The sequence below is a fragment of the Streptomyces sp. BF23-19 genome, from assembly GCF_041106355.1.
GTDB lineage: Bacteria > Actinomycetota > Actinomycetes > Streptomycetales > Streptomycetaceae > Streptomyces > Streptomyces virginiae_A.
Map to the genome: position 1 here is coordinate 115,344 of NZ_JBGBPT010000001.1, position 161,946 is coordinate 277,289.

The following is a 161,946-nucleotide window of genomic DNA, read 5'->3' on the forward strand; positions in this document are numbered from 1 at the left end:
ACCCCTCCGCCGTCAGCGCCGACCTCAGCAGGTCCCGGTTCGCGCGCTGGGCCCCCTGGACCCGCGGGTCGTCGGTGTGCGACAGCGTGTCGAAACAGTCGAAACCCGTGCCCATGTCCACCGAGTTGTCCGGGTACCGCTCCGCCCGGGGCGCGTAGCAGGGCACCGACTCCTGCCCCGGCCGCGGCCGGGGCGCCGGCAACGCCGGCAGCCGTACCAGCGTCACGTCCATCGTGCTGCCCCGGCTGTGCCCCGACTTCTTCGCGATGTAGCCGTCCTCGAACAGCCGGGACTTGTCGACACGCGGATAGAACTCCGCCTTCCGCCGCTCGTCGCCGAGGTCCTGCGCCCACCGTACGAAGTGGTCGACGGCCCGCTGCGGCCGGTAGCAGTCGTACACCTTCAGCGAGTACCCCTGGCGCAGCAGATTCACCTGCGCCCGGTGCAGGGCCTGCGCGGCCGGGCGGGTCAGGAGACAGACGGGCTGCCGGTAGCCGTCGACCGGTTCGCCCACGAAGTTGTGCGGACGCACGTACCGCATTTCCTGCAGGATCGTCGGGTCGACCGAACTCAGTGCCACGAACGCGCTCGGAGCCTTGGCCTCCGGTGGTGGCGCGCTCGCCCCGGCGGTGGCGGCCCCGGCCGTCATGAGAGCGGTGACGGCGGCCGTCACGGCCACGGCGAGGCGTGCCCTCATCGGCGGTAAGGACGTGGAACCGGTCATCGGACCCTCCATCGGCGGTGCTGCGGGGGACATGATCGGGCACCATGCTGCCCGACGCCGGACCCGTTCCGGCCGGGTCCGGGCGAACTCACCCGAACTGCGCCCACCGCGACGCCGTCCTACGCTGATCAGGTGACCGGCCGCGCCGGCGGAGCGGTGATGCCCGCCGCCGGCCGACGCAGCCCGAGGGAGGTGATGCCCGATGTCCGCACCCAGGGCGGCAGAGGCCCGCCGCGCGACCGTCGGAGCCGCCTGCTTGCTGGTGTTCGCGAGCGGGGGCGTGGCCCGGGCCGACGACAACGGCATCGCCGACGACAGCGCCCAGGCCATCGCCCAGGCCTCGCGCGAGGCCATGGCCGGGGTCACCTCCATGCGCATGGTGGGCCAGGTGACCAACACGTCCGGCACCACCGCTCTCGATCTCCGGTTCGACGAGCAGGGCAACTGCGTCGGCACCGTCACGCCTCCCGGCGATACGGGCTCGGCCGACATCGTCAAACGCGGCGACGACGTCTGGATGAAGCTCGACGACGCCCTGCTGAGAGCCCAGGCACCGGGCCCCGCGGGGGAGGACGCGATCGCGCTCATCAACGGCCGCTACCTGCACGGCACCACGGACAGCGTCCAGCTGCGCGAATTCGCCCAGCTCTGCGACCTGGACTTCTTCAAGAAGGAGTTCTCCTCGAAGCCACCGAGCGAACAGCTGGCCAAGGGCTCCCGGACCACCGTCGACGGCCACCCCGCCATCACGGTCACCAGCCGGCGCGACGGCAGGACGGGCACGTACCAGGTCTCCACCGAGGACGAGCCGTACCTGTTGAGGGTCCAGGGCACCGACGAGTCCGGCGAGCGGGTGGCGGCCACCTTCTCCGCCTTCGACGAGCCCGTCAAGGCCACGCCCCCGGCGCCCGCCGACTCGGTCGATCTGACCCAGCTCCAGTGACCGGGGGCGGCCCGGTCAGCCGGCGGAGCCGTCGAGGCCGCTGTCGAGGTCGCTGTCGGGGATCCAGGACCCGTGGATGCCCGCGGTGACGCGTCGCGGCAGGTGGACGGTGGCGATCCGGTCGAGGCCGGAGGCATCCAGGACCAGCAGCTGGGACGTGTCCTGCTTGAGGTCGGAGACGACCGTGAGCAGGTAGCCGTCGTCCTCGCGGGTGGCGCCGGCGGCGGGGACGAAGACCGCCTCGCCGGGCAGCCGGGCGTCGCCGGCCTCGTGGACGTCACGGGCGCCGGTGGCGCGGTCGTACTTCACGATGCCGTAGCCGCCCTGCCCGTTGTGGTCGGGGAAGGAGATCGCGTACTGGTAGCGGTGCTCGGATCCCAGGAACTCCTCGTTGAGGGTGGGGAATTCGATCGCGAGGTCGTCGATGACCTGCTCGTCGACGCGGCCGGCGGCCAGGTCGACCACCCAGCGGCGGTTGTAGGAGCGGGTATTGGGCTCGGTGCCGCGCCCCGGGGCACCGACCCACCAGTTCCAGGAGAGCCGGAAGCCCTCGCGGTCGACGGTGGGGCCTTCCAGGACGATGCGGCCCAGGGCGTCCTCGTAGGCGTTGGCGGCGTGCAGCATGTTGCCCGGCTCGATGTCGAACCAGCGGATCAGCCCGGCGCCCCGGGGGCCGCGGGGCATGACGCCGATCCTGGCCGGCTGCGCGTCGTTCCAGCCGTAGGGGATGCCGGAGTGCTCGGCGGGGTCGAAGGTGACGCTGCCCTCGATGAACACCACGTAATGACGGGTGATCGCGAAGTCGTGCTTGAGGGCCGCACTCGCACCCGGTACCTCGGCGCTGTGGGTGATGTGCCCGTCGGCACCGGCGACGTAGTACATGAGGTGGGGCGGGAAGGGTGAGGAGCCGAAGAAGTGCAGCTCGCCGGTGACCGGGTCGGTCTTCGGGTGCGCGGTCATCGCGCCGCGCAGCTTGCCGTCGAAGTCGTGGGCGCCGACGGTGTCGAGTTCGGGGGTGAGTTCGAAGGGGAGGTTGGCCTCGCACAGGGCGAGGAGGCGTCCGGCGTGTTCGATGACGTGCGTGCCGGCGGTGCTGGCGGTCAGGTCGGGGCCGTGCTCGGTCATGTACGGGGCGCCGTCGAGGGCGGGGGTGTGGACCCAGCGGTTGCGGTACCACTCGGCGCGGCCGTCACGCAGGCGGATGCCGTGGACCATGCCGCTGCCCTTGAACCAGTGGGTGGGGGTGACACCGGGCTTGGGGTTGTGGCCGTTGCGCAGCAGCCGGCCGGTCAGCTCCGGCGGCAGGGAGCCCTCGACGGTCAGCTCGGTCGCGGTGATCTCGTCGACGGCCGGGGTGTAGTGGCCGGTCAGGTAGGGCTTGTCGGTGGTCATGGCAGGAAACCTCGCTCGGTGTGTGGGTGTGCGTGTGGGTGTCGGTGGGGTGCGTCGGTGGGTGCGTGGGTGCGTGGGTGCGTGGGTGTGCGGCCGGTGGCCCAGGTCAGTCGGCCTGTTCGGCGCGGGCTTTCAGGGCGGCGAGCCAGGAGGTCAGCGCGTCGTGCAGGGCCCGGTCGAGGAGCAGGGTGAGGGCGGCGGTGGCCGCGAGGACGGCGGAGGAGATGCCGAAGGCCATGCGGTAGCCGGCGGTGAGCGCTTCGAGGTGCGGCTGGTGTCCGGCCGCTCCGGCGGTGGTGGTGCCGGCGAGGGTGGCCAGGACGGCGAGACCGATCGCGCCGCCGACCTGTCGGGTGGTGTTCACCAGACCACCGGCCAGCCCGGCGTCCTGCCCGGTGACGCCCTCCACGGACAGGGCGGTGAGCTGGACGAAGGCGATGCTCAGGCCCAGGCCGATCAGGGTGCTCGGGCCGAGGACGTCGGTGAGGTAACCGCCGTCGGCACTGATCCGGGACAGCCACAGCAGCCCGGCCGCCTCGACCAGCAGGGCCGTGGTCACCGTCGCCGTGGCGCCGATCCGGCGGGCGATCCGCGGGGCGAGGGTGGAGCCGAGCATGTTGGCCACGGCCAAGGGGAGCTGACCGAGCCCCGCGACCAAGGGACTGGAGCCGAGCACCTGCTGCTGGTAGAGCGGAAGGAAGAAGAACAGGGCGATCCACACCGAGCCCAGCAGGGCCATCAGCAGGTTGCCGGCGGCGACCCGACCGGCCCGGAACAGGCGCGGCGGCAGCAGCGGGTTCGGGTGGTGGCGCTCGACCAGGACGAACACGGCCGCCAGTACCGCGGTGACGGCGAAGGCCCCGAGGACGGAGTCGTGCGTCCAGCCCGACCGGCGGGCCGTGGTCAGGCCCCACACCAACGAGGTCAGCGCGAGGGTGATCGCGACGCTGCCGGGCAGGTCGAACCCGCCGCCGCCGGTGACCGGGGTCCGTGGCACGCTCACGGCGACCCCGACCAGGACCAGGAGCGCGCCGAGGGCGACGGCGTAGAAGATCCACGGCCAGCCCCACGCCTGGGTGAGGACGCCACCGAACAGGACTCCGGCCGCGCCTCCCGCGCCGGACACGGCGCCCCACACTCCCAGTGCCCGGCCCCGCCCGGGTCCCGGCGGGAACAGCTCCATCAGCAGGGCCAGCGCCGCCGGGGCGATCGCCGCCGCGCCCAGTCCCTGCGCCGCACGGGCCGCGATCAGGGCCGGGGACGAGGCGGCCAGTCCGGCCGCCAGTGACGCGGCGCCGAACACCGCGATCCCCGTGAGCAGCACCCGGCGTCGGCCGATGAGGTCGGCCGCCCTGCCGCCGGCCAACAGCAGCGCGCCGAAGGCCAGGCCGTAGGCGTTGACCACCCACGTGGTGCCGTTGTCCGACAGCCCTACGCCGTCGCGGATCTGCGGCAGGGCCACGTTCACGATCGAGGTGGCGAGCATGACGGTGAACTGCGCTCCCGCCAGAGCGGCGAGCGCCGCTCCGGGGCTCCGGCTGGTGGCGGTCCTCACTACGATCCTCCTTGAGTGGTTAACCACTCACTCTTTATGCCGAAGAAAAGGCGGAGCCGTGTGCCCCGCCGCCGGTCGGACGTCAGAAGTGCCTGATGCCCGCGGTCAGGGTGCGGGTCCAGGGGGCGTCGACCTCGTCGGCGCCCATGGAGACGATGAGGTGACACAGCATGCCGCGTGCGAAGAACTCCTGGACCTGCCCCTCGGTACCGCCCGAGGCGCCGCGGACGTACTCCACCAGTCGGGCGTATCCCTGCCGGACCGCCTCGCGGACGGCGGGCTCCGAAACGGCCGCGGCCTGCGCGTGCAGCTGGATCAGCATCAGGTCGTTGTCGCTGATCAGCAGTGCGTACGCGTCCCCCATGGCCTCCAGCGCCGCCTCGGGGGAGCTGCCCCGCGCCTCGGCCGCCGCCCGCTCCAGAGCGGCCCGGACCTGGACGAAACAGTGCTCGACCACCGCGGTGAACAGCAGTTCCTTGTTCGGGAACAAGCGGTAGACGTACGCCTGCGAGATGCCGGCCGCCTTCGCCACCTCGGTCGTGGTGGTACCCCAGTAGCCGCGCGCCGCGAAGGCGCCGATGGCGGTGCGCAGCACCGTCTCGCGACGCTCCTCGGCGGTGGACAGCTGGCGGGGTCGTTCGCTCTTCATGTGAGTACTCAACCACTCACACTTTCGTGTGTCAACGCAGCTGCCGACGTACCAGCCCGTGGAAGAGACCCGTCGTGTCGGCCAGCAGCTCGGCGGGCGGCCCCTGCTGCACGATCCGACCGTCCGACATCACGATCACGCGATCGGCGTCCATGACCGTCGAGAGCCGGTGGGCGATCACGAGGCGGGTGGCCCGCAATGCGCGCGTGGACTCGATGACCACCCGCTGGGCCTCGTTGTCCAGCGCGCTGGTGGCCTCGTCGAGGAAGAGGACGCGCGGCTTTCGGATGAGGGCCTGGGCGATCATCAGCCGCTGGCGCTGACCGCCCGAGACGGTCCCACCACCGTCGGACAGGATGGTGTGCATGCCCATCGGCATGGCCTTGATGTCCGCCGCCAGGCCCGCCATCGCGGCCGCCTCCCACGCCTCCTCCGGTGAGAACGTCCCGGCGCCGCGGATGCAGTCGAGGATCGAGCCGGTCAACGGCTGGGCGTTCTGCAGCACGACCCCGCACTGGCGCCGTACGGCCGCCCGGTCGAGCGCCGCCAGGTCCTGGCCGTCGTAGAGCACACTGCCCGAGACGGGCCGGTCGAAGCCGATGAGCAGTCGCAGCAGTGTCGACTTGCCGCAGCCGCTGGCCCCGACGATCGCGACGAACTCGCCCGGTCCGACCCGCAGGCTGACGTCGTCGAGAACGAGCGGGCCGTCGTCGGCGTAGCGGTAGGACAGGTTCTTGGCCTCGATGGCACCGGTCAGCTCTCCGGGTCGGGTACTGGCACGGTCCACCTCGGGGATCTCCCGCAGGAGCGGCCGGATCTGCTCGAACATCGGCAGAACCGCGGCGGCCGAGATGAGCGCCCCGGTCACCTGCGTGACCGACGACAGCAGCATCGTCAGCGCGGTGCTGAAGGTGAGGAACTCACTGGCGGACATGGCGCCGCGGGCCGGGCCGGCCAGGAGCACGAACATCACCAGCGTGCACAGCGGCAGGTAAACGGCGCCCAGGACCGTGAGCACGTTCTGGGTCCGGCCGATCCGCTGGTGCAGGTCACGGGTACGGGCGAACTCCCGTGCCCAGGCCGCGTACGCGAAGCTCTCGGCCGCGGCGACGCGCAGCTTGGGCAGACCCCGCAAGGTCTGGAAGGCCTGGTTGCCCAGCCGGAGGCCGAGCGTGTTCAGCCGGCGCTCGTACCGCAACTGCCACAGCCCCAGGCCCAGGAAGACCACCGCGATGACGACCAGCATGGCCAGCGCCGCCAGCGCCAGCGGCACGCTGTGGACGAGCAGCAGCACGAGGCTCACCACGCCGACCGCGCCCGCCTGTACGCAGACCGGGCCGATGCCGGACAGCACGCGGCGCATCGCGCTGATGCCCATCGCCGCGCCGGCCAGCTCGCCGGTGGAGCGACCGGCGAAGAACGTCGCCGGCAGCCGCAGCAGCCGGTCCCACACGGCCGGTTGCAAGGTGGCCTCGATACGACCCTCCATGCGCAGCAGGGAGGTGTTCTGCAGCAGCATGAAGACGGCCGAGACCACGGCGGTCGCGACCAGCGCCACCCCGGTCCGCACGATCAGGCCGGTCTCGCCCTGCGGGACGTACCGGCCGAGGACCTGACCGGTGGCGACCGGCACCAGGGCGCCCAGGACCACCGCGACCAGCCCGCCCAGCAGCAGGCCGCGCAGCTCGGGGAAGGTGCCGCGCACGCTGAAGCGGAGCAGCGCGGGCAGACCCACCCGCCCGTCGGGCAGGGGGCGGTACAGCATGACGGCGCGCGGTTCGAAGGTGGCTTCGTCGCTGCTGCCGACGCGCTCGCGCCGGCCGGTGGCGGGGTCGACCGCCTCGTAGCCGCCGCGTCGCCACAGCAGCGCGATGGGCGCGCCGTCCTTCGCGCGCCGGCCCACCAACGGCCCGCTGTTCTCCCGCCACCAACGCCCGCCGAGACCGACCGTGCGCGTGCGGATCCGCGAGGCGAGCGCGATGCGTTCGACGGGATCCAGCTGCTCGGAGGTGGTGCCCACCTCACCCGGCGCGGTCAGGGTGATGCCGGCCGCCCCGGCCACGAGGCGGCACGCGGCGAGGGTCGCGTCGACGTCCCCGCCCCGGTGGGAATCCCGGCCGCCGGAGCGGACGATGGACGCCAGCAGGGTCCGGTCCGCCTGGGTGCGGGCGGCCCGGCCCGCCTCGATCCCGGCCGCGGTACGGTCCTCGTGCGCACGCTCGAGCTGTTCGATCCAGCCGTCCAGGGCGTACAGCAGCCGATACTGCTGGTCGACCATGCCCTGCCACATCGCCGCGTCGACGAGGAGGGTGCCGACCGCCTCCGCTTCGTACACGGCGCCGTACTGCACGCTGCCGGGGGTGATCCGCATCCACAGGATGTCGTCGTCGGCCCCGCCGTGCCCGGTGGTGGCGGTGCCGTCCAGCGGTGCCTCGTAGAGCACGCGCAGACCGCGGCCGATGCCGCGCGCGAAGGCGTCCTCCAGCGGGCTCGGCCGTCCTGCGGCGGCCGCGCCGTGATGCCCACCGTCGGCGTGCCACGGGCCGCCGTGGAACCCGGCCCCGTACTCCGGGTACTGCGGGTACTGCGGGTACTGCGTGCGCTGCAGCTCCCGCAGTTCGACGCGGCGCAGCCGGCAGCCCTGCAGGGGGCGGCCGACCAGGGTGTGGTCGGGGCCTTCGGCCGGACCGAGCAGCAGCGTGCCCGGCTCCAGCCGGCCCAGGAAGTGCCAGTGCCCCGACTGCGCGGCGTCCACGGCGAACAGGTCCAGCTCGCCCTCCACGACCAGCCACAGGACGAGCGGCCCTTCCAGGGAGAGGCTGCCCACCCCCGCGCAGTCGACGGGCGTGCCCAGCGCCCCCAGAGCCGCGACGACGGGATCCGGAGCCCCGCCCGACGGGCCGACGGCGCCGGCAGCGATGGCTGTGCCGCCGGCCGTGGTGTGGTGCGCGTACGTCACCTCAGTGCTCCTTGACCAGTGCGGCGTACGGTCCCTGCGCGGCGACCAGATGATCGTGCCGTCCGCGCTCCACGACCGTGCCCCGGTCGAGGACGACGATCTCGTCGCTGTCGCGCACCGTGCTCAGCCGGTGGGCGATGACCACACAGGCGCAGCCGCGGCGACGCAGATTGTCGATGATGAGCTGTTCCGTCACCGCGTCCAGGGCGCTGGTCACTTCGTCGAGCACCATGACGCTGGGGCGGCGCACCAGCGCCCGCGCGATCTCCAGACGCTGGCGCTGGCCGCCGGAGAAGTTACGGCCGTCCTGCTCGACGCGGCTGTGGATGCCGCCGGGGCGGCGGGCCACCACCTCGTGCACGGCGGCGTCCTGGAGGGCGGCGACGACGGCCTCGTCCGTGATGGAGGGGTCCCACAGTGTGACGTTGTCGCGGACGGTCCCCTCGAAGAGGAAGACGTCCTGGTCGACGAAGGACACGGATGCGGCCAACGCGCCGCGCGGGATGTCCTCCAGCCGCATCCCGTCGATCCGGATGGCCCCGGCCCACGGGGCGTGGAGCCCGGAGACCAGCCGGGAGACGGTGGACTTGCCGCTGCCGGAGCCCCCGACGAGCGCGACCTGCTGCCCCGGTCCGACCGTGAGCGAGAAGTCCTGGAGCAGCGGGGCGTCCAGCGGGTTGTAGCCGAAGGTGATGCGGTCCAGCTCCACATGGCCCTTGAGGCGACGGGTGGAGGCCGCGGGCTCGCGCCGTGAGTAGACCCGGTCGACCGGAAAGTTCTCGACGTCCTCCAGTCGGGCGATGTCGGCCGCGAAGTCCTGGATCCGGCCGGCGACGCCGCCCAGCCGGGAGATGGGGGCGGTGAAGCTGGTCACCAGGGCCTGGAAGGCGACGAGCAGGCCCACGGTGAGATGTCCCTCCACCGCCCGCAGGCCGCCGATCGTCAGGATCAGCGCGCTGTTGAACGCCGCGAGCGTGGGCGCGACGATCGCCAACCACGCGCTGGGCACGCCGAGCCGCTGCTGCACGTCGAGGGTGACCGCGTGCTGTCCGGCCCAGCGGCGGAAGAAGCCGTTCTCGCCGCCCGTCGCCTTCATCGTCTCGATGAGCTGGAGACCGCTGTACGCGGTGTTGGTCAGCCGGGCGCTCTCGGCGCGCAGCTTCTGGGTACCGGTGGCCCGCAGCCGGATCGCGATCCGCAGCGCGACGACGTTGAGCAGCGCCACGGCCACCCCGACCAGGGTGAGCTGCGGATCGTACGTCCACAGCAGCACCGCGTAGAGCACGACCACCACGGCGTCCACGCCGGCGGCGGACAGGTCCCGGGCGAGGGTCTCGGCGACCGCGTCGTTGGACTGCAGGCGCTGGACCAGATCGGCCGGATTGCGCTGGGAGTAGAAGGTGACCGGAAGCCTCAGCAGGTGCCGGAAGAAGCGGGCACTGCTCAGCGTGGAGGAGATGATCCGCCCGCGCAGCAGGTTGGCCTGCAACAGCGCGGTGAGGGTCGCGGTGAGGACGAGGGCGACGGCCATCGAGGCGAACAGCACCCCCAACAGGGACGTCTGCTCGCCGATGAGGAACATGTCGATGTACGTACGGCTCAGGGCCGGCACCGCCACGCCGACGGCGACCAGCAGGAGGCTGGCGACCACGGCCGCGGCCATGGTGCCCGAAGTGCCCCGCAGTCGGGCCGGCACCGCCCCCATGACGCCCGGCCTGCGGCCACCGCGGCGGAACCCGTCGCCGGGCTCGAAGACGAGGACGACCCCGGTGAAGCTGGTGTCGAACTCCTCCATCGGGACGAACCGGCGGCCCTTGGCGGGGTCGTTGACGTACACGCCCCTGCGGCCGAGCCGCCGGGCCGTGCCCTCGTAGACGACGTAGTGGTTGAACTCCCAGAAGAGGATGGCCGGGGCGCTCACCTCGGCGAGCGCGGCCAGGTCCATCTGCATGCCCTTGGCCGTGAGCCCGTACCCACGCGCGGCCTTGAGGAGATTGCCGGCGCGGGAGCCGTCGCGGGAGACGCCGCACGCGATGCGCAGTTCTTCGAGCGGGACGAAACGGCCGTGGTGCCCGAGCACCATGGCCAGGGCGGCGGCGCCGCACTCCACCGCCTCCATCTGCAGCACGGTGGGGGTGCGTACGGGGCGGGGGATCCGGCCCCTGGGCACGGGCGCGGGCGCGGGCCTGCGGCGGGAGCCGCCCTTCGGCTCGGGGCGGTGGCGCCGGCGCCCGGCGGGAGTTCGCTGCGGCGCGGTCACGGCAGCAGCCAGTCGACGGGGCGCTGCGCGGCGAGGTGGACGGCTCCGGTGACCGGAGTCCTCGAATCGACGGTGTACGGGGGCCCGTCCGCGGAGGACCACCGGTAGCCGGACGGCGTGGAGGTGGAGCGTTCGAGCCGTACGACCACCGCCACCGGGCTGCCGTGGCGGGAGAACTGTTCGGCGAGCCCGCTGTCGCCGAGGAAGCCGCCGATCTGCGCCCGTGTCAGGGGGGCACGGCCGACCTGCGTGACGCGCCCGCGCAGCGTGCCGAACCGCTGCTGCGGGACGGACTGGACGTTCAGGTCGACCGAGGCGCCCACGGCGATCGACGAGCCGCTGCCGCCGGGCACGTACAGCACGGCCACCAGCGGGTCCGCGGGATCCTTCACACGCTCCACGGTGGCCACGTCGCCGCCCATGGCGATGACCGAACCCACCTTGGCGACCAGCGTCGTCAGCCGGCCGCCGGCCACCACGCGCACGGGCCGTTCCCCCTGCTCCGTACGGACGTTGAGCACGGGCGCACCGGCGGTGAGCATCTGGCCCTCCTCGGCGAGGACTCCGGTCACCTGTCCCGCGACCGGTGTCTGCAGCACGTAGCTGCCCTCGGCCCGGGTGAGGATGCCGGACGCGCTCAGCTTGGACGACACGGTGCCGGTGCAGGCCCAATAGGCCGCGGCCGCCATGACGGCGACCGTGACGGCCAGGACCAGTCGACCCTGCGGGCGCGCAAAGCGAACGGGCAGGTCGAATTCCTCCGGCGATTCCAGCTTGGAAAGAGCCTTTTGGCGAAACTGCACGGACTGTTCCTTCAACTGCACACATATGGCCGGGCACACATACGGACGGCCGAGAACCCCGGAGCCGTGGGGGACGCTCCGGGGTTCACGGGTATTTCCCGATCAGAGACCGGCGCGACCGGCGTTCACCGAAACACCGGTGATGCCCGTGACGAGGCCGGGGACGTGGGAGACGATGCCCGTCGCGGTACGGACGGTGTCGAGGGAGCCCACGAGGCCCACGACGTTGCTGACATCGCTGGTCACGGCGCCGGCCAGGCCGCCGGACACGCTGATGATGCCGCCGGACACGGCGTCCAGCTCGGTGTCGTCGATCTCACGGGTCTCGATGTCGTTACGCATGGCGCGCACCTTTCATTGGGGGGAGGAATTCATCACCGCGCGGTCGGCGACGCGGAACTCGGCCGCCGTTCCGGACTGCTGCGATGAGCAAGATGAAAGCACGCGAACGAGCCCCTCACCCAATCCCGTTGACTTCCCGTCACGGGCGGACGGGCACCTCTGTCGACGGACGTGCAGCTTGATTCACCGAATGGTGGCGACTTCTTCACAGAATCGAGTAACAGATACGACCGACGCGCTGCTTACATGGAGCGAAGCAGGAAAAAAAGCCATGAAAGGGGCGGGACGTATCGGGCTTATCGCTCTGCTGAGGAGGTCGGTTGTCGAGTTCGCGAACGCGATGTGCAGGTTTTCGCAGGACGCGCGGGGTGATGACCCGGTCACGCCCGGTGCGCGCGGGGGAGGGGGGGAAGGCGCGTCGCCGGCGGGATCACCGCAGGTGCTGGACGGCATCGTCCGCAAGTTCCGCACCGGTGTGCCCTCGACAAGGCCGCCCGAGAACTCCTGCGCCGCGCAGAACGTAAATGCCTCGACAGCGTCACTCGGCGCCCGGCAGAGTGGCCGTCCGTGACGACCAGTGAACTGTGGACCCGTGCGACCGCCGACCGTTACGACGCCGAGGAGGCCGAGACGTCCTCGGCTGCCGTCCTCGGACCGACTCTCGACTTCCTGGCCGAGCTCGCCGGAGACGGCCGGGCGCTGGAGTTCGCCATCGGAACCGGACGAGTGGGCGTCCCGCTCCGGGAACGCGGCGTGCCGGTCGTGGGTATCGAACTGTCGGAGCACATGGCGGCGGTGCTGCGGCGCAAGATCGACGAGAGCACGCTCCCTGTCACCATCGGGGACATGGCCACCACGGTCGTCCCCGGCGAGTACACCCTCGTCTATCTCGTCTACAACACCATCACGAACCTGCTGACGCAGGACGAGCAGGTCGAGTGCTTCCGCAACGCCGCACGTCATCTGGAGCCCGGCGGCCGATTCGTCATCGAGCTGGGTGTGCCACCGTTGCGTTTCCTGCCGCCCGGCCAGGTCGCCGTACCGTTCGACGTCTCCGAGCGGCATCTCGGCTTCGACACCTTCGACCTGGTCGAACAGATCCTCGTCTCGCACCACTTCACCCGCGACGGCGACGACGGCCGCTACCGCCGCGACCACTCCCGGCACCGGTACGCCTGGCCGGCAGAGCTCGACCTGATGGCACGGATCGCCGGGCTCGAACTGGAACGTCGCGTCGCGGACTGGGACGGGGCTCCGTTCACCCAGGACTCCGCGAAGCACATCTCCGTGTGGCGCAAGCCGACCTGAGGTCGGGCTATACGTGCGTCGCGGCGCCGCGCGCACGCGGCAGCGGGGCGCCGGCCGGCGGATCGGAACGAGCGAAAGCGGCCCTCCTGATCGTGAGATGCACCTGCAGTACGCCCGTCCACACGAGAGCCGAGCCCAACAGGTGGAGCATCACGACGAGTGAGGGCAAGGCCGTCAGTGACTGCACGAGCCCCACCACGCCCTGACCCAGGAGCACGGCGAGGAAGACGGCGGCCTTGCGCCGCGCGGCCCCGAGGCCGTCCCGGGGAAGCAGGGAGAACAGCACTCCGGCCAGGACCAGGACCGCCCCGGCCAGCACGCCGTGGACCACGGTCACGGCCGTCCAGTCGAAGGGCATGCGCGGCACGTCGGAGGAGTCACCCGCGTGCGGTCCGGAACCGGTGGCGAGCGTACCCACGCCCACCAGCAGGGCCGTCACCGCGACCAAGGCCGCCGACAGTGACCGGATCCGCGCGGCGAGCCCCGGCGCGAGCGGGGCCGCCACACCGGGCAGGGCGCCCCCGCTGCCCCCCGAAGGACCGTCGGCCCCGGCCCCGCCCGCGGCCCCGGCCCCGGTATCGGCGTACGCCGCGTGCCAGGTGTAGACCGCGGCGGTGAGCAGCAGCGTGGCGGCGAGGAAGTGCGCGGCGACGATGTACGGGCTCAGCCGCATCCATACCGTCACTCCGCCGACGACGGCGTTGAGGACGACGATCCAGAACTGCGCCCAGCCTCCCCGCAGCACCGCGGGCATCGGCTTCTCCTGGAGTCGCGCGGTGATGATGACCCAGCCCACCACCGCGCACAGCGCCCCGGTCAGCAGCCGGTTGCCGAATTCGATGACGCCGTGCACTCCCATTTCCGCGGTGGGGGCCAGCGTCTCTCCCGTACACATGGGCCAATCGGTGCAGCCGAGACCGGAGCCGGTGACGCGGACGATTCCACCGGTCACGATGATCGCGATACTCGCCACGACCGAACCCAGAGCGGCCGCTCTGACGCTTCTCGCTCCGAGCGAGTACCTGCCGGCGAGCCATGAGAGCGGAGTTCGCACGATCAGCCTTCCCCTTTGGCGCGTCGACGCGCCGTGCGCGGAACCTCAGCCTACGCCGCGCGTTTTCTCCGGTCCGACGAGGCGTCCCCACACGACGGAAGGGCCCGGATCCGTCAAGTCCCGTGCACCCGACGGCTCCTGAACGCCGACCTTCACCCCTGCACGGCCGTGTTCGTCGCCCCGTCCGCGTGCTCCGTGGCGGTCTTCGCCCGCGGCTCCAGCTCGGTCTGGATCGTGTCCGCCGTCGCCGACTTCTGCGCCGGTGTCGACGCGAAGGTTCCCGAGCCCCCGGGTGCCAATGGCCCCGCGGGAGCCCCTGTTCCGTTGAACCGCATGTCCATCTGCCGGTCGGCCGCGCCAGCGCGCAGCTGACCCCACTCCTGGTCGAATCCCTCCGGCATTCACTCCCCGTCGGCGCGGCACGATCACCTGTATGGCGTGGGTCCAGGTGGGTGCCGGCACCCATATCCGCCCTCCGACACGGGGGCTGCCGCCACGGCAGCCCCTCACCGAGACCGGGTTCACCCCGCCGCCGGTGCCGTCGGTGTTCAGCTCGTGCGGGTCAACGGTTGCCCGGCGAAGCTCACCCCTGCCAGGCCATGGGCCATGAGGTTGCGGATGTTGCCGTGATCGGTGTCGTTCGGCGTTGCCAACACGCTGCGATAGTGCTCGCCGAATGCCTGCAGAGCTTCCTGGTCGCTCAGTCCCTCCAACAGGGCCAGCCCCAGCGTCTTGCAGGAACCCTCGTTCTCACCTGCGGCGTTCTCCAGTTCGCCGTTGCGGAACGCCTGCGGCTGGTACGCGTAATGCGCGGTGACGAAGGCCAAGGTGTCGGCGAACTCGTGTTCACCCGACGCAAGGCTTGCCCGCAGCTGGTTCAGATCGGTCATCTCGGTTCCCTCGGGTTGGACGGACGATCCGCTTGCCGTCCGTGACCGGGGGACGATAGCCCCTCGCGACCGGCCGGCAGGAATCGGGCCACATGTCGGAACGAGCGGCATCTACGCAGGTCACGATGGGCGCCGGGGCGACCCGCCGAGACCCGGTTCCGGCCCGGGCGGCGCGTTGTCAGTGCCGGGCAGGATGATGACTTCCATGACCGAAAACAGTGCCCTGCTCTCTCCCGCCGCCTACGTGGAGGCCGTGACCACCGCCGTGGCGGCCTCGGCCGCCTACTACGGCGACGGGACCACCCCGCTCGGTGACGACGAGTACGACGGGCTGCTGCGCGCCATCGCGGCCTACGAGGAGGCCCACCCGGACGAGGCGCTCGCCGCGTCGCCGACCGGGAAGGTGGCGGGCGGGGCCGTGCAGGGTGACGTCCCGCACTCGGTGCCGATGCTCTCCCTCGACAACGTCTTCGACGCCGATGAGCTCGCCGAGTGGGCCGCAGGGCTGGAACGGCGTCTCGGGCACCCGGTGGCCGGGTGGTGTGTGGAGCCGAAGCTCGACGGCCTCGCGGTGGCCGCCCGGTACCGGGGTGGCCGGCTCGTTCAGGTCCTCACCCGCGGCGACGGCCTGGCCGGCGAGGACATCACCCACGCCGCCGACGCCGTCCTCGGTCTGCCGCCGGTCCTCACCGAGCAGGTCGACGTCGAACTGCGCGGCGAGGTGCTGTTGACGACCGCGCAGTTCGAGGAGGCCAATCGGATCCGGCTCGCCCACGAGGCCACGCCCTTCGCGCACCCGCGCAGCGGCGCGGCCGGCACCCTGCGGGCCAAGGACCGCCCCTACCGGATCGAGCTGACCTTCTTCGCCTACAGCGCGATCGGCCCGGACGACCTCGGCCACGTCGCTCTGCTGCAGCGGTTGGCCGCGCTCGGCGCGAACACGGCAGCGAGCACGGCCGTCGCCCCGATGCGATGCGAGACCGTGGAGCAGGTGCAGGAACGTATCGACATGATCGCCGGGCTGCGCGGAGACCTGCCGTTCGGCATCGACGGTGTCGTCGTCAAGGCAGACACCGCCGAGGACCAGCGGCAGGCAGGCAACGGCTCGCGCGCCCCGAGGTGGGCGGTGGCCCGGAAACTCGCGGCCGAACACAAGGTGACCCGCCTGCTGGCGGTGGAGTGGAACGTCGGCCGGACCGGGATCATCGCCCCACGCGCCGTCCTGGAGCCCGTGGTCATCGACGGGGTGACGGTCACCTACGCCACGCTTCACAACCCGTCCGACATCACCCGCCGCGGGCTCATGATCGGCGACCAGGTGTTCGTGTACCGGGCCGGCGACGTGATCCCCCGGGTCGAGGCACCGCTGGTCGACCAGCGCACCGGCGCCGAGAGCCCGATCGTCTTCCCCGAGGTGTGTCCCCGCTGTGGCGACGCGATCGACACGTCCGAGCAGCGGTGGCGGTGCGTGCGCGGCCGGAGCTGTCAGGCGGTGGCCTCGGTGATCTACGCGGCAGGCCGGGACCAGCTCGACATCGAAGGCCTCGGTGGCACGCGTGCGATCCAGCTGGTGGAGGCCGGTCTGGTCAATGACGTCGCCGACCTGTTCACGCTCACCCGCGAGCAGCTCCTTGGTCTGGAGCGGATGGGTGAGACCAGTGCCGCCAACCTGCTGGCCGCGATCGAGACCGCCCGCGGGGCCGCGTTGAGCCGCGTGTTCTGTGCCCTCGGCGTCCGCGGCACCGGGCGTACGATGTCCCGCCGGATCGCCGCGTACTTCGGCTCGATGGCCGCGATCAGGGCGGCCGACGCGGACACGCTGGCCGGGGTCGACGGCATCGGCACCGAGAAGGCCCGCGTCATCGCGGCCGAACTCGTCGAACTCGCCCCGCTCCTCGACAAACTCCAGGCCCAACGGGTCGGCACGCAGGTCACCGAGCCGCTGAAGCCCGAGACCGACGGAGACGACGGCGAGGACGCGACGGGCGGCCCGCTGGCCGGACAGGCCGTCGTGGTGACCGGAGCCATGACCGGCCCCCTCGCGGAGTTGTCCCGGAACGAGATGAACGAGCTGATCGAGCGGGCCGGCGGGAAGGCGTCGTCGTCGGTGTCCAAGCGCACCACCCTCGTGGTGGCGGGCGAGAAGGCCGGCTCCAAGCGCGCCAAGGCCGAAGACCTGGGCATCCGCATCCTCGACCCCGAGGAATTCGCCGCCCTCGTCGCGGATCTCCTCCCCACCCCCTAGGGGCTGTCCGGAAGGTTCCGCCTGCCTCGGACATCTGTCCCTGTCCCGCGCATCCTCCTCATGCGGCGCACTCCGGTGCGGCACAATCGTGATCAACAGGGTGGGCGACGGTGGGGGTGGGATCGTGGGGCTCTTCGGTTCGCGAGGTCGACGCAAGGGCATACCGAACGAGCCGGCCTTGCTGGCTGCGGCTGCCGAGAATCCTGGTGGCAGCGTCGCCGAGATCGACACGACGTACATCGACGACCCCAACGGCTACGTACCTCCCGAGGCGGTCCGCGGCGCGTGGTTGGTGGACGGCAGCGGGAAACTGACAGGTGAGTACCAGAAGAATCCCCGCCACGGGGTACCGCAGGACGACTTCGGCAAGCTCACCGATCCTGATCACTGGCTCGGCTGGCTCGGCGATGATCCGGCGACCGCCGTCCGAGAGGGGATCGAAGAATCCTTGCGCGCCCAGGTGGCAGACGCCGTGGTCGAGTGGGTCAAGATCCTCGAAACCCCGCGGTTCCTCACGGGCGGGCGTCGAAACTCCGAGGAGGACCAGATCATGTTGGTCACCCGTGCCGCACTCGCCGCGCCCTTTGCGTTGTCCGTGAGCGCATCGCAGCACGGGCGTTCCCTGCTGCTGGGAGTCTTCTCCTGGGCGGCGGTGAACCTCGCACCGCCCGGAGTCCGCCGCGATCGGCACTGGTTCGACCTGGGAGTCGGGCTGGACTGGGCCGGTGAACGGCTTCAACGGCGGATCTACGAGATCGACGGTGAGGACGGGAGTGCCGAGCGGTAGGTCGAGCCTCGGCTACGCCGTCTTGTCCTGGGCCGGCTCTCGGCGCCAACGCAGTTCTTTCACCGCCTCCGACGCCTCCCCGCTCACCTCGGGGTGCGGGTGGCGGAGGAACCGCTCGACGACGGGCAGGGCGGCCTGGTCGTGCGTACAGCCGAGGATGCTCAGGACGTCGGCGAGGAGCAAGGGTTCGAAGCGATCCACCCCGACGGCGAGGGGCTCCGCCACTCGAAAGGGGAGTTCGTAGCAATTGGAGGACGTGCAGACCGCGTGCAGCGCGGACTCCCGCATGGCGTAACTCTCGTCGGAGAGGGCGACGGTGACGAGACGCTCGACGACCCGCTCGGCGTCGGTCTGCGTCAGACGGCCCGTTTCCAGGATGTCGCTGACGACTTCGAGGCAGAGGTCCCGGCGGCCCGTATCGGGGTTCCTCAGCTCCTCCCAGGCCGAATCGATCAAAGCTGTCAGGGCTTGATATCCGTCCACGGCCCAGAGCATAGGGGACGGTCGGCGAACGGTTCCCGGGCGCCCTCGCCGGCACGGCCCCTGGACTTCGACCCCGAACTCGCCCACACGCGAGAAGCGTTGAGCGTCACGCCGGCGGCGCGGTGAGTTTGGCGGCCACGGCGTCGAGGACCCAGTCCAAGCCGGTCGCGAAGGACGCCTCGGCGTCCACGTCCGTGCCCTCGTACACGGCCTTGGCCAGCGCCGGGAAGCGGCCCGTGGCCAACATTCTCGTCACGTGCGGGCCCGAGGCCCGCTGCCAGTCGTGCTTGGACAGGCCCGTGGCACGTTCGGCCCGCAGGTTCGCGATCTCGCGCCTGATCGCGCCGATGAAGTAGGCGCTGACCGTCTCCACGGCGCGCATGACGGTGTCGACATCGGCGAGGTCGTCGAGGGCGGCCAGCGTGGCCTCGGTCAGGGCAAGGCCGTTCGGGCCCAGGGCCGGGCGACCGCCGAGCAGGTCGGCCAGCCATTCGTGGCGGAGAGCGGCCTGCCTGGTGCGCTCGGCGAGGACGCGCAACGCCTCCCGCCAGTCACCGGGCCGCTCCTCGGGGAGGATCTCGGCCTGGACCTCGTCCACCATGAGGTCGAACAGCTCCTCCTTGGTGGAGATGTAGCGGTACAGCCGCATAGGGCCGGCGTCCAGGCGCGCGGCGACCTTGCGCAAGGACACGGCCTCCAGCCCGCCCTCGTCGGCCAGCGCGATGGCGGCGGCGACGATCCGCTCCCGGTCGAGCGGCACGGGTTGAGTCGGCGGCTCCGGCCGGTCCCACACAGTCACAGTGAGATCGTACCGTTGCGCTGCGCTGTCGCGGATCAATACAGTGTATCGACATGAGACATCGAATCGCCGTGGTCGGGAGCGGTCCCGCCGGCCTCACCTTCGCTCGCGTCCTGCACCGCCATGGTCACCCCGTCACCGTCCTCGAACGCGATCCGGCTCCCGACGCCCGCCCCCCGGGCGGCACGTTGGACCTGCACGCAGGGCTCGGTCAGCTCGCGCTGGCCAAGGCGGGGCTGCTGGAGGAATTCCAGATGCTGTCTCGTCCCGAGGGGCAGGCCATGCGCATCCTGGACGTGGACGGGACCGTCCTACGCGACTGGCGACCCCGTCCGGACGACCGGGCCAACCCCGAGATCGACCGTGGACAACTCCGTGACCTGCTGCTCGGCCCTCTCGACGTCCAATGGGGGCGGTGCGTGACGCAGGTGGTGCCGGGCACCCGGGACGGCGTACAGGTTCATTTCGCGGACGGGCGACAGGAGACCTTCGACCTCGTGGTCGGCGCCGACGGCGCCTGGTCCCGGACCCGCCCGGCGCTCTCGTCGGTGACCCCGCACTACACCGGCGTCTCCTTGGTCGAGACCTCTTTGGACGACGTCGACACCCGCCACCCTGACCTCGCCCGGTTGATCGGCGACGGGTCCGTGGCGGTGTACGGCGTGAACCGCGCCCTGGTCGCCCAGCGCAACAGCGGCGGCCACGTCAAGGTGTACGCCCTGTTCCGGGCGCCGCTGGACTGGCACACGAACCTTGACCTGGCCGACACCGAGGCGATGAGGGCGAGTCTGTCGGCTCTGTTCGACGGCTGGGCCGCTCCCGTTCTCGAACTCCTCCGCCACGGCACCGCTTTCGCCCACCGCCCCCTCTACGTCCTGCCCGCCTCCCACACCTGGACCCACGTCCCCGGGGTGACGCTGCTGGGCGACGCCGCCCACCTGATGCCCCCGCTGGGGGCGGGCGCGAACCTCGCGATGATCGAAGGCGCCGAACTCGCCGAATCCATCGCCGGCGGCCCTGGAGATCTGGACGGGGCGGTCCGCGCCTTCGAGGAACAGATGTGGGCACGGGCCGGCCGCTGGGCGAAGATCACGATGGCCGGGCTGGAACGCCTCGTGAGCCCGGACCCCGCTGCAGCCCTCGCTCTCTTCGACGAGGTCCAGGCGTCCTGACCGCCGTGCGCGACGTGGACGCCGGCGCGGAGCCGGGACAGCCCTCAGAGGCGCAGGCCGTCCACGAGTTCGGTCAGCGCCGCCGCCAGCGTGGCGAGGCCCGGTCCGGCGGGGCCGCCCGGCTCGGACATGTAGGTGTCCCTGCGGATCTCGACCATCAGCGCACCGACCCGCGGGTCCTTGCCGTAGTGCCGCAGCGGTACGTACGTGCCCGCGAAGGGGCTGTCGAGCCCCGTGCCGCCGAAACCCGCGAAGGCCTTCTCGGCCGCGGTGAGCAGGGCGGCCGGGGTGTGGAAGCGGTCCGTGCCCAGGCAGATCGGCGGCCGCGGGCCGGCGCCGTGCAGTTCGTAGGGGAGGGGCTCCGTCGGGTACGAGTGCACATCGATGATCACGGCGCGGCCGACGGCCTCCAGCCGGTCCTCCACCGCCCGTGTCATTGCGTCCGCGTACGGGTGGAAGTAGCGGTCGACCAAGGGCCCGCCGTCGAAGCCGTCCGCCCGCAGACGCTCCCGGTGGGTGGTGCGCGTGTACACCGCTCCCATGCCCACCGCCAGCATCTCCTCGCGCTCGTCGGGGAAGCGCTCGGGGTCGATGACAAGACGGGACAGCCCGTTGACGAACCGCCACGGCGTGAGGGCGCATCCGGCGGGGGGCGCCGCCGCGATGTCCGCCGTGTGCGAGTCGGTGATGTGGTCCAGTTCCCGTTCGAGTGCCGCGTCGTCCAGCACGATCCCGCCGCGTACGGACTCCGGTACGGCGCGGGAGGAGTGCGGTATGTGCAGGATCACCGGTGACGCGGCGGCGCCGGGAAGGAGCCGGAAGGAATCCGGCTGGAAGGATTCCGCCTGGGCGGACTCGACGGTGTGGTTCATGTGGATCCTCGGTAGAGGGCCGTGCGCGGGGCGGAGCACCCGCGAAAGCCTGACGGCCCCCACCGTTACCCCATGTCGGACGCCGGTTCCATCGCTTTCTTGAGGTTGCGCAGGGTGGTGGCGATGTTCCTGCGCTGGAAGTCGGCGAAGGTGTGTCCCCGGGTGGCCACCCGGTCGAAGGCGTGGGCCACGAAGTCCGGCCACGAGCGGCGGTCGTCCGTCCACGTCTCGGTCACCCGGGTGCCCTCCGGAACCGGCTCGAAGCGGTACTCCCAGGTGGCGATGGGACCGGGCACCCGCGGGCGCCGGACCCCGATGGCGTGCACGCGGAAGCGGAACAGCCGGTCCTGTTCGAGCGCCGTCACCGTGCACCTGGTGGTCCACCGGAAGGCCCCGCGCTTGTTGCGCCCGTCGAACACCGTCCCGACGCGCGTCCGCCCGGCTCCTCCGTGCACGGTGGCGCCGAGGTTCTCCGGGCTCCAGTCACCCATCCGGGCAGGATCGGACACGTGCCGGTAGACGTCGGCGGGACTGACGTGGACGACGATGCTGTCGGACACGGTGAACGTACGAGGCATGTTTCTCCCCTCCAGGCGGCCGACGCTACCGTGCCGCCGCACCCGTGGCTACCCGTCGGTAACTCCCCGGTGCGGAGGGATGGCTACTGCCAGTCGTCGTCGTAGGGCGGCGGAGGCATCTCGTCCAGGTCGAACGGCGGCTCCTCCTCGGCATGCTGCACCGCCCGGCGCTGCTCCGGCCGGGCCGACGACGGCGCCGGAGCGGAGGGCGCGGCTGCCGCGGCAGGCGCGCCCGAGACCTCGCTCGAGGCATCGGACGAGTCGGACGGGTCGGACGAGGACGCCGCCCCGCACTCCGCCAGCGTGGCGAGCACACCCTCGGCGTACTTGGCGAGCTTGGCCTCGCCGACGCCGCCGATGCCGCCCAGCTCCTCCGTCGTGGCCGGCAGCCGCGTCGCGATCTCCCGCAGCGTCGCGTCGTGGAAGACGACGTACGCCGGTACGCCCTGCTCCCGCGCCGTCTCGGCCCGCCACGCGCGCAGGGCCAGGAAGACCGGTTCCGCCGCGGCCGGCAGATCGACGGGCACGCGGGCCGCCTTGCCGGAGCGCGAGCCGGCTTCCTTGCGGGCGGGACCGGCGGACGCCTTCTCCTTCCGCATCGAGACGCTGCGGCGTCCGCCCAGCACCTCGCCGCTGTCCTCCGTCAGCACCAGCGTTCCGTAGTCGCCCTCCACCGCCAGCAGCCGCTGCGCCAGGAGTTGGCGTACGACTCCCCGCCACTCCGCGGTGCCCAGGTCCGCCCCGACACCGAACACCGAGAGCCCGTCGTGGTCGAACTGGATGACCTTGGCCGTCTTCTTGCCCTGGAGGATGTCGATGATCTGGCCGGCGCCGAACTTCTGCCGCCGTTCCTTCGCCAGCCGCCACACCGTCGACAGCAGCTTCTGCGAGGCGACCGTCGCGTCCCAGGACTCGGCCGGCGTCAGACACGTGTCGCAGTTCCCGCAGGGCGTGCCCGCCTGCCCGAAGTACGCCAGCAACCGCACCCGGCGGCAGTCGACCGTCTCGCACAGCGCGAGCATGGCGTCCAGGTGCATGCCCAGCGAGCGGCGGTGCGTCTCGTCGCCGTCGGAACCTTCGATGAGCTTGCGCTGCTGCACCACGTCCTGCAGCCCGTACGCCAGCCACGCCGTGGCGGGCTCCCCGTCGCGGCCGGCCCTGCCGGTCTCCTGGTAGTAGCCCTCGACCGACTTCGGAAGGTCGAGATGCGCCACGAAGCGCACATCGGGCTTGTCGATGCCCATGCCGAAGGCGATCGTGGCCACCACCACGACTCCGTCCTCCCGCAGGAACCGCGCCTGGTTCGCCGCGCGCGCCCGGGCGTCCATGCCGGCGTGGTACGCCACGGCGTCGATGCCCTGCTCCACCAGGAAGGCCGCGGTCTTCTCCACCGAGGCCCGCGAGAGGCAGTAGACGACTCCGGCGTCACCGGCGTGCTCGCTGCGGATCAGCTCCAGCACCTGCTTGAGCGGATTGTTCTTCGGGGCGATCCGGTACTGGATGTTCGGCCGGTCGAAGCTGGCGACGAAGTGCCGGGCCTCCTCCAGGCCGAGCCTCGCCACGATCTCGGCGTGGGTGGCCTCGGTGGCCGTCGCGGTCAGCGCGATCCGCGGCACCTTCGGCCAGCGCTCGTGCAGCATGGACAGCGCGAGGTAGTCGGGCCGGAAGTCGTGACCCCACTGGGCGACACAGTGCGCCTCGTCGATCGCGAAGAGGGACACCTTGCCCCGGTCGAGCAGCCGCTGGGCGCTCTCGGTGCGCAGCCGCTCGGGAGCCAGGTACAGCAGGTCCAGCTCGCCGGCGAGGAACGCCTGCTCGACGGTCTGCCGCTCGTACGAATCCTGCGTCGAGTTGAGGAATCCGGCCCGCACCCCGAGGGCGGTCAGCGCGTTCACCTGGTCCTGCATCAGCGCGATGAGCGGCGAGATCACGATGCCCGTGCCTTCTCTGACCAGCGCCGGGATCTGGTAGCAGAGCGACTTGCCGCCACCGGTCGGCATCAGCACGAGGGCGTCACCGCCGCCGACGACCTGCTCGATGATCTCCTCCTGCTCGCCGCGGAAGGAGCTGTACCCGAACACGCGGTGCAGTACCTGCAGAGCGTCGGAGGTCTCGGTGGAAGCGTCGGGAAGTGCCATCCACGAAGCCTATCGACACCCACCGACACCCGGTGCCGCCGAGTAACATCCCGGGATGGCGAAGACGATCAAGAAGCTGACCCCGGAAGCCGGGCGGACCGACGCCGCGGGCCTGCGCGCGTACGACGCGGACGCCCTCGCGAGGTGCGTCGCCGACGCGAAGCAGCCGTGGTGGCGCCGCGCGGACTGCGTCGAGGCGCTGGCCGGACGCGTGCCGGAGCGGCGCGTGGCCCAGCTGATCGCACGCGTCCAGGACACCGATGACGTGAGTCACGTGCGCGTCGCGCTGCTGGGCCTGCTCTCGGACCGCCCCGAGCTGCTGCCCTGGCTGCGGCACGAGGACCGGCACCGGGACGGCAAGTACGGCATGGCCGAGGCGGTGCTGGGGGCCCGCGGCGCGCTCGGCGACCTCACGGCGGCGGGTGCCCTGGCGACGCTCGCCTTAGATCTGTGGCGCAGCCGGCGGGAGACCGGCGAGGCCGGGCTCGACGGACTGGTCGCACGGCACGGGGTCGAAGCGGTGCTGGCCCAGCTCGGCGGGGCCCGTCCCGAGGACCGCTCCAGCGCCGTCCGTCTGCGGGACCGCGCCGGCGAGGACGTCACCGACGCGCTCGCGGACCCCGACCGGCAGGTCGCGTTCCGCGCCCAGGAGCTCCTGACCGACCCGGAACGGCTGCGTGGCCACCTCGCCGAGGCGCCGACCGAGGAGGCGAAGCTGTGGGCCGTGTACGCCCTGCACCGTCTGACCGAGGACACCGATGAGACCCGGAGGCTGTACGAGGAGCTGGGGCGGCCCCGCGTGGAGGTCGCCGGCCTGGACGAGGAACTGCGCGCGGCGATCGTCCACGAGTACGGGCGGTGGTGCGAGGAGCGGAGCGATCCGCGGTGGCGGATGGAGGCCCTGTGCACGGAGCCGCCGCCGGCCACCGATACGGCCGAGCAGCTGCGGCGGGCCTCGGCCGCGCTCACCGCCGCCGGCGTCGGGCCGAAGCCGCCGATCTCCTGCGGCGAGGACAACGGGGTGGGGGACGGTACGTACGACGTGATCAGGTACGGCGAGAGCGGCGACGCGGTGTTCATCAGCACCCTCGGCCGGTTCGCCGCCGGTGAGGACGACCATCCGGACGTGCGCCGCGCCCTCGAATCGGCCGGCTTCCGCTGGCTCGACGAGGCCGTCCGCGCCATCCAGGTCACCGACCTCGGGGTGTACTACTTCGGCAGCCGCGGCCCGTTGGGCGTCGACACGTTGCTGTTCTACTGGCAGGACTGAGGGGAGCGGCTGCCCGGTAGGCGCCCTGCCGCCATCGTCGCGTTCCGCCCTATGATCGTCACTCCGCGTACGAGGGGGGCTGGTATGGGGGCAGGCGGGGCGGCATCGCAGCGGACGCAGGAGGCGCGGCGGCAGGAGCGGTTACTGCGCGAGCAGTGGCAGGCCGCCCGCCGGCAGGCCCTGCGGTGGGACACGGTCGGCGAGGGGGAGCAGCGGGTCCTCGCCCAGCTGCTGGTACTGACCGCGCGCGGGTGGCGGTTGCTCGTCGACCGCCAATGGTCCCGGACCCGGACCGCTGACGCGCACATGCTGCTGGTGGGGCCCGGCGGGGTCTTCGTCGTCGACGTCACGGCCGGCCGCGAGCCCGCCGAGGGACACGCGCCCGGGCTGCTCGCCGCCACGAAGGCGGCCGAGAGCGCGGTGGCGTCCCTCGGCATGTCACCGGTGGCGGTCCAGCCGGTCAGGGTGTTCGCCGGGCAGCGCCTCGACGCGAGCCTCGGCCGGATCCGGCTCCTGGGTGAACACGAGATCGGCCCCGTGCTGCTGTCGCAGCGGCACCGGCTGCGCGCCGAGTCGGTCCGGGCGATCGCCGACCACCTGGAGCGGGTGTTCCCGGGCTACGCGGGGTCGGCGATCGACCAGCAGCCGGTGCCGGCGGCCGAACCCCACCGACCGGGCTCCCCGGACGGATTGTTCGACCTGGAAGGGCTGCGCGACGCGGCCCTGGAGGGGGCGAGGCGCGCGCCGATCGAGCAGTGGATGACCTTCCTCCACCCCGACCAGGTGGCACTGGTGCGCCGCAACTGGTCGGGCCCCGCCCGCATCAGCGGCCCGGCGGGCACCGGCAAGACGGTCGTCGCCCTGCACCGTGCGGCCCACCTTGCCCGGCGGACCACCGGCCGCATCCTGTACGTCACCTTCGCCAACAACCTGCCCCGCGTACAGAGCACTTTCCTCAAGGCCATGGCCCCGGCCGTCGCCGACCGGGTGGACTTCCGCAGCCTCCACTCCTGGGCCCAGGAATTCCTGCAGGAGCGGGGCATACCCGTCCGGCTGCACGGGGACAAGGCCGAGACCGCCTTCAGCCTCGCCTGGAAGAACGTCGGCCGCGCGAGCCGACTGGCCGCGCTCGACCCGGCCCCCACCTACTGGCACGAAGAGATCGACTACGTCATCAAGGGGCGCGGCCTCACCCGCTTCGAGGAGTACGCGGCCGTCCCCAGGCGACGGCGGAGGGCGAGCCTGCACCGTACGCACCGCCGGTCCGTGTGGGAGCTCTACGAGGCGTACGAGGCCCTGCGCGGCGAGCGCGGCGTCCACGACTTCAACGACGTCCTCTCCCTCGCCCTGGCCGAAGCGTCCCGCCGCCGCGAAGGACCTCCGTACGCGGCCGTCATCGTCGACGAGGTCCAGGACCTCACGCTCGTCGGCGTACGCCTCCTGCACGCGCTCGTCGGTGACGTGCCCAACGGACTGCTGCTCGTCGGCGACGGCCAACAGACCGTCTATCCGGGCGGGTTCCGCCTCACCGACGCGGGCATCGACATCCGCGGCGACCGCGGACAGGTGCTGCGCACCAACTACCGCAACAGCAAACAGATCCTGGACGCGGCGCTCACCGTCGTCGCCGACGACGCCTTCGAGGACCTCGACGGCCTGCGCACCTCGGGCCGCCGCGACGTCGACCTCACCTACCACGACGGGGACGTCGTACGCGTCACCAGGTCCACCGCGGAAGCCCACGACCGGGACCTCCTGGACGCCCTGCGCTCCCTGCCCGAGGGCGCCCGCGCCGACACCGCCCTGCTGTGCCCGTCCATGCGCGCCGTAGGCCACTACCAGCGGCTGCTCACCCAGGCGGGCATCCCGGTCTGCCAGTTGGAGCACTACGACGGCCGCGCCGTCGACGCGGTGAAGCTGGGCACGTATCGCCGGGCCAAGGGCCTGGAGTTCAAGAACGTCTTCCTGCCCCGGCACGACACGGTCTCCGGGCACGGCACGCCGGCAGGCACGCCGGCCGGTACGGAGACGTCCGAGACGGCCCGGGAGCGTGCGGAACTGCTGCGCAGCCGGCTCTTCGTGGCGATGACCCGCGCCCGTGACCTGCTGTGGCTCGGCAGCGTCACCACCAGGTAGGAGACCACCCGCGAGGCGGCGCTGCCAGGGTGTGACGCGTCCTGGTCGGCCGGCGGCGGTGTGCCCAGACTCGGTCGGGCGGAGTCATCCGCTTTCGACGAGGAGTAGGGCAGGTATGAGGAACGAAGCCAAGGTCGTGGCCATCACCGGAGCGAGCAGCGGGATCGGGGAGGCGACGGCCCGGCGGCTCGCTGCCGACGGTCACCGGTTGTTCCTGGGCGCGCGGCGCACCGATCGGCTCGACGCGCTCGGCCGGGAGATCGACGAGGCGGGCGGTACCGCGGCGTTCCGGCGGCTGGACGTCACCGACGCCGCCGATGTACGGGCCTTCGTGGCCGCCGCCCGCGACCGATACGGCCGGGTGGACGTGCTGGTCAACAACGCCGGGGTGATGCCGCTCTCGCCGCTGGACGCGCTGAAGGTCGACGAGTGGGACCGGATGATCGACGTGAACGTGCGAGGAGTGCTGCACGGGATCGCCGCCGCCCTGCCCGTGATGCGGGCCCAGGGCGGCGGGCACTTCGTGAACGTCGCCTCCGTCGGCGCGTACGAGGTGTCGCCCACCGCGGCCGTCTACTGCGCCACCAAGTACGCCGTCCGCGCGATATCCGAAGGGCTGCGCCAGGAATCGGACGGCACCGTCCGCGTCACCCTGGTCTCTCCGGGCGTGACCGAATCCGAACTGGCCGAAGGGATCTCCGATCCCGCCGCGCGGGAGGCCATGAAGGCCTATCGCGCCGTGGCGCTGCCGGCGTCCGCCATCGCCGGAGCCATCGCCTACGCGGTCGCCCAGCCGGCCGAGGTCGACGTCAACGAGATCGTCGTGCGTCCCGCCGCGAGCGCGCAGTGACCGCCGGGCCGTACGAGGACCTGCTGCGCCGACTGCGGGTCCTGGAGGACAAGGAAGCACTGCGGCGGCTCATGATCCGCGGCTGGCGGGCGCTGGACCGCAAGGACTGGCGGGCCTGGATCGAGTGCTGGGCCGAGGACGCGGTGCTGGAGTTCGAGCCGTGGGGGGAGGTCCACGGGAGGGAGGCGGTCCGGGCGAAGGTGGAGCAGGCGGAGGCGCACTTCCCGAGCATGCAACACCACATCCTGAACATGGACTTCCACGTGGAAGGGGACCGGGCCACCGGTGTCGGGTACATGTGGTTCGTCGCCGTGACGGGCGGCGAGCGGAGTACGTCGCCCTCCTCCATGGGCGGCCCGTACGACTGGGACTTCCGCCGGGCTCCCGAGGGCGGCTGGCTCCTGACCCGCCAGCGGCTGGGCGTCTGGTGGACCGACGGGGAGGAGACGCCACCGGGCCTCGGCCAGGGCGGGTCCGCACAGTAGCGCCGGCCGCCCGACTTCGCGGACCCGACCTGGGGAGTGTCCTGGGCGCGGCCGGTCGGGGCCACTCCCGGGGGTCGCGCGGTGTGTCGGCGCGGCCGGCGCGGGGGGAGTCCCCTTCAATGGCGCCGCATGACCTTCTCCGCACTGCACCAGCCGGCGGCGCGCGCCGCGGCGCCGTACTCCCGCCGTTCGGTCCTCACGGGAGCCTTCGCCCTGGCCACCGCCGCGGCACTGCCGCTCGCCGCGGCGGGGCGGGCGTACTCCGCCGCCACCCCGGACATCATCGGGTGCGCCGCCTGGGGTGCGCGGGCGGCGTCCGAACCCGTCGTCGTCCTGGACAACCGCCCGGAGCGGATCATCGTCCACCACACGGCGACGGCGAACGTGACGGACTACTCGAAGCAGCGCGCCTTCGCCCTCGCCCGCGCGATCCAGACCTACCACATGGACGCGCAGGGCTGGATCGACACGGGCCAGCACTTCACCGTCAGCCGCGGGGCCTTCGTGCTGGAGGGGCGCCACAACAGCCTGGCGGAGCTGCGCACCGGCTCCCGCCAGGTGCGGGCAGCGCACTGCGTCGGCCAGAACACGGTGTCCATCGGTATCGAGAACGAGGGCACGTACACCTCGGAGGCCCAGCCGGCGGCGCAGTACGCGGCGCTGGCCGACCTGTGCGCCCACATCTGCGACCAGTACGGCCTGCCCGCGTCGGAGATCTACGGCCACCGCGACTTCAACGCCACCTCCTGCCCCGGAGACCGCCTCTACGCCCAGCTCCCGACCCTCCGCAAGGACGTCGCCGCCCGCCTCGGCACGCCCGCGCCGGAGGAGGCCACCGATCCCCTCGAGGACCTGGTCCGCCAGGTCACCGGCCGGCCGTCCTCGTCGTACGAGGAATACCTCCCGGCGGGGCTGCTGCCCTGACGGTCCGCCGCCGGCTCCTCCGGCTCTCGCGAGGGGGTTACAGGCGCCAGTACGTACCGGCGTGGGAATCGACGTGCACCACGTGGCGGCCGACGCGCACCACGTGGTGGTCCGGGCCCGACCAGGAGCCGCAGGCGCCGTCGGCGCCCGGCAGCGGGGTCCAGATCTCCAGGAAGGTGCTGCCGTCCGGGTTGGTGCCCCGCTCGACCAGGTTCGCACCGTCCCACCGGAAGGTGCCGGCGTCTTCGCCGGGCTCGCCGGTGAGGTGGTGGAAGTGCGTCCGGGAGCCGTCGAAGGACGTCGTACCGGCGAAGCCCCGGCTGTCGGCGTAGAACGACCCGGCCTGCAGCCACACCACTTCGCGGTCCTCGATCAGGGGTCCGCCGTCGCGGCTGATGCCGCGCCGCAGCCAGGCGCCGCGCTCGGGCACGGGGACGCCGGGGCCGTCCGGGACGTGCCCGGCCTGCCCGGTGCGCCGGGGCTCAGGCGCGGTCATCGGCGGCGGGCTCGTCCACGGCCAGCAGCGTCAGCGGTACGTTGCCGCGCACGGCCTGCGAGTACGGGCAGACCGCGTCCGCCCGGTGCAGCAGGGGCTGGAGGTCCGCCGCCCGCCAACCGGGCAGGCTGACGGTGAGCGTCACCGCGAGGCCGTAGCCCGCGGGCGTGTCCGTGGTGCCGAGCTGGACCTCGCAGGCCACGCGGGCGGTGGAGGCCTCCGCCCCGAACTCGGCGGCGACCTCCGCGAGCGCGGAGGTGAAGCAGGCGGCGAACCCGGCCGCGAACAGCTGCTCGGGGTTGGTGGTACCGGGGACCTTCTTGCGCGGCGGGGCGAGGCGGACGTCCAAGCGTCCGTCGTCCGTACGGACGGATCCGGTACGTCCCCCCGCGGCGTGCGCGGTCGTCCGGTACAGGCTGCGGGTGAGTGGCACGGTCATGCTGTTCGGCCCATCTTGCTCGACGAGGACGCTGCCCGGGTGCGGACAGCGGACGGCACTGCTCGTGTCAGTACCTCGCGCGTCGTCGTGCGTAACCGGGTACGGCGCATCTCGTCCGGGGCCTTGGACCGGCCGCCGGACAATCTAGCAACGCCGACGGTGGTCCGGGGCGTCCCCCACGGTGAAGTACCTCACCCGCCGGCGGCCGGCCGGCGGGGCGTGCGGCCGCGGTCGCTCCCGGGTCAGGGCGCGTGGTGCTGGATGCCCCGCTGACCGGGTACCCGGGTCGACCGGGGTGCGTCGGAGCGCCGGTGGTCGGCTCGCTGTCGGCGGCCCGGGAAGGGGTTGCGCCGCACGGCGGCGCTGGGAGCCGCGATCAGCAGGCCGACAAGTGCGAGGACCGCGACGAGGATGAGCACGGTAACGAGGTTCATGGTCCTGCCTTTCGTCGAGTATTGACTGCCTGTCACTACATCTTGTTACCGAATTCCGAGACGTTAAACACAGAGGGTGACGGAACCTGCCGTCAAGGACCGCGCCTGCGCTGCCGATCCGGCAACATCAGCCGTGCGTACAGGCGTTGGCGCGGGCGGAACGGCGGGGTGGACCGGCGTCGTTGCCGGAGAGGTCCGTGCGGTGCGCCGGGTTCACGCGGTCGGGGTGACGCGTACCGTCTCCACCCAGGTCGGGGGTGCGGGCGGGGTGTCGCCGACCAGGGCGGCGATCAGCCGGCAGGACGGTGTCTCCTGCGGCCACGGCGTATACCCGTCGGTCAGCACCACCACGACGTTCGGGCGGTCGGGCAGGGCCAGCGCCGCGTCGATGCCGACCCGCATGTCCGTACCACCGCCACCGGCCAGGGTCACCTCGCCGGCACTGCGCACCCGGGTCACGGCGTGCACGTCGGCGTCGCACGCGAGGACGGCGACCCGGTTGCCGCCGACGCCCACCTCCCGCAGGACGCCGGTGACTTCGGCGAGGGCGGCCGCGAGGTCGTCCGGGCCCATCGATCCCGAGGTGTCGATGACGACGGCCACCCGCGGCAGCGGCCTGCGCAGACTGGGCAGTACCACCCGGCCGCCGAGCGCGGGCGTGCGGCGCGAGGGACGGCGGTACGTGTAGTCCACCGCGCCGGCCGCCCAGGCGGCCGCCTCGCGGACCGCACCCGCCAGAGCCTGGCGCCAGTCGACGGAAGGCTCCAGGAGTTCCTCGGCCCACCGGGCCCAACCCTCTGGGACCCGGCCCCGGGTACGCCGATGGGCCCGTACGGCCTCGGCGGTCTGCCGGCGCAGGGCCTCCGCCTCCACCGGGCCGACCCGGGCGGGGCCGCCGCCCTCGCCCAGCTCCCAGGGCGCGGGGGTGCCGTGCGCGCCGGAACCGCAGTCGGGGCCGTGGGGCGTCGGGGGAATCGCGGGCAGGTAGGTCTCGAACAGGCCGCCCGTGGGCAGGCCGTAGAGCCGGGGCTCCATCCGGCCCTCGGGCAGGACCAGCCCGTCGGCCAGCAGGTCGTCGTTGATCTCGCAGTCCTGGGCGATGTTGACCCGGACCGCGTCGCGCTGGTCCGCGGCGGGCAGCCGCTCGGCCCGGCCGTGGTGGTCGCGCAGCAGGTGCGCCACCTCGTGGATCCACACCCCGGCCAACTCGACGACCGGGGTCGCCTCGACGAAGGCGGGCGAGACGTAGCAGCGCCAGTGCCGGTCGACGCCCATGGTGCGCACCTCGGCCGAGGGGACCACGGTCAGGGCGTAGAGCGCGGAAGCGAGGTACGGACGGGTCTCGGCGGCCTTGTAGCGGGCCGCCAGCAGCTTCGCGCGGTCCAGCTCCGGGCGCACGGCGGACCGGGCTCAGTCGCCGCCCGGCAGCGAGCCGGACAGCTGGAGCAGTTCCACGAAGGCGTCGATACCGGCGGGCACCGGCCAGTCCAGGTCGCGCATCGCGGCGAGGTCGGCGGCGGCCCGGGCGGCGACGTCGGGCACGCCCGCGTCCACGGCCTTGGCCAGGACCGCCCAACCCGCCTCCCAGCGGGGGCAGGTGAGCTCGCTCTGCACGGCCGCGACCACGGCGATGAGGAACGCCAGCTGCCGGTCGCCGCGCTCGGGCAGGGCGAAGGCGTCGGGGTCGGCCAGCACCCGGTCCGGGTCGGGCAGGTCGAGGTGTTCGAGGTACGAGAGCAGTTCGATCCCGGCGGCCTCGCCCACGGCCCCGGTGAGGGCGGCGGCCAGCGCCTCCCGGCCCGACGAGGCCGCGTACCCCGTGGCCAGCAGCCGCAGGGCCATCTCCCAGGTGCGCGGGGACGGCCAGCCGCGGCCCCGCCCGGCGGCCTCGGACGGCATGTGGTGGACCAGGCCCGGTCGCGCGGTCAGGAAGCCGGAGACGGCGCCGCGGGCCCGGGCGACCGCACCGGACGCCTTGGCGGGATCGACGGCCGGGATCGCCACCTCGGGCCAGGTACCGGCCATGCCGCGGGCCACGGTGCGCGGGTTGTGCGTCCAGTCGAGGTGGACGAAGCGGTTCGCGAGCGGCGGGCTGAGGTGCCAGCCGTCCGCGGCGCTGGCGGGCGGATTGGCCGCGGCGACGATCCGTACCGCCGCCGGCAGCTCCAGGCTGCCGACCCGGCGTTCCAGGACCACGCGCAGCAGGGCCGCCTGCACGGCCGGCGGGGCGGAGGACAGCTCGTCGAAGAACAGCAGCCCGTGGCCGGTGCGAGCGAGGCGTACCGCCCAGTCCGGCGGCGCCATCGGGACACCCGTGGTGGCCGGGTCCTCGCCGACGATGGGCAGCCCGGCGAAGTCGGAGGGCTCGTGGACGCTGGCGATGACCGTCTCCAGCGGGACGCCGAGCGCGGTGGCGAGCTGCTCCATGCCGGCGGACTTGCCGATGCCTGGCTCACCCCACAGGAGGACAGGCTGATTGGCCGTCACGGCCAGTGCCAGCGCCTCCAGTTGGGGGTTGGTGGCGGGCTCGGTGCGGGTGGCGCGCAGCCGGGCACCCAGGGCGTCGGCGGCTGCCAGGGCCCGGGCGGGCCGCGGCGCGGTCGTGCTCATGCGTCGTCGTCCTCGTCCTCGTCGCGGTACTCCATGTACTCGTCGAACCAGTCGGCGCCGATCCCGGGGAACTCCGCTTCGACGCGGTCCCGCAGGAAGGCGAGGTCGGTGCGCTGGTAGCGGCGGATCTCCTGGGACAGCGACATTTCCATCTCGTCGACGACGTCGACCCGGGAGCCCGCCGCCAGTAGGGCCCTGACCAGGTCCGTCGAACCGCCCCAGTGCACGGCGGACAGCAGCGGGGTGCGCTCGGCCCGGTCCCGTGCCTCCAGGTCGAGTCCGGCGGCCAGCAGCCGGGGCAGCAGCACGTCGTGGTCGAGCAGGTGGAGTACGTGCAGCAGCCCGCGGCCGCGGGCGTCCCGGATCCGGGGGTCCACCCCGGCGTCCAACAGCGCCACCACACCCGGGGTGTCGCCGTGCTGGATCCGCAGGAAGAGCTCGCGCCGCTGGTCCTGGAGGGCGCGCGGCAGCCGCCCCTCGCCGGTGGTCCAGGACTGCTGTACGGCGAAGCACCCCGAGACCGCGCCGCCGAACGCCCGCATCGCACGCTCCCGTTGCTGCTCCTCGGGAGTGTGGGGGACATCGAGTACGCCGCCTCGCGAGCGCACCTCGTGCCACGCGCCGCGGCAGCGCACCCGTACCGGTCCGCCCGTGTCGGGGCCGGGCGGACCGACCGCCGGTCCGGAGTCGGGGAACAGCGCGTCGGCCACCAGCGGGTGCAGCGCGCGCGGGGAGATCAGGCCGGTCCGGACCAGTTCGAGATCGGGGAGCCGCTGCCAGACGTAGTGGGGCAGGACCGGGACGGAGGTCGTCTCGGCCTGTTCGACGACGCGGGCCCGGAGTCCCTCGGGGCCCGCGTGTTCCAGCAGGACGTGGGAGCGCCAGTCGACCGCGATCCGGAAGCGGTCCCCTGCCCCGGCCGCCACCAGCCGCGCCACCTCCGGCGCGAGCCGGCTGAGGTCGACCGGCATCCGCGCGAGGACCGCCTTCGGGTCCACCGGGCGCTGGTACGACTGAGGCGTGGGCACGGTCAGGTCGCACGCGATGCCCGCCGCCCCGTACGCCCCGACCGCGTCCTCCTGGTCCCAGAGCGCGGCGATCCGTGCGGCGAGGTCGTCCGGTGCGGCGAAGCGCGCGCCCAGCTCGGACGCGCACCGGGCGTCCCAGAACGGCCGGATCGCGGTCCAGTTCTCCGGGACGAAGCCGTGCCCCGCGTACCGGTGCCGCTGCTTGGTGACGACGGGCGCGCACTGCAGGCGCAGCCGCTGCGCGCCTTCGGTCATGACGGGCGTGGTGACCGACAGGGTCGGCCCCCCGTGGCCGCCGTAGGAGGCGAGCAGGATCCTCCGTTCGAGGGCGATGGTGGTGCGGCCGCCCAGGAGCCGCGGCAGGTGCCAGCGCAGCAGGTCCGGGGCGAGGTACCGCAGGTCCTCCGCGACGGCCTCGGCCACTTCGGCGCCGTAGCGGGCGGCGAGCTCGGGGAGGTCGAGGTCGACGTCCACGGCGGCGGCCGCGCAGGCCGCCCGCCAGTCACCGGCCAGCCGGTGCGCGGTGGCCTGCTCGATCATCCGGCCGGGCACGGCGTAGCGCCGGATCCGCTGCCATGTGGAGCGGTCCTCCGGCCGGATGCCGCCGGGCAGTTCGGCCTTCCGCGCGCTCTCCACGTTCCGCACGCTCACCGGTACACACTGCCGATGGCGCGCACGTCCGGGTGCGCCGCGCGGGCGGGACACAGCCGCTCGGTGAAGGAGCGCTTCACGCGGCGGGGCAGCCCGGGGCCCAGGCCGACGTACTCCAGGGCGCTGTCCGCGGGCACCGCCGCGAGCAGGCTCTTCGCGCCGCGCCCGGTGAGGCCGGTGTGGCGCAGCTCCAGCCGGCGCAGGGGGCTGCCGGGGAGAGCCGCGGCCAGGGCGTACGCCCCTTCGTCGCCAGGGTGGTTGCCGGGGGCCCCGAGGCTGCGCTCGGACATGGTCCGGCCGAGGTCGAGCGCTTCGATGCCGCCGAGGGAGGCGGCCAGCGCACGCGCTCCGGCGGCGCCGATGCCGTTGCCGCCGAGCCCGAGGCGGACCGGGTGGGCGGAGTCGGCCGCGGCCGCCGCGAGAGCCGTGACGCCCTCGTCGCCGAGGTGGTTGGCGGGGACGTACAGCTCGCGTACCCCGGCCTCCCGGATCAGGGCGGCCAACAGCGGGGCGGCGTCGGGGCCGAGGCCGTTGCCGCCGAGGAAGAGCCGTTCCAGCGGCTGTTCGCGCTCCAGCAGGGCGTCGAGCAGCAGGCGAACGCCGTCGGCGCCGATCCCGGTGTTGACCAGGTCGAGGGTGCGCAGGGCGGTGTTGCGGCGCAGCAGCGCGGCCAGGGTGCGGGCGCCGTCCGCGAAGAGCGGGTTGCGCTTGAGCCACAGGGCGCGGACGGTCGTGTCGTCGCCGAGGGCGCCCGCGAGTGAGCCCACCCTGTCGGGGCCGATCCGGTTGCAGCCGAGGTAGAGGGTGTGCAGCCCGTGGCCGGCCGCGAGCGCCTCGGCCAGGGTGCCGGCACCCGCGTCGCCGATGGCGTTGGTGCCGAGCAGCAGGTGCCTGGCGTGCGCGGAGGCGGTGGCGGCCGGCAGCAGCCGGGCCGCGCCGGCCGGGCCGAGCCCCTGCTTGCACAGGTCGACGCGGCCGTCGGTGCGCAGGGTGCCGAGCGGGAAGGTCTCGTCGGTCTCGACGGGCCGGTCCGCGGCGAGCCGGGCGAGCAGCGGGTCGAGGCGCGCCGGGTCGGCCGGTGGCAGGTCCGGGTGCTCGATCGCGGGGCACCGTACGGGTGTCGGCTGTGTCATCACCACTCCACCGGTTTCCTTCGCCGGTGCCCGGCGTCCATCACGACTTTGACGAGAGAACTGCAGAAGAAGACGCAAGACCGGTCGGATTCGAACCGACGTCCTCCAGCTCGATGCGTGGGCGCGACGACCTCTGCGCTACGGCCTTGCTGCCGGCGATCATACCCATCCGGCGGCCGGAAATCGATCACCAGTTTGGCCGGTCTCGCGGGGGCGGAGGTCCGTCCCGATCACGGCCCGCCAGGTGGACCGAGTGGTTCCGGACAGGTTTTCGAGCGCGTGGGTGCCGTGAAGAGGGGCGGAAGCGCGGATTCTGCTTGGTGTCGCGGTGGTGGCGAGCGGTGGCGGGTGGCCGATATTCGACCGTATGTTCCGGATTTGCGAAGCCCTGTCACATCGTCGACATCTCCGTACGCTACGGTAACTTGACTGTCCGTTATTCCCCGGACACCCCTTGAATCCCTCTGTCAACCACCGCCCTGGCACTCCCATGCCCGCGGCGGACCGCCACGGAGAGCGACACACATGAGCACCGCCACCGCACACAGCCGAATAGAAGCCTTAGGTCTCTGCCTTCCGGCAGCAGTCCAGACCACTCCTCAACTCGCCGCCCTGGTCCCGGGGCTGGGGGACGTGGACATCGAGAAGATCACCGGGATCACCGAGCGACGCGTGTACGACCCCGAACCGGACGCCGGCGAGGACTCGTTCGGGATGGCCCTGGCCGCCGCCCGGGACGCGCTGCGGTCCTCCCGCTACGAGGCCGCCGACCTCGACATCGTCATCTCCGCGTCGATCACCCGCTTCAAGGACGGCAGCCGCTTCACCTTCGAGCCGTCCTTCGCCGCGATGCTGGCCGGGGAACTCGGCGCCCGCTCCGCCATCCACTTCGACGTCTCCAACGCCTGCGCCGGAATGATGACCGGCGTGTGGCTGCTCGACCGGATGATCCGCTCCGGTGCCGTGCGGCGCGGGCTGGTCGTCAGCGGCGAGCAGGCGACCCGCGTCGCCCAGACCGCCGCACGCGAGATGGCCGACTCCTACGACCCGCAGTTCGCCTCGCTCTCCGTCGGCGACTCGGCGGCCGCGGTCGTCCTGGACGTCTCCGTCGACGCCGCCGACCGCATCCACTACATCGAGCTCATGACCTGCTCCGAGTACTCCCACCTGTGCATGGGCATGCCCAGCGACCGCACCCCGGGCATCTCCCTCTACACGGACAACAAGAAGATGCACAACCGCGACCGGCTCAAGCTGTGGCCGCGCTTCCACGAGGACTTCCTGGCCAAGCGGGGGCGGACGTTCGCCGCCGAGGAGTTCGACCACGTCATCCAGCACCAGGTCGGCACCCGTTTCATCGACTACGTCAACCAGACGGCCGAGGCCGAGTTCGGCACGCCCATGCCCGACTCGCTCTCCGTCGTGGAGCGGTACGGAAACACCGCCACGACCTCGCACTTCCTGACGCTGTGCGAACACCTCAGGGCGGGCGACGCCCGACCCGGGGCCAAGTACCTGCTGGTGCCGGCCGCCTCCGGCGTGGTCACCGGTGCCCTGTCCGCGACGCTCACGAACGTGGGGGTGTGAGCCATGGGCATGGTGATCACCGCGGCCGCGACCGCACTTCCCGACAGGTCCGCCCCGGCCTCCGTCGTGGACCTCGCCGGCCGGGCCGCCCGCGGCGCCCTGGCGCGGGCACAGGTGCCGGCTTCCTCGATCGGCACCCTCATCAACGTCGGCGTCTACCGCGAACACAACACCTTCGAACCGGCCATGGCGGCCCTGGTCCAGAAGGAGGTCGGCATCAACCTCGACTACATCGCCGACCCCGAACCGGCCGCGGGCTTCTCCTTCGACCTGATGAACGGAGCCTGCGGCGTGCTCAACGCCGTCCAGGTGGGCCAGGCCCTGCTGGACACGGGAAGCACCGAACGGCTGCTGATCACGGCCGCCGACGTCCACCCCGGCGGCGACGCGCAGGGTGACGCCGACTACCCGTACGCGGACCTGGCCGGCGCCCTCCTGCTGGAGCGCAGCGCCGACCCCGACGCCGGGTTCGGTCCGGTCCGGCACTACACCGCCGACCGGCCCACCGACGTCGAGGGCTACCTCGACACCGCCGCCATGGGCCGGCACGGGCGGACCACGATCACCGTCCGACGCGAGCCGGACCACGCGGAGCGGCTGGCCGAGTTCGCGGCGCGGGCCGCCGCCGACTACGCCCGGGAGTTCGGCATCGACCTCGACGAGACGCTGGTGATCGGCCCGTCCACGAGCGCCGACGGCGTCGGGGCCCAAGGGGAGCCGCACACCGCTTCGCCGGTCCTCGGCTACCTCCGGGCGATGGACGGCGTACGCCACGACGAGGACGACCACCCTCACGACCACCCCCTCGACCGCGCCTACGACCAGTTCCTGTTCGTGTCGGTCGGCGCCGGCCCCAGCGCGGCGTGCGCCCTCTACCGGCCCGAGGGGCGGTGAGCACCGTGCCGCAGACGAGGTTCGTCGAAGACCCGGCCGTGGAACGATCCGCCACCCTGTTGGACGGCCTGGCCGGATGGCTCGAGCGCAACGCCCGCGCCTTTCCCGAGAAGCCGGCCGTCATCCACCCCGAAGGCCGCGGCTCCGGCGGCTACAGCGTCGTCACCTACGGCGAGTTGCAGGACACGGTCGAGGAACTGGCTCGCGGATTCCGGCGCGCCGGGATCACCCGGGGCACGCGAACGGTGCTGATGGCCCCACCCGGGCCCGAGCTGTTCGCCCTCTGCTTCGCGCTGTTCCGGGTCGGGGCCGTGCCCGTCGTCGTCGATCCCGGCATGGGTGTGCGGCGCATGTTGCACTGCTACCGGGCCGTGGGCGCCGAGGCCTTCATCGGGCCGCCCCTCGCCCAACTCGTACGCGTCCTGGGCCGCCGCACCTTCGCCGGGGTACGGGTGCCCGTCACCCTGGGGCGGCGCCGGCTCGGCCGCGGCCACACGCTGGCCGCGCTGCGCACCACCCCCGCGACCGCCACCCCCGCGACCGCCGGGCCCGCGGACACGGCGGCGCCGACGGGCGGGGACGACCTGCTGATGATCGGCTTCACCACCGGAAGCACGGGCCCCGCCAAGGGAGTCGAGTACACCCACCGCATGGCGCTGTCCATCGCCCGCCAGATAGAAGCCGTCCACGGCCGCACCCGCGACGACGTCTCGCTCGTCACCCTGCCGTTCTACGGGGTGCTCGACCTGGTCTACGGATCCACCCTGGTCCTCGCGCCACTGGCGCCCGCCCGGGTCGCCCAGGCGGATCCCGCCCTGCTCGTGGACGCGCTGGAACGATTCCGCGTCACCACCATGTTCGCCTCGCCCGCCCTGCTGCGGAACCTGGCCGGACACCTCACCGGCGCCGCCCGCGGCCGCCACCCGCTGCCCGACCTGCGCTGCGTCGTCTCCGGCGGGGCCCCGGTGCCCGACGCGGTCGTGGCCGCGCTGCGCACCGTCCTCGACGAGAAGGCGCGCATCCATGTGACGTACGGGGCCACGGAGGTGCTGCCGATCTCCTCGATCGAGGCCGCCGAGATCCTCGGCGACGACGACCTCGACACCGCCCGCGACGACGGCGGTACCGCGGCCGGTACGGGGGCCGGGACCGCGGCCGGTACGGGGGCAGGGACCGCGGCCGGAGCCGCCGCGGGCGAAGGGACCTGTGTCGGCCGACCCGTCCCCGGCACCCGGGTGGCCATCGCCCCCGTCACCGACGGCCCGCTGCCCCGGTTCGACCCCGCGGCCGGCCTGCCGGCCGGGCGCGTCGGCGAGATCCTGGTCCAAGGCGATTCCGTCAGCCGGCGCTACCACCGCGCACCCGCATCCGACGCCGCGCACAAGGCGACCGAGGAACGCCCCGGCGGCGCGGAGCCCTTCGTCTGGCACCGGACCGGAGACCTGGGCCACCTCGACGCCGAAGGACGCCTGTGGTTCTGCGGGCGCGCAGCGCAGCGGGTCCGCACCGGCGACCGGGACCTGCACACCGTGCGCTGCGAGGGAGTCTTCAACGCCCATCCGCTGGTCCGGCGCACCGCCCTGGTCGGCATCGGGCCGGCCGGCGCCCAACGGCCCGTCGTCTGCGTGGAGACCGAGACCGGGCCGGACGGGGCGGAGCTCGACGAAGCCACGTGGACGCGGCTGGTCGCCGAGCTGGGCACCATGGCCGAGGCGCAGGCCGCGACCACCGGCCTCCAGGAGTTCCTGCGCCACCCCGGCTTCCCCGTGGACATCCGGCACAACGCCAAGATCGGCCGCGAGGAGCTCGCCCGCTGGGCCGAGCGGCAGCAGGCCCGCCCGACGTCGTCCACCGGCCGGCGCGCAGCCCGGATCGTGCCGCTCGCCGGATGGGCGTACCTCGTGGGCGGGGCGGTGTGGGCCACGGCCGGGGGAGTACCCGACCTTCCCGTGCTGCGGTGGCTGTGGTGGGCCGACGCCTTCCTGAGCATCGGCGTGCACGCCGCGCAGATCCCGCTCGCGCTGCCGCGCGGCCGGGAGGCCGGCCACGGGACCGCCTCGGTGGTCCGCAACACCATGCTCTACGGCGCGACCTGGTGGCGGACGCTGTGAAGATCCTGGTCACCGGAGCATCCGGATTCCTGGGCGGGCACCTCGTCGACGGTGCCCTGCGCCAGGGCCATCAGGTCCGCGCCCTGGTCCGCCCCGGCCGTGCCGCCGTACGCCTGGGCTCCCTGCCCGGCGTCGAGGTCGTCACCGGCGACCTCACCGACGAGGGTTCGCTCGGGCGGGCAGCGCAGGGCTGCGAAGCGGTCCTGCACAGCGCGGCACGGGTCGTCGACCACGGCAGCCGCGCCCAGTTCGAGGCCGCCAACGTCACCGGCACGCAGCGGCTGCTGACGGCGGCGCGGTCGGCGGGGGCGCGGCGGTTCGTGTTCGTCTCCAGCCCGAGCGCGTTGATGCGGACACGGGAGGGCGACCGTCTCGGCATCGACGAGAGCACCCCGTACCCGCGGCGGTGGTTCAACCACTACTGCGAGACGAAGGCGATCGCCGAACAGCACGTACGGGCGGCCGACGGTGCGGAGTTCACCACCTGCGCCCTGCGCCCGCGCGGCATCTGGGGGCCGCGCGACCACGCCGGATTCCTGCCGCGCATGGTCGACGCCATGCGCGTGGGCCGACTGCCCGACCTGTCGGGCGGTAAACGGGTGCTGGTCTCGCTCTGCCACGTCGACAACGCGGTGGACGCCTGCCTGCGGGCCGTGCACGCGCCCGCCGGGCGGGTCGGCGGCAAGGCCTACTTCGTCGCGGACCGCGAGGAGACGGACCTGTGGCCCTTCCTGGCGCGGGTCGGAGCCCTCTTCGACTGCCCGCCGCCCGCCCCGCGCATCCCGCTCCTCCTCGGCCGCGGGCTGGCCGCGGCCGTCGAGACGGGTTGGAACCTGCGCCACCGGTCCGCCGGCAGGGGCTCGGACGCGGGTCCGGACGCGGGTCCGCCCATGAGCCGCTACATGATGGCGCTGCTGACCCGCTCGGCGACGTACGACACCTCCGCCGCCCGCCGGGACCTCGGCTACGCGGCTCCGCGCACCCAGGCCGACGGGCTGCGCGCACTGGGGGAGTGGGTGACGGAGGTGGGAGGCGTGGCCGCCTGGACCGCCGGCCCGGCCGCCCCCACCGAAGCCGCCGTATCGGCCCGCCCCGGACCCGGCCACACCGAACAAGGGAACACCACGTCATGACATCCCATCAGGTCGGTACCGGTACCGACACCGATGCTCGTACCGGTGCGAACGCCCGCTACCGGCGTTCGGTGTCGCCCACCGAACGCCTCTACCTCGCCGCCGGGGACGCCCGCGGGGCCATGGCCCTGCGCATCGTCGTCGAGGGCGAGGGCGTACCCGACGCGCAGGACCTCCGGGCGGCCGTGGCACGGGCCGCCGAGTCCTGCCCGGGATCACAGCTCGTACGTGCCGGCGCGATGTGGACCGTCGGGGGGCCGCCGCCGCGGGTGCGGTACGACGTACCACGCGCCGGTGTGTACACCGACTCGGCTCCCGGAACGGTCGAGTTGCCCGCCGGGCCGTCGCGTCGAACGGAGCCGCCGGGCTGCGAAGTGCTGATCGTGCCCGGTGCGGACGGTGCGGACGGTGCGGACGGTGCGGACGGTGCGGACGGCGGGGACGGCGGGGACGGCGGGGACGGCGGGGACCGGAAGGGGACCACCACCCTCGTCTTCAGCGCCTCGCACGCCCTGATGGACGGCCACGGCGCCCTGACCTGGGTACGGGAGGTCTTCCGGGCCCTGCGCGGCGAGCCCGCCCGGCCCGCCCTCGACCCGGACACCGACGCCGGACTGCTGCGCGGTCTCGGCAGCACCCGGACGCGGCCCACGCCGGCGCCTCCCCGACGCTCCCCGCTCGGCTCGGCCGACGGCGGCGGCCGCCCGCTCCGGACGCTGTGGCTGCGCCGCACCCTGCCCGGCCGCCGTTCCGCGCTCACCGCCCGCCTCGCCCAGGCCCTGGCCGACGCCACCCGGCTCGACACCCGTGTCATGGTCCCCGTCGACCTGCGCCGCCACCGCCCCGGGATCGCGGCCACCGGCAACCTGAGCCTGCCGCTGTTCCTGGACCTTCACCCCGGGGCGGACTGGACGGCCGCGCACACCCTCCTGCTGACCGCCCTGGCCGGGAACGGCGAACTCGCCGCCGGATTCGAAACGGCCCTCGCGCCGCTGCCCCGGCCCGTGACCGCCGCCCTGCTGCGCACCGCCCAGGCCGTGGCGTCACGTACCGACCGGCACCTCGCTTCGGCCGTCGTCTCCCACCTCGGCCGCCTGGACCTGGCGGAATTCTCCGGCGGCGGCTTCACGGCGTCCACGGCTTACGCACTGCCGGTGCACGCGCCGCTGGTTCCGCTCTCCCTGGTCGCCGCCGAGACCGGCACGGCCACCGAGATCACCCTCGGCGTCCGCGGCTCGGGCCCGGACCTCGCCGCCCGCGCCGGGCGGCTGCTGGACACGGTCCTGGCCGGCCTCGCCTCGGCGGACGCCGTGGCCACGGGCCCCGCACCACGGACCGCGCACCCCGCTCCGGCCGTGCCCGCTCCGGCCGCCGGTCCGGACCCGGCGGTCCCCGGGCTCACCGTCGTGGACGCCTTCCGCGACCAGGCCGCCCGCACCCCCGACGCGCCCGCGATCGACGGGCCCGAGGGCGTGGTCACGTACGCCGAACTCGATCGACGCTCCGACGCCGTCGCGGCCGGGCTCCGGAGCCGCGGCGTAGGACGCGAGGACCTGGTGGGACTGGTCGTCGACCGCACCCCCGCCGGAGTGGCCGCCCTCTGGGGGATCCTCAAGGCGGGCGCCGCCTACGTGCCGCTCGACCCCGGCCACCCCGGCGTACGGATCAGGGAGATCCTCCAGGGATCCGCCGCCGGCATCTGCCTGACCCGACGACACCTGGCCGAGGACCTCGCCCCGTTCGTGCCCGGGACCCTGCTCGCCGTCGAGGACCTGCTCGACAGCCCTGCCGCCGGACCGGACGCGGCGGCGGACGGGACGGCGGACGTGCGGCCCGCGGACCTCGCGTACGTCATCCACACCTCCGGTTCCACCGGCCGCCCCAAGGGTGTGCAGATCGAGCACGGAAGCCTCATGGGATTCGTCCGCTGGATGACCGAGGTCTGCCACGTCACCGGTCGCACGCGCTTCGGCTTCGCCTCCTCCTACGCTTTCGACATCTCGTGCTTCCCCCTCTTCCTGCCACTGGCGGCCGGCGGAACGGTCGTCCTCGCCCCCGGCCCGCCCTCGCCCGCCACCCTGCGCGACCTGGTCGCCGAGCACCGCGCGGACACCCTCGCACTCACGCCCTCCCACCTCGCCCTGCTCGGCGCCGCGGGCGGCGGCCCCGCGCTCCGACTGCGCACCCTGCTGCTGGGCGGCGAGCCCCTCACCCCCACCGCCGTACGGTCCGCGCACGCCGCATTCGGGGCCGACTGCCGTGTGATCAACGCGTACGGGCCCACCGAGGCGACCGTCGCCGTACTCGCCCACACCGTGGACGGGGCGGAGAGCGGCGCGACCGTCCCGATCGGCCGCCCCGGCCCGTACGCCCGGGTCGACCTCGTCACCGAGGACGGCGAGACCATCGGGAGCGGACCGGGCGACACCGGTCGCACCGGCGAGATCGTCGTACGAGGCGCCCAGGTGGCCCGTGGCTACCTCGGCCCGCCCGACGGCCGCCCCTCACCCTTCACCACCGGCCCCGACGGCCTCCGCGCCTACCGCACCGGTGATCTCGGACGCCGACTGGCGGACGGATCGGTCGAGTTCGCCGGGCGCATCGACGAGCAGGTGAAGATCGCCGGGCACCGTGTCGATCCCGCCGAGGTCGCCGCCGCCCTCGAAGCCCACCCGACCGTCCAGCGTGCCGTCGTCGTGCCACGCCGTCGCCCGCACTCCACGGCGGCCGTGCTCTGCGCGTACGTACTGCCGACCCACGCCGCTGATCCCGCGGCGGGCGGGGACCTGGGCAGCGCCCTGCGGACCGAACTGACCCGGACCCTCCCCGCGTACCTCGTCCCCGCCCATGTCGTCGTGATCGACACACTGCCCAGCACGGTCAGCGGCAAGGTCGATCTCGCCGCCTTCCCCGATCCCTTCGCCCGGTCCACGCCGGCCGCAACGGTAGCCGTATCCGCCGACGCAACCGCGGTTGCGCCCGTCACCTTGGACGCACGGGTCAGGCACCACTGGGCGGAGGTCCTCGGCGTCGACGGCGAACTGCTGTCGTCGGACTCGGACTTCCACGCCCTCGGCGGGGATTCCCTGGCCCTCGTCGAGATGCTCACCGCCGTCTCCTCGGACCTGCTCACCCCCGATCAGGCCCGACAGTTCACCGGCCGTCTCGACTGCCTCGTCCGGGACCTGACGCTCGGGCAGGTCTGCGAGCACCTGACCGCCGCCCGCGAGGAGGCATCCGCATGATCTTCGTCGGAGAAGGAGCCCTGCTCCGCCGCGCCGTGACCCACGCGGCCACCCACGGCCACCCGGTCGACCTGGTCTGCTCCGCCGACCCGCTGGACGCGGCGGCCGCCGACGCGCCCCACCTCGCGGCGGCCGACGTCAACGCCCACGCCGACACGCTCTCCCGGGCCGGCACCGACGGCATCGTGTGGTCCCTCAACAACCGGCAGATCTTTCGGGAACCCCTGCTCCGGGCCGAGGGCCTGCGGATCGTCAACATCCACAACGGGCTGCTGCCACGGCATCGCGGACTGCCCTCCGTGGCCGTCCTGTTCGCCCTGCTGAACGGCGACACGGAGTACGGCGCCACCGCCCACGAGGTCGACGCCGGCATCGACACCGGTCCGGTCCTGGCCGAACACCGTTTCCCCATCGGGCCCGAGGACCGCTACCACCAGGTCATGCTCCGCGGCATCCGCGCCTGCCACGCCCTGTTCGAGCGGATCCTCCCGGCGGTCGCGGCAGGAACCGCCCACCCCGTACGCGCCACGGCGGCGGAACCGTCCGCGTACTACGGCCTGCGCGCGCTGGAGCGGCTCGACACCTACCGCGACCATCCCGCCTACCCGCGCGCCACCGACCTCGGCCCCTTCGCCACCCATGCGCCCGAGGTCACTCGGGCCCTGCTCGGGCCGCCCGCACCGGCTTCGGCCTCCTGAGGCCACCCGGGACACCCGGGCACACCCGGGGCCCGGTCCGACAGCCGGCCCGGCGCGGCCTGTGGCCGGGGCCCGCGGGCTCCAGCCCCTCCTTCAGGTGCAGCGAGGGGATCTCGTAGTCACCGAAGTTCTGCCGCCGTCCTCGACCTGGTCGTCGGCGCTCCCGCGCTGGTCATGGACCATCGGCTGGACGTGCTCGCCGGGAACCGTCTGGCGGGGCTCCTCCACGGTCGGCCGGTGCCGGGCCTGAACACCGCCCGGCACATCTTCCTGGAGGAGGCGGAGCGCGGCCTCTACGCGGACTGGGAGAAGTGCACCCTCGACGTGGTCGGGCATCTGCGTCTGGCCGCCGGCCAGTACCCCGAGGACCCTCGCCTTGCCTCGCTCATCGGCGAACTGGCGATGGGCAGCGAGCGCTTCCGCCGCCTGTGGGCCCGCGCGGACGTGCCCGCCCGCACCCACGGACGCAAGGCGTACCGGCACCCGTTGGTGGGACTGCTGGAACTGCACCAGGAGAACTTCGCGCTGCCGGGCGAATCGGGCATGGAGCTGCTGGTGTTGTCCGCGGCCCCGGGCAGCCCCGCCGAGGACGGTCTGCGCCTGCTCGAAGGCCTGGGTGCGGACAGCGGTGGTGAGCGGGCGGTACTGCGCCGCACCGACACTCCGTCCATGCCGTCGTCCGCCGCCACCGGCACCTCGATGTGACGGCCGGCGCCCGGGCGGACCGGGAAGCGTGGGCGGACCGGGAGGCGTGGGCGGCCTGGGTGATCGGCAGCGGAGGTCAGACGCCCGCGCCCACCCCCGCGGGCGTGGCGACCGGGCCACCCGCCATCGCGCGGGCCATCCACGCGGAGGAGCGCACGGTCCGTGCGACGAAGGCGCCGCGGTCCACCCCGAGGGCCCGCAGGGCCGGACCGTGGTCCACCGCGACCAAGGCGGCGGCGCCGGCCAGGAGTCCGCGCCACCCGGCCGTCACCGCCCGGCGGGCGGGCCGGGGCAGCCCGGCGAGCCCCTCGCGCAGGCGCAGGCAGTGGAAGGGGACGTGCCGCTCCTCGTCCGCCAGGATCCGGCCCGCGACCTCGGTGGTCAGCGGGTCGGTCGCGCCGTCGCGCAGGGCTTGGTAGTACCCCAGCGCCACCACCTCGGCGATCATCAGCACCAGCAGTTCCACCCGCAGTCCGAGCAGCCGCCGGACCCGGACGAAGGCCGCGTCGCTCCAATGCCCGTCGAGGGTCTCGGCCCCGCCGGCCGCCAGCAGCAGCTCCAGCATGCGCGCGTGGTTCTGTTCCTCGGCGATGAAGAGCCGGACCGCCTGGGAGTAGACCGGATCACCCGCGAGGTCGGCCTTGGCGGTGAGTGCTGAGCCGTCGCCGTCCTCGCCGACCTGGAACTTCTGGATGCTGCGGACGATGTCCGCCGGCAGCTGCGTGCCCTTCCCCCAGTCGGGGTCGCCCAGAGCCGCTCGGCGCTCCCGCTCGGCCTCGAACTCGCGCACCCATGCCCCGTACTCACTTTTGATCATGTTCAACAATCTAGCGATTATTGATCGTGTTCAAAAGTGTTGGAGTGTCATGGCCGCGTAACAGAACCGGTCGGTGGCGGGCGGTGCTCCGCGTGTCGGACGGGTTCCTCCGGGACTGCTCCCACGTGGTATTCGGCCTTCGCGAGCAGCTCTTCGGTCAGCCTGACCCCGGTGAAGCGCTCGGTCAGCGCCAGGACCGCCGCCTTCGTGTCGACGTCGGGATCTTCGTCCCCGAACGGGTTGAGGCCGACCTGCAGCATCAAGGGGTTGAGCGCATCGGGGGTGCTGCCCGTCCTGTCCGCGGGCCACTCGAAGGTGGTCATCAACTCCCCCTCCTCGTACCAGTGGAAGAAGTCCATCGGCTTCCCTCCGTTGCTGCAGTGGGAGACGGCACGCGTTCCGGCGGAGAGCGCCTCCATGGTGTCCGGACGTATGCCCAGATCGCCTCCGAAATCCAGGGCGAGCGTCCAGTCCCCTCCTGCGCCCGGCACGGTGAACGCTCCGGCGAGGAAGGCATCGGGCCACTTCTCGAATCCGTCCAGGAAATCCTCATGTTCCCCGATGAACTCGTGGAGGTCCTCGCACACACCGCGCGGCTCGGCCCCCACGATGTGGAGCAACTCCGCGGGTGAGACTCCCCGCAGCAGCGTCAGGGTGTACCCGATCTCCAGTGCGTAGGCGAAGAGCGAGTGTGGGGAACGTATCCAGCCGTAATCGGCCGCGGTGGCGGAACTCATGCAGCGCATCCTGCCGGCGCCCACTGACACCGGCCTGCGCGGCCGCCCCCGCGCGCCCGGCCGCCCGGCCGCCGGGCCGGAGCTCAGATCGTCGCGGGAGGCGGCGCATTGATGGCGCCGAAGGGGATGTGGACGCTCGGAGTGCCCTGGGCGGTGCCGTTGAGATTGGCGACCTGGTCGTCGAAGAAGATGTGCGGGTCGAGGGCTTTCATGACCGCGGCCTTGTCGATACCGCCGAGGAAGAAGGCGTCGTTGACCCGCAGCCCCCACTCCTTGAGGCTCATCAGGGCGCGTTCGTGCGAGGGGGCGTCCCGAGCGGTGACCAGCGAGACGCGAAGGCGGGGTCGATACCCGGAGTCCTCGCGGCGCCGCGCTTCTTCGAGGCGCTGGATGCGGTTGATGCCGGCCAGGAAGTCTCGTAGCGGACCCGGATCGTGCGGGGTGGCGGCATTGCGGACTTCGAAGGCACGGAACTCGTCGACCCCACCGCGCTGGTAGACCCGCTCGGCGGTGTCGCTCGCCACCACTCCGTCGAAGTCGAAGGCGATACGGAGTTCGGGATCGCTCTCGTCGTCGACGCGCCCCGTTCTGAGCACGTGTCCCGCGGGCAGCCCGGCCGCGACCGCGTCCCGGATATCGGGTCCGTCGGCCGACAGGAACAGCGACATGTTGAGCGCGGGCATGAACTGGTGCGAGGGGCGGCCCTGCCGGAAGACCGCCCGGCTGATCGGCAGGTCGTGGGCTTCGATCGAACGCATGACACGCATCCCGGTGTCCGGATCGTTGCGCGAGAGGATGATGACCTCGACCAGCGGGTCGGCCTGCTCCGCGAGGTCGTTCAAGGACAGCAGGCGTCTGACGAAGGGGAACGCCACTCCTTTGGCCAGAAGTTCATCGACATGCGTCTCCTGGTAGGTCCGGTACGCGTCCTCACCCTGCTCCCGGAACACCGCGTCACAGTCGGTCAGGTCGAACAGGGCGCTGGACGCGATCCCCACCACCAGGCGATCGGACAGGTCGTACCTCATGGCGCCCCCTGCTGACACGTGTGCGACGTCGGGATGCTCATCACCCTTCGGTGTATGCCCGCAAACGCCTCCCGATCCACCGTTCGAGCCGGGCCCCGCCTCCACGGCGCGATGGAGCCCAGCGCATGCGCGCCTGCCTCTGATCCGGGGAATTCACGGCGGCATTCAGGTGCCGACGGCGGCGTCGGCCGTCGACGCCCTTTCGGCGGCCCTACTGTGCTGGTCGGCAGCGAGACGCGCCGGTGAGCCGACGGGGTGAGGAGGCGTATGCCGGACCATCCGCACGGCCCACCGGACGATACGCCGGAGGGCGAGAGCCGGTTCTCGCTGTGGCTGTGGTCGGTGCTCGGCCTGTTCGCGGCATGCGTGCGTACCCTGTGCCCTGCTCGTGGCGGAGACGATCGGTTCCACCGTCTCACCGGTGCCCCGCGCTCGCGATTCTCGCCGAGCCGGCCGGGTACGCGACGGCGGTCCGCGCCGTGGTGCGAGAGCGGTCGCCGGATTGCGACGTCAGTACGAACAGGCCTACGCCGCGGAACTGTGGCAGGCCGAGGAGAGATGTGGGGACGGGCGATGAGAACGATGCCGAGAGGTGATCGACAGTGACCGGGCGGCGCCCGAGGTGTCCGACCGGGCCGCGTCCGCTCGTTCCGGCTCTCGCTCTGGCTCTGACTCTGGCTCTCGCTCTCGTCACCGGGTGCACGACGGGCCGCGAGGCCCCGACGCCATCGCCCCTGGGCAGGGCTCCCACGGCCGCCACGCGTCCCGGGACGCCGAGCCCCTCGGCTCCGGACCTGTTGCTGGCCGAGCAGTTCGACATGGGGCTGCCCGGCGCCGATCCCGTCCGTTGCGGTGACGAACTGGCCCTGCTCACCCGAGGCCGCCCGGCCGACCGGCCCATGGCCTGGGTCTCGTCGGGGCGCGACGAGCGCCAGTCGGCCGACGCGGTGACGTTCGCTCTCGGAGACCGATCGGCGCTGTGCCTGTACGGGTTCGCGCAGGGCAAGCCGATCACGGTCACGGTCGCAGCAGGGGGTCGGACCTACACCACGCCCGTGACGCCCGTGGCGGCCCTGAGCTCCGGGGACTCATCGAAGGAGGAGCTCTTCAACGGACGCGCCCTGGAGGTAGAGGACGCCGGCGGCGGCTTCCTGCGGAGCGGATACTGGACGTTCCTCCCGCCCGACCCGGCCCGAGAGGCGGTCGCCGCCACCGGTCGGCTCACCCTGACGGCGAGCGCCGGTGCCACACGCGCCACCGGCGGGATTTCGCTGCGCCGGAACCGGGGAGCGGAGACGGCGGAAGGCTGGGAGCGCGGCCACCGGCTGGCGGTCTTCGGATATCCGGCCGGCACCCGGGTCCCGATCGGGATCTACCGCCTGACGCGTACCGAAGCGAGCGCACGCGCGGTGCTGGTGCGGAAGGTCGGCCAGGTGGTCATGCCGCGCTCCCGGCTGGCCGTCCTCACCATCCCCCAGGACGTGTTCCGCCTGGTCGCCGAGGCACCGCCGAAGGAGGAGGTCTCGCACTGCCTGAGCGTCCCCGGAATCGACCGATGCGTCAATTGACCCGTCCCCATCCGTGGATCGCATGGAGGTTCACCGGCCGACCGGCGCCGTCCGCACGAACCTGATCCGGCACAGGTTGTGCGGTGCGTGCCGGGCAGCCGACCCCGTACAGCGCCCCCTCTACGAGAGCATGGGGCCGTGAACGCGGGTTCCGGCAGAAGGTGCCCGCCCCCGACGGCGTAGGGAGGCATCCGTGCGGAAGCCGGCGATCATCGAGGCGCCGTCCGTCCTTGGGCTACGGCCCTCCGGCGTCCAGGACATGCCGACGGCCCTCCTCGATGCCGGTCTGGCCGAGCGACTCGGGGCCGTACGGGCCGGCAGGGTCGAGGCTCCACCGTATGACCCGAGGCGGGACGAGACCACAGGGATCCTCAACCCGCTCGGCATCGCGCGGTATGCCGTCGCCCTGGCCGACGCCGTCGGCTCCGTCCTGGACAACGGCCTCTTCCCCGTGGTCCTCGGCGGCGACTGCAGCATCCTGCTCGGCAACCTCCTCTGCCTGCGCCGCCGCGGACGCCACGGCCTGCTGTTCCTCGACGGCCACACCGACTTCTACCAGCCGGCAGCGGAGCCGACAGGCGAGGCGGCCTCGATGGAACTCGCCCTGGCCACCGGCCGTGGCCCCCGACTGCTCACCGACCTGGAAGGCCGCGGGCCCCTGCTGCGCGACGAGGACATCGTCGCGTTCGGCTTCCGCGACACGTCCGAGTCCACCGAAGCCGGAATGCAGCCACTACCCCCGCGACTTCGCACCATCGACCTTCACGGTGTGCGGGCGGTCGGCGCCGCTGCGGCGGCCCGCCGAGCGATCGACCATCTCGGCAACGACGAGAGCGCCGGATACTGGGTTCACCTCGACGTCGATGTCCTCGACGACGCGCTCATGCCGGCCGTCGACTACCGCATCCCGGGCGGGCTGACGTGGTCGGAACTGGAGAGCGTGCTGCGGATCGCGCTGGCCGACGAACGAGCTGTCGGCCTCGATGTCACCATCTTCAACCCCCGCCTCGATCCGGCCGCGACACTGGCCGCCCGCCTTGCCGAGTGCCTGAGCCGAGGGATGCGGCAATGACGCCGCCGGGGCGCATGTCTCGGTGCCTGGTCTTTTCGAGCCCGGCCGGGACGCGCAAGCCGTGGGGAGTGCCGACGGTGAGGAGACCGTCAGAATAGGTCAGGGCAAGTACGGGATGGTCGTGGCGGCCGGCCGTGTTTCGGCGGCGGCTCGCATGTCAGAGTTCTCCATGGGGTCGTCGCGCAGCGCCGTGATCCGCTCCAGGGCTTCGCGCCCGTACGGAGCCCAGCCCCCGCCCCCGTTGCCGGTGGTCATCGTGTGCCGCCGGTCGCGGACCACGTACGGGATCTTGAGACCGCGAGTAGCCCATGGCAGGCTCATGCCGCATGATCGATGAATTCGCGAAGGACAACCTGCACGGGAGACTGCGGCGGGACCGCAAGGCGCTGCTCTGGAAACTCGACGGCTTGTCCGAATACGACGCCCGCCGGCCTTTGACGGCGACCGGGACCAACCTCCTCGGCCTGGTCAAACACGTGGCCACCGTCGAGGCCAGGTACTTCGGCGAGGTCTTCGGCCGCCCTTCCCCGGAACCGCTGCCCCGGTGGCAGGATGCCGACGGCAGCGACCTGTGGGCGACCGAGGACGAGACCCGCGATCAGATCATCGGGTTCTACCGGCGCACGTGGGAACACTCGGACGCGACGATCAACGAGCTTCCCCTCGACGCCCCCGGCCACGTGCCGTGGTGGCCGGAGCCTTATCCCGACACGAACCTGTTCGCCGTCATGGTCCATGTCCTCGGCGAGTCCATCCGGCACGCCGGGCAGGCCGATATCCTGCGCGAGGGCCTCGACGGCCGGACCGGGTTGCGCGCCGAACACGAGAAGCAGATCGACGAGGAAGCCCGTGCGGCCCACTGCGCGAAGATCGAGCAGGCCGCCAGGGCGGCCGCACCGGTCAAGGCCTGACGGTTGCCTCACGTGACGTGATGTTCGTGCGACATGACGCCGGTCCCGGGTGCTGATCCATCGAAGCGTCCGGTTCCTGATGAACTCCGGCAGCCGGCCGCCCCGTTGCTGCCGTCGTCCGCTCGAAGAACCCGGCCCGCCGTGATCTGAGGGCGGACGGGCCGGGGCGCGGCGGGCGGGGACCGCCGTGTCGCCCTTGAGGGCGACCAGTGCGGAACTATCCCGTGCTGCGCGGCGGTAGCCGCCGGGTGATCCGGTCGAACAAGTCCGTCAGCGGCTCGCTGATGTCCTGGCCGAAGTCGGTCAACCCGTAGGTGACCTGAGGGGGCGTCGTCGGCTCGACCTCCCGCCGGACCAGGCCGTCCTGGACCAACGCGCGCAGGGTCTGAGCGAGCATCTTCTCGCTGATGCCCTGGATGCCGTCGCGCAGTTCGTAGAACCGAAGGTCGTCGCTCCGCAAGGAGATCAGAATCCAGACGCCCCACCTGCTGGTCACATGGTCGACCACGTCTCGCGCGGGGCAGTCGGTGTGAAACACCTCACGCCCATGGTTCGTCGCGACTCGTTTCAGCTGCGCACCTTCCCTCATGTCAGGAGCTTACCTCTGGGTATGTCCTTACGGAAAGTAAGCCCGGCTCCTAGCGTCTGACACCGCAGTGCACGACGAATCAGGAGCTGAACATGATCGTGGTAACCGGGGCTACCGGCAATGTGGGCCGACCCTTGACGCGGGCCCTGGCAGAGGCGGGCGAGCGGGTGACGGCGGTGTCGCGGCACCGGGCGGAGCTGCCGGAGGGGGTTCGGCACCTGTCGGCCGATCTGGCCGAACCGGCGGGCCTCACCGCTGCGTTGGCCGGGGCGAAGGCACTCTTCCTGCTGCTCTCCGGCGACCTGCACACCCCCGAAGCCAGGCCGGCCGACATCATCGGCCTGGCCGCGTCCTGTGGGGTCCGCCGGGTCGTCCTGCTGTCTTCGCAGGGCGTGGCGACCAGGCCGCTCGGCCCGTCGCGGGTCGCGATGCGCGCAGTGGAGGACGCGTTGCGGGACTCCGGAATGGACTGGGCCGTCCTGCGGCCGGGAGGGTTCGCTTCCAACGCCTTTGCCTGGGCGGAGTCCGTCCGTACGCGAGGGACGGTCGCCGCGCCCTTCGGCGATGTGGGGGTCCCGGTCGTCGATCCGGCGGACATCGCCGAGGTCGCCGCGGCCTGCCTGCTGGACGATCAGCACATCGGCGGGGTGTACGAGTTGACCGGGCCGGAGGTGATCACGCCGCGTCAGCAGGCGGACGCGATCGCCGCCGCGCTCGACTCGCCCGTACGGTTCCACGAACTCACCCGCGCCGAGGCCAAGGCCGGCATGACCCGGTTCGTACCGATCGAACTCGCCGACGACACCCTGGACATCATCTCCGCCCCGAACCCGGCCGAGCTGCGGATCAGCCCGGATGTGGAACGAGTCGTCGGTCGTGGCCCGCACTCGTTCCACGACTGGGTCGCCCGCAATGTCGCCGCGTTCCGCTGAGGCGCGACTCCACCGAACCGCTCGCCCGTGAAGCGGAACACGGGAGCCGGTCACGCGCCGCGCTCGGCGAGGTTCACCGGGTCGACGCGTGGCGGCGGACTCGAACGGCCGCCGATAGGGTCGACGGCGAACACGAGGGCGGGGAGTACGAGGTGGACATGAGGATGCATCGTCCGGGGCGGCCGGAGGACCTGCCGGATGCGGGAGTGCTGTGGGCGCGCTGGGCCGCGCTGGCCGTGGCGACCTGGAACGCCGAGGAGGAGCAGGAGCGCTTCCGGCACGGGTACTGGCTCGGGGACGGCGACCACGACCTGCGATACGACGACGGCGCCTGCAGCCGGTGGGTGTTGATCCGGGCCGGGGGCGACCGCGCCGTTCTCTTCGGGCAGGACGATGCCGGCAAGGTCGGGCGGTACCGGCCGCCGATCGATGTCCTGGCCGGGGCACCCGAGTGGGTGCGGACTGAACGCCTGCACGACCTGTTGGCGCGCGGAAGGGTCGAGTGCGTCTACTGGTTCGAGGACGGCTCTTGGCACCGTGCGCCGTACCCCGACGACCTTCACGACGACGGGCTGGACTGCGGGATCGGCCATCTGACCTCGCGTGACCGCGCCGTCGAAGCGATCTGTGCCCTGTTCGAGTTCGACGACGACTGCGAAGGCGCCGTGGAGGCGTGCGAGCGGTTCTTCGCGCACGCGGAGCGGGGCACGGTCACCGGCGAGGTCGTACGGGCCTTCGCCGATGAGGTCTTCCGGATCCGGACCGCGTACGAACTGCTCTGGCCGAAGGCGCCGACGGCCCGTTCGGAGACGGACCTTGCCGCGATGACCGCGCTCGTGCGCTGGAGATGACGCCGTGGCCCGGCAGCCCCGATCCGGCCGCTCGGTCGGTGGCCGAGCCGTACGCGGAAGCCCCGCCCCTCGCACGGTCGGTGGTACGCGCGGGTGAGGGACGGGGCTACCGGAGCCGATGTCAGGCCGTGGCCGGGGCGCCGGTCTCGGAGGTTTCGGCGGGGGCCGCGGCGCCGGCCTCGGCCTCGGGGCGCGGGATGCGGTGCAGCCCCTTGCGGTCGTAGAGGCGGGTGACGGCGAAGCCGAAGACCAGCGCGGCGACGAGGGCGACACCCATCGAGGCCCAGGCCCGGGTCAGCCCCGCGTCGGCCTGGGCTCCGTAGTAGAGCAGGGAGCGCAGGCCCTCGGTGATCTGGCGCAGCGGCTCGAACTCGGCGAGGGCGCGGAAGAACCCGGGCAGCGCCTGGACGGGCACGGTGGCGCCCGAGGTGGGTACGGCCATCGCGACGAAGACGATGGTGGCCAGCAGCATGCCGGGCGTACCGAAGGCGGCGAACAGGGCCAGGCTTCCGATGCCCACCACGGCGATGGTGGCTACCGAGTAGAGCCACAGCAGGCCCAGGTGGGAGGCGTCCATGTCGAGGATGCCGACCGTGGCGACCTCGACCAGGGTGCCCATCACCAGGGACAGGCCGAGCATGAGCGCGATGCCGATGGCCAGGGTGCGGACGCGGCTGGTGTGCTGCACGGGTTCGCGCTTGCGGACGGGGCCGAAGTCGGTGTGCAGGTAGCCGAGCGCGGTGTCGACCTGGGAGTTGACCACGTTGGCGCCGAGCATGCCGCAGACGACCAGGACCAGTGCGTAGTAGAAGGCGCTCAGCCCCATGGCGCTGCGGGCGCCGACGGGGTGGCCGTCGGCGACGGTCACGGTCACCGGGTCGGCCAGCTTCAGCTGCGCGGCCGTCGGGAGCGGGGTCTTCTGGGCGCCGGCCTGCTTGAGGAGCTCCTGGCCGAGCTGGGCGGAGGCGGCGTGGGCGGCCTTCTGGGCGGCCTGGGAGGACATGGAGGAGCCGATGCTGCCCGCCGCCTGGTTGGTCAGCACGGTCAGGGTCGGCGGGGCGGCCTGGCCCTGCGGCGCGGGCTGCGGGGCGGTGAGGGCGGCCACCGTCGCGGAGTAGTCGGCGGGTATGACGAGGGCGCCGAAGACCTTGCCCCGGCCCAGCCGCTTGTCGGCCTCCTCGCGGCTGACGACCTGCCAGTCGATGCTCTTGTCACCCTTGGCGGCCTTCTGGATGCCGGAGACGATCTGCTCGCCCAGGTTGACGTGGCGGCCGTTGACATCCGCTCCGCTGTCGGTGTTGACCAGGGCCACGGGCAGGTCGCGCAGGTTGCCCTTGGGGTTGACGTTGCCACCCACGTAGAGCAGGGCGAACAGCATCGAGACCGCTGCGGCGATGAGTCCCGTCCCGATCCACAGCTGGGGTCGGCGGAGCACGGAGGGGGGCGTGGGATGAGGCATCGATTCTCCGGTGCGGCTGCGTTCCTGGGGTTGGATACTTATGGTATCCAGTTACTGGATAGTGGCAGTATCTTGCTGTGGTGTCCAATCGCCGATGCCGGATACCGGACCGCATGACCAGCAGGGAAGCCGTATGAAGATCTCGGAGCTCAGCCGGCGGACCGGCGTGCCGGTCGCCAGCATCAAGTACTTCCTGCGGCAGGGACTGCTGCCCGTGGGGCGGGCGACGGCCGCGACCCTCGCCGAGTACGGGGAGGAGCACGCCCAGCGGCTGCGGCTGATCAAGGCGCTGACCACGCTCGGCGGCCTGTCCATCGCCGCGACCCGTGAGGTGCTCGGGGCCGTCGACCAGGCCCACAGCTCGGAGAGCGCCCTCGGAGCGGTCAGCTACGCGCTCCCGGTGCCGGTGGCGGCCCAGGGGGCCGCAGGCCAGGAGGCCGAGGCGGAGGCGGAGACCGCGGCCGACGCGACCGCCGGTGCCGAGGTGGCCGAGCTCCTCGCGGACCTGGACTGGCAGGCACCCAGCAGCTCACCGCACGTGCAGGGGCTGACGGTGGCGCTGGAGGAGTTGCGCCGACTGGACGCCCAGTACGCCCCGGGCGAGCTCGCCGCCTACGCCGAGCTCGCGGAATCCGTGGCCCGGCTGGACCTGGAACGCGCGGCCGGCCTGGACGACCCGGTGGCTCTGGCCGAGCGGGCCGTCATCGTCTTCGCGATCTGCGCCCCCGTGTTCGAGCTGCTGCGGCGGCTCGCGCAGGAGGACCAGGTCAGGCGCCGGGTCGCCGATGCCGGCGCCGGCCGGGGCGGGCGTGACGACACGCTTCCGTAGCGTGCGCGTCGGCCCACGACGTTGGTGCTGCCGGCTACCGGATCCCGTCGCGTCGGGCTCCGGGGAGCACCGTGACCTGGGGGATCCCGGTGCCCGGATGCGGGGACACCTCCGCCTCGACCCGGTAGATCTCGGCCAGCAGGTCCCGGGTGAGGACCTCCTGCGGTGTTCCGGTCGCGACCGTGCGGCCGCCGTCCAGCACGCAGATCCGGTCGCAGAAGGACGCGGCGAGGTTGAGGTCGTGCAGGGCGATCACGGCGGTGACCCCCACCCTGCGGACGAGCCGGAGCGCGTCCAGCTGATGGCGCAGGTCCAGGTGGTTCGTCGGCTCGTCCAGGACCATGGTCCCGGTGCGCTGGGCCAGTGCGCGGGCGATCAGGACCCGTTGCTTCTCCCCGCCCGAGAGGCGGTCGAACGGGGCGTGCGCCAGGGCGGCGACGTCGAGCTCCTCCAGCGAGTCCATGATGATCGCGCGGTCCTCGGCGTCGTCGCCCGCGAAGGCGCGCTTGTGCGGGGTGCGTCCCATGGCCACCACGTCGTGGACGGTGAGCTCGAAGTCGCCCGTGGACTCCTGCAGTACGGCCGCGAGGCGCTGCGCGAGGCGTTTGCCGGGCATCCGCCACACGTCCTCGCCGTCGAGCAGGACCCGTCCGGAGGTGGGGCGCAGCGCACGGTAGACGGTGCGCAACAGGGTGGACTTGCCGGCGCCGTTGGGGCCGACGAGGCCCAGCACCTCGCCGGGTGCCACGTGCAGGGAGACGCGGTCGACCAGGGTCCGGCCGTTCACCACGACGCTGACGTCCTCGGCGTCGAGGGCGCCGGGCTCGGGTGTCGGGCGGTGGGTCATCGTGCCGCCTTCCGTCGCATCAGCCAGAGGAAGAACGGGCCGCCGACCAGGGCGGTGAGGATGCCGACGGGTATCTCCTCCGGGCTCATGAGGGTGCGCGCCCCCAGGTCGGCGGCGATCAGGAAGCTCGCCCCCATCAGGGCGGCGGCGGGGAGCGCGCGGCGGTGGTCGGCTCCGACCAGCAGGCGCACCACGTGCGGCATGATCAGTCCGACGAAGCCGATCTGGCCGCTGACGGCGACGATGGTGCCGATCATCAGGGCGACCAGGGTGAACAGGGCGCCGCGGAAGCGGTGGACGTCCAGTCCGAGCGCCGCGGCGGCCTCCTCCCCGGCCAGCAGCAGGTTGAGGGAACGGCACACCCCGAGCAGGACGGCCGTGCCGAGGAGTACGGCGCCGACGGGGATCCATACCGTCGTCCAGGTGGTGCCGGCCAGCCCGCCGAGCATCCAGCGCAGGGCCGACTGAGTCTTCTGCGGGTCGTTGGAGGTGACGATCATCAGGCTGGCCACCGCCGAGAGGACCTCGGCCATGGCCACGCCCGCCAGCACCAGCCGTACGGTGGTCATCCGTCCGCCGGAGCGTGCCAGGAAGTACACCGCGACGAGCGCGGCCAGGGCTCCGCAGAATGCCGCCAGGGGCAGGGAGAACATCCCGAACACGCTCACGTGGAACACGAGGACCAGGACCGCGCCGACCGACGCGCCCGAGGAGATCCCCAGCATCATCGGGTCGGCCAGCGGGTTGCGGACCAGGGCCTGCAGCGCCATCCCCGACACCGACAGGCCCGCGCCCACCACACCGGCCAGCAGTACGCGGGGGAGCCGGACGTCGAGGACGATCGTCTCTCGGACCGGCGTCCAGGTCGGGTCGGCGAGGACCGGGTGGATCCGGTGCAGCAGGATGCCCCAGACCTGGTCGGCCGGGACGCCGATCGATCCGACCGCGATGCCGGCCGTCGCCGTCGCCGCCAGCAGGACTCCCAGTGCGGTGAGCAGCAGGGCGTAGGGAACGGCCCGGCGGCGGGTCGCGGCGGACGCCGGGGTTCTCGCCGGGGCGAGGACCGCCTCACCCGCTTCGGTCGACTCCGTCACCGGAAACGGTCCGGGTGGATCTGGCGGGCCAGCGACTCCACGGCCGCCGGGACGCGGACCCCGAGCACGGTCGACGACAGCGGCAGTACCGCGAACCGCTCGTTCCTGATCGCGGGGACGTCCTTGAGGGCGGGGTTGGCGAGGAGGAACTTCTTCTTGTCCTCGACGGGCCGGTCGCCGTAGTCGTAGATGACGATGACCTCGGGGGCGCGCTCGGCCAGCTGCTCGAACGACACGTCACCGAAGGCCTTGTCCACGTCGGCGAAGAGATTGACCCCACCGGCCTTCTTGATCAGCTCGTTGCCGATGCCCTTGCCGCCGGCGGTGAAGGCCGTCTTGTCCCCGCTGTCGTAGACGAAGAGCTCGGTCGGGGTGACGCCGGCCAGTCTGCCGTCCACCTGGTCGAGGGTGCCGTGCAGCTGGTTCACCTGCTGCTCGCCCCGCTCCGGAACGCCGAAGATCTTGGCGACGGTGCGGATCTCCTCGTCGATGGTGGCCATGGTCACCGGCCCGGCCGGACAATCCTCGATGTTGAGGTGGGTGTTGATGCCGGCCTTGGTGAAGGTAGGACGGCTGCGGCCGTCCTTCTCGTCGAAGGTGGAGGCGAACCCGCCGTAGACGAAGTCCGGTTCGGCGGCCAGCAGCGTCTCGAAGGACGGGTACTCCTTGGAGAGCACCTTCACCGAGTCGAAGGCGGCCTGGTACTCGGGCAGGATCCTGTCGTCGAGGTAGCCGGTGCCCACCATCGACTTCTCCAGCCCGAGCGCCAGCATGACCTCCGTGGCGTGCTGGTTCAGGGACACGGCGCGCTGCGGCGGACGCCGGTAGGTGGTCTCCACCCCGCAGTTGGACACGGTGACGGGGAATCCCTCCGCCCCCGGTCCGGACGGGTCGCTGCGGTTCTGCGTTGCGCTGCCGCAGGCCGGTACGAGCAGTACGGCCGCCACGGCCAGGAGCGAGGACAGTGGGCGTATGCCCCTCATGCGGTGGGTCCTTACGTTGTCGGCGGGGTTCACGCGGAGACGGTGACCGGCGGGGCGGGGAGCGGGGTCAAGGAGGCGTACTCCAGGGGTGCGGACGGGTCGACGGACACGTTCAGCGGGGCCGGCTCGGCTCCGGAGCGGACCAGCAGGTCGCCGACGGCCGCGATCATGGCGCCGTTGTCCGTGCACAAGGTCAGGGGCGGCACGCGCAGTTCGATGCCCGCGGACGCGCATCGCCGTTCCGCGAGCGCCCTGACCCGCGAGTTCGCCGCGACGCCGCCGACCACGATCAGCGTCTTGACGTCGTGGTCGCGGCAGGCCGCGAGGGCCTTGCGGGTCAGTACGTCCGCCACGGCCTCCTGCAGGGCGGCCGCTCCGTCGGCGACCGGCGGCTCCTGACCGAGTTGGCGGTGCCTCTCGGCCCAGCGGGCCGCGGCCGTCTTCAGGCCGGAGAAGGAGAAGGCGTACGGGTCGTCCCCGGGCCGGGTGAGCGGGCGCGGGAAGGTCACGGCCTTCGGGTCGCCGTCGCGGGCGGCCCGGTCGATGGCCGGCCCGCCCGGATAGGGCAGGCCCAGGATCCGGGCGACCTTGTCGAAGCACTCGCCCGCCGCGTCGTCGAGGGTGTCCCCGAGGTGCAGGATCGGCTCGCGCACCAGATCGCGTACGAGCAGCAGCGAGGTGTGGCCGCCGGAGACGATCAGCACCACGCACGGCCGGGGCAGCGGACCGTGCTCCAAGGTGTCGGCGGCCACGTGCCCGGCCAGGTGATGCACGCCGTACAGGGGCACCCCGGCCGCGTACGCCAGCGTCTTCGCCCCGGCCAGGCCCACCTGCAGCGCGCCCGACAGGCCGGGCCCGGTGGTGACGGCGACCGCGTCGATCCGGCTCATCCTAAGTCCGGCCTGGTCGAGGGCCTGTCGGACGACCGGGTTGAAGGAGTGCAGGTGCGCGCGGGCCGCGATCTCCGGGACCACGCCGCCGAAGCGGGCGTGCTCCTCCATGCTCGACGCCACCACGTGCGCGAGCAGCTCGCCGTCCCGCACGATTCCCGCGCCGGTCTCGTCGCAGGACGACTCGATCCCCAGCACCACTGGTCCGCTCACTGCTCTCCACCCTCTGATGTGCATATTCCGCAACTGCAAACTATATGCAACAAGGGAAGGGTGTGGACCCGCCAGGAGCGTGTGCCGAGCCGGAAGCGGACCACCGTCAGCCGTGGGTGAGCCGGAAGGCCTCCGCCGGGTTCACCGGGGCGCCCGCCCCGACCCCGTGCAGGACGTGCGCCAGTACCTCCGCACCGCGTACGACGCGGGGGCCCGGGCGGTTGAAGTAGGCGGGCCCGTCCAGCACCCACACCTCACCCGCGCGCACCGCGGGCAGCTCCTGCCAGCCCGGCAGCGCGGTCAGCAGGTCCCGCTCGCGCAGGGTGCGTTCCGGGGCGAACCCGCAGGGCATGACCAGGAGTACGTCCGGGAGACGATGCGCATCCTCCGAGCCTAGGGGGTGTCTTGCCGGTCAGCGGTCAGCGGTCCGCGATCACCGGGTACGGAACGTGGGTGCGCAGGTCGGGGTCCACGGCGAGGATTCCGCCGGCCGGCGGACGGGCCCGCTGGGCGCAGTCCTGCCGTTCGCAGATCCGACAGCCCAGCCCGATGGGGGTGGTGGCGCGCGGGTCGTGCAGGGCGATGCCCTCCGCGTAGACCAGGCGCGGGGCGTGCCGCAGCTCGCAGCCCAGGGCGACGGCGAAGTCGGCCCGGGGCGCGTGGTGGCCGAAGCCGCCGCGCGTGACCGTGCGGGCGAGCCAGAAGTACTTCTTGCCGTCGGGCATCTCGGCCACCTGGGTGAGGATGCGGCCGGGGGAGGAGAAGGCCTCGTAGACGGTCCAGAGCGGGCAGGTGCCGCCGAGTCGGGAGAAGTGGAAGTCGGTGGCGGACTGACGCTTGGAGATGTTGCCCGCGCGGTCGGCCCGCAGGAAGGAGAAGGGGACTCCGCGGTTCCCGGTGCGCTGGAGGGTGGACAGGCGGTGGCAGACGGTCTCGAAGCCGACACCGAAGCGGGCCTGCAACAGCTCGATGTCGTAGCGGAGTCGCTCGGCCGCCGAGTGGAAGAGGGCGTACGGCATGAGGAGCGCGCCCGCGAAGTAGTTGGCGAGTCCGATCCGGGCGAGGCCGCGCGCCTGCGGCGAGGACAGGTCGGCCGCGTCGACCGCTCCGGTCAGCAGCGGGCCGTGCTCCAGCAGCGCGAGCTGCGTGGCCAGTTGGAAGGCGCGCTGTCCTTCGCCGAGCCAGGGGGAGAGCAGGAGCACGCCGCTGTCGGCGTCGAAGCGCCGCGCGTCGGCGGAGCGTTCCGGGCCCGCCTGGAGCACCTTGATGCCGTGCCGGGTCCAGAGGTGGCCCGTCAGCGCCTCCGCGGCGCGGCCGACCCGGCCGAGGCCGAGTGCTTCGGCGGTCCGCTCGGCCTGCGCTTCCAGGGCGGCGAAGTGGTTGTGGTGGGCGTAGAAGAAGTCCCTCACCTCGTCGTGGGGTTCGGCGGGCAACAGGCCGGCGGTGTCCTCGGGGGAGGCCAGGGCGACGACCCGCTCCGAGACGTCCCGGTAGCGCTGGTGGAGGGCGACGAGGGCCCGGGCCACCTCCGGGTGGTCGCGGGCCACGTCGGCTATCTCCTCCTGCGGGACCGGGACCGGGGTTCCGCACGCCTCGTCCAGGAGCGCCGCCCGCAGATCGGTGGCCAGACGTTCCTCGCCGGCCTCGGAGAAGAACTCCGGATCGACGCCGAAGACCTCGGCGATCCGCAGCAGCACCGGAGCGGTCAGCGGCCGCCGACTGTGTTCGATCTGGTTGAGGTAGCTGGTGGACAGGCCCAGGGCGCGGGCCAGTTCGACCTGGTTCATGCCCCGCTCACGGCGCAGCCTGCGCAGTTTCGCGTGCGCGTAGATCTTCCGTCCGGCAGGCCGTCCCATGGGGATCCCGTGCTCCTCTCAGCATCTCCTCGGCTGTGAAATTAGCATCCGCACCTTTCGCAGAATTCGCAGATTCGCAGCCTCGGCAGGGACGGATTACGCAGCGTGGACTCCTCGCACCGGCCCTCGCGGAGGGGAAGACTCGTCCTCGGAACACGCATCCGCCGCACGCCGCGAGGAGTCCCGTGATCGACCATCAGGTACATGTCCGTCCCAGCGCCGACCGCCTGCCCCGCGAGGAGCAGCTCGCCTGGAAGCTGGCGGCCGTGGCCACCGGCACCCAGGACGCACCGGACCTCGACCCCGAGGCCGCCGTGACGGCGGTCGACCGGATCATCGACAACGCCGCCGTCGCCGTCGCCGCCCTGCGCCGCCGCCCGGTCGCCGTCGCCCGGGCCCAGGCGCTCGGCCACCCGACCTCGTCCGGCGCGTCGGTCTTCGGCGTCGCCGCCGGGACCCGCGTGTCCCCGGAATGGGCGGCCTGGGCCAACGGCACGGCGGTGCGAGAGCTGGACTTCCACGACACCTACCTCGCCGCCGACTACTCCCACCCCGGGGACAACATCCCACCCCTGCTGGCCGTGGCCCAGCACACCGGGCGCTCCGGCGCCGACCTGCTGCGCGGCATCGTCGCCGCCTACGAGATCCACGTCGCCCTGGTGAAGGGCATCTGCCTGCACGCGCACCGCATCGACCACGTCACCCACCTCGGCGCCGCGACCGCCTGCGGCATCGGAGCGATGCTGCGACTGGACACCGACGTCGTGTACCAGGCGGTGCAGCAGGCGGTGCACACCACCACCTCGACCCGGCAGTCGCGCAAGGGCGAGATCTCCAGCTGGAAGGCGTTCGCGCCGGCCTTCGCCGGCAAGGCCGCCGTGGAAGCGGTGGACCGGGCCATGCGCGGCGAGGGGTCCCCCTCGCCGATCTACGAGGGGGAGGACGGCTTCCTCGCCTGGATGCTCGACGGCCCGGACGCCTCGTACACCGTGTCACTTCCCGGGCCCGGCGAGCCGCGCCGCGGGATCCTCGACACCTACACCAAGGAGCACTCCGCCGAGTACCAGGCTCAGGCGATCATCGATCTCGCCCGCACGCTGCGCGAGAAGGCCGGCCCCCTGGCGAAGGTCCGCTCGATCGTCCTGCACACCAGCCACCACACCCACCACGTCATCGGCTCCGGCTCCGGCGACCCGCAGAAGTACGATCCGGCCGCCGGCCGCGAGACCCTCGACCACTCGGTGCCCTACATCTTCGCCGTCGCACTGGAGGACGGCGGCTGGCACCACGAGCGCTCGTACGCCCCCGAGCGCGCCCGGCGGCCCGCCACGGTCGAGCTGTGGCGGAAGATCTCCACCGTCGAGGACCCCGAATGGACCCGGCGCTACCACGACCCGGACCCGTCCCGCCGGGCCTTCGGCGGCCGTGCCGTGATCACCTTCGAGGACGGCACCGTCGTCGAGGACCAGCTCGCCGTCGCCGACGCGCACCCCGCCGGAGCCCGCCCGTTCGACCGGTCCGGCTACACCGCCAAGTTCCGCACGCTGACCGAGGGGATCGTCAGCGGCGCGGCCCAGGAGCACTTCCTGCGGGCCGCGGACCGGCTGGCGGAGCTGGGCACCGCCGACCTGGCCGATCTCTTCCCCGCCGTCGACACCGACGCCGTCGCCACCGCCGACGCGCGCCTCCCGAAGGGCCTGTTCTGATGCTCCACACCCGCACCACCCCCGCGTCCCGTCGCCGATCGCTCTGCGAACAGCTCGCGTCCGGACGGCTGCTCAGGATCCCGGGCGCGATCAACCCGTACTCGGCCAAGCTCGTCCAGGAGGCGGGGTTCGACGCCGTGTACCTCTCGGGGGCCGTGCTCGCCGCCGACCTGGGCCTGCCCGACATCGGCCTGACCACCTCCACCGAGATCGCCGCCCGCGCCCAGCAGTTCACCCGCGTCACGGACCTGCCCGCCCTCGTAGACGCCGACACCGGCTTCGGCGAACCGATGAACGCCGCCCGTACCGTCCAGCTCATGGAGGACGCGGGGCTCGCCGGCCTCCATCTGGAGGACCAGGTCGACCCGAAGCGGTGCGGCCACCTCGACGGCAAGGGCGTCGTACCGCGCGAGGAGATGGGTCGTCGGCTCCGTGCCGCCGTCGACGCCCGCCGCGATCCCGACTTCCTCCTCATGGCCCGCACGGACGCCCGGGCCGTCGAAGGCCTCGCCGCCGCGATCGACCGCGCCAAGGCGTACGTGGACGCGGGCGCCGACGCCGTCTTTCCCGAAGCCCTCGCGGACGAAGCCGAGTTCGAGGCGTTCCGCAAGGCGGTCGACGTCCCCCTCCTCGCGAACATGACGGAATTCGGCAAGAGCCGCCTGCTCGACGCACGCACCCTGGAGAACCTCGGCTACAACATCGCCCTGTACCCCGTCACCCTCTTCCGCCTCGCCATGGGCGCCGTCGAGGACGGCCTGCGCACCCTCGCCGCCGAGGGCACCCAGGAGTCACTGCTGCCCCGCATGCACACCCGCCCCGACCCGCACCGGAGGCCACCCATGACCGTCACCACGCCCGAGATCCACCGCGGTCTCACCGGCGTCGTCGTCGACACCACCGCCATCTCCACCGTCATCGAGGAGACCAACTCCCTCACCTACCGGGGCTACCCGGTCCAGGACCTGGCCGCCCGCCGCTCCTTCGAGGAGGTCGCGTACCTCCTGTGGTACGGCGAACTCCCGGACGCGGACCAACTGCGCGAGTTCCAGGCCCGCGAGCGCGCCCTGCGCCCCCTGGACCGGACCACCACCGAACTGCTCGCCCGGCTGCCCGAGACCTGCCACCCGATGGACGTCCTGCGCACCGCCGTCAGTGTCTTCGGCTCGCAGGACCCCACCGAGGACGACGGAAGCGCCGAGGCCAACCGCACCAAATCCCTCGCACTGCTCGCGAAATTGCCGGTCGTGGTCGCGGCGGACCACCGCCGACGGCACGGGCTCGCCGCCGTCCAGCCCGACCCGTCGCTCGGATACGCCGAGAACTTCTTCCGGATGTGCTTCGGCGAAGTGCCGGCCCCTGAGGTCGTCCGGTGCTTCGAGATCTCGCTCATCCTGTACGCGGAGCACAGCTTCAACGCCTCGACCTTCACCGCGCGGGTGGTCACCTCCACCCTCTCCGACCTCTACAGCGCGGTCACCGCGGCCATCGGCGCCCTCAAGGGTCCGCTCCACGGCGGCGCCAACGAGGCCGTGATGCACATGCTCGGCGAGATCGGCGACCCGGAGCGGGCCGGGGAGTGGCTGGACGAGGCGCTGGCCGCCCGCAGGAAGATCATGGGCTTCGGGCACCGCGTCTACCGGAACGGCGACTCCCGCGTACCGATCATGCAGGAGGCCACCGACCGCCTCGTCGCCCGGGCCGCCGACCCCGACACGACCCGGCTCGCCACCCTGCACGCCGCGCTCCGGCACGCCATGATCAGTCGCACGGGCATCCACCCGAACCTCGACTACCCCGCCGGGCTGGCGTACCACCTGATGGGGTTCGACATCCCGGCCTTCACCCCGCTCTTCGTGATGAGCCGGATCACCGGCTGGACGGCCCACATCACCGAACAACTGGAGCACAACGCCCTGATCCGCCCCCTCGGCTCCTACACCGGCCCCGCCACCCGCCGCCTCCCGGCCTGATCGGCCGGACACCACCCCCTGGGCCGTCCGCGGCACCGCGTCAGGCGTCGCGGCGCCAGGGGATCTCGGCCCACACCTGCTTGCCGCCACTGAGCGGCACCGAGCCCCAGGCCGCCGTCACCGCGTCGACGATGAGGAGCCCGCGGCCACCGGTCGACTCCCAGCTCACCCAGAGCGGCTTGACGGGGCTGCGCGGCGACGCGTCGTTCACGGCGATCCGCAGCCGGTCCGCCGACAGGGTCAGATCCATCCCCACCTCGCCCTGCGTGTGCGCGATGGCATTGGTGACCAGCTCGGACACGACCAGCAGGGCTTCGTCGAGCTGGTCCACCACTCCCCAGGACCGCAGGGTGCGCGCCGTGAAGCGGCGCGCGTGCAGGACCGCGTCGGGCAGCCGCCACACCGTCCAGTGGCTCCGTCTCGGCCGGTCGCCCTGGCCGTCGTAGCGCAGCAACAGCAACGCCACGTCGTCGTCGCGCCGGCCCACACCGCCGACCAACTCGTCGGCGACCGCTCCGACATCGACCGGGTCGGCCGCCGCGACCACGTCGCACACCCGTCGCATGCCCTCGTCCAGCGGTAGCCTCGCGGACTCGACCATGCCGTCCGTCAGCAGCACGAGCAGGGTGCCGGGGGCCAGCCCCACCTCGGTCATGGGGAATTCGGCTTCCGCGAGCACCCCCAGGGGAGGCCCGCCCTCGACCGCGACCTCCTCGGCGACGCCGTCGGGATGACGCAGGATCGGCGGCAGATGGCCGGCCCGGACGATCCTGGCGATGCCCTCCTCCATGTCCAGGTCCACGTACCCACAGGTGGCGAAGAGGTCGGTCTCCATCCCGACGAGCAGCCGGTTGGCCCGCGCGACCACCACATCGGGCGGGTGGCCCTCCACCGCGTAGGCCCTGACCGCCGTACGCATCTGGCCCATGATGGTGGCGGCTCCCGCGCTGTGCCCCTGGACGTCCCCGATCACGAAGGCCACATGACCGTCGCGAAGCGGAATGACGTCGTACCAGTCGCCGCCGACCTCGAGTCCGGCGGTCGCGGGCAGGTAGCGGGCGACAGCGATCCCGCCCGGCAGCTCCGGGAGCTTACGGGGCAGCAGACTGCGCTGGAGCATGGTGGCGAGTTCGTGGCCCGCGTCCAGCGCGTGGGCGCGCACCAGCGCCTGCCCGACCAGCCCCGCGGCCGCGGTCAGCAGCGACCGCTCCTCCGGACCGAACCGGTGCTCCGCGTCCCACCCCACCAGACACACCCCGACCATCCGGCCGTCGGCGGGCAGCGGCAGCACCGCGAGACCACCGGGCCCGACGCCCAGCAGTCCGGGTTCCAGATCCGCCCCCGGCGGCCACAGGCTCAGATGCCCCCCGCGCAGGGCGCTCTGCAGGGTGGGCAGGCCGCTCCGTGCGACGTCGGGCCACTCCGACCGCCACTCCGAGCGCCAGACCTCGGGCCAGGCATCGGGCTCCGGCGGATCGAGGGAGGTGACGATGAGCCGCTCCGGCTCCAGTTCGCCGACGGCGACCCGGGAGGCGCCCAGCGGCTCGCGCAGGGCGGCGACCGCCAGCCGGCTGACCTCCCGGACGGTCGCCGCTCCCGCCAGGGTCGCCGACAGCCGCTGCACGAGGGAGACCTCGTCGGCGCTGGGGCGCAGATACGTGGCATCGGCCACCACGCCCAGGACACGCTGCGGGGTGCCCTCGGAGTCCACCTCGACGCGGCAACGCAGCCCCAGCCAACGCAGCTCGCCGTTCGGCCGGCGGATCCGGAACGCCAGCTGCTGTCCGGCGGCGGCCAGCCGGTTCGGCTCCACGATCGCCATCAGCGCGGGCATGTCGTCGGGAACGGCACAGGCGAGCACGGTCTCCACCTGCCCGTCGAACTGATCGGGGGGCAGACCGAGCAGCTCCAGCACATGGGTGTGGGCCTGCATACGACCGGTGCTCAGTTCCAGGATGAACGCGCCGCCCTGGTCGGGCACCAGCGACTGGCCCAGATGGGACTGCGGGGCCTTGCGGCCGGCGAAGCGGGCGGCGACCGATTCGAGTCCCGTGGCCACCTGGTCGGCGTACAGCTCCAGCAGGCTGCGGTCGTCGGCGCTGAAGCCGCCGTCCCCGGCCTGCCCGGCGACGACCAGGCACCCGAGCTCCATGTCGTCGTATCCCAGGGGCAGCGCGCCCAGCGAGATCCGGGCCGGTGAGTTGGGGGCACTGTTCCCCACCCGGGTGGGGAAGTGGTGGGGGTCCTCCTCGATGAACGTGGCGAGTTCCTTGGGCGCCAGCCACAGCGGGCGGCCGGAGCGGAAGGCATTGGCGGCGGGCGAATGGCCGGCCACGGCGAGGATCGCCGGCAGCCCGTAGAGGACGCCGCGGTTACCGGTCAGCTCGGCCAGATGGAGTTCCCTGCCCTGGTCGGCGATCACGTAGACAGCGGCGAGCTCGGCCCCGCAGAAGGAGAAGCGATGGCTGGTCACTGTGCGTATCACCTCCTGCCGAGGGCATCTCGCCGACCGGCCTCTCTCCATGCTGTCGCGTCCTGGACCGTCCGGGCGAGTCCACGGGTACTACGTCGGCCCTCCGGTCGGCCGTGGCTCCTCGTCCTGGCACCGGTCGACGAGGACGACCGCCACGTCGTCGGCCAGGCGGTTCCGGGTGTGGCGCAGCAATGCCTGGTGCAGGCCCTTCAAGAACGCCTCCCGGGTGTGGTCGTGCATGGTCACCATGGCCTCGGCCAGGTCGAAGAAGGTCTTGTCCCCGTCGCGGGCCTCGATGACACCGTCGGTGTACAACAGCAGCCGATCCCCGGGTACGAACGGATAGCGGTCCGTCCGCCCGGGAGGACCGCCGAGAAATTCCTCGAGCCCGAGCGGCGGCAGGGGGGCGGTGGGCATCAGGGACCGGACGGCTCCGTCGTGCAGCAGCAGCGCGGGCGGATGGCCCCGGTTGATCATCTCGATGTGCCGGCCGTCGGGGATCTGGGCCACGAGCGCGGTGACGAACCCCTCCACGAGGGCTTCCGCACCACCGGCCGCACCCGACACGGCGGCGTCCCGGTGCAGGGCCGCTCCGCACCGGTCGACGACCTCCACCAGGTCGGCCTCGTAGTGCACGGCCTCCCGGAACGCGCCCAGCACGATCGCGGCGGCCCGGACCGCGGGCAGTCCCTTGCCCCGGACGTCCCCGACGATCATCCGGACCCCGTACCGGGTCTGGACCACGTCGTACAGATCGCCACCGATCTGCGCGCCGGTCTCGGCCGCCAGGTACATGCTGGCCGCCCGTACGGAGTGCAGCCGGTCCGGCACCGGCCGCAGGACGACCTCCTGGGCGGCCGTGGCGATCCGGCGGACCTGGTTGAGCTCGTTCTCCGTGCGGGTGCGCGCGGAGCGGCTCGTCAGGAAGCTCGCCACCGAGACCAGGAACAGGGCGAGGAAGTTCGTGTAGACCTGCTGGGTTCCCCAGGCACTGTTGTAGCTGGCGGTGGTCACGCTGACACCGACGGCCACCCCCGCCGCCGCGAGGGTGCCCTTGGGGCCCATCGTCACGGCCGCCAGAGCGGGTGTCGCGACCAACAGGGGGCCGGTGTACAGGACGTGCAGGGGCGTGAACTCGACGAGGAGCACCAGCAGGGCGATCGCGAAGGGCACGCACTCCGCCAAGACGAAAAGGACCTGGTGGTGGCCGTCGGCTCGCGGTCCAGGAGGCGAGCGCAAGGGCGCTCTCATGACTACAGACTGCCTTGCCCGGACCCGAGGCCGCCACTCCGGTCCACCGCTCCCGTGGACCCCCGGCCCCGGCCGCAGGCCTCCGCTCGCGCAGTGCGACGGATCTCGCCGGGGGCTCAGCCACGGACCGGTGTGAGGACCACGAAGTCGGCGTTCGCCGGGTCGAGGCAGACGGCGAGCCGGCCGACGCCTTCCGCGTCCTGCGGACCCATCTGCACACTCCCGCCGTTCTCGGTGACCGCGGCGACCGCGGCATCGCAGTCGCCGACGGCGAAGACGGGATGCCAGTACGGCCGCCCGTGCGCGAGGGCCAGGTGCTCCGCCGGGAGCTCCATGAGGCCACCGTGCATCCGCTCCTCGGGAAGTCCGGCGGGAGTGATGAGGGCGTACGTGCCGCCGCCGCCGGGCAGCGCCATGTCGCTGAACCGCCAGCCGAAGACGCCGCCGTAGAACTCCTTCGCGGCGGCGGCGTCCGTCGTGTACAGCTCGGTCCAGCACAGCGAGCCCGGCGCGTCCACCAGCTCGACGCCCTTGTTCCTGCCCGGCTGCCAGACGGCGAACTGTCCCCCCAGGGGGTCGCTGTACTGCGCCATCCGGCCCCACTCGTCGAGGTCCCGCGGAGCCACCCGAACGGTGCCGCCCGCGCGTTCCACCGCCTGGGTGGTGGTGTCCGCGTCGGTGACGCTGTGATAGATCATCCAGGCCGGGCGGGCGCCCTCCTCGGTGAGCTTGCCGAGCCCGGCGACGACCTTTCCGTCCTTCCGGAACATCCCGCCTTCCACGTCCTCGCCCTCGCCCATGGACTCGTAGTCCCAGCCGAGCACGGCGCCGTAGAAAGCCGCGGCCGCGCGGACGTCGGGCACGCCGAGGTCGAGCCAGCAGGGGGAGCCGGGGACGAAGTCAGTGGTGATCATGGGGTGGCCTTTCGCGGGTCCGGTACCGCCTCAGCCTGGCACCGGACCCTGCCCCTCGCGCGTCGACCGTGCGCGCGGGCGCCGCCCTCGGCCGGCGACCAGGACGCGCGCTGTCACGGCCCGGTGCGGCGCCTGCGCAGGACCGCTGTCCCGGCCAGGGCCGTCACCGCCGCGAGGAACGCGGCCGACAAGCCGTAGAGCATCGGGGCACCCACATGGAGCCGGTCCGGCGTGACGGCGCCGGCGGCGACGACGGCGGCGGGCGGTGCCGCGGGCGGCGACGCCGGGGGAGCCAGTGATCCGACCGGGTCCACATGTCCCGCCGCGGCGAATCCCCAGTCCAGCAGGGACCGCGCCTCCTCGTACACGGCGTTCGCACCGCCCCGCTGCGGGTTCATCACCGTCGCCAGCAGGGTACGGCCGTCCCGACGGGCGGCCGCGATCAGCGTGAAACCCGCCTGGGAGGTGTAGCCGTTCTTGACACCGATGATCCCCGGATACCGGCCCAGCCCGTCCTGACCGGTCACCAGCCGGTTGGTGTTCTCGATCCCGTACGTCCAGGTGGGACTGCCGTCGGTGTGGGTGCCGCCGGGGAATTGGGCGTCGGCGGTCGCCGCGTACTCGGCGAAGGCGGGGTCGGCGAGACCCGTACGGCCGAAGACGGCGAGATCGTAGGCCGAGGAGGCCTGGCCCTCCGCGTCGAAGCCGTCCGGGGAGACCACGGTCGTGTCCCGCGCGCCCAGGGCGGGGGCCTTGGCCTGCATCTGCGCCGACGTGACGTCCCAGCCGCCGTTCATCGCGGCCAGAACGTGCACGGCGTCGTTGCCCGAGCTGAGGAAGACGCCCCGCCACAGGTCGGCCACCCGGTAGGTGTGATCGGCGGTGAGACCGACCGTGCTGCTCCCCTCCGGTACCTCGTCCAGCTCGGCGTCGGTGACCGTGTGCCGGCCCGATCCGGGCAGGTGGGGCAGTGCGGTGAGGGCGAAGAGGGTCTTGAGGGTGCTGGCCGGGGGCAGCCGGCGGTGTGCGTCGTGGGCCGCGAGCACCGCACCCGTACCGACGTCCGCCACCAGCCACGACAGGGCGGACACGTCGTCCGGCAGCGCGGGCGCCCCCTGCCGCGCCCGGACATGGGTCCCGGGCCGGTGCAACAGCGAAGCGTCGACGGACGAGGCGGGTCGGGGCGGCAGCGGCTCGGCGTGCGTGGTGCCCGCGGCCGTCGGCACGAGGAGGGCCGACGCGCCGATGGCCAGAGCTGCCGCGCCCGCGCCGGTTCTGCGCCCTGAGGATCTGATGCTCATTCATCCAGCGTAGAAATGCAGCGGGTCGCGCGCAGCGAGGCGTACGCCGACCGGCGGTAGGCCGGATGCGTGCGGAAGGGACACCCTAGGCCTGGAAGGCCTTCCGTAGGAGCTCACCGAACTCGGCGGGGTGCGTCGTCAGTCCCGTGTGTCCGCCGGGGAAGTGCCGCAGTTCCGTGCCGAGGCGCTCGGCCAGGAAAGCCGCCGGACGGTAGGGCAGTTCGCCGCGGGAGTCCTGGCCGCAGGCGAGCACGAGCCGCTCCGACAGGGCCTCCAGCCGGCCGACGTCCGGGACGTAGGACATGAAGGCGGGGACGATACGGCCGACGAAGTACGGCAGGTCGGCCATCGTCCGCTCGGCTCGCGCCGCCGCCTGGGGCGGAAGGGCGACCTGGGCCGGCGGCCCGGGGGTGTCCCCGGCCTTCCGCAGGCCGGCGGCGAACACGGCCATCGCCGGCATGAGCCCCTGGGTGCGGAGCGTCTCCCCCACACGTGCGAGGAGCGCCCGGTGCTCGAGGACGTCCGGGAGGACCTCCACCCGCAGCGGCGCCCGGCCGGCCGCCGCTGACCGGCCGGGCGCCGCTCACCGGCCGTCCGTGGACGGGATGAGAGCGCGGCCGGTCGGGGCGGCCGCGCCGGGTCAGACGATGTCTTCGGCGATCTCCGCCTGCTCGCGGGCGTTGCCGTAGGCCGAGGGGGTGCCGTACGAGCGGCGTGCGACGTACCACCAGACGCTGGCCAGGACCAGAACCACCGCCAGGGCGATCACGGCGTAGTTCATCGAGTCGATGGTGACGGGGGACTTCTGGGGCAGGCAGAAGAGGACGGTGACGAGCCCCACCCAGACGACGGCGATCCAGCCGATCGGCTTGCTCCAGCGGCCCAGGTTCCAGGGGCCGGGCTCGAAGCGGTTGCCGGCGCGCAGGCGCAGGTAGATCGGGATGGCGTAGGCCGGGGTGATGCCGATGACGTTGATGGCGGTCACGGCCCCGTAGGCGGTGGCGGAGTACAGGGAGGGGAGGGCCAGTACGCCGGCGACGACGACGGAGAGCCAGACGGCCGGTACCGGGGTCTGGGTCCGGCCGCTGACCTTGCGCCACAGGGCCGATCCGGGGAGCGCGTTGTCACGGCTGAACGCGAAGACCATCCGGCTCGCGGCGGCGACCTCGGCGTTGCCGCAGAAGAGCTGCGCGACGATGACGACGAGGAGCAGGACGGTGGCGCCGCCGGAGCCCAGTGCGTCGATGAAGATCTGGGCGGGCGGGACGCCGGTGGCGCTGCCCTGGACCGCCGCGTAGTCCTGGATGGCGAAGGTGAGGCCGGCGAGCAGGGCGAAACCTGCGATCCAGGAGACCCAGATGGCGCGGACGATGCCCTTGGCGGCGGAGACGGAAGCGTCCCTGGTCTCCTCCGAGAGGTGCGCGGAGGCGTCGTAGCCGGAGAAGGTGTACTGGGCGAGCAGCAGGCCGACCGCCGCCACGTAGAACGGGTTGGCCCAGCCGGTGTCGTTGACGAACTCGGTGAAGACGAACGAGGCCGACTGGTGGTGGTCGGGGATGAAGGCCAGGGCGCCGACGATCACGGCGACACCGCCCAGGTGCCACCAGACGCTGATGGAGTTGAGCACGCTGACGAGGCGGACCCCGAAGAGGTTGAGCGCGGCGTGCAGCAACAGGATGCACAGGAAGATCAGGAACGTCGAGCCGGGGGTGGGCACGAACCCGAAGCGGAGGTTGAGGAAGGCGCCGGTGAACAGGGCGGCGCCGTAGTCGATGCCGGCGATGGCGCCGAGCAGGCCCAGCAGGTTCAGCCAGCCCGTGTACCAGCCCCAGCGGCGGCCGCCGAGCCGGTCGGCCATGTAGTAGAGCGCGCCGGAGGTGGGGTAGGCGCTGGTCACCTCGGCCAGGGCGAGACCCACGCAGAGGACGAAGAGGCCTACGCCGATCCAGCCCCACAGCATCACGGCCGGGCCGCCGGAGCCCATGCCGAAGCCGTACAGCGTCATGCATCCGGAGAGGACGGATATGACGGAGAAGCTGATGGCGAAGTTTCCGAATCCGCCCATCCGGCGGGCGAGGACGGGCTGGTAGCCGAGCTCCCTGAGGCGCTGTTCCTCGTCCTGCTGGGGTGGGGCCTTACGGTCCTGGCGGGCTGCCCAATCGGTTCTGGACACGGCGGTACCTCCGGGGGTCTGTGGAGCACGGGGACGGTGGAGCACGGGGGTGCGGGTGCGGCCTGGGTGGTGCGGGTGGAGCGAGCGGTCGGCGCCGTGGGGGAGGCGGCGGGGGTCAGTTCCGGCCGGCCAGGCTTCGGGACCTGGCCTGCAGGAACACCTCCTCGGCCAGGGCGCGGTCGGCCGGGTCACGGGTCCGGTGGGCCCACGGCAGGGTGGTCCAGTACGGGCCGATCGCGTCGAAGACCCGGGCCGCCTCGTCGAACTGGAGGGCTCCCCACAGGGCGTGGGCGAGCTGGTTCAGGTCGAGCGGGGAGGCGCGCGGCAGATCGGCGTGGTGGAACCAGGTGTCCAGGGCGTGCAGTGCGTCGCGGACGGCGTCCTCGGCGACCCAGTGCAGGTCCAGGGCCCGCTCCTGGCCGCGTTCGCGGCGGTAGCGTTCGACCCGTACGTAGAGCGGCAGGACGTGCACGGCGGATCCCGGGGGTGCGGAACCGGCCGCCCAGTGGACGAAGTTGGCGGCCTCGGAGAGCGGGCCGGGCGTGCCCGCGTACACGAACTGGAGCATGCGGTGGTAGGCCTCGCGGTTGTGCGGGTCGCGCTTGTCGACCTCCGCGAGGATCCCCCAGGGACCGGGGGGCAGCATCGGGCCCGGTGGCGGCACCCGGTGCTCGGCCATCTGGCGCTCCTCGTCGAGGAGGGCGAGGGCGAGCAGGCAGACCCAGGGCACGGGGTCGGCGGGGCTGATGCGGGCGGCCTCCCGGCAGGTCGACCACGCTTCCTGCCACAGCTCGCCGGTGCGGGGGTGTCCGGCGCGGTGGGCGCGGACCGCCCGTTCGACGCAGACGCGCGTGTGCATCACGAGTGCGGCGACACTGTGCGGTTCCTCGGCCCGCCAGGCCTGAACCACGTCGGAACCGGCGGCGACGGCGGCGAGCACCTGGGTGCGCTGGGTCCACAGGCCCCAGTCGTCGGTGCGTTCGAGTAAGCGCGCCATGGAGACCCAACGGCCGGTGCGCAGGTCCTGGGAGGCGGAACGCAGCTCCTTGTCGTGGCCGGCCGGGTGGTAGACGGGCCGGAAATCGCTGCCCGCCATCACCTCGTCCCGGTCGACGGGCGGCGGCGGCCCGGGTGGGCGCGTCCTGCGGTGGTCGTGATCATCAGTCCTCGGATCGCATGGAAGGTGGGTCCATCCGGCCGCCGGCTGCCGCGATGCAGCCGTGCCCGGTGCCAGGGATGCGTGAACCATGCGAGAACTGTTCGTCGAACCCCCGCCGTTGACCCACGGTCGATGTCGCTGCCCGTTGATCGGCGATCACTATATGGCGATCAGGAGCATACGCATCCAGATCCTTGTTCGAACGTAAGTATCAAGCCACGATCGACATATGAAGATGCGTCAGTGGCGAGCGGCGGCCCTTGGGCGGATCTTGACGGGCGGGGTCGGCTGGGGAAGGCTTCCGACCGACGTTCGATCAAGGCGACACCAGGGACGGAGTGGTGATGACGGGCCCGGTGCTCGCTGTCGATCAAGGCACCTCGGGGACCAAGGCGCTGGTCGTCTGTCCGATACGTGGAGTCATAGGCTCCGGATCCGCCCCCGTACGGCCCCGCTACCTGCCGGGTGGCCGGGTCGAGGTCACCCCCGGCGAACTGCTGGACTCGGTCGTCGACGCCGGGCGCGCCGCACTGGCGGCGGCGGGCGAGCCCGTGGTGGCGGTGGGCCTCGCCAACCAGGGCGAGACCGTTCTCGCCTGGGACCCGGCGACCGGCGCACCACTGACCGACGCGATCGTCTGGCAGGACCGGCGCGCCGAAGGGCTCTGCACCGAACTGGCCGCCCACGCCGCCTCTTTGCGGGAGACGACCGGCCTGCCGCTCGACCCGTACTTCGCCGCCCCCAAGATGGCCTGGATACGCCGCCACCTGACCCGGCGCGGCGTCGTGACGACCAGCGACGCATGGCTCGTGCACCGCCTCACCGGCGCGTTCGTCACCGACGCGGCGACCGCCGGCCGCACCCAGCTGCTCGACCTCGACACCACCCGTTGGTCGGACGCGGCACTCGACGCCTTCGGCCTCGCCGGTGAGCGGCTGCCCGAGGTCGTCGACGCCGACACCCACGTCGGCACCACCACCGCCTTCGGTCCCGCACTGCCGCTGACCGGGCTGCTCGTGGACCAGCAGGCCGCCCTCCTCGCCCAGAGCGTCACCGAGCCCGGCACCGCCAAATGCACCTACGGAACCGGCGCGTTCCTGCTCGCGCAGACCGGCCCACGCCCCCTGCGCAGCACCTCCGGACTGGTCGGCTGTGTCGCCTGGCGGCTCGCCGGCCGGACCAGCTACTGCCTGGACGGGCAGGTGTACACGGCCGCCTCCGCCGTGCGCTGGCTCACCGATCTCGGGGTGATCTCCGGTGCCGCGGACATCGACACCGTGGGCGGGAGCGTCCCGGACGCCGGCGGTGTCACCTTCGTCCCGGCGCTCGCCGGGCTCGCCGCCCCGTGGTGGCGGGGCGACCTGCGGGGCTCGGTCACCGGCCTGGGCCTCGACACCACCGCCGGGCATCTCGTACGCGCCCTGTGCGACGGCGTCGCCGCCCAGGTGGCGGAGCTCGCCGACGCGGTCGCCGCCGACCTGGGCGCCCCGCTCGCCGCCCTGCGCGTCGACGGCGGCCTGACCCGCTCCGCGCTGCTCATGCAGGCCCAGGCCGACCTGCTCGGCATCCCCGTGGAGGTGTCGGCGCTGCCGGACATCACCGCGCTCGGCGTCGGCGCCGTCGCCCGACTCGGGCTCGATCCCTCGCTCACCGTCGCCGAGGCCGTCCCGGAGTGGAAGCCTTCCGCCGTATACGAGCCGCGGGCCGGCGCGGCGCAGGCGGCGGAACGCCGCGCACGGTTCCGCGCGGCGGTCTCGGCCCTGCTCGGCGACGCACCGGCATGACCGAAACCACCGCTCCCACCGCGACCACGGTCACCACCGGCGGCGCCCTGCCCGGCGGGGTGTACGACGCGACGGTCGTCGGCGCCGGCGTGGTGGGCACGGCGATCGCCCGCGAACTGGCCCGGCTCCCGCTGCGGATCGCCCTGGTCGACGCGTCCGACGACGTCGGCGACGGCACCTCGAAGGCCAACACCGCCATCCTGCACACCGGTTTCGACGCGGTGCCCGGCTCCCTGGAGTCCCGGCTCGTCCGGGAGGGCCACCTACGGCTCTCCGCGTACGCCGCAGGGACCGGCATCCCGGTGGAGCCGCTCGGTGCGCTCCTCGTCGCCTGGGACGCGGAGCAGCGGGCCGCGCTGCCGGGGCTCGCGGAGAAGGCCGTACGCAACGGCTACCGCTCGGCCCGGATCATCCCGGCCGAGGAGGTGCGGGCCCGCGAGCCGGAGCTCGGACCCGGGGCACTGGGAGCGCTCGACGTGCCGGGGGAGTCCCTCATCTGTCCCTGGACGACCACGCTCGCGTACGCGACGCAGGCCGTGCGCGCGGGTGTCGAACTCCACCTCAACTGCCGCGTACGGGGCATCACGTCGGGCGAGCCGCATACCGTGGCCACGAGTCGGGGCCCGCTGCGCACCCGGTACCTGGTCAACGCGGCCGGGCTGTACGCCGACGAGATCGACCGGCTCCTCGGCCACGCGGACTTCACCGTGACGCCCCGGCGCGGCCAGCTGATCGTCTTCGACGAGCTCGCCCGCGGCCTCGTACGGCACATCCTGCTGCCCGTGCCGGGCGCCCTGGGCAAGGGGGTCCTGGTGTCGCCGACGGTGTACGGGAACGTGATGCTCGGGCCGACCGCCGAGGACCTCGACGACAAGACGGACACGGGATCGACCGCCGAGGGACTCGCGCTGCTGCGGGAGAAGGGTCGACGGATCCTGCCGGCCCTCCTGGAGGAGGAGGTCACCGCCGTCTACGCCGGTCTGCGGGCCGCCACCGGGGACGACGACTACGCGATCCGGGCCCACCCCGCGCAGCGGTACGTCACCGTGGGCGGGATCCGCTCGACGGGGCTGAGCGCCTCGATGGCGATCGCCGCGTATGTGGTGGAACTGCTCGCCGACAGCGGCCTGCCGGTGGCGGGGGCCCGGGAACTGGAGCCGGTGCGCATGCCGAACCTGGGCGAGGCGTTCCCGCGCCCGTACCGCGACGCCGAGTTGATCGCACGGGACCCGGAGTACGGCCGGATCGTCTGCCACTGCGAGCGCGTCACCCGTGGGGAGATCCGCGACGCGCTGGCCTCGACCGTCCCGCCCGGTTCACCGGACGGCCTGCGGCGGCGCACCCGGGCCCGGGGCGGCCGTTGCCAGGGCTTCCATTGCGGAGCCGCCGTCCGCGCTCTGTTCGAGCAGGCCCGGCGGTGAGCCACGACCGGACGGTCGACGTCCTGGTCGTCGGCGCCGGCCCCGCCGGGCTGGCCCTGGCGGCCCGCCTCGCGGGTGCGGGCGCCGGGCACGTCGAGGTCCTGGAGCGCGAGCAGGACGCGGGCGGCGTGCCGCGCCACTGCCACCACGGCGGGTTCGGCGGGCCGGTACGCCCCTGGCTCACCGGACCGGCGTACGCGCGAAGGGCCGCGCAGGCGGCGACGGCCGCCGGGGCGACGGTCCGTACCGGCGTCAGCGCCACCGGCTGGGCCGGACCGCTGACCCTGGAGACCACGAGCCCGGCGGGCCTCGAGCGGATCACCGCCCGCGCCGTCGTCCTCGCCACGGGCGCCCGCGAACGCCCGCGCAGCGCCCGGCTGGTGCCCGGCTCCCGCCCCGCGGGCGTGCTGACCACCGGGGAACTGCAACAGTCGGTCCACCTGTACGGCCAGGCCATCGGCCGGCGGGCCGTCGTGGTGGGCGCCGAGCCGGTGGCCCGCCACGCGGTACGCACGCTGCGCCGGGCGGGAGCGGAGGTGGTGGCCGTGGTCACCGAGCGCCCGCGCGGCGCCGCCGTACCGGGAGTTCCGCTGCTCACGGCCACGACGGTGGGCGAACTACGCGGCCGGGGCCGCCTGTCGGGCGTGGTCGTGCGCCACGCGGACGGCCGCACCGGGGTCCTCGCGTGCGACACGGTGGTCTTCACCGGCGACTGGATCCCCGACCACGAGCTGGCGCGCCGCGGCGGCATCGCCGTGGACCCCGGCACCCGCGGCCCCGCTGTGGACGCCTCCTTCCGTACGTCGGTGCCCGGGGTCTTCGCGGTGGGCAATGCCCTCCACGGTGTCGAGCGGGCCGCCACGGCGGCCGCGGAGGGCGCAGCTGCGGCGGCTCCGGTCCTCGCCCGCCTTTCGGGTGCGCCGTGGCCGGAGGCAGGCCCACCGCTGGTCGTCCGGGCCCCGCTGCTGTGGGTCATGCCGAACCGGCTCACGGACCTCACGGACCTCGCGGGGCGGCCGTTGCTGCTGCGGTCGGGGGAGCCGTTGACCGCCCCGGTGCTGACGGCCGCCCAGGACGGCCGGCTGCTCTGGCGACGGAGGTTCCCGGTCCGGACGACCCCGTCGCGGTCGCTGCGGCTCGCGCCGGGGTGGACGGACCGGGTCGACCGGTCGGGCGGTCCGGTCGTGCTGGCCATCGGCTGACGGCGCCGCTCCCCGAGCCCGGAGGGTAACTCCGCGCGCACTCTTGACTACGGTGTGTAAATGGATCGATACTCTGTGTCACGATCTTGGTCGCTCACTACGTCACCTACGGGGTCACGCCCCGTCAGGAGGTACCGACGTGCCGTTTTCCGTCCCAGGACTGGCCGACGACCTGGCCCCCGATCTCCTGGACCGTTGGAACAAGGAGATCGATCGCCAGTTCAGGAGCCTCGAACCTGATCTGGGGAGCAAGTACTTCACTCTGGAACCCGACGATCCGGCCGCCGAGCGCGTGGCCGTCACCTGGTTCGGCCATCCGGCCGAGCCGGAGTTCTGCTTCGACGCCGAGACGGCCCGCGCCTTGTCCGACTGGGGCGTACGCGGCCGCCGCGCCCTGCACAACGAGTACTGCGAGTACGCGGTCATCAGCGCGGTCGACACCGAGGGACGGATGCGCCCCAAGCGGGTGCAGGTCACCACGGAGCTCCCCGAGTACTACCTGATGCTCGCCGAGCACGATCCGGCCCGCCTCCGGGAGATCGTCACGGCGACGCTCGCGACCGAGCCGCCACGCTGGCAGGAACTCTACGGACCGGCCGTCGCGGACCCGAACCTGCTCTCCCCGGCCCAGCGCCGCGTGGCCTTCGCCCGCCACCTGACCGGCCACGGACAGCACCGCGACCTGATCGACGCCGATGTCCCGGCCGCCCCGGCCGGCTCGCTCAACGCGGTCAACGCCCTCTTCATGGCCCATCCCATCAACGGGCTGGACGACCTGATCTACATCGTGATGTTCGGCGCGCAGCCCTACGCCCGGCGCAATGCCGCGGGCGGCTTCGAACCGGCCGGACGGGACCAGATCTTCCGCCGACAACCCGGGCTCGAAGCCCTCTCCTGCCGCCACGCGGACCCGGCCGCCGCACTGGCCGCGGCGGACGCCGCCTTCCAGGGCCGGACCGTGTCCTTCGCCGATCCGCTGGGCATGTACATCCAGCAGTTCACCTCGGAGGTCTTCCTCTTCGAGGGCGGACCCGTTCCGGACCCGTGGATCCGCCTGGGGCGCGGCCGACAGGGGCTGCACCAACGCCTGGAGTTCGGCCCGCCGGACGACGACCCGCACTTCCTCGACGAGATCACCGTGGTGGAGGGCGACGCGGAGGAGCCCCTGACCGGTGGCTACCAGGTCGTCCGCCAGGTACAGGTGGGCCCGGTGGTCGCGCTCGGCGCCCCGACGCCCGTACCGCCCGGGGACCTCGTGGTCCTCCCCGACTCGCCCGGACCCATCCGCTGCCGGGACGCGCGCGTGTGCACCGACACGGTGGGGCCGTTGAAGGAGGCGTTCGACGCCGAGGCCCTGTCCGAACCGATGGGCGGCGGTCCCCGGGGCGGGAGATGAGCGTCCTCCAGGACGGGATCTACCACGGGCCCGGCAGGCGCCCGCCCGGCCATCTGGCGCTCGTCTTCCTGCGGGCCGACCCGGAGGCCGACGCCGACGCCGTCGACGGCGCGCTGCGCGAGGTGACCACGATGCTGCGCGGCCTCGCCGACGGCGTCGTGGCGGAACTGCCGGGCCACCCGGTACCCGGCGCCGAGCTGGAGTTCCTGCTCGGCTTCGGCCCGAAGGCGTTCGACATCGCCGGCGCGAAGCTCCCGTGCCCGGCCGCACTCGGCCCGCGCTTCCGGTTCCGCTCGCCCCGCCCCACCGGAGGCGGACCGCTGCTGGTCGGCGGGGGGCTGTCGTACGCCGCGGACGTCATTCGCAACGACGCCACGGAGGAGTTCTGCCTGCAGCTCACCGCGGACACCCAGCTCGCGGTCTCGCGCGGCGTCGTGGAGCTGTGGAAACTGCTGCGCGGCGCACGCACCGGCGACACCCGGGCGGCCACGCTGGAGATCGCGGGCATCCACACCGGATTCCAGCGCGATGACCGGCGCAGCTGGATCGGCTTCCACGACGGCGTGTCCAACCTGGACAGCGGTGACCGGGAACGGGTCATCAGCATCGCGGCGGCCGACGCGGGCCCGGACCCGTGGACGATCGGCGGCACCTGCCTGGTCTTCGCCCGCCTCGCCGTCGACCTCGACGGATGGCACCTCCTGCCGCGCGCGCAGCAGGAGTTCCTGGTCGGCCGGGACAAGCTCACCGGAGCCCCGCTGACCGGCCGCGACACCGAAGGGCGGCCCGTACCGGCCGCGGGCTGCCCGGTGGCCGGGACCACCGAGGTGACGCAGCCGGGCAACGAGGACTTCCTGGAGCCACGGCCCACCGCCGATCCGGTGCTGCTCACCGCCCATGTGCGGCGGGCCAACCTGACCGGCACCGCCGACCCCGACCAGAGCGGCTCGCTGCGGGTGTTCCGGCAGGGGTACGAGTTCTTCGAACCGGTCGCGACCGCCCCCGGCTTCCGGGCCGGGCTGAACTTCGTCGGCTTCCAGGACAGCCCCGAACGGGTGCTGCGCATCCTCACCCAGCGCGGCTGGCTGGGTGGCGTCAACTTCGGCGGGCAGCCCGGTCCGGACGGGCCGGCGGGCCGGCTGCTGACCGTCCGGGCGGCAGGTACGTATCTGGTCCCACCCGTACGGGACGGGGCCCCCTATCCGGGGTCCGAGGTGTTCGGCTGACCCCTCGAACACCTCGGACCTCCTCGGACCCCCTCGGACCCCTCGGACCCCTCGGACCCCTCGAACTCCTCGGAACCCGGCGAACTCCTCGGACCCCTGGATCTCCTCGGGACCCCTCGAAGGAAACGGAGACGCACAGTGATCGAACAGATCTGGCTCCATCCACCGCTCGCCTTCGCCCGGCTGGGCCCGTCCCCGGTGCCTTGCGACAACTACCGGTGGGGAATGAGCGACCTGTCGCCGGGCGGCACCGGCAAGACCGTCGTCGAACCCCGGCCCTCCCTCGACGTCGCCGAGGACGGGACCCTGACGGAGCGGGAACCGGAGGGCGACCGCGTCCGGTTCAAGGACGCAGCCGGCTTCCGCCCGCTGTGCCCCTTCTTCGAGGTGCACGGTGCGTGGACGGCCGACGGGGTACGGCACACCGGCCCGCTCACCACCGATGTGCTGGCCGCCGTCGGCATGGAACTCGCCGACCTGCGCTGGGAGGTGGACGTCGCCAACCTGAAGGCGCACCACTGCACCCTCTCGCCGGGCGACCGGATCGAGGCCGGTGCCGAGCTGGCCGGTGACGACCACCGGCGCACACCGCTGGAGGGGCGATCACCGCAGGGGGCCGACCGGCCGCTGGTCCCGGCCGGACGGCACGTACCGCTCGGGTCCGTCCAGGTGCCCAGGCCCGACGACCGGTTTCCCGAACTCCGGCTGCGTTTCACACCCGCCACCGGAGCGGTGTACGGCCCCACGAACCTTCCGACGCGCTCCCCGCGGTTCGTCCTGCCGGCCGAGCGGCTGATCCTCTCCCCGGACGCGCAATGGTGCGAGTTCACCGGAGAGGGCGATCCGCGGACCGTGCCCGGCGGGCTGTTCGCCGGCTCGCGCGAGGAGGACGGGCAGAAGAGCCTCGGCCTGGTCGACGACGTGTGCGACGGGCTGGTCACCGTCACCCTGCCGGGCGGCCTGTCGGCCCGCGCGCGGATCGTCGTCACCCCGCCCGATTTCGCACCCGACCGCAGACCCTTCACCTCTCTGGCCGACGGCCTGGCGGACCGGGTCAAACGCGGCGAGGTCCGCGATCCCGCCTACATCGCCGAGCATCCGCAACTGACCGCGCTGGAGGTGCGCGACCTGTTCGAACGGGTGCTGGAGGCCATGGACGCCGTCAACGTCGACGCGCAGAACGAGCGGGCGACCCTGGAGAACGAGAGCACCGCCGAGGAGCTCGGCCTGCCCACCGGCCCGGCCCGCGCCCGGACCTTCAGCCCGCCGGAACCCCTGCTGGGGGTGATCCTCGCGCTCACCGAACGCGGCCGCCGCCGGCACCGCCGCTTCGTCGCACTGGAGGCCCTGGAGGACATGTTCCGCGAACAGCCCGGCCTCATCGAACGGGTCATCAGGGAGCCCGGGTCCGAGGACGTCTGGTACGACCGCCGGATGCCGGTCTCGGTGCGGGGATCCGACGCCTTTCCCATGCACCTGACCCGCCGCCAGTACGACCTCCTGGTCGCCTGGGTCGGTTCGCTGCGCGAGCGCGTCCAGGAGGGGACATGAGCGTCCTGCTGCAGATCGGCCGACGGCCACCGGACCGGAAACCCGAACCGGCAGCGGAAGCGGGATCGGCGGGGGGCGCCGGGGGCGGGCCCCTCGGCCTCGCCGCCGAGACCAGGGTGTTCCGCAGCGCCCACGGCGCCCACCTGTTCGTCGCCGACGGCAGCCGGATCTACGACCTCCCGGAAGCGGCCGCGGACCGCCTCGAGCGGTGGACGGCCGCCGCGCACGACCCGGCCCAGGACGCCGCCGTCGCCGCCGGACTGGGCCTGCCGCTCTGGGGCGGGGCGGGCATGCCGCCCCCACGGATCGACGGCACCCCGGCCGCCGTACCACCGCTCGCCTCCCTGTCGCTCAACGTGATGCAGGCCTGCAACCTCAGCTGCGGCCACTGCTACGCCGACGAGGGCCGGTTCGGCGGCTCCGCCCGGGCCATGCCCCGCGAGACCGCGTTCGCCGCCGTGGACCGGCTCCTCGCGGAAGCCGCGCCGGGCGCGGCGGTGGTCGTCGGGTTCATGGGCGGCGAACCGCTGCTCGCCCGCGACCTGCTGCACGAGGTGGTCGCGCACGCGACCCGGGCCGGAGCCGCCACCGGGCACGCCGTCCGCTTCGCGCTCACCACCAACCTCACCACGGTCCGGCCCGCGGACGCGGAACTGTTCGCCGCCCACCCGTTCACCGTGGCCGTCAGCCTGGACGGCGACCGGGTCGGCCACGACGCGCTGCGCCGCGCCCCGGGTGGGGGCAGCGCGTACGACCGGCTGCGGGCCGGGCTGGAGGTGCTGGATCGGTACGGACGGCCCCGCCACCTCTCGGCCCGGGTCAGCGTGACTCCGTACACCGGGCGGTTGATCGACATCCTGGAGCACGGCATCGGCCTCGGCTTCGACGAGGTCGGCTTCTCCGCGGTGGTGAGCGCCCCGGACGCCGCGTACGAGATCGACACCGCCGCCTTCACCGGATTCCTGGAGCAGATGGTCGAGTGCGGGGAAGCGGCGCTGCGCGAACTGGCCGCGGGCCGACCGTACCCCTTCGGCAACTTCCAGACGGCGATGTACGAACTGCACACGGGCGGCCATCGCCCGTACCCCTGCGGCGCCGGCGCCGGATACCTCAGCGCCTCCGCCGAGGGCGGCCTCTACGCCTGCCACCGGCTGGTCGACGACCCGGCCTTCGCCATGGGATCGCTGGCCCAGGGACCCGACCAGGACGCCAGGGCGGCCCATTTGGCGGCCCGCCACGTGGACCGGGCCGAGCCCTGCCGGTCCTGCTGGGCCCGCTACCTGTGCGGCGGCGGCTGCTACCACGAGGTCAGCCGACGCGGCCGGACCGGCTGCGACTACATCCGCGGCTGGCTGGCCTTCTGCCTGCGCGCCTACGTCGAACTCTCCCAGGTGGCACCGGAGTTCTTCCGGCAGTCGACCGCATCCGACCTCCCGAGCGATCCGGCTGCCCTGGCCCGCTGAATCGCGCCCCTGGCCCGCGCCCCCGTCCCGTCCGGCCGAAGGAACCGCCATGAACGACCCCACCTCCGCAAGCGTCGACCTCCCCGTACCCGAGGGGAAGATCTTCCCCCGCAACCTCACCGCACGGGCCGACCACGTGGTCCGCGGCAATCCGTCCGGCTCCCGCCCGGAGAGCGGCGTCGACAACTGCTTCCCCGGCCTGGAATTCGACCAGCGCAATCTCGAGAAGGCCTTCTTCCCCGGCCTGACGGTCGACTTCCACCACGCGAGCGGATCGCGGGTGCTGGCCGTCACCGGCGGTGTCGCCGCCGCCCAGGGCATCACCGACGCCGACCTCGACACGGGAACGCCGCAGGACCCACAGCCGCTCTACCTGTGGGCCGTCTGCGGGCGCACCACCGTGGATCAGGCGGAGGAGGACGCTCCGGTGTTCCACGCGACCGAGCGCACCGGCCTGGAACTGTGGCGCCGGGTGCACGACCTGCTCCCCGGCCGGGTCGCCGTCGTCCTCGGCCGCACCCCCGGCAGCACCTCTCCGGGGGCGTTCTGGCTACCGGACGACGACGGCCTCAACGTCCGGCGGATGGCCGGCCGGAACGAGGTGGGGCGCGACGACGACGGCGTGCTGGAGTGGGCCGTGCTGATTGCCGACCGGGCCCGCTACCTCGACCCGGACGGGGTCATCGACCCCGACGTGTACCGGCCCGGCGACCTCACCCGAAGCCTCTGCGCGCCCTGGCAGTACGACTTCCGTGAATGCGGCTGCTACTACTGGGCCGCCTCGAAGCCGGACATCTCCAGCAGCTCCGACGGCGTGTACCGCAACCTCAACTTCCAGCGCCGCAACCGCGCCACCGACCCGCCCGAGCCCGACATCCCCACGATCCGGGGTCGGTCCGCGAGGGAGTTCGACCACCCCGCCCTGATCGCCAACTGGAACGTGCTGCCCGTCGTCCTCAACGGCCGCGAGGACGACAGCATGGAACTGCCGGACTGGTCCGGTCTGAAGCCCATGACGCGCGCGAAGGTGATCCACGAGCTGGAGCGGCTCGCCGTCGTCGAGCACGCGCTCTGCCTCGAATACCTCTACGCCCACTACTCCCTGAACGCCCCGGCCGTCCTCGACCCGGCCGCGCACGACCCGGCCACGCCCGAGGGGGCGCGCGTCCGGAAGATCTACGCGGCCGCCGCGGAGGTGTTCTCCGTCGCGGTGGACGAGATGCGCCACCTGAGATGGGTCAACGAGATGCTCGCCACGCTCGGCCGGCCGCTGCGGCTCGAACCGCCCCGGCCCGACACCGTCATCCAGCTCCAGACGGGCCGGCGGTTCGAGCTGAAGCCGCTCACGCCCGAGCAACTGGACTGGTTCATCGCCGTGGAGCGCCCCAGCGCGGTGACCGCCGACCCGCAGGGCATCGACGGGATGTACGTCAAGCTGCACGAGACCATCGTCCACCGCCCGGAGCTCTTCCCGGAGGCGGACCGGCTCGCGCACCTCATCAAGCTCATCATCGACGAGGGCAACGACCACTACCACCGCTTCACGGCGGTCAAGGAGCATCTCGCGGAGCTTTCCCCCGACGACTACCTCCGACCGCTGCGCACCGATCCGGACACGCCGCTGGACGTGCAGCTGGTCGAGCTGTCGGCGCTGAACTACACCATGCTGCTGGGCGCCCTGGAAGCCACCCTGAAACGGGGCGACACGGCGGGCGGTGTGCTGATCGAACAGGCCCGCCGGACGATGTTCAACCTCCACGAGCTCAACCACCTCCTGGCGTCGCACGGCGTCGCCCCCCGCTTCGCCAAGCTTCCCGCGGCGCCCGTTCCCGCCGGCGAGGGGGCGATCGCGGCGGCGTCCGGTGCCGTGTCGTTCCCCGAGTCCGGGCCCGCGCACGCGGCCGGACCGGAGCTCGGCGACGGCCAGGCCGTCCTGGCCGCGGCACGGGCCTGCGTCGCGGTACGGCAGAACATCGACGCCCTCGCGGTCGACGGGGTACGCGCGATGATGACCCGTCATCAGGCCGACACCGAAGCGCTGATCGCGGCCTTCAGCCCACGATGAGTCGCGCCGACGTCGAGATCGCCGGTTCCGGGCTGGCCGAGGTCACCTGCGCCTGGCTCCTCGCCGCACGGGGGCACCGGGTCCGGCTGCGGGCCCGCCCGGACGAGGGCCGGCGCACGCTCCTGCTCGACGCATCCACCCAGGCCCTGCTCCGGTCCCTGTGGGGCATCGCCGAGCCGGCCGAGCTGGACCTCGTCACCCATGCGCTGACCCACCGGCGGGCCCGCTGGGGCGCCACTCCGGCCGCCCCGCGCCGGGGACAGCCGGCCGTAGTGGTGGACGGGGCCCAGCTCGCGGCCCGGCTGCGCGACCGCCTCGCCGCACACCATCCGGACACCGTCGCCGAGGAATCCGGGGGAGGCCGCCTACCGCGGTGGACGGTCACGGCCGCCTCCCACCCCGACGACCAGTGGACGGCCGGCCGCCGTCGGCTGCTGGCCGGTGAAGCGGCCCTGGCACCCGGCCAGGACGACACCACCGCCCGCCTCGACTGCACCGATCTCGCCTGGCTCCACCTCACCCCGCTGGGCGACGGGAACGCCCTGCTCCAGGCCATGGTCCCGGGCCCCGCCACCCACCCCGAGAACCTGCTGGGCCGCCTGCTCGCCGCTTCCGATCTGGCTCCCCGACTCCGGTGCGCACCGACCACCGCCGTCTCGCTGCCGGCCGCCCCCCGCCTCCACCGCATTCCGGCCACCGCCCCGACAGCGGACACCCCCGGGCGGCTCCTGGTCGGCGCGGGCGCGATCCGCTACGACCCGCTCAGCGGCACCGGCACGGCCCAGGCCCTCCGGACGGCCGTGCTGGCCACGGCCGTCATCCACGCCGCGGCCACCGGCACGTCCCCGGAGGCCCTGTGCGCCCACTACGCCGCTCGCCTGCGCACGGCCTTCCGGGCCCACCTGGACACGTGCGCCCGGCTCTATCCGCAGGCCTTCCCGTCCGCCGCGTGGCACCACGAGATCGACGCCTGCCGCTGAGCGGGGGAGCGAACCGTCCGGCGCCGGGTTCCACGCGATCCCCGGCGCGCGTGGCGATCGACCCTCCACCCTGCACCGGTCCGGCTCGGTCTGCGAAAGGTGGGGCGGGACCTTGCGGGTTCTGTGCGTACACGGCGATGGCGCAGCAACTGCGCGGTGAGCAGGACCTGCTGACCGAGCGGCTGCCCGCCTCAGGGACGGCCTCACCCGCGCCGGGGCCACGGGGGTGGCCGCGGACGGCGATGCCCTGCTGGATCCCGCCACGCGCCTGAAGGCCCGTCGGCGCCGTACGTACAACGGGGCGCGCGCACGACATCCGCCCCTGTCCGGCGGAAAGGCGTACGGGCGAGGCCGTCGCGGCCGGCCTCGGAGAGTGACCGTCGGGCCGATCGACCGGAAGAGGTCCCCGGCCGGGTCCGTGGTGGCCGCGCGGGAGCACGGACGAGTCGAGCGGGCGCGCTCCCGAGACCTCTTCGTCGCCCCCGCAGGGGTGGCTCCAGGGGCGTCGCAGGAGTCGTAGACGCATTCCGTTTCCTGCCTGCCGGGAGTGAAAAACAGGGGCTGAGGCCGCCCGGTGCCCGGTGGCCAGGAAGATTTCGAGCGCCGACACGGGTCGTTCGTGGATTCCGCTTTCGACCCTGTCGGCGGTTCGGAAGGAGCTCCTGCGACAACTACCCCGTTCATCAGGAAGGTTCGCTTCGGGGGCGGTTCGCCGGTCCATCGACCAGAGGCCATGTCACGCGCCCGAATCGGTTCTTGTAGATCCGTACGAAGAGTAGGTTTCAGCCGGCGGACGTTTTCATGTCTTCCGTCTCTGCCTGACTCCGCTCGGTTGCCTGTGTACTCCTTCACACAGAATGCATTGAAGCGGGGGAGAGAGAGCCTTGAGCGAGACGATAGCCGGCAGGGTGCTCGCCATGGCCTGGCTCGATCCGGGCGTCACCGTCACCGCGGAACTCGCCGTCCGCCATGCGCCGGGGGCGGACCTGACCCGCCTCCCGGCCGCACCGGAGCACATCGCAGGCGATCAGCCGTAGCGACTTCCCGCGGGTACCGCCGATCGTGCGCCGATCCCCGGACGCCGGCCTCGAAGCGGCACCCGCGAGACCCACCTGCCGTCCCTGCTGTCCCGCACGGGCAGAACACCAGGGAAATCCCCCACCGTCTCCTAAGGAGTGACCGTGACCGCGCACACCCAAGAAGTGAACATCCAGGACCTCAAGCGCACCTGGCTGGACGAGGCGATCAGACTGGCCACGAACAGCGTGGCCAACGGCGGCGGGCCGTTCGGCGCCCTGGTCGCCAAGGACGGCGAGGTCGTCGCGCTCGGGAACAACCAGGTCACCTCCACCCTGGATCCGACCGCCCACGCCGAGGTGAGCGCGATGCGGGCCGCCTGCAAGAAGCTCGACACCTTCTCGCTCGAAGGCTGCGTCCTGGTGACCTCGTGCGAACCGTGTCCGATGTGTCTCTCCTCGGCGCTGTGGGCGCGGGTCGACCTGATCGTCTTCGCCGCCGACCGGCACGACGCCGCGGTGGCCGGTTTCGACGACCGCAAGTTCTACGACCTGTTCGAGAAGCAGCCCGCGTCGAAGTGGCCGCTGGCGATCGAGCACCTGGACCTGCCGAACCGTACGGCTCCGTTCGACGCGTGGGTGGCCAAGACCGACCGCATCGACTACTGAGTCACCGGTTCACCGGACCGACGTCGAGCGAACCGCACCGACCGCACCACTGTGGACGCCGGAACTGTCCGGCACCGCAACACCAGGTGAACGTCCACGAACAGCGGTGAACACCCCGAGAGCCGGGCGCCGGGTCGACATCGTCGTCCGCCGCCCGGTCGTCACCGGTGGCCGCACCCTTCCTCGCGCGCGTAACGGATTTCAAGGACATTTCCCTTTCTGGCAAGGAGTTCTCGTGGCGATCCAGCGGAAGCACACCATGCACCACTCGACGATCCTCGACGCCGATCCGGACACCGTCTGGGCCGAGGTGCGCAACCCCATGAACGTCGTCAAGATCGTGTCCGGTCCCGCGGTGAAGAACGTGGGCTGGGCCGAGGGCGGCACCCCCGACACCGTCCCGTCGCGGTACGACTTCACCCTCGTGTTCAACGACGGCCTCGTCCAGCAGGAGATCGCCGGCCGCAACGAGGTGGACCGGTCCTCCACCTATCGGGCCGTCGCGCCGACGATGGGCATCACCAGCTACGACGCCACGATCCGCGTCCGGCCGATCACCGATGACCCGGGCCGCAGCTACTTCGAGTGGTCGCGGGTGCTCGGGATCGCCGACGACGCCGACCCCGAGGTCGTGCAGGCGGTCATCACCATGATGGAGAACCAGACCAACTCCGTACGCGACCATTTCGCGGCCTCCTGAGCGTCGTCCCTGAACCGGTCGATGACGCGGTCCGCGGCCGCCCCCTCGCACCGCGGCCACCGGCTTCCCGAAGGCACCCGGGCTCAGCCCGGTGAGCGGGGCTCTCCAGAGGGGCTCCGACGCCGCGATCACGCCGGCCACCACAAGGTCATGCCGTTCGGGACCGGTCTTCAGGCCCTGTCCGACCATTCCCGACCGGGGCAAGGAAGGCTCGTGCCAGACGGGCCGGCCCCGATGGGAACTGCCAGGCGGGCCTTAACCCCAGCGGCTCGGATCGTGGACGGCCCGGGTCCAACGGGCCTCGAACTCTTCTCGGCCGATCACGAACGGCACCCACGCAGGGTCGTAGCGGTCCACGCACGGCGGGTTGAAGGGCCAGTCCTCCGGAGTGCTCCGGTAGGCCATTCCGTCCTCGGTCAGTTCGACCTGGCGGAGCCGACGACCATCGGGTCCGACCTCCATCAGGTAGGTCATCGGGGCGTCGTCCTCGTCCCACCGGCGGCTCAGATACAGCAGGTCCCGGCCGGCCAAGGCGCCGAAGCCCGGCCTGCCGCGCTGGGCGTCCCGTTCGGCGCGGGCCTCGGCAAGGCCGGGCGGTGTCGTCGGTCCGTCGACGTCGGCCTCGTCGAGACCCCACGTCTCGGCCTCCGCGCGGGTGGCCTCGGTGTGCACGACCTCCACGTCGGCGAAGGTCTCCAGCACCTCCTGCTCGGACCGGGCGTGGACCCACCACCAGGTGCCGCCCATGCCGTAGTCGTTCAGGACCAGGAAACGTGTCTTCGACACGGCATCAGAACGGGCCACCCGCACACCCTAAGGCGTGCCCAATAGTTGATCTTGCGGCGGGTCGAGGTGAACCGACGGACGCGGCGTGGGAGCGGACAGCGCCCCTGTTGTGCCGCAGATGGACAGGCGCGGCCGTCCGTGGTGGGACCACCGTAGGGTGGTCGACGGCGTGCGGGCTCGGTCATGTGCCGGACAGGTCCCGGCCCGGGTGACGGACCACCCGGCGCCTTCGGCAGGGTGGTCCGCCAACGGGGCCGGCGGTCACCGCAGGTGCGCGGTGTCGTTGACGAACCGCACGGACGCGACGCCGTCCGCGTCGTACGCGACCGCCGACACCGAAGCCGCCGCGGTCTCCATCCGGAACAGCGCCTCCGGCGGCGCGCCGAGTGCCAGCCGGATCAACTGCCGCACCGGCGTCACATGCGAGACGACCAGCACGGTCTGCCCCGCGTGCCGGGCCAGCAGCTCGTCCCGGGCCCGTGCCACCCGCCGCGCCACTTCCACGAAGGGCTCACCGCCCGACGGCGCGGCCGCCGGTGAGCGCAGCCATGCCGCCAACTCCTGCGGACGGCACTGCTCCACCTCGGCGTACGTCAGCCCTTCCCAGGCCCCGAAATCCGCCTCGCGCAGCTCCTCGTCGACCTGTACGTCGAGGCCCAGCCGTTCGGCCACCGTCTCGGCGGTCTCCCGGCAGCGCCGCAACGGTGAGGACACGACCGCCCGCACCGCCGCGCGCGCGGCGAACATCGCCGCGGCCGCCTCGGCCTGCCGGCGCCCGGCGGCCGACAGCGACGGGTCGAGGCCACCACTGCCGGAGAACCGCCGCTCCGGCGTCAGAGCCGTCTCGCCGTGCCGCATCAGCAGGAGGGTCGTGGGTGTGGTCCGGTCGGCGGGTGCGGCGTTCAAACCGGTCGCTCCTGGGTGCGGACGACGGCCTTGGTGACCAGGTGGTCGCCGAGCACGAGGTAGTCGATCTCGGTACCGAGGAAGCAGTTCAGCGCGTCGGTGGGTGTGCAGACGATCGGCTCGCCCGCCACGTTGAACGAGGTGTTGAGCAGGCAGGGCACGTCGGTCAGTGCGGTGAACCGGCGGAGCAGGGCCGCCAGCCGCGGGGTGTCCCGGTCGGTGATCGTCTGCACCCGGGAGGTACCGTCCACATGCGTCGCTCCCGGGATCACGTCATGGAACTCCGGTCGCACCGGGAACACGAACGTCATGTACGGCGAGCGGGTCTTGCGGCCCATCTCGAAGACCTTCGGGGCGTCCGGTTCGAGCACGATCGGTGCGAACGGACGGAACGGCTCGCGGTGCTTGACCCGGGTGTTGATCACGTCCTTGATGTCCGGGAACCGCGGGTTCGCCAGGATGCTGCGGTGCCCCAGGGCCCGCGGGCCGTGCTCGATCCGGCCCTCGTACCAACCTATGACCACCTTCTCGGTGAGCAGCTTCGCGACCTGGTCGACGACCTCGTCCTCATTCAGCCGGGTCCATTCCACCCGCCCGCCGAACTCCCGCAGGGCCTGCTCGATCGTCGCGTCGTCGTATTCCGGCCCGAGGTACGGGGTGACCGGCGCCGGCGTGGACCTCCGCGCGCCGGCGGTGTCCGGGTGACCTAGCCACGCGTGGACGGCGGCGCCGATGACGATGCCCGTATCGCTCGCGCCGAAGCTCACGTCCATGTCGTCGAACCGCGACCCCTCGAACAGCGGGGTGTTGTTCAAGCAGTTCAGCGCCACACCGCCTTCGAACAGCAGGTGGTTCAGATCGGTCCTGGCTTCGAGTGCGCGCAGCTGGTGGTTCGTGACGACGGTCAGCATCTCCTGTGCCGCCGCGGCCACCCGCGCCCGGTGGGCGAGGGTGTCCTGCGCGGGACCGAAGTACTCCTCGAAGAGAGGGTCGAGACCCCGGGGGTTGTCCGTCTCCAGGGGCCTGCTGAAGGTGTACCGCCCGTCCTCGTGCAGGTCGACGAGGTGTTCCAGGAACGGGTTCGGCGCCGGCGGCCGGGCGAAACCGGACAGGCCCATGACCTTGTACTCGTCGTTGTTGGGCACGAAGCCCAGGTACCGGGTGATCGCGGCGAACAGCAGCCCGATCGAATGCTGGGCCCCTACGGCCGACTCGTCGAAGACGCGGATCCGGCCGTCGCGGATCTCGCCGGTCACCGACGAGAACACCTCGGCGCGGCCGTCGCTGACGAGGAACGCAGAGTCCTTCATGCCGGCCAGGTAGTACCCGGTCATCGCATGGGCGAGGTGGTGCGGTACGAACACGACCTTGGCGGGATCGGGAGTGAAACCGGTGCGTTCGGCGAAGCCGGCGAGGATCGCGTCGTGGCTGACGACCTCGGTGAACAGCTTGCCCATGCCACCGATGAGGTCGAGCTTCGCCGCGGGTGCCATCGGCGCGGACGTGATGCCGGCCAGCATCTCGTCGAAGACCTCGGGGGAGAAGTTCCAGGGGATGGCGATGAGGTCGATGTCCGAGAAACGCAGCCCCGCCTCCTCGAGGCACCAGTTCACCGAGTGGAAGGGGAAGTCGGTGGTCTTCTTCTCCCGGTTGAGCCGCTCCTCCTCCACGGCGGCGACCAGCTTTCCGTCCACCAGCAGCGATGCGCCCGCGTCGTGGCCGAGGAGGTAGTGCTTCTCGGTGCCGACGGAGCCGAAGTGCTCGGCGAAGACCTCCGAGACGCGGCTGAAACCGTTGCAACCCAAGACGATCATGACGATTTCCTTCTCTGTCGTGCGGCGTCGGCCGTGCGCGGGCGGGCGCCGCAGGACGGCCGGTGACGCGGCGAGAGCCACCACGTCACCGGCCGTGCGTGCGAGGGAGTTCGGGAATGACTACGGGAGGACTACCGCAGCGACGGGGCGACCGCCGGGAAGCGGTCGGCGGACAGCCCTGCCGGGTCGGTCCACGGTTGCTTGCCGGCCAGGAGATCGCGGACGATCTCCCCGGCGGCGGGCGCCTGGCACAGCCCCTGTCCGGAGAATCCCGCCGCGTAGAAGAAGGGCCGGGAGGGATGCCGCCCGATGAGGGCGCCTCCGTCCGGGCTGGCCTCCAGCGCTCCGCTCCACCCGCGATGGACGCGGATGCCGTCGAGGGCCGGGTAGACGGTGCCGAGCAGACGTGACAGTCGGCCGAGCCAGGCCTGCCTGGACTCGTCCGGGCCGGGCCGGCCCATCCCGACGAGGACGCGGTCCCGCCAGGCCCGGATCCGTAGGCCGGAGTCGGCGTGCAGGGTCATCGGGAGAGTGGCGGGCGGGGTGTCGGGCGGGTCGGTGAGGAGCAGCTCGATCGGATCCGCGCTCACCGGGAGGTGTACGTCGCCCAGGGCGGCCACCGCGGTCGACCAGGGGCCGGCCGCGCAGACGACGGATTCGGCGAGGATGTCGCCCGTGGGAGTGCGGACGCGCCCGTCGGGGTCGATACCGGTGACCGGTGTATCGGTGAGCAGGACGGCGCCCGCCTCCTGGGCGGCGGCGGCATAACCGCGCACGATCGCGGCGGGATCGCAGGCGTAGGCCTCGGGCGACCAGGCCGCGGCCAGGACGGAGCGTTCGTCCAGCAGCGGGTTGAGCCGCGCCGCCTCGGCCGCGGTCACCAGCTCGACCTTCACCCCCGCGGCGCGCTGCGCGGCGTGCTCGCGCCGGAAGTCCTCCACCTGCTGCTCCTCGGTGAACAGCACCAGGAACCCGACCCGCTCGAGGCCGAGGGGAGTTCCTGTCCGTTCGGCGAAGGAGTGGTACGCCGCAAGGCTCCGGACGGCGAGGCTGCCGGTGAGGGGGCTGCCGGGAAAGTAGGTGCGGACCACCCCCGCGGTGGCCGCGGACGATCCCGATCCGAGTGTGCCGCGCTCCAGCAGGACGGTGCCCACGCCGGCCTCGGCGAGATGGCAGGCGATCGACGTACCGATCACTCCTCCGCCGATGACGAGGGTGTCGGTGCGGGTGGGGTGTGCGCTCATGCGGGCTGTCCCGCGTGTGCGGGGTCGTGCCGGCGGAGGTGGTCCGCGGTGTTCCAGGGGTAGAGGTGGAGGTTCCAGCCGCCGAGGCAGTTGATGTAGAGGGCCATCTGGCCGGTGACGGCGAGGAAGTCCTCGTGGTCGAGGTGGTCGAGGCAGGCGAGGAAGCGCTGGGTGTAGGTCCAGAGTTTGTCCAGGCCGCAGTAGCCGAGGAACTCGGCGGGGATGCCGACGAGGAGGCGTGTCATCTGGCGCAGGGAGTCGATGGGCATGTCGGCGACGGCCGCGCGGACGAGGCCCCCGTAGGTGGCGTACCCCAGGGGGCGGGTCTCTCCGTTGACGAAGAGGAGGGTGGGCAGGACGGTGTCGAAGGTGCCGGCTCCGGAGGGGATCCAGCCCCGGTGCATGTCGGCGAGTTCGGGCGGCGCCTCCAGCCAGATCCGCTCCGTCTCGGTGTGGAGGTCGTGGATCAGGCGGTTCGCGTCGGGGTGGGTGGCGTGCAGACGAGGGATGCTGTGGCCGCCCGCGGTGCCTGCCGGCCGGACCTCGACCAGGATTTCCTTCTTCGTGGAGTAGACGGCGTCCCAGGTCGCCCGGCCCGCTTCGAGGAGGGCGGGCATGTCCTCGGGGCGGATCCGGCCTATGGGGGAGGCGGGCATCGGTTCGGTGAGGGTGCCGTACTTGATGCCGAGGTGCTGGAGGGCGGAGCAGAACACGGTTCCGTCGGGTGCCTCGCGCCGGTCGGGGATCCGGGTGGAGGCGGGCAGATGGAGCAAGGAGGGAACGGGGGCCACGTGGTAGAGGTGGGCCCCGGCGACCAGGGCGTGTCCCTGCAGGCTCCGGTAGGGCAGTGCTTCCCACAGTGCGTCGGCGAGCTCGGGGTTACGGCCGTCGAGCTCCGCGGTGACGGTGATGCCCAGGTCGGGCCAGGCTATGTCGAGCAGTCGGCCGGCTGACGTCCGCGTCGGCCCGGATAACGTCTCGCTCAAGGTTCTCTCCTTCGTTCGGCACGACGTCAGGAGGCACGGCGAGCCCGATCCCCCTGTTTCGTTGCGTCGTGTGTGAAGGAGTACACAGGCAACCGAGCGAAGTCAGGCAGGGACGGAAGACATGAAAACGTCCGCCGGCCGAAACCCACACTTCGTAGAGATCTACAAGAACCGATCCGGGTCCGTGACGTGCCCTCTGGTCACTACTCCAGTCGATCACACCGGAATCCAATCTTCCTGGTGAGCAAGGGAGTTGATGCCAGGAAGCGGTCGAACCGGCAGGACGGGAAGCATCCGACAGGCGCCGAGCGCGACCTCCGGACCCTACGGGAACAGGCCAAGCGGAGGACGGATCCGGTGCGCCTCCTGTGGCCGGCGGGTCCTGGAAAGTCGACTGTGACCAGGGAGAGGGAGGGTGATTGCTGTGTGCGGTCGCGACGGGTTCCGGAACCGATCGGCTGCGCCGCTGCCCCGTCGCCGACGGCCGAGGGTGCAAGATGAGGCCGACTGACCTGTCGTCACGACCGAGGTGGGTTCCCTTGCCCCGCAGCACCGCCGACGACGCCGGGCGGCCGTCCCGCCGACGCCTGCGACGCATCGGTACCTGGCCGGCCGTGGGAGTCACGGTCGCCGTTCTCGTCGTCGCCAACCTGGCCCTGCACCGGTGGACCGGCCTGTGGGGCCTGGTGACGGCCGTCGTGGTCAGCGTCCTGCTGCTCGGTGTGCTCCGCTGGGCCGGCGGTACCCTCGCGGACGCGGGCCTGGATCCGGGCACCTTGGCCCGCGGTGCCCGCTGGGCGCTGGCCCTGATCGGCCTGGTCGCCGTCGTCTACCTGATCGGAGCCCTCCTGCCGGCCACCAGGGGACTGTTCGAGGACCGGCGGTACGAGGCGATGGACGGGGGCGAGGTGCTGCTCCGCGCCTTCGTGCTGGTCCCCGTCGGCACGGTCCTGGTGGAGGAGATCGCCTTCCGCGGTGTGCTCTACGGCTTGGTGGACCGGGTGCGCGGGGCGGTCTGGGCGACCGCCGTGTCGAGCGTGCTGTTCGGGCTGTGGCACGTGCTGCCGTCGCTGCACCTGGCGACCGCGAAGCCGGCCGTGAACACGGTCGTCGGGGACTCCGGGCTCGGGGCCGTGCTGGCGGTGCTGGGGGCCGTGCTGTTCACGGCGGCGGCGGGCGTCCTGTTCTGCGAACTGCGCCGCCGCAGCGGCAGCCTGCTGGCTCCCATGGGCCTGCACTGGGCGGTCAACGCCCTCGGTTACCTCGTCGGGTACCTGCTGCGCTGACCCGGCGGTGGGGCGGGCGGGCTCAGTTCCGCGGCGAGACGATGTCCTTGAGCTCGTTCAGGTCCTGGGCGGTGAATCCCTCGGGCCGCATGATGTCGTTCCAGGCGTCGACGTACGCGGCCTTGTACGTGTGGCCGTGGCCGTCCGGCACACCGGTCGAGAACGGCAGGTCGGCGGTGACCTGCCAGAAGGTCACGAACGGGATCCAGACCATGGCTTCGAGCACGTCCGAGCCGGGCCGCTCCCCGATCCAGTCGGGCTCGGTGAGGGCCAGCTTGGGGCTCCACCAGACGATCGGGTCGGACGGGTGCATCAGGTAGAGCACCCGCGGCCCGTCCCACGGCCGGTCCGCCGGAGGAATCCCGGTGGTCGGGTCGTCGGTGAACCGCACGGTCCGCCCGTCCCGGTAGACGGGTTCGATCTCGGGACTGCCCGCGTCGCGGTGGTCACTGAACTCGCGGAAGAGCGTGTTGAAGTTGGGCGGGCCGGCGAACACGGTCCCGGCGGTGCGGTTGCGCAGGTCGGCCTCCCCGCTGAAGGCCGTCTCACCGCCGAACGACCCCAGGCTCTCGCCCGCCACGAACAGACGCGGGCGCTCGCCCTGGGGCAGCTTGGACCACTTGTCGTAGACCGCGTCGAAGAGATCCCGGCCGGCCTCGCGCGCCTTGGACTGGTCCACCAGGTACGACATCCACGACGGCAGGTACGAGTACTGGATCGCCACGGTGGCCGCGTCGCCGTTGCCCAGGTACTCGAACGAGTCCACGGCGGCGGGATCGATCCAGCCACTGCCCGTGGTGGTCATCACGAGCAGGTTCTCGCGCTGGAAGCCGCCCGCCCGTTCGAGGTCCGCGACGGCCCGGGCGGCCCGGGTCTCCGTGTCGTCGGAGGTCGCCAGACCGGCGTAGGCGCGGATGGGCTCCTCCGCCGTACGGTGCGTGAACGCGCCGATCTCCTTCGCCGTCGGTCCGCTGCCGGCGAAGGCCCGGCCCTCCCTGCCCAACGAGTCCCAGGGCACCGACGAGCCGGGCCCGCCCGAGCGCAGGGCCGACGTGGGCTGGTGCACGCCTTCCGGGGTCTCCGTGTCACGCAGCGAGAAGGCCTCGTTGGACGCGTTGACGAAGCCGCTCAGCAGCAGCCCGGAGAACGCGGCCCACGCCAGGCCCACGACCACGATCCAGCCGACCACCCGCGCCGCCCGCCGGCCGATCCAACGCCCGAGCAGATCGGCGGCCCGGTGGTACAGGGCCCGGAGCCCCCGCCCGACGAAGAGCAGCAGCAGGAAGACGAGGGCGGCGACGAAGGGGCAGGCGACGGCGGTGAGGACGTTGTACTCGGTGACCCCCATGAGCCGACGGATCTCGTGCTGCCAGTACTGGCCGAGCCCGAACGAGAGGCCGAAGAGCACCACCGCGCAGACGATCAGGACGAGCCACGACCGGCGCGAGGGGACGCGTGCGTCCCGGTCGGCGAAGGCGCGCCACACGACGGCCGCGACCAGGCCCAGCCCGTAGCCGATGGCCGCGCTGATGCCGGCGATCAGCCCTTGGAGTACGCCCCCGCGGGGGAGCAGCGAAGGGGTGAAGGACAGACAGGTCAGAAGGAGCGCGCCCCAGCAGCCGGGGAGCGTCAGACGAGGCAGCCAACGGTGTGCGCGTGCCGGCTTCTCCTCCGCGGGAGGGACGGGCGGGTCATGGCTCATGGCGGCCTCCACGGACATGGTCCCAAGGCACTGTCCGTCCTGCCATCCGGAGCGTGGGCCGTCAGTTCGGGCCGCCGGGCGGGGGACCGGCCGTCCCGTCGGCGCCCGGCGAGGTCCACTCCGCTCCGGTGCGCAGGCGGAAGGCGGCGACCGCGGCCTCCACGGTGGGGAAGAAGTGCCGGGGGTCGATGGTCCGGGTGAGTTCGTACCGCTCGATCTTGCGTCGCACCGGGTCCTTGAGCTCCGCGAACACCAGGTGTACGTCCTTCGCGTTGAGCACCTCGTCGAGCTCCTCCAGGATGTCGGCGGCGGTCGTGTCCACATCCGTCATCGGCTCCGCCGCGACCACGATCCAGCTCGGCCGCGGATCCGCGCCGGCCAGCCGCCTGACCTCGTCCCGGAAGGTCTTGGCGTTGGCGAAGAAGAGCGGGGCGTCGAACCGGTAGATCACCAGGCCGGGCAGTTGCTCGGCACTCGGGTAGGAACGGATGTCGTGGTACCCCTCCAGGCCCCGCACCCGCCCCAGCACGGTGTCGTACGGCCACCAGGCCCGCCGGAAGACGTTGAGCACGGACAGGGCCACGGCGATCGCGATACCGGGCAGCACACCGAGCAGGGCCACGCCGGCGAAGGCCGCGAAGCAGAGCAGGAACTCCGCCCGGCGCTGCCGCCACAGCCGTACGGCTCCCGGTACGTCGGCCAGGGACAGCGACGCGGTGATGACCACGGCCGCGAGGGCCGGCTGGGGAAGGTTGCGGAAGAGGCCCGGAGCCAGCACGAGCATGAGGACGATGAGCAGCGCTCCGACCACGCCGGTGAGCTGGCTCCGGGCGCCCGCGCGCTCGGCCACCGCCGTCCGGGACCCGCTGGTGCTGACGGGGAAGCCCTGGAAGAGGGCGGCCGCCAGGTTGGCCGCACCGACGCCCGCCATCTCCTGGTTGCCACGCACCTCCTGGCCGGTGCGGGCCGCGAAGGCGGACGCGTTGGAGATCGTGTCGGCCAGCGACACCAGGGCGATGCCCAGCGCACCGCCGAGCAGCGGCGCGAGATCGGCGAGCCGGACCTCGGGGATCGTGAACGGCGGGAACCCCTCGGGCAGCACCCCCACCAGCCCGACCCCGTGCTCGTCCAGGTCGAAGACGGCGGCCGCGGCGATCGCCAGGACCACCATCACGAGCACCGCGGGGACCTTCGGCAGGAAGCGCTGCAGGACCAGGATCAGGGCGATCCCGCCGAGGCCCACGGCGGCGGCCGCCGGCACCACCGCCCCCTCGGCGATCTTCCGCACGAGGCCGGCGCACTCACCGAGCAGGTTGTCCGCCTCGACCTTGAAGCCGAGCAGCTTGGGGAGCTGGCCGACCAGAATGGTCAGCGCCAGGCCGTTCATGTAGCCGATCATCGTCGGCTTGGAGATCAGGTCGGCGATGAAGCCGAGCTTCGCCACCGAGGCCAGGATCATGATGGCCGCCACCATGACCGCGAGCATCGACGCCAGCGCGACGGCCCGATCGGGATCCCCGTCGGCCGCCACCAGCGGCAGCACGGTGGCAGCGATCATCGGACCGAGTGAGGAGTCCGGGCCCAGCACCAGGATCCGGGACGGCCCGAAGACCGCGTACCCGAGCAGGCAGAGGATCGTCGTGTACAGGCCGGTGATGGCCGGCAGCCCCGCCAGCTCCGCGTACGCCATGCCCTGCGGCACCAGCAGCGTGGTCAGGACGACGCCCGCGACCAGGTCCTTGGGCAGCCACGCGCGCCGGTAGGACGCCACCGCGCGGATCCCGGGAACCGCCCGGAAGCGGGAGAGGACCCCGTGGCCGGGGCGCCGGGTGGTCACGGACCGGCCTTCCTCACGCGGCCCTCGACCGGCGGGCCACGAGCTTGCCCAGTTCCCATACGAGCAGGAGTACGACGGCGGCCAGCAGCGCCCAGCCGAACTGCCGCGCGTCGATCTCGGTAGTCCCGAGGACCCGCTGGAAGCCGTCCAACTGGGTCACCAGCACGGCGAGCACGAACTGGGCCAGCGCGACCCAGTTCATCTGCTTGCTGTCGAACGTGGACGTCGTCAGTACGGAGTTCGTCTCGCTGCGGCATTCGAACGCCGCCACGATCAGGCAGAGGGAGAAGGCCGTGAACGCGATGGACCGGCCGATCTCGACATCGTCGAAGTGGCTCGCGCCGAGCGTGATCAGCCCGAGCAGGAGGACGGTGATCGCCAACCCGCCGAGTCCGACCGTGACGAGCACGGCCCGCGTGAGCACCGACTCCCCGCGCGGACGCGGCCGGCGCCGCATGAGGCCTGCGCTCTCCCGATCGAAGCCGAGCGCGAAGCCGAAGGAGGCGTTGACGACGAAGTGGATCCACAGCACCTGCGGCGGGGTGAAGGGCTCACCGGCGGCGATGTTGAAGACGGTGGCCCCGAGGAACGTCAGCACGAAGGTGACCAGCAGGAGTAGCACGAACCGGATGTACTTGGTGAGGTTGTCGTAGATCGTCCGGCCCTGCTCGACGGCGTAGACGATGGTGGCGAAGTTGTCGTCGGACAGGATCATGCGTCCGGCGTTCTTGGCCACGTCCGTGCCGCTGCCCATGGCGATGCCGATGTCGGCGGCCTTGATGGCGGGAGCGTCGTTGACGCCGTCCCCCGTCATCGCCACGACCTCGCCCTTCTTCTTCAGCGTGTTCGCGAGCAGCACCTTGTGCTCCGGGGCGACCCGCCCCACCACACCGATCCCCTCGATGCGGGCGAGCTGCTCCTCCTCGCTCATGGCGGCGAAGTCGGAGCCGAGGACGGCCTCGCCGGGGATCCCGATCTGCCGGGCGATCGCCGCCCCGGTGGTGACGTCGTCCCCGGTCACCAGACGGACCCGGATGTGCGCGGCCTGCGCGTCGGCCACCGCGGCCTTGGCCTCCTCGCGGGGCGGATCGACCATGCCGACGAGACTGGTCATCCGCAGCTCGGTGACGTGGGCGAGCAGGTCGCCGTCCGGATCGAACACGCCCGGGTCCAGGTCACGCATGGCCGCGGCCATCACCCGCCGTCCCTCGCCGCCCATCCGCTCGCTCTGCTCCTCGGCCCGGCGGAGCAGACCGGCGTCCCACGGGACGGTCTCGCCCGCCGCGAGCGCGGTGGTGGCCCGCGCCATCACCGCGGGGGCCGCACCCTTGACGAAGCAACGCACGACCTGCCGCCCGGAGGCGTCGGTCGCCGAGTGGAAGGTGGCCATCAGCTTGTACTCGGGGTCGAACGGCAGGGTGGCGAGCCGGGGGAGGGCGTCCCGGGTGGCGTCGGTGTCCAGACCGGCCTTGTGCGCGAGCACCAGCAGCGCCCCCTCGGTGGGATCGCCCACCACCGCGCCGCCCACCAGCTTGGCGTCGCTGGCGACCACGTAGGGCAGGATCGCGTCCTCGATGCCCGCGGCGGACCCGGCGGCGTGGTGGACCTTCCCTTCGAGTCCGTAACCCGTGCCCGAGACGGTGTACCGGTCGGTGGGGCTCAGCACCTCGACGGCGGTCATCTGGTTCATCGTCAGGGTGCCGGTCTTGTCCGAGTTGATCGCCGAGGTGAACGCCAGCGTCTCCACCGACGGCAGTTCCTTGACGATGGCGTTCCGCTTCGCCAGGTTCAGGCTCCCGACGGACAGGATCGCCTGGGTCACGGTCGGCAGGGCTTCGGGGATGGCCGCGATGGCCAGCGAGACCGCGCTGACGAACAGGACGTCCCAGGCCTGGTCCCGCTGGCGTCCCAGGGCGAACATCACGATCATGGTGAGGCCCGCCGCCGCCGTGATCCACAGGGTCAGCCGGTCGAGCTCCTTGGTGAGCGGCGGCACTTCCTTCTCGGTGGCCGACAGCATTCCGGAGATCTTGCCGAGTTCGGTGTCCGCCCCGGTCGCGGTGACGATCATGAGGCCGCTGCCGTGGGTGACCGGGGTGTTCATGAACGCCGTGTTGGTCCGGTCACCGGGCGACAGTCCGCTGCCGCGCAGCGCGCCGGTCTCCTTCGCGGCGGGAACGCTCTCACCGGTCAGCGCCGACTCGTCGATCTGCAGGGCGCTGGCCTCGATGAGTCGTCCGTCCGCCGGTACCTGGTCCCCGGCGGAGATGAGCACGACATCGCCGTCGACGAGCAGTTCGGCGGGGATCTCGGCCTCCCTGCCGTCCCTGCGCACCCGCGCCGTCGCCTTCATCATCGACTTCAGCGCGTTCATGGCGCTCTCGGCCTTGCCCTCCTGGCGCAGGCCCACGACCGCGTTCAGCAGCGTCAGCGCGATCAGCAGGATCGCGGTGGTCCACTCCTGGATGACCAGCGAGACGATCGCCGCGGCCACCAGCACGATCTGCATGTAACTGCGGTACTGGGCGAGGAACCGGTGCCAGGCCGGGGTCCGTTGCTCCTCGGGCAGCGCGTTCGGGCCGTGCGCGGCCAGGAGTTCGGCCGCCCGCGCCGCCGACAGACCGACCGCGGGATCGACGTCGAACGCCGCCACGACCTCCTCGGGGGAGCGCGCGTACCAGCCGTCCCCGGCGGGCGGGGGCTGCTGCGCCACGGAATCCGACCGCACCGTCATGGTTGTGCCTCCGATCCGCGGCCGGCCCGGACGCGTCCGGGCCGGCCGCGCGCCCTCCCAGGGACGCTAGCCACGCTTCTTCTTCGACTTGCCCTGCCGGGCGGCGTACGGATCGGCCGGGGCGCCGGCCGGGGCCTCCCGTTCCAGAGTCCGCTTCGTGACGAGGAGATCCTTGCGAGCCTCCTCGCCCACGTCCGGGTACTGCGGATCGATCTCCATCAGGGTGTGCGCGAGGATCGCCGCCGCGCAGATCCGCGCGAACCACTTCCGGTCCGCCGGCACGACGTACCACGGCGCCCACTTCGTGCTCGTCGCCGACAGCATCTCGGAGAACGCGTGCTGGTACTCGTCCCACCGACGCCGCTCCCGGACGTCGGCGGCGGAGAACTTCCAGTTCTTCTCCGGCAGGTCGATCCGCTTCAGGAAGCGGGTGCGCTGCTCCTCCTTGGACAGGTTCAGGAAGATCTTCACCACCTTGAACCCGTTGTCCGTGAGGTAGTGCTCCCAGCGGTTGATCTCCCGGTAGCGCCGGTCCCAGATGTCCGGACGGAGCACCTGCTCCGGCAGCTTCTGCCGGAGCAGGACTTCGGGGTGGACCCGTACGACGAGGACCTCCTCGTAGTGCGAGCGGTTGAAGATCGCGATCTCGCCGCGCGCCGGCAGCCGCCGGGCGTAGCGCCACAGGTAGTCGTGGTCGAGTTCCTCGGAGGAGGGCACCTTGAAGCTGCTGACCCGCACGCCCTGGGGATTGACCCCGCTCATCACATGGCGGATCGTCCCGTCCTTGCCTCCGGCGTCGAGTGCCTGGAGGGCGAGCACCACGCCGTACGTGTCCTGGGCGGCCAGTCGCTCCTGGTACTCGGCGAGCAGCGACACCCCGGTCCGCAGCAGTTCGGTCCCTTCCCGCTTCTTCATGCCGGCCTTGTAGCGGGGGTCGAAGTCCCGAGCCAGGTGCACCTTCGATCCTGGTGGCACCCGGAGGGGCTCGATGAAGTCCGCGATGCGCTCGGCCCTCTTGTCGGACATCAGCGCGCGCCCCTTCCCCGGCCCTGGGCGGTCACGGCCCGTCCCTCACCGGGTCCGGGGTGCTCCCGGCGGCGAGCGCCTTCCGGGACCGGCGCTCGGCCAGGATCGGGACGTACTTCCTGATCTTGGCCTGCCGGAACGAGTCGTACGCGGCCGCCACCGCCGCCTCGACGGTGGCCGCGTCGACCGAGGGGTAGGCCGCCCTCAGGCGCGCCACGGTGGTCCGGACGGCCGCGAGTTCCTCCGGGGTGGGTGACCACTCGTCCGGTGGCTCGTGCGGTGTCCGCGCCCCCGGATCTTCGCGGGCAGGGGCGGTCTCGGTCCGTTCCGCGTCCTGGAGTGTTGCCGGTGCCATTTCCCACGACCTTCGGACCGCCGATCCGCACATGCCGACATCGGGTGAGGACGTCCTTCATGGCGATTCTCTGCCAAACGGGACAAGATCGCCCACCGTGCAGACGGATGCGGCTCGATCCGGACGGATCGGTCACGGCACTAGCAGGCGCCGGGTCCCTTGTAGGCCGCATCGCACTCCGCGAGGCCGCCGCGGGCGACCTCCGTGCACAAGGTGGCTTCGACCTTGCCCAGGAGGCGGGTCAGTTCGGCGCGTTCGGCGGCGTCCAGACCGTCCAGGGTCTGGCGTTCCAGCTCACCCCACGCCTTGCGGACCTCGACCAGGAGCTCACGGCTGGCGTCCGTCGCCTCGACCAGGGAGGCCCGCCGGTCCGCGGGGTCCGGGCGGCGCCGCACGTGGCCGGACTGCTCCAGGCGCTGAAGCATCTTGGTCACCGTCGAGGGGTCGAGCCCGACCGCCTTGATCAGCTCGGACTGGCGCACGGCCCCGCAGTCCCAGAGGTGCATCATCAGGAACTCCTGCCCCGGGTGCAGCCCCAGGTTCCGCAGGGCCCGGCCCGCCGTGATCCGGTGGAGTCGGGCGACCCGGCTGATCGCATGACTCACCGGCCCGTCCAGCACCGCACTCGGCGCCGCCGCGCACTGCGTGACGGAGCGCGGCTCCCGTACGGATTCCGCGGTCATGGAAGGGCTCCTCCTGGTCGGTCCTGCATGTCTGCGAAGTGGATTCTACCTTCCACCCACATTTTAACTTGGTCGGCCAAGTAATGGGGTACGCTGCATCTCGCAGCTAATCATTGGCCGACCAACTATCTTGTGAGGTAGAAATGACCACCGCCTTCGAACCGGTCCACGTCGCCGGCACCACCCTCTCCAACCGGATCGCCCTCGCCCCGATGACCCGCAGCCGCGCAGGTCAGGGCGGCATCGCCACCGGCCTCGTCGCCGAGTACTACACCCAGCGCGCATCCGCCGGCCTGATCATCAGCGAGGGGATCCAGCCCTCCGTCGTCGGACAGGGCTACCCCTTCACCCCCGGCCTGCACAGCGCCGAGCAGGTCGCCGCCTGGCGCGAGGTCACCGACTCCGTGCACGCGGCGGGCGGCCGGATCTTCGCCCAGCTGATGCACTCCGGCCGTATCGGCCACCCGAGCCTGCTGCCCGCCGGACTCGTCCCCGTGGCCCCGTCTGCGGTGGCCGCCCAGGGGCAGCTCTTCACCGGCGACGGCATGAAGGACTTCGTCACCCCGCACGAGCTGACCGGAGCCGAGGTACGGCAGACCATCGCCGACTACGCGCAGGCCGCCCGCAACGCGATCGAGGCCGGTTTCGACGGCGTGGAGCTGCACGGGGCCAACGGATACCTGATCCACCAGTTCCTGGCCCCCGGCTCGAACCTGCGCACCGACGAGTGGGGCGGCCCCACGGAGAACCGGATCCGCTTCGCGGTCGAGGTGGTCAAGGCGGTGGCCGCCGCGATCGGCGCCGAGCGCACCGCGCTGCGCGTCTCGCCCGGCAACACGTACAACGACATCTCCGAGCCCGACCCGCAGCCCGTCTACGAAGCCCTGGTCAAGGAGATCGACGGACTCGGCCTGGCCTACCTCCACGTCCTGGAGCACGGCCCGCAGGCACGGGAGACCACCCTCGCCCTGCGCAAGCAGTTCTCCGGACCGTTCGTACTGAACCCGGCGACCGAGGGCCCCACCGACCACCGCGCCCTCCCCCTGATCGAGGACGGCGTCGCCGACCTCCTCGCCTTCGGGGCGCTCTTCCTGGCCAACCCGGACCTGCCCGAGCGCCTGCGCACCGAAGGCCCGTACAACACCCCTGACCCCACCACCTTCTTCGGTGGCGACGCCCGCGGCTACACGGACTACCCGACGCGCTAGAGGTGTTCAGGGGTGTCTCGCCGATCGGCCCGGCGGGCTCCGGCAGTATGACCCCGTGGATTCCATAACCCTCTGCCGCGACAGCGCCGCCGCCCCCGGCCTCCGACGGACCCGGCCGGTGGCCGCCGCGGCCGCGGTGGTGACCGTGGGCGCGGGGCTGGGACTGCGGGCCGTCGCGACGGGGAGCACGGCGAAGTACGGGGGAGACGCCCTGTACACCGTCCTGTTGCTGACCCTGGTCGTCCTGCTCGCGCCCCGGCTGACGCCCCTGCGGGCGGCCGGGACCGCGCTGGCCGCCAGTTGGGCCGTCGAATTCCTCCAGTTGACCGCCGTACCCGCGGAGCTCTCCCGGCACAGCACCGTGGCCCGGCTGATCCTCGGTTCCACCTTCAACGCACCCGACCTGTTCTGGTACGTGGTCGGCGCGGCGGCGGGCTTCCTCCTCCACACCGCGCTCGCACCGGCCGATCGCTGGCACCTCGCCCCCGCCGGCGGGCCCCAGCAGGAGGTCGGACATGCCCCAGGACGACGATGAGCCGGTCTTCAAGCGGAGCAAGTGGGGGACGAACCGCTACTACTACAACCCCGCCAACCCGATCGGGTCGGCGCTGATCGTCATCACCCTGGTCTTCGTCGCGACGATGATGATCCTGATGACCAACCGGGTGGGGCCGTTCGCGCCCGACCCCGCGCCTACGGGATGGAACCCACCGACCGTCGCCCCCACGGCGCCCTGAACCGGCGGGCACCACCGCGTCCCGGCGCGCCGGTCAGGGGGACCGGCGCGCGGTGTTCAGCCGGGCGGCCTGGCGCGTCAGGTGATCGCGCTCGGCGAGGTTCGGCGCCTTCAGGGCGGCCTCCGCGTACAGCCGGGCCGCCGTCACCACGTCGCCGTCGCGTTCGTGGAGGTACGCGGCCACCGCGGTGTGGCGGGGCAGCGCCTCGTCCAGCGCCGCGAGCGCCGCCAGCCCGGCGCGCGGCCCGTCGGCCTCACCGACGGCCACCGCGCGGTTGAGCCGCACGACCGGGCTGTCGGTCAGGAGCGCGAGCTCGTCGTACCACTCGACGATCTGCACCCAGTCCGTCTGCTCGGCGGTGGGCGCGTCCGCGTGGAGCGCCGCGACGGCGGCCTGCGCCTGGAACTCGCCCAGCCGGTCGCGGGCGAGGGCGGCCTGCAGGATCCGCACGCCCTCGGCGATCGCCGTGGTGTCCCACTTGCCCCGGTCCTGCTCGGCGAGCGGCACCAGGCTGCCGTCGGGCGCGGTCCGGGAGCCGCGCCGGGCATGGTGGATCAGCATGAGGGCGAGCAGCCCGGCCACCTCGGGGTGGTCGACGCGGGCCGCGAGCTGCCGGGTGAGTCGGATGGCCTCGGCGGCGAGGTCGACATCGCCGGAGTAGCCCTCGTTGAAGACCAGGTAGAGGACGCGCAGCACGGTGGCGACATCACCGGGACGGTCGAACCGTACGTCGGAGACGGTGCGCTTGGCCCGGCTGATGCGCTGTGCCATGGTCGCCTCCGGCACCAGGTAGGCCTGGGCGATCTGGCGGGTGGTGAGCCCGCCGACGGCGCGCAGCGTGAGCGCCACCGCGGACGACGGCGTCAGCGACGGGTGGGCGCACAGGAAGTACAGCTGGAGCGTGTCGTCCACGGCGGGCGCCGCTCCGGGCGGCGGTTCCTCGTCCACCAGGTCCTCACGCCGGCGGCGGGCGCTGTCCGCCCGGGTCGCGTCGAGGAACCGGCGCCAGGCCACGGTGACCAGCCAGCCCTTCGGGTCCCGCGGCGGGTCGGCGGGCCAGGTGCGGACCGCCTCGACCAGCGCTTCCTGGACGGCGTCCTCGGCCGCCGCGAAGTCTGCTCCGCGGCGGACGAGGATCCCGAGCACGCCCGGCGTGAGGCTCCTGAGCAGGGCCTCGTCCATCGGTGAGGTCACTCCGTGGTGCTCGGGTGCGCGGCCAGGAACGGACGCAGTTCGAGCCACTCGTGGATCGGCTTCCCGCCCGCCCCGGGGGCCGCCGACAGCTCTCCGGCCAGTTCGACGGCGCGCTCGTAGCTGTCGACGTCGATCACCATCCAGCCGGCGATCAGGTCCTTGGTCTCCGCGAACGGGCCGTCGGTGACCGGCGGGCGCCCTTCGCCGTCGTAGCGGACGAAGGTCCCCTCGGGGGCGAGTGCCTGACCGTCGACGAACTCACCGGTCCCTTCGAGGCGTGCCGCGAAGTCGTTCATGTACTGGATGTGCGCCGAGATCTCCTCGGGCGTCCACCGGTCCATGGGTACGTCGTTGACGGCTGCCGGGGCGCCGCGGTAGTGCTTGAGCAGCAGGTACTTGGCCATGACGCTTCTCCTCGGTGCTGGTGCGACCCATTGTGGTCGCCTTCACCCCTGGGACGGAGCCGGCCACGGGTTCTCGACATCCCCGTCCGAAGTTTTTCGCTCCAGGTCGATCCGGACCCCGTGCAGCGGCGCATCGTGTGGTGGAGGGCCGACGTGGATTCCGCCGAATGCACGCGGAATCAGCCCATCCGGATTTCGGCCTCGCGAGCGGTTCCGCGGCGCTTTCCGGACGCCCGCCGAGGTCGGAGGGCCACCGGCGGCGCAGGGGTGGAACGGGCGGAGCGCCCGCCTCAGGCCACGCGCCCCCGCACGCCTCCCGCCGTGACGTTCCCTCGCGGTGGTAGCTGGGCAGCCGCTTCATGCTGATCGATCGTCTCGTGAGGGGAAGCCCGATGACCAAGGTCCTGGTGCTGCACAGCGTGTGCCTCGTGAGGTCGGCCCTGGCCGCGCTGCTGAGATCGGAAGGCGAATTCGACGTCACCTCCGCCGGCTGGCGGGCCGCCGCGCGCCAGGCCGAGTTCTTACGACCCGACGTGGTGGTCGTGGACCTCGACTGTCCGGGGGTCTCGGCCGCCCTCCACGCGGACGCGGGCGCCGCCCGCCTGTTGCCCCACTCGCCCACGCCCACCCCGCTGCTGGTGCTCGCCCGGGCCGACCTGCCCGGCTCACTGCGGCGCGCCTTCCGGACCCAGGCGCTCGGCTACGTGGACAAGGACGGCTCGCCCGCCCGGCTGGTCCGGGCCATCGTCAAGGTCGCGGCGGGGGAACGCTTCATCGACGCCACGCTCGCCTCGGCCTTCATGGAAGCCGACCCCATGCCGCTCAGCCCGCGCGAGCTGAGCGTGCTGGCCCGCGCCGCCGAGGGCGACTCGATCGCGGAGATCGCCCGCGCCCTGCACCTCGCCAGCGGAACCGTACGCAACTACATGGCCGCCGTGACCCGGAAGACCGGCGCCCGCAACCGGATCGACGCCATCCGGATATCCCGGCGAGCCGGCTGGGTCTGAGCCGCCGGCCCGAGAGCCCCCGGACCCTTCCTCACCCTTGCGCGTTCCACAGACCCACCAGATCCCGGTACAGGGGCGACCTGGCCGGGAGCTCCGCATGCGTGCCGCACACCGCCCAGGTCCCGTCGAGTACGAGGACCCGGTCGGCCCTGACGGCGGAGGAGATCCGGTGGGCGACCACCACCAGGGTGCCGGGGCGCTCCGCGAGCGCCCGCTCGGCACGCTCCTCGCTCCGCGGGTCGAGGTGGCAGGTGGCCTCGTCCAGCAACAGCAAGGGGGCGGGGGAGAGATAGGCGGCGGCGAGGGCCAGGTGCTGCCGCTCGCCCGGGGTGAGCCGGCCCGGGTCGACGGCGGCGTCCGGTCCGCCGAGCCGGGCCACGAGCGCGTCCGCGCCGAGGACCGCCGTGGCCCGCTCCACCTCGCCCCGGGACACCGGGCCGGGGCACAGGTGGGTCAGGTTCTCGTGGACCGTACCCGTGAAGACGTACGCCTGCTGCGGCAGCAGCGTCCGGCGGACGTCGGGGCCGTACCCGGGGGCGGCGCGCCCCGGGGCGCCGCACGCGGGGGCGCCCGCCACCCGTACGGTTCCCCGGCCGGGCGGCAGCAGACCGGCGATCAGCGCGGTCAGGGTGGACTTGCCGATGCCGCTCGGCCCCACCACGGCCAGGTGCTCGCCCGGCCGGACCACCAGGTCGAGGTCGTCGATCACCGGATGCGCGCGGGGACCGTAGGCGAACCGGACCCGCTGCAATTCGACGGCGGGAGCGGCGGGAGCGGGCGGTGCGGCCGGTGCGGGCGGTGCGGGTACCGGTCCCGGGTCCGCCGCCACGGGTTCGGAGTTCGCCCGCGGCGCCGGTTCCGCATCGCAGAACCGGTCCAGTACCACCAGCAACCGGGTGCCCGCCGCGCCCACCGCCGTCATCAGCGCGTCCAGGGCGGGCAGCAGCGACTGCACGAGGTAGGTGAGCGCCCCGGCCACCGCCCCCGCGCTCACCCCGCGCCCGAGCAGCCAGGGCGTTCCGGCCAGCAGTACGACGACCGGCAACCGGCCCGCGACGCCCAGGGCCAGCGTGCGCAGGGCGGTCCACCGGGCGAGCCGCCCGGTCAGCCGCTCCTGCTCGGCGATCAGCAGCTCGATCCCGGCCCCGGCGCTCGCCCCGCCCCCGCACGCGACCACATCGCGCAACCCCGCCGCCAGTTCGCCCGTGCGCGCGGACAGCGCCTCGTCGGCGTCGAGCGCCGCGCGCTGCACGCGCGCCATCGGGCGCAGCGTGGCGAGGAAGGCGGCCGTCCCCAGGAGCAGCGCGGGCAGTACGAGGACCAGCAGGACGGGAGCCAGCGCGGCCAGTCCGAGCAGCGCGCCCAGGGCGGTGAAGACGAACGACCGGGCGATCAGCACCAGTCCGGCGAAGGAGTCCCGGGCCATCTCGGTCTGCTGGGTCAGCCGGGAGACCGCACCCGAGTCACCGGCCCGCGACTCCCTCGCCGGATCGGCGACGGCCCGCCCGATCGCCTGGCGCACGGAGCGCCGTACGAGGCCGTCGCGCAGCGGTTCGACCAGGTCCGCGAGCCCGCCGAACACCCCGCGCAGGGCGAGGGCGCCGAGCAGCGCGCCCACCCCGGCCACGGCCAACCAGCCGATGCCGGTACCCGTACGGCCGGCGAGGAAGCCGTCGTCGAGGGCGCGGGCCACCGCGTACCCCCCGAGGAAGGTGTGCGCGGACTCCAGCAGGGACCAGAGCGCGAGCCGGCGCAGGGTCCGGGTCCGGCCGCGCAGGAAGCGGCGGCCCTCACGGGACACCCGGCGCCACGTGCCGTACTCGCTCATCGCACCGCCTCCCGGCCCGGCGGCTCCGCGGCCGGCTCCGATTCCGTTTCCGGCTGGGTCCCTTCGCCGAACACCGCCCGGTAGTCGGGGTCCCGCCACAGCTCCGTGTGCGCACCGGTCGCCCGCACCCGCCCCGCGTCGAGCCATACGACGAGGTCGGCGCGGGCGGCCGAGGAGACGCGGTGGGCGACGACCAGGCGGGTTCCCGGCCGGACCTCGCGGGCCAGCGCCCGCTCCACCTCGCGGGCGGTGAGGGTGTCCAGGCTCGACGTCGCGTCGTCCAGGACGAGCAGCCGCCCCGCACGGCAGAACGCCCGTGCCAGGCCGAGACGTTGCAACTCCCCGCCGGACAGCGGCGCGTCCTGGAGCGCCGTGTCGTACCCCTCGGGCAGCCGGCGCACGAAGGCGTCGGCCCCGGCCGCCCGCGCGGCGGCGCGCACGGCCCCCGGGTCCGGGCCCGACTGCGGGCACGGTTCCGGGCCGCCGCCGAAGGCGATGGCGTCCGCGACGCTCCCCCCGAAGAGGGCCGGTCGTTCGAAGGCGTGGCCGACCTCGCGGCGCAACTCCTCGGCGGACAGCTCGTCCAGCGGCACGCCGTCGAGCAGGACCCGGCCCGCGTCGCACGCGGTGAGCCGCCCCGCCACAGCGGCCAGGGTCGTCTTGCCGGAGCCCGATCGGCCGACCACCACGGCGGTCGCCCCGCCGGGGATCCGCAGGTACACGTCGTGCAGCAGTACGGTGCCCGCGCGGACGACCCGTACCCCGCGCAGCTCCAGCGTGCCCGGCCCCGAGGTGGGCAATCGGCGCTCTCCCTGAGGGAGTTCGGGCAGCTCGAAGAGGGCCGCGGTGCGGCGGGCGGCGGCCCGGCCGCGCACCACGGCCGCCAGCCGCCCCGTCACGGCGCCGACCCCGGCCGCGAGGCCCGCGTAGCGGACGGCGGCGAGGAGCCCGCCGACGCCGAGGGCACCCTCTGAGAGGCGGACCCCGCCCACGCCGAGGACCACGTAGAGCAGCAGGGGCATGAGGGCGCCGGTACGCGCCACGGTCGCGCCGTAGATCCGCCACGTCCGCCGCCCCTCGGCGCCGAGCTCCGGCAACCGGGCCAGGACGCGCGCCTGTTCGCGCTCGGCGGTGCCGGCGGCGGCGATGGTACGGGCGCCCCCGAGGGCCTCCACGAGCCGGCCGGCCAGGTCCAGCTGCACCTCCTGGTAGCGGCTGACGCTGGCGCCCGAGTCGCGGGCGAACGCCCTCAACAGCAGGGCGAGCAAGGGGATTCCGGCGAGGAAGGCCAGCGCGGTCCACACGTCGACCAGGACCAGCGCGGCGAGCCCGCCGAGCGGGGGGAGCAGGGCCACGGACGCGGTCACGACGGCCGCCGGAACGGCCCCGGCGGTGGTGGCCTGCGCGGTCAGTCGGGCGGAGAGTTCGCCGGGGGAGTGGCGGACGGCACGGTGCGGCGCGGTGCGCAGCAGCCGCCCGAGCCCGAGCCGGCGCAGCCAGGCGGTGGAGCGGGCGTCGACACCACCGGTCAGCCGGGCCGTCGCCGCGTCGAGCAGCACCTCGGCGGAGATCACCACCGCGCACCAGGCGGTCCACCGGGCGCCCGCGGGATCCTGCCGCAGCAGCAGGTCGAGGGTGTGGCCGAGGCCCCCCGGTCCGGCCAGGGCGGCGCCGGCGCCGCCCCCCCCCGTCAGCTGGGCGGTCGCGTCGGCGACGTCCCGCGCCACCACGGTGAGATGGTGCGTGAGGGGTGTGCGGCGGGCGAGGGTGTCCGCCACCGCGGCCGGCGAGGGCCGGTCCTCGGCGATGGTGTCCGCGAGCTCCCGGGCGTAGCGGGCCAGTCCGTCCCGGTCTCGGGCGCTGAGGGTCAGTACGTGCGGTCCGTGGTCCGAGTCGGCGGGCGCTGCCGGTTCGGCCGGCGGCGTGGTGCACTCCTCCACCACCAGGTGGACGCCGGTACCGCCGAAGCCGAAGGCGCTCACCCCCGCCCGGCGTGGCCCGGCGCGGTCGGGCCACGGTGTCGGGGTGGTCGCCACGGTCAGCCGAGCGGCGTCGAGCGCGGAGCGATCGGCAAGGTCGCACTCCGGCTGCGGGGGTATCACGCCCCGCTGCACGGCCAGGACCGACTTGATGAGCCCGGCGATCCCCGCGGAGTTCAGCGAGTGACCGACCACCGCCTTCACGGCACCGAGGTAGGCGGGTTCGGGGCGTTCTCCGCGCAGTTCGCGCAGGACACCGAGCTCGACGGGGTCCCCAACCGTGGTCCCGGTGCCGTGCGCCTCCAGATAGCCCACCGCGTCCGGGGCGAGGCCCGCGTCCCGGTAGGCCCGGCGCAGTGTGCGGAGCTGACCGGCCGCCTGAGGGTGCATACCGCCCTGCACGGTCCCGTCGTTGGCCGTTCCCACGCCGCGGATCACCGCGTAGACCCGGTCGCCCGCCGCCAGGGCGTCGGTCAGGGGCCGCAGCACCAGGACTCCCGCGCCCTCGCCCAGGACGAAGCCGTCGGCCTTCGCGCCGAAGGGCAGGCAGCGGCCGCTGCGCGAGATGGCGCCGATCCGGCACAGCCCGACCAGCAGGTCGGGGGTGAGTACGAGTTGCGCGCCGCCCGCGAGGGCGATGCGGGAGCGGCCGGCGCGCAGTGCGTGCACGGCGTTGGCCACGGCCATGAGACCGCCCGAGCAGGCCGAGTCCAGGGCGTAACTCTCGCCGTGCAGGTCGAAGACGGAGCTGATGGTGTTGGGCCCCATGTTGAGCAGGAGGCCGGCCACGGAGGTGCCGTTGAGCCCGTGGACGGCCCGGACCGCGTCCGGCAGGCGGGGGTGGGCGAGCCGGGCCCCGAACTCGCCACCGGCTATTTGGCGCATCCGGATCTGCAGGGTGCTGAGTTCGCGGTAGCCGCCCTCGGTGAGCGCGGTGATCACCGAGGTCTCCTCGCGGTCGAAGCCGTCGGCCTCCCACCCCGCGTCCTGGATGGCCTCGCGGGCGAGGTCGATCAGCAGCCGGGCCTGCGGGTCCATCGCCCGGGCCCGCCGCGGGGGGATGCCGTAGTGGGCCGCGTCGAAGTGGCCCACGTCCGGCAACAGCGCCATGGTGTCCGTGTACGCCGACGAGGTGTCACGGAGGTTGTCGCCGAGGAAGGCCGCGGTGCGCCAGCGCGAGTCCGGGATCGCCCCGAACTGGGCCTGCGGGGCGGTCAGGAGCCGCCAGTACTGGTTGACATTGCGCGCTCCCGGGAATCGGCACGCCATCCCCACGACGGCGATGTCCTCTCGCCGTGGCCTGGGGTCCTCCATATGGTCCATCCCTGTCCTGTCACCCGTGTCCGCCGCCGGCCGCGAGTCGCTCGCGCCACCATGCGACGGTCTCCTTGACCTGCTCGTCGACGGGGGTGGACCGTACCGCGAACGCCGCCTCGTAGGCGCTCGAATTTACGACGAACGGACGGTCGAACTGGTAGCGGATCTCCTTCAGTTCGCGGATCAGCGGGGAGAACAGCGCGGCCACGCCGACCACCGTGGACGGAAGCCCGCGCACGGCGACCGGGCCTGTTCCCGCCTGGGCGCAGAGTCGCCCGACCATCTCCCGTACGGACAGCGCCGGCTGGGTCGGTACGTGCCAGGCGCGTCCCCAGGCTCGCTCCTGGTCCGCGACCTCGACCAGCGTCCGGGCGACATCGGGGAGGTAGGTCCAGCTGTGCGGGGCGTCCGGGTCCCCCAGTGTGGTGACGGGCTTGCCGCGCAGCAGCGGTGGCACGACCCGTGCGGCCAGGTGCCCGCCGTCGGTGACGCCGGGTCCGAAGAAGTCCGAGGCGCGCACCTCGACGGCCCTGATCCGGCCCTGCTCGTGCAGTTCGCGCGCCTGCTCCCAGACCGCGGCGCGGACCCGTCCCTTGGTGCCGGTGGCCGCGAGCGGCAACTCCTCGGTCATGGGGCCGTCCACCGGGCCGTAGCCGTAGAGGTTGCCCAGCATGACCAGTACGGCCCCGGTCTCCTCGGCCGTGGCGCAGAGCGAGGAGGCCAGCGGCGGCCAGTCGCCGGCCCAGTGGTGGTAGGGCGGTGCCGCGCAGCTGTGGATCGCCGCCGCGCCCCGCGCGACGTCGATCAGCCCCTCGGTGTCCGTCGCGTCCAGCGCGACGTGTTCGATCCCGGGTTCCGGGCTTCGGCCCGATCTGGTGACGACCCTTACGGTACGGCCCTGTTCGGCGAGGAGCCGGGCGGTTGCGGAGCCGGCGGGACCAAAACCTATGACGACATGAAAGCTCACGTGCGCACACTAGCGCGGGCGACCGGCGCACCCTTCCCCGGAGGAACGTCTCCCGGCCAGCGCGGAGGCGCGGGGCGCCGGACACTGGGGAGATGAGCGGCAACCCCACCGATGGCCGGTTCGGCGCCCCCGTCAACGGGCCCGCCGTCTCCCGCGAGGAGTTCGACGCCCTGTTCGCGTCGGTCCGTACGTGGGGCCGGTGGGCGGCGGCCGACCGCGGGGCCTGGAACCGGGTGACGGCGGAACACGCGCGCAGGGCCACCGCCGCGGTCCGGGAGGGAACGGTCGTCCCGTTGGCACGCCCCTGGGACACCCGCCCCGGCCCGGACAACGCCAAGCCCGCCCTGCACTACATGTCCGACCTCGGCGACGTGCAGGCTCCGGAACCGTCCGTCTACAAGGACTTCCTCGGCGCGGACTACCACGGCAAGGGCGTGACGCATCTCGACGCGCTGTCACACGTCGCCTACCGGGGGCGACTGTACGACGGGCGCGCGGCGCGCGAGTCGGTCGACGCGGCGGGGGCCCGCTTCGGCGCGGTGTCGGCGCTCGGCGCCCTGGTCACGCGGGGCGTCCTGGTCGACCTGCCCGCCGCCCTCGGGGTCGAATGGCTCGAACCGGGTCGTGCGGTGCACGCGCGGGACCTCCTCGCCGCGGAGGAGGCGCTGGGGGTGACGGTCGGGGACGGCGACGCGGTGCTGCTGCGCTCCGGGGCCCTGCGCCGGCGCCGGGAGCTCGGCCCGTGGAATCCCGACGAGGCGAGCGCGGGCTGGCACGTCCACGCCGTGCCGCTGCTGGCCGAGCGCGCCGTCGCGCTGCTGGGCGGCGACGGGGACAGCGATGTACGGCCTTCGCCGGTCGAAGGGCTGCACTCCCCCGTCCACACGCTCGCCGTGACGGCGATGGGGGTGCCCCTGCTGGACAACCTGGATCTCGAACACATCTCGGCCGCGTGCGCCGCGGCGGGCCGTTACGCGTTCCTGCTCGTCGTGGCACCGCTGAACGTGCCCGGCGGGACGGGTTCGCCCGTCAATCCGGTCGCGGTCCTGTGACGGCCGGGCCCGCTGATCACTTCGTTCCCACACCTCATTGCCGAAATGTGAGGAATATACTCAAATCTGGTGATCGAGGGCGCACGGTGAGGGAAGTGATGCACATGGGGGTCGTCGGAGACCGCATCGGCCCCGTGCGCTTCCGTGACCGATTCCTGCAGGGCGAGTCGGTCGAGGGGAGCGTGAGAAGTCCGATCCTGAGTTCGTGGCAGCGCAGCCGTCTGCTGGGGCTGTCGCCGGACCAGTCGGAGCTCCCCTTCGAGCAGGACTTCGACCTGGAGGGTCCGCTGCTGCGCGCCGCCGAGCCGGTGCTCGACCGCCTCCAGGCCATTTTCGCGGGCAGCCGGACGAACATCTGCCTCGCCGACGGTCAGGGCATGGTGCTCGCACGACGCTTCGGCGAGAAGTCCATGGTCAGGCAGCTCGCCCCGATCCAGATCCTCCCGGGGTTCGTCTTCGCCGAGCAGTACGCCGGGACGAACGGCATCGGCCTCACCCTCGCGGAACGGCGGCTGTGCCAGGTCTACGGCGCCGAGCACTTCGCCGAGCGGTCCCAGGCGAGCGCCTGCACCGCGATCCCCCTGCGCGACCAGCTCAGCGGGCACATCCAGGGCGTCCTGTGCCTCGGCTACCCCTACACCGAGGCGGACCCGGCGCTCATCCCCGTGGTGCGCAAGGCGGCCGAAGCCATCGAGCGACGGCTGATGGACCAGAGTTCGGCACGCGAGCACGGTCTGCTGCAGGCCTACCTCGATGCCGCCGACCTGGCCCGGAGCGGTGAGCACGGTCTCGACGGGCACTCGGTCTCGATGGCCGACTTCCTCCAGAGCGAGCTGGAGCAGAGCGACCAGGCGACCCTCAAGGAGAAGGCCACGGAGCTGATGTCCGGGGACCGGCGGGCCGCCGCCGAGGTGCCCCTGTCCCGCGGCCGGTGGGTCACCCTGGTCAGCCGCCCCGTGACGAGCGCCGCCGGGGTGGAGGGGGTCGTCGTCGAGGCACTGCTGCCCGAGGACTCGGAGCGGCACGCCCCCGCCCCCACCCACCCGCACGCCCCCGCCGCGGCTCCGCCCGCGTTCCGGCCCCACGTCGCCCCAGGTCCCGCCCCCGGTCCCGCCCCCGCGGGCGTCCGCGCACGCGGCGCACCACCCGCCGACGGACCCACCCAGGGTGGCCGGGTCAGAGGGCTGGTGCTGGTGGGCGAGCCCGAGGTGGGCAAGTACGCCGTCGCGGCCCGCCGGCGCCTGGAGCTGCTCGCCGAGGCCAGCAACCGCATCGGCACCACCCTGGACGTGAGCCGCACCGCCTGGGAGCTCGCCGAGACGGCCGTCCCGAGGTTGGCCGATTTCGTCACCATCGACCTGCCCAAGGGCGTCCTGCTCGGGGAGGAGTCCCCCCATCCCACCACCGAGATGCACCGCACGGTGGTCCACGGCATTCGCGAGGACTGCCCCTTCTATCCGGTCGGCGCGCAGGTCAGCCTGCGTCCCACCACGCCCCACATGCGCTGCATCGCCACCGGGCAGCCGGTGCTCGAACAGGACCTGAAGGCCGCCTTCGGCTGGATCGCCCAGGACCCCCAGCACGCCGAACTGCTGCTGGCGCACAACATCCACTCCCTCATCACCGTCCCGCTGCTCGCCCGTGGCGCCGTCCTCGGCGTCGCGAGCTTCTACCGCTCGCAGAACCCGTCCCCGTACGAGGACGACGACCGCTCGCTGGCCCAGGAACTCGCCGCCCGCGCCTCCCTCTGTATCGACAACGCCCGCCGCTACACCCGCGAACACACCCTCGCCCTCTCGCTGCAGCGCAGCCTGCTCCCCCGCGGGCTCCCCGAGCAGAGCGCCGTCGAGGTCGCCCACCGCTATCTGCCCGCCGAGTCGGGAGTGGGCGGCGACTGGTTCGACGTCATCCCCCTGTCCGGGGCCCGGGTCGCCCTGCTCGTCGGCGATGTCGTCGGCCACGGGCTGCACGCCGCCGCCACGATGGGCCGGCTGCGCACCGCCGCCCGCAACTTCGCCGAGCTGGAGCTGGCCCCCGACGAGCTCCTGACGCACCTGGACAACCTGATGGTGCGCCTCGACCGGGAGGAGGGCGGGGACGGTCCCGACTCCGCCAGCACCGGCATCGTCGGCGCCACCTGCCTGTACGCCATCTACGACCCCACCTCCCAGCAGTGCACGATGGCCCGCGCCGGCCACCCGCCGCCCGCGCTGGTCCGACCCGACGGCGCCGTGTCCCTGCTCGACCTGCCCGCCGGCCCCCCGCTCGGCCTCGGCGGCCTGCCCTTCGAGTCGGTCGAGATCCGGCTCCCCGAGCACAGCCAGCTCGTCCTCTACACCGACGGGCTCATCGAGGACCGCCACCGCGACGTCGACGTGGCCCTCGACGCACTGAACCGGGCACTGGCCCACCCGGACCGGGCCCCCGAGGACACCTGCCAGGCCGTCCTCGACGCCGTGGCACCCGAGCACCCCGATGACGACATCGCGCTCCTCGTCGCCCGCACCAACGCCACCCCCGCGGACCGGATCGCCACCTGGGAGCTCGACGCCGATCCGGCCCTGGTCTCCGAGGTCCGCGCCGCCTCAGTGAGCCAGCTGAACCGGTGGGGGCTGGAGGAATCCGCCTTCGCCACGGAACTGCTGCTCAGCGAGCTGGTCACGAACGCCGTCCGGTACGGGACCGCGCCCATCCGGGTGCGCCTGATCCACGACCGCAACCTGATCTGCGAGGTGCACGACGCCAGCAGCAGCGCCCCGCGCATGCGTCAGTCGGCGACCACCGACGAGGGCGGCCGCGGTCTGTTCCTCGTCGCACAGCTCGCCCAGTCCTGGGGCACCCGCTACACCACCGGCGGCAAGGTCATCTGGGCCGAGTGCAGCCTGGCCGCGGCATGACCCCGCACCCCCGGCCGTTCGGCCATTGGGGTCAGACCGCGCGGTGACATGCCGGGAATGCACCACTACATCCCCGTAGAGTGCCCCGTACCGTCGGGAAGAACTCGGAGGCCGACCCCCGGAGAAGTCTGTGCATGACGCTCCCGACACCTGGGCGAGCCCACCCTCGCACTCCGGTGCCGCACCACTCGTCCGCGTGCGCGGCCTGAGCAAACGGTTCGGCGGCACCCTCGCGCTGGACTCGGTCGACCTCGACATCCACCGCGGCAGCGTTCTCGCCCTGCTCGGCCCCAACGGAGCCGGGAAGTCCACCCTGATCAAGGTGCTGGCCGGGGTCCAACGGGCCGACGCCGGTGAGGTGACGGTGGCCGGCCATCCCCTCGGCAGCCACGCCGCGACCCGGAACATGTCCTTCATCCACCAGGACCTCGGTCTCGTCCCATGGATGACGGTGGCCGAGAACATCGCCCTGGGCACCGGCTACCCCCGCCGCCACGGACTGATCTCCTGGCGACGGACCCGGGAGCGCTGCGACGAGGCCCTGCGGATCGTCGCCGGGCACCTGGACGCCGACGCCCGGATCGCGCGCCTCGGCCCCGCCGAGCGCTCACTCGTCGCCATCGCCCGCGCCCTCGCCACCCGGACCGAACTCATCGTGCTCGACGAGCCGACCGCCACCCTCCCGGCCGCCGACTGCGCGCGGCTCTTCGACGTGCTCCACACCCTGCGCGACCGCGGCCACGGCATCCTCTACGTCAGCCACCGGCTCGACGAGGTCTACCAGGTCGCCGACACCTTCGCCGTGCTGCGGGACGGCCGGCTGGTCGATCGGGGCCCGCTCGCCGGTCACAGCCCGGACCGGCTGGTGCGCGCGATCGTGGGCCACGCACCGGCCGGACGGACACCCGGCACGGCCCCGGCCGCCGGAGCACCCCTGCTGCGCCTCGACCGGGTGCGGACCGTGGCCTCCGGAGAGGTCAGCCTGGACCTGCGCGCCGGAGAGATCCTCGGCATGGTGGGCCTGACCGGCGCCGGCCACATGGAGCTGGGCCGCGCCCTCGTCGGCGCCCGGCCGATCCTCGGCGGGCGGGTACTGCTCGACGGCCTGCCGTACCACCCGCGTACGGTCCACTCCGCGCTCGACTCCGGCGTCGGCTTCGTGGCGGCCAACCGGCAGGAGGAGGGCTGCGCCGCCGACCTGACCGTACGGGAGAACTTCCTGGCGAACCCGCGCGCGGCCGGTACCCCGGCGGCGCACTGGATCAGCCCCCGGCGCGAGCGCGCCGAGGCCACCGCCCTCATCGACCGGTTCTCGGTGCACCCCCGCGACGGCGAGGTGCCGATCGCCACCCTGTCCGGCGGCAACCAGCAGAAGGTCATGGTCGGCCGGTGGCTCCGGGGACGGCTGCGCCTGCTCGTCCTGGAAGAGCCGACCGCCGGGGTGGACGTCGGGGCCAAGGCCACCATCCACCGGCTGCTCGACGACGCCCTGGCCTCGGGCCTGGCGGTCCTGCTCATCTCCACCGATTTCGAAGAGGTCGCGGACGTGTGCCATCGCGCCCTGGTGTTCGTCCGCGGGAGGGTGAGCACCGAGCTGAACGGTGCGGCCCTCACGGTCGCCGAACTCACCCGGACCGCCTCGGCCATGCCCGCGATCACCGGACCCACGACGGACCGATGACCATGCCCCCTTCGCCCCCGTCGCCCCCGTCGCCCTCGTCGCCCTCGTCGCCCGATCCTTCTCCGCGGTCCCTGCGGAACCACCTGCGGGGGCACCACATCGGCACCTACGGCCTGCTGGTCCTGGCCGTCCTGCTCTTCCTGGTCTTCTCCCTCGCCCTGCCGAACACCTTCCCCACCCGCGACAACGTCTCCTCGATCCTGTCCAACCAGTCGATCCCGGCCATCCTGGCCCTCGGCGCGACCATCCCCATCGCCACCGGCAAGTTCGACCTGTCCATGGGCTACGGCCTCGGCCTGGCCCATGTGATGGTGATGCAGCTCATCGTCGACACGGGCTGGCCGTGGCCGCTCGCCTGTCTCACCGTGGTCCTCGGCGGGGCGCTGGTCGGCGTCCTCAACGGCGTCATCGTCGAGTACGTGCGGATCGACTCCTTCATCGCCACGCTCGGCACCGGCAGCATGATGTACGCCGTCACCGGCTGGATCACCGACGGCTCCCGCATCGTCCCCGGCCCGGACGGCCTGCCCACCGCCTTCACCGGCCTCTACGACTCCCGCTTCCTCGGGCTGCCGCTGCCCGCCTACTACGTCCTGGCCCTCGCGGCGGCGCTCTGGGTGGTCCTGGAACGGTTGCCGCTCGGCCGGTGCATGTACGTCATCGGCTCCAGCCGGCGCACCGCCGACATCATCGGCATCCCCGGCCACCGGTACTCCGTCTACGCCTTCGCCGGATCGGGCCTGGTCACCGGCCTCGCCGGGGTCCTCCTCGCCGCCCAGCAGCAGACCGGCAACCCGAGCGTCGGACTGGACTACCTGCTGCCCGCCTTCGTCGGCGCCCTGCTCGGGTCCACCACGATCAAACCCGGCCGCGTCAACGCCCTCGGCACCGTCGTGGCCGTCGCCGTCCTCGCCATCGGGCTCGCCGGCATCGGCCAGCTCGGCGCCGACTTCTGGGCCACCCCGCTGTTCAACGGCGCCACCCTGCTCATCGCCGTCGGCCTGGCCGGCTACTCCGCCCGCCGCCGACTGCGCACCCCCTAGAAAAAATTCGTACGCGCACCGCGTCAGGAGCACCGTGTACCCGAAGGACTCGCACCCCCGCTCGCACCTCAGGACCCCGCTCACGACCGCGGCCCTGCTGACAGCGGCCGCCACCCTCCTCGCCGGCTGCGGGAGCGGCGGCCCCTCCACCGGCGCCGCGCCACCCAAGGCCGGTTGCCCCACCGCCCTCGCGAGCGCCGGGGCGGCCGTCGCGCGGGCCGAGAACTCCGACACCGCCTGGCACGGCCCCACCACCGGCCCCGCCGCGGTCCCCGGCAAGTCGATCGTCTACGTCGCGCAGACCATGACCAACCCCGGTGTCGCGGGCGTCGCGAAGGGCGTCGAGGAGGCCGCGAAGGCCATCGGCTGGCAGGTCCGTGTCATCGACGGGGACGGCACCCCGGCCGGTATCCAGGCGGCGCTCAGCCAGGCCATCACCCTGCGGCCCTCGGGCATCGTCATCGGCGGCTTCGATCCCCAACTGACCTCGCAGCAGATGGCGCGGGCCGAAGCGGCCGACATCCCGGTGATCGGCTGGCACGCGGTGGGCTCCCCCGGCCCGAGCGAGAGACCCAAACTGTTCACCAACGTCACCACCAAGGTGGAGGATGTGGCGAGGATCAGCGCGGACTGGATCATCGCCCGGTCCGCGGGCGACGCCGGGGTCGTCCTCTTCACCGACGACTCGATCCCGTTCGCCAAGAACAAGGCCGAGCTGATCCGCAAGGAGCTCGCCACCTGTTCCGGCGTACGACTGCTGAGCTACGAGAACATCCCCATCCCCGACGCCGCGAGCCGCACCGCGCAGGCGGTCTCCTCGCTGCTCTCCCGCTTCCAGGACGACTGGACGTACTCCGCCGCCATCAACGACCTGTACTTCGCGGACGCGGCGCCGGCCCTGCGGGCGGCGGGCAGGCCGGGCTCCGGGCCGCCGTTCAACATCGGCGCGGGCGACGGCGACCCCTCCGCCTTCCAGCGGATCAACAGCAAGCAGTTCCAGGCCGCCACCGTGCCCGAGCCGTTGAACCAGCAGGGCTGGCAGATCGTCGACGAGTTCAACCGTGCCTTCGCCGGCCGACCGGCCAGCGGCTACGTGGCCCCGGTGCACATCGCCACGGCCGACAACAGCGACGGCGCCACGTCCTGGGACCCGTCCGGATACCGCGAGGGGTACCGCAGGATCTGGGCCGGCTGACGACAGGCGTCACCACCGGCACCGGTCCCGCTCGGTGCGAGGCCGGTGCCGGGTGCCGGGTGCCGGGTGCTACTGGTACGGGTCGAAGGGGATGCCGGCCGGCTTGGCCTCCGCCAGGTGGTTGGCGAAGGAGTCGTCCCTCAGGCCGAAGTGCGCGCTGCCGAAATCGGCCTGGGTGAGCTTTTCGCGCACGGTCGCCGGGTAGCCCGACCACCCCACGAGCGTGGGGAACTGCCAGGTGCCGCGGTGGTTCTCGGGCGGCTCGTCGTTGGTGTTCGCCGCGCGGAAGCAGTGCGTGCCGATGCCGTCCTTGTGGTAGACGATCTTGGGGTGGTTGCCGTCCCAGCGGATCTGGTCGCGCGAGTGGACGTTGAAGTCCCCGTGGGCGGAGGTCGCGACGTACTTGGCCTCGTTGCCCTGGATCCACACGACCACGTGTTCCCAGTCGTGGCGGTGGCCGCCGAGCTCGATGCCGGGAAGGGCCTGGTCCTTCTCGAAGTACAGCGCGTAAATGACGGCGCACCAGCCGTTGTTGCACTTCCAGCGGGAGTAGCCGTTGGTGTTGGCGAGGTCCGAGGCGTCCCGGCAGCTGCCGTTGAGGGCACCGGTGGGCCTGAGCCCGCCGTTCAGGACTCCGTTCGCGCTGATGGCGGGTGTCGGATAGCAGCCGTCGGTGTCGTAGTCGTAGGCGGGCTGGTAAGTCAGCTCGATCGCTTCGGCTTTGCCGGGGAGCGCCGGGGGCGGCGCCGCGAAGGCCACCTGGGGAACGGCGACGACCACCGCGAGGGCGGCACCGACGACCACCATCGATCTCCGGATGTGACGGTTCGTCCGCAAAACGGGCCTCCTGGCCGGCCGGGTGCGAGGGTGGCGGACGCATCGCGACGGAACACCGTCGACCGACACGCCGCGAGCATCATTCGCGAACCGGGGCGACACGGCAAGAGGCCGGGCAGACTCCGTTCCTTGCGCACCGAAGGTGCGTAAAGGCCTTGTACACAATAAAAATTGACGGATTGTCAGGACTGAGCCGGGCGTCTTCTCCGACCGGTGGGGGCCCTCATCCGACCGCGATGCGGCCGGGGACACGGACGGGGACGCGGACGGGGACGCGGACGCGGGAGACCGCGCAGGATGATCGTGGTGCGACCCGCTCGCCACCGCTCGGCGGCGAGGTCTCGCCACGCCGGGCACAGCGACAGCCCGGTGATCGGCTCATCCGTCACCGAGCTGTGTGGCCCGCTCGACCGGGCCGCGCCCCGCGGATCTTCAGGCGGGCATCAGCCGAGGGTGTTCATCAGGATGATGGCCAGGAGGTCCAGGAGGATGACGGCGACGACGGCGCCGATCATGAACCAGGCTTTGCGTGATTCGTCCATGCCCACGGGTCACCTCCCGGCCGGGGCGGCCTCCGTCCGGGGACCGCGCGGAGGACTCGTCCGTCTCCGGCCATCATGACCCGATTCCGGGCGGGTCGCTCGCGGCAGGTCAGGCGACCCAGGCTCCGGTCATGCCGACGACCGCCGAGCCGTCCTGGTCGACCAGCTTGTTCCCCGTGAAGTCACGGGCCCACTGAGAGGTCTGGATACGGAAGGCGGGCCGCTCGACGGTGAGCGCCTCCATGACGGACTCGGCGGCGCCGGCCGGGGTCTGCGCGCCGTTCAGGAACTGACCGACGGTGCGCTCGACGTAGTGGCGCAGCGCGTCGGAGTACGGGCCGGCGGCGGCGATCCGGGCTTCGAGGTCTAGGCCGATGTTGTTCACGAACTCCGTCGCGACGGCGCCGGGCTCGATGACGGACACGCTCACACCGACGGCGCCGGCGACGGGGGCCAGGCTCTCCATGTATCCCTCCACGGCGAACTTCGCCGCGCAGTAGGCCTCGTTGAAGGGCTGGCCGATGACGCCGCCGACGCTGGTGACCGTGATCAGCCGGCCGCCGGTGGCCCGCAGGTGCGGCAGCGCGGCCTTGGAGACGTTCAGTACGCCGAAGAAGTTGACCTCCATGACCTCGCGGACGTCGGCGACGGATTCGAGCTCCAGAGTGCCCACGTGCCCGGCGCCTGCGTTGTTGACGACGGCGTCCAGCCGGCCGTAGTCGGCGATGACGCCCTCGACGGCGGCGGTGACGGAGGTCTCGTCGACGACGTCGAGCTGCCGGATGTCGATCTCGACGCCGGCCTCGACGGCGGCCTTGCGCAGGGCGTCGGCGCGGCCGGTGTCACGCAGGGTGGCGACCGTACGCCAGCCCGCCCGGGCGGCGGCGATCGCGGCGGCCAGGCCGATACCGGAGGAGGTACCGGTGATCAGGACGGTGCGGGCGGGGGTGACGGAGCCGGAGGCAGGGGTGGTCGACATGGCGGGCCTTTCACAGGGGGGATTTATGTGCGTGCACACACACTATAAAATTATGTGCGTGCGCACGCAAGCTCTAGACTGCCGACATGCCGAAGAAGCTCACCGAAGCCGAGATGCCGGCGGCCGACTACGCCTTCTACGGGCTGGTGTGGGCCGGGACGGTCATGACCGATCGTGTCGACCGGGCCCTGGTCAAGGCCCACGACCTCCCCGTGTCCTGGTTCGAGGTCATGCTGTGGCTGGCCTCCAGCCCCGAGCCGGTGCCCGCCTCCGTACTCGGCAACAGCACCCTGCTCAGCCGCAGCCAGGTCTCCCGCGTCGTGGACGCCCTGCAGGCCCGGGGCCTGGTGACCCGCACGCCCTCGGCGCGCGACGCCCGGTCGGTCGAGGTCTCCCTCACGGAGGCGGGACGTACGGTGTTCGCCGAGGCCGACGCCACTCGCCGCGAAGCCCTGACCCCCGTCTTCACCGAGCTCCTCGACGAGCGGGACCTGGAGGCGCTGGGCACCGTGTGGCGCAAGCTCAAGGCGGCGAAGGCCGCACAGGCCGAGCAGGAGCGCGCCAGGTAGTCCCCGGTCCGGGAAGGGGTGCGGGCCACCGTCGACCTGACACACTCAGCCGAGCTGGTAGTCGAACCAGATCCGGTGGGCGCCGTCCGCATCGACCGCCATGCCCCCGGCACCCGCGATTCCCGCCAGCGCGCCGGTGCCGCTGGAGGGCACGATGGTGAAGAACTCCGCGGTGCGGTCGCTACCGGACGTGGTCGCCGAGTGCACGAAGTTGAAGGACCCGTCCCGGCCGTTCAGTGAGCCCTCGAAGGACTCCATGGCGACATAGGTACCGACGCCGGTCCCCTGGTCGAACGCGGCGGTGAACAGGGTCGCGGAGCGGCCGGCCACCTCGCCCTCGAACGACTTCTCCATGGTCGCGACACCCACGGGGAGCCCGGTGGGGACGGCGGGCTCCGGCTTCAGCTCGGTCGGGACGAACGCTTCGACGGTGAACGTTCCAGTAGCTCTCATGGACCGACCGTAGCGGTGCGCACCGACAACGGGTGGCCGGGCGGGACGGCGCGGCCGCCGCGCGCGGCGCCGGCAGCGCTGTCAGCCGAGGTGCTAGTGCTGTGACCGGAAAGGTCCACCGGGTCGCGACGCCCGGTACGGCACCTCGCCGCGTTGTCGGACCACGGAAGTACGTCCGGTACGCCCGCGGCCCCCTCCGCCTCGCGATGCACCGCACCGGACACCGCGACCCGGCAAACCTTCCCGGCCACAGCACTACTCGGGGGTGAGCGTGGCGGCGGCCGCGAAGAGGCGGGCGCACCGCCGCGTCATGGCCTCCGGCGTCTGCTCCGGGTGCTTGACCCACCAGCGGACGAGGGTGGCGACCAGGTCCCGCCAGACGTACTTGAGCGCGTCGGCGTCCAGCGGGTCGGTGGATCCGGCCGAACGCAGCAGTTCCGCGGTGCCGCCGGCGGCGAGCCGGTCGATGGCCGACCAGTACGCCGAGGCCCGGCGCGCGGCCTCACCACCGGGCGGCAGGGTGGTGTCGTAGAGCACGAACCACGCCTCCCGCTGCCCCTCCAGGGCGGTGAAGATGCTGTGCAGCACGCGCAGCGGCGTGTGCGGTGCGGCCCCGCCCTCGCCCATCGCCGCGCGGATGGTGTCCAGCAGCCGGTCCCCGACCGGGACCAGACAGGCCACGTACAGGTCCTCCTTGGTACCGAAGTACTGGTGCAGCAGCGTCTTGGTGACGCCCACGCGTGCGGCGATCGCGGGCAGCGACGCCGCCGCGTAGCCGTGCCTACCGAACTCCTCCGTGGCCGCCTCCAGCATCTGCCGACGGCGGTGCTGCCGCGGGACTCCCTTGGTGCCGGCCTTCGATGAATGCGAGGAGGGGGTTGCCATGCGCCGATATTATCAGTAGGTAATTTACCGCTAGGTAAGTTACCTCGACCCCTGGAGCGCCGCCATGGCCGGCACCACCTCGCAGCCCACCCAGCCCACCGCCCGCACCCGCTCCTGGTGGGGCTGGGGCTGGGCCGACGCGCATCCCGACGACGCGGAATGCACCGCGATGGGCGCCCTGCTCCCCGGTACCCTCAGCCGTCCGCTCCCCGTGCCCCGCGTCCGTGACCTGGCCGTCGCCGCCCCCGCCGTCGAACCCCCGCGGAGCCTCGCCCACCTGATCGACGCAGATCCCGGGGACCGCGCCGCGCACTCCATGGGCAAGGCCTACCGCGACGTGGTGCGCGCCCTGCGCGGACGCCCGGGCCGCATCCCCGACCTCGTCGCCCGCCCCACCGACGACCAGGGCGTGGCCGATCTGCTGGACTGGGCCGGCGAGCGGCAGGTCGCCGTCGTCCCGTACGGCGGGGGCTCCTCGGTGACCGGCGGCGTCGAGTACCGCGGGGATGCCCACCGGGCGGTCATGTCCCTGGACCTGACCGCCATGGGCCGCGTACTGGAGGTGGACACCGAGGGCCGGGCGGCGCGCATCCAGGCCGGCACGCTCGGACCGAGCCTGGAGGACCAGCTGCGGACCCACGGCCTCACCCTGCGGCACTTCCCGCAGAGCTTCGAGTTCTCCACGCTGGGCGGCTGGCTCGCCACCCGGGCCGGCGGCCACTACGCCACCGGCCGCACGCACATCGACGATTTCGTCCAGTCGCTGTGCGTCGTGACCCCGGCCGGCATCAGCAACTCCTGGCGGCTGCCCGCCTCGGGGGCCGGCCCCTCCCCCGACCGCCTGTTCCTGGGCTCCGAGGGGGCCCTCGGCGTCATCACCGAGGCATGGGTGCGCCTGCAGGAATGCCCCCGTCACAAGGCGTCCGCCGCGGTCGCGTTCACGGACTTCCGGAGCGCCCTGCGGGCGGTGCGCGCCCTCGCGCAGTCCGACCTCTCCCCCGCCAACTGCCGTCTGCTGGACTCCGGTGAGGCCGCGCTGTCGGGCGCCGCGCACGACGGCAGCTCGGTACTGGTCCTCGGGTTCGAGTCGGCGGACGAACCGGTGACCGCCCGGCTCGAACGGGCCGTCGCGCTGGCCCGCTCGCACGGCGGCCGGTACGACGGGTCGGGCGGGGACGGCGGGGTCGGCGGCTCGAAGGGAAGCCCCGAGGCTAGCCCGGACGGCGACGCGGCGGTGAGCGCCTGGCGCTCGGCCTTCCTGCGGATGCCCTACCTCCGCGACGGCCTGGCCCGGATGGGCGCGGTCGCGGAGACCTTCGAGACGGCGGCCACCTGGGACCGGATCCCCGACCTGATCGACGAGGTACGCAGGGAGGTCGGCGAGGCGGCGGTCAAGGCCACCGGCTTCCCCGCGACCGTCAACTGCCGTCTGACGCACGTGTATCCGGACGGCGCGGCGCCGTACTTCACCGTACTCGCCGCCGGCCGGGCCGGGGACGAGGTCGCCGTCTGGGACGACCTCAAGGCCGTCGCGAGCGAGGTCCTGAACCGCCACCGGGCCACCATCACCCACCACCACGCCGTCGGCCGGGACCACCGCCCGGGCTACGACCGCCAGCGCCCCGAGCCCTTCGCCCTCGCCCTGCGGGCCGCGAAGGGGGCCCTCGATCCGCGGGGCATCCTCAACCCCGGCGTGCTCGTGGACTGAGCCCCGCCCGTACGCATGCCGGTACACCGCGGGATGACGCGGAGGGGCCGGGTCCGTCGGACGACGGCCCCGGCCCCCACGGTCGGCGTTCGGTCAGACGCGGTCGGCCGCGATCAGCACGTACTGGAAGGAGCCGTCCTTGTAGGACTCGATGAACGCTTCCTCGATGCCGGTGACCAGGGAGGACGTGGCCCGCAGTTCCCAGTAGGGCAGGGTGTCGGGGGTCAGGTCGATGACGGCCTGCGGGACGAGGCGGTTGTCGGCCATCGCGCGCAGGTACTCGCGGCGGGAGTGGATGTTGCACTCGAAGTGCGCGTTGATCTGGGAGACCCACTTCGAGGGCTGGCCGTACCGCGGGTTCCAGCAGCCGGTGATGGTCACGTATCGGCCGCCGACCTGGAGGACGCGCGAGTGCTCCGCGAAGAGGTCGTGCAGGTCGACGTACATGCTCGACTCGTTGTTCCACGAGCCGGCGGCCTGCCCGGTCTCGAACGGCGTGCTGAGCATGTTGCAGACACGGGCCCGGACGTGGTCCTCGATACCGAGTTCGTGGGCCCGCTGGTTGGCGAAGTCGGCCTGCTTGGCCGACAGGGTGACGCCCTCGACCTTGCATCCGAAGCGCTGGTGGGCCATGACCATCGAACCGCCGCGGCCGCAGCCCGCGTCGACGAGGGTGTCGTCGCGCCCGATCGAGCCGAGGTGCTCGAGGAGGAGTTCGGCCTGGGCCGATTCCAAGCGGTGGAGCTCGGCGATCAGCTTCTTCTCGTATGCGCTGTCCTCGGTGTCGCCGAGGGCGGCGTGATCGATGTCGCCGATGCCGTAGTGGTGGTGGTAAAGGCCGTCGACATCGCCGAGACGAAGGTTCACGGGCCTGGCCTCGTGGTCCCAGTAACGGGCGATGTCCCCCTGGTAGGGAGTCGCCGGGCCCGGGATGAACACGGAGGAGGTACCGGCGGCGGTGAGATCGGTGCTAGTCATGAACAATTCCCATCTTTACCAGAAATCGGGCAGGCTGTAGCGATAGGTGTTGGTCTGGTGCCAGTAATGGTTGCCGTCGACCCACACGGCGACCCCGCGCAGGAAGCGCTGCACGCTCGGAACGGGGCAGGTGACGGCCAGTTCGGCGGCCGCGGCCTCGAAGTCGCGCATCAGGTCGTTGTGAACCTCGACAGCCTTCAGGTAGGCCTCCCGGTCGGAGCGGCTCTCGCGTTCGGCGATCACCACCGGCAGGTTCAAGTGCCGTCCAGGACTGGCCAGTTCCTTGGTGTAGGAGTACAGATCGTTGACGATGGTAGTGGCATTACCGGCCAACGCGATCACCCGTTGCATGGCGGGCTGCGCGTGGAGGTCCGCGGGCAGTTCGTAGCCGCCGACGGAGTCGGTGATGGTGGGGCAGGGGCGGAAGTTGTTGAACTGGCGCATCGCCAGGTACTCCCACACCTCGGGCACGTACTCCGTCTGCGCCCAGGCCCCCTCGGCGAGGTAGCCCATGTGCAGCCGGGCCATGTCGTGCCGGTACCGGTCGGCCTGCGAGGGGGTGGTCGCCTGGAGGAAGTACTCCATGGCGGACCGGTAGGCACGCCGGGGTGCGTCCGAGAGGAGCGACGCCTCCCAGTCCGGCGCGTACTCCTTCGTCGTGTGGACGGGGTCGAGAGCGGTGTGCGCCAGCAGCAGACGACCGCCGAGGCCGATGGGCGAGCCGCCGTGGTCCTCGCAGTAGCAGTCGTCGACCGCGTTCTCGGCGACCATCAGCCGGGTGGCGAGCATCAGGTGGTCGATGCTGGGGGCGTCCGGATGGCAGGCGACCATGTAGCGCCCGACGGAGAAGCCGTCGAACTGGTCCTCCCAGTCCTCCGGGTAGAGCGACACCTCGTCCAGGGCCCAGGCCTTGATCCGGCGACCGAGCTCCTCCACCCGCACCGGATCGGGCTCCGGCACCGGGTGGTAGTAGAGGCCCGGGATCGGGTTGCCCGGGATCCGCGCGGGCGCGTCAGGGGCCGCGGGGACCGCGGGGGCATCGCTCCGGGCCCAGTGCAGGCTCGTCGTACCCAGCCCGCTGGGCCCGCGCAGGATCCGTTCGAGGGCGGCACTCGGCTGCGGCGCGGCGGCCACGGTCGCGGCGGCACCCTCGTCGGGTACGGGTACGGCTACGGGTACTGCTCCGGGGTGGCCCGTCGGCAGGACGGGCAGGGCCGGCGGGGCGGGCGAGACCGGCGGAGAAGGCTCCACGGGCCCGGCGTCGGCGGCCGGTTCGATGCCGGCGGCGAGAGCGCTCGCGAGAACGTGTGCCCCGAAGGACGCCACCGCGGCGGGCAGGCTCGACTGCAGAGGGGAAGGCCCAGGATCGGGCATCCGTAACTCCTTGGAGAGGTAAGTGGGTTGTCCCGGATCCCGGGCGTGCTCGGCGGGCCAGGACAGGCAGGTGTCCTGGCCGTCACGGCCGTCGGGGGGCAGGTCCTCTTAGTCCCGCCTGCGGGCGATCTGCACGTTCTCCAGCACACCGAGCGCGTCGGGCACCAGGATGGCGGCCGAGAAGTAGGTGGTGACCAGGTACGAGATGATCGCCTGCTCGCTGATCCCCATGAAACGGACCGAGAGGCCCGGCTCGTACTCCTCCGGCAGGCCGGTCTGACGCAGACCGACGACGCCCTGGTTGTCCTCGCCGGTTCGCATGACGAGGACGGAGCTGGTGTTCTCCTTGCTGATCGGGATCTTGTTGCAGGGCAGGATCGGGACCCCGCGCCAGGCCGGGACCTGCTGACCGCCGACGTCGACGTGGTCCGGGTAGAGCCCGCGGGCGTTGAACTCGCGCCCGATCGCGGCGATCGTCCGGGGGTGGGCGAGGAAGAACTTGGAACCGCGGCGGCGGCAGAGCAGCTCGTCGAGGTCGTCCGGGGTCGGCGGGCCGGAGTGGGTCTGGATCCGCTGCTTGAAGGCGGCGTTGTGGAGCAGACCGAAGTCCCGGTTGTTGATCAGCTCGTGCTCCTGGCGCTCGCGCAGCGCCTCGATGGTGAGCCTGAGCTGTTCCTCGGTCTGGTTGTGCGGCCCGTTGTAGAGGTCGGCGACCCTGGTGTGGATCCGCAGCACGGTCTGCGCGATGGAGAGTTCGTACTCGCGGGGCTTGAGCTCGTAGTCGACGAACGCGCCGGGCAGGTCCGCCTCACCGGTGTGGCCGGCGGACATCGCGATCTCGGCCTCGCCGTGCCGGTTCTGGCGCTGCTGCGGGAGCGAGCTGAACCGGTTGATGTGGTCCTGGAGTTGCGGCGCCGCGGCGAGCACGGAGGCGAAGTCGCCGCGGGAGAGGGTGAGCAGGATGCCCGGGGTCTCGGCGGTGGCCGTGTAGTCCCAGGTGGCGTCGGCGTCCAGCAGGGCGTTCTCGCCGAACCGGTCGCCGTCGGCGAGTACGGCGCGGCCCGCCTGGGCCACGAGGTCGTCGACCGACTTGCCGACGGACGTCTGGCTGACCCGGCCGTGGGCGATCAGGTGGATCTGGTCGGCGGGGGCACCGCGCTCGACGATCACCTCACCGGCCCGGAAGTCGCGCTGGACGCACCGGCCGGCGATCGCGGTCAGCACGTCGTCGTCGTCGAAGCCGCGCAGCAGGGCCAGTTCGCCGAGCTCGCGCGGGATCACCCGGACGTTCGCGCCGTCCTGGACGAACTCGATGGTGCCGTCGCCCACGGTGTACGTCAGCCGGCGGTTGACCCGGTAGGTGCCACCCTTGGTCTCCACCCAGGGGAGCATCCGCAGCAGCCAGCGGGAGGTGATCTCCTGCATCTGCGGGGCGGACTTGGTCGTGCTGGCAAGGTTGCGGGCGGCCGCCGTGCTCAGGCTGGACTGCCGCGGCGGCTCCAGCTGGGCTTCCGGGCTGGTGTCAACGGTCATCGGGCGAGCTCTCCTTCGTAAGGGTGGTGGACGGCGGACGCGCGTGTCACCGAGGAACGAGGAAAAAAAGGGGGGCGAATATCAGGGAATCCGTACAGATCCGGGGGAACAGTAACGGCCGGTACACCCAGTTGAGCCTGAAAACCGTTGGCGTTACTTCGATACGGTGATCTTGCATCGCAGGTGGTTTGCCGGGGTTATGGACGATATTCGGCCTTGCTCACGAACACGGCCGAAAGGCGCCGCGACGGTCGGCTCCCGCGGCCACCCCTACCCGCCGGTGCGCGTCCGCTCGGACGCGTCCGGCCGCCACATCGCCGTCACCTCCAGCGGGCCCACCGTCAGGCGCCGCAGGGTGGTGAAGCCGAAGCGGCGATAGAGCCGTACGTTCGCCTCGTCGGCGGTGGTGAGGAAGACACCGCCGGGCGCGGGGGTCGCGGCGAGCAGGCGGTCGAGGAGCCGCCCTCCGGCGCCCCGCCCCGCCGCCGCGGGCTCCACGCCGATGAACTCCAAGGTCCAGGCCCCGGGCGGGGTTTCGGCCTCGACGGCGTGCAGGTAACGCAGCGTCCGCAGCAGGGCGCGCGGGCCGCAGCCCGCCAGGGTGCGGCTCGCCCAGGCCGCCCGGGCCGCGCCCGAGGGGGCGGTGGCCGGCGGCGTGAGGACGGCGGCGGCGACGGGTCGGCCGTGCCGATCGACCAGCAGCCGGCGGCGGGCTCCGGGGAGCGTGGCGTGCGTCCGCAGTGTGGTGGTGAACCAGGCCCGCCGTACCCGGTCCGATCCGCCCGAGATCCATGTCATGGCGGGTTCGCGGACGAAGGCGGCGGCGAGCACGGGCGCGCACCGCGCGGGCGGCGGGGCGTCGTCGTGGTCACCAGCGTCGGGCTCAGACATCGCGCCGCCGTTCCAGCGGCGCCTCCGGCACGAGGTGGCACACCAGGAGCTTGAGGAAGAAGAGCGGCGCGAACCAGGCGAGCGCGGAGGGCACGGGCAGCCAGAACAGGTTGACGACGACGGCGGCGGAGTAACCGGCCATGGCCGTCGGGCGCTTGAGATGGACGGGCGTGAACTCCACGACCACGGCGGCGGAGAGCAGCAGCGCGGTGTTCCCCAGGATCCAGCCGTGGTCCCCACCGAGCACCAGCAGGCCCATCGCGGCGAGGTGCAGCACGTGCGCGCCGACGAAGAGCAGGCGGGCGCGCCGGGCCCCCGGTTCCTGGCGGTGGTACCAACGCTTGGCGGCGTTCGTCGCGTTGGTGAGGATGCCCCCGAGCAGATCGAGGCCGATCAGCACCACCACGGCCCACTGGGGGCCGCTCCAGTCACGGTGGATCCCCGACGACCACACGCCGGCCGCGAGCAGCACCGCGCACCCGCCCGCGCCGAGCAGTTCCACGGCGGACTCGGAGCGGGACTTGCCCGGCCCCATGAACCGCTCCAGGCGGCCCAGCGGTCCCGGCGAGGTGGGCGGTATCTCCCAGCGGATCTCCAGATCAGTGCGCACGCCCGGCCCCTCCGTCCGCTCCGCCGCTCCACAGCCCGCGGAGCAGGCTCCAGACCTGTTCGCCCCCGGGCAGCACCGGCCGTGCCGTCGGCCGCTCCGGAGGTGCCGCGTTCAGCGCATGCAGCGCCCACGCGTCGGCCGCCCGCATCACGGCCGCGGTCGCGCCCGCCAGCAGGTCCGGGTCCACGTCCGTCCGGATGAAACCGAGCCGCCGGCCGTCCTCGACCACGGCCCCGAACCAACCGAGCCACACGCCGCCCCGCGCCCGCCCGACGGCGGCGTCGGCGAGGGCCAGATCGTCCGGGTGGGCACGCAAGTGCGCGACCAAGGCACGCGATCCGGCTTCCAGCCGTGCCCAGAAGTCGGCCTCGTCGCGGGCCGGGGTCCACGGCCCGAGCACGCCGAGGAGGCGGTCGAGGACATCGTCGAGAACCGCGGCGAGGAGGTCCTCGCGGCCGTCGAAGTACTGGTAGGCGGCGGTCTTCGAGAAGCCCGCCGCCTCGATGATCTTGTTGTACGAGGCGGACGCGGGGCCGTGCTCGGCGAAGTGCGCGCGGGCGACGGCGAGGATCGCCTCCTGTCGCTCGGCCGGCAGTCGATGGAATCGAGGGAGCGGAGTCATGTACTTACGGTACACACCAGTGGGGTGTACTGCTAGTACACCCCACTGGTGCGCCACACCCGAGGGAACCGAATTGATCACGTATGACGTCTTCAGGGGCACATGACCGGCCAGGAAGAGGAGGACCTGACGTGAGGACCCCGGACGCATCAACGTCCCGACGCGCGCTGCTGACCGTGGGAGCGGGGGTGGCACTCGCCGCCGCACTACCGGTGGGCACGGCGAGTGCCGCGTCGCCGGTGGCGGGCCTGCGCGCGCTGGAGCGCGAGTACGGGGCGCGGTTGGGGGTGTACGCGCTCGACACCGGCTCCGGCCGGACCGTGGTCCACCGGGCCGACGAGCTGTTCCCCATGTGCTCGGTGTTCAAGACGCTCGCGGCGGCGGCCGTGCTGCGGGACCTCGACCACGACGGCGCGCATCTCGCCAAGCGGATCCACTACACGCTCCAGGACGTCACGGACGCGGGCGGCGGGTCGATCACCGAGAAGCCCGAGAACATCGCGAGCGGCCTGACCGTGGCGGAACTCTGCTCCGCCGCCATCGCCCAGAGCGACAACGCGGCCGGAAACCTGCTGCTGCGCGAGCTCGGCGGCCCTACCGCGGTCACCCGCTTCTGTCGCTCGCTGGGCGACCGCACGACCCGGCTCGACCGGTGGGAGCCCGAGCTGAACTCGGCGGAGCCGTCGCGGGTGACGGACACGACCAGCCCCCGCGCGATCGGTCGGACGTACGCGCGTCTCGCGCTCGGCGACGCGCTGGACTCCGGGGACCGGGAGCGACTGAACGGGTGGCTGCTGTCGAACACCACCAGCGGTGACCGCCTGCGGGCCGGCCTGCCGAAGGACTGGGCCGTCGCGGACAAGACGGGCGCCGGTTCGTACGGGACGAACAACAACGTGGGTATCGCCTGGCCGCCGGGGCGCCCGCCCATGGTCCTGGCCATCCTCTCGACGATGCCGGAGGCGACGGCGCCGCGCGACAACACCCTGATCGCCAGAACCGCGAAGCTGCTGGCGGACACGCTCGCCTGACGGCGGCCCCCCTCAGGCAACGTTCGGTATCTACTCCCGCGGGCGCGCGAGGCGCAGTCCGTCCAGGTTGAGGTCGAGGAGGCGTTCGGCCTGGTCCCGCCGGTCAGGGCCGGCCGAGGTGAGGGCGATGCCCGCGAGGGCGGCGAACATGTCGGTCGAGCTGATGTCGGCCCTGATCGCGCCCGCGGCGGTGCAGGCGTCCATGAGGGACGTGAGGGCGTCCTGGATCATCCGGCGACTGTCGGTGTACGGGTCGGTCCCCGCGGCGAGGACGGCCCGCATCGCGTCGGCCATGCCCATCTTGGCGGTGGCGTAGTCGATGAAGCGGCGCGTCCAGGCGCGCAGGGCCTCGTACGGCGGCAGGCTCTCCAGCAAGGTCGGGACGGAGTCGCACAGTCGGGCGACCTCGTTCCGGTAGGCCGCCTCGATGAGGGCTTCCTTGGTGGGGAAGTTGCGGTAGAGGGTGCCGGTGCCCACGCCGGCCTCCTTGGCGATGCGCTCGAAGTGCGCCTCCAGACCCTGCTCGGTGAACACGCGCACCGCGGCAACCAGGATCTTGTCCCGGTTGCGCTGCGCGTCGGCTCTCAACGGGCGTCCTGCGTCTGCGGCCATCAGCGGCTCCCTCGCTCTCACTTGCTAAGTGGAGGAGCCTCCACTTACTGTGAGCTGAAGTGGCGGCGCCTCCACTTTCACTCTAGGGCATGGCCGCGGCCTGCCCATTCCTCTTCCGAAGGGACTCCCGGTATGTCGGGAATCGAAGGCAAGGTCGTCGCCGTCACCGGCGCCGGCAGCGGTATCGGGGAGGCGACCGCCCTCCTGCTCGCCGAACGGGGCGCGAAGGTGGTCCTCGGCGCACGCCGCACGGAACGACTGGAGGCGCTGGCCGCCCGGATCGAGCGGGCCGGCGGTCGAGCCGCCTGGATCCGTACGGACGTGACGCGGCGCGCCGACCTGTCCGGCCTCGTCGGCCTGGCGCGGGAGCGGTACGGCAGGCTCGACGTCCTCGTCAGCAACGCCGGGGTCGGACTCATCTCCCCGCTCGACGAGCTGCGCGTCGAGGACTGGGAGGAGATGATCGACGTCAACCTCAAGGGCGTCCTCTACGGGATCGCCGCGGCGCTCCCCGTCTTCCGGGAGCAGGGCTCCGGACACTTCGTCAACACCGTGTCCACCGCCGGACTGCGCGTCGTGCCGCTCCAGTCGGTGTACGCGGGCACCAAGAACGCCGTGCGCACGATCTCCGAGGGCCTGCGCCAGGAGGCCGGGGACACCCTGCGCGTGACCGTCGTGTCGCCGGGGGCCGTCCGCACGGACTTCACGGAGCGCATGGACCCGCAGGCGCGGGCCCGGATCGACCGGATGATGGAAACCGCACTGTCCCCGGACGCGGTGGCCCGCGCCATCGCCTTCGCCGTCGAGCAGCCGGACGGTGTCGACGTGGGCGACATCGTCGTACGCCCCACCGCGCAGGCCTGAGCACCCGGGACGGGGACCGGCTCCGGCCGCGGCGGAGCCGTGCCGTGCCGGTCCCCCGGGACCGCGTTCCTACGGGGCCATCTCGTAGGTGCCGGACAGGGCCTCGACCCGCGCCCAGACGCGCGCCGCCCGCTCCTCGTCGACGACCGGACGCCGGACGACGCCCAGCGCCCAGTCCTGCTGGGCCGCCGTCGCGGAGTCCTTGCCGTACAGCTCGACCGCGTGGCCGGAGAAGTCGCGCACGAGGACGGAGAACAGCTCGTCGAGCACCGACCCGTCCAGGTCCGTCAGACGGGCCTGCTCCAGGATCAGCTGGCCGTAGACGACGAGCGCGAACAGCTGGCCCACCGAGAGGAGGAAGTCGAGGTCGCGGCTCTGCTCCTCGTCCGGGGCGACGGTGGCCACGAAGGTGCAGAGGGCGTCGGCCTGCTCGCGGAACCGGGCCACGTTCGGCACGTCGGCGTACGCGTCGTAGGCGGTCCGCCAGTCGTGGAACTGTACGGCGCCCAGCCCGCGGGCCGGGCCCTGCTGGAACAGGAAGGCGTCGTCGGCCGCGTCGAGCCGGGTCGGTACGGCCGGGTACTCGGCCGGGTTCAGCAGGTGGTTGCGCATGAACTTGAGGATCAGGGCGAGGTTGACGTGGACCGTGCCCTCCAGCTTGGGCAGTCCGCGGATCTCGATGGCCGCCTGCGCGAAGTAGTTGTCCTTCTCGAAGCCCTTGGCCGCGATGACGTCCCACATCAGGTCGATGACCTTCTCGCCCTCCGTGGTCACCTTCATCTTCGTCATCGGGTTGAACAGCAGGTAGCGGCGGTCGTCCGGGCCGGCGGAGCGGAAGTAGTCGACGGCGCGGTCGCTGAAGAGCTTCATCCCGACCAGGCGGACGTACGCGTCGGCCAGCTCCCGGCGCACGTGCGGGAAGGCGGTGACGGGGCGACCGTAGAGGACCCGGTTGTGCGCGTGGGTGACGGCCTCGTACATCGCGTGCTCGCAGATGCCGATGGAGGCGGTGCAGAGGTTGAACTTGCCGACGTTGACGGTGTTCAGGGCGGCGTCGAAGGCGGCCTTGCCGGTGTGCAGGACGTCCTCGGCGCGGACCGGGTAGTCGTCGAGGCGGAACTCGCTGACGTACTTGGAGGAGTCGACGACGTTCTTCACCAGGTGGTACGCCGGGTGGCGGCTGTCGGCGGCGAAGAAGACGTAGCCGTCGGGGCCCTCGATGTCGGTGCGGCGGCCGAAGACGGAGACGAGACCGGCGGCGTTGCCGTTGCCGATGTAGTACTTGGAGCCGCTCGCGAGGAATCCATCGGCACCGGCTTCGTCGACGTACGGCCGCAGCAGCATGTCGGTGGAGTAGATGTCGGCGCCGTGGGTCTTCTCGGACAGGCCGAAGGCGAACACCTCGCCCTCGGCGAGCAGCTGGGCGGCGCGGTCGCGGGCGTCGGCGTTGTCGCTCTGCCAGACCGGGCCGAGGCCGAGGATGGTGACCTGCCAGGCGTACCAGTAGTCGAGGCCGTAGAAGCCGAAGATCTCGTTCAGGGCGGCGATCCGTGCGGTGTCCCAGCGCTTGTCCGACTCCCCCTCGCCGGCGGCGGTGGCCGGGGTCAGGAAGGTCGCGAAGAGGCCCTCCTTCGCGGAGAAGGCGAGGAAGTCGGCGAGCCAGGCGCGGGAGCGGTAGTCCTCGATCAGCCGGCGCTTGCCACGGCTCTCGAACCAGTCGACGGTGGCGCGCAGCAGCCTGCGGGTCTCGGGGTCGAAGTGCGCCGGGTCGTACGTGTGCGGGTTGAAGAGCAGGGCGTCTGCCATGGGGGTTCACCTTCCGAGGGGTTGGAGGAGGGGCGGGGAGGGGGTCGAGCGCATGCGTGGGGGGGGGCGGAGCGGCGGGGTGCGGAGCGGCCGGCCGGCCGCGGCGCGAGGGTCCGGGCGACGTTCAGGCGGTGGCGGTCGGCGCCGTACCGCCGAGCCGGTGGAGGGTGGCGAGGACGTCGTCGAGCCAGGCGATCGTCATCCGCTCGAACGCGATGCCGCCGCGCAGCACGACGTGCTGGAGCTCCTGACCGGCGTCGAGCGGTGCGGGGGCCTGGGGCCCGGTGAAGTCGCGCCGCTCACCGGCGAGATAGCGGGCCAGTCGGTCGCTGTGCGCCCGGTGGTGCCGCTCGACCTCGTGGATCAGCGCGGCCGGATCGTCGAAGGCCGCGCCACGGATCTTGACGGCCAGGTCGTGGCGCAGGCTCTCGGGTTCGATCGGCTCGTGCAGCCACTCGGCGAGGGCGGCGCGGCCGGGGCCGGCGACGGAGTACTCCTTCTTGTCCGGTCGGCCCTGCTGCGGGACCTCCCGGGCGGCGAGCAGCCCGTTGCCCTCCATACGCCCCAGCACGCGGTAGATCTGCTGGTGGGTGGCGGTCCAGAAGTAGCCGATGGACCGGTCGAACCGGCGGGCCAGCTCATAGCCGGAGCCCGGCTTCTCCAGCAGGGAGACGAGGATCGCGTGGTCGAGCGCCATGCCCCGATCTTTCTATGCAACTCGTTGCATAGACAAGCGGCAGGGTTCAGGTGAGACGCGGCTCACCCGGCTGCCGCTCGACGCCGACCCGCCTTCCGGCCCGCCGCCCACCACCCTCAACTCGTCGCCCGTCGCCCCGCCCACCTACCCGCTCGGCCGCCCGCTCACTCGGCGCCGAGCCGCGCGCCCGTCCAGACGAGCGCCGGCGGGATCTCCCGGAGCCAGGTGTTGAAGCTGTGGCCGCCGCTGTCGAGGATGATCGACGACACGTGCGCGGGTGCCTTCACCTTGCGGACGAACTCCTGCGTCTCACCGTAGTTCGGCTCCCCCCGCAGGGAAGAGGTCACCAGGAACGAGGAGTTCCCCTGCGGCCGGTGGTCCAGGTGCCACAGCAGGTCGGATCGTTTCTCCTCGTCCTTGTTCCCCTTGAACAGATCACCCGAGTCCTTGTCGATCTCGGGCCGGTACTCCGCCGACAGGCCCACGCCGACCGTGTACGCCTCCGGGTGCTGCACCGCCATCTTCAGGGCGCAGTAGCCCCCGGTGGAGTCGCCGATGATGCCCCAGCTCCGCGGCGAGGTGCCCACGCGGTAGGTGCCGGAGACCGCCTTGACGACGTCCGCGCCGAAGAAGGCCTCGCTCTGCGGGCCCCCGGGGACGTCCACGCACTGGGTGTTGGGCGCGGCGATGGTGGGCCGCATCATCACCAGGATCATCGGTTGCATGCGCTTCTGCTTCGCCAGGCTCCACGCCAGCCGCGGGTAGTGCAGCTTCTTGATGAGGTTCTCGGCCATGCCCGGGTAGCCCGTGAGGACGACGGCCGCCGGGAACCTGCGCTGCTCGTCGCTCTTGTCGAAGTACTCCGGCGGCAGGTAGACGTACGCCTCGGCGGCGGCCCGGGACCGCTCGCCGTGGATCGTCACCTTCTCGATCACGCCACCCACCTGCGGGTTCCGGCCGCCGGGCACCTCCGGGGCCTGCCGGCCCAACACCTCCACGGCGGCGCCGCCCGGGGCGGCCGGGGCCTGGTCCTTCGTCCCGGCGAGATCGGCCCAGGAGTCGTAGAGGAGGAAGGTGCGGTTGGCCGCGGCACCGACCGAGGCGAGCACCATCAACTGCACGAGTACGAGCAGCCCGACCCGCCCCAGTACCCACCGGACGCCGGGCCGCGCCAGCCGGGGCCACAGCGCTACCGTGAGGGCGAACAGCAGCGCCGTGCACACCGCGACGCCCGCCATGAGCGTGCCACTCGTCAGACCCATGAATCAGCGAACCTTCTCCACCGTTCCGGTCCGGACGCTCGGGTCCGGAGCGCTACCGGCGGGTAGCGCACCAGACAAGAGGGGCGGATCGGCCCCCGCGTTCCCTCACGGAGGGCGCGGTATCGGGCGAGGGCGTGGTCCGGCACCCGGCGATGTTCGGGAACCCGGGAGCGGTGGTGGGCGTTGGTGCGACCATAGGAAGGTGATCAGCGGGATCCGACTTCCGATGACTTCGAGGGGAGCCGTTCATGAGCACGGCGAAAGACCTGTTCATCATCGCCATGGATCCGCCGCCGGACCGTTCCGTCGGGCAGGGTGACCTCTCGCTCGCCCTCGCCGGCGCCGAGCTGATCGATCTCCTCGACGCACAGGCCGCCGTTCTGGACGGCGACCGCATCGTGCCGAGCGGCCTGCCCGGACTGGACGACGAGCTCCTGGCCGAGGCCTCGTCGGCGCTCACCCGGCAGGCGCCGTACGAGCGGGTCGAGGACTGGCTGTGGCGCCGCGGCCGTGATCTCTCCTCCTCGTACCAGGCCGCCCTGGAGGAAGTCGGTCAGTTGACCCGGGGGCGGCGCGGTCTGCTGCCCTTCGGCACGGATCGCCTGGAAGTGGCCGATACGCCCGCTCACCGCCAGGCGCTGAGCCGCTGGGAGTCGGACGAGCCCGTCCTCGCCTCGCTCGCCGCGGCCGTGGGCGTGGGCGAACCGCGCTCCGACGACGATCCGGGCCCGGACGACGAAGCGGTGACGACCGTACTGGCCGTCGTCGGCGACGCCGTGATGGAACTGGAGGCCGTACGCCAGCGACGGTCCATCGAGAACGCGGCGTTCGCCAACGTGTGGCGCGTCCCGTGAGCCGTAGGGCGCCCGGTCGGCGCCCTCGGGATTCGGGACCAACGGGCGACCGTCGCCTCCTCGTTGCCTCTCGGTGAGTCCGGCCCCTGTCCGGCGCGGGGCCGTCAGCCGGCGTCGAGGACGAGATCGGCGCGGTGCCGGCCCAGGGCGACGAGGCGCGCGTTGAGCTCGTCCGAGCGGGCCACCCACGCGCGCGCGTACGCGGGGTCCTTGCCGTGCCGTACGTGACGCTCGATCAGCCGCTCCAGGCGCAGCTCCTCGGCCGGGGCGAGGTACCAGGCCTCGTCCAGCAGGGGGCGCACCGAGGCCCACTCCCCCGCGTCGTGCAGCAGATAGTTCCCCTCGGTGATCACCAGCGGTACGTCCGGGGGTACGGGGATGCTGCCCGCGATCGGCTCCTCCAGGGAACGGTCGAAGGCGGGCGCGTACACCGTGGGCCCGTGCGGCGCGCGCAGCCGGCGCAGCAGGGAGACGTAGCCCGCCGCGTCGAAGGTGTCCGGGGCGCCCTTGCGGTCGGCGCGCCCCAGCCGGTCCAGTTCGGCCTGGGCGAGGTGGAACCCGTCCATCGGGACCACGACGGCCCGCTCGGGCCCGAGCGCGTCCGCGAGTCGGGCGGCCAGTGTCGACTTGCCGGCGCCCGGGGGCCCGGCGATGCCCAGGACGCGCCGCTCGCCCGGGGTGGCCAGCGCCACCGCCCTTGCCACCGGTTCCGTCGTACTCATCCGCACATCCTGCCCGAGGGGTGCGGCCCGGCGCCCCTCCCCCGGCAGGGAGCGGGGCGCCGGGCCGCCCGGTCAGCAGCGGGGGCAGGCGTCGCGGATCACGCGCCAGGTGAAGGTGGTGGACGCGGTCGCACCGGTGGCGTCCTTGGCGGTGACGGTCACCGTACGGATGCCGCTGCCGCGCAGAAGGCCCGAGATCAGGCCGGTCGAGGAATTGATCGAGGCACCGACCGGCAGGTTGACCGCCGACCAGGTGTAGGGGGCCTTGCCGCCGGTGGCGGTCATGGGCAGGTACGCGGAGTCGTACTGAAGGGACACCTGGTTGCCCGGGTTGACCACGGACGGGGCGGCGGTGGCCACCGTGCGCGTCACCGCGGGGCCGGTCGAGCCGTGCGGCGCGGCGAAGGACGGACCGACCGACGCTGCCAGGACAGCCGCCAGGCCGACGGCCAGCGCCGCCGGTCTGCGCGGGATGCGGGTGCGGGTGCGTGTGCGGGTGCGTGTGCTCAACAGGACCTCCGAACTCGTCGGACGAGGGCGGCGTTTCCGGTACGGATCCCGGAGGCCGTCATCACCCGTTGCGGGTATGCGTGTTCGAGGTGCGTGGCGCGTCGGAATCATAGGCGGGCCCGGCCGTCCCGTCGATGGCGCCGAGGTCGACAGCCCGGGCCTACGATGTCCGCCATGTCCGGTACGGTCGCCGTCCCGCTCGCCCCACCGCCCCGCGCACGACTGCGCTCCGCCGTCCGCCTGGCCGTGTGCGCCGCCGTGCCCTGGTTCCTCTGTCTGTGGTGGGGCACGAGCACGGTTCCCGTGCCGGCCGCCCTGCCGGCCGTCCTGATCCTCCGTGACGACGTGTACGACGCCCCGCGACGGGGGTGGGAGCGGCTCGTGGGCGTCGTCGTCGGCGTGGCGCTGACCACGCTCGTGCTGCACTGGCTGCCGCCGCCCACGGCCTCCTCCGTGGCCTCGCTGTCGGCGGCCGCGTCGGTGTCCTTCCTCGCCGTACTGGCCTGCGGCTGCGCGGGCATGTACCTGATGTACCAGGGCGGCACCCCCAACCAGCAGGTCCTGGTCAGCGCACTGGTGATCTACGCGACCGCTCTCCCGGGCTATGCCCTGGCCCGCCTGGCGGAGAGCGCCGTCGGCATCGCCGCCGTGGTCCTGCTGGGCCCGCTGCTGTGGCCGCCGGACCCGTACCGGTCGGCCGCGACCGGACTCGGCACGTACCGGGGCGAGCTCGACGACCTCCTCGGCGCGGTCGCCGCCCGGCTCGGCGCCGGCGGACCGCCCACCGTCCCGGGGCTCCCCGAGGACGCGGAGCTGTGGCTGCGACCGCGGAGCGGCCTCGCGGCGTTCGAGCGGGCCGCTCGGCGCACCCGGCTCCCCCGGCTGTACCTGCGTACGCCGGCCCGGCCGCCGGACGGGCTGGAGGAGCGGCTGAGGCTCGCCGCCCGAACCGCCCTCACCCTCCAGTACTTCACCGAGGAGCTCCGGGAGCGCGCCCGAACCGACGGCCCCGCCCGGACCGACGGCCCCGCCCGGCCCCCCGGGACCGTGCCGGACCCCGCTCTGCGCGAACTCGCCCCGCTGGTACGGGCCACCGCCCGCGCGCTGGACGCCGCCCTGCGCGGCGCGGACTGCGCCGCGGACCTCGACCGGGCCCGCGAGCTGGACCTCGCCCACCGCGCGGCCCACCCCACCCGGCACGACGCCGTCCTGCGGGCGGGTCTGCACCTGACCCACGAGGCCGTCGCCGCGCACCTGTCGGCCCGCCTCTGAGCACCGTCCGGGGCACCGATAGGCTCGGGCACCGACCGGGGAGATGAAGGATCGATGACGTTGAACGAAGGCCGCCGGGTGAGGCTGGCCGAGGACCTCGCCCTGACCGGTTCGGTCACGGCGGCGGGGGAAGCCGTCGCCGGGTTCCTGGCCCTGGCATCGGGGACCGAGGGCACCGTCGAGCGGGTCGACGAGCACCAGCCGCGGAGCGGCGAGGACGTCCGTGAGTACGAACGCCTGAAGTCGCTCCTCGACTCCTTCGGCCATCAGATGCCCGAGGCCAGCAGGAAGCAGCTCGAGGAGAAGGTCGCCTCCCTGGAACCGGCGTGGACCGCCTTCCAGGAGGAGAAGGTCCGCGTGACGGTCCGCGTCCGCTTCGACAACGGGTTCGTCCTCGACGGCGCGCACGAGGAACTCTTCGACTCCGCCTGAGGCCGGCCCGCCGGAGCGGTCCCGGGCGATCCCGGCGGTCCGGGGCGGTGCGGGGCGGTACCGGGCCGTCTGGCACCCTCACCCGGCGCGCGTTTCACTGGAAGGTGCCCTACCAGCGCGCCCACGCAGGACCGCGCACCCGGGAGGTCCCGTGAACACGTACCTGCCACCCCGCTTCGACCCCGCCCGCGTCCCCCACCTGCTGGGGTCCTTCGCGCCCGTGTCCGAGGAGGTCGACGTCGCGGACCTGGAGGTCACGGGCGAGCTGCCGGACACCCTGGACGGCCTGTACGTGCGCAACGGCCCCAATCCGCGGTTCACGCCGATCGGCTCCTACCTGTACCCCATCGACGGCGACGGCATGCTGCACGGCGTGTGGATCTCCGGCGGGCGGGCCCGCTACCGCAACCGCTTCGTACGCACCCCCGCGCTGCTGGCCGAGGAGCGGGCCGGCCGGGCCCTGTGGGGCGGCGTCGAATCCATGATCATGCCGGATGCCGATCAGGTGGGACCGGAGCTCGCCGGCACCTTCCGGGACATGCCCGACATCAACGTGGTCCGGCACGCCGGCCGGCTGCTGGCCCTCGCCGAGTCGGCCTGTCCCTTCCGGGTCGACGCCGAACTGGCGACGCTCGGCCGCGAGGGCTTCGGCGGGGCCCTGCCCGCGGGCATCACCGCCCACCCCAAGATCGACCCGGTCACGGGCGAGATGGTCGTCTTCTGCTACGGCCTGGAGCCGCCCTACCTGACCTGGTCCGTGATCGACCGCCACGGCGCCGTCAGCCGCGGGCCCACCTCCGTCGACGGGGTGGACGAGCCGATGATGATCCACGACATGGCCCTGACCGGCCGCTACGCCGTCCTCGTCCTCGCCCCGGCCTTCTTCGACCTCGCCGCGGCCATGACGGGCGGCTCCTTCCTGGCCTGGCGCCCCGAGCGCGGCACCCGGGTGGCTCTGATCCCCCGCGACGGCGGACCGGTGCGCTGGGCGGCGGACGAGGCCTTCTGGACGTGGCACACCGTGAACGCGTACGACGACGGCCCGGGCGCGGACGCCCCGGTGGTCCTCGACTACGTGCAGTGGAGCAGGCTCACCGTCGGCGGCCCGGGGGAGGACACCGACCCGGTCAGCGGTGGCCTGGTACGGGCGCGCATCGACCCGGCCGCCGGCAGCATGGTCCGTACCCCGCTGGACGACTCCCGGGTGGAGTTCCCGCGGGTCGACGACCGGCGCATCGGCCGGCGCCACCGGTACGTCGCGCTGGCCACCGACACCGGGCGGACGGACCTGCTGCCGGGCGAGTACGACGCCGTGCGCTGGTACGACAACGAGACCGGCACCTCCCGCGTCTGGTCGGCCGGGAACCTCTCCGTCGGCGAGCCGGTCTTCGCCCCCGAGCCGGGCTCCGCGCCAGGCTCCGAGGAGGGTGGCCACTGGCTGACCTTCGCCACGGACCGCACGGACGGGTCGAGCTGGTTCCTGGTCGTCCCCGCAGAGGATCCCGCGTCGGGCCCGGTGGCCCGCGCCCGTATCCCCGTACGCGTGCCGCTCGGCCTGCACGGCTGCTGGCTGCCGACCGAGGAGTGAACCCGCCCGGCGCGCCCGCCCGGCGCGGCCGTGCCACGCTGTTGGTTGGCCTCGGGAGGAGACAGCCGCGACGAACGGAGCGCGCTGTGAGCAGACCGTTCCACCTCGCACCGATACGGCGCGGCCTGGCCGCCGCCTGCGCCGCCCTGCTGTTCGTCGCCCTCGCCTCGGGGACCGCGACCGGCGCGGACCCGACCCCGACACCGTCCACGGCCACGTCCCCGGCCGCGCCGTCCGCGACCGGCGACACGGGCCTCGGGGGCCTCGACCCGCGCATCACGGCGATCATGCGCAAGCCGGACTACCGCAACGCCCAGTGGGGCCTGCTGCAGACCGACCCGGACGACGGCCGCGTGGTGCACAGCCTCTTCCCCGAGCAGTTCTTCATCCCCGGATCCACCGCCAAACTGCTCAGCGTCTCGGGCCCGTGGCACACCCTCGGCGCCGACCACCGCTTCGTGACCCCGCTCTACGCGGTCGGCGAGCGCGACGGCGCGACGCTGACCGGCGACCTCGACCTCGTCGCCCAGGGCGACCTCACCATGGGCGGCCGGACGCGCCCCGACGGCACGGTCGCCTACACCGACCTCGACCACACCTACGCCAACGACTTCCCCGGCGCGACCCTCACCCCGGAGAACCCGCTCGCCGGGATCGACCAGCTCGCCCGGCAGGTGCGCGACGCCGGCATCACCCGCGTCGACGGGGACGTGATCGTCGACAGCCGGCTGTTCCTCCCCGACCCGGAGCTCGTCCCCACCCCGACGCCGCTGATCATCAACGACAACCTGATCGACCTCATGACCACCCCAGGGGACCGGCCCGGCGCGGCCGCCCGACTGAACTGGCGGCCCAAGGTCGCGCCCTACGAGGTCACCTCGGCGGTGAAGACCGTGGCGGCCGGGAAGCCGACCGCCATCACGGTGACGGCCACCGACGGCGGCACCCGGATCCGGCTGACCGGAACGATCGCGGCGGGCTCCGAACCGCTGCTGCGCACCTCCCCGATCGGCGACCCGGCCGGCTTTGGACGCGTCGCGCTGATCGAGGCCCTCGAACGCGCCGGGGTGCACGTCACCGCCGACCCGTCGGGCGCCAACCCGGTGGGGCGGCTGCCGAGCGACTACGACGGGCGGCCGCGGGTCGCGGCGTACACCTCCCCGCCCTACGCCCAGTACGCCAAGCTGATCCTCAAGGTCAGCCACAACCTGGGCGCCAATCTCGGCATCTGCCTCCTGGCCGTCACGGCGAAGAGCGATCAGTGTCCGGCCGGCTTCCCGGTGCTCGCCGACTTCCTCGACCAGGCCGGCGTGGACCGTGAGCAGGCGCAGCTCATGGACGGCCGGGGCGGCAACCCCGCCGACCGGGCCACCCCGCAGGTGCTGGTGCAGATGCTGGCGTACTGGCAGCGGACCCCGGACGCCCGGCTGTTCCGGGAGGCGCTGCCGATCCTCGGGGTCGACGGTCTGCTGGCCGAGAACTGCCGCGGCTGCCCGGCCCGGGGGAAGGTGTTCGCCAAGACCGGCGCGGCCGTCGGCGGTGACGCCCTCAACGACCGGCTGGCCGTCGGCGCGATCACCATCGCGGGCTACCTGGACAAGGGCGGCGGCCGCTTCGACACCTTCTACGCGGGCGTCAACGGCGCCTCCACACCGGGCGCCGACCCCACCGAGGTACTGACCATCGCCAACGACCTCGCGATGATCGCCGCCTACCTCCAGGAGTCGTCCGCGCCCTGACCGGTCGCCGCCGTGGCTCCAACTCACCTGCGGACAGCGGACGTTCCCGAACCAGGACCCTGCCCTATGCTGGGCCGATGTCGATCAAGCAGGTACAGGTCACCTTCGACTGCGCGGAACCCGAGCGCGTCGCCCGCTTCTGGCGCGCGGTGCTGGGGCACGAGGTGCCGCCGCCACCGGAGGGTTTCGCCACGTGGGACGATTTCGATCGCGCGCAGCCGCCCGGGTACCAGGGGCCTGCGTTCGCGTCCATCGATCCCTCGGACGGGGGCCCGCGCCTGTTCTTCCAGCGCGTTCCCGAAGGCAAGGTCGTCAAGAACCGGGTCCACCTGGACGTGCGGGTCGGTACGGGCCTCGTGGGTGCGGAGCGGCTGGCCGCGCTGGAGGCCGAATGCGCCCGGCTGGTCCCGCTCGGCGCGGTCCGCGGGCAACTGCTGCTCGCCGACGGGGTCGACGAGTCGTGCCTCGGGATGCAGGACGTCGAGGGCAACGAGTTCTGTCTCGACTGACGGAAGCCCAGGCCGACGCCGCCGGGGCCCCACCGAAAGGGGCCCCGGCCGGCGATCCGAAGGAAGCCTAGTGCTGTGGCCGGAAAGGTTTGCCGGGTCGCGGTGTCCGGTGCGGTGCATCGCAAGGCGGAGGGCCGCGGGCCGTACCGGACGTACTTCCGTGGTCCGACGACGCGGCGAGGTGCCGTACCGGGCGCCGTGACCCGGTGGACCTTTCGGTCACAACACTAGGCGAGGTCGAACCGGTCGAGGTTCATCACCTTGTCCCAGGCGGAGACGAAGTCACGGACGAACTTCTCTCCCGCGTCCTGCGACGCGTACACCTCCGAGAGCGCCCGGAGCTGGGCGTGCGAACCGAAGACGAGGTCCACCGCGGTCGCCGTCCACCGGACCTGGCCCGTGGCGTGGTCGCGGCCCTCGAACACGTTCTCCGCCGACTCCGACGCCTTCCACCGCGTGCCCATGTCGAGCAGGTTCACGAAGAAGTCGTTGGTCAGCGCCTCGGGCCGATCCGTGAACACCCCGTGCCGGGACTGCCGGAAGCCGGTGTTCATCGCCCGCATCCCGCCGACCAGCACCGTCATCTCGGGGGCGGTCAGGTTGAGCAGATTGGCGCGATCCAGCAGCAGCGTCTCCGGCGACAGCTTCTCGCCCGCCCGCAGATAGTTGCGGAAGCCGTCCGCCTTGGGTTCGAGGACGGCGAAGGACTCCACGTCCGTCTGCTCCTGCGAGGCGTCCGTACGGCCCGGCGCGAACGGCACCTCGATGTCGTACCCGGCGTTCCTCGCGCCCTGTTCGACGGCCGCGCAGCCGCCCAGCACGATCAGATCGGCGAGCGAGACCTTCTTCCCGCCGCTTTGGGCGCCGTCGAAGTCCCGCTGGATTCCCTCGAGGGTCCGGACCACCTCGGCCACCTCGGGCAGGTCGTTGGCCTCCCAGTCCTTCTGCGGCGCGAGCCGGATCCGGGCTCCGTTGGCCCCGCCCCGCATGTCCGTGCCGCGGAAGCTCGACGCCGCCGCCCACGCCGCCGTGACCAGCTGCGGGAGGGACAGCCCCGAGTCGAGGATCGTGCGCTTGAGAGCGGCGACGTCCTCGGGACCGACCAGCTCGTGATCGACCGCGGGTACGGGGTCCTGCCACAGCTGAGGTTCGGGCACCCACGGGCCGAGGTAGCGCGAGATCGGGCCCATGTCGCGGTGCAGCAGCTTGTACCAGGCCTTGGCGAACGCCTCGGCGAGCTTGTCCGGGTTCTCGTGGAAGCTCTTCGCGATCGGTGCGTAGACCGGGTCCATCCGCAGCGCGAGGTCCGTCGTCAGCATCATCGGCGCGTGCTTCTTCGCCGGGTCATGGGCGTCCGGCACCGTGCCCTGGGCCGCGGGGTCCTTGGGAGTCCACTGCTGCGCACCGGCCGGGCTCGTGGTCAGCTCCCACTCGTACCCGAACAGGTTGTCCAGGTATCCGTTGTCCCACTTCGTCGGTTGGGAGGTCCACGCGCCCTCCAGACCGCTGGTGAGCGAGTCGACGCCACTGCCGCTGCCGTAGGTGTTCTTCCAGCCGAGGCCCTGCTGCTCGATCGGGCAGCCTTCCGGCTCGGGTCCGATGTAGTCGGCGCCGACCGCCCCGTGGCACTTGCCGAAGGTGTGGCCGCCGATGATGAGGGCGGCCGTCTCCTCGTCGTTCATGGCCATGCGCGCGAACGTCTCGCGGATGTCGCGGGCGGCGGCGAGCGGGTTCGGGTCTCCGTTGGGGCCTTCCGGGTTCACATAGATCAGCCCCATCTGCACGGCGCCGAACGGGCCGGAGAGCTCCCGGTCGCCGCTGTAGCGCTCGTCCCCGAGCCACGTGTCCTCGGGACCCCAGAAAACCTCCTCGGGTTCCCAGATGTCCTCACGCCCGAAAGCGAATCCGAACGTCTTGAAACCCATGGATTCCATCGCGCAGTTACCGGCGAACACCAGCAGGTCGGCCCATGAGACCTTCCGACCGTATTTCTGCTTGACCGGCCAGAGCAGACGGCGGGCCTTGTCGAGGCTCGCATTGTCCGGCCAACTGTTGAGCGGGGCGAACCGCTGGGCACCGGCACCGCCGCCGCCCCGGCCGTCGGCGATGCGGTACGTTCCCGCGGAATGCCAGCTCATCCGGATGAAGAGCGGTCCGTAGTGGCCGTAGTCCGCGGGCCACCAGTCCTGCGAGGCCGTCATCGCCTCGAAGACGTCCCGCTTCAGGGCGTCGAGGTCCAGGGTCGCGAACTCTTTCGCGTAGTCGAAATCGTCGCCCATGGGATCGGCCAAGGGCGAATTCTGGTGCAGAACCTGAAGGTCCAGCTGGTTCGGCCACCAGTCCCGATTCGACCTGGGGCGAGTCGGCGCGGGGGTCGGGGCAGGGATTACTGGGTTCTCGCTGTCGCTGCCGGACACGTCCGTCCTTCTTCCTGTGTCGATGTTTCCATCTGCTGGCTGCTTGCGTCGGCGCGTCCGTATGGTCGCGCACCGAAGGGCCCGCCGCGGAGAGAACACGCAGGGCGTGGGCGGGTGGAAAACACACGGAATTCGAATCGAGGTCCCGGCCCGGCGGATCGGCTTCCCGCCGGGCCCGGTTCGATATCGCTAACGTTCTGTTGTCCCGCCGAACCGAAAAGGTGAGCCGATATGAGTGACCTGCTGGAGCGGCTTCGGGGGCGCGGCTGGCGGATGACGTCCCAGCGGCGCGTCGTGGCGGAGGTGCTCGACGGCGACCACGTGCACCTCACTGCCGACGAGGTGCACGCCCGCGCGGCGCTGCTGCTGCCCGAGATCGCCCGGGCGACGGTCTACAACACCCTGGGCGAGCTGGTCGCGATCGGTGAGGTGGCGGAGGTCTCCGTACAGGGCCGGGTCAAGCGCTTCGACCCCAACGCGCACCATCCGCACCAGCACTTGGTGTGCACGCGCTGCGGCACCATCCGCGACGTCCACGCGACGGGCCTGCCGGCCGACCTGCCGCCCGAGGAGCGGTTCGGCTTCACCGTGTCCGCGGTCGAGGTCACCTACCGCGGGCTGTGCCCCGCGTGCGCCGCCGGGGCGGGACGCACACGCTCGTGACCGTACTCATCCGGGGCCCGCGCCCCGGGCCCGGTACGCGCCGGGGGTGATGCCCTCCCACCGGGTGAACGCACGGACCAGGGCCGTCGCCCCGCTCAGGCCGACGAGCGGGCCGATCCGGTCGAGCGGCAGGTCCGTGGTCTCCAGCAGCCGGCGGGCCCGGCGATGCCGGGCGGCATCGAGGAGGGCCCGCCACGAGGTGCCCTCCTCCTGGAGGGCCCGGCGCAGGGTGCGGGGGCTGAGGTGGACACCCCGGCAGGCGTCGGCGGGGCCGGTGCCGTCGAGCGGCGCGTGGTCCAGCCACTGCCGGACGCGCTCCGCGAGCGTCACGGAGGTCGACAGCTCGCGCAGCAGCCGGTCGGCGTAGGCGCGGTGCAGGGCGCCGAGTTCCGGGTCGTGCGGGGCTCGCGGCAGGTCGAGGTCGCGGTTGGCGACGGTGAGCGCGTTCTCGGCGGCGTCGAAGGTCACGGGGCAGCCGAGGATCCGGGCGTACGGCTCGGCGGAGCCGGTACGGGCGTGCGTGAAGGACACCGACAGCGGCGCCCAGTCGTCCCCGGCGATCCAGCGGGCGGCCCGCACCATGCCGGTGACGACGGCCTCCACCTGCTGGGGACGCATGGTGGCCGGGTCGACGGTCGGCCGGTACCGGATCCGGGTGCCTTCGCCGCCGCGTGCCAGGGAGACCGTGCCGGCCTGGCTGACCAGCGGGTGGTAGCGGACGGCCGCCTCGGCGGCCTCCGCGAGACTCGCGCAGGTCAGCACCACGTGGCCGAGGACGTGGAGACTGCCCGGCTTGATCCCGTCCCCGACGCGGAGCCCCGCGTGCGGATCGCCGCCCCCGGCGCCGATCACCATGTCCCAGAGGGCACGCACCTGCGTGAAGGGCAGCCGGTCCCCGGGCGGGGCCCAGACGCCGGACCCGGCCGTGCCGTCGGCGCCGTCCCCGGTGGCGTTCAGGACGGCGCGCGCGTAGGACGCGGCGACGGTGGACGGCTCGAAGCCGGCCGGCGCGAAGCTGGGCATGGCGGTCAGTCAATGCCGGGGCGCGGCCCGTCGTCAACCGGAGGTGGGGCCCGGGAGTCAACGAGGTGGCCGCCAGGGTCGATGACCGGGCCCGGCGACGCGCCTAGGGTCGGGCTGCCCGTTGCGGCAGGCGGTCCGCCGCCCTGCCGGCCCGTGGTCCGTTCGCCGCGTGCGCACCCGAAGGAGCACCTTGTGATCGTCTTCCTGCTGCCCTCGTCCGGCTACGATCCGACCGAGGCGGCCGTGCCCTGGGCCGCGTTGCGGGACGCCGGGTACGACGTACGGTTCGCGACGCCCGACGGGCGGGTCGCGCTCGCCGACCGCCGGCTGACCGACATCGGCTTCTCCTGGCTCTCCCCGTGGCTGATGACCCGACGTGCCGAACTGGCCGCCTACCGGGAGCTGACCAAGGACCCCTGCTTCCGCGCCCCGCTGTCCTACACCGAGGTCGATCCGGCGCAGCTGACGGGGCTGTTCGTCCCCGGCGGGCACGCCCAGGGGATGCGGACGCTCCTGGAGGACACGGCCGCGCAGCGGTTGTTCGCGCGGGTCTTCCTGTTGGGGCTGCCGGTGGGCGCGGTGTGCCACGGTGTGCTGCTGGCCGCCCGGGCGAAGGACCCCACGACCGGCCGGTCGGTGCTCCACGGGCGAAGGACCACGGCCCTGACCTCGCTGCTGGAGCTGACCGCCTGGAACCTGACCCGGCTGTGGCTGGGCCGCTACTACCGGATCTACCCGGCGACCGTCCAGGCGGAGGTCACCGCCGCCCTCGCCGACCCGACCCATTTCCTGACCGGCCCGTCGCTGCCGGTCCGGGACACGGCGACGCGCCCCGACCGCGGTTTCACGGTGCGGGACGGCAACTACGTCTCCGCCCGCTGGCCGGGCGACTGCCACCGCCTCGCGGCGGACTACCTCGCGCTGGTCCGCTCGCACCGGGGCAGCCCCGCCCGGTCCACCACGGAGAGCGGCGCCTGACATGCCCTTCGCCGTCGGCCGGCCACCGGGTCGCTGACCGGTGTCCTAGGACTGCGCCCAGGTGTGCAGCAGGGCTTCTCGCGCGCGTGGCTCGGGTGTGCCCTCCGTGGCGTGCTCCCGGCCCCACTCCTCGAGGGTCAGCGGGTTCCTGCTTCCTCCCACGAAGCCGTCGAGCAGGTCCTGGGAGAGCCGTGACTCCTCGGCGGTGTAACCTCCGGCCGCGGCCGCGTGGACGGTCACCTCCTGCGTGCCCTCTTCCGTCTCCAGCCGAAGCCTCATCTCGGGCGGCCCCTCGCCGAGGTTCTCCGCTCCGATCGCGGCCGAGACCATGGACCCGAGGATCTTCGCCGCGCGGCCCACCGGGTTGTGCTTGGGCGCGTCCTCGACCACCGCGGAACGCAGCTCCGACCATGTCCACGTCCGGGGGCTGTCGGGGTCCGTGGCTTCCACGCCCTCGCCGGTCAGGCGCACGCCGATCCCGAGGGTGTTCGGCGGGGAGCCCACGTACACCGCGTCCGAGGTGACCCAGAACAGTCCGACCATGGCTGCCACGTGCCACTCCCTCGCTCTCGCCCCCCGGTACAACCCATCCATACCGCCCGCCGGGAACGGACGGCCGCCGACACACCGAATGCCCGGCGTGCCGGGCGTGCCGGGCGTGCCGGGCGTGCCGGGCGTGCCGGGCGTGCCGGGCGTGCCGGGCGTGCCGGGCGTGCCGGGCGCGGGCGTAATTCGATGGGATCCGATGGCCCGGTCTGCGAGCATCCTCGGATGGGTGCATGGGACGCGGTGGCCGGCAGGGTCGCCGACGGAGCCACCGTGGAGTTCCGGCCGACCGGTTCCTCGATGGTCCCGTTGATACGCAGTCGTCAGCGGGTGGTGGTCGCCCCGGTCGACCCGACGAAGCTGAAGACCGGGGACATCGTCCTGGCCCGTGTCGCCGGGACGGTGTACCTCCATCTGGTGTCGGCCGTGGACCCGGCGAGGAAGCGGGTCCAGATCAGCAACAACCGGGGCCGGGTGAACGGCTGGACCGGCCACGACCGGGTCTTCGGCATCTGCACGACGGTCGACGGGGTCCCCCGGGTGGGCGCCGCGGACAAGACGCGTGCGGCGTAAGGGCGCGTGGTGGCGCACCGCGTGAAGCTTTCGGTCACCATCCACCGGGCGCGGCTCGGCCCGGTGGAGTTCAAGGTCATCCGACCGGCCCGACCGCCGGTCCGCGCCGTACTCGTCGACCGTGACCGCTACTTGAACACGTTCCTCGACCAGGATGCCGCGCAACTGATCGGCGGCCTGTGGACGGTCGCCGCCTCGTCACCGCGCGAGCCGGCTGCCCGGCGTCACGATCGAGACCGACCTGCACTGCGCGTCGGGCTCGACCTCCACGGACCACGAGTTCCTCGGGGTCGCGGCGCAGACCGTCCTGGAGCCGGCGCCCCCCGGCCGCTGCGGTCACGCAAGTGAAGGCGTGGGAGGAGTACGGCTACAGCGCCAACCTCCGCCTCCGCGACTTCTCTTCGGACCGGACCCTGCCGGCCACCCACCACAACGGCGAGCCGCTGACCGTCGAACACGGCTTTCCGCTGCGCCTGGTCGTCCCGCACCTCTACGGCTACAAGGGGGCCCCAAGTGGCTGCGCGCGATCGAGTACATGACCGCCGACAGCTGCGGCTTCCGGAAGGAGCGCGGCTACCACGACATCGGCGACCCCTGGAAGGAGCAGCTCCAGTCCTACCAGGAGGAGTAGTCCGGGCCCCGGCGGCGTCCGTGAGCGCTGGCCGCCGGCCACAGGCCTCGGCCGCCGACTGTCGGCCGTTAGGGTGAAACCTGACCCTCCGTGAAGAAAGGCCCTGCGGCTCACTGTGACCGAATCACGCACGCACACCCTGTTCTCCTTCGGCACGCTGAGGGACGAGCGCGTCCAGACCGCTCTCTTCGGCAGAGCCGTCCCCACCTCCCCGGCATCGCTGGCCGGTTACACCACCCGGCCCCTGAAGATCACCGATCCGGCCGTGATCGCCGCCAGCGGGCTCGACGTGCACCTGATCCTGGAGCGCAGGCTCGGCGCCTCGGTCGAGGGCGCCCTCCTGCACCTCACCGACCAGGAGCTCGCCGCGGCCGACGCCTACGAGGTCGACGACTACACCCGCCGGCGGGTGGTCCTGTCCTCCGGGGCGACCACCTGGGCCTACCTGGACGCCAAGCCGCTGCGCCCGGCCGAGCGCATCGTCGTCGTGGGCGACAGCATCGCCTACGGGCGCTGCGACCCACGGGGCGGCTGGGCGGGCCACCTGGCGGCCGCCCACATCGCCGGGAACGAGGCCGAACGCCGGCTCTTCAACCTGGCGGTCCCCGGCAGCACCCTCGCCGACGTCGGCGAGCAGACGCCGGCGCTGCTGGCGGCTCGCCGGCCCGACACCCTCCTGGTCGCCGCCGGCATCAACGACTCGGCCGTACCGGCCGCCCGTACGGAGGCGGACGCGGGCTCAAACTCCGCCTCCGCCTCCGGCTCCGACGGGGCCGCCGATCTCGCGCGGCTCGCCGGCAGCCTCGACACCCTGGCCGCGACCGCTCTCGGCCACAACGCCCGGCTCGTCGTCGCCGGACCGTCCTGGCTAGACGAGGACCGGACCCGCGACTACGAGGGCCTGTGCTTCACCCGGGCCCGCGCACTGGCCCTGCGCGCCTTCGTCCGGGCCTGGTGCGAGGCGAACCACATCGACTTCCTCGATCTGTGGGAGCCGCTGCGGGAGCGGACCGAACTGCTCGTCGACGGCCTGCACCCCACCGCCGAAGGGCACCGGGCGCTCTACGAGCACCTCGACGCGCACGGCCGCTGACCACCTCACCGCCCGTGGTGATCTTGACGAAGCCGCTTGTAACCCCCGGGGGGCACCGCCCGTCACCTGCGCGCAACAGGGACTTCCTACGTTGGACCGCAACGGGACCGACCCGCACACGGCCGCGGCGGCCCGCAGCGGTACGGGGAGGCCGAAGGCACGAGGAGGTCTGCTGTGGCGGAGGCGGAGGCGAAGGCCGCGACCGGGCAGCGGGTGCGTACGGTCTGCTCGTACTGCGGTGTCGGCTGCGGGATCGTCGTGGACATCACCACGGGCGGCGACGGTCGCCGTACGGTGGCCAAGGTCGCCGGTGACAAGCGGCACCCGGCGAACGCCGGACGCCTGTGCACCAAGGGCGCCACGCACGCCGACATGCTGGCCGCGCCCGGCCGGCTGACCACCGCGCTGGTCCGCGCCGAGCGGGGCGCCGGTCCCGCGCCCGCCCCGGTGGAAGCGGCCGTCACCGAGGCGGCCGTGCGCCTGAGGGAGATCCTCGACGCGCACGGCCCCGACGCGCTGGCGCTCTACGTCTCCGGTCAGATGTCCCTGGAGGCCCAGTACCTGGCGAACAAGCTGGCCAAGGGCTTCCTGCGGACGAACCAGATCGAATCCAATTCCCGGCTCTGCATGGCGAGCGCCGGCACCGGCTACAAGCTCTCGCTCGGTGCCGACGGGCCGCCCGGCTCGTACGAGGACTTCGAGCGGGCGGACGCCTTCTTCGTCATCGGCGCCAACATGGCCGACTGCCACCCCATCCTCTTCCTGCGGATGATGGACCGGATCAAGGCCTCCGGCGCCAAACTCATCGTGGTCGATCCCCGGCGCAACGCCACCGCCGACAAGGCCGACCTGTTCCTGCAGATCAGGCCGGGCACCGACCTGGCCCTCCTCAACGGCCTGCTGCACCTCCTGGTCGAGGGCGGCCGGACCGACCCCGCCTTCATCGCGGAGCACACCGAGGGCTGGCAGGACATGCCCGCCTTCCTGGAGGACTACGCGCCCGACCGGGTGGCCCGGATCACCGGCATACCGGAGGCCGACATCCGGCTGGCGGCCCGCTGGATCGGCGAGGCGGGCGAGTGGATGAGCTGCTGGACCATGGGCCTCAACCAGTCCACCCACGGCACCTGGAACACGAACGCCCTGGTCAACCTGCACCTCGCCACCGGCGCCATCTGCCGCCCGGGCAGCGGCCCCTTCTCCCTCACCGGGCAGCCCAACGCGATGGGCGGCCGGGAGATGGGGTACATGGGGCCGGGGCTGCCCGGCCAGCGCTCGGTCCTGGTGGATGCGGACCGCCGCTACGTCGAGGAGCTGTGGGGCGTGCCGGCGGGCAGCCTGCGCACCGACGTCGGCCGCGGCACCGTCGAGATGTTCGAGAAGATGGCCGCCGGTGAGATCAAGGCGTGCTGGATCATCTGCACCAACCCGGTCGCCTCCGTCGCCAACCGCAGCACCGTGATCAAGGCCCTGGAGACCGCCGAACTCGTCATCACGCAGGACGTGTTCGCGGAGACCGAGACCAACGCCTACGCCGACATCGCGCTCCCCGCGACACTGTGGGCCGAGGCGGACGGCGTGATGATCAACTCGGAGCGCAACCTCACCCTGGTGCAGGGGGCCGCCGACCCGCCCGGTGAGGCCCTGCCCGACTGGCAGCTGATCGCCCGGGTCGCCTGCGCGATGGGGTTCGCCGAGGCGTTCACGTACACGTGCGCCGAGGAGGTCTTCGAGGAACTCCGGCAGGCCTGGAACCCGAAGACGGGCTGGGACCTGCGCGGGGTCACGTACGAGCGGCTGCGCTCGGGCCCGGTGCAGTGGCCGGCCGCCCCGGGCGGGCCGGACCGCAACCCGGTCCGCTACCTCAACGACGGGGTCAGCCAGACCCTGGCCGAGCACCCGGACGGCGATCGCCCCCGGCTCGTCTTCCCGACGGCGACGGGACGCGCCGTCTTCTTCGCCCGCCCGCACCTGCCGGACGGCGAACTCCCCGACGAAGACTATCCGTTCGTGCTCAACACCGGCCGTCTGCAGCACCAGTGGCACACCCTGACCAAGACCGGAAAGGTCGCCAAGCTGGGCAAACTCAATCCCGGACCGTTCGTGGAGATCCACCCGCAGGACGCGGCCGCGCTCGGCATCGAGGAGGGGGACGGGGTGGAGGTGGCCTCCCGGCGCGGGCGGGCCGTGCTGCCGGCCGTCGTCACCGACCGGGTCCGGCCCGGGAACTGCTTCGCCCCCTTCCACTGGAACGACCTGTTCGGCGAGTACCTCAGCGTCAACGCCGTCACCGACGACGCCGTCGACCCGATCTCCTTCCAGCCCGGATTCAAGATGTGCGCGGTGACCTTGACCAAGACCCGGGCCCCGCTCCCCGTGGCGGCCTCGACCGCC

136 protein-coding genes, 8 pseudogenes and 1 riboswitch (1 of these 145 cut by a window edge) are annotated in these 161,946 nt (G+C 72.5%); of the genes and pseudogenes, 64 read left to right on the forward strand and 80 right to left on the reverse strand.

What is annotated here, in order from left to right:
• Positions 1-649, reverse strand: the 5' portion of a protein-coding gene (locus tag AB8A24_RS00545) for a M15 family metallopeptidase (RefSeq protein ID WP_328965779.1). 113 nt of this gene lie to the left of the window's left edge; the window shows 649 of its 762 coding nt (coding positions 1-649); its start codon is at positions 647-649; its stop codon lies off the left edge, out of view.
• A 277-nt stretch (positions 650-926) separates the two neighbouring features.
• On the opposite strand from AB8A24_RS00545, the gene AB8A24_RS00550 reads away from it, so the two are divergent.
• Positions 927-1,667, forward strand: coding sequence for a hypothetical protein (locus AB8A24_RS00550; protein ID WP_328960369.1), 741 nt, complete (start codon positions 927-929; stop codon positions 1,665-1,667).
• A gap of 15 nt (positions 1,668-1,682) precedes the next feature.
• On the opposite strand, the gene AB8A24_RS00555 is transcribed toward AB8A24_RS00550, so the two are convergent.
• The 7 genes from AB8A24_RS00555 to AB8A24_RS00585 form a co-directional block, all read right to left on the reverse strand.
• On the reverse strand, positions 1,683-3,059 hold the full coding sequence (locus AB8A24_RS00555; protein WP_369474177.1) for a carotenoid oxygenase family protein: 1,377 nt from the start codon (positions 3,057-3,059) through the stop codon (positions 1,683-1,685).
• Positions 3,060-3,165: 106 nt separating this feature from the next.
• Positions 3,166-4,614, reverse strand: coding sequence for an MFS transporter (locus AB8A24_RS00560; RefSeq protein WP_369474179.1), 1,449 nt, complete (start codon positions 4,612-4,614; stop codon positions 3,166-3,168).
• 82 nt (positions 4,615-4,696) lie between these two features.
• Positions 4,697-5,263, reverse strand: a complete 567-nt coding sequence (locus AB8A24_RS00565; RefSeq protein WP_369474180.1) for a TetR/AcrR family transcriptional regulator — start codon at positions 5,261-5,263, stop codon at positions 4,697-4,699.
• A 31-nt stretch (positions 5,264-5,294) separates the two neighbouring features.
• A complete protein-coding gene (locus AB8A24_RS00570; protein ID WP_369474308.1) occupies positions 5,295-8,183 on the reverse strand; it encodes an NHLP bacteriocin export ABC transporter permease/ATPase subunit in 2,889 nt (962 codons plus the stop codon).
• Positions 8,184-8,223: 40 nt separating this feature from the next.
• Positions 8,224-10,482 carry an NHLP family bacteriocin export ABC transporter peptidase/permease/ATPase subunit gene (locus tag AB8A24_RS00575; protein WP_369474181.1) on the reverse strand — a complete coding sequence of 753 codons (2,259 nt, stop codon included), beginning with the start codon at positions 10,480-10,482 and terminating at the stop codon, positions 8,224-8,226.
• On the reverse strand, positions 10,479-11,285 hold the full coding sequence (locus AB8A24_RS00580) for a hypothetical protein (RefSeq protein WP_328960364.1): 807 nt from the start codon (positions 11,283-11,285) through the stop codon (positions 10,479-10,481). The genes AB8A24_RS00575 and AB8A24_RS00580 overlap by 4 nt, the downstream gene beginning before the upstream one ends.
• Positions 11,286-11,387: 102 nt before the next feature.
• Positions 11,388-11,627, reverse strand: a complete 240-nt coding sequence (locus AB8A24_RS00585) for a hypothetical protein (protein ID WP_033216052.1) — start codon at positions 11,625-11,627, stop codon at positions 11,388-11,390.
• A gap of 567 nt (positions 11,628-12,194) precedes the next feature.
• Here AB8A24_RS00585 and AB8A24_RS00590 point away from each other — a divergent pair.
• Positions 12,195-12,935, forward strand: coding sequence for a class I SAM-dependent methyltransferase (locus AB8A24_RS00590; protein ID WP_328960363.1), 741 nt, complete (start codon positions 12,195-12,197; stop codon positions 12,933-12,935).
• 7 nt (positions 12,936-12,942) lie between these two features.
• Here AB8A24_RS00590 and AB8A24_RS00595 read toward each other — a convergent pair whose 3' ends face one another.
• The 3 genes from AB8A24_RS00595 to AB8A24_RS00605 all read right to left on the reverse strand — a co-directional run bounded on the left by AB8A24_RS00595 (position 12,943) and on the right by AB8A24_RS00605 (position 14,879).
• On the reverse strand, positions 12,943-13,989 hold the full coding sequence (locus tag AB8A24_RS00595) for a heme A synthase (protein WP_369474184.1): 1,047 nt from the start codon (positions 13,987-13,989) through the stop codon (positions 12,943-12,945).
• 152 nt (positions 13,990-14,141) lie between these two features.
• The gene (locus AB8A24_RS00600) at positions 14,142-14,390 is read right to left on the reverse strand and encodes a hypothetical protein (RefSeq protein WP_328960361.1); all 249 of its coding nucleotides are present in this window, start codon (positions 14,388-14,390) and stop codon (positions 14,142-14,144) included.
• Between the two features lie 147 nt (positions 14,391-14,537).
• Positions 14,538-14,879 carry a HopJ type III effector protein gene (locus AB8A24_RS00605; RefSeq protein WP_266480592.1) on the reverse strand — a complete coding sequence of 114 codons (342 nt, stop codon included), beginning with the start codon at positions 14,877-14,879 and terminating at the stop codon, positions 14,538-14,540.
• A 196-nt stretch (positions 14,880-15,075) separates the two neighbouring features.
• Here AB8A24_RS00605 and ligA point away from each other — a divergent pair, with 196 nt between their 5' ends.
• Positions 15,076-17,124: an NAD-dependent DNA ligase LigA gene (gene ligA, locus AB8A24_RS00610; RefSeq protein ID WP_328965777.1), complete on the forward strand. Its 2,049-nt coding sequence runs from the start codon at positions 15,076-15,078 to the stop codon at positions 17,122-17,124.
• 178 nt (positions 17,125-17,302) lie between these two features.
• Positions 17,303-17,911 carry a hypothetical protein gene (locus AB8A24_RS00615; protein WP_328960359.1) on the forward strand — a complete coding sequence of 203 codons (609 nt, stop codon included), beginning with the start codon at positions 17,303-17,305 and terminating at the stop codon, positions 17,909-17,911.
• Positions 17,912-17,923: 12 nt separating this feature from the next.
• On the opposite strand, the gene AB8A24_RS00620 is transcribed toward AB8A24_RS00615, so the two are convergent.
• Both AB8A24_RS00620 and AB8A24_RS00625 read right to left on the reverse strand, forming a co-directional pair.
• Positions 17,924-18,394: a hypothetical protein gene (locus AB8A24_RS00620; RefSeq protein WP_328960358.1), complete on the reverse strand. Its 471-nt coding sequence runs from the start codon at positions 18,392-18,394 to the stop codon at positions 17,924-17,926.
• A 106-nt stretch (positions 18,395-18,500) separates the two neighbouring features.
• Complete coding sequence (locus AB8A24_RS00625) at positions 18,501-19,193, reverse strand: TetR/AcrR family transcriptional regulator C-terminal domain-containing protein (protein ID WP_328960357.1); 693 nt, start codon at positions 19,191-19,193, stop codon at positions 18,501-18,503.
• Between the two features lie 53 nt (positions 19,194-19,246).
• On the opposite strand from AB8A24_RS00625, the gene AB8A24_RS00630 reads away from it, so the two are divergent.
• A complete protein-coding gene (locus tag AB8A24_RS00630; RefSeq protein ID WP_369474186.1) occupies positions 19,247-20,365 on the forward strand; it encodes an FAD-dependent oxidoreductase in 1,119 nt (372 codons plus the stop codon).
• 44 nt (positions 20,366-20,409) lie between these two features.
• Here the strand turns inward: AB8A24_RS00630 and AB8A24_RS00635 are convergent, their stop codons facing one another.
• The 3 genes from AB8A24_RS00635 to recQ form a co-directional block, all read right to left on the reverse strand.
• A complete protein-coding gene (locus tag AB8A24_RS00635; protein WP_369474187.1) occupies positions 20,410-21,237 on the reverse strand; it encodes an N-formylglutamate amidohydrolase in 828 nt (275 codons plus the stop codon).
• 65 nt (positions 21,238-21,302) lie between these two features.
• The gene (locus tag AB8A24_RS00640; RefSeq protein WP_369474188.1) at positions 21,303-21,815 is read right to left on the reverse strand and encodes an SRPBCC family protein; all 513 of its coding nucleotides are present in this window, start codon (positions 21,813-21,815) and stop codon (positions 21,303-21,305) included.
• 83 nt (positions 21,816-21,898) lie between these two features.
• On the reverse strand, positions 21,899-23,953 hold the full coding sequence (gene recQ / locus AB8A24_RS00645) for a DNA helicase RecQ (RefSeq protein ID WP_369474189.1): 2,055 nt from the start codon (positions 23,951-23,953) through the stop codon (positions 21,899-21,901).
• A 55-nt stretch (positions 23,954-24,008) separates the two neighbouring features.
• Between recQ and AB8A24_RS00650 the strand changes: the two genes are divergently transcribed.
• The 5 genes from AB8A24_RS00650 (at position 24,009) to AB8A24_RS00670 (ending at position 29,618) form a co-directional block, all read left to right on the forward strand.
• Entirely contained in the window at positions 24,009-25,223 is a 1,215-nt protein-coding gene (locus AB8A24_RS00650) for a hypothetical protein (RefSeq protein ID WP_369474190.1), read from the forward strand.
• 84 nt (positions 25,224-25,307) lie between these two features.
• Positions 25,308-27,359, forward strand: coding sequence for a UvrD-helicase domain-containing protein (locus AB8A24_RS00655; protein ID WP_369474191.1), 2,052 nt, complete (start codon positions 25,308-25,310; stop codon positions 27,357-27,359).
• Positions 27,360-27,474: 115 nt separating this feature from the next.
• The gene (locus AB8A24_RS00660; RefSeq protein WP_328960350.1) at positions 27,475-28,209 is read left to right on the forward strand and encodes an SDR family oxidoreductase; all 735 of its coding nucleotides are present in this window, start codon (positions 27,475-27,477) and stop codon (positions 28,207-28,209) included.
• Complete coding sequence (locus AB8A24_RS00665; protein WP_328960349.1) at positions 28,206-28,694, forward strand: nuclear transport factor 2 family protein; 489 nt, start codon at positions 28,206-28,208, stop codon at positions 28,692-28,694. The genes AB8A24_RS00660 and AB8A24_RS00665 overlap by 4 nt, the downstream gene beginning before the upstream one ends.
• A 129-nt stretch (positions 28,695-28,823) precedes the next feature.
• Positions 28,824-29,618 carry a peptidoglycan recognition family protein gene (locus AB8A24_RS00670; RefSeq protein WP_328960348.1) on the forward strand — a complete coding sequence of 265 codons (795 nt, stop codon included), beginning with the start codon at positions 28,824-28,826 and terminating at the stop codon, positions 29,616-29,618.
• A 37-nt stretch (positions 29,619-29,655) separates the two neighbouring features.
• Here AB8A24_RS00670 and AB8A24_RS00675 read toward each other — a convergent pair whose 3' ends face one another.
• The 8 genes and pseudogenes from AB8A24_RS00675 to AB8A24_RS00710 form a co-directional block, all read right to left on the reverse strand.
• Entirely contained in the window at positions 29,656-30,114 is a 459-nt protein-coding gene (locus tag AB8A24_RS00675; RefSeq protein ID WP_328960347.1) for a hypothetical protein, read from the reverse strand.
• The gene (locus AB8A24_RS00680; RefSeq protein ID WP_328960346.1) at positions 30,101-30,553 is read right to left on the reverse strand and encodes an Ohr family peroxiredoxin; all 453 of its coding nucleotides are present in this window, start codon (positions 30,551-30,553) and stop codon (positions 30,101-30,103) included. The genes AB8A24_RS00675 and AB8A24_RS00680 overlap by 14 nt, the downstream gene beginning before the upstream one ends.
• Before the next feature lie 76 nt (positions 30,554-30,629).
• Positions 30,630-30,692, reverse strand: a riboswitch (guanidine-III (ykkC-III) riboswitch).
• Positions 30,693-30,795: 103 nt separating this feature from the next.
• Positions 30,796-30,987: a hypothetical protein gene (locus AB8A24_RS00685; protein WP_328960345.1), complete on the reverse strand. Its 192-nt coding sequence runs from the start codon at positions 30,985-30,987 to the stop codon at positions 30,796-30,798.
• Positions 30,988-31,200: 213 nt separating this feature from the next.
• Positions 31,201-32,385, reverse strand: coding sequence for a VWA-like domain-containing protein (locus AB8A24_RS00690; protein ID WP_369474193.1), 1,185 nt, complete (start codon positions 32,383-32,385; stop codon positions 31,201-31,203).
• 12 nt (positions 32,386-32,397) lie between these two features.
• Positions 32,398-33,597, reverse strand: coding sequence for an AAA family ATPase (locus tag AB8A24_RS00695; RefSeq protein WP_369474194.1), 1,200 nt, complete (start codon positions 33,595-33,597; stop codon positions 32,398-32,400).
• Positions 33,594-35,276 carry an ankyrin repeat domain-containing protein gene (locus AB8A24_RS00700; protein ID WP_369474196.1) on the reverse strand — a complete coding sequence of 561 codons (1,683 nt, stop codon included), beginning with the start codon at positions 35,274-35,276 and terminating at the stop codon, positions 33,594-33,596. The genes AB8A24_RS00695 and AB8A24_RS00700 overlap by 4 nt, the downstream gene beginning before the upstream one ends.
• Positions 35,273-36,409: a gala protein gene (locus AB8A24_RS00705; RefSeq protein WP_369474198.1), complete on the reverse strand. Its 1,137-nt coding sequence runs from the start codon at positions 36,407-36,409 to the stop codon at positions 35,273-35,275. The genes AB8A24_RS00700 and AB8A24_RS00705 overlap by 4 nt, the downstream gene beginning before the upstream one ends.
• 75 nt (positions 36,410-36,484) lie before the next feature.
• Positions 36,485-36,557 (reverse strand): annotated as a pseudogene (locus AB8A24_RS00710).
• 377 nt (positions 36,558-36,934) lie between these two features.
• Between AB8A24_RS00710 and AB8A24_RS00715 the strand changes: the two are divergent.
• From AB8A24_RS00715 to AB8A24_RS00740, 6 genes are read left to right on the forward strand one after another with little or no spacing between them, the layout of a single operon-like run.
• Positions 36,935-37,996 carry a 3-oxoacyl-[acyl-carrier-protein] synthase III C-terminal domain-containing protein gene (locus AB8A24_RS00715; RefSeq protein ID WP_328960340.1) on the forward strand — a complete coding sequence of 354 codons (1,062 nt, stop codon included), beginning with the start codon at positions 36,935-36,937 and terminating at the stop codon, positions 37,994-37,996.
• A gap of 3 nt (positions 37,997-37,999) precedes the next feature.
• A complete protein-coding gene (locus tag AB8A24_RS00720) occupies positions 38,000-38,890 on the forward strand; it encodes a hypothetical protein (protein WP_369474200.1) in 891 nt (296 codons plus the stop codon).
• Positions 38,891-38,895: 5 nt separating this feature from the next.
• Positions 38,896-41,001 (forward strand): fatty acid CoA ligase family protein, encoded by a 2,106-nt coding sequence (locus AB8A24_RS00725; RefSeq protein WP_369474202.1) that lies wholly within the window; start codon positions 38,896-38,898, stop codon positions 40,999-41,001.
• The gene (locus AB8A24_RS00730; protein ID WP_328960337.1) at positions 40,986-42,134 is read left to right on the forward strand and encodes an NAD-dependent epimerase/dehydratase family protein; all 1,149 of its coding nucleotides are present in this window, start codon (positions 40,986-40,988) and stop codon (positions 42,132-42,134) included. Before AB8A24_RS00725 ends, AB8A24_RS00730 begins: the two co-directional genes overlap by 16 nt.
• On the forward strand, positions 42,131-45,379 hold the full coding sequence (locus tag AB8A24_RS00735) for an amino acid adenylation domain-containing protein (protein ID WP_369474204.1): 3,249 nt from the start codon (positions 42,131-42,133) through the stop codon (positions 45,377-45,379). Before AB8A24_RS00730 ends, AB8A24_RS00735 begins: the two co-directional genes overlap by 4 nt.
• Positions 45,376-46,077: a formyltransferase family protein gene (locus tag AB8A24_RS00740; protein ID WP_328960335.1), complete on the forward strand. Its 702-nt coding sequence runs from the start codon at positions 45,376-45,378 to the stop codon at positions 46,075-46,077. The genes AB8A24_RS00735 and AB8A24_RS00740 overlap by 4 nt, the downstream gene beginning before the upstream one ends.
• Here AB8A24_RS00740 and AB8A24_RS00745 read toward each other — a convergent pair.
• A pseudogene (locus AB8A24_RS00745) lies at positions 46,031-46,216 on the reverse strand (hypothetical protein); the annotation flags it as partial. The gene AB8A24_RS00740 and the pseudogene AB8A24_RS00745 overlap by 47 nt on opposite strands.
• On the opposite strand from AB8A24_RS00745, the pseudogene AB8A24_RS00750 reads away from it, so the two are divergent.
• Positions 46,216-46,782, forward strand: a pseudogene (locus AB8A24_RS00750) (XRE family transcriptional regulator); the annotation flags it as partial. The pseudogenes AB8A24_RS00745 and AB8A24_RS00750 overlap by 1 nt on opposite strands.
• A 76-nt stretch (positions 46,783-46,858) precedes the next feature.
• Here AB8A24_RS00750 and AB8A24_RS00755 read toward each other — a convergent pair.
• The 3 genes from AB8A24_RS00755 to AB8A24_RS00765 form a co-directional block, all read right to left on the reverse strand.
• A complete protein-coding gene (locus tag AB8A24_RS00755; protein WP_369474206.1) occupies positions 46,859-47,599 on the reverse strand; it encodes a ferritin-like domain-containing protein in 741 nt (246 codons plus the stop codon).
• 47 nt (positions 47,600-47,646) lie between these two features.
• Positions 47,647-48,336 (reverse strand): DUF6461 domain-containing protein, encoded by a 690-nt coding sequence (locus AB8A24_RS00760; RefSeq protein WP_369474208.1) that lies wholly within the window; start codon positions 48,334-48,336, stop codon positions 47,647-47,649.
• An 83-nt stretch (positions 48,337-48,419) separates the two neighbouring features.
• Entirely contained in the window at positions 48,420-49,364 is a 945-nt protein-coding gene (locus AB8A24_RS00765) for a 5'-nucleotidase (RefSeq protein WP_328960332.1), read from the reverse strand.
• Positions 49,365-50,161: 797 nt separating this feature from the next.
• Between AB8A24_RS00765 and AB8A24_RS00770 the strand changes: the two genes are divergently transcribed.
• On the forward strand, positions 50,162-50,932 hold the full coding sequence (locus AB8A24_RS00770) for a hypothetical protein (protein ID WP_369474210.1): 771 nt from the start codon (positions 50,162-50,164) through the stop codon (positions 50,930-50,932).
• Positions 50,933-51,125: 193 nt separating this feature from the next.
• On the forward strand, positions 51,126-52,004 hold the full coding sequence (locus AB8A24_RS00775; protein ID WP_369474212.1) for an arginase family protein: 879 nt from the start codon (positions 51,126-51,128) through the stop codon (positions 52,002-52,004).
• A 99-nt stretch (positions 52,005-52,103) separates the two neighbouring features.
• Here the strand turns inward: AB8A24_RS00775 and AB8A24_RS00780 are convergent, their stop codons facing one another.
• Positions 52,104-52,325 (reverse strand): hypothetical protein, encoded by a 222-nt coding sequence (locus AB8A24_RS00780; RefSeq protein ID WP_328960329.1) that lies wholly within the window; start codon positions 52,323-52,325, stop codon positions 52,104-52,106.
• Positions 52,326-52,330: 5 nt separating this feature from the next.
• On the opposite strand from AB8A24_RS00780, the gene AB8A24_RS00785 reads away from it, so the two are divergent.
• Positions 52,331-52,915: a DinB family protein gene (locus tag AB8A24_RS00785; RefSeq protein ID WP_328960328.1), complete on the forward strand. Its 585-nt coding sequence runs from the start codon at positions 52,331-52,333 to the stop codon at positions 52,913-52,915.
• Positions 52,916-53,132: 217 nt separating this feature from the next.
• On the opposite strand, the gene AB8A24_RS00790 is transcribed toward AB8A24_RS00785, so the two are convergent.
• Positions 53,133-53,504 (reverse strand): helix-turn-helix domain-containing protein, encoded by a 372-nt coding sequence (locus AB8A24_RS00790; protein WP_328960327.1) that lies wholly within the window; start codon positions 53,502-53,504, stop codon positions 53,133-53,135.
• Between the two features lie 92 nt (positions 53,505-53,596).
• Between AB8A24_RS00790 and AB8A24_RS00795 the strand changes: the two genes are divergently transcribed.
• Both AB8A24_RS00795 and AB8A24_RS00800 read left to right on the forward strand, forming a co-directional pair.
• Positions 53,597-54,436, forward strand: a complete 840-nt coding sequence (locus AB8A24_RS00795; protein ID WP_369474214.1) for an SDR family oxidoreductase — start codon at positions 53,597-53,599, stop codon at positions 54,434-54,436.
• A gap of 158 nt (positions 54,437-54,594) precedes the next feature.
• Positions 54,595-55,287: a hypothetical protein gene (locus AB8A24_RS00800; RefSeq protein ID WP_369474216.1), complete on the forward strand. Its 693-nt coding sequence runs from the start codon at positions 54,595-54,597 to the stop codon at positions 55,285-55,287.
• Between the two features lie 121 nt (positions 55,288-55,408).
• Here the strand turns inward: AB8A24_RS00800 and AB8A24_RS00805 are convergent, their stop codons facing one another.
• Positions 55,409-56,746, reverse strand: a complete 1,338-nt coding sequence (locus AB8A24_RS00805) for a YhgE/Pip family protein (RefSeq protein WP_369474218.1) — start codon at positions 56,744-56,746, stop codon at positions 55,409-55,411.
• Between the two features lie 133 nt (positions 56,747-56,879).
• Between AB8A24_RS00805 and AB8A24_RS00810 the strand changes: the two genes are divergently transcribed.
• Complete coding sequence (locus tag AB8A24_RS00810; RefSeq protein ID WP_369474220.1) at positions 56,880-57,575, forward strand: MerR family transcriptional regulator; 696 nt, start codon at positions 56,880-56,882, stop codon at positions 57,573-57,575.
• Between the two features lie 34 nt (positions 57,576-57,609).
• Here AB8A24_RS00810 and AB8A24_RS00815 read toward each other — a convergent pair whose 3' ends face one another.
• From AB8A24_RS00815 to AB8A24_RS00840, 6 genes are all read right to left on the reverse strand, one after another.
• On the reverse strand, positions 57,610-58,422 hold the full coding sequence (locus AB8A24_RS00815; RefSeq protein WP_328960322.1) for an ABC transporter ATP-binding protein: 813 nt from the start codon (positions 58,420-58,422) through the stop codon (positions 57,610-57,612).
• Positions 58,419-59,423, reverse strand: a complete 1,005-nt coding sequence (locus tag AB8A24_RS00820) for an iron ABC transporter permease (protein ID WP_328965776.1) — start codon at positions 59,421-59,423, stop codon at positions 58,419-58,421. Before AB8A24_RS00820 ends, AB8A24_RS00815 begins: the two co-directional genes overlap by 4 nt.
• Before the next feature lie 89 nt (positions 59,424-59,512).
• The gene (locus AB8A24_RS00825; RefSeq protein ID WP_328960321.1) at positions 59,513-60,499 is read right to left on the reverse strand and encodes an ABC transporter substrate-binding protein; all 987 of its coding nucleotides are present in this window, start codon (positions 60,497-60,499) and stop codon (positions 59,513-59,515) included.
• A gap of 29 nt (positions 60,500-60,528) precedes the next feature.
• On the reverse strand, positions 60,529-61,602 hold the full coding sequence (gene tsaD, locus AB8A24_RS00830) for a tRNA (adenosine(37)-N6)-threonylcarbamoyltransferase complex transferase subunit TsaD (RefSeq protein WP_328960320.1): 1,074 nt from the start codon (positions 61,600-61,602) through the stop codon (positions 60,529-60,531).
• Between the two features lie 106 nt (positions 61,603-61,708).
• Positions 61,709-61,954, reverse strand: a complete 246-nt coding sequence (locus tag AB8A24_RS00835) for a hypothetical protein (RefSeq protein WP_369474223.1) — start codon at positions 61,952-61,954, stop codon at positions 61,709-61,711.
• A 67-nt stretch (positions 61,955-62,021) separates the two neighbouring features.
• A complete protein-coding gene (locus AB8A24_RS00840; RefSeq protein WP_369474224.1) occupies positions 62,022-63,458 on the reverse strand; it encodes a short-chain fatty acyl-CoA regulator family protein in 1,437 nt (478 codons plus the stop codon).
• A gap of 185 nt (positions 63,459-63,643) precedes the next feature.
• Between AB8A24_RS00840 and AB8A24_RS00845 the strand changes: the two genes are divergently transcribed.
• The 3 genes and pseudogenes from AB8A24_RS00845 to AB8A24_RS00855 all read left to right on the forward strand — a co-directional run bounded on the left by AB8A24_RS00845 (position 63,644) and on the right by AB8A24_RS00855 (position 67,137).
• Entirely contained in the window at positions 63,644-65,164 is a 1,521-nt protein-coding gene (locus AB8A24_RS00845; protein WP_328960317.1) for an MmgE/PrpD family protein, read from the forward strand.
• Positions 65,164-65,982, forward strand: a pseudogene (gene prpB / locus AB8A24_RS00850) (methylisocitrate lyase); the annotation flags it as partial. The gene AB8A24_RS00845 and the pseudogene prpB, both read left to right, overlap by 1 nt.
• Before the next feature lie 24 nt (positions 65,983-66,006).
• Positions 66,007-67,137: a bifunctional 2-methylcitrate synthase/citrate synthase gene (locus tag AB8A24_RS00855; RefSeq protein WP_369474310.1), complete on the forward strand. Its 1,131-nt coding sequence runs from the start codon at positions 66,007-66,009 to the stop codon at positions 67,135-67,137.
• 40 nt (positions 67,138-67,177) lie between these two features.
• Here the strand turns inward: AB8A24_RS00855 and AB8A24_RS00860 are convergent, their stop codons facing one another.
• The 7 genes and pseudogenes from AB8A24_RS00860 to AB8A24_RS00890 form a co-directional block, all read right to left on the reverse strand.
• Positions 67,178-69,661: a SpoIIE family protein phosphatase gene (locus AB8A24_RS00860; RefSeq protein WP_328960314.1), complete on the reverse strand. Its 2,484-nt coding sequence runs from the start codon at positions 69,659-69,661 to the stop codon at positions 67,178-67,180.
• Between the two features lie 39 nt (positions 69,662-69,700).
• A complete protein-coding gene (locus tag AB8A24_RS00865) occupies positions 69,701-70,783 on the reverse strand; it encodes a PP2C family protein-serine/threonine phosphatase (protein WP_369474227.1) in 1,083 nt (360 codons plus the stop codon).
• Between the two features lie 194 nt (positions 70,784-70,977).
• On the reverse strand, positions 70,978-71,775 hold the full coding sequence (locus tag AB8A24_RS00870; RefSeq protein WP_369474229.1) for a VOC family protein: 798 nt from the start codon (positions 71,773-71,775) through the stop codon (positions 70,978-70,980).
• Positions 71,776-71,888: 113 nt separating this feature from the next.
• Complete coding sequence (locus AB8A24_RS00875; protein ID WP_369474230.1) at positions 71,889-73,076, reverse strand: D-alanyl-D-alanine carboxypeptidase family protein; 1,188 nt, start codon at positions 73,074-73,076, stop codon at positions 71,889-71,891.
• An 85-nt stretch (positions 73,077-73,161) separates the two neighbouring features.
• Positions 73,162-73,614: pseudogene (locus tag AB8A24_RS00880) on the reverse strand (alpha/beta hydrolase); the annotation flags it as partial.
• 102 nt (positions 73,615-73,716) lie between these two features.
• Positions 73,717-75,249: an amino acid permease gene (locus AB8A24_RS00885; RefSeq protein WP_328960308.1), complete on the reverse strand. Its 1,533-nt coding sequence runs from the start codon at positions 75,247-75,249 to the stop codon at positions 73,717-73,719.
• A 115-nt stretch (positions 75,250-75,364) separates the two neighbouring features.
• Positions 75,365-76,345, reverse strand: coding sequence for a hypothetical protein (locus tag AB8A24_RS00890; RefSeq protein WP_369474232.1), 981 nt, complete (start codon positions 76,343-76,345; stop codon positions 75,365-75,367).
• A 407-nt stretch (positions 76,346-76,752) separates the two neighbouring features.
• On the opposite strand from AB8A24_RS00890, the gene AB8A24_RS00895 reads away from it, so the two are divergent.
• From AB8A24_RS00895 to AB8A24_RS00950, 12 genes are all read left to right on the forward strand, one after another.
• Entirely contained in the window at positions 76,753-78,192 is a 1,440-nt protein-coding gene (locus AB8A24_RS00895) for an FGGY family carbohydrate kinase (RefSeq protein WP_328960306.1), read from the forward strand.
• Positions 78,189-79,613: an FAD-dependent oxidoreductase gene (locus tag AB8A24_RS00900; RefSeq protein WP_369474234.1), complete on the forward strand. Its 1,425-nt coding sequence runs from the start codon at positions 78,189-78,191 to the stop codon at positions 79,611-79,613. Before AB8A24_RS00895 ends, AB8A24_RS00900 begins: the two co-directional genes overlap by 4 nt.
• The gene (locus AB8A24_RS00905) at positions 79,610-80,815 is read left to right on the forward strand and encodes an FAD-dependent oxidoreductase (RefSeq protein WP_328960304.1); all 1,206 of its coding nucleotides are present in this window, start codon (positions 79,610-79,612) and stop codon (positions 80,813-80,815) included. Before AB8A24_RS00900 ends, AB8A24_RS00905 begins: the two co-directional genes overlap by 4 nt.
• 139 nt (positions 80,816-80,954) lie before the next feature.
• Positions 80,955-82,211, forward strand: coding sequence for a hypothetical protein (locus tag AB8A24_RS00910; RefSeq protein WP_369474236.1), 1,257 nt, complete (start codon positions 80,955-80,957; stop codon positions 82,209-82,211).
• A complete protein-coding gene (locus AB8A24_RS00915) occupies positions 82,208-83,437 on the forward strand; it encodes a Dyp-type peroxidase (RefSeq protein WP_369474238.1) in 1,230 nt (409 codons plus the stop codon). Before AB8A24_RS00910 ends, AB8A24_RS00915 begins: the two co-directional genes overlap by 4 nt.
• 138 nt (positions 83,438-83,575) lie before the next feature.
• Positions 83,576-84,988, forward strand: coding sequence for a hypothetical protein (locus AB8A24_RS00920; protein ID WP_369474240.1), 1,413 nt, complete (start codon positions 83,576-83,578; stop codon positions 84,986-84,988).
• Positions 84,985-86,451 (forward strand): radical SAM protein, encoded by a 1,467-nt coding sequence (locus AB8A24_RS00925; protein WP_369474241.1) that lies wholly within the window; start codon positions 84,985-84,987, stop codon positions 86,449-86,451. The genes AB8A24_RS00920 and AB8A24_RS00925 overlap by 4 nt, the downstream gene beginning before the upstream one ends.
• 49 nt (positions 86,452-86,500) lie before the next feature.
• A complete protein-coding gene (locus AB8A24_RS00930; protein ID WP_369474243.1) occupies positions 86,501-88,516 on the forward strand; it encodes a ferritin-like domain-containing protein in 2,016 nt (671 codons plus the stop codon).
• A complete protein-coding gene (locus AB8A24_RS00935; RefSeq protein ID WP_369474245.1) occupies positions 88,513-89,496 on the forward strand; it encodes an NAD(P)/FAD-dependent oxidoreductase in 984 nt (327 codons plus the stop codon). The genes AB8A24_RS00930 and AB8A24_RS00935 overlap by 4 nt, the downstream gene beginning before the upstream one ends.
• Before the next feature lie 884 nt (positions 89,497-90,380).
• The gene (locus AB8A24_RS00940) at positions 90,381-90,533 is read left to right on the forward strand and encodes a hypothetical protein (RefSeq protein ID WP_328960296.1); all 153 of its coding nucleotides are present in this window, start codon (positions 90,381-90,383) and stop codon (positions 90,531-90,533) included.
• A 138-nt stretch (positions 90,534-90,671) separates the two neighbouring features.
• Positions 90,672-91,181, forward strand: coding sequence for a nucleoside deaminase (locus AB8A24_RS00945; RefSeq protein WP_266480440.1), 510 nt, complete (start codon positions 90,672-90,674; stop codon positions 91,179-91,181).
• A gap of 235 nt (positions 91,182-91,416) precedes the next feature.
• Positions 91,417-91,881: an SRPBCC family protein gene (locus AB8A24_RS00950; RefSeq protein ID WP_266480438.1), complete on the forward strand. Its 465-nt coding sequence runs from the start codon at positions 91,417-91,419 to the stop codon at positions 91,879-91,881.
• Between the two features lie 26 nt (positions 91,882-91,907).
• Here the strand turns inward: AB8A24_RS00950 and AB8A24_RS00955 are convergent.
• From AB8A24_RS00955 to AB8A24_RS00980, 6 genes and pseudogenes are all read right to left on the reverse strand, one after another.
• Positions 91,908-92,022 (reverse strand): annotated as a pseudogene (locus AB8A24_RS00955) (IS5/IS1182 family transposase); the annotation flags it as partial.
• A gap of 114 nt (positions 92,023-92,136) precedes the next feature.
• A complete protein-coding gene (locus tag AB8A24_RS00960; RefSeq protein ID WP_369474248.1) occupies positions 92,137-92,667 on the reverse strand; it encodes a hypothetical protein in 531 nt (176 codons plus the stop codon).
• A 261-nt stretch (positions 92,668-92,928) separates the two neighbouring features.
• A pseudogene (locus tag AB8A24_RS00965) lies at positions 92,929-93,567 on the reverse strand (histidine phosphatase family protein); the annotation flags it as partial.
• Positions 93,568-93,569: 2 nt separating this feature from the next.
• Positions 93,570-95,387 (reverse strand): carbamoyltransferase, encoded by a 1,818-nt coding sequence (locus AB8A24_RS00970; protein WP_369474249.1) that lies wholly within the window; start codon positions 95,385-95,387, stop codon positions 93,570-93,572.
• Between the two features lie 131 nt (positions 95,388-95,518).
• The gene (locus AB8A24_RS00975; RefSeq protein ID WP_369474251.1) at positions 95,519-96,631 is read right to left on the reverse strand and encodes an NAD(P)/FAD-dependent oxidoreductase; all 1,113 of its coding nucleotides are present in this window, start codon (positions 96,629-96,631) and stop codon (positions 95,519-95,521) included.
• Positions 96,628-97,617, reverse strand: coding sequence for a hypothetical protein (locus AB8A24_RS00980; RefSeq protein WP_369474253.1), 990 nt, complete (start codon positions 97,615-97,617; stop codon positions 96,628-96,630). The genes AB8A24_RS00975 and AB8A24_RS00980 overlap by 4 nt, the downstream gene beginning before the upstream one ends.
• A 539-nt stretch (positions 97,618-98,156) precedes the next feature.
• Between AB8A24_RS00980 and AB8A24_RS00985 the strand changes: the two genes are divergently transcribed.
• Positions 98,157-98,903: a CPBP family intramembrane glutamic endopeptidase gene (locus AB8A24_RS00985; RefSeq protein WP_328960290.1), complete on the forward strand. Its 747-nt coding sequence runs from the start codon at positions 98,157-98,159 to the stop codon at positions 98,901-98,903.
• Positions 98,904-98,925: 22 nt separating this feature from the next.
• On the opposite strand, the gene AB8A24_RS00990 is transcribed toward AB8A24_RS00985, so the two are convergent.
• The 6 genes from AB8A24_RS00990 to AB8A24_RS01015 form a co-directional block, all read right to left on the reverse strand.
• Positions 98,926-100,605: an alpha/beta hydrolase gene (locus AB8A24_RS00990; RefSeq protein ID WP_369474255.1), complete on the reverse strand. Its 1,680-nt coding sequence runs from the start codon at positions 100,603-100,605 to the stop codon at positions 98,926-98,928.
• 61 nt (positions 100,606-100,666) lie between these two features.
• On the reverse strand, positions 100,667-102,442 hold the full coding sequence (locus AB8A24_RS00995; protein WP_369474257.1) for a SulP family inorganic anion transporter: 1,776 nt from the start codon (positions 102,440-102,442) through the stop codon (positions 100,667-100,669).
• Positions 102,443-102,455: 13 nt separating this feature from the next.
• Positions 102,456-105,176 carry an HAD-IC family P-type ATPase gene (locus AB8A24_RS01000; RefSeq protein WP_328960287.1) on the reverse strand — a complete coding sequence of 907 codons (2,721 nt, stop codon included), beginning with the start codon at positions 105,174-105,176 and terminating at the stop codon, positions 102,456-102,458.
• Between the two features lie 66 nt (positions 105,177-105,242).
• Positions 105,243-106,202, reverse strand: coding sequence for a polyphosphate kinase 2 family protein (locus AB8A24_RS01005; protein ID WP_328960286.1), 960 nt, complete (start codon positions 106,200-106,202; stop codon positions 105,243-105,245).
• A 31-nt stretch (positions 106,203-106,233) separates the two neighbouring features.
• The gene (locus AB8A24_RS01010; RefSeq protein WP_328960285.1) at positions 106,234-106,557 is read right to left on the reverse strand and encodes a three-helix bundle dimerization domain-containing protein; all 324 of its coding nucleotides are present in this window, start codon (positions 106,555-106,557) and stop codon (positions 106,234-106,236) included.
• Positions 106,558-106,697: 140 nt separating this feature from the next.
• Positions 106,698-107,240 carry a MarR family winged helix-turn-helix transcriptional regulator gene (locus AB8A24_RS01015; RefSeq protein WP_328960284.1) on the reverse strand — a complete coding sequence of 181 codons (543 nt, stop codon included), beginning with the start codon at positions 107,238-107,240 and terminating at the stop codon, positions 106,698-106,700.
• Positions 107,241-107,383: 143 nt separating this feature from the next.
• Here AB8A24_RS01015 and AB8A24_RS01020 point away from each other — a divergent pair, with 143 nt between their 5' ends.
• The 3 genes from AB8A24_RS01020 to AB8A24_RS01030 all read left to right on the forward strand — a co-directional run bounded on the left by AB8A24_RS01020 (position 107,384) and on the right by AB8A24_RS01030 (position 109,185).
• A complete protein-coding gene (locus AB8A24_RS01020; protein WP_328960283.1) occupies positions 107,384-108,448 on the forward strand; it encodes an alkene reductase in 1,065 nt (354 codons plus the stop codon).
• A gap of 64 nt (positions 108,449-108,512) precedes the next feature.
• Positions 108,513-108,983 carry a DUF2809 domain-containing protein gene (locus AB8A24_RS01025; RefSeq protein WP_369474312.1) on the forward strand — a complete coding sequence of 157 codons (471 nt, stop codon included), beginning with the start codon at positions 108,513-108,515 and terminating at the stop codon, positions 108,981-108,983.
• Positions 108,964-109,185 carry a hypothetical protein gene (locus AB8A24_RS01030; protein ID WP_369474261.1) on the forward strand — a complete coding sequence of 74 codons (222 nt, stop codon included), beginning with the start codon at positions 108,964-108,966 and terminating at the stop codon, positions 109,183-109,185. The genes AB8A24_RS01025 and AB8A24_RS01030 overlap by 20 nt, the downstream gene beginning before the upstream one ends.
• Positions 109,186-109,218: 33 nt before the next feature.
• Here AB8A24_RS01030 and AB8A24_RS01035 read toward each other — a convergent pair whose 3' ends face one another.
• Together AB8A24_RS01035 and AB8A24_RS01040 are read right to left on the reverse strand one after the other, a co-directional pair.
• On the reverse strand, positions 109,219-110,367 hold the full coding sequence (locus AB8A24_RS01035) for an RNA polymerase sigma factor (RefSeq protein WP_369474263.1): 1,149 nt from the start codon (positions 110,365-110,367) through the stop codon (positions 109,219-109,221).
• Between the two features lie 8 nt (positions 110,368-110,375).
• Entirely contained in the window at positions 110,376-110,783 is a 408-nt protein-coding gene (locus AB8A24_RS01040) for a YciI family protein (protein WP_030723865.1), read from the reverse strand.
• Between the two features lie 392 nt (positions 110,784-111,175).
• On the opposite strand from AB8A24_RS01040, the gene AB8A24_RS01045 reads away from it, so the two are divergent.
• Entirely contained in the window at positions 111,176-111,790 is a 615-nt protein-coding gene (locus AB8A24_RS01045) for a response regulator transcription factor (RefSeq protein WP_328960280.1), read from the forward strand.
• 31 nt (positions 111,791-111,821) lie between these two features.
• On the opposite strand, the gene AB8A24_RS01050 is transcribed toward AB8A24_RS01045, so the two are convergent.
• The 3 genes from AB8A24_RS01050 to AB8A24_RS01060 all read right to left on the reverse strand — a co-directional run bounded on the left by AB8A24_RS01050 (position 111,822) and on the right by AB8A24_RS01060 (position 117,881).
• Positions 111,822-113,618 carry an ATP-binding cassette domain-containing protein gene (locus tag AB8A24_RS01050; RefSeq protein ID WP_369474266.1) on the reverse strand — a complete coding sequence of 599 codons (1,797 nt, stop codon included), beginning with the start codon at positions 113,616-113,618 and terminating at the stop codon, positions 111,822-111,824.
• On the reverse strand, positions 113,615-116,866 hold the full coding sequence (locus AB8A24_RS01055) for a beta-ketoacyl synthase N-terminal-like domain-containing protein (RefSeq protein WP_369474267.1): 3,252 nt from the start codon (positions 116,864-116,866) through the stop codon (positions 113,615-113,617). Before AB8A24_RS01055 ends, AB8A24_RS01050 begins: the two co-directional genes overlap by 4 nt.
• 64 nt (positions 116,867-116,930) lie before the next feature.
• The gene (locus AB8A24_RS01060; RefSeq protein WP_328960203.1) at positions 116,931-117,881 is read right to left on the reverse strand and encodes an NAD-dependent epimerase/dehydratase family protein; all 951 of its coding nucleotides are present in this window, start codon (positions 117,879-117,881) and stop codon (positions 116,931-116,933) included.
• Between the two features lie 92 nt (positions 117,882-117,973).
• Between AB8A24_RS01060 and AB8A24_RS01065 the strand changes: the two genes are divergently transcribed.
• The 5 genes from AB8A24_RS01065 to AB8A24_RS01085 all read left to right on the forward strand — a co-directional run bounded on the left by AB8A24_RS01065 (position 117,974) and on the right by AB8A24_RS01085 (position 125,749).
• Positions 117,974-118,933 carry a cyclase family protein gene (locus AB8A24_RS01065; RefSeq protein ID WP_369474269.1) on the forward strand — a complete coding sequence of 320 codons (960 nt, stop codon included), beginning with the start codon at positions 117,974-117,976 and terminating at the stop codon, positions 118,931-118,933.
• Positions 118,934-119,037: 104 nt separating this feature from the next.
• Entirely contained in the window at positions 119,038-121,830 is a 2,793-nt protein-coding gene (locus tag AB8A24_RS01070; protein WP_369474270.1) for a SpoIIE family protein phosphatase, read from the forward strand.
• A 130-nt stretch (positions 121,831-121,960) separates the two neighbouring features.
• Positions 121,961-123,511 (forward strand): sugar ABC transporter ATP-binding protein, encoded by a 1,551-nt coding sequence (locus tag AB8A24_RS01075; RefSeq protein ID WP_369474272.1) that lies wholly within the window; start codon positions 121,961-121,963, stop codon positions 123,509-123,511.
• Positions 123,508-124,554, forward strand: coding sequence for an ABC transporter permease (locus AB8A24_RS01080; protein ID WP_369474273.1), 1,047 nt, complete (start codon positions 123,508-123,510; stop codon positions 124,552-124,554). Before AB8A24_RS01075 ends, AB8A24_RS01080 begins: the two co-directional genes overlap by 4 nt.
• Before the next feature lie 34 nt (positions 124,555-124,588).
• On the forward strand, positions 124,589-125,749 hold the full coding sequence (locus tag AB8A24_RS01085; RefSeq protein ID WP_328960208.1) for a substrate-binding domain-containing protein: 1,161 nt from the start codon (positions 124,589-124,591) through the stop codon (positions 125,747-125,749).
• Between the two features lie 69 nt (positions 125,750-125,818).
• Here the strand turns inward: AB8A24_RS01085 and AB8A24_RS01090 are convergent, their stop codons facing one another.
• A complete protein-coding gene (locus AB8A24_RS01090) occupies positions 125,819-126,556 on the reverse strand; it encodes an NPP1 family protein (protein WP_328965773.1) in 738 nt (245 codons plus the stop codon).
• 681 nt (positions 126,557-127,237) lie between these two features.
• Positions 127,238-128,107 carry an SDR family NAD(P)-dependent oxidoreductase gene (locus tag AB8A24_RS01095; protein ID WP_328960209.1) on the reverse strand — a complete coding sequence of 290 codons (870 nt, stop codon included), beginning with the start codon at positions 128,105-128,107 and terminating at the stop codon, positions 127,238-127,240.
• 86 nt (positions 128,108-128,193) lie between these two features.
• On the opposite strand from AB8A24_RS01095, the gene AB8A24_RS01100 reads away from it, so the two are divergent.
• Positions 128,194-128,676 (forward strand): MarR family winged helix-turn-helix transcriptional regulator, encoded by a 483-nt coding sequence (locus AB8A24_RS01100; protein ID WP_369474276.1) that lies wholly within the window; start codon positions 128,194-128,196, stop codon positions 128,674-128,676.
• A gap of 45 nt (positions 128,677-128,721) precedes the next feature.
• Here the strand turns inward: AB8A24_RS01100 and AB8A24_RS01105 are convergent, their stop codons facing one another.
• The gene (locus AB8A24_RS01105) at positions 128,722-129,129 is read right to left on the reverse strand and encodes a DUF3224 domain-containing protein (RefSeq protein WP_369474277.1); all 408 of its coding nucleotides are present in this window, start codon (positions 129,127-129,129) and stop codon (positions 128,722-128,724) included.
• Between the two features lie 255 nt (positions 129,130-129,384).
• A complete protein-coding gene (locus tag AB8A24_RS01110; RefSeq protein ID WP_328960212.1) occupies positions 129,385-130,014 on the reverse strand; it encodes a TetR/AcrR family transcriptional regulator in 630 nt (209 codons plus the stop codon).
• Between the two features lie 64 nt (positions 130,015-130,078).
• On the opposite strand from AB8A24_RS01110, the gene AB8A24_RS01115 reads away from it, so the two are divergent.
• The gene (locus tag AB8A24_RS01115) at positions 130,079-131,722 is read left to right on the forward strand and encodes an FAD-binding oxidoreductase (RefSeq protein ID WP_328960213.1); all 1,644 of its coding nucleotides are present in this window, start codon (positions 130,079-130,081) and stop codon (positions 131,720-131,722) included.
• A 93-nt stretch (positions 131,723-131,815) separates the two neighbouring features.
• Here AB8A24_RS01115 and AB8A24_RS01120 read toward each other — a convergent pair whose 3' ends face one another.
• From AB8A24_RS01120 to AB8A24_RS01145, 6 genes are all read right to left on the reverse strand, one after another.
• Complete coding sequence (locus AB8A24_RS01120) at positions 131,816-132,700, reverse strand: geranyl diphosphate 2-C-methyltransferase (protein ID WP_328960214.1); 885 nt, start codon at positions 132,698-132,700, stop codon at positions 131,816-131,818.
• Between the two features lie 15 nt (positions 132,701-132,715).
• A complete protein-coding gene (locus AB8A24_RS01125) occupies positions 132,716-134,074 on the reverse strand; it encodes a family 2 encapsulin nanocompartment cargo protein terpene cyclase (protein ID WP_328960215.1) in 1,359 nt (452 codons plus the stop codon).
• 108 nt (positions 134,075-134,182) lie between these two features.
• Positions 134,183-135,607: a family 2B encapsulin nanocompartment shell protein gene (locus AB8A24_RS01130; RefSeq protein WP_369474279.1), complete on the reverse strand. Its 1,425-nt coding sequence runs from the start codon at positions 135,605-135,607 to the stop codon at positions 134,183-134,185.
• Between the two features lie 270 nt (positions 135,608-135,877).
• On the reverse strand, positions 135,878-136,498 hold the full coding sequence (locus AB8A24_RS01135; protein WP_328960217.1) for a GNAT family N-acetyltransferase: 621 nt from the start codon (positions 136,496-136,498) through the stop codon (positions 135,878-135,880).
• On the reverse strand, positions 136,491-137,108 hold the full coding sequence (locus AB8A24_RS01140; protein WP_369474281.1) for a hypothetical protein: 618 nt from the start codon (positions 137,106-137,108) through the stop codon (positions 136,491-136,493). Before AB8A24_RS01140 ends, AB8A24_RS01135 begins: the two co-directional genes overlap by 8 nt.
• A complete protein-coding gene (locus tag AB8A24_RS01145) occupies positions 137,098-137,730 on the reverse strand; it encodes a TetR/AcrR family transcriptional regulator (RefSeq protein WP_328960219.1) in 633 nt (210 codons plus the stop codon). Before AB8A24_RS01145 ends, AB8A24_RS01140 begins: the two co-directional genes overlap by 11 nt.
• A gap of 131 nt (positions 137,731-137,861) precedes the next feature.
• Here AB8A24_RS01145 and bla point away from each other — a divergent pair, with 131 nt between their 5' ends.
• Positions 137,862-138,761 (forward strand): class A beta-lactamase, encoded by a 900-nt coding sequence (bla, locus tag AB8A24_RS01150; RefSeq protein WP_328960220.1) that lies wholly within the window; start codon positions 137,862-137,864, stop codon positions 138,759-138,761.
• A gap of 30 nt (positions 138,762-138,791) precedes the next feature.
• Here the strand turns inward: bla and AB8A24_RS01155 are convergent, their stop codons facing one another.
• Positions 138,792-139,373 carry a helix-turn-helix domain-containing protein gene (locus tag AB8A24_RS01155; protein WP_328960221.1) on the reverse strand — a complete coding sequence of 194 codons (582 nt, stop codon included), beginning with the start codon at positions 139,371-139,373 and terminating at the stop codon, positions 138,792-138,794.
• A gap of 132 nt (positions 139,374-139,505) precedes the next feature.
• On the opposite strand from AB8A24_RS01155, the gene AB8A24_RS01160 reads away from it, so the two are divergent.
• Positions 139,506-140,237 (forward strand): SDR family oxidoreductase, encoded by a 732-nt coding sequence (locus AB8A24_RS01160; RefSeq protein WP_328960222.1) that lies wholly within the window; start codon positions 139,506-139,508, stop codon positions 140,235-140,237.
• Between the two features lie 69 nt (positions 140,238-140,306).
• Here the strand turns inward: AB8A24_RS01160 and AB8A24_RS01165 are convergent, their stop codons facing one another.
• The 3 genes from AB8A24_RS01165 to AB8A24_RS01175 all read right to left on the reverse strand — a co-directional run bounded on the left by AB8A24_RS01165 (position 140,307) and on the right by AB8A24_RS01175 (position 144,002).
• Positions 140,307-142,043, reverse strand: coding sequence for an acyl-CoA dehydrogenase family protein (locus AB8A24_RS01165; RefSeq protein WP_328960223.1), 1,737 nt, complete (start codon positions 142,041-142,043; stop codon positions 140,307-140,309).
• Positions 142,044-142,167: 124 nt separating this feature from the next.
• Complete coding sequence (locus AB8A24_RS01170; RefSeq protein ID WP_328960224.1) at positions 142,168-142,740, reverse strand: PadR family transcriptional regulator; 573 nt, start codon at positions 142,738-142,740, stop codon at positions 142,168-142,170.
• 164 nt (positions 142,741-142,904) lie between these two features.
• Complete coding sequence (locus AB8A24_RS01175; RefSeq protein WP_328960225.1) at positions 142,905-144,002, reverse strand: alpha/beta hydrolase-fold protein; 1,098 nt, start codon at positions 144,000-144,002, stop codon at positions 142,905-142,907.
• Between the two features lie 248 nt (positions 144,003-144,250).
• On the opposite strand from AB8A24_RS01175, the gene AB8A24_RS01180 reads away from it, so the two are divergent.
• Positions 144,251-144,856 (forward strand): GPP34 family phosphoprotein, encoded by a 606-nt coding sequence (locus tag AB8A24_RS01180; RefSeq protein WP_328960226.1) that lies wholly within the window; start codon positions 144,251-144,253, stop codon positions 144,854-144,856.
• Positions 144,857-144,960: 104 nt separating this feature from the next.
• Here AB8A24_RS01180 and AB8A24_RS01185 read toward each other — a convergent pair whose 3' ends face one another.
• Complete coding sequence (locus AB8A24_RS01185; RefSeq protein WP_369474283.1) at positions 144,961-145,578, reverse strand: nucleoside/nucleotide kinase family protein; 618 nt, start codon at positions 145,576-145,578, stop codon at positions 144,961-144,963.
• A gap of 72 nt (positions 145,579-145,650) precedes the next feature.
• Positions 145,651-146,088: an Ig domain-containing protein gene (locus AB8A24_RS01190; protein ID WP_369474285.1), complete on the reverse strand. Its 438-nt coding sequence runs from the start codon at positions 146,086-146,088 to the stop codon at positions 145,651-145,653.
• Positions 146,089-146,262: 174 nt separating this feature from the next.
• Between AB8A24_RS01190 and AB8A24_RS01195 the strand changes: the two genes are divergently transcribed.
• The 5 genes from AB8A24_RS01195 to AB8A24_RS01215 all read left to right on the forward strand — a co-directional run bounded on the left by AB8A24_RS01195 (position 146,263) and on the right by AB8A24_RS01215 (position 151,628).
• Entirely contained in the window at positions 146,263-147,360 is a 1,098-nt protein-coding gene (locus AB8A24_RS01195) for a hypothetical protein (protein ID WP_369474286.1), read from the forward strand.
• Between the two features lie 54 nt (positions 147,361-147,414).
• Positions 147,415-147,792, forward strand: a complete 378-nt coding sequence (locus AB8A24_RS01200; RefSeq protein ID WP_369474288.1) for a hypothetical protein — start codon at positions 147,415-147,417, stop codon at positions 147,790-147,792.
• Positions 147,793-147,943: 151 nt separating this feature from the next.
• Entirely contained in the window at positions 147,944-149,380 is a 1,437-nt protein-coding gene (locus AB8A24_RS01205) for a carotenoid oxygenase family protein (RefSeq protein WP_328960231.1), read from the forward strand.
• An 86-nt stretch (positions 149,381-149,466) separates the two neighbouring features.
• Positions 149,467-151,119, forward strand: coding sequence for a D-alanyl-D-alanine carboxypeptidase/D-alanyl-D-alanine-endopeptidase (gene dacB, locus AB8A24_RS01210; protein WP_369474290.1), 1,653 nt, complete (start codon positions 149,467-149,469; stop codon positions 151,117-151,119).
• Positions 151,120-151,196: 77 nt separating this feature from the next.
• Entirely contained in the window at positions 151,197-151,628 is a 432-nt protein-coding gene (locus tag AB8A24_RS01215; protein WP_328960233.1) for a VOC family protein, read from the forward strand.
• A 227-nt stretch (positions 151,629-151,855) separates the two neighbouring features.
• Here the strand turns inward: AB8A24_RS01215 and katG are convergent, their stop codons facing one another.
• Positions 151,856-154,045 (reverse strand): catalase/peroxidase HPI, encoded by a 2,190-nt coding sequence (katG, locus tag AB8A24_RS01220; RefSeq protein WP_369474293.1) that lies wholly within the window; start codon positions 154,043-154,045, stop codon positions 151,856-151,858.
• 231 nt (positions 154,046-154,276) lie between these two features.
• Between katG and AB8A24_RS01225 the strand changes: the two genes are divergently transcribed.
• The gene (locus AB8A24_RS01225) at positions 154,277-154,708 is read left to right on the forward strand and encodes a Fur family transcriptional regulator (RefSeq protein WP_266480293.1); all 432 of its coding nucleotides are present in this window, start codon (positions 154,277-154,279) and stop codon (positions 154,706-154,708) included.
• Positions 154,709-154,714: 6 nt separating this feature from the next.
• On the opposite strand, the gene AB8A24_RS01230 is transcribed toward AB8A24_RS01225, so the two are convergent.
• Positions 154,715-155,731, reverse strand: a complete 1,017-nt coding sequence (locus AB8A24_RS01230; RefSeq protein ID WP_369474295.1) for an AraC family transcriptional regulator — start codon at positions 155,729-155,731, stop codon at positions 154,715-154,717.
• Positions 155,732-155,923: 192 nt separating this feature from the next.
• On the opposite strand from AB8A24_RS01230, the gene AB8A24_RS01235 reads away from it, so the two are divergent.
• Positions 155,924-156,709, forward strand: coding sequence for a type 1 glutamine amidotransferase domain-containing protein (locus AB8A24_RS01235; protein WP_369474297.1), 786 nt, complete (start codon positions 155,924-155,926; stop codon positions 156,707-156,709).
• A gap of 45 nt (positions 156,710-156,754) precedes the next feature.
• On the opposite strand, the gene AB8A24_RS01240 is transcribed toward AB8A24_RS01235, so the two are convergent.
• Entirely contained in the window at positions 156,755-157,261 is a 507-nt protein-coding gene (locus tag AB8A24_RS01240; protein ID WP_328960237.1) for a hypothetical protein, read from the reverse strand.
• Positions 157,262-157,480: 219 nt separating this feature from the next.
• Here AB8A24_RS01240 and AB8A24_RS01245 point away from each other — a divergent pair, with 219 nt between their 5' ends.
• The 4 genes and pseudogenes from AB8A24_RS01245 to AB8A24_RS01260 form a co-directional block, all read left to right on the forward strand.
• Positions 157,481-157,828: a S26 family signal peptidase gene (locus tag AB8A24_RS01245; RefSeq protein ID WP_328960238.1), complete on the forward strand. Its 348-nt coding sequence runs from the start codon at positions 157,481-157,483 to the stop codon at positions 157,826-157,828.
• Between the two features lie 208 nt (positions 157,829-158,036).
• Positions 158,037-158,459 (forward strand): annotated as a pseudogene (locus tag AB8A24_RS01250) (molybdopterin-dependent oxidoreductase); the annotation flags it as partial.
• Between the two features lie 115 nt (positions 158,460-158,574).
• The gene (locus AB8A24_RS01255) at positions 158,575-159,552 is read left to right on the forward strand and encodes a GDSL-type esterase/lipase family protein (protein WP_369474299.1); all 978 of its coding nucleotides are present in this window, start codon (positions 158,575-158,577) and stop codon (positions 159,550-159,552) included.
• A 174-nt stretch (positions 159,553-159,726) separates the two neighbouring features.
• On the forward strand, positions 159,727-161,946 hold a 2,220-nt coding region (locus tag AB8A24_RS01260; protein ID WP_369474301.1), incomplete at its 3' end, for a molybdopterin oxidoreductase family protein.

Bases quoted from the DNA above. Each gene is read 5' to 3' on its own strand.
- AB8A24_RS00550 (WP_328960369.1), top strand. From the start codon at position 927: ATGTCCGCACCCAGGGCGGCAGAGGCCCGCCGCGCGACCGTCGGAGCC.
- AB8A24_RS00555 (WP_369474177.1), bottom strand. From the start codon at position 3,059: ATGACCACCGACAAGCCCTACCTGACCGGCCACTACACCCCGGCCGTC.
- AB8A24_RS00565 (WP_369474180.1), bottom strand. From the start codon at position 5,263: ATGAAGAGCGAACGACCCCGCCAGCTGTCCACCGCCGAGGAGCGTCGC.
- AB8A24_RS00585 (WP_033216052.1), bottom strand. From the start codon at position 11,627: ATGCGTAACGACATCGAGACCCGTGAGATCGACGACACCGAGCTGGAC.
- AB8A24_RS00600 (WP_328960361.1), bottom strand. From the start codon at position 14,390: ATGCCGGAGGGATTCGACCAGGAGTGGGGTCAGCTGCGCGCTGGCGCG.
- AB8A24_RS00605 (WP_266480592.1), bottom strand. From the start codon at position 14,879: ATGACCGATCTGAACCAGCTGCGGGCAAGCCTTGCGTCGGGTGAACAC.
- ligA (WP_328965777.1), top strand. From the start codon at position 15,076: ATGACTTCCATGACCGAAAACAGTGCCCTGCTCTCTCCCGCCGCCTAC.
- AB8A24_RS00630 (WP_369474186.1), top strand. From the start codon at position 19,247: ATGAGACATCGAATCGCCGTGGTCGGGAGCGGTCCCGCCGGCCTCACC.
- AB8A24_RS00635 (WP_369474187.1), bottom strand. From the start codon at position 21,237: ATGAACCACACCGTCGAGTCCGCCCAGGCGGAATCCTTCCAGCCGGAT.
- AB8A24_RS00640 (WP_369474188.1), bottom strand. From the start codon at position 21,815: ATGCCTCGTACGTTCACCGTGTCCGACAGCATCGTCGTCCACGTCAGT.
- recQ (WP_369474189.1), bottom strand. From the start codon at position 23,953: ATGGCACTTCCCGACGCTTCCACCGAGACCTCCGACGCTCTGCAGGTA.
- AB8A24_RS00650 (WP_369474190.1), top strand. From the start codon at position 24,009: ATGGCGAAGACGATCAAGAAGCTGACCCCGGAAGCCGGGCGGACCGAC.
- AB8A24_RS00655 (WP_369474191.1), top strand. From the start codon at position 25,308: ATGGGGGCAGGCGGGGCGGCATCGCAGCGGACGCAGGAGGCGCGGCGG.
- AB8A24_RS00660 (WP_328960350.1), top strand. From the start codon at position 27,475: ATGAGGAACGAAGCCAAGGTCGTGGCCATCACCGGAGCGAGCAGCGGG.
- AB8A24_RS00670 (WP_328960348.1), top strand. From the start codon at position 28,824: ATGACCTTCTCCGCACTGCACCAGCCGGCGGCGCGCGCCGCGGCGCCG.
- AB8A24_RS00675 (WP_328960347.1), bottom strand. From the start codon at position 30,114: ATGACCGCGCCTGAGCCCCGGCGCACCGGGCAGGCCGGGCACGTCCCG.
- AB8A24_RS00680 (WP_328960346.1), bottom strand. From the start codon at position 30,553: ATGACCGTGCCACTCACCCGCAGCCTGTACCGGACGACCGCGCACGCC.
- AB8A24_RS00685 (WP_328960345.1), bottom strand. From the start codon at position 30,987: ATGAACCTCGTTACCGTGCTCATCCTCGTCGCGGTCCTCGCACTTGTC.
- AB8A24_RS00695 (WP_369474194.1), bottom strand. From the start codon at position 33,597: ATGAGCACGACCGCGCCGCGGCCCGCCCGGGCCCTGGCAGCCGCCGAC.
- AB8A24_RS00705 (WP_369474198.1), bottom strand. From the start codon at position 36,409: ATGACACAGCCGACACCCGTACGGTGCCCCGCGATCGAGCACCCGGAC.
- AB8A24_RS00715 (WP_328960340.1), top strand. From the start codon at position 36,935: ATGAGCACCGCCACCGCACACAGCCGAATAGAAGCCTTAGGTCTCTGC.
- AB8A24_RS00720 (WP_369474200.1), top strand. From the start codon at position 38,000: ATGGGCATGGTGATCACCGCGGCCGCGACCGCACTTCCCGACAGGTCC.
- AB8A24_RS00735 (WP_369474204.1), top strand. From the start codon at position 42,131: ATGACATCCCATCAGGTCGGTACCGGTACCGACACCGATGCTCGTACC.
- AB8A24_RS00740 (WP_328960335.1), top strand. From the start codon at position 45,376: ATGATCTTCGTCGGAGAAGGAGCCCTGCTCCGCCGCGCCGTGACCCAC.
- AB8A24_RS00755 (WP_369474206.1), bottom strand. From the start codon at position 47,599: ATGATCAAAAGTGAGTACGGGGCATGGGTGCGCGAGTTCGAGGCCGAG.
- AB8A24_RS00760 (WP_369474208.1), bottom strand. From the start codon at position 48,336: ATGAGTTCCGCCACCGCGGCCGATTACGGCTGGATACGTTCCCCACAC.
- AB8A24_RS00765 (WP_328960332.1), bottom strand. From the start codon at position 49,364: ATGAGGTACGACCTGTCCGATCGCCTGGTGGTGGGGATCGCGTCCAGC.
- AB8A24_RS00780 (WP_328960329.1), bottom strand. From the start codon at position 52,325: ATGAGCCTGCCATGGGCTACTCGCGGTCTCAAGATCCCGTACGTGGTC.
- AB8A24_RS00785 (WP_328960328.1), top strand. From the start codon at position 52,331: ATGATCGATGAATTCGCGAAGGACAACCTGCACGGGAGACTGCGGCGG.
- AB8A24_RS00790 (WP_328960327.1), bottom strand. From the start codon at position 53,504: ATGAGGGAAGGTGCGCAGCTGAAACGAGTCGCGACGAACCATGGGCGT.
- AB8A24_RS00795 (WP_369474214.1), top strand. From the start codon at position 53,597: ATGATCGTGGTAACCGGGGCTACCGGCAATGTGGGCCGACCCTTGACG.
- AB8A24_RS00800 (WP_369474216.1), top strand. From the start codon at position 54,595: ATGAGGATGCATCGTCCGGGGCGGCCGGAGGACCTGCCGGATGCGGGA.
- AB8A24_RS00805 (WP_369474218.1), bottom strand. From the start codon at position 56,746: ATGCCTCATCCCACGCCCCCCTCCGTGCTCCGCCGACCCCAGCTGTGG.
- AB8A24_RS00810 (WP_369474220.1), top strand. From the start codon at position 56,880: ATGAAGATCTCGGAGCTCAGCCGGCGGACCGGCGTGCCGGTCGCCAGC.
- AB8A24_RS00815 (WP_328960322.1), bottom strand. From the start codon at position 58,422: ATGACCCACCGCCCGACACCCGAGCCCGGCGCCCTCGACGCCGAGGAC.
- AB8A24_RS00825 (WP_328960321.1), bottom strand. From the start codon at position 60,499: ATGAGGGGCATACGCCCACTGTCCTCGCTCCTGGCCGTGGCGGCCGTA.
- AB8A24_RS00835 (WP_369474223.1), bottom strand. From the start codon at position 61,954: ATGCCCTGCGGGTTCGCCCCGGAACGCACCCTGCGCGAGCGGGACCTG.
- AB8A24_RS00840 (WP_369474224.1), bottom strand. From the start codon at position 63,458: ATGGGACGGCCTGCCGGACGGAAGATCTACGCGCACGCGAAACTGCGC.
- AB8A24_RS00855 (WP_369474310.1), top strand. From the start codon at position 66,007: ATGACCGTCACCACGCCCGAGATCCACCGCGGTCTCACCGGCGTCGTC.
- AB8A24_RS00860 (WP_328960314.1), bottom strand. From the start codon at position 69,661: ATGGAGAGAGGCCGGTCGGCGAGATGCCCTCGGCAGGAGGTGATACGC.
- AB8A24_RS00870 (WP_369474229.1), bottom strand. From the start codon at position 71,775: ATGATCACCACTGACTTCGTCCCCGGCTCCCCCTGCTGGCTCGACCTC.
- AB8A24_RS00875 (WP_369474230.1), bottom strand. From the start codon at position 73,076: ATGAGCATCAGATCCTCAGGGCGCAGAACCGGCGCGGGCGCGGCAGCT.
- AB8A24_RS00890 (WP_369474232.1), bottom strand. From the start codon at position 76,345: ATGGCGGGCAGCGATTTCCGGCCCGTCTACCACCCGGCCGGCCACGAC.
- AB8A24_RS00895 (WP_328960306.1), top strand. From the start codon at position 76,753: ATGACGGGCCCGGTGCTCGCTGTCGATCAAGGCACCTCGGGGACCAAG.
- AB8A24_RS00900 (WP_369474234.1), top strand. From the start codon at position 78,189: ATGACCGAAACCACCGCTCCCACCGCGACCACGGTCACCACCGGCGGC.
- AB8A24_RS00915 (WP_369474238.1), top strand. From the start codon at position 82,208: ATGAGCGTCCTCCAGGACGGGATCTACCACGGGCCCGGCAGGCGCCCG.
- AB8A24_RS00925 (WP_369474241.1), top strand. From the start codon at position 84,985: ATGAGCGTCCTGCTGCAGATCGGCCGACGGCCACCGGACCGGAAACCC.
- AB8A24_RS00930 (WP_369474243.1), top strand. From the start codon at position 86,501: ATGAACGACCCCACCTCCGCAAGCGTCGACCTCCCCGTACCCGAGGGG.
- AB8A24_RS00935 (WP_369474245.1), top strand. From the start codon at position 88,513: ATGAGTCGCGCCGACGTCGAGATCGCCGGTTCCGGGCTGGCCGAGGTC.
- AB8A24_RS00970 (WP_369474249.1), bottom strand. From the start codon at position 95,387: ATGATCGTCTTGGGTTGCAACGGTTTCAGCCGCGTCTCGGAGGTCTTC.
- AB8A24_RS00975 (WP_369474251.1), bottom strand. From the start codon at position 96,631: ATGAGCGCACACCCCACCCGCACCGACACCCTCGTCATCGGCGGAGGA.
- AB8A24_RS00990 (WP_369474255.1), bottom strand. From the start codon at position 100,605: ATGAGCCATGACCCGCCCGTCCCTCCCGCGGAGGAGAAGCCGGCACGC.
- AB8A24_RS01000 (WP_328960287.1), bottom strand. From the start codon at position 105,176: ATGACGGTGCGGTCGGATTCCGTGGCGCAGCAGCCCCCGCCCGCCGGG.
- AB8A24_RS01005 (WP_328960286.1), bottom strand. From the start codon at position 106,202: ATGTCCGACAAGAGGGCCGAGCGCATCGCGGACTTCATCGAGCCCCTC.
- AB8A24_RS01010 (WP_328960285.1), bottom strand. From the start codon at position 106,557: ATGGCACCGGCAACACTCCAGGACGCGGAACGGACCGAGACCGCCCCT.
- AB8A24_RS01015 (WP_328960284.1), bottom strand. From the start codon at position 107,240: ATGACCGCGGAATCCGTACGGGAGCCGCGCTCCGTCACGCAGTGCGCG.
- AB8A24_RS01020 (WP_328960283.1), top strand. From the start codon at position 107,384: ATGACCACCGCCTTCGAACCGGTCCACGTCGCCGGCACCACCCTCTCC.
- AB8A24_RS01030 (WP_369474261.1), top strand. From the start codon at position 108,964: ATGCCCCAGGACGACGATGAGCCGGTCTTCAAGCGGAGCAAGTGGGGG.
- AB8A24_RS01035 (WP_369474263.1), bottom strand. From the start codon at position 110,367: ATGGACGAGGCCCTGCTCAGGAGCCTCACGCCGGGCGTGCTCGGGATC.
- AB8A24_RS01040 (WP_030723865.1), bottom strand. From the start codon at position 110,783: ATGGCCAAGTACCTGCTGCTCAAGCACTACCGCGGCGCCCCGGCAGCC.
- AB8A24_RS01045 (WP_328960280.1), top strand. From the start codon at position 111,176: ATGACCAAGGTCCTGGTGCTGCACAGCGTGTGCCTCGTGAGGTCGGCC.
- AB8A24_RS01050 (WP_369474266.1), bottom strand. From the start codon at position 113,618: ATGAGCGAGTACGGCACGTGGCGCCGGGTGTCCCGTGAGGGCCGCCGC.
- AB8A24_RS01055 (WP_369474267.1), bottom strand. From the start codon at position 116,866: ATGGCGTGCCGATTCCCGGGAGCGCGCAATGTCAACCAGTACTGGCGG.
- AB8A24_RS01065 (WP_369474269.1), top strand. From the start codon at position 117,974: ATGAGCGGCAACCCCACCGATGGCCGGTTCGGCGCCCCCGTCAACGGG.
- AB8A24_RS01070 (WP_369474270.1), top strand. From the start codon at position 119,038: ATGGGGGTCGTCGGAGACCGCATCGGCCCCGTGCGCTTCCGTGACCGA.
- AB8A24_RS01080 (WP_369474273.1), top strand. From the start codon at position 123,508: ATGACCATGCCCCCTTCGCCCCCGTCGCCCCCGTCGCCCTCGTCGCCC.
- AB8A24_RS01090 (WP_328965773.1), bottom strand. From the start codon at position 126,556: ATGGTGGTCGTCGGTGCCGCCCTCGCGGTGGTCGTCGCCGTTCCCCAG.
- AB8A24_RS01095 (WP_328960209.1), bottom strand. From the start codon at position 128,107: ATGTCGACCACCCCTGCCTCCGGCTCCGTCACCCCCGCCCGCACCGTC.
- AB8A24_RS01100 (WP_369474276.1), top strand. From the start codon at position 128,194: ATGCCGAAGAAGCTCACCGAAGCCGAGATGCCGGCGGCCGACTACGCC.
- AB8A24_RS01105 (WP_369474277.1), bottom strand. From the start codon at position 129,129: ATGAGAGCTACTGGAACGTTCACCGTCGAAGCGTTCGTCCCGACCGAG.
- AB8A24_RS01110 (WP_328960212.1), bottom strand. From the start codon at position 130,014: ATGGCAACCCCCTCCTCGCATTCATCGAAGGCCGGCACCAAGGGAGTC.
- AB8A24_RS01115 (WP_328960213.1), top strand. From the start codon at position 130,079: ATGGCCGGCACCACCTCGCAGCCCACCCAGCCCACCGCCCGCACCCGC.
- AB8A24_RS01120 (WP_328960214.1), bottom strand. From the start codon at position 132,700: ATGACTAGCACCGATCTCACCGCCGCCGGTACCTCCTCCGTGTTCATC.
- AB8A24_RS01125 (WP_328960215.1), bottom strand. From the start codon at position 134,074: ATGCCCGATCCTGGGCCTTCCCCTCTGCAGTCGAGCCTGCCCGCCGCG.
- AB8A24_RS01130 (WP_369474279.1), bottom strand. From the start codon at position 135,607: ATGACCGTTGACACCAGCCCGGAAGCCCAGCTGGAGCCGCCGCGGCAG.
- AB8A24_RS01135 (WP_328960217.1), bottom strand. From the start codon at position 136,498: ATGTCTGAGCCCGACGCTGGTGACCACGACGACGCCCCGCCGCCCGCG.
- AB8A24_RS01145 (WP_328960219.1), bottom strand. From the start codon at position 137,730: ATGACTCCGCTCCCTCGATTCCATCGACTGCCGGCCGAGCGACAGGAG.
- AB8A24_RS01155 (WP_328960221.1), bottom strand. From the start codon at position 139,373: ATGGCCGCAGACGCAGGACGCCCGTTGAGAGCCGACGCGCAGCGCAAC.
- AB8A24_RS01160 (WP_328960222.1), top strand. From the start codon at position 139,506: ATGTCGGGAATCGAAGGCAAGGTCGTCGCCGTCACCGGCGCCGGCAGC.
- AB8A24_RS01165 (WP_328960223.1), bottom strand. From the start codon at position 142,043: ATGGCAGACGCCCTGCTCTTCAACCCGCACACGTACGACCCGGCGCAC.
- AB8A24_RS01170 (WP_328960224.1), bottom strand. From the start codon at position 142,740: ATGGCGCTCGACCACGCGATCCTCGTCTCCCTGCTGGAGAAGCCGGGC.
- AB8A24_RS01175 (WP_328960225.1), bottom strand. From the start codon at position 144,002: ATGGGTCTGACGAGTGGCACGCTCATGGCGGGCGTCGCGGTGTGCACG.
- AB8A24_RS01180 (WP_328960226.1), top strand. From the start codon at position 144,251: ATGAGCACGGCGAAAGACCTGTTCATCATCGCCATGGATCCGCCGCCG.
- AB8A24_RS01185 (WP_369474283.1), bottom strand. From the start codon at position 145,578: ATGAGTACGACGGAACCGGTGGCAAGGGCGGTGGCGCTGGCCACCCCG.
- AB8A24_RS01195 (WP_369474286.1), top strand. From the start codon at position 146,263: ATGTCCGGTACGGTCGCCGTCCCGCTCGCCCCACCGCCCCGCGCACGA.
- AB8A24_RS01200 (WP_369474288.1), top strand. From the start codon at position 147,415: ATGACGTTGAACGAAGGCCGCCGGGTGAGGCTGGCCGAGGACCTCGCC.
- AB8A24_RS01215 (WP_328960233.1), top strand. From the start codon at position 151,197: ATGTCGATCAAGCAGGTACAGGTCACCTTCGACTGCGCGGAACCCGAG.
- AB8A24_RS01225 (WP_266480293.1), top strand. From the start codon at position 154,277: ATGAGTGACCTGCTGGAGCGGCTTCGGGGGCGCGGCTGGCGGATGACG.
- AB8A24_RS01230 (WP_369474295.1), bottom strand. From the start codon at position 155,731: ATGCCCAGCTTCGCGCCGGCCGGCTTCGAGCCGTCCACCGTCGCCGCG.
- AB8A24_RS01245 (WP_328960238.1), top strand. From the start codon at position 157,481: ATGGGTGCATGGGACGCGGTGGCCGGCAGGGTCGCCGACGGAGCCACC.